This window comes from Variovorax ureilyticus (genome assembly GCF_037889935.1).
In the GTDB taxonomy this organism is placed as follows: domain Bacteria; phylum Pseudomonadota; class Gammaproteobacteria; order Burkholderiales; family Burkholderiaceae_C; genus Variovorax; species Variovorax ureilyticus.
Genome location: NZ_JBBKZU010000008.1, coordinates 1 through 224,259, shown reverse-complemented (window position 1 = coordinate 224,259; position 224,259 = coordinate 1). Strand labels below are relative to the sequence as shown.

Genomic DNA, 224,259 nt, shown 5'->3' with positions numbered 1-224,259 from the left:
TGCTGCGCTCGGGCTGCTCGCCATCGGCGCGAGCGGCTACGGCCTGAGCCTGCGGCTCTATCTGCTCGCGCAGCGCGCGTTCGGCGCCGCGCGAACTGGTTCGGTCTTCGCGTTCGCGCCCTTCATCGGCGCCCTGGGCGCCATCGCACTGGGCGACCGGTCGCTCAGCGCCGGCATGGCCGTCGGCGGCGCGCTGATGCTCGCGGGCGTCGTGCTGCATCTGGCGGAGTCGCACGGCCACGAACACGATCACCATGATCTCGAGCACGAACACGCGCACTCGCATGACGACGGGCATCACACCCACACGCACGACCCGATGCCCGCGGGCCCGCACAGCCACCCGCATCGTCACGAGCCGTTGCGGCATTCGCATCCGCACGTGCCGGATGCGCATCACACGCACGAGCATCCGTAGCCCCGCCGGCCGCGCGCAGCCGGCGCCGACTCGACACAGGGGAAGGCCAGTCCTATAGTCGCTTTCCTCCTGGGCCGAGACAGTCCCCGGAAGATGCCGCTGCTGCCCGCGGCGCAGGAGATCTCGACAGTGCATATCCACAACGAAGGAGACGCAATGAAAAAGTCGATTCTCATGGTCGCAGGCACCGTGCTCGCCGCCCTCCTCGCCGCCACGCCGGCCATGGCCCAGAAGAAGACGCTGGCCGTCGTCGTGAAGGGCCTGGACAACCCCTTCTTCACGGTGCTCGGCGACGGCTGCGCGCTCTGGAACAAGGAGAACGCGAGCTCCGAATACACCTGCCTCTACACCGGCCCGGCCTCCAGCGCCGACGAGGCCGGCGAAGTCCAGATCGTCGAGGACCTCATCAACAAGGGTGTGGCGGGCATCGCCATCTCGCCGTCGAATGCGCCGGCCATGGCGACGATGCTCAAGGCCAAGAACCCGAAGATGCCGATCATGACGATCGACGCCGACCTCGCGGCTTCGGACCGCGCCCTGCGCAAGACCTACCTCGGCACCAACAACTACGACATGGGCGTGCTGATGGCCAAGCACCTGAAGGCGCTCAATCCCAAGGGCGGCACGGTGTGCATGCAGCTGGGCAACGTCGCGGCCGACAACATCAATGCGCGCGCGGCGGGCTTCCGCGACACCGTCAGCGGCAAGAAAGGCATCGACCGGCTGAAGGGCGAAGGCGGCTGGACCGAGGTCGCCGGCTGCCCGCTCTTCACCAACGACCAGATCGACCTCGCGAACCAGCAGATGTCGGACGTGTTCACCAAGAACCCGAAGCTCAACGCCTTCATCCTGGTGGGCGGCTGGGCGCAGTTCGGGCCGCAGGCCTACGCGCAGGTGACCGACCAGGTGATGCCCAAGCTCAAGTCCAAGGAGCTGATCATCATCGCGGGCGACACCCTGCCGCCGCAGCTCGATGCGCTGAAGGCGGGCCGCAGCCATGCGCAGATCGGCCAGCGTCCGTTCGAGATGGGCCACCGCGCGCCGGCGGTGCTGATCGACCTCATCAACGGCAAGCAGGTCGCGGACCCGCTCTACACGGGCCTGGACGAATGCGTGCCGACCAACCTGGACAAGTGCCCGGCGAAGTGACCAGCGAGGCCGCAGCGCCGACCGTGCTGGAGCTCTCGCGGATCTCCAAGCACTTCGGCGCGATCCAGGCGCTGAACGATGTGTCCCTGACGCTTCGGGCAGGCGAGGTCGTCGGCCTGATGGGCGACAACGGAGCCGGCAAGTCGACCCTGGTGAAGATCGTCGCGGGCAACTACCCGCCGAGCGACGGAACGATGCGCATGGAAGACCGCGAGGTGGTCTTCCACAAGCCCGCCGACGCGCGCGGGGAAGGCATCGAGATCGTCTACCAGGACCTTGCCCTGTGCGACAACCTCACGGCCGCCGAGAACGTCTATCTCGGCCGCGAGCTGACCTTCGGCGTCGGCCCCTTCAAGGTGCTGAACTACCGGGCGATGTTCCAGCGCGCGGGCGAGCTGTTCGCCGAACTGAAGTCGGAGACGAGGCCGCGCGACCTCGTGCGGCGCATGTCCGGCGGCCAGCGGCAGGCGGTGGCGATCGCGCGCACGCGGCTGGCCGACCCGCGCATCGTGCTGATGGACGAGCCGACCGCCGCGATCAGCGTGCGGCAGATCGCCGAGGTGCTGAACCTGATCCGGCGCCTGCGCGACCACGGCATCGCGGTGGTGCTGATCAGCCACCGCATGCCGGACGTGTTCGCGGTGGCGGACCGCATCGTCGTGCTGCGACGCGGCACGAAAGTGGCCGACAAGCCGATCGCCCGGAGCTCGCCCGAGGAAGTGACCGGCCTCATCACCGGCGCGATCGAATCCGTCTAGAGCATGGCCGCCACCCTAGAAGAACACATCGACCGCCGCGCCCATGGCACATGGCTCGCCTGGCTGGTGAGCCAGCAGACCTTCTGGGTCTCGGTGGCCGCGGTGACGGCGTTCGTGGTGCTTTCGCTGGCGAGCGAGGTGTTCGCGACGCAGCAGAACCTGTTCAACGTCACGCGCAACTTCGCCTTCGTGGCGATCATCGCGATCGGCATGACGGCGGTGATCATCACCGGCGGCATCGATCTCTCGGTGGGCGCGGTGCTGGTGCTGTCGGGGATGGTGATCGGCATGACGATGCACGCGGGCCTGTCGATCTGGCTGGCGGTGCCGCTGGCGCTCGGCGTGTCGCTGCTGGTGGGCGCCTTCAACGGGCTCATGATCGCGTACGTCGGCGTGCCGCCCTTCGTGGTCACGCTGGGCATGCTGTCGATCGCGCGCAGCCTCGCGATGGTGCTGTCGAACAACCGCATGGTGTACGAGTTCGGGCCCGACCAGCCCAGGCTGCTTGCGCTCGGCGGCGGGTTCGCGAACCTGACATTGCCTCTCATGGACCCGATCCGGATTCCGAGTCCGGTGATCTTTCTTTCCGTGCTGCTGGTGATCGCCAGCATCGTGTTCCGCTGGACGCGATGGGGCCGTCATCTCTATGCCATCGGCGGCAACGAACGCGCGGCGACGATGACCGGCGTGCCGGTGAAGGCAGTGAAGGTCAGCGTCTACATGTTCTGCAGCTTCTGCGCGGGCATCGCGGGCATCCTCGAAGTCGGCTGGCTGGGCACGGTCACCACCAGCCTCGGGCAAGGCATGGAGCTGTCGGTGATCGCCGCGTCGGTGATCGGCGGCACCAACCTCGCGGGCGGGGTCGGCACGGCGTTCGGCGCGGTCGTCGGCGCGGCGCTCATCGAGGTGATCAGGAACAGCCTGATCCTGCTCGGAATCAGCACTTTCTGGCAGGGAACTTTCGTCGGCAGCTTCATCATCGTCGCGGTGCTGTTCGACCGCCTGCGCGCACGCGGCGCGAACGACTGAGCGCGCGTTCTGCGCCGCATGCGTTGCCGATGTATAACGATCGGCTCCTGCCGCGTTGGCAATCACAGAGAAAGAGACAGACGACAGCATGGAATCCATCGAACAACGCACCATCTCGAAGATCAGCTGGCGGCTGCTGCCGCTCCTGATGATCAGCTACTTCATCGCCTACCTCGACCGCGTGAACCTCGGCTTCGCCGGCGCGTCGATGTCCAAGGACCTGGGCTTCAGCGCCACCGTGTTCGGCAATGCGGCGGGCATCTTCTTCATTGCCTATTTCCTCTTCGAGGTGCCGAGCAACCTCGCGCTGGAGCGCTTCGGCGCGCGGCGGTGGATCGCGCGCATCATGCTCAGCTGGGGCGTGCTCTCGATGGCACAGGCCTGGGTCGGCGGCGCGACGAGCTTCAATGTCGTGCGCTTCCTGCTCGGCATCGCGGAGGCCGGCTTCTTTCCGGGCGTGATCTTCTACCTGACCCTGTGGTTTCCCGCCGCCTACCGCGCGCGCATCGTGGGCTGGTTCATGTTCGCCGTGCCGATCTCGACCGTGATCGGCTCGCCGATCTCCGGCTACATCCTCAACATGGATGGCTTCTGGGGCATGCGCGGCTGGCAGTGGCTCTTCATCCTCGAAGCGATCCCCGCCGTCGTGCTGACCTTCGTCGTGCTGATCTACCTGCCCGATCGTCCGAAGGATGCGAAGTGGCTCACGGCCGAAGAAGCCGGCTGGCTGCAGAAGAAGCTCGACGCCGAGCGGGCGAACCGCGAGTCGATCCACAGCATCTCGTGGAAGCAGGCGCTGCTCAACTGGAAGGTCATTTCGCTGGGCATCGTCTACATGGGCATCACGGTGCCGCTGTACGGGCTCAGCTTCTTCCTGCCGCAGATCATCAAGGGCTTCGGCGGGCTGGGCAACGTGGAGATCGGCTTCATCAACGCGTTTCCGTACCTCATCGGCGCGATCGCGATGGTGCTCTGGTCGCGCTGGTCCGATGCGCGGCGCGAACGCAAGCTGTTCCTGCTGATTCCGCTGGCCTGCATCTTCGTCGGGCTGGTGGCAGCGGCGCAGATCAGCTCGCCGGTGCCGAAGATGGCGGCCGTCACGGTGGCCGCGGTCGGCATCTTCTCGGCGCTGCCGGTGTTCTGGACCGTGCCGACCGCACTGCTGAGCGGCGTCGCGGCTGCGGCGGGAATCGCCTGGATCAACTCGATCGGCAATCTCGGCGGCTACATCGGGCCGACGATTTTCGGCGTGCTCAAGGACCGGATGGGGAACGACTTCTACGCGGTGCTGTTCCTCGCCGCGCTGTCCGTCGTGGCGATCGGCCTCGTGCTCGTCGTGGGGCACGACAAGCGAGCGGAACTCGGTGCCGAGGGCGCACGGGCCTAGCGGTACGGCAGCAGCTGCCGGCGGCTACCACGCCGCCGGGAGCTTGCGCAGGATCACCATCCGGCCGTCGCGCTGGCCGATGTAGCCGCCGGCCGTGAGCTCTTTCATCACGCGGTTGACCATTTCGCGTGATGCGCCGACCCGGTCCGCGATGTCCTGCTGGGTGAGCTTGTTGCGCATCACGCGTTCCTCGCCCACGGGATCGGAAAGCTCGGTGAGCACGCGAACCATGCGACCGTAGACATCCTGCAGCGCCATGCTGCGCACCTGGTCGGTGAGGCGCCGCACCATGCCGATCAGCTTGCGCGTGAGGTGCACCGCAAACTCCGGCTGCTCCACCAGGAACTGCCTCAGTTCGGTGCCCTGCACCACACGGCAGGTGCACGGCCCGAGCGCCTTGATCGAGGCCGATCGCTTCTCGCCGTCGATGGCCAGTTCACCGAAATACTCGCCGGGGCCGTATTCGGTCAGCACCACTTCGCGGCCGTCCTCCGAGCTGGCGTAGACCTTCACGCGGCCACTTAGAACGATATAGAGCGAATCGGTGGTATCCCCTTCATTGATGAGGATCGCGTGCGCCGGAAAAGTGCGGGTCACGCCGCGCGGCGCGATCGCGTCGAGCAGGGCTTGCGGCAGGCGTTCGCTGGCGGAACTCATCGGATGCTCCGGGCTGCGCGCGGTGCAGGCGACAGCCCCGTGTGACGGAATTATCAAACCCGACCGGCGATGTGATCAATGTCACTTTCGGCGTGGGCAGTGCTTCATGGCCGGGCGGCGGCGGGCACCCTAGATTCGCAGTATGTCGAATCGCATCTTTCGCATCCTCCTGCTGATCGCGTTCGTGGTGCTCTCCGGCTGTGCAAGCTTGCCGGACACCGTCGGCAGGCCGGTCTCGCAGGCACGCACCGATGTGGCCGACACGCGGCTCGCCGCCGTCGCAGCGGCATCGGTCGATGCGCAGGAGACGCATCTCTCGGGCCTGCGCCTGCTGCCGGCCGGCGACCAGGCCTTCGAAGCCCGCATCGCGCTCACGCGCGCGGCGCAGAAGTCGATCGACGCGCAGTACTACCAGATCGCCGACGACGCCTCCGGGCGGCAGTTCCTGCGCGAACTGCGCAACGCGGCCGACCGCGGCGTGCGGGTGCGCGTGCTGGTCGACGACCTGCATGCCGCCGGGCAGGACGCGCTGCTCGCCGGCTTCGCGTCGCATCCGGGCATCGAGGTACGCATGTTCAATCCGCTCGCGGTGCGCGACGGCAGCGTGGGCCGCCGGGTGTTCTTCTCGATGAACGAGTTCTCACGCATCAACCGCCGCATGCACAACAAGCTCTTCGTCGCGGACAGCGTGTTCGCGATCAGCGGCGGCCGCAACATCGCCGACGAGTACTTCGGCCGCAGCGAGCCCGCGAACTTCATCGACATGGACATGCTTTCCGCCGGCCCCGTGGTGGCGGAGATGGCGGCCGTCTTCGACGCCTACTGGAACAGCCCGCACGCCTACCCCATCGAGGAACTCGCAACCTCCATCAGCACCGAAGCGGCGACGTGGCACTTCGACAAGGTGACGGCGGCGGCAGCATCCGACGTGGCGGTGACGGCATTCGATTCGCTCGGCCAGCCCGCGATCGGCCCGCAGATCGCCGCCGGTCGCGTCGAGTTGCGCATGGCCGCCGTGCGCGTCGTCGCGGATTCGCCGCGCAAGGCCGATGCCGACACCGAGTCGCTCGCCGACGGCGTGGTGATGAACGGCAATCTCGACCTGATGCAGTCGGCCCACTCCGAAGTGCTGATCGCCTCCCCCTACTTCGTGCCGAGCCGGCGCACGATGGACGTGCTCCAGCAGGCCGCTGAGAACAAGGTGCACATCTCGATCATGACCAATTCGCTCGCCACGACCGACGAACCGCTCGCGCACTTCGGCTACGCCCGCTACCGGCAGGCGCTGCTGGAGCGCCGCGTGGCGCTCTACGAGCTCATGCCCGGCGACGACGAGCGCGAAGCGCACGCAGACGGCCCGCATGGTTCCCTCGGCCGCCTGCACGCCAAGGTCGCGGTGGTGGATCGCCGCTGGCTCTCGATCGGCTCGATGAACATGGACCGCCGCTCGGCGCATTCCAACACCGAGATGAGCCTGATCGTCGACAGCCCCGTGCTCGCGACGCAGGTGGCGGGCATGCTGTACACCGACCGCCTGCCGCGCAGCTACCAGGTGCGGACGACGTCGGCAGGCCGTCAAGGCATCGAATGGGTCTCGCAGCGCGGGGGCGAGCAAGTCGTGCAGCGCAGCGAGCCGAACGCCACCACCGCCCGCAGGCTGCGGCTGCAGATGCTCGCGGCCATCGTGGACGAAGAGCTCTTGTAGGCAGGGCCTCGACCCGCACCGCGTAGCCTGGGCGAGCGGCTGATTCTCTTTACGAATATTCCCCGAGGCACCGAAGATTGTTGCCAGCGTCCACCCTGTGCATTAGCGTGCGGAGCGGTCAGCCGGATATCGCAGCCTGATCTCAAGGGAGAAAAATTCGAATGTCACAGGATATTTTTTTGAAGTTGGCCGGCATTTCCGGCGAATCGCAGGACGCCAGCCACAAGGATGAAATCGAAATCCTGCGCTGGGATTGGAGCATCAGCCAGCAGTCATCGATGCATTCGGGGAGTGGCGGCGGCGCGGGAAAAGCCACCGTGAGCGATTTGAACTTCGATCACTACGTGGACCGGGCTAGCCCCAATCTGATGAAGTACTGCCTCACTGGCAAGCACATCGACACAGCCACACTCGTGGTGAGGAAGGCCGGTGACAGCCCGCTCGAATTCCTCAAGCTCACGATTGGCGATGTCATCGTGACCCGTGTGACGCCCATGCTGACCGACACCATGGCAAGAGCACGAGAGGGGGTCAGCCTCTCCTTTGCGCGAGTCAAGCAGGAATACGTCATGCAGAACCAGCAAGGCGGTTCTGGTGGCACGGTGACCGCCAGCTTCGACATTCAACAAAACCGCGAAGCGTAGGGAGGCATGATGACTCTCTACATCACCAAGGACGGCCATGTCGATGCGGAACGGATCAAAGTGAAGATTTTTTCCGGCATCGAACGGGGAACCATGAGCGCCATCAATGGGATCGTCGTGCACCAGACGAACAGCCCGACAGCGAACGCCACCTTCAACTCATACTCCAGCACGACCAATGGCGGCGCCCCGAACGGTGCGCATTTCTTGATCGACAAGGACGGCACGATCTACCAGACCGCCTCACTCTACAGAGCAACAAACCATGTGGGTCTCATGCAATCGCGGTGCATCATCACTCGGCAGTGCCATCCCACGGAGTTGAAACACGCCCAATCCCTAGAGCGCATCAAGATCGTCTCGAACAAGGCCAAGGCCGTTCACCTCAACGAGGTACAAAAGGCTTGGCCCGGTCGATACCCTTCGAATGCCGACTCCATCGGAATCGAGATCGTGGGGCTGGCGATCGGACCTCGCAACAGGGAGGTCTATGAGCCAGTCAACGACGCGCAAAACAGCTCCCTCAAATGGCTGATCAATCAGCTTGCCGAAACACTCGAGGTCTCGATGCACGAGGTCTACAGGCACCCGGACATCGGGAGAAAGAACCCAACCGAAGCGAGCACGGCGAAATGGTGATCGCAAAAAGATCGACCCTTGCCAGCGTGGCTGCCGCACTAGTGCTTTCGATGTTCGCGGCCGAAGCCTGCGCGAGAGTCATCAAGAAAGTGACCATCGAGCAGATTGGCCTGAACTCAAACCCGAACGACGAAATGTTCAGCAGGGACTGCAAGCACTTCAGACCGACCGTCGCCCAGGTCAAGAACTTCTTCAGCAAGGCTTACTCGGTGCCACGCCGCTGGGCAATCAACGAACGATATGCCCCCTGCTATGCCACAGGGTCCATCACGTTCGATGATTTCGGGCCGGCGAAATGGTCCATCTCTTCCGGCGGCGTTGGCAGCTTGAGTTGGACAGAGGGCGACGACGTCTACTTGTTCTACAAGCACAACAAGTGGGCCGACCCTACAGCATGCAGCTACGGAATGGGCGACGATCTGGCGTGTTGACAAGGCCGCCTTGCAATCCCGAATAACAGTCAGCCCAGCCGCTTCGCGAGCGCATCGATCATCGCGTGCAGCGACTTGAGGTCGGTCGCATCGGCCAGGATCTGCTCGGAAATCCGGTTGATCTCGTCCGGGCCCAGCTTGCCGGCCGCAAGCGCCGTCACCGCACGCGGCGCCATCAGGCGATGCAGGTCGTGCAGCCGCTCCCTGCGGCCCGACTTGCCCTCGCGCGGGAACGTCCGGTCATAAGGCGGCTTCAGCGTGGGCGATTCGTCGCGCGGGCTGGCGCATTGCAGGACGCCCTCGAACGTCGGCGCCTGCACGATCCGGTCGCCCATGCACCAACGCGACTCGGGGATGCCGAACCAGCGCAGCAGCGTCGCCGCGAACGACGTGCCGTCGTAGGCCACGTCCTTGGGCGAGCGGAACACCGTCTTCTCCTTGATCCAGGGCGAGACGACGATGGTCGGAACGCGCACGCCCATGATGTCGTAGCGGAAGCCGTCGTTGACGTCGTTGGGCCAGGGGTTCGCCGCATACGGCGGCTTCGCGTGATCGAAGATGCCGCCGTGCTCGTCGAAGGTGACGACGAACAGCGTCTCGTTCCAGGCCGGGCCCGCGCGCAAGGAGTCGTAGATCTCGTTGAGCGCCACTTCGCCCGGCACCAGGTCGGCACCCGGGTGGTAGGACGAAGTGCCCGAGGTCGCGATCCACGCCGGCTCCAGCATGCTGAAGGCCGGCAGCCGGCCGGCGCGGGCGTCCTTCTTGAACTGCTCGATGCCTTCGATGAAGCTGCTCTGGTTCTGCGCGATGGCCGCATCGACCGACGGGATCTGCCCCTGCAGGTACAAGTGGTAGGTGTGGACGAAGTTCATCCACTCCACCGAGTTGTAGATCTTCCAGTCGGTGAAGCCGTTGCTCCACAGCACCTTCCACATCGACTGGCGGTGCGGCGACAGCGGCCAGTAGGTGTACTGCGTGCCGTTCTGGAAGTTGTTGAGCTGCCCGAGCGCGGAGCCGGTGAAGGCCATCGCGCGGTTCGGGTCGGTCGCGCCCGGCATCGCGCTGAACCATGCATCGGAAACGCCGAAGCCCTTCGCGAGGCCGTTGAGCACCGGCAGTTGCTCCGGCGTGTAGGTCCACATCACCTCGTGCACGCCGTTGTTCCACACGAAGCCGCCCATGTCAGGCACGGCGCGCTGGGCGTAGCCGTCGCGGTTCGCGTAGAAGAGCTGGCGCAGCACGTCGGACTTGTCGTGGTAGGGGTCTTCCGGGAGGAAGTCGAGGTCCCAGTCGTCGCTCAGTTCGCCGTCCTTGTACTTCTTGACGAACACCGGCGTGGGCTTGCCATCCTTGCCGGGCATGCCGGGGTCGAGGTTGAACATGCCTTCCTCCACGCCGTCGAAGGGCCGGTCGTCGCCGACGAAGTGGATGCCCGTCTCGCCCTTGCCGTAGAGCCAGCCGCAGACATGGTCGAAGGAACGGTTCTCCAGCATCAGGTAGACCACGTGCTTGATCTTCGAGCGCATGAAATCGATGGTCCCGGGCATTTCGGCGCGCGCCGGATCGATGGCCCGCAGCGACTGGATGCCGGTCAGCTCGACGCCGGTGCGCAAGGCCTCCGGCAAGGTACCTTGGCGCAGCGGGCCGGTCAGCGGGTTGGCGCTTCGCGGATCGAATCGCCACAGGCGGTAGGTGCCGTCGGCGGGCGTCCAATCGAGCACCAGGTCACCGATCGTCGCCAGGCTGTGGCTGGCGTCGATGTCGCTCCACCGGCCGCGCTGGATCGCCGGCTGCCCGAGCGGCATCACGCTCTGCGGATCGAAGCTCCAGACCCAGTACTCGCCGGTCTCCGGCACGCGGTCGAGCACATAGTTGCCCATCGGGATCAGCTCGTGGCCGAACTGGATGCTGTCGAACGAGCCCTGCGGCGTGTACGGCGCGGGCAAGGGATCGGCGCAACCCGGCTTGAGCGGGCTCGGATCGAAGTTCCAGAGCTGGAAGGTGCCGCGCCCCTCCGTCGGGATCACGTTGAGCATGAAGCCGCCCAGAGGCACAAGGAGCAGTTCGTCGCCCGAATCGTAGCCCTCGTGCGCGCCCTCGGGATTGCCGAAGTCGGGCCGGTACTGCCAGAACTTGGTCTTGGTCCAGAGCCCGTGCTGCAAAGCAGTCGAATTCAGCGGATCGTCACTTTGCGGATCGAATTCGAACAGCCGGTACGGAAAGCACGGCTGGTAGGGCTGCAGCATCAGCGGCCCCCATTCGAGCAGGTAGCGCCCGATGGGCACCAGGGAATGGGTCGGATCGAATGTCGCGCCCGACGAAAGCGGCATCGGCGCCAGGATTTCGTCCGCTTCGGGATCGAAACGCCAGAGCCCGTACCCCGGGCTGCCCTTGGCGGCGCCTCGGGCGGGCGTACGGCTGATCACGAAGTCCTGGCTCGCGGGTGCGTTCTGGGCCATTGCGCAACTCCTGATTGAAGACGGATGCCGCCTTCACGGACAATCCCGCAGCCACAGCGGCCCGGTCGCCCTACTCCCCGGGGGCGAATACTACTGGTGCCGACCACTGCATGTACAGGAGTCGCCTCGTGTTCTGGTACTTCGGCTATGGATCGAACATGGACCTGACCTCCCTGCGCGCCAAGGGCGTCGAGCCGCGCCTGTCGCGCCGCGCCTCGCTGCACGGCTGGCGGCTGCGCTTCAACGTGCAGCACTTCTTCCGCCACGAAGGCGGGGTCGGCAACATCGAGCCGACGGGCGATCCGGCCGACGTGGTGCGCGGCGTACTCCATCTCTGCGAGGACGCGCACATGGCGCCCCTGGACGCCACCGAGGCCTATGGCCATGGCTACGACCGCGTCGAAGTCAGCGTGGAGACCGACGAGGGCACGCAGCAGGGGATCGCCTACGTGGGCCTGCCCGCCTTCCTGAACGATGCCTGCCTGCCGACGCAGCGCTACCTCAACATCCTGCTGCAGGGCGCGACGCTCGCCGGTCTCGACAGCGCCTACATCGATGCCTTGCGCCGACAGCCGGTGCAGAACAATCCCGAACTGCCGCCTTTCGTGCCACCGGCCGGCGACTACCCTGTCTTCGATGCCAAGGCGCTGGCCGGGCGGCCTCTCTGCACGGCGCTTGCGGGCTGCGTTTTCGACATGAGCGGCGCGCGCGAATACCACCGCTATCTCCAGCGCTTCTTCGGCGGGCGGGACATGACGCTCTTCCACCTCAAGCGGCTCGACCAGTCCGACGGCAGCGAAACACTCGACGACGTCCGCCACGGCCGCTTCACGCCGGCGCAGCGGCGCTACCTCGACGAATACCTGTACGCGTACATGCACGAATACGCGTATGCGGGGCGTTTCGTCTACGAGTGAATTGCCTTGCCGCGCCGCAGGCGCCGAAGTACGCTCGCGGCTACCCCGAGCAAAGGAACCATCCGATGGACGCGCTGGACGAACTGCCGCCTGCACTGCCGCACGGCGAGATCGAGGAGGTCTTTCCCGATGTCTTTTTCGTGACAGGCACGATGAAGACCGTCCTCATGGACGCTCCCTGGCACTTCAGCCGCAACATGACGGTGGTGCGCGACGGCGGGGACCTGACGCTGGTGAATCCGATGCGCCTCGACGAAGCAGGCCTCAAGAAGCTCGAATCGCTCGGCCGCATCGCCCATGTGGTGCAGATCGGTTCGCTGCACGACCGCGACAACGCCTTCTACAAGCAGCGCTACGGCGCGACCTTCTGGGCGCCGCCCGGAACGCAGCACGCCTACGGGCTGGTGCCCGACAAGGTGCTGGCGCCCGACTCGGAGGTGCCCTTCAAGGGCTGCACCGTCTTCGCCTTCGAGACGACGCGCATGCCCGAGTGCGTCCTTCGCATCGACCGCGCAGGCGGCATCCTCGTGGCCTGCGATGCCTTGCAGAACTGGGTGGAACCCAACGAATACTTCTCCGACGAATCGCGCGAGATGATGCGCGGCATGGGCTTCTTCCAGCCGGCCAACTTCGGTCCCCTGTTCATGCAGGTCAACCAGCCGAAGGTCGGCGACTACGCACGGCTCGGCGCGATTCCCTACCGACACGCGCTGTGCGGGCACGGCGCGCCGCTGCGCGACCAGGCAGCCGAAGCCTACGCGGAGCGCACACGCCAGGTGTTCGGCGCCTAGCGCTCCGGATCGGCCGACGGTGGTCACGATTCCCGGCTACCGGATCGGCGAGCGCATCCATCAGTCGCAGCGCCGCTCGATCTATCGCGCGGTGCGCATCGCGGACGGGCATCCGGTCGTCATCAAGACGCTCGATGCCGAGTACCCCAGCCGGCAGGAAGTCGCCGAACTGCGCCACGAATACAGCCTGCTGCAGCGCCTGCAGTCGATCGAATCGGTGGTGCGCGTGCATGCGCTCGAAAGCTGGGGCAACGGCAACGTCGCGCTGGTGCTCGAACCCTTCGGCCATTCGCTCGCGGAAGAAGCCGCGGCGCAGGGCGAGCGCGGCCTGCCGCTCGAAAGCCTCTTCCGGATCGCGATCGCGCTGGCCGAGGCGCTGGCGCGCGTGCACGAGCTCGACGTGGTGCACAAGAACATCGAGCCGCACAGCATCCTCGTCGACGATGCCGCCGACGTGCGGCTGATCGATTTCAGCATCGCCTCGGAGCTTTCGCTGGAGCGGCAGAACGATGCGCTCTCGCGCCGGCTCGAAGGCGCGGTGCGCTACATGTCGCCCGAGCAGACCGGTCGGATGAACCGGCTGCTCGACTACCGGTCGGACTTCTATTCGCTAGGCATCACGCTCTTCGAGCTGCTGACCGGCGAGCTGCCCTTTCACGCGCGCACGGTGCTCGAATGGGTGCACAGCCACATCGGCAAGGCGCCGCCATCGCCGAGCGACCTGAAGCCGGCGATCCCGCAGCCGGTGTCGGCCATTGTCCTCAAGCTGATGGCGAAGAACGCCGAGGACCGCTACCAGAGCAGCTACGGGCTCATCGAAGACCTGGGCCGCTGCCAGCGCGAACTGGCGCAGACGGGCAGCATCTCGCCCTTCCCGCTCGGTCATCGCGACGTCTCGCGCAAATTCAACATCCCTCAGCGGCTGTACGGACGCGAAGCCGAACAGGCGGCGCTGCTCGCGCTGTTCGAACGCGTGGCGGCCGGCGGCACGGAGTTCTGCATGGTCTCGGGCCACTCGGGCGTGGGCAAGTCCGCACTTGTCAACGAAATCGCCAAGCCGCTGGTGCGGCGCGATGGCTACCTGATCCAGGGCAAGTTCGACCAGTTCCAGCGCAGCACGCCCTACTCCGCCGTGGTGCTGGCTTTTCGCAGCCTCGCGCGACAGTGGATGGCTGAATCGCTCGAGCGCCGCAAGGCGCTGGGCGAGCGGCTGGTGGCGGCGGTCGCGCCCAACGGCCGGCTGCTCATCGAGCTGATACCCGAGCTCGAAGAAATCATGGGCGTCCAGCCGCCGGTGCCCGCGTTGCCGCCCAACGAGCAGCAGAACCGGCTGCAGATCGCCTTCCTGAACTTCGTGCGCGCGGTCGCGAGCGAACAGCCGCTCGTGGTCTTCCTCGACGACCTGCAGTTCAGCGATGCATCGACGCTCAACCTGATGCGCTGGCTGGCGACCGCGCGCGACCTGCGGCACCTGCTGCTGATCGGCGCGTACCGAAGCAACGAGGTCGATGTCGGTCATCCGCTGCGGCTGGCGCTCAACGAGATCCAGGAGAGCCGTGCGATCCACGAACTTGCGCTGCGGCCTCTCGCCCTTCCGGCGGTCGAGCAACTGGTGGCGGATGCGCTGCACGCCGACGTGGCCGCGTGCCGGCCGCTGGCCGAGCTGCTGCACGAGCGCGCGCAGGGCAACCCCTTCTTCCTGACCGCCTTGCTCCGGGCGCTCGAACAGGCGCGCGCCATTGCCTTCGCGCCCGAAGCGGGCCGCTGGCGCTGGGACATGGACGCGGTGCGCAGCAGCGGGCTGGGCAGCGACGTGGTGGACTTCGTGCTCGCCAACCTGCGCAAGCTGCCGGCCGCGACGCAGCGCGTGCTGGAGCTCGCGTCCTGCATCGGCGACACCTTCGACCTGCGCACGCTGTCGATCATCCACGAGCACCCGATGGCACGGACCGCAGCGGACCTGCTGCCCGCGATGCAACGGCACCTGGTGGTACCGCTGAACGAGGACTACAAGCTGGTCGGCAGCGGCGACGAAGCGGCTGCCGCCGGGCTCAATCCGAGCTACCGCTTCCAGCACGACCGGGTGCAGCAGGCGGCCTACGCCCTCATCACGGCCGATCGCAAGGAAAGCGTGCATCTCTCGATCGGCCGGCTGATCCAGCGCCACGCCACGCCCGAGGAACGCGAACAGCGTCTCATCGAGATCGTCGGCCACCTCAACGAATGCCACGGCCTCATCGACGATCCGGCCGAACGCAGGGCGCTCGCGCGCATGAACCTGCAGGCGGGCGTCCGCGCGCTGCGCTCGTCGGCCTACGAATCGGCGCGCACCTATCTCGGCCATGGCCTCGCACTGCTGCCGGCGGACGCGTGGACGAGCGACATCGAGCTCAAGATGGCGCTGGCCACCGAGTACCAGCAGTGCGCGTACCTGACCTCGAACTACGGCGAAGCGGAGTCGTGGATCGAGGACATGCTCGATCACGCGCGATCGAACCTGGAGAAGGCAGAGATCCTCTCGATGCGCACGCGGCAGTACGCCACGATCGGCAAGATGGCCGAATCGATCCGCGCCGCGACCACCGGCCTCGCGCTGCTCGGCATGCGGATCACCGACGACCCGGACCGGGCCGCGATCGGCCGCGAGATGGCGGCGGTGCGGCGCAACCTCGGCGGGCGCCGGATCGCCGACCTCATCGATGCGCCTCCGATGTCCGACCCGGTCCAGCAGGTCGCGATCCGGCTGCTGATGGAAATCTTCCCGGCGGCCTTCCTGTCGGGCAGCGGCAATCTTTTCCCGTTCCTGGTGCTGCGCGCAGTGAACATCTCGCTGCGCCACGGCAACAGCCCGGAATCGGCATTCGCGTATGCGGCCTACGGGATGCTGCTGTGCGGCGCGCTCGACGATGCACCGCTCGGCTACGAATACGGTCAGCTCGCGGTGGCGATGAACGACCGCAGCGAGGACATCGCGCTCAAGTCGCGCGTGATCTACGTCTACGCGATGTTCGTGCACCACTGGAGCAACCACTGGTCGACGATGACGCCCTGGTTCCGGCGCGGCATCGAGGCCGGCTATCAGTCCGGCGACCTGCTCTATCTGGCCTACAGCGCGCAGGACTGCATCATCTGGGACCCGAAGCTCGATCTCGAAGCCGCCGCGCAGGAGCATGCGGACTTCCTCACCATCGTGCGCGACTGCGAATACCAGGACTCGCTCGATTCGGGAACGCTCTTCCTGCAGATGCAGCGCAACTTCCTCGGCCAGACCGATGGCCTGTGCTCCATGAACGACGCGAGCTTCGACGAGGCGCGCTGCCTCGAGGGCATGCGGCAGCGCCGCTTCATGACGGGCGTGGCCAACTATCACATCTACAAGGCCGAGATCTGCTGGTTCTACGGCGAGCACCAGCAGGCGCTGGCCCATGTGCGCGAGCAGGACAAGCTGATCGCCTCCGCGATGTCGCTGCCGCAACTCGTGCGCTTCTACATCGTCGCCTTCCTCACGCTCGCCGCGTGCCTGCCGGGCATGACGGCCGACGAACAGGCGGCAACCCGGACGCGCATGCGCGCCGATCTCCGCCGGATGACACGCTGGGCGAGCCACTGCGCGGCGAACTTCCTGCATCTGCAATGGCTGATGCAGGCGGAACTCGCGCGCCTGGACGGCCGCGTCGAAGCCGCTCTGGAAGCCTATGAAGCCGCGATGGCCGCCGCACACGAATCCGGCTTTCGGCGCGACGAGGCGATGGCGAACGAACTCGCGGGCCGGCACCTGCTGGCCGCCGGCCGCCGCAAGGCGGCCGAGGGCTACCTGCGCGCGGCCCGCAATCTCTACGAAGGCTGGGGGGCGCGGCGCAAGGTCGCGCACATGGAAGATGAATTCCCGGTGCTGCGGCCGTCATCGGCCATGCGGCCGCGCGGCGATGCGGCGAAGTCCGCGACGGCCGGTTTCGACTCGGCGTCGCTCGACCTCGCGTCGGTGATGAAGGCCTCGCAGGCCATCGCCAGCGAGATCGCGCTGGACCAGCTCTGGACCGCGACGATGCGGATCATGCTGGAGAACGCCGGTGCCCAGCGCGGCTGCTTCGTAGTGCGCGAAGAGGGCCAGCTCCTCATCGAAGGGCTCTGCGAGGCCGGGCAGGAGGCCGGCGCGCCGGCGCGCGCCATGCCTTTCGACGGCAACGAAGGCGCGCTCGCGCTGCCGATCTCGATCGTCTATCACGTGCTGCACACCGAAAGCCCGATCGTGCTGCACGACGCGGCGCGCGCCGGCCGCTTCTCGCGCGATGCCTACCTGCAGGCGCGCCAGCCGCAATCGGTGCTGTGCATTCCGCTGCGGCAGCGCGGACGATGCGAAGGCGCGATCTACATGGAGAACAGCCTCGCCGCAGGCATCTTCACCGACGAGCGCATCGAGGTGATCGAGCTGCTGGCGGCCCAGGTGTCCATCTCGATCGAGAACGCGCGGCTCTACCAGCAGCAGCAGCGCCTCATCGAGGCGCAGCGCCGCTTCGTGCCCAGCGAGTTCCTCGAAAGCCTGGATCGCCCCGACATCGCGCGCGTCAACCTCGGCGAGAACGTCGCCAAGACCATGAGCGTGCTCTTCGCCGACCTGCGCGACTTCACGCCCTTGTCCGAGCGGCTCGACCCGCGCAGCACCATCGACCTGCTCAACCGGTACTTCGGCACCATGGAGGTCCAGATCACGCAGGGCGGCGGTTTCATCGATTCCTTCGCGGGCGACGAGATCAAGGTGCTCTTCGACACCGAGGCGGACGCCGCCGTGCGCACCGGGATCGCAATGTGGCGGGCGCTGGAGGCTTTCAACGAACGTTCGATCGCGCGCGGCCAGCCGACACTGGCGGCGGGCATCGGCGTCAACACCGGCCCGCTGCTGCTGGGCACGGTCGGCGGCGACGACCGCATCCAATGCACGGTGATCGGCGACCCGGTCAACCTCGCTTCACGGATCGAGCAGCTCACCAAGGTTTACCGGGCGCGCTTCCTGATCGGCGAAGCGACCTACCACGCGCTGCGCGCGCCGGAAGCATTCGCACTTAGGCGCGTCGATCGCGTGGCGGTGAAGGGCAAGAACGTCGCCGTGGACGTCTACGAGGTCATCGATGCCGAGGCGCCCGAGCGGCGCGATGCCAAGCTCTCGACGCGCGCGCGTCTCGAATCGGCGATGACGCTGTACTTCGAAGGCGAGTTCGAAGCCGCGCTCGGTCTGTTCGAACAGGTCGGCGCCGCGGACCCGCTCGATGCGGTGCCGGATCTCTTCATCGAGCGCTGCACGCGCTATCTGCGCGAACCCGCCGAGGCGTGGGAAGGGTTCGAACGCCTGCTCCACAAATAGACGGCTCGCGCCGCCGGCGCGTTCAGGCGCAGCCGAAGCAGGGCGAGAAATCGGCGCCGCCCTTGCTCTGGCAGCGCGCCAATGCCTGCTCGTAGGTATAGGTCGGCGAGATGGTCTTCGGGTTGAAGCACAGGTCCATCTGCGCGAGCGCGCAGATGGTCAGCCGGTCGCTCTCGCTCGCCGGATTCGGCGCCCCGCTGCCGTCGCCCTGCCCGGGGCCGAACCAGCGTTCGCAGGCCGTGCCGATCGCCTCCTCCGGATCGACCTCCTCGCCACGCTTCGCCGCTGCGGCACAGAGCCCAAGAAAGCTCGCGGCCGCGAGGTCCTGCGCCTCGTACTTGCGGATGTCCGGGATCTGGGCCGGGTCGTCGGTGCAGCGGCCGGTCACGCCGGCGGCGATCATGTGATTCGCGATCAGGTACGGCGTCTTCTTCGGGCTGTCGGGCAGCACGCGAATGAAGCCCGCCTGCAGCACGTTCACCGTCGGCGAACCGTTGGCGTCCTTCGGCAGGTGCGCCTTGTAGCGCGTGCGAAACCAGCCGGGCGCCTGCGGGTCGTAGAGGGGCGAGCCGCACACCAGCAGCGGCAGCGTCAGCGGGTTCTCCGCATTCGATGGCGGGTTCAGCATCAGCTCCAGCATCGAGCGCACGTAGGTCAGGCCACGCGCGTCGTTGTCGAAGAACATCGAGGTGAGGCTGATCGGGAAATAGTCGTTGGGGTATTCGCTTTCGCCCGAACCCGGCGCGGCGATGGGATTGACGTCGAGGATCGCGTGGTAGCGCTCCGGCGATCCGATGCCCGTGCACTGGAGGATCTGCGCCCAGCGCCGCAGCGTCATGTTGTTGAGGTAGTTCGCGGTGCGGTAGGCCACGATGGGCGGGTAGTGCATCAGCGTCACCGCCTGATGATTGGCGACCGGCATGCCGACCGGCAGGCAGGGCAGCCATTCCGATGGGCCGTCGCTGCGGTTCACCGGAAAGCCGGCCATCGGGTTCCAGGCAGGCGTCTCGCGGCAGGCATCGCAGCCGTCGAGCGCGAGGCCCGCATGCCGCGCGTCGAGCATCGCGACGTGCATCGCCGCGAAATGCTCGGCCTGCTGCGCGAAGGCGGGCAAGGCGCGGAATCCGACCATGTAGCCGGTCCCGCCGGTGCCTTTGGTCACGGTGAGCGATCCCGGCTCGATCTGGATCCCGTCTTCGTCCAGGGATGTCTTGGTGAAGTGCGCAATGACGTCCTCGTGCGTCTCGAGCTTGAGCTTCGCGCGCGTCGCGGGGTCGAGCAGCGCGGGATCGGGATAAAGCCGTTCCTGATAGGCGCGAGAACCGGGCAAGGGGTACAGGATCACGATGCGCTCTCCTCCGGCCAATGCTGGCGAATGGCCGCGAGCGTAGCGGCAACGCCTGCGCCTGTACAGCGCCTCGTGGCGCCTACCTCGCGGCGGCGCGGCGCGGCAGTGCCCGGACCCCGTCGAGCATCTTCTCGACGTGCTTCTCGGGGTTGAGGCTCTGGTACTGCGCGGCCACCGTGCCGTCAGGCGCGATCACGTAGGACACACGGGTCGCGTAGTCCGGCCGCGTCTGCATGATCGCGTCGAAGGACTTGCTGATCGTCTTGTCCGCATCGGACGCCACGGGGAACTTGCCCTGGCAGGCCTGGCTGGAGAACTTCGCCAGGGTGTCGATGTCATCGGTCGACACGCCAATCACCGTCGCGCCCAGCGCGGCGAACTGGTCGATCGCCTCCGCGAAGGCATGGGCCTCGATCGAACAGCCCTGGGTGAAGGCCGCCGGGAAAAAATACACTACGACCGGCCCGCGGGCCAGCGCGGTGGAAAGTGAATAGGTGAAGGGCTTGCCGCCCAATGCGGCCGGCGCACTGAAGGCCGGCGCGCGCTGTCCCACGTCGAGTGCCGCGCCGGCCGGTGCGGCCGCACCCAGAACCAACGCCATGACCGCCGACGCCACTGCTGCCTTGCCTGCAATAGTCTTCATGTTCTCGTTCCCGTCGAATCGATGAGGCGCATCGTATTCCAGGCGTTCGCGGCGGGCCCGGTCCTACGCGCCGCCCTGCTGCTCCTCGCGGTCTTGCTCGCGGGTTGCGGCAGCCTTCCCGCCATGAAGCAGATGGCGCCCACCACCGCGCCGCCCGTCGATCCGCAGGCACCCCTGGCGAAGATCGTCGCCGCCTCGACGCCGCCGGGCGAACACTCGGGCTTTCGCCTCATGCCGCTGGGCGAGTATTCGCTGCAGGCGCGCATCGATCTGGCGGAGCGCGCGCAACGAACGCTCGACGTGCAGTACTACGTGATCGCGAACGACGGCGCCGGCTGGCTGCTGCTGCGGGCCCTGAAGCAGGCGGCAGAACGGGGCGTGCGCGTCAGGCTGCTGGTCGACGACCTGTACACGGCGAACACCGGGCACCTGCTGCTGGCGCTCAACAACATCCCCAACGCCGAGGTGCGGCTCTTCAATCCCTTCTGCTGTGCGCGCGGCAGCCTGCCGGGGCGCTTCGCAGCATCGGCCTTCGACCTCGAGCGGCTCAACCACCGCATGCACAACAAGCTGTTCATCGCCGACGGCGTGATGGCGGTCGCGGGCGGGCGCAACATCGCCGACGAGTACTTCACGCTCAACACCGCGCAGAACTTCGTCGACATGGACGCGCTGGTGGTCGGCAAGGTGGTCGATCAGCTTTCCGGCATCTTCGACGAGTACTGGAACAGCGAGGAGGTCTATCCGGTCACGGCCGTGGTGCAGCCGGACCGGGACCGCGAGCAGCAGGTCGCACGGTTCACGCGGGAAGTCGACATGGAGTCGCGCGCGCGCAAGCTCTCGCTGCCGCCGAGCGACGTGCTCGGCTACGGTCCCATCGGGGAAGAACTCGATGCCGGCAGGCTCGGCCTGCTCTGGGGCCGCGCCAATGCAGTGGCCGACCCGCCCGCCAAGCTGCGCTTCATGTCGGCCGACGGCGCCTACGCGGCGAGCGTCACGAGCCGCTTCTGGATGAGGCTGCTCGAGGCCGAAAGCGAGATCGTCCTTACCACGCCCTACCTCGTGCCGGGCGACCGGGGCATGAGTGCGATCGCAGAGCTGCGCCAGCGCGGCGTGAACGTCACGCTGGTCACCAACTCGCTCGCGGCCAACGACGAGCCGCTGGTGCACAGCGGCTACGCGCGCTATCGCGAGCGGCTGTTGAAGGAAGGCGTCGACCTGTACGAGCTCAGCCCCGCGCGCACCCGCAGCGGGCGGCTGGGCATGTTCGGCAATTCGCTGGGCCGGCTGCATGCGAAGACCGCGGTGGTCGACCAGCGGCGGATGTTCATCGGCTCGGTCAACCTCGATCCGCGCTCGGCGACGCAGAACACCGAGCTCGGCATCATGGTCGACAGCCCGCAGCTCGCCCGCGAGATGCTGCGCATCATCAAGATCAGCCGCCTCGAAAGCGCCTACCGGCTGCGGCTTGCCGGGGACGGCAGTCTCGAATGGCTGGCGGTGGACGGCGAAAAGGAAGTCATCCTGCGCACCGAGCCCGAATCCACCTGGTTCCAGCGCCTGTACAAGGACCTGGTCGGCCCCTTGGTGCCGGAGCACCTGCTTTAGGGCGCGATTGTTTCGTTTTCATTGACGCCCCATCCTCGCCTCGCGAAAACTCCCGGTGCCGTGCAAATCGAGAATCGCGGGATCGGCCTCCCCAGGGAGGCCTTTTCTCTTCACCGATCATGGCCCTGCTTCGCAGATGCCTGCTGGATGTCCGCATCCTGCAAGGCGATCCCGACATTTCACTTCTCGAATGCGGCGTGCTGGCCCGCGACCTCGAGGAACGCCCCGGCTTCGCGCGCGACCTGGCCGAGGCTCAGGCGCGCCTGAGGAAGCCGCTGGCCGGCGCCAGCCACTCCACGCCTTCGGGCCCCAGCGCAGAGAGCTGATCCGCTTCGCGGAAAAAAAGCAGCTTTTCCTCCTCCAGCAACAGGCAGGCCACCGCTTCCGGCGCGTCGGCCGCGCGCAGCACCCGCAGCGTGCATCCGCCGATCGCGAGCCGGTCCCCGACAGAGGGCGCCGGGCCACGCAACGCGAGCGTCCACCGCACCGGGCCGGGCGCGCAGGCCGACAACGTCGCCGCATGCGCCTCGTCGCCGCTACCCGCGTCGATCAGCGCCCACTCGCCGCCTTCACCGCCGACGAAATAGCTGTTCAGCAGCAAGTCGCCGGTTTGCGCCGTCACCCGCACGACGTGGGCCGACAGCCGCATCGCGAGGCCCGGGGTGAGCTCGTAGCGCCCGTGGCACTGCCCGTCGGGATCGATCAGGGAAATTTCCTCGTAGGCAGGCTCGCCGGGATTCACCGGCCTGCGGCCAGCAGGCCCTTCGGCCAGGCGCGGCATCACGAGGCTCACCTCGTTCAACCCGCGCGCGTGCGCCATGCAATCCAGCGCCGAGTCGAAGGTCGCGAGTTGCTCCAGGATGCGCCGCTGCACATTCATCAGACGCAGCCCGCGCGCCGCGTCCAGCGCGTCGGCAGGCCGCAGCCAGAGGTGCTCGACCGTCTCGCGCCCGTCGGGCCGGGCGCTCTGCGCAGGCGGCGCCAGCGCCACGAAGAAACGCGTGTCGAAGCGGCGCGGCATGCCCGGCGGGGTCAGCCAATGGCTGAAGTACACCAACTGGTCGACGGCCAGGCGCCAGCCGTGGCGCTCGCACAGGCGCAACATGGCGTCGCCGCCCTCTTCCACCAAGGCACGCAGCCCGTCGACTTCCGCGGGCGGCAGGGCGTCGAGCGAGACAAGCCCGCCGTCGGTGCCGGTGGCGAAGAGCAGCCCGGCCTCCTCGAAGCATTCCCGCACCGCCGCGGCGTAGAAGTCGAGGCCGTTCGCCGGGAGCGCGAGCCGAAGGCTGGCGGCGACATCGTCCACGCCGCTGCAGAGCCCATGGAGCGCGCGGTCGCCGGTATCGACCGTTCCACCGGGGAACACGGCGGCGCCGCTGTTCTGGTCGGCCTCTCTCTCGGCGCGCCGCAGCATCAGCACCTCCAGGCCGGCCGTACCGTCACGCAGGACGATCAGAGTGGCGGCCGTACGGACGGGACGGACAGGCGCCGAAGGGAGATTCGAAGAAATGGACATGATCGCCAGCCGTTTTACCAGCAAGACACAGGCCGCCGCGTCCCCGCCATGACGGTGCGCGGGCCCTTCGATTCATCGTTTTCCCTAACTCGAACCGCCTCGGTTGGCAAGAGCCCTTTTGGGGAGGTGTAAACCAACAGGCTGTTTCAAACTCCCCACAGGAAAGTGGGGATGCCGTGGTCAAGAAGATTCGGCTCAATGATGAGCAATGGAATACGCTACACGCGCTGTATGAAGCGCACACCCAGAAGTTGCCAACTGACGCGATCAAGGTGTCTGAGCGACTGCGCTCGAACGGGCTGGTGACCTCCGACCGGCAGGGAGGCACCTTCCTCACGGAGCAGGGATTGCGCCGTATCAATCAGGGCCGGTGAACCTCATTCCGCCAGCTGAAGTCCTTGCCGGTTGACGCTCTCGACGATCTCCCTGAGCGAATTCCGCCCCAGCCTCGACAGCACGAAGAGTTTGCGCGCCGGCACCCGCGTCAGGTCGCGGACCGTGTGGAGCTGGTTCAGCCGCAGCACGTTGGTCGTGCGCAGCGACAGATCGAGGATGGCGATGTCGGCGTCCAGAACCGGGTGCGCAGCCGGCGCGGCTGCGACGGGATCGTGGCGATGGTCCATGTCGTGTCTCCAGTAGCAATGCCCGAAACCTGCACACTCCGTGCCATCGCCGCGGGTGCCCGGGTGTCGTGGCCTTCCATTGGAGAACTCCGCCCTTCGCCTGATTTCAGAACAGGTCGATTGGCTGAAATTCATCCATTTGCACACTTGTCAGTCAGGGTTAACCAGCGGACTTCACCTCCAAGGCGTTGTCGACCGAGACCACGCCCTTCACCGACCTGGTGATCTCGCCGGCCCGAGCCTTGGCTTCCTCGCTCGGCGCTGGCCCGGAGAGCCGCACCGCGCCGTTTCGCGTCTCGACGTCGATGCGCGAGACGCTCAGATCCGGATCGCGCGCCAAGGCCGCAGACACGGCCAGCGTCACGCTGGCGTCGTCGGTGGTCGCGATGGTGGCCGCGCCCAGACCCTTGATCGCCTCCTTCGCGGCGATCGCGTCCTGCTTCACCTCGGGCGAAGTCACGAAGGCTTTCGTCTTGTCGCGGGCGGTTTCGGCCATTTCCGCAGCCTTGTTGGCGGCTGCGGCTGCGGCCTTGCCGGTCTGGTCCACCGCAGCGTCGACCTGCCGCTTCGTGGACTCGTCGGCGGTCCGTTCGGTGCATGCCGCCGCGCCCAGCAAGCACGCCGTGAGCACCGTAATTCGCAGAAGCGGCGGCATTCGGAAGCAATCCCTACTCGACATTTCATCGGCTCCTTTTGAACGGCGAACCCACAAGGATTCCCGCCTCAATTTAGGCCGGCGAATTACAGGTCGACGTGGCGCTCGACGCCGAGCGAATGTAGGTCGATGACGTACTGAAAATTCATCAATTTTTACATCCCGCATGATGAAAGCGGATCGATTCTGCTTGCCTACTGTTACACGCAGATTTTGCAAATAAGAAGGAAGTTAACTGCACAGTCGTCACTGAGCACTACTGTTGTAACTTCACCCCCCAGAACAAAAAAACATATCGAAAGGATTTGCAAGAATGCTTGCGGGGTAGGAAGGGTCCCACGTACAAACCTATCTTTTCTTAATCTCGAGGCCTTTTTTGTGAAAACTATGGAGAAAAGTTCTCTTTTGCTGCTTATTGCAGCAGGGACGATTGCAGGATGTGGGGGTGGAGGAAGCAGCGGCGACATGGGTGCGCTTGCAGCGAGCGGCGCGGGCACCGCGGCGGTAGCCTCCTCCGCGGTGAATGGAAGCGCCACGACCGTCGCAGATAGCGGCACGTCGAGCACAGTTGCCGGCGATTCCGGCACGACCAAGGATCAAGCGGATTCGGAGAAGCTGCGCCGTTGGTGGCCGCCGGCTCCTGCCCCTGCCCCTGCCCCTGCCCCTGCCCCTGCCCCTGCCCCTGCTCCGGCCCCGGCTCCTGCCCCGGCTCCGGCTCCGGCTCCGGCTCCGGCTCCGGCCCCGGCCCCGGCTCCTGCCCCGGCCCCGGCTCCTGCCCCGGCTCCGGCGCCTGCCCCGGCTCCCGCGCCTGCTCCGGCTCCGGCGCCTGCTCCGGCTCCCGCGCCAGCGGTCTCCGGCGACATCGTTGACAGCGCCCTGAACATCATTCCGGCGCAGTACACCGCCATGGCGGCGCAGTTGAGCAAGGATGCCGGCATCGCCTACCGCTACGGCCCCGATGCGATTTCTTCAGGCTCGGCCAACGCAGGCGTCGCGCTGTACAAGCGCGGGGACACCAAGCTCACCTCTCCCGCACCGGACTACCCGTTCTGGTGGCAGATCGGCCAGACCTCCAGCGGTGCCGGCTCGTACTCCTCGAACCAGGGTTCGATCACCTTCGTGGCGGACGATCCGACACAGCGGGTGGGCGTGTCCGACATCCAGATCTCGAACTACATGTATGGCGTGTTCGCCCAGCTCCCGCAGCTGAGCTGGACGCGTGCAGCCGTCGCCGGCGGCGGTATCGACAGCGTCAACGTGATGGGCTATCGCGAGCAGGGCATCGTGAGCAACAACCCGATCGCCACCGCCCGCTGCGCCGGCACCGCGTTCTGCGCCGAAGGACTGGTCGCGTTCCAGAACGGCGTCATCGGCACAGTCGGCAGCAACACCGCGCGCAACCGGACCACCGTCCAGCTGCCCGCCAACAAGGTGCCGACGTCCATCGCCATGACGAACAACAGCGAGTTCGCCCTGGTCACGGTGTGGGACACGCAGGCCCTCAAGGGTCAGGTCGCGGTCATCGCCATGGCCGGCCTGTGCGACGGCTGCGATCCGTACAACGGCACCGCGGACCACACGACCAACGGCATCGGCTATGCCAAGTGGTACAACTGGTGGCAGGAGTGGATGGGCGTCTACCCGGGTCTGGCGAACATGGGCAACACCGCGTTCATGAAGATCCTGGGCTACATCGACCTGCCCGGCATCAACGCGCCGACCGAGATCGCCGTCACGACGGGCATGGACCAGTACAAGACGCTCTACCAGACCGGCTCGCAGGTCGGTCAGTTCGTCGGCCTGGACAACTCGCCCCTGACGACCGCGACCAACTGGCAGAAGTTCGCCCCTGGCGGCTCCCTCTACTACAACTACGCCAAGGGCGGCGTGGCGGTGGTGATCTCCAAGTCGGAGCAGAAGGCCGCGTTCATCGACCTGAAGCCGCTGTTCAGCTACTTCAACGGCATGTACTTCAGCTCGAACGTGAGCCAGACGACCAACTTCGGCCAGGCGGCCAACCAGTGGCCGTTCACCTTCGACGTGCAGGCCTCGCAGAAGCCGACGGTGGTCAAGACGGTGTCGCTGGGTGCGCGTCCGACCGCGGTGAAGACGACGATGGCCGAGAAGTTCGCGACGCGGGCATGGATCGCGACGCAGGACGGCACGCTGCACATCTACAGCCTGGATGGCTTCGCGCCGGGTGACGGCTACAACATGACGGCCAACCCGCCGGCGAGCAACATCGCCGAGGTGGGCACCGTGACCGGCATCGGCCGCAATCCGACGTCGCTGGGTGTCTCCCGAGGCGAACCGACGAACACCAGCTTCGATGCGAGCAACAAGCAGGTGATCGTGGCCTCCCGCGGCGACAACAAGATCAACTGGGTGCGCTTCGCTTCCAACGGCAACAGCGGCAGCATCGTGCGCACGATCCAGCACAACGAGATGAAGGACCTGATCGCGGTCGAGGACTCGGACAACTTCGCCAACCAGGGCTTCGTGCTGAGCGCGCTCGACTACACCGGCAAGGCGGTACGCAACTACCGCTACGGCCAGGTGACCTTCAATGATGGCGGACTCTGCCCGTGGCCCACCGGCTGCCCGATCAACGCGATCAACGGTGCCCAGGCCGAGTACGGCGGTGCAATGGCGCTGCCTGGCAAGCCCTTCCAGATGAACTCGGCGAACGTGCCCTGAGCTCCGCTTCGTTCTTCTGACTGACCGAACAGCCCGCCTCGTGCGGGCTGTTTTTTTTTGTGCCTTCACGGCTGGGCACGCGCGTCTGCCAGCAGGTGATCGAGCATGCGTCGCACGCGCACGCGGAAGGACAAGCGGTGGCTCGCGATCATCGCCCTGCTCCCCGCGGCACGCCTCGCAGCCGCGACCCCGGTGGTCCTGTTGCACGCGCTGCCGGCGCGTGCGCCCTGGTCGGGGACAATGCAAGCACCTCAGCGCGGATGCCCGAGACGTCACAGATTGTTGGATCTGTCCACCGGGCGCTGGTCCGCAGCGTTTCAACCTGAATGGGCAAATTCGCCCCCATCGGAGAATTCCAGTGAGTTTTGTTGGCTCTGCGCTCGCCAGACTGGCGTTTGCCGCGGCTGTGACAGCAACGGCCCTCTCGGCCGCCGTATCCGCGCACGCGGAGGTGAATGTGTCGGTCGGCGTCGGCGGCCCGGTGTACTACGAGCCGGCGCCCGCCTATGTGGTCCCGCCGCCGGCCTACTACCAGCCCGCGCCGCCGGCTTACTACCAGCCGCCACCCCCGGTCTACTATCCGGCTCCTCCGGCCTACTACCGGCCACCGCCGCCCGCCTACTATGGCCCCGCCCCCGGCTATTACGGTCAGGGCGAATCCCGCCCACGCCTGAGCGACATGCAGCAACGCGCTCTCAACAACTGCGTGCTGCTGGCGCCGAGCGAGCAGCGCAGGTGCCGCGCGACCGTCATGTCGACCGTCCGCTGAACGGCGCCTCACTCGGCGAAAAAGTTAAACAAAAGTTTTCTTTTTTACTAGAATGTTTCACTCCTGGGGGAAAGGAGCGAAACATGAGAGTGCTTGTATCGGCCCTGGTCGGGATCGCGCTTTTCGCTGGCTGCCTTGGCGTGTGGTGGTTCTACTTTCCGGTGTGGAAGGTCGAAACCAGCGTGCGAAAGCAACTCCCCGACGGATTCGCGACCTTCTCGGGCGTCAAGTACAACCGCTCCACCGGCGCCGGCTGCGGCTATGTCAACGTGGGAAGCCGGCCCGGCCTGCCCCGCGGCACGACGCATTTCGTCCTGCTCGCGGACGGCAGCCTGAAGTTCGACCCGGACGACCGCATGACCGGCACGACACTCCAGCAGCTCGAGGCACTGCGCAAGCACACGGACTACCTCGCACTGGTGTACGCGCGCTGCGCGTGACTGAGTTCACCCCCAGCCTCGCCCACTTCGTGTGGCTCTGACACCCCCTCTTCGGGGGCAATCCCAGCGGCCCGGCGAAGCCGGTTCCGCGGGATCACTTGGTTCACCCCCAGCCTCGCCCACTTCGTGTGGCTCGGACACCCCCTCTCCGGGGGCAATCCCAGCGGCCCGGCGAAGCCGGTTCCGCGGGATTCCTGGGTTTGGGTGCGCGGCTATTCGTATTGTCGGCCGGTGCGCATGAGGTCCGGCGTCCCGATGACTTCATTGAGAGCATCGAAGTCCAGCATCTGCGAACGCCAGGGCTGCGTGGTGCGATGCGCGTGCAGGCTGCCGTAGTAGCCCTGCAGCGTGTGCACCACCGCCCGCGCGGTGCCGCCGGGGAAGATCGCGATGCGAAAGCCATGTGCCTGCAAGGCATCGGCGTCCTGGATCGGCGTCTTGCCGCCTTCCACCATGTTGGCCAGCAGCGGAATGCGATGCGCGAAACGGCGGCAGGCGGCATCCATCTGCTCGGGCGAACGCAGCGCCTCGATGAAGAGCGCATCCACCCCGGCTTCGAGATAGGCCTCCGCGCGATCGAGCGCGGCGTCGAGCCCCTCGACCGCGACCGCGTCGGTGCGCGCGAGGATCAGCGTGTCGCTCGACGCACGCGCATCCAGCGCCGCCTTGAGCTTGCCGACCATCTCGCGTTTCGGCACCACCGCCTTGCCGTCGAGATGCCCGCAGCGCTTGGGGAAGGTCTGGTCCTCGATCTGCACCATCGCCGCACCGGCCCGCTCGAAGCCGCGCACGGTGCGCTGGGTGTTGAGTGCATTGCCGAAGCCCGTGTCCGCATCGACGATCACCGGCAGGTTCACGCGCTCGGTGATGCGCGCGAGCGTGTCGGCGACTTCGGTGAAGGTGGTCAGGCCGATGTCCGATCGCCCCAGCCGCGTGTAGGCGATCGACGCGCCGGAGAGGTAGAGCGCCTCGAACCCCGCCTGCTCGGCGACGAGCGCGCTGAGCGCGTCATAGACGCCGGGCGCGAGAACGATGCCTTTCGACGCCAGGCGCGCCTTGAACGTGTTGTCGGTCATTTCATTTGCTCCCTTGAAGTCACGAGCGCCACAGCCGTCCGTGCCGCGATGTAGCCACCGGCCACCGCGCTCAGCAATCCGTTGCCGGAGAGATAGCCCCACACCGCATCGCCCGAAACGCCGCCTGCCGCGCCGCCGGCAGCAAGCAGGTTCGCGAAGGGCTTGCCGTCCGCATTCAGCACGCGCATGTCGTCGTCCGTGTCGAGCCCGCCCTGGGTGTGGAACAGCGCGCCGGTCACCTTCACCGCGAAGTACGGCGCTTCCAGACCGCGCGAGAACACGCGGCCGTCGGATTGCGGCTGCTTCTCGCGCAACGCAGACAGCGTGCGCGCAAGCACCGCCTCGTCGCACCCGATGCAGCCCGCCAGGTCGGTGAGCGTCTCGCAGCGCCGCAAGGCACCGGCGGCCTCCGCATCGCAGAAGTCGGGGAATCCGCGCGCGAGTTCGAGCAATGGCGCGTCGAACACATTCCACGCGATGCCGCCCGGCTGCGCGAGCACATGCACCGCGGCTTCGGAATAGCCTTGCGCCTCGTCGTGGAAGCGCCGGCCTTCGCGATTGATCTGCACGCCGCCTTCCATGATCACCGCCCACGACATCAGCGCGCCCTGCGGCGTCACCCACGAGCCGTGCCCCTGGTAGCCGCCGAGATCGCGCAGCCGCGCGCCGAGCGTTTCACCCCAGAGGATCGCGCTGCCGTCGTTGCCCACATGGCCGCCGAAGGTGGCCTCGGCCATCTCGGGCAGCAGCTCGCGCACCATCGACGCATTGCCGCCGAAGCCGTTGCAGGCCAAGAGCAGCACTTCGCAGCCCAGCGTCTCGCGCTGGCCGTCCGGCCGCTGGTACTCGATGCCGATCACGCGGTCCTCTGCATTCACCACCAGCGTATCGACCACCGCCTGCGTCAGCACGGGGACGCCCGCCGCTTCGGCCGCCGACTGCAGGCGCGCCATCAATGCGGCGCCCGTCTTCTGCGGCAAGGCGTGCATGCGATGCACGCTGTGGCCGGGATAGAGAAAGCCGTCGAGCAGGATCCAGTCGAGCCCGTGCCGCGCCTGGAGCGCATCGAGCGCCGGGCCGACCGCCTTCGAATAGGCCTCGACCCGCACCGGCGAGGCGCGCCCATGCGCCTTCGCCTGGATGTCGGCCGCGAAGCGCTCCGGGCTGTCGCCGGTCACGCCGTGTGCGCGCTGCACGCGCGTGCCGGGCGCGGGAATGAATCCCGAAGACAGCGCCGTCGATCCGCTGGGGACCGCATCGCGTTCGAGCACGACGCATTCGACGCCCGCATCGGCCAGCATCAGCGCAGCGGTGAGTCCGCAGGCGCCGCCGCCGACGATCGCGACCGGCACCTGCGCATCGGCATCGATGGATGGCGCACGCCGGATGCGGCGCGTGGGTCCGTCAGCCATCATCAGCCCAGCGACCGAATGAAGGCCGCGCAGTCCGTGACCTCGGCCACGTTGCGCATGTCGGCCAGCGAGGTCTGGTGCCGCTCTTCGCCGAAGGCCGCACAGCCGTCGGACAGCACCAGGGTACGGTAGTCGCGCATGTGCGCATCGCGCACCGTGCTGGCCACCCCGCCGTTCGTCACGATGCCGCAGACCGCGACCGAATCGATGCCGGCGCGACGCAGAACCCAGTCGAGCTGCGTGTTGAAGAAGGCCGAATAGGCGACCTTGCAGACTGCGACGTCGACCAGCCCGGCAAGCGCATCGACATTCGCCTGCCCCCAGCTTCCGGGCGCGAAATGGCCCCTCTTCAGATACGGACGCAGGGCCTTGAGATGCGGCGAGATCATCGGCTCGCCTGATGCATCGGGCCACAGCGTGAACTGGCTCGCGACCACCATCCCGCCCCTTGCCTTGAGAGAGCGCGCGACTTCCGCCACGCGCGCGGGCAGCAGCAGCGCAGGCGGATTGCTGTCGCCGCCGCGCGCATATGCACCCTTCGGATCGAGGAAATCGTTCTGCAGGTCGATGATGACCAGCGCGGTCTTCGCCGCGACGATAGGTGCGCCCGCGCTCATGACGGCCTCACCAGCAGGTTGCCGTGCGCATCGACCTCGGCATGAAAGCCGGGTTCGAGCCACACGGTGGTGTCCGGCTGCTCGAGGATCGCCGGTCCGTCGATGCGCGTGCCGACCGGCAGTTCGAGCCGCGCGTAGCGCACCGCGTCATGCCACTGTCCTTCATGGAACACGCGCTGCGTGCCGAGCGGCGCGATGCTGCCGGTGCCTTCGGGCGCGAGCACGGCCAGATCGAACTTGGGCCTCACCCCGATGCGGGCGTAGCGCAGGTTCATCAAGCGGATCGGAATGCCGTCGAGCACGCGCCCGAAGGCCGTGGCGTAGGCCGCCTCGAAGGCCGCACGGATCGAATCGACCGTCAGGGGCTTGCTGCGCGCGTCCGACAGTTCGACCGGCAAGGTGTGCGTCTGCCCCGCGTAGAGCATGTCGAGCGCGATCACCTCGCGCACCGCCTCGAAGCGCACGCCCGCCGAATCGAGGCGGCGCTGACATGCGTCGGCCAGTTCGTCGATGCGCCGCTGCAGGTCGGCCACGTCGACTTCGGTGAGCGGACGGTTGATGGTCTGCACCGCGTCGTGCCGCATGTCCGCGATCACGCAGCCCAGCGCGGACGTGACGCCCGGGTAGCGGGGCACGATGCCCGTGCCCACGCCGACCTCGCGCATCATCGCGCACACATGCAGCGCGCCGCCGCCGCCGAAAGGCATGTAGGCGAAGCGGCGCGGATCGTGGCCGCGCTCGATCGACACGAGCCGGATCGCGCCCGCCATGCGTGCATTCGCCACGGTGAGGATCGCCTCCGCCGCCGCATGCACGTCGAGGCCGAGCGGCCGCGCGACGTGCTCTTCGATCGCCTGCTGCGATTTTTCGGCGTCGAGCGCCGCCAGCAGCCCGCCGCCCAGGGGCCGGTCCGCGGCGATGCGGCCCAGCAGCACGTTGGCATCGGTCACCGTCGGCCGCATGTTGCCGCGCCCATAGCACGCCGGACCGGGGATGCTGCCCGCCGATTCGGGGCCCACCTGAAGCATCCCGCTCGCATCCACGGACGCGATGGAGCCGCCGCCGGCCCCGATGGTCTCGATCTGGATCATCGGCGAGCGGATCACCATGCCGAACTCGATCGCGGTCTGCGCCGCGAGCGCCGCTTCGCCATCGGCCACCAGCGACACATCGAAGGACGTGCCGCCCATGTCGCCGGTGATCGCGTTGGGATAGCCCGCCGCTCGCGCGATGGCCGCGCAGGCGATCACGCCCGCCGCGGGACCGGAGAGCGCGGTACGCACCGGCAGATCGCTCGCGGTCTGCCGCGACATCACGCCGCCGTTGCTCTGCACCACCAGCAGCTCGCCGCCGAAGCCCTGCGCGCGCAGGTCGGATTCGAGGCGCGACAGATAGCCGCCGACCACCGGCTGCAACGAGGCATTGAGCGTCGCGGTCGAGCAGCGCTCGAACTCGCGGATCTCCGGCAGCACCTCGCTCGCCGAGGTGACGTGCGCGTTGGGCCAAATCTGGCGCACTGCGGCAACCGCGCGCCGTTCGTTCTCCGGGTTCGCGTAGGTGTTGATGAAGAACACGCACACCGCCTCGCAGCCCGCGTCGAGCAGCGCACGCGCCTCGGCGCGCACCTGGTCGAGGTCGACCGGCGTGTGCAGCGTGCCGTCGGCGAGCACGCGCTCATCGACTTCGCGCCGCAGATCGCGCGGCACCACCGGCGTGAAGCTGCCGCGCAGGCCCCAGGTCTGCGGGCGATCGCGCCGGCGCATCTCCAGCACATCGCGAAAGCCGCGCGTGGTGATGATCCCGGTGCGCGCCACCTTGCGTTCGAGCAAGGCATTGGTGCCGACCGTGGTGCCGTGCACGATGGTCGCGATCGCCGCGGCCGAATCGGCCACGCGCGCCACGCCGTTCATGAAGCCGCGCGCCTCTTCGCCGCGCGTGGAAGGCACCTTGACGATGCGCGCGGTGCCGCTCGCCTCGTCGAGCACGAAAAGGTCGGTGAAGGTGCCGCCGACGTCCACGCCGACGACGAGAGATTGCTGTTTCGAAGTCATTCGGATGCTTTCCTGCCGGCATCAGCGCCGGTGGTCACGTAGCCCATTTCCCGGTCGCGCTCGCGCAGTTCGGGCTGTCGTTCGGCGGCGCTCCCCCACCCGCCGCCGCCGGGGGTTTCGAGACGCACGCGCTCGCCGCGCACGAGGCGGATGCCGCGCATCTTCGAGACCATCGGCGGCACGTGCCACGCGCCGTCGTTCTCGTAGCGGAAGACGTTGAGCGCGCCGGCGCCGCCGCCGGCGATGCCCTTGGGCGGCGAGGTGCCGCGTTCGCCGAAGACGAACACCTCGGCGTCCTTCTCCAGCAGTTCGATTTCGTAGACCGCGCCGAGGCCGCCGCGATGCTGGCCTTCGCCGCCCGAATCCGCGCGCAGCGACCATTCGGTGAAGCGCACCGGATAGGCCGCTTCGAGAATTTCCAGCGGCGGAATCGTCGCGGTCGAGATCGGCGCGTTGCCGTGCGAAAGGCCATCGCCGCCCGAATGACCGCCATGCCCGCCACCGAAAAAGCTGAACATCACCCAGCGCTGGCCCTCGCGGCCCGCGTCGCTGCGCAGGCCGGCGATCGACAGCGCATTGATCGTGCCGTAGGCCTGCGCCACCGCACGCTTCGGATCGGCCTTCGCGGCGGCGCTGAAGATCACGTCGATCATGCGCAGGATGGTCTCGGTGTAGCCGCCGACCGGTCTCGGGCGTTCCGCGCTGATGACGAGCCGGTCCGGCAGCACGAAGTCGACCGCGTCGAGCACGCCGGCATTCGCGGGCACATCGGGGAACAGGTGCTTGAGCGCCACGTAGCAGGCCGCGATCGCGGTCGCGCGCGAGATGTTCACCGGGCCCGCGCACTGCGGCGAAGTGCGCGAGAAGTCGAGCAGCAGGCGATCGCCCGAAACGGTCATGTCCAGCGCGATGGTGAGCGGCTCGGGGCTGATGCCGTCGTTGTCCAGCACGTCCTCGAAGCTGTAGCGCCCGTCCGGCAGCGACGCGATGTGCGAACGCATCAGCCGCAGCGCCCGGCTGCGCAGTTCGCTCAGTGCCTGCAGCACGAGGTCATCCCCGTATTCGTCGAGCAGGCCGTGAAGCCGCTTCGCGCCGAGTTCCAGCGCAGCGAGCTGGCCGTTGAGATCGCCCCAGAGGCTGTCGGGCAGCCGCGTGTTGGCTTGCAGGATCGCGAGTACGTCGCGGTCGAGCACGCCATCACGCACGATGCGCACTGGCGGGATCTGCACCGCCTCCTGCCAGCACTCGGTCGCGGCCGGGTTGTAGTTGCCGGGCACCGCGCCGCCGACATCGTGCCAGTGCGCCGCCGAAGCCATGTGGCAATAGAGCTTGCCGTTGCGGAAGAAGGGCCGCACCAGCTTGAAGTCGTTCGCATGCGTGCCGCCGTCGTAGGCGTCGTTGCTGATCCAGATGTCGCCGTCCTGCATCCCGCTGCGCGACTCGGCCGCCTTGGCGGTCGCGCGCACCGCGAAGGCCATGGCGCCGACGAACACCGGCAGGCCCGACTTGCCCTGCACCAGCGTATCGCCGGTGGCGGCGTCATAGAGGCCATGGCAGGCGTCGTGCGCCTCGGCAATGATGGGGTTGAACGCGCTGCGGTAGAGCGTCGCGTCCATTTCGTCGGCCACCTGTTCGAGCCGGCCGCGAAGCACGGCCAGCGTGACGGGGTCGATCGCAGGGGTGCGGGAAGGATCAGGCATGACTTGCTTTCTTGCCAGCGCGCTGGCGTAGCTGATTCAACAGTCCGCCGGCGCGGACCATGTCCATGAGGAACGAAGGCACCGGCTCGCAAGCGAGCCGCGTGCCTTCCGGTGCGATCACCGCGGGCGCGGCGGCGTCGATCTCGATGCGGTCGCCTTCGTGCAGCACCTCGGCCTGTGGGCAGGTCAGGAGCAGCAAGCCGAGGTTGAACGCGTTGCGGAAGAAGAGCCCGCTGTAGGCTGGCGCGATCACGGCAGAGACGCCGAGCTTCACCAGCACGGCGGCCGCCTGCTCGCGCGACGAGCCGATGCCGAAGTTCGGCCCGGCCACGATCACGTCGCCCGGGCGCACCTCGCGCGCGAACTCGGGGCGGATGGCTTCGAGGCAGTGCTGTGCAATGGTGTCGATGCCGTGCTTCATCGCATGGCCGGGCGCGAGCGCGTCGGTGTCGATGTCGGGGCCCAGGCGCCACACACGATGCTGAGTCTGCGCGCTCATTGGGTAACCTCCGTGCTGCGCACTGCGGTGCGAGCCCCCTTCGGAGCGGCCGGGCGGTGGCTCATGCGAGCACCTCTCGCGGATCCGCAACGCTGCCGCGCAATGCGGCGGCAGCGACCGTATAGGGCGAACCCAGATACACCTGCGCGGTCGGCGAGCCCATGCGGCCCTTGAAGTTGCGCGCGGTGGTGGAGATGACGGTCACGTCATCGCCCATCGGGTCGCCATAGCCGGAGCATGCGCCGCAGGCGGTCGGGAAGAGCTCCGCGCCCGCATCGGTCAGCGCCTGCAGCACGCCCTCTTCCTCCGCGAGCTTCTGGTCGCGCACGCTAGCGGGCGCCACCATCAACCGCACCCCCTTCGCGACCTTGCGCCCGCGCAGCACCTGCGCCGCGGCGCGCAGATCGTCCAGCTTGGCGCCGGTGCAGGCGCCGATGTAGGCGATGTCGATCGGCATGCCGGCAAAGCGGCTCACCCCGTGCGAATTGGCCGGGCTGTGCGGCGCGGCGATGTGCGGCTCCAGCGTGCTCGCGTTGAAGCGATGGCGCGTGTACTCGGCGTCCTCGTCGGTGAACCACGGCCGGGTGTCGACATGCGGCACGCCCGCGCCGGCGAGGAAGGCGGCGGTCGTCGCATCGGGCGCGATCAGGCCGGCCTGCGCGCCGAGCTCGGCGCTCATGTTCGACAGAGTCATTCGCTCCTGCATCGACAGCGCGGTCACCGCCGGACCGCAGAACTCCACGGCCTGGTAGCGGCCGCCGTTCATGCCGAAGCGGCCGATCATGTGCAGCATCATGTCCTTGGCGGTCACGCCCTTGGGCAAGGCGCCGTCCCACCACATCTGGATGGTCTCGGGCACGCGCAGCCAGATCTCGCCAGTGACCACCACCCCGAGCATCTCGGTGCTGCCCACGCCGAACATGTAGGCGCCGAACGCGCCGCCGGTCGGCGAATGCGAATCGCCGCCCACGCACATCATTCCGGGGCGGATGTGCCCGTGCTGCGGCACCACCACATGGCAGATGCCCTGGCTGTCGTAAACGTGCGGCAACTGCTGGTCGCGCGCCCACTCGCGCGCGATGCGCACGATGCGGCGCGAGTCGTCGTCGCGCTCGGGCACGTAGTGGTCCATCACCAGAACCACGCGCGAGCGGTCCCAGATCTCGGCACCGAGTTCTTCCAGCATCGGCTGGAGCCGGCGCGGGCCGGAGGAGTCGTGGAACATCGCGAGATCGACCGCGCAGGTGACGATCTCGCCGACGGCCACGCTTTCGCGCCCGCTCGCGCGGGCGATCAGCTTCTGCGCCAAGGTCTGCGCGGGGGCCATGGCGCTCATATAGCCCCCTTGCTCGGCACTAGCGTGTCCTCGCGGCCCCCCGAGGGGGCACGAGCTTGCTTGGGGCGGCCCGGCGCGGCGCTCATTCCGGCTTGGCTCCGGAGAACTTCACGACCTTGGCCCAGCGCTTGATCTCGCTCTGTACGAAGGGCGCGAACTGCTCGGGCGAATTGCCGACAGGGATCGCGCCTTCGCTTTCGAGGCGCTTCTGCATCTCGGGCGTGGCGATCGCCTTGCGCGCCGCGTCACTGATCTTGCGCGCCACGTCGGGCTGCATGCGACCCGGCCCGAAGAGACCGAACCATGCGCTCGACTCGTAGCCCGGCAGCACCTCGGCGATCGCCATCACGTCCGGGAACTGCGGCAGCCGCTTGGCCGTGGTCACGCCCAGAGCCTTGAGCTTCCCTGCCTGGATATGGGCCTGCGCATTGCCCACCGCCGCGAACATCAGCTGCACCTGCCCTGCCAGCACGTCCTGCACCGCCGGCGCCGTGCCCTTGTACGGAATGTTCACGATGTCCACCCCCGACTGCATCTTGAAGGCCTCGCCCGCCATGTGCAGCGACGAGCCGACCGAGCCGATCGCGAAGTTGAGCTGCCCCGGCTTGGCCTTCGCGAGCGCGATCAGCTCCTTCACATTGTTGGCCGGCAGCGAGGGATGCGCGACCAGGATCGACGGCGCAGACGCCACCAGCGTGAGGGGCGTGAAGTCCTTGACCGGATCGAAAGGCAGCGAGGGATAGAGCGTCGCGTTGATCGCATGGCTGGTGAAGCTCATGAGGAGCGTGTTGCCATCCGGCGGCGCCTTGGCGACGAGCTCGGCCGCGATGTTGCCGCCGGCGCCGGGGCGGTTTTCCACGATCACCGTCCTTCCGAGCGCAGGGCCCATGCTGGCGGCGAGCGTCCGCGCCAGCGTGTCGGTGGAACCACCGGCGGGCGCTCCCACGAGGATGCGCACCGGTACACCGCCGACCTGCGCGCGGGCACCCGCGGCCAGCGCGAGCGCGGCGGAAGAAATGAGGATGTTTCGACGTTTCATGTTGTCTCTCGTTCGATGAATGCGCGATGCGGACGGCCGTCAAAGGCCCAGGTACGCGCGGCGAAGTTCGTCGCTGCCCAGCAGTTCCTTCGGCAGCCCCGAGAAGCGGACGCTTCCGTTTTCGAGCACGTAGGCCCGGTCCGCGATCTCCAGCGACTGGCCGACGTTCTGCTCGACCAGCAACACCGCGAGGCCATCCTCGCGAAGCTGGCGGATGAGCGAGAACATTTCCTCGACCAGCAGCGGCGACAGGCCCAGCGAAGGCTCGTCGAGGATCAGCAGCACCGGCTCCGCCATCAGCCCGCGGCCGATGGCGAGCATCTGCTGCTCGCCGCCGCTCATGGTGCCGGCCGGCTGGCCGATGCGTTCCTTCAGGCGCGGGAAGATGCCGAACACCTTCTCGAGATTGCTGGCGCGACGCTCGCGCGCCCGGGTGAAGGAACCGAGTTCGAGGTTCTCCAGCACGCTGAGGTTGGGGAACACCTTGCGCCCTTCGGGCACCTGGATGAGCCCGGCCTTCACCACCTCGCGGTAGTGCGCGCCGCTCAGGTCCTGGCCGTCGAAATGGACGGTGCCATCCCATGCGGGGCACAGGCCGCAGATCATCTTGTTCAGCGTCGACTTGCCCGCGCCGTTGCTGCCGAGCAGCGCGACCATCTCGCCCGCGTTCACGCGCAGGTCCACGCCGCGCAGCACTTCCACGCGGCCGTACCCGCCGCGAAGGTTCCGGATGTCGAGCAACGTCGTCATGCCGCGGCCTCCTGCGGTGCAGTCGCTGCGGCCTTGCGCAGACGCGCCGCCGTGCCATGGCCCAGGTAGGCCTCGACCACCTTGTCGTTCGAGGTCACCTGCGCTGGGCTTCCCTCCGCGATCAACTGGCCCTGCGCCAGCACCCAGACATGCTCGGCGAGGTTCATCACCGCCTGCATCACGTGTTCGATCATCAGCACGGTCACGCCGCCGTCGGCGATACCGCGCACCACCGGCATCATCTCGGCGATCTCCTGCGGGTTGAGCCCGGCCAGCACTTCGTCGAGCAGCAGCAGACGCGGCTGCGTCGCGAGGGCGCGTGCGAGTTCGAGTCGCTTGCGTCCGGCCACCGTGAGGTCCGACGCCGGCTTGTCGAGTTGCGGCGCAAGGCCCACGCGCGCCGCGACGTCCTCGGCGCGCCGCAAGGCTTCGCCGCGACCGCGCACATGCAGGTGCGCACCGACCGCGATGTTCTCGCGCACCGTCTGCGCCGCGAAGGGCTTCACGATCTGGAAGGTGCGCGTCATGCCCAGCAGCGCATTGCGATGCGGCTCGCGCCCGGTGATGTCCTGCCCGGCGAAGCGCACGGTGCCGGAGTCCGGCTTGAGAAAGCCCGACATCAGCGCGAACAGCGTGGTCTTGCCCGCGCCGTTTGGACCGATCAGCGCGCTCAGGCTGCCTTCGCGCACCGAGAGGCTCACGTTCTGCACCGCCCTCAGCCCACCGAAGGAGCGCGAGATGCCGTCGAGCACCAGAAGAGGCTCAGCCATGACGGCCCCCCTTCCCCGCCCAGAGCTGCCGCACCGACAGCCCGATGCCCGCGATGCCACGTGGCAGGAAGATCACGATCAGCACCAGCACCACGCCGTAGATCACCATGTTGATGCCCGGCAGCTCGCCGAACAGGTTGCGCGTGAAGTCGGACAGCACATGCAGCGCAGCCGCGCCGAGCACCGGCCCCCACAGCGTGCCCATGCCGCCGACGATGGCCGCCACCAGCGCTTCCACCGAGGTGGTCGACCCGTAGGCGATGCCCGGATCGATGTACTGGAACACCTGCACGTAGAACGCCCCCGCTGCGCCCATGAAGGCCCCCGAGATGGCGATCGCCACGAGCTTGATGCGGAACGGATCGACGCCGACCGCACGGGCCGCATCCTCGTTGTCGCGCACCGCCTGGAGGTAGGCACCGAAGCGCCCGTTGCGCAGCCACCATGTGACCAGCAGCGCTGCGATGACGAAGGCCAGCACCACCCACAGGTAGCCGGCGCGCGAAGCGAACTGCAGATTGGCCGCCGACTCGCGCAGCGGCACCATCAGCCCCACGCCGCCACCAGTGAAGTTCACCGACAGCGCAACGATGCGGAACACCTCCGCAAAGGCCAGCGTGACCAGCGCGAAATACGAACCCTTGAGCCCGTAGCGGAACGTCAGCGCGCCGACGAAGAGCCCCACGAGCGCACTGCCCGTCACCGACATCGGCAGCGCGACCCACGCATTGATCCCACCCTGGAGCTGCGCGATCGCCTGGATGTAGGCGCCGGTGCCGAAGAAGAGCGCATGCCCGAAGGAGAACTGCCCGCCGAAGCCGCCGAGGATGTTCCAGGCCTGCGCGATCAGCGTCGCGTAGAGCGCCATCATCGCGAAGTTGAGCGCCACGCCGGACGAGGTCACGAGCGGCAGGCAGGCGACTGCGACCGCAAAGACCGCGATGCCGCCCAGGTGCCGCAGTCCGGCGTTCGATATGTTCGAACCCGCGCTCATGCCCGCGCTCCGAACATGCCCTCGGGCCGGAACAGCACCACGCCGATGAAGATCGCGAAGATGCCGATCTGCCCCAGCGATTCTCCGAGGTAGAGCCCGCCGAGCGACTCGACCACGCCCACGAGAAAGCCGCCGACCAGCGCGCCGACGAAGCTGCCCATGCCGCCCAGCACCACGATGGTGAAGGCCACGAGCACGAAGCCGCCGCCCACCTGCGGATTCACGTAATACGCCGGCAGCAGGAAACACGCCGCCGCGCCGAGGCACGCGAGCCCGATGCCGAAGCTCATCGCGTAGACATGATCGACGTCGATGCCCATGAGCTTCGCGCCCTCCTTCTCCTTGGCGACCGCGCGGATCGCACGGCCGAGGTCGGTGCGTCCCATGATCCAGAAGAGCGCCGCCGACACCACCAGCGCGCCCGCGAAGGCGACCAGCTTGGGCACCGCGATCATCGCGGGGCCGATGGCGACGGTGCTCAATGAATAGGCGGTGTCGATGTTGCGCGTGTCGGACTTGAAGAACAGCAGCGCGAGGTTCTCCATCACGATCGCGATGCCGAGCGTAGCGAGCAGGATGTTCTCGTCCTTGCCGTGGCCTGCACGGTTGATGACGATGCGCTGCAGGCCGTAGCCGAGCGCGAACATCCCCGGCACCACGATCGGCAGCGCGAGGTACGGGTCGATGCCCAGCCGTTCCTTGAGGAAGTACACCGCGTACAGCGCCAGCATGAGGCAGGCGCCGTGCGCGAAGTTGATGATGTGCAGGACGCCGTAGATCAGCGTGAGCCCCAGCGCGATCAGTGCATAGACCGCACCGGTCGTCAGTCCGTTCAGGACCGACGGAAAGAGAATGCCGAAATCGAACATCCTGCTTCCGGCCTCAGGCTGCGCGGAGCGGAAAGACCGGCTCCACCTCGCGGTAGTCGCGCGGAATGATGACCTTGATGTCGTTCTTCACGACCTGCGTCATCAGCGGTTGCGCGCCCTCGTTCTGGCCATTGACGAACTTCGTCGGGCCGTACGGCATGATGTGATTCGAGAAAGTGCTCTTCTCCAGCGCATCGATGATCGCGGCGCGATCGCTCGATTTGGCGCGCTCCAGCGCATCGGCCAGCAGCATCATCGAGGTGTAGGTCATGAAGACCTCGTAGCTGAAGAACTGTCCCTTGGCCTCGACCCGCTTGCGCAGCTCCTGCGAGCGCTTGTCCTTCGGATTGAACCAGTGGTTGCAGTCGATGATGCCGTTGGCCGCGTCCGGGAACTCCTTGACGAACTTGTAGCTCGACGCCGCGCCGCCGAGCACCGAAAAGATCGCCTTCGGCTGCACCTTCTGCTGCTGCATCGTGCGCACCAGCAGCGCGTACTCGTTGTAGTAGTTGGCCGGAATCACGATGTCCGGGTTGACCGACTTCATGCGCAGCACGATGTTGTTGAAGTCGCGCGTGGGGTTCGCGTGCTTCACCACTTCCTTGACCTCGAAGCCGTAGCCCGGGAGTTCGCGCGACAACAGTTGCGCGGTGCCGGTGCCGAAGAGCGACTCCTCGTGGATGATCATCACGGTCTTGGCCGGGCTGCCCGCCGCCTTGTTGAGCACCAGCAGGTTCGCCATCGCCACTTCGGTGGACTTCTTGTAGCCCGGGCCGAAGCGGAAGGTGTTCTTCAGGCCGCGCTCGACGATCTGGTCGGCCACGCCGACGTCGACCACATGCGGCAGGTTGTACTTGGCGGCCGCCTGCGTGGTGGCCAGGCAGATCGCCGAGGCGAACGCGCCGACGATGGCCGAGACGCCCGCCTCGTTCATCTTCTCGACCTCGGCCGCGCCGGCCTGCGGCTGGGACTGCGCGTCGCCCAGCATCGCCTCGATCTTCGCGCCGCCCAGCGCCTTGATGCCGCCGGCCTGGTTGATGTCGTCGATCGCCATCTGCGCGCCGAGCCGGCATTGCTGCCCCGAATAGGCGAGCGCCCCGGTCACGGGATGCAGCACGCCGACCCGCACCGGCTTGGGCTGCGCGCCCCCGATCAGCGGAAAGGCGAGCGACGTGCCGAGGGCGGCGGTCTGCGACAGGAAGCGACGGCGGTTTTCCATGGGGACTCCTCGTGGTGGATCGTGATGAAACTGGTTGGGGTGAATCGTTGAACGCGCCGGCTCAGGTGAACTGCGCCGACAGTTCCTTGCTGACCCACACCTTGGCGTCGATGCCGCCCACGCGGGACAACTGCATCTCGTAGGTGTAGCGGTCGGGCCGGTACAGACCGTGCAGCCACTGCACCGGCCTTTCGTCGATGTCGTAGACCAGGCGCCGCACCGCCAGCAGCGCCGAGCCGACGGAGACGTCGAGGTGCTGCGCGAGCGCTGCGTCGGCGAGCTTGGCGGTGATGGTCTGGTGCGCTCGGCCGACCTGCACGCCAGCTTCTTCGAGCAGCACGAGGATCGGCTTGCGCGCGAGTTCGCGGCGGCCGAAGCGGCGCGCGACCTCGGCCGGCACGTAGGTCGTGATGTGCGAGAGCGGCCCCTCGCGCGTGGAACGCACGCGCACCGCCTTCTGCACCGCATCGCCGGGCTTGAGTTGCAGCGCCGCGGCGACGCTGGCCGACGCTGTGACGGTCTGCACGTCGATCACCTTGACCGAGGTGCGCAGGCCCATGCTGACGAGGTTCTCGAGCAGGCCGCCGAGGTTGGCGCGCTGCACGTCGCGGCCGACCGGCTCGTCGACGACGGGCGGCCTTCCGATGGGGCGCGTGCCACGGCCCGGCTCGCGCGAGATCAGCCCTTCGGCCGCCATCTTCTCCAGCGCGCGTCGCACCGTGACGCGCGCCACGCCGAACTCCTCCATCAGCGCGAACTCGCCGGGCAGACCGCCATCGAAGCGGCCTTCGGCCAACTGCTCGCACAGCAACAGATAGATCTGGTGGTACTTCGGCAGCGGCATCTGGGACATGGGGTCCGATGGTTGCGCCGTTCTTTTGTCCCGTCAATAGGACATTTGACGTCGATATGTACGCCCCATCTCAGGGAAAACACGCCCCTTCCGGGGCGCGGCCGACTGCCGGTTACTTGAGCGGGAAGCGCTTGAGCATGCTGCGCCCGAGCGAGGTGATCTCGGAAACGGTCGCCGCGGGCTGCTCGAAGCCGTCGAGGGTGCGCACCGGCTTCGGGATCGATGCCTTGATGTGGCCGGCCAGGCTCAACACCCGGACAGCGTCGACATGCTCGCCGCCCGTGACCGCAATGGGCAGTTGCTGGGCCGCCAGACGATGGAGAAGATACATTGCCACGCCCGAAGTATGCCTGCCCTGCAGAGCGGGAAACTGCTTAAATCGAGCCGTCGACATCCACCCAGCCGCTCATGCAAATCCAGGACGCCGTCGCCAGCCGCCACTCCATCCGCGCATTCCTGCCGACGCCGGTCGACCCGGAGGCCATCCGCAAGGTCCTGACGCTGGCCGCGCGCGCGCCTTCCGGGGGCAACCTCCAGCCCTGGCACATCGACGTGGTGACCGGCGACGCACTCGCCGGGCTGCGCGCGCAGATGCGCCGCAACCTCATGGAAGGCCGCGAGCCCGAGCCCACCGAATACGACATCTATCCGCCCCACCTGCGCTCGCCCTGGCGCGACCGGCGCTTCCAGGTCGGCGAGGCGATGTACGCGCGTCTGGGCATCCCGCGCGAGGACAAGGCCGCTCGCCGCCGCTGGTTCGCGAACAACTTCGACTTCTTCGGCGCGCCGATGGCGCTGTTCTGCTCGGTCGACCGATCGATGGGGCCGCCGCAATGGTCCGACCTCGGCATGTACCTGCAGACGGTGATGCTGCTGCTGCGCGGCGAAGGGCTCGACAGCTGCGCGCAGGAATGCTGGGCGATCTACCCGGTGACGATCGGCAAGGCGATCGAGCTGCCGCCGGAGCGCATGCTGTTCTGCGGCATGGCGATCGGCCACCGCAATCGGGAGCATCCGGTGAACGGTCTTGTGAGCGACCGCGCGCCCGTCGAGGAGTGGCTGCGCTTCAGGGGTGCCTGAAGCGCCCGAGGTCTTCAGCGCCTGGGATCGATGAAGCCGGGCGCGCGGCGCTCGATGTTGGCGCGCACCGCCTCGGCCTGATTGGGGCTGCCGATCAGCGCCTTCTGCTCGACCGATTCGGCCAGCAGCAGATCGGCCGCGCTGTGCCCCATCGACGCGTTCAGCAGACGCTTGCCGGCGCGGATCGCATCGGGGCTCTTCTGCGCGATCTCGCGGGCCAGCGCCAGCGCCTCGGCCAGCGGATCGGCCGCCACCCGCGTCGCCAGGCCCAGCGCCACCGCTTCAGTGCCCGAAAAGATGCGCCCGGTGTAGGTCAGCTCGCGCACCACGTCGCTGCGCGCCAGCTCGCGCATGAGCACCATGCCGCCCATGTCGGGCACCAGGCCCCACTTGATCTCCATGACGGACATCCTGGTGTCCGCCGCGACCAGCCGCAGGTCCGCACCCAGCGCCACCTGCAGGCCGCCGCCGAAGGCCACGCCGTGCACCGCCGCGATGACCGGCACGGGCACCTCGCGCCAGACCATCGCCACATACTGCGCAGCGTTGGAGATGCCGTGCGTGCGGTCGGTCAGGTCCTTGCCGCCCGCGCCCTCGCCCACGATGTTCGCGGCGTCGCTCTGCATGCGCTCGAACGATTGCATGTCCAGCCCCGCGCAGAAGGCCTTGCCGCGGCCGGCCAGCACCACGGCGCGCACGCCGGCGTCGGCCTTGAGGCGCATGCCGGCATCGACCAGCGCGTCGAACATCGCGGGGTCGAGCGCGTTCATCTTGTCGGCGCGCGCCAGGTGGAGTTCGACCACGCCGTCGGCGTGCCGGATGGATTCGATGCGGTCGTTCATGGGAATGTGTCTCCTGATCCTGGCCCGAGTATCAGCGGTCGGCGATGATCGCGGTGTCACCCACCCTACAACGCCCCCATGCCGTTCGACCGACGCCAGTTCCTCCAGTCAGGCGCCGCCGCTGCCGTGGTGGCACTCGTCGGCGAAAGCCGGGCCGCGGCCGTCCATGACGGGCGGCTGGGTTTCACCGCCGTGCCGGCCACCCTGCGCGACGCGGTCACGTTGGCGCCCGAATACGAGATGCGGGTGCTGTATCCCTGGGGTTCCCCGACGGGCGTCGCCGGCCGGATGCCGGCCTTCGCGCCCGATGCGTCGAACAGCGCGGCCGATCAGGCGCTGCAAGCTGGCATGCATCACGACGGCATGCACTTCTTCCCCCTCGAGGGCCGCGCGGACCGCGGTCTGCTCGTGATGAACCACGAATACACCGACGACCAGCTGCTGCATGCGGGCGGTGCGGCACCGTGGAACGAAGAGAAGGTCCGCAAGTCGCTGCATGCGATGGGCGTCTCGGTGATCGAGGCCGAGCTGACCGACGAAGGCTGGCGGCAGGTGCTGCCGTCGCGCTACGCCCGCCGCATTCATGGCGCCACCCCGATGCGCATTGCCGGACCGGCCGCCGGCACCCCTTTGCTGCGCACCGCCGCCGACCCGGCCGGCAAGCGTGTGCTCGGCACCTTCGCCAATTGCGCGATGGGCGTCACCCCGTGGGGGACTTACCTCAGCTGCGAGGAGAACTTCCATGTCTATTTCGGCGGCCCCAGGGAAACCACGGCACCGCCGACCGAAGCCCAGCGCCGCTACGGCACCGTGAGCGGCAATTCCTGGACGCCCTATTGGCGCTTCGAGGAACGCTTCGACCTCTCGCGCCACCCCCACGAATCGAACCGCTTCGGCTGGGTGGTGGAGATCGATCCGTTCGACCCCGCGTCTACGCCGGTCAAGCGCACCGCGCTCGGCCGCAAGCGGCAGGAAAGCGCGACCTGCACGCTGACCCGGGACGGCCGGCTGGCGGTCTACATGGGCGACGACTCGGCCTTCGAATACATCTACAAGTTCGTGAGCCGCGACAAGGTCCGTCCCGGCAACGACGCGGCAGCGCGCGTGGCCAATCGCGACCTGCTCGACGAAGGCCGCCTGTTCGTCGCGCGCTTCGAGGCCTTCGGCCGCGGCCGGTGGATCGAGCTGTGCCACGGCCTGAATGGCATCGATGCCGCGAGCGGCTTTGCCGATCAGGCCGAGGTGCTGATCCACGCACGCCTGGCCGCCGACATCGCGGGCGGCACGAAGATGGACCGGCCCGAATGGATCGCGGTCCACCCGGCAACCGGCGAGGTGTACGTCACCCTCACTCACAACGGCGCACGCGGCAAGCCCGGCGCACCCCCGGTGGACGCGGCCAACCCGCGCGCCGACAACATCTTCGGCGGCATCCTCCGCTGGCGCGAAGACCGCCGGGATGCCGGCGGCACGGCCTTCGACTGGGACCATTTCGCGCTCGCCGGCGATCCCGCGGTGCCCGGCTCGGGCACGCACTACCCCAGCGACGACGCCGATGTCTTCGGCTGCCCCGACGGCCTGCACATCGACGGCGGCGGCCTGCTGTGGATCCAGACCGACATGAGCGGACCCGCCATGGGCAAGGGCCCGATGGCCGCGCTCGGCAACAACCAGATGCTCTGTGCCGACCCGGCGACGGGGCGCATCAAGCGGTTCCTCGTCGGGCCGAGCGGCTGCGAGATCACCGGCTGCACCGTGGCGCCGGACCGCCGCAGCCTGTTCGTCAACATCCAGCATCCCGGCGAGACACGCGAAGACGGCAGCGGCAGACCGAGCAGCGCGTGGCCGGATGGGACCGTGCCGGGCAGCGCAAGGCCGAGGTCCGCAACGCTCGCGATCCGGCGGCGCGACGGCGGCATCGTCGGCACCTGAACCCCATCGACCATCAAGGAGGAAACCCATGCCCATCCGCATCGTTCGACTCGGCAGCGACCGAGCGCAAGGCGAAGGCCTGCGCGTCGGCACCGTGCGCCGCCCGCCGCGCGGCGTGCCCAAGAGCGAATTTGCATCGCAGAACTGGTATGACGTGTGGTACCCCAACCTCGCGCCGTCGGTGGAGACGATGAAGATGGCGCAGGCCGCGCAGGCCTCGGGGGTGGCGTCGGAATGGAACGCCTTCGGGCGCAAGTTCAAGAGCGAAATGGCCGAGGCCGATGCGAGCCGCAGCCTCGACCTGCTGGCGGCGTTGTCGCACCAGACCTCCTTCTCGGTCGGCTGCTACTGCGAGAACGAGGCGCGCTGCCATCGATCCTTCCTGCGCGAGCTGCTCGCGGAGCGCGGCGCGGACATCGTCCCCGAAGCGAAATGACCGCCGCCTCCCGAGGCTCAGCGCATCGCGCGCGCGATGGCCTGCGCGGCGCTGCGCAGCTTGTCGAGCTGCTGCAGTGCATCGGGCAGCGGCATGCGGACCGCTGGCGCCTGCAGGGCCACTGCGCAGCGCACCGGCCCCTGCGGGTCATCGCGCACCGGAACGGCGACGCACACGAGCCCGTCGATGAATTCCTCCGCATCGACCGCATGGCCGACCTGGCGGATGCGATCGAGTTCGGCCTCCAGCGCCCCGCGCGATTGCAGCGTGTGCGCCGTGTGGCGTTCGTACCTCAGGCCGTCGAGCAGCCGGTCACGCTGCGCACGCGGCGAATAGGCCAGGAAGAGCTTGCCGCTGGCCGAACAATGCAGCGGCACGCGCGAACCGGGGCGCAGTTCGAGCCGCAGTGGAAAAGCGGTCTCGACGCGATCGAGATAGATCACCTCCGCACCTGACAGCGCCGTAAGGTTGCAGGTCTCGCCCACGTCGGCCACGAGCTGGCGCAGCACGGCGTGGCGCGCACCGGTGGCGGTGCTGCCGCGCAGGACGGTCTCGGCGAAACGCATCAGCCGAGGGGTGATCGCATAGCGCCGCCCGTCGCTACCGCGCGCCAGCAGCCCACCGTGCTCCAGTTGCTGGAGCATCCGGTGGACCGACGGCTTGGGCAGGCCGCTGAGGCGAACCATGTCGGACAGGCTCTGAGGCTCACCCCCGGCGGCCACCAGTTCGAGCAGTTGAAGCAGGCGCAGGCCGGGCGTGGCGGCCAGTTCGTCATCGACAGTGAGGGGGTCAGGAGAATCCATGAGAAATCTCGAAATTCGAGACGAATTGGAGAATATTTTCGAGATTTTGCCGCAATCCGGATAAGCTTCAAGCCTAAAGAAACGTCTCCATGAATTTTCCGCTCGACAACCTCGTGATCACCGGCGCGTGCGGCGGGCTGGGCAGCGCTCTGGCGCAGCAGGCGCTGGCGCGCGGCGCCCATGTGGCACTGGTCGGCCTGAACATCGAGGCGCTGGGGAAGCTGGCGGCCACCGCGCCTGGCCGTTGCGCGATCTACACGCCGGACGTGAGCGACAGCGCCGCCATGCAGGCGATGGCGCAGGACTGGATGAGCCGCTTCGGCCTGCCCGATGCCGTGATCGCCAATGCGGGCGTAGCCGGAGGCTTCGACACGGCCGAAGCCTCCGACCTCGCGGTGTTCCGGCGCATTCTCGAAATCAACCTGCTGGGCGTGGCCACCACGTTCCGGCCTTTCCTGGCGCCGATGCGTGCGCGCGGTCGCGGCACGCTGGTCGGCATCGCCAGCCTCGCGGGCCGGCGCGGCCTTCCGGGTAACGGCGCGTACTGCGCGAGCAAGGGCGGCCTGATCCGCTACCTGCAAAGCCTGCGAGCAGAACTGCGCCCGAGCGGCCTGCGCGTGTGCACGGTCAACCCCGGCTACCTGCGCACCGCGCTCACCGCCGGCAACCGCTTCGCGATGCCGGGGCTGATGGCGCCGGAAGAAGCAGCCTCGGCGATCCTGCGCGCCATCTCGCGCGGCACCGAGGAACTCGTGCTGCCGCGCCGCCTGGGCTGGCTGGCGGCCGCGCTCGACCTGCTTCCCGCGCGGTGGCATGACGCCCTGCTGCTGCGCCAGCCGCGCAAGCCGCGCGCCGGCGAGCCGGGCTCCACGGCCATCCCTGGCCTGCCATCGCCGGCCGACCCCGATTCCCGCGCGCGCTGAGCGCGCCGGCCCCTGTCCTGAAGTGCTTCTTTCTCGATGAGTCACCCTGTGTCCGCACCCGTGCCCACCCACCAGCAAATCGCCCTGATCGGAGCCGGTCCCTCGGGACTCGCCGGCGCGCGCAACCTGCAGAAGCTCGGCATTCCGTTCCAGGGCTTCGAGGCCTACGCTGACGTGGGTGGCCTCTGGAACATCGACAACCCGCGCAGCACGGTCTACCAGTCGGCGCACCTGATCTCGTCGAAGCGCACGACGGAGTTCTCGGAGTTCCCGATGGCCGAGAGCGTGGCCGACTACCCGAGCCACATCGAACTGTGCCGCTACTTCAGCGACTTCGCGGACCACTTCGACCTGCGCCGCCATTTCCGCTTCGGCGTGCGCGTGATTCGCGTCGAGCCTGTGACCGAGAGCGCGTCCACGCTCTGGCGCGTAAGCGTCGACGCCGGGGGCGGCCGCATCGAGACCGCCGAATACAAGGGCGTGATCATCGCCAACGGCACGCTGTCGGAACCCAGCATGCCGCGCTTCGAGGGCCGCTTCAACGGCAAGCTGCTGCACACCTGCGCATACAAGCATGCAAGCCTCTTCCAGGACAAGCGGGTGCTGGTGGTCGGCGCCGGCAACAGCGGCTGCGACATCGCGGTCGATGCGGTGCACTACGCCAGGAGCGTCGACATCTCGGTGCGACGCGGGTACTACTTCGTGCCCAAGTACATCTTCGGCAAGCCAGCCGACACGCTGGGCGGCAAGCGTCCGCTGCCGGCGTGGATCAAGCAGCGGCTCGACGCGAAGGTGCTGCAGTGGTTCACCGGCGATCCGGTGCGTTTCGGCTTTCCGAAGCCTGACTACCGCATGTACGAATCGCATCCAGTGGTGAATTCGCTGGTGCTGCACCACATCGGGCACGGCGACATCTCGGTGCGCGGCGACATCGCGCGGCTCGACGGCGACACGGTGCACTTCAAGGACGGCAGTGCGCGCGACTACGACCTGATCCTCTGCGCCACCGGCTACAAGCTGCACTATCCGTTCATCGACCGCACCCGGCTCAACTGGGAGGGCATGGCACCGAAGCTGTACCTGAACATCTTCGCGCCGGGCTTCGACAACCTCGCGGTGCTCGGCATGATCGAGGCGAGCGGCATCGGCTGGCAGGGGCGCTACGAGCAGGCCGAGCTGGTCGCGCGCTACTTCAAGGCGCAGGCCGAAGGTCGACCGCAGGCCGCAGCGCTCAAGGAAGCCAAGGCCGGGCCGACGCCCGATCTCTCCGGCGGCTACAAGTACCTGAAGCTGGAGCGGATGTCCTACTACGTTCACAAGGACACGTACCGGCGCGCGGTGCGAGATGCTGCGGCGGCACTCGCCTGAGCTTCCATCCACGTTCACGAGGAAATTCATGATCCCGGTCGACGAGGTACGCCTGAACTTCAACCCGGCATCGCTGGTGCTGCTCAACGCGGTGCTCGGCTTCCTGATGTTCGGCATCGCACTGGACACGCGCATCGCCGACTTCAAGCGCGTGATGCGCATGCCGTTGGCGATGACGGTCGGCGTCGCGGCGCAGTTCATCGTGCTGCCGGCGGTGACCTTCGTGCTGACGCTGCTGCTCAAGCCGGCGCCGAGCATCGCGCTCGGCATGATCCTGGTCGCGTGCTGCCCGCCCGGCAACGTGTCGAACATCCTCACGCACCGCGCCGGCGGCAACGTGGCGCTGTCGGTATCGATGACCGCGCTGTCGAACCTCATCAGCATCTTCGTGATGCCGCTGAACTTCGCGTTCTGGGGCGGGATCCATCCGACGGCGGCGCCGCTCCTGAAGACCATCGCGCTCGATCCGGCCGAGATGGTGATGCACATCATCGCGATCATCGGTGCGCCCTTCGTGATCGGCATCGCCTTCGCGCATTGCCTGCCCAAGCTCACCGACCGCATCAAGAAGCCCGCGCGCATCCTGAGCTTCGTCTGCCTGATCGGATTCATCCTCGCGGCGATCGCGGGCAACTGGCGCTACTTCCTCGACTACGTGGGCCTCGTGCTGCTGGCCGTGGTGCTGCACGACGCCCTGGCGTTCACCACCGGCTACGCCTGCGCGACCGCCACCGGGCTCGCGGAATACGACCGCCGCGCGGTCACCTTCGAGGTCGGCATCCGCAATGCGGGTCTCGGCCTGGTGCTGATCTTCAGCTTCTTCGGCGGCCTCGGCGGCATGGCGGTGGTCGCCGGCGTGTGGGGCTTCTGGGACATCCTCGCGGGCCTCGGGCTCGCCGCCTGGTGGAGTAGTAGAGACACCCCCATGCGCCTTCGGCGCTCCCCCTCGAGGGGGCGCACCTAGCGGCCCGGCAGAGCCGGTTCCGCGGGTGCCCTGGCTCCGGCCGCGGCGCTCATAGGCAGTGTGAAACCCGATCATCGAACTCATGGAAACTCCTCCACTCCTCGCGGCGCGCCGCGTTCTCGTCACCGGTGCCGACGGTTTTCTCGGCCGCACCGTGATCGCCGCGCTCTCGCGCATGCCCGACATCCAGCACGTGGTCGCGCTCGACGTGCGCGAGGTGCCGGCCGAGCGTCGCGTCCCCGGCGTGGTCTACGCCGTGCAGGACGTGCGCACGCCGCAGATCGGCGAAACGATCGGCGGCCACGCCATCGACACGGTTGTGCACCTCGCCTCCATCGTGACGCCGGGGCCCGGCAGCACGCGGCAGTTCGAGTACTCGGTCGATGTGCTGGGAACGCGCAACGTGCTCGAAGCCTGCATCGCGAACGGCGTTGGCCATATCGTGGTGTCGTCCAGCGGCGCGGCCTACGGCTACCACGCCGACAACCCCGCGTGGATCGACGAGAGCAACGCCCTGCGCGGCAACCAGGCCTTCGCGTACTCGCACCACAAACGGCTGGTCGAAGAGATGCTTGCGGCTTACCGCGTGTCGCATCCGGCGCTGCGGCAAACGGTGCTGCGCATCGGCACCATCCTCGGCGAGAACGTGCACAACCAGATCACGGCGCTCTTCGAGAAGCCACGCATCCTCGCGATCCGCGGCAGCGACAGCCCGTTCGTCTTCATCTGGGACGAGGACGTGACTGGCTGCGTGATCCACGCGATCACCACCGGGCGCGCCGGCTGCTTCAACGTCGCGGGCGATGGCGCGCTGAGCCTGTCCCAGATCGCCTCGATCCTGCACAAGCCGATGCTGGTGCTGCCGGCGGGGTTGCTGAAGATGGCGCTCGCGATCGGGTCGCACCTCGGCCTGACGCGCTACGGACCCGAGCAACTCGACTTCCTGCGCTACCGGCCCGTGCTGTCGAACAAGCGGCTGAAGGACGAATTCGGCTACGTGCCGCGCAAGACCAGTCTGGAAGCCTTCCTCGCCTTCAAGGCGGCACGCGACGCACGCGAGCAGCAGCAACCTGCTCGGGCGAGCGCGTGAACGCCCCCGCACACCTCAGCCGGGCCGATCTGGGCCGCGCCCTGGCCGTGGTGGTGATCTGGGGCCTGAACTTCGTCGTGATGAAGCTCGGGCTGCGCGAGTTGAGCCCGATGCTGCTCGGGGCGCTGCGCTTTGCCGCCGCATCGCTGCCCTTGCTGCTCTTCGTGCGCATGCCGGCGCTGCCGTGGCGCTACCTGCTGGCCTATGGACTCGCGCAGGGGCTCGGCCAGTTCGGCTTTCTCTTCCTCGGGCTGAAGCTCGGCATGACGGCAGGCATGGCCTCGGTGGTGATGCAGACGCAAGCCTTCTTCACGCTGATGCTCGCCGCGCCGCTGCTGGGCGAACGCGCACGACGCCGGCAATGGGTCGGCATCGCGGTCGCGCTCGCGGGCCTCGTGCTGATCGCGACCGCGCACGGAGAAGGACCAGGGCAGATGACGCTCATCGGCTTCCTGCTCACGCTGTCCGCCGCCTTCATGTGGGCGAGCTCGAACATCGTGGTGCGCTTCGCGACGCGGGCCGTCCCGGGCTACGACCCCTTCGGCTTCATCGTATGGAGCAGCCTCGTGCCGATCGTGCCTTTCGCCGTCGTCGCGGTGATGATGGAAGGCCCGCCCGCCGTGGTGCGCCAGCTCGCGAACCTCGACCTCGGTGCCCTGCTTTCGGTGCTCTATCTCGCGTGGTTCGCGACGCTGCTCGCCTACACGCTGTGGACGCGGCTGCTGCAGCGTCATCCAGCCGGCCGCGTGGTGCCGTTCTCGCTGCTGGTGCCGGTCGTCGGCCTCGCCGCGGCGGCTGTGTGCTTCGGCGAACGCCCGAGCGCCGCGCAGTGGGTCGGCACGGCGGCGGTGCTGCTGGGGCTGATGGTGAACCAGGGCTTCGGCGCGCGTACCCTGGCGTCGTTGCGAGACGCGAAGCGCGCCTGATCAGCGCTGCGCCTTGTCCTTCTGGTTCTGCGCCTCGATGCGTTCGCGCGCGGCGAGCCAGTCGGCATCGCTCCACTGGCGCAGTTCGTAGAAATTGCCGCCGGTGGCCAGCGCTCCGCCGCCGTCCATCATGATGCTCTGGCCGTTGAGCCAGTCGCACTGGCCGCGCGCCATGAGGAAGGTCGCGAGGTTCTGCAGCTCGCTCATCTCGCCCGTGCGCGCCATCGGATTGAGCGCCTTGCTGCGAGCGCCGGGCTCTTCGCCGGGGTTCAGGCGCTTGCTCATGCCTTCGGTCGGGATCTCGCCCGGTCCGACCGCGTTGAGGCGGATGCCATGGCGCGCCCACTCGATCGCCAGCGACTTGGTCATCACCTCGATGCCCGCCTTGCTCATCGCGGACGGCACGACGTAGGGGCCGCCGTTGTCCACCCAGGTGACGATGATGCTCATCACGCTGCGGTACGGATCGCCCTGCTTCCACTTGCCGGCCTTGGCCTCCGCGATCCAGCGCTTGCCCACCGCCTGCGTGACGTAGAAGGTGCCGTGGAAGACGATGTTCGCGATCGCGTCGAAGGCGCGCGGCGAGAGCGCCTCGGTCGGCGAGACGAAGTTGCCCGCGGCGTTGTTGATCAGCCCGTTCAATCCGCCGGACTGCCAGAGGCTCTCCACCATCTCGTCCACCGCCTGCGCATTGCGGATGTCCACGCCGAAGGTGTCGACGCGCCGCCCCGGAAACTGCTTGCGCCACTCGCCGGCGGTTTCTTCCAGCACGCTCTGGCGCCGGCCGCAGATCGCGACATCGGCGCCCAGGCTCAGGAAGCGCTCGGACATCGCGCGGCCGAGGCCGGTGCCGCCGCCGGTCACCAGGATGCGTTGGCCGGCCATGAGATCGGATTGGTACATGCGTATCTCCTGCTGTTAGTTGATCGAAAGGCTGTGCAGCGCGCATCGTAGATCGGCCGCTGCGAACCGGTAAGCTCCCGGGCAGGTTTTCAACCGGGATCCGATCCATGCCCTCCTCCACCGCCGAAGTCTTCGCGCCGCTGGCCGGCGCCCGCGTGCTGAGCCTCGCGCTCAACCTGCCCGGCCCCGCCGCGCTGATGCGCTGCCGCGCCATGGGCGCGACCTGCCTCAAGCTCGAACCGCCTTCGGGCGATCCGATGGGCCACTACAACCGCGCGGCCTACGAAGCGCTGCACGAGGGCGTGAGCGTCGAAGCCGCCGATCTCAAGACCGAGGCTGGCCAGCAGCACCTGCATCGCGCGCTCGAATCGACCGACGTGCTGCTGACGTCGTTCCGGCCTTCGGCCCTTTCGAAGCTGGGGCTCGCCTGGGACAAGCTGCACGCACAGCATCCGAAGCTGTCGCAGGTGGCGATCGTCGGCGCGCCCGGCGAGCGCGCGGAAGAGCCCGGGCACGATCTCACCTACCTCGCCGAAAGCGGGCTCGTCACGGGCACGGACCTGCCGCCCACGCTCTACGCCGACATGGGCGGCGCGATGCTCGCGAGCGAAGCGGTGCTGAAGGCCCGGCTGCACCAGATGGCGTCGCCCGGCACCGGCATCTACCTCGAAGTCGCGCTCAATGCCGCCGCCGACTGGCTCGCGCTGCCGCGCACCTGGGGACTCACGGCGCCCGGCGGCGCAGTGGGAGGCGCGCATGCCGGCTATCGCGTCTACCCGTGCGCCGATGGGCGCGTGGCCGTGGCGGCCCTCGAGCCGCACTTCGCCGCGCGCTTGTGCGAGGCGGCAGGAACGGCGTCGAAGGACATGGCTTCGGCCGAGACGCACGAAGCGATCGCGCGCTGGATCGCGGCGCGCACCCGCGCCGAGCTGGACGCCATGGCGCGGGAGCGCGACGTGCCGCTGCTCACGCTGGCCGGCTGAGCCGTCAGAGGCCGCGCACGAACGCCACCATCCGTTTGCGCTCGGCCGCGTCGGGCAGGCGACCCCGCATCGCGCCGAGGTTGTCCGCCATGTGCGCCGGATCGGATGTGCCCGGGATCACCGCCGTCACGCGCTCGTCGCCCAGCAGGTACTTCAGGAAGAACTGCGCCCAGCTCTCGGCGAAGTCCGTCGACCACTCGGGCAGCGACTTGCCGCGCACCGCGCGGAACAGCCGCCCGCGGCCGAAAGGCAGCGCCGTCAGCACACCGGCGCGGACCTCGGCGGCCAGCGGCAGGATGCGTTCCTCGACCTCGCGGTTGTCGAGCGAGTAGTCGATCTGCACGAAGTCGGGCTTCTCGCGCCGCAGCACCGACTCGACCGCACCGTAGGCGCGCTCAGAGGTCGACGTGATGCCGACGTAGCGGCACACGCCCTGCGTCTTCCATGTCCTGAATTGCGCCAGCGACTGCTCCGGATGGCGCACGTTGTGAAGCTGCAGCAGATCGACGCGGCGCGTCGCGAGCCGGGTCAGCGAGCGTTCGAGTTCCGCGGAGTCGGGCGATTCGAGCTTGGTCGCGACGAAGAATTTGTCGCGCGACGCCGCGGCCGGCATCGCGTGGCCGAGCACCAGTTCGGCGTCACCGTAGGTCGAGGCGGTGTCGACGAGCCGGCCGCCCTTGTCGAGCAGGGTGCGCAGGATCTGCGCCGCGGTCTCGCGGATCTTCGCGTCGTCGTTGTTGAACACGACGGCCGTGCCCAGGCCGACTGCGGGAAGGCGCTCGCCGCTGGACGGGATCGCGCGCATGACGAGCGTGTCGTCCTTGCCTTGTCCCAGACCGGAAAGCGGCCACAGCGCCGCGGCTGCGAGCGCGGAAAAGTGCCGCCGTGTCATCGATGTCATGACGTCTCTCCCAGTCGAGTCGAGGCACGCGCCGGCGCACTGCCGGCGGACTGCGACGCGCGCCGCTCCTGCGTGCGCCCCAGAGCCGCCGACAGCACCATCCACGCCACCGCCACCGGCAGCGCGACGAGCGCAATCGCACCGATCTTGAGCCCCGCCGCGTGCAGCGCGTCGTAGACCCACCCATAGAGCGCATCGGAACCGCGATACACCACCACGTCGATGAGGTTCTTGGCCTTGTACTTGTCCTCGCGATGGACGACCGTGAAGAACACCTGGCGCGCCGGGTTCGCGATCGCGAAATTCATCCAGCGCTGCACCACCTGGAACACGAGCACCACACCCAGCCCCGGAGACCACGCGATCGCCAGGAAACCGATGACGTAGACCGCCGGCAATGCCGCCGCGGCGATGCCCGTTCCGAAGCGCTGCAGGAAACGCCCGGTGGCGAAGACCTGCGTCGCCAGCGTGAGCAGCCCGACCGCGAGGTCGATGCTCGCGAAGATGCGCGTCTGCTCGCCTGCCCCCTTGATCGTTGCCGACACCACGTTCGCCTGCATGAAGTACAGCATCGTCGCGCCGAACGACAGCAGGCTGACCCACGCCCCCACGCCGAGCAGATAGGGCGAACGGAACAGCCCCGAGATGCCCGCGAACGCGCTGCCGCCCACGCGCGCCGGCTCGCGCGGGCCGTCCCGCGCGTCCTGCCGCACGCCGACGCTTCTTTCGAGCCGATGGGCGCAGAACACCGCGATCTCCAGGAACACGATCGCCGCGACCAGCAGGTTGTGCGGCCCGAGCGGCACCGCGAGCACGATCGTGATCGTCGGCCCCAGCAGCGCGCCCGCCGTGCCGCCGGCGCCGATGAAGCCGAAGAGCCGCTTGGCCTGCTCGCTAGTGAAAAGGTCCGCCATGAAGGACCAGAACACCGCCACGGCAAAGAGGTTGAACACGCTCACCCAGACGAAGAACACCCGCGCAACGATCACCGGCGCGATGTCCAGCGCGAGCAGCACCCAGAACACCGCGAGGTTGAGGACGAAGAAGTGATAGACGATGGGGATGAAGCGCGCCCGGGGCAGCTTCGCAACCAGCGCGCCGTAGAGCGGCTGCACCGCCAGCAGCGTCACGAAGGTCGCGGTGAAGAGCCATGGCAGCGCGCGCGTGCCGCCCGCGATGCCCATCTGGTCGCGCAAAGGCCGCAGCACGTAGTAGCCCGCGAGCAGCGCGAAGAAATAGCCGAAGGACCACAGCGCAGCCGCCAGCTCCTGCGGCGTGGCAGGAACGACCCGCCGCAGCCAGGGCTGCGCCGTCATGGCGCGAGCGACAGCTTCTGCCTGAGTTCAGCCGCGCTCACCGACTGGCCGTAGCCCGGCCCGCCGCGCTGGAACTTGCGTGCATCGGCCAGCTTGCCGACCACCACCGGATCGAAGCCGGCATCGGTGACCAGCGCTGCGGCAACCTTCACCGCTTCCGGGTCGTCGCCGGCGATCGGGATCGCAAGCCTTGGCGCCGGCCGGTTGGCCTCGCGCGCGAGGATCGCATAGGACATGGTGTTGAACGCGCGCACCAGCCGCGCGCCACCCAGGTACTTCTGCGACACCACGCCGATGCCTTCCTGTTCCACCTCGTCGGCCACCGCGCCACCGTCGCGCCCCGCCACGGCATTGCAGGCATCGAGCAGGATCTTGCCCTTGAGCGCGCCGCCATGGTCCTTGCCGATCTGCGGCAGCGCACCATAGGGAACCGCGATGAACAGCGCGTCCCCGAAAGCGATCGCCTCCGCGACCGTCCCTGCCTTCGCGAGCGGACCGAGGCCCGCGACAAGTTCCTTGAGTTCTTCGGGATGGCGCGACGACAGCATCACCGGATGACCGGCCTTCACCCACAGCCCGCCGATGGTGCCGCCGAGACGGCCCGCGCCGATGATGCCGACGCGCATGCCGGAAGTCGTCTGGGCGGCGCTACGCGGCGCGAGCGCCACCAGCAGCGCACAGCCGCCTGCTGTCAGCAGTCCCCGGCGCACGCGATCGTGAGTGAAATGGAGTGGCAACGGAACCCCCGAGGTTCGACGAAGGGGATCATGTTCCGGCCAAGCGACGCACGCAAGCGACGTTCACGATGCCCCCGTTCGGGAATACCGCGGAACCGGCTCCGCCGGGCCGCCGGTATTGCCCCCGGTGGGGGGTTGGCGAAGCGACACGAAGTGCGCGCAGCCTGGGGGCGAGCACTAAAGCTTGATGCCGGCGCTCTTCACGGTGGACGCGAGCACGCCGACCTGCTCCTTCACGATCGCCTCGAACCGCACGGTGCTCTCGGGCTTGGCGACGATGCCGAGGTCGACGAGCTTCTTCTGCACATCGGGCATCGCCAGAACCTCGTTGCAGGCACTGTTGAGCTTCGCGACCATCTCGGGCGGCAGCTTGGCCGGACCGGAAAGGCCGAAGAAGTTCTCCAGCACCAGCTTGGGCTGGCCGAGCTCGACGATGGCCGGCACGTCGGGCATCAGCGGCGAGCGGGCGGTGCCGGTCACCGCCAACGGCGTGAGCTGGCCGCCCTTGAAGTACGGCACGTAGGCCGTGATGACATCGATGCCGACCGGGATCACGTTGGCGATCAGGTCCGTCGTCATCGGCGCGCCGCCGCGGTAGGGCACATGCACGAGATTCGCGCCGGTGATCTTCCGGATGAGTTCGCCGTGGACATGGCCGATCGATCCCGGCCCGCCCGAGCCGAAGTCCAGCCGTCCGTCCTTGCGGGCGCGAGCCTCCATATCGGCGAAGCTCGCGATGCCCGAGGGCTTGCTCGCCATGATCACCAGCGGCGCGGAGCCGAGGGACGCGATGTGCGTGAACGCGGTCACGGGGTCGTAGGGCTGCTTGTCGAGCAGGAACGGGCCGAGCGCGATCGGGGTGGTGTTCGACAGCATGAAGGTGTAGCCGTCGGCCGGCGCGCCCGCGACCAGCGCGCCGCCGATGGTGCCGCCCGCACCGGGCTTGTTGTCGACCACCACCGGCTGCCCGAGCTTCCTGCCGAGTTGCTCGGCGACGATTCGCGCGAGGATGTCGCTGGAGCCGCCGGGCGGGAAGGTGACGATGATCTTGATCGGCCTGTCCGGCCACTGGGCGAAAGCCGGCAGCGCGAACGCGGCGGCGCCGGCCGCCAGGAGCTGGAGTGCGCCGCGGCGCGTGGGATGGTGGGTGGTGTTCATGCGGTCCCCCAGCAAATCCGATGCCCGCGCGACCATGGCACGCCAATCGCTTGCGTCCTGGCAGGAGCACGGCCGGGCCTGCTCGCGAAGCCATCGGCGATCGGCGCCGGTGCATCGCGGCACCAAGGCTGTGCGACGAACGCCATGCCACGCCCCAATGCCGCCGCCGATGTCGAACTGCTGCGCGTCTTCAGCACGCTGATGGACGAACGCAGCCTCGCGCGGGCCGCGACCCGGCTGGGTCGGTCGCGGGACGCGGTCGACACCGCGCTGCGGCACCTGCGGCGCATCTTCGGCGACCCGCTGCTCCTGAAGGACGGCGCACGCATGGCGCCGACGGAGCGCGCACTGGCGCTGGAGGCCTCACTGCGCCCGACGTTCGGGCCGCCGGCACAGGAACCGCCATCGGCATCGAGGCGACGCGCGCGCTGGCGCGCGTGACCTGCGGCGAAGGCACTGTCGGGAAAGAGAACTTTTGAATCAAAATCCCCACTCTTTCCCGGCCATCCCATGCCTGACGCCGCCCCACGCCATCCACTGCTGAGTCCCGAGCACATCGCGCTGATCGACAAAGGCGTGTCCACCATCGTGGCCTCGCGCGACGCGGCGCTGCGTCCCAGCGTGATGCGTGCGGTCGGCGCGCGAATCTCGGCGGACGGCACGCGCATCACCGTCTTCGTCTCTCGGGGGCAGTCGCGCCAGCTCCTGCAGGACATCGCCGCCACGGGCCGCATCGCGGTGGTCTTCAGCCAGCCGCTGAGCCATCGCACGGTGCAGGTCAAGGCCACCGAAGCCGAGCTTCGCCCGGCGAATGAAGACGACCTGCCGGTGCTCCGCCGCTACCTGGCGTCGATGGAAGAGGAAGTCGCCGCGGTCGGCTTCGAGGCACGCTTCGTCCGCGCGATGCTGGCCTTCCGGCTGGACGAGGTGGTGGCGATCAGCTTCACGCCCACGGAAGCCTTCGACCAGACCCCTGGCCCCAAGGCCGGCACCGCCCTGCCGGCCACCTGAAGCCGCGAGCGCAATGAGCACCTGTACGCCGTCGCTGAACGACATCCGCGCCTGCTTCGAAGGCGCGATCCCGGCCATGATGGCGACCTGCGCCGAGGACGGCACGCCCAACGTCGCCCTGATCTCGCAGGTGCATTTCGTGGACGACCGGCATGTGGCGCTGTCCTATCAGTTCTTCAACAAGACGCGGAAGAACATCCTCGCCAATCCCTACGCGAGCGTGCTGCTGATGGACCCGGTCGCCGCGGCCTTCTACCGCTTGAGACTTCGCTACCTGCGGACCGAATCCGGCGGCCCCCTGTTCGAGCGCATGAAGGCACAGCTCGCGGGCATTGCCTCGCATTCAGGCATGGCAGGCGTGTTCAAACTGCTCGGTTCCGACGTCTACGAGGTGGAGGCAGTCGAGAGCGTCGAAGGAGAACGGCTCGCCCCGGTCGCCCATCCCAAGCCCAGCCTGCTCGCCGGTGTGCGTCGCGCCACCGAGCGCATGGCCGGCTGCTGCGCCACCGACGAGCTGCTGCAGACGGTGCTCGCCGCGCTCAACGATCACCTCGGTGTGCGCCATGCAATGGTGCTGATGCTCGATGCGGCCACGCAGCGCCTCTACACGGTGGCGAGCTGCGGCTACGCCACCTCGGGCATCGGCTCGGAAATCGAGATGGGCCATGGCGTGATCGGCGTGGCAGCGCGCGAACGCACGCCGGTGCGGATCAGCCACATGACGAATGCCGCGAGCTACAGCCACGCGGTGCGCAGCAGCCTGCGCGCGACCGAGCCGGGCATCGAGCTCGAAACCGAGATCCCGTTCCCGGGCCTGGCGGAGCCGCACAGCCAGCTAGCGGCGCCGATCGTCTCTGGCGGGCGGCTGCTCGGCGCGCTGTTCGTCGAAAGCCCGACCGAACTGCGATTCGGTTTCGAGGACGAGGATGCGCTCGTCGCGGTCGCCAGCCATCTCGGCGCCGCGCTGGAACTGCTGCGCGCGGCCGACGAGCCTGCCGCCGTCGAAGAGCCCGCGCCGCCTGCCGTGCCGTCGGCCAGCGGTGCGCCGCTGCCGGTGCGCCACTACCTTGCGAACAACAGCGTGTTCATCGCCGACAGCTACCTGATCAAGGGCGTTGCCGGCGCGATCCTCTGCAAGCTGCTGCGCGAGTATTCGCAGGAGGGCCGTACCGAGTTCACCAACCGCGAACTGCGGCTCGACCCGTCCATCCGGCTGCCCGACCTGGCGGACAACCTCGAGGCGCGGCTGGTGCTGCTGCAACGGCGGCTTGCCGAAAACAGCCCGCACCTGCGCATCGAGAAGACCGGCCGCGGCCGCTTCAGGCTGCGGGTGGAACGGCCAGTCACGCTCACAGAGATCGCCGGCTGAACGGTCTACCACTGCGCCGACAGGCCCAGACTGGCAGCGAGCTTGGCCCATTCGCGCTCGCTCAGGTGCGGCCGCACCACGTCGAGCGCCGCCGCGAAGGCCGGCGCCGGCGCATGGGCGCGCATGTCGCCAAGCATCGCGGTCCGCTCGGCCGGGTTCATGAAAGGCACCATCCAGCGCATCACGAACATCATTTCCTCCGGCGGAATCGACGCGACCAGCGCACCGTGCAGCTCCATGAGCTCCGCATCGGTGAAGCGCGCCCAGAGCACCGCGTTGTGCGCGGTCTCTTCGACATGCATGTGCTCGAAGTTGTGCGCGATGAAGACCGACAGGGCCCGGTACAGCGCCAGCGTGCGTTCGGCACGCAGTGCGGGGGCGCACTGCAGCAGCGCGGTCGTCTGGTCGGCGAGCGCATCGATCGCCTCGACGTGCTCGTGGTGCTCGTGGGCGATCCGCCCGCTGGAGCCGGCCGCGCGCGATTCCATCGCGGCATGAATGAAGTCGTTCTCGTGCTGGAGGTGCGCGCGGCAGAACTCGAGCAGTTCAAGCACGCGCTGCGTCGTCTGTGCGAGTTCGAGGCCGTCGTCGTGGTCCATGCGGCCCAGGGCCAGGAGGGTGTCGGCCATCAGCGCGCGCAGGGCCTTGTGGATGCCGGCATACATGTCGATGCGGGGTGCGATGGCGGCGGCGACTTGGCGCATTTCGCGCGGATCGATGTTCATGGGAGTCCTTCTTTTCCGGTTCAGCGGCGGGCGCACCGTGCGCTCTCCTGCTGCGAAGAAAGTCTAGGAATCGAGCCTCTTGCGCGCCTTTAAGAATTGCTTAACGAACCCCTCAGCAAACCTTAAATAACGGTCTAGGCTAATTGGCCAGAACCTCCGAGGGCGAGGCGGGCGCGTGGTTGGGAGTGGCGCCAGATCACGATGGTCGTTCTAGGACATCGTACAACTACAACCAAGACTGAAGCCCGGAAGCTATGCGTCGGCTCGGGTTTTTCCCGAGAGAAAAGGCCCATTGACAGGGCAAATCTGCTCATGATGAAATGCACCAGTTGTACGACAACAGTTGACGAATCTTAAAAGTACACACATGAGACAAACCCTCCCGCCCCCATCCCGCCGGTCCGGCGCCGCACCGCCGCGGCGCTGAACGCCCTCCTCCTGAGCCGCTTCCGGCGCGCTGCGATCTCGCTGCGCGCCGGGATGAGTCACGCCCGTTCGCCCCCTTCCCGGCCGCGGCGGCGGCAGGCCGCCCACCGATCTTCGACAACCACCACCGCAGAAGGACTTCCGATGAAGACGTCTCCCACCTCCTCCCGATCCGCACGCTGGCCCCTGCCGCTCGCGGCCCCCCTCGCGACGCTGGTCGCGGCCGCCTCGCTCTCCGCCTGCGGCGGCGGAAACAGCAGCGGCAACGCCGCGCTGCTGGCGACTTCGGGCTCGACCGGCACCCAGACGCCGGTCAGCGCGCCGGCCGTGTCCTCGGATTCGTCGGCCGTCCAGAAGAACGCCTTCCAGGTGGGCACCACCACGTTCGATCCGGCCCTGCCGCCGGAGCCCGCGTTGCCGACCGATGCCCAGGTCTGTGCGACGCTCGAGGCCAGCAACAACCTCGTGCGGCGCCCGGACGGCGCGCTGCCACCCGAAGCAGACCCCTCGATCGCCGGCGTCGGCAAGGCCGTCAGCGCGGCAACCGCCAACCCGGATCAGGCCCGCATCCAGGCTGCGCTCGATGCCTGCGGTGCAGCGGTCAACGCGGAAGTCGGCGCGGCCATCCTCGCGGCCGACGCCTCGGCCACCGCCGACCAGAAGGCCGCGGCCCTGCCCAACATCAACATCGCGGGCGCCAGCGGCGAAGAGTTGGCCAAGCCGCAGTACAAGCCGAGCAAGTTCGCGGTGCGACTGACGGTCAACAGCAGCGGCTCCGGCAACGGGTTCATCTCGGGCCCCCTCACCCTGCCCTCGGGCGTGACGCTGTGGATCGACAAGGGCGCCACGCTCTACGCCACGCGCGACGTGATGGCCTACCTGAACGGAGCGGGCAAGTACTGCGGCAACACGGCCGTGAGCGCGACGCAGGCCGGCAGCTCCGGCAACTGCAAGGCGCTCATCAACGGCGACTACCTGGTCAACTCGGCCGTGGTCGGCGAAGGCAGCATCGACAGCCGCGCCTACGCGGAGATCGTCACCACCAACGCGCTCTACCCGATCATGAAGGTGGACATGAGCTGCTCCAACACCTATGCCGCGTATGCGACCAACACGCAGGCGCCGGACGGCACGGCCTGCGACAACGGCGGCGAGTTCGTCAATTCGAAGTCCTCGGTGCGCAACATGACGTGGTGGGACCTCGCCTACCTCGGCAACATGGTCCAGAACGGCACCACCGGCTCGGGCTCGCAATCGAACTTCCGGATGATGGTGTTCAACTACGCCAAGAACCTGACGCTCTACAAGATCACGCTGAACAACAGCGCCAACTTCCACGTGGTGCCCAGCGGCGTCGATGGCCTCACGGTGTGGAACGTCAAGGTGCAGACGCCGACGCTCGCGGCCTTCGCCAACCCGGCGGGCAACGGCAATCCGCTCTACACCGGCGAGACCTTCAACGCCGACAACGTGAAGAACACCGACGCCTTCGATCCGGGCTCCGCGTCCAGCGCCAAGTCCAATGCGCTCACGACCGGCAGCACGACCAGCTCGTCTTCCAAGATGTCCTTCGACGGCTACCTGAAGAACTTCGTCTTCGCCTACAACTACGTGAGCACCGGCGATGACGACATCGCGCTCAAGGGCAGCAACAACCCCAACCCGGTCGGCTTCGGCATCGACGGCAACCGCGGCAAACGCAGCGACCGGGCCTACGGCATCGTGATCGCCCACAACCACATCTACTGGGGCCACGGCATCTCGGTGGGCAGCGAGACCAACGCCGGCGTGACCAACGTGGAGGTCTACGACAACTCCTTCCAAGGCTCGGAAGAAGGCCTGCGCATCAAGTCCGACTACGCGCGCGGCGGCGAGGTGAGCAACATCAACTACCGCAACATCTGCATCAGGAACGCGCAGAACGCCTTGCTCTTCACCCCTTACTACAGCACCAAGGCGCTGTCGGGCGGCGTTCCGAAGGTGCCGAACTTCCATGACATCACACTGAGCAACGTGCGCATCCTCGGCGAATCCAAGGTCAAGCTGCAGGGCTTCGAGGCGAATACGGGCGGCTACTTCACGCCGACCGCCGCCTACCCGACGGGCTACCTGCCGGCCTACCCGCTGGTCATGTCGATGACGCAGGTGGCCGCGGACGACCCGTCGCTGATCTCGCTGATCTCGTCGGACGCGAACCTCACGCTCGACACGGTGAACCTTCCGATCCAGGCCTCGACCGCCAACCGCATCGTGGTGAACGGCCAGGCCAGCCTGAAGGTGGACGTCGATAAGGTGGTCGACTGCAGCCAGGCCTTCGTGGATTTCCCGTCGATCGGTGCGTCGAACCCGTTCGGCACGCACTGGGTCAGCCAGTGATCCCGCGGCTAGGCAAGCCCGCCTAGACGCCTGCCGGCGCCTTGCCCCGTGCGCCCGCCCGTACTACGCTCCCCGTGCGGGCGGGCGTCTCCCGCCCGGGGAGCAGCGCCATGTATGAACGCATCCTCGTTGCCACCGACGGCTCCGAGCTGTCGGAACTGGCGGTCAACAGCGCCATCGATCTGGCGCTCCTCACGCAGGCGGAACTCGTCGCCGTCAAGGTGGTGCACCACTATCCCGCCAGCTACTTCGAAGGCTCGATCATGCTGAGCCAGTCCGAGGTCTCGCACCTGCGCGAGCAGGCCGACTCCGAGGCGCAGCGCGTGGTCGATGCCGTCAAGGAAAAGGCCGCCAGCCGCGGCGTGAAAAGCGCCCGCGCGATCGTGATGCAGGCGGAGCTCATCTCCGAAGCCATCATCGAAGCCGCGCGCGTGCATCACTGCGACCTGATCGTGATGGCCTCGCACGGCCGGCGCGGCATCAAGCGCCTGCTGATGGGAAGCGAGACCCTGCACGTGCTGACGCACTCGCACACGCCGGTGCTGGTGCTGCGCTGAAGAAGCTCAGCGCGCCGCGGCGGCGTCGCGCTGGCGGTCTTCGCGCTTGACCGCGAGGTAGGTCGCGAGGTCGACCTCGTGCAGCTGGGTCGGATACTGCTCGACCGACTGGAACCACGTGTTCAGGCGCTTGTCGGCGCGCTCGGGTGCGGGTGCCGCGAAGCCATCGAGGTAGGCATCCAGCGCGATGAAGTAGCGCATGGCATTGCGCTCCATCAGGCCGCGCAGCCCCTTGATGAACTCGGGCTTGGCCTCGGCCGTCTTGCCCACCACCGTGAAGCCGACCTTGTCGCTGCCGAAGGTCGCGAGGTAGGCCATGGTGGCGAGCCGCGCGACCATGTTGTGGTCGTAGGCGTAGGCGAAGTGCAGGAAGGTCTGGCGCTCGCCGAGCGGGACCGCTTCGAGCATCACGCGGTACTGGCTGGTGCCCATCGGGCCTTCCTCGGCGTGGAGCTCCACCTGAAGGTAGTCGCGCGTCGCATGGACGGCGCGGTGCACGAAGGTGAGCTCGAAGGCCTGCTCGATCGGCTTGTCGTAGCGCGGCACCACGCTCAGCGTGAGCTTTTCGCCGTCGGGCGAACGCATCGCGCGGCAGCGCCGGTTGTTGATGTGCAGCACCAACATGTCGCACCACTGGGACGAACGCTCGAGCGCACGTCGCACTTCGTCGATGGGGTGGTCGACCACTGCGTAGATGTCGCCCTGCAGGCCGCCGTCGGTCTCCGCCGAGTCGATGACCACCGGGCGCTTGAGCGGGCTGCTCGCGAGTTGGTCGGCGTACTTGCGGTGAAGATCGCGCATCGCCTGCGCGGAGCCTGCTTCGAGCCTGGCATGCACATCGATCGCGCTCAAGGCCGTCATGCCGAGGACGAGCCAGAAACCGAAACGCGCGAAGAACGCAGCCAGCGGTGTGTGCATGGACGACACCATACACGGCTGCGCGGCCGCGGTCTGCCGGCCAACCGCCCGCGGTGGCCGGCTACCGGCCCTTGCGGATCGGCTTGGCCGGTGTCGCCTTCGGGCGCCCTGCCCCGGTCTCGCGGGGCGGCAGGCCGGTGTGCTGCGTGAGGATCCTGCCCTTGACGGGCTTCGCCGTCTTGAGCGCGACCGGCGTCGAGTTCTTGCGGCGCGCGCTCTCGTAGCTGCCGTCGGTCAGCGGCTGCCAGGTCGGGATCAGGTGATGCTTGCCGTTGCCGATCAGGTCGGCGCGGCCCATGGCCTTGAGCGCCTCGCGCAGCAACGGCCAGTTGTTGGCATCGTGATAGCGCAGGAACGCCTTGTGCAGCCGGCGGCGCTTCTCGCCGCGCACGATGTCCACCGTCTCGCTGTCGCGCGTGATCTTGCGCAGCGGATTGCGGTTGGAGTGGTACATCGCCGTCGCGGTGGCCATCGGCGACGGATAGAAGGTCTGCACCTGGTCGGCGCGGAAGCCGTTCTTCTTGAGCCAGAGCGCGAGGTTCATCATGTCCTCGTCGCTGGTGCCGGGGTGCGCGGCGATGAAGTACGGGATCAGGTACTGCTTCTTGCCCGCTTCGGCCGAGTACTTCTCGAACATCTGCTTGAAGCGGTCGTAGCTGCCGATTCCGGGCTTCATCATCTTGGTGAGCGGGCCCTGCTCGGTGTGCTCGGGCGCGATCTTGAGGTAGCCGCCCACGTGGTGCTGTACCAGCTCCTTGACGTACTCGGGCGACTGCACCGCGAGGTCGTAGCGCAGGCCCGAGCCGATCAGGATCTTCTTGATGCCCTTGAGCGCGCGCGCCCTTCGGTAGATCTTGATGAGCGGGTCGTGGTTGGTGTTGAGGTTCTGGCAGATGCCCGGGTACACGCAGCTCGGCTTGCGGCAGGCGGCCTCGATCTCGGGCGACTTGCAGCCGATGCGGTACATGTTGGCGGTCGGCCCGCCGAGGTCGGAGATGGTGCCGGTGAAGCCCTTCACGCTGTCGCGGATGGCCTCGACCTCCTTGATGATCGAGTCTTCGGAACGGCTCTGGATGATGCGGCCTTCGTGCTCGGTGATCGAGCAGAAGGTGCAGCCGCCGAAGCAGCCTCTCATGATGTTCACGCTGAAGCGGATCATCTCCCACGCCGGGATCTTCGTCGCGCCGTCGTGGCTGCCGTGCCCGTCGGCGTAGCGCGGATGCGGACTGCGCGCATACGGCAGGTCGAAGACGTGGTCCATCTCGGCCGTGGTCAGCGGGATCGGCGGCGGGTTGATCCAGACGTCGCGCGCGGTCGTGCCTTCGCCATGCGCCTGCACCAGCGCGCGCGCGTTGCCGGGATTGGTTTCCAGATGCAGCACGCGGTTGGCGTGCGCGTAGAGCACCGCGTCCGCGCGCACCTGCTCGTACGAAGGCAGGCGAATCACCGAGCGGTCGCGCGGCGGCACCTTGACCTTGCCCTTGCCCTGGAGCGCCGGATTGGGGACGAACTGGATCGGCTTGATCGCCGCGTTCGCGACGCTGGCCGAGCCTGCGGCCTCCGCGGCTTCGGCAACGGCCTGCGCCTCGTCCTCGCGCACGCAGGTAGCGCCATTGGCCTTGGCCTGCTCGGAGACCATCAGGTAGGGGTTGACGTGCGCCTCGACGCGACCGGGTTCGTCCACCGTGGTGGAGTCGATCTCGAACCAGCCTTCGGGCGTCTCGCGCCGCACGAACGAGGTGCCGCGCACATCGGTGATCTGATGCACCGGCTCACGGGCCGCGAGACGATGCGCGATCTCGACGATGGCGCGCTCGGCATTGCCGTAGAGCAGCAGGTCGCACTTCGAATCGACCACGATCGAGCGGCGAACCTTGTCCTGCCAGTAGTCGTAATGCGCGATGCGGCGCAGCGACCCTTCGATGCCGCCGAGCACGATCGGCACGTCGCTCCATGCTTCCTTGCAGCGCTGCGAGTAGACGATCGCCGCGCGGTCGGGGCGGTGGCCGCCGACGTCGCCGGGCGTGTAGGCGTCGTCGCTGCGGATCTTCCGGTCGGCCGTGTAGCGGTTGATCATCGAATCCATGTTCCCGGCGGTCACGCCGAAGAACAGGTTCGGCTTGCCCAGCACCTTGAACGGGTCGGCACTCTGCCAGTCGGGCTGCGCGATGATGCCCACGCGAAAGCCCTGCGCCTCGAGCATGCGGCCGATCACCGCCATGCCGAAGCTGGGATGGTCGACGTAGGCGTCGCCGGTGACGACGATGATGTCGCAGCTGTCCCAGCCGAGCGCGTCCATCTCGGCGCGCGAGGTCGGCAGGAACTTGGCCGTGCCGAAACGGGCCGCCCAGTACTTGCGGTAGCTGGTCAGCGGCTTGGCGGCGCGCGCGAAAAAGGAGACGTCGACGGGGGCGTTCATCGGGAATGGGGTCGGCCGCAGGGGCCTCGTGGGCAACCCTCGATTTTAGGGTTTTCCATTGGAACTGTCGCCCTAAAGGCGATTCCCGCACGGCCGGCCCGGATCTTCAATTGCTTGCTTTTGTCAATCAATCAATTGACAATGGCAAGCATGGACGCCGCCAGCACTCCCCTTCCGGACACCGCGGACGTGTCGGCCGTCAAGGCCGTCCGCGAATTCAACCGCTTCTATACGCGGCGCATCGGCGTGCTCGACCCCTATCTGGGCAGCGACATGTCGCTGACCGACGTCCGCGTGCTGTACGAGCTCGCTCACCGCGAATCCCCGGTCGCCAGCGAGATCGGCAAGGACCTGCACCTGGACGGCGGTTACCTCAGCCGCATCCTTCGCCGCTTCGAGGCGCAGGGCTGGCTGGTGCGCGAGGCGAGCCCGCGCGATGCACGGCAAAGCCTGCTGCGGCTGACCGACGCAGGCCATGCCGCCTTTGCGCCGCTGCAGCAGAAGTCGCGCGAGGAAGCGGCCGCCCTGCTCTCGCCGCTGTCGACCGCGCAGCGCGCGCAGCTCATCGGCGCCATGGGCACGCTGCAGCACTTGCTGGCACCGGGTGCCGCGCCGCCGGCGAAGGCGCAGACCGCCATCCTGCGCGACCCCGCCCCGGGCGACATCGGCTGGGTGGTGCAGCAGCACGGCGAGATCTACGCGCGCGAGTACGGCTGGAACAGCGAGTTCGAGGCGCTGGTGGCCGAGATCGCGGGCCAGTTCCTGCGCAGGTTCCAGCCGGCCTGGGAGCGCTGCTGGATCGCCGAACTCAACGGCGAGCGCGTCGGCGCGATCTTCGTCGTGCGCAAGTCGGCGACCACCGCGCAGCTGCGCATGCTGATCCTCACGCCGCAGGCGCGCGGCCTCGGCCTGGGCGGGCGGCTCACCGACGAATGCATCGCCTTCGCTCGCATCAAGGGCTATCGCAAGATGGTGCTCTGGACCAACAGCTGCCTCAGCGCGGCACGCGCCATCTACGCGGCGCGCGGGTTCAGGCTCGTGAAATCCGAGCCCTACGCGGGCTTCGGGCAGCAGCTCGTCGGCGAGACGTGGGAGCTGAAGCTCTGAGCCCCGCCCGCTTCACCGCGGGTTGCGCCGCGCGACCCAGTAGGTCGCGCCCTGCGAGCCATAGCGCTCGGCATGCGGCGTGCCCGTCGGCACCATGAAGGTGTCGCCCGGCACCAGGTGGCGCGTATCGCCACCGCAGCTCAGCCACATCTCGCCCTGCGTGACCAGCGCGTTCGCGTCGAAGGGGTGCGTGTGCTCGTCGAGCACCGTCATCGGCGCCCACTCGCGGATCAAGGCTTCGTCGAACCCGAGCGCTTTCGCCGCGGCCTGGAAATCCTCGAAAGTCCGGGCGGATGCCGGGAAGCCCTTCTGCAGGTCGTCGTTGCTCATGGGGAACTCCTTGGCCATGTGTGCGCGAGCGAAGCGCGCAGCCTGCGGTTCTACCTCCATCGGCACTTTGCCGCCACCGCGAAAACTCAATCGGCGGTGATCCTGCGATCGCGCACGATGCTGCCCCACTTCGCGTCTTCCTTGCGCATGAAGGCGGTGAGTTCGGCGCGGGTGGTCGGTTGCGGCGTCAGGCCGTGCTTGTTCAGCGCCTCCTTGACGCCGGGGTCGTTGAGCACCTTCACGATCTCCGCGTTCCAGCGGTCGAGGATCGGCGCCGGCGTTTTGCCGGGCGCCACGAAGGCATACCAGTTGAGCGCCTCGAAGCCCGGGTAGCCCGATTCCGCCACCGTCGGGATGCCCGGCATGTAGGCCGGCCGCGTCAGCCCGGTGGTGGCGAGCGGGATCAACCGGCCGGCCTCCACCTGTGGCAATGCCGTCGGCGGCGCCGAGAAGTAGGAGGCCACGCGTTCGCCGATCAGATCCTGCATGGCCGGCGCGCCGCCCTTGTACGGCACGTGGACCATGTCGATACCTGCGCGCTGGTTGAAGAGTTCGCCGGCCAGGTGCGAGGCCGAGCCGGCGCCGGTCGAAGCGAAATCCACGCTGCCGGGCTTCTTCTTCGCGAGTGCGACGAACTCGCCCAGCGTCTTCACGCCGAGCGCCTTGTGCACGACCAGCACGTTGGGAAAGTTCACGCCGCCCGACACCGGCGCGAGGTCCTTGAAGGGGTCGTAGCGCACCTTCATCACATGCGGCGCGATGGTCAGCGGCCCGATGGAGCCGAACAGCAGCATCGTGCCGTCGGCAGGCCCGCTCGCCACGTGCTGGTGCGCGATGTTGCCGCCCGCGCCGGCCTTGTTGTCGATGATCACGGTCTGGCCGATGTTGTCGCCGAGCTTCTTCGCGATCAGCCGTGCCGCCGCATCGGCCGCCCCGCCGGGGGCGAAGCCGACCACCAGCGTGACGGGCCGGGTCGGCGGGAAGTCATCCGCCCGGGCCGGGCCGGCCAGCAGCAGCGCGCTGGCGAAGAGCGCACCTGCGAGATGCAGTTGTCGTTTGTTCATAGGGTCTCCTTGGTCTTGCTGAAGATCGGTCAGTCGGCGCCGAGGCCGACCGGATTCGGCAGCCGTTTCTCGACCGCGTGGCGCAGCAGCGCCGCGGTGCGGAAGATGCCGTGCGCGAACTTGCCGTAGGGCAGCGTGGCGAAGAGCGCCATCACCGCGCCGAGGTGCAGGCACAGCAGCAGCGCGAGCGCCGGCGTGCCGCGGCCGAGCCAGAGCGCAAGGCCGCTCGCGCTGGTGAGGAACAGCAAGGCGATGAAGCCCAGGTCCATCGGCTTTTGCGCCGCGTCGGATTGCAGCGGATGGCGGTGACGGTTGAGCCGCCACAGACCCGCGGTGCCGACCATCAGGCTCACGCCACCCGCCACGCCGAGCAGCTTGGGCAGGCTCGGCAGCTCGTAGGGCGCGTGCCAGCCCAGCACGTAGTGATAGAGCGTCGCCACGCATGTCGCCGCGAAGCACAGCAGGAAGCCGTAGAAGGTGAAGTGGTGGAAGCGCCGGCGACGCAGCGTATAGGCGTCGTCCTCGTCATGGCAGCCCACGCCGTGTCCGCCGTCGAGATACTTCAGCCGCAGCACTGCATCGGCGGCCTCTGCCGCGGCCGGTACGTTGAGCGGCGCGCCGCTGGTCGCGGGCTTCAGCTCGCGCCAGAAGCGCGAAACGCCCATGCCGAGAGCGAACACCACGAACAGGAACACCGGACCGAACAGGCCGACCAGCAGGTTGTGCGGAAAGAGGTTGTAGAAGTTGCCCTGCAGCGGCGCGCCCCACAGCGTGCCCTTGATCGCCACGGCCAGTATCAGGAACAGCGCCAGCCCCCCCGCCAGCGCGAGCGACAGCGTGAGCCCGTTGCGCTGGTACAGCTTGCCCAGCGACGGCGGCCAGGCGTAGTCGGCGTAGGTCTGCCCGCGCACCTGGGCCATCGCGCGCGGCACGTTCACCGCGAACTCGTGCGGCGGAGCGTACTGGCAGGCGTGCAGGCAGGCGCCGCAGTTGTGGCAGAGGTTGGCGAGATAGTGGATGTCGGCGTGGCCGAACTCCAGCCGCCGCGTCATCGCCGGGAAGACGGCGCAGAAGCCTTCGCAGTAGCGGCAGGCATTGCAGATCTGCATCTGGCGGCCGACCTCGGCCTCGCGTTCGCTCAGGATCGGGATCACGGCGCGGCCACCGCCGCTGGCGAGCGACGCGGCTTCGCGCGTCAAGGCGTCAAGCGAGCGCATGCTGCTCCTCCTTTACGGCCTTGACGGCCTTTGCGGCCTTTGCGGCCTTGGCGGCCTGCGTTCCCGCGATGCGGCCGAAGGCCGTGCCGATGGCCATCCCCACGCCCGCGGTGTATCCCTTGCCCAGCACGTTGCCGGCCATCATCTCGCCGGCGACGAAGAGATTCGGACTCGGCCGGCCGCCGAAGTGCACGGCCGATTCCTCGTTCACGCGCAGGCCGAGATAGGTGAAAGTCACGCCGGGCCGCAGCGGATAGCCGTAGAACGGCGGCGTGTCGATCGGGCGCGCCCAGTGCGTCTTGGCGGGCGCGAGCCCTTCGGTGTGGCAGTCGTCGAGCGCGGTGTGATCGAAGGTGCCGCCGCGGCAGGCCGCGTTGTAGGCGTTGATGGTTTCCACGAAGGCCGCTTCCGGCAGGCCCAGCTTGCGCGCGAGTTCGGGCAGGCTGTCCGCCACGGTGCCCGGGAACACCGGCGGCATGAAGCGGCCGATGGCCTTGCGGTCGATGATCGAGTAGCCGATCTGCCCGGGCTGCTGCGCCACGAGCCGGCCCCAGATCGCATAGCGCTTGGGCCAGAAGTCCTCCCCTTCGTCGTAGAAGCGCTTCGCCTCGCGATTGACCACCACGCCGAGCGAGACGCAGTCGATGCGGGTGCAGATGCCGCCGTCGTAGAGCGGTGCGCGTGCATCGATCGCGACCATGTGCGCCTGCGTCGGATCGCCGATCGAATCAGCGCCGGCGTCGATCAGGGCCTTGAGCAGCACGCCTTCGTTGAAGCGGGTGCCACGGATGAGGAAGTTCTCGGCCGGGCGCTCGCCGCGTTCGTTCACGCCCCAGGCCTCGCTGAGCCATTCGCGGTTGGATTCGAAACCGCCCGCCGCGAGCACACAGCTGCGCGCCTCGATGCGCTCGCCGCCTGCCGTGAGCACGGCGACGAACCGGTCGCCGTCGAGTTCGACCGAGACGACCGGCGTGTCGTAGCGGATCTGCACGCCGAGTTTCTCGGCGCTGCGGAAATAGGCGTTGACCAGCGCCTTGCCGCCGCCCATGAAGAAGGCATTGGTGCGCGCCACATGCAGCGCGCCGGACAGCGGCGGCTGGAAGTGCACGCCATGGGTGCGCATCCAGTCGCGGCAGCAGGACGACGCGCGGATCGCGATGCGGGCGAGGCGCTCGTCGGTGAGGCCGCCGGTGACCTTGAGCAGGTCCTGCCAGTACTCTTCCTCGGGATAGGCGTCGACCAGCACGTCCTGCGGCGCCTCGTGCATGCAGCGCAGGTTGCGGGTGTGCTGGGAATTGCCGCCGCGCCATTCGCGCGGCGAGGCTTCGAGCAGCAGGACGCTGGCGCCGGCCTCTCGCGCCATCAGCGCCGCGCACAAGGCCGCGTTGCCGCCGCCGACGACCAGGACATCGATCATTCAGTTGTCTCCTCGTGAGGAGCTCAACTCTAGGATCGCATCGCGCCGGGCGACAGGTCGCCCCAGACAAGGGGTCTTCAGTTTTCGTGAAGGGTCGCCCCGGCCCAGCGGCCTTCGCGCACCAGCGAACGCGCGACGTCCACCATCACCACGCGGGTGGCGAGCGCGGCCGGCGAGAGTTCGTCGTCCGAAAGGCTCGCCAGCACATTGCGACGGCCCACCTGCGCATCCGCGATGCGCACCTGCACCAAGCCTTCATCCGCGAGGCGTGCAGTTGCCGCACCCGGCTGGATCGTCGCGCCATGGCCGGCCCGCACCGCGTCCATCAGCAGCCCGAGGCCGTCGATCTCGGCGACCACGTGCGGCGCCACCTTGGCGCGCGCGAAGGCGGCGGCGAGCGTCGAGCGCAGGCCGTGCGAGGCGCTCGGCATGATCAGCGGCAACGACCCCAGTTGCGCCAAGCGCACCTGCCGGCCGCCCGGCAGTCCGGGCAGATCGGGCCGGCCGACGACGAACAGCTTCTCGTCGAGGAGAGGCAGCACGCTCCAGCGCCGCGCGGTGTCGGTCTGGAACTGCACGGCCAGGTCGAGTTGCCGGGCGTTGAGCATCGCCGCCAGGTGGCCCGAGAGCGCCTCGACCAGATGCAGCCTCACGTCGGGATAGCGCTCGGCCATCGCCCGCATCAACGGCACGCCGAGCACCGACGCGGTGGTGGGCGGCAAGCCGATGCTGACGTGGCCCGACAGCCGCGCCTGCTGCGCCGCGCGCACCGCTTCGTCGGCGTGGCGCAGCGTGAGGTGGGCCTGCTGCAGGAAGGCAATGCCCGCATCGGTCGGTGTGACGCCGGTCGAGCTGCGGTTCAGCAGGCGCGTCGAAAGCTCGCCTTCGAGCCGACTCACCTGCTGGCTCAGCGCGGAGGTCGCGAGCCCGAGTTCGATCGCCGCGCGCCCCATGCTGCGCAGTTCGCAGACCTTGACGAAATAGCGCAGCTGCCTCAGTTCCACGGCGCGTGCCCGTTCACTCCGCAGCCGCGGGAATGTGCGGCAGGTTCATCGGACGGCGCACTCGGCGCGCGTTCGGCTCGGTGAGATCGAAGGTGGTGACGCCGTTGGTCTGCGATGCACTGACCAGCCATTCGGGATGATCAAGCGTATTGCAGATATCGCGCATCCCGGCATCCCAGTGCTCGTCGACCGAGGCGCGCGAGAACTCGTAGTCCTTGGATTCGAGTTCGTAGGGCTTGTCGCGGTAAATGAGGTGCACGATCTCGATCGGCTTGTGCGAGAGCGCGGCGCACACCGAGGCGACGCTCGGATCGTCGCGCAGCCCCGCCGGCAGCTTGGTCAGCAGGTCCGCGAGCGCCTGCTGCAGATTCATGTTCGAGGCCAAGGCATCGGTGTTCATCCGCGTGCGGCTCGAATAGGTGATGTCCTTCTGCCGCTCCATGGTCTCGGCGAGCGTGCGCGGCATGATGCCGCGCGCACTGAAGAGATCCACCTGCAACACCATCAGCGGCTCGCTGCGCGGATGGGCGTCGAGCACATACTGAAGCGGCGTGTTGGAGACGATGCCGCCGTCCCAGTAGTCCTCGCCGTCGATGTGCACCGGCGCGAAGCCCGGCGGCAGTGCGCCGCTGGCCATGATGTGCTCGGGGCCGATGCGCTGCGTGCGGTTGTCGAAATAGATGGAGTTGCCCGTGCGCACGTTGACCGCGCCGACGCTGAAGCGCACGCCGTCGTGATTGATGCGGTCGAAGTCCACCAGCCGCTCCAGGGTCGACTTGAGCGGTGCGGTGTCGTAGTAGCTCAGCAAGGGCGCGGCGGCGCCGAGAAGCAATGATGGCGAGCGGCGCGGCTCGAAGAAGCCCGGCACCCCGAATATCGCGGCAGAAGTCGCACTCCACTGGTTGAACGAGGAGCGGTCGAGCGCCCACCACGCGGGCACGCGCTGCGCCGGGCCGGACGAGACCAGATCCCAGAACTCGCGCAGCCGCTGCACACGCATCTCGGGCGCGTTGCCGGCGATCAACGCGGCGTTGATCGCACCGATCGACACGCCGGCCACCCAGTCGAGCGACTTGTGCCGCTCGAAGACCCCCGCATAGACCCCGGCCTGGTAGGCGCCGAGCGCGCCGCCGCCCTGGAGGACGAGCGCCTTCTTGACGGTGGCGAAGTCGAAGCTGGACCCGGGGCGGGCGGACGAAGCGTTGGATGCGGCGGATGAGGAGGAAGAGGATTTTTTCTTCGTGGCCATGGCGCCATTGGACACCAGACCGCCTGACCTCCGCCTCCCGAAGCGCTACATCTTCGGCAGCATCTGGCCGCGGATCTCGCCGCCCGGATTCGCGGCGGTGTGGACGTTGGCGTACCACCGCCCAGCCATCAGGTCGGCGGCCTGTGCGGGCGTGAGCGTCGCCGTGCCCTCGATCGGGCTAGAGGCGTTCGTGAAAGGCACCACCACGGCCGCATTCGCGCCGGCCGAGGCCGGGCCGTGGAAATGCGCGGCCGTGGCCGGGCCGCTGAGACCGTCGTAGGTGATCTTGTACTTCAGGACGTTCGTCTCCTTGTTCAGCGTCGCTTCGGCCATGCCGCTGCCGCGCGTCATGTTGGGAGGCACTTCGCTAGCCGCGTTCATGGCGCCGCTGAAGGCCACCGTGTTGGATCTGGACATCATCCCGCACCCCACGAGGGAGGCGGCCGCGATGCCGGTCACCACGAGCATGCGAAGAGGGAAGCCATGGCGTCTTGTCATATGCGATCTCCTTGGTTGGCAAACGGCCAGCTTAGGGAGCATCGCCGGCGCGCGCTGTCGGCCATTGACTCGAATTCGATGCCGCAATGGCATGATTTCTGCCCCATGAATGCACTCCCCACCGCCCGCGATGTCGTCCTTTTCTGGCAGGAGGCGGGCCCTTCCCGCTGGTTCGACAAGGACGACGCCTTCGACGCCGAATTCAAGTCGCGCTTCGAAGCCGCGCACCATGCGGCCGCGACCGGCGCGCTCGACGGCTGGGCCGTTGATGCCGAAGGCGCGCTCGCGCTGATGGTGCTGCTCGACCAGTTCCCGCGCAATGCCTGGCGCGGCAGCGGCCACATGTTCGCGACCGACGGCAAGGCGCTGGCGATCGCGCGCGCGGCGATCGACGCCGGGCACGACCGGCAGGTCGATCCGCCGCTGCGGCCGTTCTTCTACCTGCCTTTCATGCATTCGGAGGTGCTGGCCGATCAGGAGCGTTCGGTGGTGCTCAATGCCGAACTCGACGCCAACACGCAGCGCTTTGCGGTGCTGCACCGCGACCTCATCGCCCGCTTCGGGCGCTTTCCGCATCGCAACAGGATGCTCGGGCGCAGCACGACGCCCGAAGAGCAGGCCTATCTCGACGGCGGCGGCTTCGCGGGCTGAACGGCGGCGTCCGTGCCGTCCGTGCGCATCGGTGACAGGTGCGCGCTCGGGCGCGAACGGCCCTTGAGCGACCCGTACTCGTGCGCGTAGACCCAGGTGAACTCCACGCCGAGCAGGAAGATCTGTGCCGAGTAATACACCCACACCAGCACCACCACCAGCGACCCCGCCGCGCCGTAGCCCGAGGCCACGCCGGTCTTGCCGATGTACAGGCCGATCAGGTACTTGCCGATGGTGAACAGCACGGCCGTGACGGCCGCGCCGATCCACACGTCGCGCCATTGGACTCGCACGCGCGGCATGATCTTGAAGATCATCGCGAAGCCCACGGTCACGATCACGAAGCCGAAGCCGGAGTTCACGTTCTGCGCCACATGCGCCCAGCCGCCGAAATACGGCGCCCACCATTCGCCGAGCGCGGCGAGGGCCGCATTGAGGATGAGCGAGACCATCAGCAGGAAACCGATGCCCATGATCATGCTGAACGACAGCAGCCGCGTGCGCACGAGGTTCAGCAGCCCGTTGGTGCTGTTCCTGGCGGGCGCACGCCAAATCCGGTCGAAGGCGTCCTGCAGCTCGCCGAAGACGGTGGTCGCGCCGACGATCAACAGGCCGATGCCGGCCACCGTCGCGACAACGCCCTGCGCCGGCCGGTTGAGATGCTCCAGCATCACCTGCACCGCACGCGCGCCGTCGGCCCCCATGAGGCCGGAGATCTGCTCCATGATCTCGCCGCGCGCCTCGTCGCGGCCGAACACCAGCCCAACCACCGAGATCACGATCAGGATCAGCGGTGCGAGCGAGAACACGGTGTAGTAGGCCAGCGCCGCCCCCATGCTCGGGGCGTAGTCCGCCCGCCAGGACTCGAAGGACTGCTGGCAGAGATCGAATAGCGCGCGCAGGGCTTTCATGCGCGCAGTGTCGCAGCGTTTGGCCGCCAGCGCGCCGCGAAGCCGCCGCGCATAATCGCCGGCGATGCACCAGGCTCTCCATCTTGCGGAACCGGCGACCGACCGGCCGCGTCCGCAGTCCGTTCGCGATCTCTTCCTTTCCTTCACCTGGCTGGCCCTGCAGGGCTTCGGCGGCGTGCTGGCCGTGGTGCAGCGCGAGATGGTCGAGAAGAAGCGGTGGCTCACCGCCGAGGAGTTCCTCGAGGACTGGGCAGTCGCGCAGGTGCTGCCGGGACCGAACGTGGTCAACCTCGCCCTCATGATCGGGGACCGCCACTTCGGCCTTCGCGGCGCGGTCGCGGCGGTCGCGGGCATGCTCACGGTGCCGCTGGGCGTGATCCTCGTGCTCGCGGTGCTCTACGCCCACTACGCCGGCAATCCGCAGGTGGCCGGCGCGCTGCGCGGCATGGGCGCGGTGGCCGGCGGACTCATCGCCGCGACAGGCATCAAGCTGATCCCGGCGCTGCGAAAGCATCCGCTGGGCTTCGGGGTGTGCCTCGGCATCGTGGCGCTGGTGTTCGCCGCCATCGCGCTCATGCGCGTGCCGCTCGGCTGGATCCTGATCGTCGTGGGTGGCGCGGCTTGCGTGTGGACTTGGTGGAGGCTTCAGCCGTGACCATCACGATGCATTGGCAAGACTGGTTCGCGCTTTTCACGCAATACATGCTGCTCTCGCTGCTGTCGATCAGCGGCGCGATCACGACGGTGCCGGACATGCACCGCTACCTCGTCGCGCAGCATGGCTGGCTCACGGATGCGCAATTCAGTTCGTCCGTGGCGATCGCCCAGGCGGCCCCGGGGCCGAACGTGCTGTTCGTCGCGTTGATGGGATGGAATGTCGGGCTCAATGCCGGCGGCGGCATCGGTGCCGGCCCGCACGCGTGGCTCACAGGCCTGCTGGGGCTCGCAACGACCATGATCGGCATCATGCTGCCGAGCACCACCCTCACCTACTTCGCGACACGCTGGGGCCACCGCAATCGCACCAAGCGCGGCGTGCGCGCCTTCAAGCAGGGCATGGCGCCCGTGGTGGTGGGCCTGCTGGTGGCGACCGGCTGGGTGCTCGCATCGGGCAACCATTCGGGGGACACGCCCGCCTGGCACCTGTGGCTGCTGACCGGCGCCGCCGCGTTGATCGTGTGGCGCACGCGCATCCATCTCCTGTGGCTTCTCGGCGCCGGGGCGCTGCTCGGCGCCGTGGGCTTTGTCTGAACCTCCACCAAGGAATCGAACCATGCAACTGCGCACCCTCGGCCGTTCCGGCCTGCAGGTTTCCCCGCTCGCCTTCGGCGGCAACGTCTTCGGTTGGACCGCCGACGAAGCCATGTCCTTCCGGCTGCTCGACGCGTGGCTGGACGCGGGCTTCAACTTCGTGGACACCGCCGACGTGTATTCGCGCTGGGTGCCGGGCCACACCGGGGGCGAATCCGAGACCCTCATCGGCAAATGGCTCAGGCAGACCGGCAAGCGCAACCGAGTGGTGCTCGCGACCAAGCTCGGCAAGCCGATGGGCGAAGGCAAGCAGGGCCTCTCGCCGGCCTACATCCGCGAGGCGGTCGACGCATCGCTGCGCCGGCTGAAGTGCGACCATATCGATCTGTACCAGTCGCACGATGACGATCCCGACACGCCGCTGGCGGACACCGCCGCTGCCTTCGCGGAGTTGATCCAGGCCGGCAAGGTGCGCGCGATCGGTGCATCGAACTTCACCGCCTCGCGCCTGGCCGAAGCGCTCGACGTCGCCGAAAAGGCGGGGCTGCCGCGCTACGAGAGCCTGCAGCCGCTCTACAACCTCTACGACCGCGCGGTGTTCGAGAAGGAGCTGGAGCCGCTGTGCCTCGCACGCGGCGTCGGCGTGATCAACTTCTACGCGCTGGCGGCCGGCTTCCTCACCGGCAAATACCGGACAGAGGCCGATGCCGCCAAGAGCGCGCGCGGCGCCAGCACGACGAAGAAGTACCTCAACCCGCGCGGGCTGCGCATCCTCGGTGCGCTCGACCAGGCCGCCAAAGCGACCGGCGCGAAGCCCGGCCAGATCGCGTTGGCCTGGCAGATCGCACGGCCCTCGGTCACCGCGCCGATCGCGAGCGCCACCTCGATCGAACAGTTGGACGAGCTGGTCGCGGCAGCGCAGTTGAAGCTCGATGCCGACATCGTCGCGATGCTCGACAAGGCCAGCGCGGAGGATTGAAGGCATGAGCACCACCGATCCGCTCGCCCCACCCTCCTTCGACCATTTCGCCGACCTCGAAGTCGAAGTCGGCAAGCCCCAGGTGCTCAGCCAGAGCGCGCGCGGCATGCGCCGGCTGGTGCCGATCACCGGCGGTCAGGCACGCGGCAACGGCTGGACGGCCCGCGTGCTGCCCGGCGGCACCGATTTCCAGCTCATCGTGAGCGAGACGCTGTCCGAACTCGACGCGCGCTACGGCCTCGAGACCGATGCAGGCGACCTGATCTACGTGCAGAACCACGCGGTGCGCGCCGCTCCCGCCGACGTGATGGCGAAGCTGCTGCGCGGCGAGCCGGTCGATCCGGCGCAGGTCTACTTTCGCTGCAATCCGCGCTTCGAGACTTCGTCTCCAACGCTGAATTGGATCTGCGAACGGATGTTCGTCGGTGTCGGCGTGCGGCGTCCCGCGCAGGTCGTCATGCGCTTCTTCGCGCTCATGTAGTGCCGCTGGCCACCTGCCCGCCTTGACCGCCCCGCCCGAGCGATCGAGAAGGGACCGGATGCATCGCCCCCGGTCCCTTTTGCTCATGTCAGGAATGAACTCCGAAGCGGTAGAAGGCTTCAGGGTTGTGCACCAGCAGGCGCTCCCGAGCCGCGGGCTCGGGAGCGATCCGTTCCAGCGCATCGACCAGTTCGCCATCGTCCGGGACGTGATCGTGCAAGGGATGCGGCCAGTCGGTGCCCCAGAAGCAGCGATCCGGAAAATCACGGACCAGCAGATGGGCGAGTGCAATACCGTCGGCATAGCCGGCGGCGCGTGAAATCCGGTCGATGCCGCTGACCTTGACCCGGAACAACGGGTTCTCCAGTGTCGTGCGAAGCGCGACAAAGTCAGGATGCGAAGGGCCTGCAGCCGCGTCGGCACGCGCCATGTGATCGATCACCACCGGCACGGCGCTGCGCGCCAAGGGGCCGGCCAGGTCATGGATCAGGCCGCGCTCGAAGTGCACCTGGAGGTGCATCCCCAGCGGCTCCAGGCGCCGGCCGAACGCGACGACACCGTCCACATCGAAGGCCGCGCCGGCATTCCTCGCGAAGTTGAAGCGAACACCCCTGAACCCGGCGCCGGCGAGCCGCGCCAGTTCCTGATCGGGCACGTCCAGCGCAAGCAATGCCACTCCAAGGTAGTTGCCCCCACCTGCGGCAATGGCGTCTTCCACCACCCGGTTGTCGAAGCCATGGCAAAGCGACTGGACGATCACGCAGCGATCGATGCCGAGGTGGCGGTGCAGCGCGAACAGTGTTTCCTTGGGCGCATCCGCCGGAGTGAAGCTGCGGTCTTGCGCAAAGGGAAAGCGTGCCGCCGGACCGAAGACGTGGACATGCGCGTCGCAGGCGCCGGCGGGCAGGCGCAGCCTCGGCGCGGAGGGATGTGGGTCGTAGGTCAGCGCGGGCTGCATCGCCGATCCCGCTTCAGGCGATCCGCTGGCGCATGGCCTCGTAAAGGCACACCCCGCTTGCGACGGAGACATTCAGGCTCTCGACCGCCCCCGCCATCGGAATGCTCACCAACTCGTCGCAAGTCTTGCGCGTGAGCTGCCGCATCCCCTCGCCTTCGGCGCCCAGCACCAGCGCGAGCGGCCGCTTCAGGTCGCACTGATAGAGCGTGCCGGGGGCATCGTCGCTCGTGCCGACGCACCAGATGTTGCGCTCCTTGAGTTCGTTCAGCGTGCGCGCGAGGTTGGTCACCATGAAATACGGCATCGTCTCGGCCGCGCCGCTGGCCACCTTGGCGACCGTCGCATTGATGCCGGCCGCGTGGTCCTTGGGTGCGATGACCGCATGCGCGCCCGCACCATCGGCCACTCGCAGGCACGCGCCGAGGTTGTGCGGATCGGTCACGCCGTCGAGCACCAGCAGCAGCGGCATCGTGCCGGAGGCTTCGAGGTCTTCGAGCAGTTCGTCGAGCGAATGCGTCTGGGCGATGGGCTCCACGCGCGCCGCCACGCCCTGATGGCCATGGCTGCCGGCGAGCTTGGCCAGGCGCAAGCCATCGGCCTCGATCAGCCGGACTCCGGCCTCCTGTGCACGCGCGATGAACTGCCGCATGCGCGCATCGCGCCGGCTGGCGTCGAAGAGCACTTCGATCACGGATTTCGGCGCGGTCTTGATGCGCACGCCCACGGCGTGGAAGCCGAAGATCACTTTGGGGGAAGACATCCGGTGGATTATCACAAACACCCCCCATGCCGCTTCGCGGCTCCCCCTCTCTCGCCTTCGGCGGGAGGGGGGCAATCCCGGCGGCCCGGCGGAGCCGGTTCCGCGGGATTCCTGGCCTCACCTGCGCGGATTCATTCGCTCAGACGCTGTTGCGCTCCTCGTTGGCGACGCGGCCGGCTTCGATGGTGATGCGCCGGTCGCAGCGCGCCGCGATACCTCGGTCGTGGGTGACCAGCACGAGCGTGGTGCCGAGTTCGCGGTTGAGGTCGAACATCAGCTCCATCACCTGCTCGCCGGTCGCGAAGTCGAGGCTGCCGGTGGGTTCGTCCGCCAGCAGGAGCTGCGGCTGAACCACGAAGGCCCGCGCGAGCGCCACCCGCTGCTGCTCGCCGCCCGACAGCACCTTCGGGTAGTGGCCGAGGCGCTGGCCGAGGCCGACGCGTCCGAGCATTTCGGTCGCGGCCTTCCGGGCATCCTTGCGGTCGGCCAGTTCGAGTGGCAGCATCACGTTTTCGAGCGCGCTCAGGTTGCCGAGCAGCTGGAAACTCTGGAACACGAAGCCGACCTTCTGCGCGCGCAGGGCCGCACGTTCGTCCTCGTCGATGGCGAACAGGTCTTCCCCCGCGAGCTTCACGGTGCCCCGGGTGGGCGTGTCCAGACCGGCGACGATCGACAGCAGCGTGCTTTTCCCCGATCCCGAGGCGCCGACGATGGCGGCGGTTTCCCTGGCCCCCAGCGTGAAGTCGATGTCGCGCAAGATGTCCAGCGTTCCGGTGGAATCGGTGACGGACTTGAAGACATGCTCGACGGCAACGATGGCGTCGGATCGGCCATCGGTTCGGATTGAGGACATTGAAAGGGTTTCGCGTAGTGAATCGACGTCACTTTATCTTGAGCGGCACGGGCGCATGGATTTCGATTTCCGCCATGGCGGCTACGGGTAAGCCGCCCGTGATCATGGTGCTCGGCGACTCGCTCTCGGCCGAATACGGGCTGCGGCGCGGCGACGGCTGGGTGCCGCTGCTCGAGAAGCGCCTCGCGGAACAGAAGATTCCGGCCACGGTGATCAACGCCAGCATCAGCGGCGACACCACCGCCGGCGGGCGTTCCCGCCTGCCGGGGCTGCTGACACAGCACCAGCCCACGCACGTGGTGCTCGAACTTGGCGCCAACGACGCGCTGCGCGGCCTGTCGCTCACGAGCACCGAGGACAACCTGCTGCAGATGACCAAGGCCGCTCAGGCCGCGGGCGCGCAGGTGCTGATCGTCGGGATCCAGGTGCCGCCCAACTACGGCAGCGACTACACGCGGCGCTTCGAGGCGATCTTCCCCAAGGTGGCCGGCGCGGCGAAGACGCCCGTGGTGCCGTTTCTGCTGAAGGGCGTGGCGGACGGCCCGGACGCGGCGATGCTCTTCCAGGCCGATCGCATCCATCCGACCGCAGCAGCCCAGCCGCGCATGTTGGACAACGTCTGGCCGCCGCTTCGGAAGCTGTTGCCCAAGTGACTCGCCAAGAACAAAGCCGCCGCGGCCCCGGGGCCGCAGCGGCTTTGTTTCTGCTCGGAACGACTCAGCCGTTCTTGGTGGGCAGCAAGGGGATGGTCGGCGGATCATGCTCGAGCGAGGCCACATCGGTCTCCGGATCGCCCGGCGCCAACCCGTCGCTGCTGGGCATGAGCTTGCGCTGTGCCTTCTCCCGAGCCTTGTCTTCCTTCTTCTTCTTCTTGGCCAGTTCTCTCTGACGCTTCTCATAGCCATAGTTTGGTGTTGCCACAGGCTGCTCCTTCAAAGCCAGGCAGTCACGTTAACTGCGCTTCGTCGGACTGTACGCGATAACAGCCCGCCTTCAGAGCACCGCAAGGGCCTGTTCGAGATCGGCGCGAAGATCGTCGACATCCTCCAGGCCGATCGAGAAGCGCACCAGCGTGCCCTTGTGCGGCCAGTGCGCGACGCCCGGGTCGCGCATGAGGCCGATGTCGTAGGGCACGACCAGGCTGATCGGCCCGCCCCACGAGTAGCCGAGCCTGAAAAGCGACAGGCTGTCGCAAAAGCGGTCGACCTGCTCGGTGCCGTAGCGCGAATCGAAAACCACCGAGAAGAGGCCGGCGGCCAGATCGGCGGCGCCGCAAAGCCGCAGCCAGTTGGCATGTCCGGGCGAACTCTCCAGCGCGGGGTGGAGCACCTGCGCAATCTCCGCACGATCCTCCAGCCAGAGGGCCAGTTCGCGCGCGCTGCGGTCGTGCGCCGCGTAGCGCAAGGCGACGCTGGGGAGCGAACGCAGCACCGTCTCGACATCCCCCACCCCGATCCCGTAGCCCATGCGCATGTGCGTGAGCTTGATCGCGCGATGCAGGCGCTCGTCGCGCGTCGTGACGCTGCCCATCAGCACGTCGCCGCCGCCGCTGGGGTACTTGGTGAGCGCCTGGATCGAGATGTCGACGCCCTGCCCGCTTCCGTTGAAGTCGAACGGCGCGAAGGCCAGGCCTGCACCCCACGTGTTGTCGAGCGCAACGATGACGCCCCGGTCGCGGCAGATCTTGGCCAGCGCGGGCAGGTCGGGAAACTCCATGGTGACCGATCCCGCCGCCTCGACCCACACCAGCTTGGTGCGCTCCGAAAGCTTGGCCGCGAGGTCCGCCGGATTCATCGCGTCGTACAGCTTGTGCGTGATGCCGAAGTTGGCAAGCTCGCCGTTGGCCAGTGCCTTGTTCGGCCCGTAGGCATTGTCGGGAATCAGGACCTCGTCGCCGCTTTTGAGCAGCGCGAACGACACCAGCGCGATGGCAGCAAGACCGCTGGGCACCAGCAGGCATTCGGTGCCGCCCTCCAACGTGGCAAGCCGCTCCTCGAGCGTGAACGTGGTCGGCGTGCCGTGGAGGCCGTAGGTATAGCCTGCCTTGGTTTTCCAGTCCCGCGCGCGCATCGCGGCGACATCGGCGAAGAACACGGTCGACGCCTTGTACACGCCCACCTGGGGCGAGCCGAACTTCGCGGGAGGAACGTAGGGATGGTGAATCAGGTCGGTGATGGGCTTGCGCATGAATGGACTTTAGCCCACCCCGATGCCGACCCACGCCTCAGGGCCGCGCGCAGCGCGCCCGTTCGTTGGCCGCCGCGGAACCGGCTTGGCCGGGCCGCAGGGCGGCGCCCCCGGAAGGGGGTGTCCGAGCCACACGAAGTGGGCGAGGCCGCGGGCGAGCTTTCTACACCGACCACTTCTCCATGAGCTTCTCGGCGCCCATGGAGTCGTAACCTTCGAACGGCTGGTGGATCCACGGGTTCGTGGGCAGGAACTCGACGGAGTAATCGGGCGTGAAGGTCGACAGGGCCTTGGTCCACAGCACCGCGCTGCGCAGCTCGGTGATGGGCTTGTAGCTGCTCTTGAGCATCTCGACCACCGCGTGCAGCGTATGGCCGGAATCCGCGAGGTCATCGACCAGCAGCACCTTGCCCGCGATCTCGCCCTTGGGCGTGGTGATGTAGCGCGCGATGTCGAGGTGCCCCTGCACCGTGCCGGCGTCCGCCCGGTACGAGCTGGTCGACATGATGGCCAGGGGCTTGTCGAAGATGCGCGAGAGCACGTCGCCGGGCCGCATGCCGCCGCGCGCGAGGCACAGGATGGTGTCGAAATGCCAGCCCGACTGATGCACCTTGATCGCGAGCTTCTCGATCAGGTTGTGGTACTCGTCGTAGCTTACGTAGAGGTGCTTGCCGTCTTCGGTCAACATGAAGGATCGTCTCCTGCGGGTGGGTCAGTCTGCCAGATACGGGTGGCGCATCATGATCGTGTGATCACGGTCCGGGCTGGTCGAGACCATGTGGATCGGCACGCCGGTGACCTGTTCGATGCGCTGCAGATAGAGCCGTGCGTTGACCGGCAGCTTGTCGTACTGCGTGACGCCCACGGTGCTTTCGGTCCAGCCTTCGAGGGTCTCGTAGACCGGGGTGCAGCGCTCGATCTCGTCCGCGCCCATCGGCAGGATGTCGGTGTATTCGCCGTCGAGCATGTAGCCCGTGCACAGTTGCAGTTCCTTCAGGCCGTCGAGCACGTCGAGCTTGGTGATGCACAGCCCGCTCAGTCCGTTGACCTGGGCCGAGCGCTTGAGCAGCGCCGCGTCGAACCAGCCGCACCGGCGGCTGCGGCCGGTGGTCACGCCCTTCTCGGCGCCGACGGTGCTGAGGTGATAGCCGACCGTGCCGGGCTTGTCCCATTCGAGCTCGGTCGGGAACGGACCGCCACCGACGCGAGTGCAGTAGGCCTTGGTGATGCCGAGCACGTAGTGCAGCAGGCCCGGGCCGACGCCCGATCCGGCAGCTGCATTGCCGGCCACGCAGTTGCTCGACGTGACGTACGGATAGGTGCCATGGTCGACGTCGAGCAGCGTTCCCTGCGCGCCTTCGAACAGCAGGTTCGCGCCGTCACGATGCGCATCGTTGAGCTCGCGCGACACGTCGGCCATCATCGGCTCGAGCAGCTCGGCGTGGCGCATGGCCTCGTCGTAGACCGCATCGAATTCGATGGGGGCCGCGCCCAGCACCTGCGTGAGCACGTGGTTGTGCAGTTCGAGCAGGATCTTCAGCTTGCTCGCGAAGCGCTCCGGATGCTTCAGGTCCTGCACCCGCAGCGCGCGGCGGGCGATCTTGTCCTCGTAGGCCGGGCCGATGCCGCGGCCGGTGGTGCCGATCTTCTCGATGCCGCCCTTTTCGCGGTACGCCTCGCGCGCGATATCGAGCGCCGCATGGAAAGGCAGGATCAGCGGGCAGGCCTCGCTGATGCGAAGGCGCGAGCGGACCTCGACGCCGGCCTTTTCGAGTCCTTCGATCTCCTCGAACAGCTTGGCCGCCGAGAGCACCACGCCGTTGCCGATATAGCACTTGACGCCCGGCCGCATGATGCCGCTCGGAATCAGGTGCAGCGCGGTCTTGACGCCGTTGATGACCAGTGTGTGGCCGGCGTTATGGCCGCCTTGGAAGCGCACGACCCCTTGCGCGCTTTCGGTCAGCCAATCGACCAACTTGCCCTTGCCTTCGTCGCCCCATTGGGTGCCGACGACGACCACGTTTCTTCCGGTGGTTACGCTCATGATGTTTCGCTTAAGAGGATTCAGATGGCTTGCACGCACCATTGGCCGCCCAGCTCGACGAGCTCTCGGTCGCAATGGAATTCGTCGATCTCGCTGTCGTGGCCGGGCAGCACGCACACGACGGTCTCGCCCCGGCTGCGCAGGGCGGTGATGGTCTTGTTCAATTCTTCTGCGTCGCTCCAGGGCGCGCGGATCGCGGCACGCAGCGGCTGGGCCGGCAGAACGCCCACCAGCTCGCGCACGTCGAGGCTGAAGCCGACCGCGGGGCGGTTGCGACCGAACACGGCCCCCACCTCGTCATAGCGCCCGCCGCGCACCAGCGCGTCGCTGGCGCCGCTCGTGTAAATGCCAAAGCGCATGCCGCTGTAATAGGCGTAGCCGCGAAGATCGGCGAGGTCGAAGCTGACCTTCGCGCCGTCGATCCGGCCGGCAAGCTGGCGAAGATCGGAGAGCGCAGCGCGTACGCCAGCGATGTCGGGCAAAACCTTCGCGGCCTCGTCGAGCACCGCGGCGTCGCCGTACAGCTGGACGAGCGCACGCAGACCATCGCGCGATTGCGCAGGGAAGTCGGCGGTGAGTTCGCGCAGGCCGCTGGCATCCTTGGCGGCCAGCGCGGCATGGACGCGGGCGATCGCCGCGGCGTCGACGGGCACGCCCGCGAACAGCGATCGCACGATGCGGGCGTCGGCCATGTCGACGATCACCGGGGTCTGCGCACGGCCGGTGATGCCGGCAGCGTTCAGGCAATCGAGCGAGAGGCGAAGGATCTCGGTGTCGGCTTCGAGGCCGGCATGGCCGTAGATCTCGGCGCCGAACTGGAGCGGCTCGCGGGTCGCATGCGGACGATCAGGTCGCGTGTGCAGAACAGGGCCGCAATAGCAAAGCCGGGTGACGCCGGCCCGATTGAGCAGATGGGCATCGATGCGCGCGACCTGCGGCGTGGTATCGGCCCGCAAGCCCATGCTGCGACCGGACAGCTGGTCCACCAGCTTGAACGTCTGGAGATCGAGCGCCTCGCCAGTGCCCGAAAGCAGGGATTCGAGATGCTCCAGAAGTGGCGGCATCACAAGCTCGTAGCCGAAGGCACGGGCGGTATCGAGCAGCTGGCGTCGAAGTTCTTCGATGTGGCGCGCCTCGGAGGGCAGCACATCGGCAATGTGATCCGGAAGGACCCAGGCGGACATGGGGATCGGGGGCGTGGTTAAACCGGGATTCTACCGGCACCGCGTCGGGCCGCCTCAATGCAGGCTGCAACCCCCTTGGGGCGGGCGGCCAAACGCAGTGAAGAGCGCGAGAGCAACCTATGCCAGGAGCCAGAGCAGGAACAGCCCCAGCAGAATGCTGCAAAGCCCGAAGAACCGAAGCTGGCCATCCCTAAGCTGCATGAGCTGCCCGAAGCCCTTGCGCCATCCGCCGGGCGAGAAGAACGGCAGCAGCCCTTCGATCACCAGCACCAGCGCAATGGCATTCCAGAACGTATCGGAGTTCATGACCGACTTCAGGCCGAGGCCAACCCGAGCCGGCTCAGCGCCGCGGCGCGTTCGAGGTGGAACCCGAGCTCTGCATCGAGCGGAAAAAGTCGGACGACGGATCCAGGATCATCACGTCGCTCTTCTTGTTGAAGCTCTGCTTGTAGGCATCGAGGCTTCTGTAGAACAGCGCGAATTGCGGATCGCGGCCGAACGCATCGGCGTACAGGCTCGCGGCGCGCGCATCGCCCTCGCCCTTGATCTTCTGCGCATCGCGATAGGCGTTGGCGACGATCACCTCACGCTGGCGATCGGCATCGGCACGGATCTTCTCGCCTTCGGCAACCCCGGTCGAACGCAACTCGTTGGCCACGCGCTTGCGCTCGGCCTCCATGCGGCGGTAGACGGACTCGGTAATGGCCTCGACGTAGTCGACGCGGGTGATGCGGACGTCGATGATGTCCACGCCCCAGGGCTTCGCGCCCTTCACCACTTCGAGAACCTCGCGCTGGACGTCCGACATCAGCTGCTCGCGGCGCACCGAGATCAGGTCGCGCACGGTGCGCTTGTTGATGTTCTCCTGGAAGGCGTTTCGCACCACGCGGTTGAGCTGCACCGCACCCGCGTTCTCGTCGAGGCCGACGTTGCGGATGTATTCCGACGGATTGGTGATGCGCCAGCGCACGTACCAGTCGATCACCACGCGCTGCTTCTCGGCCGTCAGCATGGGCTCGGGATCGAGGCTCGAGAGCGTCAGGAGGCGCTTGTCGATGTACGACACGTTCTGAAACGGCGGCGGAAGCTTGAAGTTCAAGCCCGGCTCGGTAATGACCTCCTTGATCTGGCCGAGGGCGTAGACCACGCCGAACTGGCGCTGGTCGACCACGAAGAGCGTCGAGCTGGCCAGCGCGAGCACGACGAGGATCGAGGAAACGATGAATCCGATTCTGTTCATGGGGTCAGTCCTCAGCGCACGTCGCGGTCACGTGAGCGGCCATCGCGCGCCCGGGAATCGGCCGGCGCGACCGGAATGACGGATGACTGCGGCGGCGCGGTCCCGGCCACGTTGGGGCTGGCGGCGTCGGACGGCGTGGCGGCGTTGTTCTGAGCGGACATCTGCATCAGCTTGTCGAGCGGGAGATAGAGCAGATTCGAGTTCTGCTTCGAATCGACCATCACCTTCGTGGTGCTGCTGTAGATCTGCTGCATCGCGTCTGTGTACATGCGGTCGCGCGTGACCTGCGGCGCCTTCTGATATTCGGCCAGCACCGAGTTGAAGCGCTGCGCATCCCCCTGCGCCTGCGCGATGATCCGGGCCTTGTAGGCTTCCGACTCTTCCTTGAGGCGGGAGCCCGTACCGGTGGCGCGCGGCACGACGTCGTTGGCGTAGGCCTGCGCTTCGTTCTTGGTGCGTTCGCGCTCCTGGCCCGCCTTCAGCACGTCGTCGAACGCGGCCTGTACCTGCTCGGGCGGACGAACGCCACCCTGCTGAAGGTTGATGCCGACGATCTCGACGCCGACCTTGTAGCGGTCGAGGATCGTCTGCATCAGGTTGCGCACGCGCGGGGCGATCTGGTCACGCTCGTCCGCCAATGCCGCGTCCATGCGCATCTTGCCGACCACTTCGCGCACCGCCGTCTCGGCGACCTGCACCACTGCCTCGGAAGGTGCCTTGCTCTCGTAGAGGAAGGCGCGTGCGTCGTTGAGCCGGTACTGGACCGCAAACTTGATCTCGACGATGTTCTCGTCCTCGGTCAGCATGGCCGACTCGCGCAGGCCAGTGGAGCGCACGATGGTGTCGCGCCCGACGTCGGCAGAGCGAATCTGCGTGGTCACCACGACCTCGTGGCGCTGGATCGGATACGGCAGCCGCCAGTTGAAGCCGGCGCCGACGGTCGACTTGTAGCGGCCGAACTGCGTGATGACTGCCTGCTGACCTTCATTCACGATGAAGAAGCCGGTCCCGAGCCAGATCAGGATCGCCACCGCCGCGACGAGGCCGATTCCGAAGCCCGCGTTCTTCATGTCGGGCTTGAGGCCGCCGCCGCCGTTGCCGTTGCCGCCGTTCGGGCGGTCACCGCCGCCACGGCCGCCGAACAGGCCGCCGAGCTTGCGGTTGAAGTCGCGCCAGAGTTCGTCGAGGTCCGGCGGGCCCTGGTTGGGTCCTTGCCCGCGTGGACGATTGTTGTTGCCAGAAGGCGGCGGCGCCGGAGGTTCGCCATCAGGCCGGTTCGCGGCGGGACGGTCGCCGTTGGACGAGGAATCGTCGCCACGGCCCCATCGGCCGTCGTTCAGATTGAACATGCCGTGAAACCGTTTCCACACTGGCTTTGCATTCATTCGGTTGGAGTTCTTGAGTCAGTGAAGCTGATTGTGCCCAATTCAACTGGCGGCATCGTGCAATTCGGCGCCGGCCCCTGGGGTCATGCCTTCTTCGGGTGCCGGACGGGCGCGCAATGCCAGTTCCGCGCGCAATGCCGGCAGCCCCTCGCCCGTCCGAGCGCTGAGGAAGATCCGGGGCACCTGCGCGCCGTCGACGTTGATCTCGTCGCACAACTGCAGAGGATGCCGGTTCGCCTCGATGGCGTCGAGCTTGTTGAACACCAGGAGCTGGGGCACGGTGTCGGCGCCGATGTCCTTCAGCACGGCCTGGACTTCGGCCATCTGCTCCGGGTAATGAGGATTGGAGGCATCGACGACGTGGAGCAGCAGGTCGGCATCGACCGCTTCCTGCAGCGTGGCCTTGAAGGCGTCGATCAGCCCGTGCGGCAGCTCCCGGATGAAGCCGACCGTGTCGGACAGCGAGACCTTGCGGCTCGCGTCGCCGAGATAGAGGTGGCGCGTGGTCGTGTCCAGCGTGGCGAACAACTGGTCGGCCGCATAGGCACGCGCCTTCACGAGCGCATTGAACAGCGACGACTTGCCGGCGTTCGTGTACCCGACCAGCGAGATGTTGAAGGTGTCGCGCCGTTCACGCTGCCGCCGCTGGGTGCCGCGCTGGCGCTGCACCTTCGAGAGGCGCTCGCGCGTGCGTTTGATGGCCTCGCCGATCATGCGGCGATCGAGTTCGATCTGCGTCTCGCCAGGACCGCCGCGCGTGCCGATGCCGCCGCGCTGGCGTTCGAGGTGGGACCACCGGCGCACGAGCCGCGTGCTCAGGTATTGCAGCCTCGCGAGTTCGACCTGCAGCTTGCCCTCGTGGGAGCGCGCACGCTGCGCGAAGATCTCGAGGATGAGAAAGGTGCGGTCGTAGACCGCAACGCCGAGCTGACGCTCGAGATTGCGTTGCTGAGCCGGGCTCAGCGCCTGGTCGAAGATGACCTCGCTGGCGCGGTACAGCTCGGCAAGCTCGCGGATTTCATCTGCCTTGCCGCTGCCGACGAACAGTGCGGCGTCCGGCGCCTTGCGCTTGCAGACGAGGCGCGCCACCGGCTCGAGCCCCGCAGTTTGCGCGAGCAGGCCCAGTTCCTCGAGTTCGCTATCGAAATGGGGCAACCCGAAGTCCACGCCGACAAGAATGACGGCGCCATCTTTCCGGGGAATCGGCTCAGACAATCGGAATCAAATAGAAAAAGCGCGGCGGGTGATCCACCGCGCTTCGTGCCTGCTCAGGCTGCTGCGTCGTCGCTCTCGGTGACCGAGAAGTTGACGGCCCGCCCGGGCACGATGGTGGAGATGGCATGCTTGTAGACCATCTGGGTCACCGTATTGCGAAGCAACACGACGTACTGGTCGAAAGACTCAATCTGACCTTGCAACTTGATGCCGTTGACCAGGTAGATCGAAACCGGCACGTGCTCTCGGCGCAGAGTGTTCAGAAATGGGTCTTGTAGAAGTTGCCCTTTATTGCTCACGATATTCTCCGTGTTCAAGAGTTGTTGTTGAGCCGGTCACCTTAACACAGCGATTCCGCGCCGCAGCAAAAAAGCGCAAAGGCCTTCGAAAAAAAGCGTCTCTGGGCGCGGCACTCAGCCGTTCAGGCGTCCTTGTCCGCAAATGGATTGTGCGAGGTCTTGAGCTCGATGCGCAAGGGTGTTCCGACGAGGTCGAACTCCTTGCGGAAGCGCGCTTCGAGGAAGCGCTTGTAGGCGTCCGTCACATGCTCCAGCGAGTTGCCGTGGATCACGATGACGGGCGGGTTCATGCCGCCCTGGTGCGCATAGCGCATCTTCGGCCGGAACATCCCAGACTTCTTGGGTGCCTGGAATTGCACTGCTTCGTGCAGCAGGCGCGTCAGCACCGGCGTGGACATCTTGCGCGTCGCGGATTTGTGCGCCTGCACGATCGATTGCCAGAGCGGACCCAGCCCCTGCCGCTTGGCCGCCGAGATGAAATGCAGCGCGGCAAACTTCAGGAACGGCAAGCGCATCTCGATCTGACGCTGGACCTGCTCGCGCTGGTAGCTGTCCACCGCATCCCACTTGTTGATCGCGATCACCACGGCGCGACCGCTTTCGAGGATGTAGCCGGCGATGTGAGCGTCCTGATCGGTCACGCCCTGCGTCGCATCGAGCAGCAGCAGGACGACATTCGCGGTCTCGATGGCCTGGAGCGTCTTGACCACCGAGAACTTCTCGATGGCCTCGAACACGCGGCCCTTGCGGCGCAGGCCTGCCGTATCGATGAGCTCGAAGCGCTGCCCGTTGCGCTCGAAGGGCACCACGATCGCGTCGCGCGTGGTGCCGGGCATGTCGAACGCGACCAGTCGTTCTTCACCGAGCCAGGTGTTGATGAGGGTCGACTTGCCCACGTTGGGGCGACCGGCCACCGCCAGCTTGACCGGCTTGTTGGCCTCTTCTTCCTCGTCCTCGTCGTCTTCCGGAAGATGCAGCGGTTCGAGCGCCAGTTCGACCAGCCCGCGGATGCCCTGGCCGTGGGCCGCCGAGATTCCATGCACCTCGCCGAACCCGAGTTCGTAGAAGTCCACGAGCTTCGCGCTGTCCTGCATTCCCTCGGCCTTGTTGGCGACGAGCAGGCATGGCTTGCCGAGGCGGCGCAGTTCGTTGGCGATGTCGTGGTCCTGGGCCGACAGGCCTTCACGCGCATCGACCACGAAGATGACCACGTCGGCCTCGGCGACCGCCTGCCGCGTCTGCTTGGCCATCTCCTTGAAGATGCCGCTGCCGGCGTCGGGCTCGAAGCCGCCGGTGTCGATCACGATGAACTCGTGCCTGCCCAGCCGGCCGTTGCCGTAGTGGCGATCGCGCGTGAGTCCCGCGAAGTCCGCGACGATGGCGTCGCGCGTTTGGGTCAGGCGGTTGAACAGCGTCGACTTGCCGACGTTCGGACGCCCGACCAGCGCGATGACCGGCTTCATTGAAGGCGCCCTCTCATCAAAATTATTCTGGCCGGTAGCCGAACACGCCGCCATTGCGGGTGACGACCACGACCGTGTTGCCGGAAATCACCGGCGTTGCCGCGATGGGCGAACCATCCGGCGTGAGGCGGTTCAGCGCGGAACCATCGTCGCGCGAAAGGAAATGCAGCTGGCCGGTGGCATCGCCGATGATCAGCGAGCGCCCCACGGCGAGCGGCGCTGTGAGGACGTGGTACTTGAGCAGATCGGCCTGCTGCCATGCGCGCTCGCCATCTGCACGGCGCCACGCCACGACAGTGCCGTTGTCCTCGGTGCCGTAAACGAAGCGATCGTCGCCGCCGACGCCGTCCGCGCCTGCTGCCGGTTTGGTCCAGACGAGTGCACCGCGAGCGGTGTCCACGCAACCCACGGAAGCGGAATAGGCCCTTGCGCAGACGCTGTCGCCCACGCGGCTTGCGGTGCCGGTCAGGTCGACCAGACGCTCGACATCGTTCGTGCCGCGCGGCGCGGCGATGGGCGCTTCCCAGCGGCTCGTACCGTTGGCCGGATTGATGCCGACCAGGCGACCGCCCACACCGACCACCAGGGTGTCCGCCACGGCAAGCAACACCCCCGGCTTCTTGAGCACCAGGTTCTCCGCATTGCGCTGCTGCGACCACAGGCGACGCCCGGTCTGGCCATCCCACGCGCTCATGGTGCGATCGGCGGTCTGGACGAACACGCGGCGGCCCGCCACCAGGGGCTGAGTGAAGGCCTGGGCGCTCAGGCGCTGCCTCCAGAGCACCTTGCCGCCTTGCAGCGCAACCAGTTCGTTGTTGGCGGTGATCACCGCCACCAGCGTGCCGTCGCTGCCGACGCCCGCCACCAGCGGGGCCCCCACGTTCGCGCGCCAGACCTCCTGGCCCGCGCGCGAATCGATCACGACGACGGTGCCGTCGCTCGAAGCCACCGCGACGTTGTCGCCGCTGACTTGAGTCGACAACGGGAAATTGACTGCGGGGATTCGCAGGGTCCAGGCTTGCCGGACGCCCATGACCGCCACATTGGCAGGCAGTTCGACAGGCTTCGGCCGCGGCGTCCCCGAGCAGGCCGCCAGCGCAGCGATCAGGACCACGGCGGACCCTGTGCGCAGAACGCGCGCCGAAGGCAGATAACGCTTGAAATTCATGGTGTGTTCTTGGCAGGAGATGCGGCACCGGTCTGCGGCGTCAGGCTCTTCGGATCGACGCCGACGGCGTTGAGCTTGATCTCCACGAGACGGCGGTATTCCGTGCGCGTGTCGAAGGCGGACCAGGCCTTCTGGTATTCGGCCTTGGCCTCTTCGCGCCTGCCCTGCGCGAGATAGATGTCGCCCTTGCGGTCGGCGACCAGCGCTTCGAATTCCTTGGGCACGTCGCCAGAAAGCCGCTTGAGCGCTTCGTCGTAGGACTTGGCATCCAGCAGTTCGCCGGCAAGGCGCAGCTTCGCGACCATCTTGTAGCCGGGATCGACCGCGTTCTCGGCCACCCATGCGAGCGCCCCGCGGGAGGCTTCGGCGTTGCCCTTGTCATAGAGCGACCGCGCCGCGAGCAGGCCCGCCTGCTGTGCATAGGCGGTGCCGGCGAACTTGGCCTTCATGTCGGCCAGCGCGCGCTCGATGCGGGCCGTGTCGCCTGCCTGCGCACTGCGCTCGACTTCATCATAGAGCGCCGAGGCTTGCGCCGCCTTGTTGCGCTGAAAGTATTGCCAACCGTTCCACGCCACGAAGGCGCCGGCCACTAGAAGCACGGCCCAGGTGATCAGGGTGCCGTACGTGTTCCAGAAATGCTTGAGCTGGTCGAGCTGTTCCTGTTCTTCGAGATCGAGATGGGTGGCCATGCGCTATCAGTTGTTGAGAGCCGAAGATTGTAGGGTGGCCGCCCAAGCGGTCACGTCGGCCAGCGGGCGAGCCGTCTGGGTGCCGGTGCCGTCGCGCAGCGCCTTCACCATGACTTCTCCCCGGGAGAGTTCGTCCGTCCCGAAGATCAGCGCATAGTTCGCGCCACTGGCATCGGCCTTCTTGAACTGCGACTTGAAGCTTCCGAGACCGTCGGCCGTGGCCGCATGCATCTGCGCGCGCACGCCGGCTTCGCGCAGTTGCTGCAAGGCGCGCAGGGCGATCGGCATTGCAGCCGCGTCCGGCACGACGGCGTAGACGTCGGGCACCGGAGCCGGAATGACGGTGCCCTGCTCTTTGACCAGTTCGAGAATCCGCTCCACGCCGATGGCCCAGCCCACGGCGGGCGCCGGCTTGCCGCCGATCTGTGCGATCAGATCGTCATAGCGGCCGCCGGCGCACACCGTTCCTTGCGAACCCAGCCGGTCCGTCACGAACTCGAACACGCTGAGGTTGTAGTAATCGAGGCCGCGGACCAGACGAGGATTGATCGTATAGGCGATGCCGTTGGCGTCCAGGATGGCCTTGAGCCCATTGAAGTGGGCCAGCGATTCGGCTCCGAGGAAGTCCATCAGCCGGGGCGCGGATTCCACGATCTCCTTCATGGCCGGATTCTTGGTGTCGAGAATCCGCAGCGGATTGCTGTGCAGCCGGCGCTTCGCATCTTCGTCGAGCCGGTCGGCGTGGCGCTCGAAATGGGCAATCAGTTGCGCCCGGTGCTGCGCTCGCTCGGCCGGCTGGCCCAGGCTGTTCAGTTCGAGACGAACATCCGTCAGGCCGATCGCTTTCCAGAGGGCATGGGCCAGCAGGATCAATTCGGCGTCGACATCGGGGCCGGCGAAGCCCAGGGCTTCCGCCCCGATCTGGTGAAACTGGCGGAAACGCCCCCGCTGCGGCTTCTCGCGCCGGAACATCGGACCGATGTACCAGAGGCGCTTGCCGCCGTCGTAGAGCATGTTGTGCTCGGCGACCGCGCGCACGAGGCCCGCCGTGTTCTCCGGCCGAAGCGTCAGGTGGTCGTTGTCGCCGTACTTGTCCGACCGGTCATGGAAGGAATACATCTCCTTCTCGACGATGTCGGTCACCTCGCCGATGCCGCGCACGAACAGCGCCGTGTGTTCGAGGATCGGCGTGCGGACGTTGCGATAGGCAAAGCGCGCCATCACCTCGCGCACGGTAGCTTCGAGCCATTCCCAGCGCGCCGACTCGGGCGGCAATATGTCGTTCATGCCTTTGACGGCATTGAGTTTTTCAGCCATGGATGCAGTGCTCAGACAGCTTGAGCGGCATGCGCGCCGCCGAAGCGTTTTTCAACGTAGTTCTCGACCAGCTTGTGGAACTCGCGCGCGATGTCGTCGCCGCGCAGCGTGAGGGCCTTTTCGCCGTCGATGAAGACCGGCGCCGCAGGCGCTTCGCCGGTGCCGGGAAGACTGATGCCGATGTCGGCGTGCTTGCTTTCGCCGGGGCCGTTGACGATGCAGCCCATCACGGCGACCTTCATCGTCTCCACGCCCGGGTACCTGGTGCGCCAGACCGGCATCTGCATGCGCAGGTAGTCGTCGATCTGCTTGGCGAGTTCCTGGAAGGTCGTGCTGGTGGTGCGGCCACATCCGGGGCAGGCCGTCACGCTCGGCACGAACACGCGCAGACCCAGCGCCTGCAGGATCTCGTTGGCGATGACGACTTCCTGCGTGCGCGACTCGCCGGGCTGCGGCGTCAGCGACACCCGGATCGTGTCGCCGATGCCTTCCTGCAGCAGGATCGACAGCGCAGTCGCGGAAGCCACCGTGCCCTTCGTGCCCATGCCGGCTTCGGTCAAACCAAGATGGAGGGCGTAGTCGCAGCGCTTGGCGAGTTCCCGGTAGACGGAGATCAGGTCCTGCACGCCGCTCACCTTGCAGCTCAGGATGATCTGGTCGCCGTCCATGCCCATCGACTCGGCAAGCTTCGCGGACTCGATCGCGGACGTGATCAGCGCCTCGTACATCACCTGCTTGGCGTCCCAGGGCTCGGCACGCCGGTTGTTGGCGTCCATCAGGCTCGCCAGCAGCTCCTGGTCGAGGCTGCCCCAGTTCACGCCGATGCGCACCGGCTTGTTCCACCGCATGGCGGCGTCGATCATCTGGCCGAACTGGCGGTCGCGCTTGTCGCCCTTGCCCACGTTGCCGGGATTGATGCGGTACTTGCTCAGCGATTCGGCACAGGCCGGATAGTCGGTGAGCAGCCGATGGCCGTTGTAATGGAAATCGCCGACCAGCGGAACGTCGACGCCCATGCGATCGAGCTGCTCGCGGATGTACGGCACCTGCGCCGCCGCTTCAGGCGTGTTGACGGTGATGCGGACCAGTTCCGATCCCGCGAGCGCCAGTTCCTTGACCTGGATCGCGGTGCCGATCGCATCCACGGTGTCGGTGTTGGTCATGGACTGGACGCGCACCGGCGCATCGCCGCCGATCGTGACGGTTCGGCCCCCCCAGGTGACGCTGGCCTGACGGGACCGCCGCGCCTTCGGTGCGGCGGCTTCGATCGGCTCGCAGCCAAGATTGCTGGCTCTATCGGTCATGATGTCCTGCTCAAGGTTTGACTTCGAACCGTGCAACGCCCCCGGAGCGTGCAATCGACGCGAGGTCGAAAGGCTTGCCCCGGACCTGCACCTGAACGCCCGCCGCGCGGCCGACGACCACCGACAGCGGAAGCGTACCGGTCAGCCCCACGGTTTCACCGGCCTTGAGGGTGCGATGCAGCAATTGCTTGCCGCCGGGTTCGGTCACGGAGATCCAGGTGTCGTCGCGTGCGACGAAGACGATCAGATCATTGCTGGGAGCTGGCGCGGCGGCCGCCGGCTCGACGGGTGCCGCCTCCGCGGGCGGCTCGACCGGAGGCGCCGGTGGCACGACCTGGGTCACCGGAGCGGGCACCGGACTCTCGGGCTTCGATGGCGCGGCCCCCTGCTCATTGGAGCCGGTGCGCTGCACCAGATGAGAGACCGATTCACTCACACGATCGAAGAGCGACTGCGGCAACCAGAACAGCACTGCAGCGCCGACCAACAACAGGATGACGACGATCACCAGCGGCCGGGACGGCAGCGCGCTCGCGCCACCCGAGCGCGGCGAAGCAGAACGCAGGCTCTTGCTCATGGTGCGATCGGCCTCCGCCAGGGCAGGACGCTGGGCGCCAGGCAACTTGGCGAGCACCGGCCCCGGGTCGATGCGAAGCGCCCGGCAGACACTCGCTGCGAGCGCACGGGCGAACACCGGATCGGGCAGCGCGCCGATGTCGTCGGCCTCCAGGGCCGCGAGCTTCTGGGGCGTCACCTTGAGCGCGGCGGCCACCACGTCGATGTGCAGGCCGTGCGCCTCTCTTGCCTCGCGCAACATGTCGCCGGCGGTCATGTTGGTGCTGTCGCCACCGACCAGGGGCACCGCAGCCGATGCCCCGAATTCACTTGCCCGCTCAATCATTGAAATTTCCGCGCTCGAAAGCCAGCGCCTCGCGCGACTGGGGGAAGCGACGCTGCAGTTGGGCGCCCAGTTGGGAAGCCGCCTCACGGTTGTTGAGTTGGCGTTCGATCTTGATGCCCAGCCAGAGCGTTTCGGCGCTGGCCGATGGGCTGTTGTTGATGCGCCGGATGTAGAACTGGGCGCGGGTCCATTCTTCGCGCTGCGCCAGGATCGAAGCGAGGTTGTAGCCGATCACCGGATTGCCCGCGTCGATTTCGTAGGCCTGCGTCAGGCTGCGTTCCGCCTCCGCGCGCTGCCCGGCCTTGAGCTGGCAGACACCTTGCGTCATGAGCGTCTTGGCGCGGTCCGTGTAATTGGGAACGGACAGCGCCGCCGTGAACTGCTGCTGGGCATCGGCAAAGCGATTCTGCTGGCAGAGCAGCCACCCGTAGTTGTGGAGCGCATTGGGCTCGCGCGGATTCAGCGCAAGCGCGCGACGGAAGCTGTCCTCGGCGCCGGCAGGATCGTCCAGACGCATGTAGACGACGCCGCGCAGGATGTAGGCATCCGGAAACGTCGGGTCTGCCGCCAAGGCCTGCTTGATCTCGTCCAGCGCGACGGTGGGCTGCCCTTGCTGGAAATAGCCGATGGCCAGTTCCACGCGCAGTTTTGCGCGCTTGCGGGCGTTGGTTTCATCCGACTCGGTCATGATGGCAGAGGCATTGGTGCCGCCCGAAGGGATCGGCGGAGCACCGTCCTTGGTCGCGCAAGACGCCAGCAGGAACGCTGCGGCAACCGCGAACAGGGTTCGCATCGCAGTCTCGTGCGCGGTCGGAAAAGCCTTGCTCATCGGATCATTGCTCCTTCGCAGTGGATGTGGGCGCCCTCGCCGGGGCCGGATGCAAAACAACGGTTCGCCGCTGCGCCATGCGCTCGGCCGCATGAGTGCGATCCTTGACGTCGCCAGCCAACTGGCCGCAGGCGGCATCGATGTCGTCGCCGCGCGTCTTTCGCACGGTCGTCACGATCCCCGCCTCGCTCAGGATCTTGGCGAAGGCGACCACCCGGGGCTGGGGCGATCTCACCAGGCCGGACGCCGGGAATGGGTTGAAAGGGATCAGGTTGAACTTGCAGGACACGCCTTGCGAGCGCACCAGGTCGATCAACTGGCGTGCATGCTCGGGCTGGTCGTTCACGCCGTCGAGCATGCAGTACTCGAACGTGATGAAGTCGCGCGGCGCGTGCTCGAGGTAGCGCTTGCAGGCCTGCAGCAGTTCGGCGATCGGGTACTTGCGATTGAGCGGCACGAGATCGCTGCGGAGCGCATCGTTGGGCGCGTGGAGCGATACCGCCAGCGCAACCGGGCAATCCGCGCCCAGCCGATCCATCATGGGAACGACGCCCGACGTCGACACCGTCAGGCGACGGCGCGACAGCCCGTAGGCGTTGTCGTCGAGCATGGTTCGCAGCGCCGGCACCAGCGCCGCGTAGTTCTGCAGCGGTTCGCCCATGCCCATCATCACGACGTTCGAAATGATCCGCTCGTCGCGCTGGAGGTGCTTGCGGAGGAAATGCTCTGCGAACCACAACTGCGCGACGATCTCGCCTGTCGTCAGGTTGCGGCTGAAGCCCTGGTGGCCCGTGGAACAGAACCGGCAGCCGACTGCGCAGCCGGCTTGGGAGGACACGCACAAGGTGCCGCGGTCCTCCTCGGGAATGAACACGGCCTCGACCGCATTGCCGTCCCCGACATCGAACAGCCACTTGATCGTGCCGTCCGCGGATTCATTTTGCGTCACCACCGGCAGCGCCTCGACGCGCGCGGTGGTGGCGAGCTTCTCGCGAAGCGACTTCGCGAGATCGGTCATCTGGGAGAAGTCGCTGGCGCCGCGCTGGTGGATCCAGCGGAAGAGCTGCGTGGCGCGGAAGCGCTTCTCGCCCAGCCGTTCGCAGAACGCGGCCAATCCCTCCAGATCGAAGTCGAGCAGGTTGGCCGTGGTCATTGCGTCGGGAGGCTGGTCCTCAGCGTGCGTAGACGTTGAGGCCGGCGAAGAAGAAGGCGACTTCGACGCGGGCGGTCTCGGGAGCGTCCGAGCCGTGCACTGCGTTGGCGTCGATGCTGTCCGCGAAGTCTGCGCGGATGGTGCCGGCGGCGGCCTTCTTGGGGTCGGTGGCGCCCATCAGGTCGCGGTTCTTGGCGATGGCGTCTTCACCTTCGAGCACTTGCACGAAGACCGGGCCCGAAATCATGAAGTCGACGAGGTCCTTGAAGAAGGGGCGCTCCTTGTGAACGGCGTAGAACTGCTCCGCTTCGGCGCGCGAGAGCTGCACCAGCTTGGCAGCCACGATCTTCAGGCCGGCGGCCTCGAAGCGGGAGACGATCTTGCCGATGACGTTCTTGGCAACTGCGTCGGGCTTGATGATGGAGAGGGTGCGTTCGATAGCCATTGAAGTGCTTTCCTGAGTACTTGGATGTGAATGGGGTTCCATCAGGGTCGCAACGCGGGATTGCGACCCTTGACAAAGCTTTTGATTTTAACCGGCGCGGCAGGGTCTCCCCGCAGCATGCGGGGGAAACATGGCGGCGAGTTGCGGATATCAGCGACCGCGGCGGCGGCCTCCACCGCCACCCTGTCCGCCGAAACCACCGCCGGAAGACCCGCCGCGGCGGCCGCCCTGACGCTGTTCCTTGCGCTGGCGCGAGAAGCTGTCGGCGCCGATGTAGCCCAGCGAGGTCTTCATCGGATCGGGCTGGTTGGCGCCGCCCGGCTGGCGATCCTCGCCCTGCCGGTTCCGGCCCTGAGCCTGACCTTGACCTTGACCTTGCCCTTGGCCACCACGTCCGCGGCGCCCTTGGGGCGGTCCTTTTCCGCCGCCGCGCTCGGATCGGGCCGCCGGGCCGTGCGCCAACGGATTCGGGATCTGCATCTCGCGCTCGCCCTGGGAGCCATTGCCATTGCCGCCATTGCGGTTCCCGCGACGCTTGCGGCCGCGGCCGTTTCGCCCGCCGCCCTCCTGCGCCTTGCCTCCCGGACCGCCGCGCCCGGCCCGCTCGACAGGAGCCCCAGCCGCCTGCAGCAGCGCGCGGATGTCCCGCTCGTCGAGTTCCAGCCATGCGCCACGCTTGAGGCCGCGAGGGAGCACCATCGCGCCGTAGCGGATGCGGATGAGGCGACTCACCGCATGTCCGACCGACTCGAACAGCCGGCGCACCTCGCGATTGCGGCCCTCGGAAATGGTGACGCGATACCAGCAGTTGGAGCCTTCGCCACCGCCGTCCTCGATCGTCCCGAACTGCGCCATGCCATCGTCGAGGCGCACTCCTTCGAGCAGACGCTGCTTTTCCTCGTTGCTCAGGGCGCCGAGGACCCGGACCGCGTACTCACGCTCCAGGCCGAAACGGGGATGCATGAGCCGATTGGCGAGTTCACCGGAGCTCGTGAAGAGAAGCAAACCTTCGGTGTTCAGATCCAGCCGGCCGACCGACTGCCACTTGCCCTGCTGCAGCCTCGGGAGCTTCCGGAAGACAGTGGGACGGTTCTGCGGATCGTCATGGGTGACGACCTCGCCGACGGGCTTGTGATAGGCGATGACGCGCGCCGGCGGCGGCGCAATGCGGAAGCGGATCGGCTTGCCGTTGAGCTTGACCTGGTCGCCGAACTGGATGCGCTGGCCGATGTGCGCCGGCTCGTTGTTGACCGAAATCCGGCCCTGGAGGATGAGTTGCTCCATCTCGAGCCGGGAACCCAGCCCGGCCTGCGCCAGGACCTTGTGCAGCTTCGGCGAATCGGCCTCCGGCAGCAGCACGCGCTTGAGCGGCGGCACCTCGGGACTTTCCTCGTCGGCATCGAACTGGCCGGAAATGACGTCGGCAAAACGGATCGGCTCCGGAGGCGGGGCATTCCGCTGCTCGCGCTCCGCGGCGCGGCGGGCACGGTCGAGATCGTCTTCGTCCTCGTCCGGCTCCTCCTCGTCGTCTTCATCCTCGTCGTCGGCTTCGGCTCCCAGCGGGGCAGCAATGACGGGCGCGGCTTCGGGCCCGGAGGGCTTGCTTTCTTCCGCGGGGATATCGACAGCCACCACCGCCTCGGCGGCCTCGGCGGATTCAGCGGATTCAGCGGGCTGAGTCGTTGCTTCGGCATCGATTTCAACCTTGCGCCGACGCGGACGGCGTTTGCGGGGCGCCTCGGTCGTCCCTTCTTCCGTCGGGGCAACGGCTTTGGCTTCGGAAGGCCCGTGCGCAATATCCCCGCGTTCTTCGGAAACGGGGTCGGTCGGCCGCGTCGCCGCGTCGTTGGGATCGTTGGAGCTCATGATCGGGTTCCGGAAGTGACGGCGGTGGTGTCGCCCTCTTCGGGCGCGGCGTCTGCATCGACAGGGGTGAATGAAGGCTCGACCAGCGAGGCATTCTGCGGGTCGGCAGCGAGAAGAGGGGCGCCGGAATCGCTCTCGGCAAGCACCGGCTCGTCCTGCCCGGACGCGGCCGCCTCAGGCGCTGCCGCGACAGTCTCGGGTGCTGCGGAAGGGCCGGGCTCTTCAGCCGGCTCGTCGATCGGCAAGGCCGACTGGTCTCCGCCCGCCGCCTGGTCCAGCGCGCTGATGAGCGCGCCCTGCTGCGCCGGCGATTCGATCACCGGCAACTGGTCGAGCGAGGCAAGGCCGAGATCGTCCAGGAATTGCCGCGTGGTCGCGTACAGCGCCGGCCGGCCGACGGTCTCGCGATGGCCGATGACCTCGATCCAGTTGCGATCCTCGAGCTGCTTGAGGATTTGCGAATTGATGGTGACGCCCCGGATGTCCTCCATGTCGCCACGCGTGACCGGCTGGCGGTACGCGATGATCGCCAGCGTTTCGAGCGCGGCGCGCGTGTAGCGCGGCGGCTTCTCCGGGTGCAGACGGTCGAGGTGATCGCGCATCTCGGGCCGGCTCTGGAAACGCCAGCCGCTCCCCACGCTCACGAGCTCGAGGCCTCGTTGCGACCATTCCTCCTGGAGCTCGTTCAGCAGCGACTTGATCGTGTCCGCACCCAGTTCGTCGTCGAACAGCACGCGCAGTTCGCGCACCGGCAACGGCTGTGTCGAACAGATCAAGGCGGTTTCGAGAATGCGCTTGGCATCCGCCGTATTCATGGTTCGCGTTATCCGGGAAAAGGCGCCACGAGGACGCTTGTTCAGATGGATGGAAGAAGGCGCTGCGGGCACGCGGCGTACGCAACGCGAAGCCGACATCAGGTCGCCGGCGCGGCCCCTTGGGACCATCAGGCGCAATTGTAATCCAGCCCCCAGAGGGACATCCCCTGCACGATGTCGGCGGGCGGCTGCGACTGGAATTGCATGTCCCGGCCCGTCACCGGATGCACGAATGCGAGCCGGAAGGCGTGCAGCGCCTGCCGCGTCAGGCCTGCGGCTTCGGCGCCTCCGTACAGCGCGTCGCCGACCAGCGGATGGCCGATCGAAGCCATGTGCACGCGAATCTGGTGGGTTCGTCCGGTTTCGAGCGTGCAACGCACCGCGCAGCCCGTTTCGTTGCTGTCCAGCGCCTCGATCAAGGTTCTCGCGGGTTTTCCGGGGTGGCGCAGGTCGACCACCGCCATGCGAAGACGATTGCGAGGGTCCCGTCCGATCGGGCTGTCCACGTGCCGGGTATCGGCGCCTTGCCACGTCCGGTGCGCCATCGCGATGTACTGGCGCGTGACTTCGCGGGCCGCAATCAGTGCCACCAGCGCATCCATCGCCGCCCGGCTGCGAGCCACCACCATCAGGCCGCTCGTGTCGCGGTCGAGGCGATGCACGATGCCGGCACGCGGCAGCAGCGCAGCGCGCGGATCGAGCGCGAGCAATCCGTTGAGCAAGGTACCGCTCCAGTTGCCCGGCGCCGGGTGCACCACGAGTCCAGCCGGCTTGTCGATGACGCGCAGATGCTCGTCCTCGTGCACGACCGCGATCGGCATCGTCTCCGGCCGGAAAGCCTGGCTTTGCGGTGTGGGCCGAAGCTCGATTCGCCCCGATTCGCCGGCATGCACCGTCACCGAGGGCTTGGTGACCGGGCGGCCCTGCACCTCCACCATGCCGGCATCGATGAGCTGCTGCAGATAGCTGCGGGAAAACTCGGGGACGAGCGCTGCAAGCGCCCTGTCCAGGCGCTGCCCGTGCTGGGTTTCGCCGATCAGGAAAGTGCGGATCTCGCTCGCATCGGACAGCTCGGCCGCCTCGTCGTGGTCCACCGCGTCCGGGAGGGTGCCCGAGGGGCCGGTCGATATAATTGAGGGCACCTGTTTCACGAAAGCCTTACTTGATGTTTCGCGCCAAATTATCGGTTGTCCCAGGCTGGCTGGCCCTGTGTGCTGCGGCATGGCTGGTGGCCGGCTGCTCGACGACCGAAGCCGACAAGACCGCGAACTGGAGCCCCAACCGCATCTATTCCGAGGCCAAGGACGAAGTCGATTCCGGCGCCTACGACAAGGCCGTCCCGCTGTACGAGAAGCTCGAAGGTCGCGCCGCCGGCACGCCCCTGGCCCAGCAAGCCCAGCTCGACAAGGCTTATGCGCAGTACAAGGCGGCCGACAAGCCAGGCGCCATCGCCACGCTCGATCGCTTCATCAAGCTGCATCCCGCGAGCCCGGCCATCGACTATGCGCTCTACCTGAAGGGCGTGATCAACTTCAACGACGATCTCGGCCTTTTCGCGTTCATGACGCGCCAGGATCTTTCCGAGCGCGACCAGAAGGCCGCGAAGGAATCCTTCGAGTCCTTCAAGGAGCTGGTGACCCGCTTCCCCGATTCGCGCTACACGCCGGACGCACGGCAGCGCATGAACTACATCGTCAACTCGCTCGCGCAGTATGAAGTGCACGTGGCCCGCTACTACTACCAGCGCGGCGCGTACCTCGCGGCCGTGAATCGCGCGCAGCTCGCGCTTGCCGACTACCGTGAAGTGCCGGCGCTCGAAGAGGCGCTCTACATCATGTACGCGTCCTACGACAAGCTCGGCATGACCGAACTGCGCGACGACGCCAAGCGCGTGCTGACGCAGAACTATCCGAACAGCGAGTACCTTTCGCGCGGCTTCCGTGCCAAGGACGACCCTTGGTGGAAGCTTTGGTAATCACCCCCAGCCTCGCTCACTTCGTGTCGCTCTGACACCCCCTTCCAGGGGGCAATCCCAGCGGCCCGGCGAAGCCGGTTCCGCGGGATTCCTGGGCCCGGCTGCGTCGATTCCTAGTCGCTGGATTCGTTCCTGAGCGCCTCCAGCGCTTCCTGGAAGCCAGCCTCGTCTTCGATGCGCCGCATCGGCGGCAGCGCGGCGAGCAAGCGGCGGCCATAGCCCATCGCGACGAGGCGGGTGTCGCAGATCACGAGCAGCCCGGTGTCCGTTTCGCGCCGGATCAACCGCCCGGCGCCCTGCTTGAGCGCCACCGCCGCCTCGGGCAGCGAGTAGTCGCTGAATGCGCTGCGGCCTTGCGACTCGAGGCGCTGGGAGCGCGCCTCCACCAGCGGATCGTTGGGCGGCGGGAACGGAAGCTTGTCGATCACCACGAGTTGCAGGGCGTCGCCGGGCGCATCGAACCCCTCCCAGAAGGACGCCGACGCCACGAGGACGCATCCGGCACGCCCTTGCGCAGCACCCTCGCGGAATCGATCCATCAGGGTGCGCTTCGGAAGTTCGCCCTGCACCAGCACCTCCGGCCGATCCGCCGGCTCCAGCGTCTCGAAGTCCTGTCGGATCGCATCTCCGACCGTGCGCAGGGCGCGCAGGGTCGTCGTCAGCACCAGCGTGCGGCCGCCCAGTTGGCGCGCGCCGTGCGCGGCGAGCTTCGCCACGTGGTGTCCGTGCGATGGATCGCTAGGCTTGGGAAATCTGCGCGGCACGTAGAGCGCAGCCTGGCGTGCGTAGTCGAACGGACTTTTGACGCGCAGCACTTCCGCGTCTTCGAGCCCGCACGGTTCGGTGAACCACCTCAGTGCCGGGTCGTCGCCCAGCGTGGCCGAGGTGAAGACCCAGGCGCGGCCATCGTCGTCCGCCTTGGCCGGATCGGCCTTGAGAACGCGCGTGCGGACCGCCTCGGCGATGTCGAGCGGCGATTCGACCAGTCGCAGATGCGAACCCACGTCCACCCAACGAACCGATCCGGAGGGGCAAGCGTCGGCGAACCGGGACGCGCGCTCGGAAAGCTGCAGCGCCCGCTCATGAAGCCGGACGAAATCCGGCGACAGTTCGCTCACCGTGTCGAGCCCCCGCCCTGCTTCGGCGAACGCCTGCCCCAGCGCCTCGAGCGCTCCTTGCCACGCCTGCATCGGAACCCCTTCGGGCGAATGGCCGGACCAGCGCAGCTTGGCGCCCGGGTATTGCTTTCCGACGGAAAGGCGCAGCTCCCGGGCGGCGCGCTCTACACCGGCCACCAATTGCTGCCAGTCGACCAGTCCTCGCGCATGCTGAAGCCCGGCGGCCAGCAGATCGCGTGCGAAATCGAGCGCCTGCCCGCTGCCGAGCTGGACGCCGAGGAACTGGACGCCGGTCTCGTTCAGCTGATGCGCTTCGTCGAAGACCACGACCCGCACCGTCGGGAGCAATTCGGCCATGCCCGATTCGCGCACGGCCAGGTCGGCAAAGAACAGGTGGTGGTTGATGACCACGACGTCCGCCGCCATCGCCTCGCGCCGCGCGAGGTTGACATGGCAGGGCTTGAACTGCGGGCACTGCGCGCCGAGGCAGTTCTCGCGCGTGGAGGTGACCAGGGGGATCACCGGCGAGCGTTCGTCGAGGCCAGGAAGTTCGGCGAGATCGCCCGTCCGCGTGGTCCTGGCCCATTGCTCGATCTTCGCCAGCGTGCGCAACGAGGCGCGCTCGGGTGATGCGTCGTGGCGCGCCTGATCGAGACGGTGCAAACACAGATAGCTGGCCCGCCCCTTGAGCAAGGCGGTACGAACCGGCAAGCCTAGCGCGCCGACGAGGCGCGGCAGATCCCGGCCGAAGAGCTGGTCCTGCAGCGTCTTCGTCGCAGTGGACAGCAACACGCGCTCGCCGCTCAGCAGCGCAGGCACGAGATAGGAAAAAGTCTTCCCCACACCGGTGCCCGCTTCGACGACGAGCACCCCGCCGTCCGCGATGGTGCGGGCGACGGCAACCGCCATCTGCGTCTGCCCCTCGCGCTCGCGGAATTGCTCCGCGGCCTGAGAAAGCACCCCATCCTGCGCAAACGCCTCGCGCACTTCCTGCTCGAGGGACATCAGGCGGGCTCTTGGGGATCGAGCAGGCGCTCAAGGCGCGAGATCTCGTCGCGCAACGCAAGGCGCCTCTTCTTCAGGCGGCGCAGCAGGAGTTCGTCGCGCGATACGGCGTCTGCGAGGCGGTCGATCGAGGCATCGAGGTCGGCATGCTCGATGCGCAACTCGATCAGCTGGCGCGAAAGGGAATGAAGATTGGAGTCCAACGGGCGCAATTCACGAACGGCGCAGGCAGCGGGTCTTTCCCTGCGCGTGTTCACTCGATAATACGTCCTCGTTCCGCTCCGACAAGAACCATGAGAGACCGCGCCACTGGCGCCCCGGCGCCTGCATGACACGAAGCTTTCGACTCGCTGCCGCTACCGGCCTCCACCAGGGGGATCGCCCCTATCAGCAGGACCAGGTCATGGTCTCCTCGCACCCCCGCGTACCGGGATGCGTGCTCGGCGTCGTGGCCGACGGCATGGGCGGACGCAGCGGCGGACGCAAGGCCTCCGACCAGGTGCTGATGACCGCGCGCCAGCTCTTCGCCCGCTACAAGCCGGGCCGGGACGAGCCGGTGGGCGTTCTCCGGCAGATGCTGGAGGACGCGCACACGGTGATCAAGCTGACCGCCGTATCCAGCGAACAGGAGCCTCACAGCACGCTGGCCGCCTTCCTGCTGAATCCCGAGGGCGACTGTGCCTGGGTGCACGCCGGCGATTCACGCATCTACCACTTCCATCGCGGCCGCCTCGTCAAGCGCACCAAGGACCATTCCTATGTCCAGGTGCTGGTGGACCGCGGCGAGATCGACGAAGAGGAAGCGAGCCTCCACCCGCAGAGCAACATCCTGCTCGGCTGTCTCGGCATGAAGTCGACGCCTCCGCCGGTGGATGTCCATCTGATCCCGCGCCTTCAGTCCGGCGATGTGCTCATGGCCTGCAGCGACGGCCTCTGGCACTACTTCACGCCAGAGGAAATGGGCTCCCTGCTGGCTGACCAGCCACCACGATCGGCCGTGGAACTGCTGGTGGCCGAGGCGCGCCGGCGCGCACGCGGAACCGGTGACAACATCTCGATCGCGGTGGTCAAGGTCGAGGATCTGCCACCCGCCGAATGACCGGCCGAGCCGCCAAGAGCATCACGGGCTCTTGGGCGCGGGAACCATCGGTGATGCCGCTCCAGGATCCGGCAGCGGCGCCGCCCGAGGTTTGTCCCGCTCCTTGTTCTTCTTCTCGAGCTCGGCGCGATGCTCCTCGGCTTTCTTCAGCTTGTCGTCGTACTCGGCCCGGGTCGCAGGCGCCTGGGCTCTTCGCTTCGCAGCATCGGCCTGCTGCTCGGCATGTTCGCGCTGCTTCTTCTCGAACTGCCGCCGGTTTTCCTCTTGCTGCGAAGCCGCCTGCGCACGGCTGGCTGAATGATCGGCCGCGCGCTGCTCGCGGTCCTGCTGCGCCTTCAACGATTGCTCGCGCTGCGCATCGGCCTCCTTGGCCTTCTGCGAGGCGTTCTGCTCCTCGAGCTTTTCCATCTCGGCAGCACCCCGGCGCTTGCGCTCGAAATCGTTGATCGCCGCCTGCTGACGCTTGACGTCATCGGTGGCCGTGCGGCGGCGGCGGCGGCTTTCCTGGAGACAGTCCTCGACCGCGAACTTCTTGTAGCAGGCCTGCTGCTCGGTCACATATCGCGCGTCGATCACCTTCTGTTCTTCCGTCAGTCTCGCGCGCTCTGCATCGAGATCGGTGTTGGCGACCGTGGCCGCCGTCTGCGCCCAGAGCGGCAGGGAAGACAGTCCGATGAGGACGGCGGCAAGCGTGGCTTTCATGTCAGGCGGGTGTCGACGACGCGGCGTTCCAGCGACAGGAACTCGGCCGATTGCATCTCGTTGAGTCTCGAAACGGTTCGCGGGAATTCATGGGCCAGCGGCCCTTCGGTATACAACTCTTCAGGCGGCACTTCGGCCGACATGATCAGCTTCACGCGCCGATCGTAGAACACGTCCACCAGCCACGTGAAACGCCGGGCTTCCGACGCCATGCGGACCGGCATGTACGGCACGTCGGACAACAAGACCGTGTGGAACTGCGTGGCGATCTCCAGGTAGTCGTTCTGCGAGCGCGGCCCGCCGCACAGCGTCTTGAAGTCGAACCACACCACGCCGCCGGCCTTGCGCAGCGCGTGGATTTCGCGCGCCTCGATATGCAGCACCGGATTCTCGTCCGCGGACTCGGCCAGCCGCTCGAACGCTTCGCGCATCTCCCTGTCGGCCTCCGCACCATTCGGCGTGAGATAGAGCCGCACCTGTTCGAGCGTACGGCGTCGGTAATCGGTGCCGTTGTCGACGTTGATGACTTCGAGGTTCTCGTTCAGCAGCTTGATCGCCGGAAGAATCCGATCGCGATGCAGCCCGCCCGGGTACAGGTCGTCGGGCTTGAAGTTGGATGTCGTGACAAAGCCCACGCCGTTGTCGAACAGCGCCACCAGCAGGCGGTGCAGGATCATCGCGTCGGTGATGTCCGCGACGTGGAATTCGTCGAAGCAGATGAGCTTGTAGCGCTTGGCGATCCGCCGGCCGAGCTCATCCAGCGGATTGACCGTGCCTTGCAGCTCGGCCAGCTCGCGATGCACCTCGCGCATGAACTCGTGGAAGTGCAGCCGCGTCTTGCGGCGCAGCGGGACCGCGTTGTAGAAGCAATCCATGAGGAAGCTCTTGCCGCGGCCGACGCCCCCGTACATGTACACCCCGCGCGGGATGTCCGGCCGGTTGATCAGCTTCTTGAAGGCGTTGGAACGCTGCGCCTTGTACTCGGCCCATTCGCTCGCGCAGCGGTCCAGCGCGTCGATGGCACGCAGCTGCGCGGGGTCGCTCTTGAAACCCCGCGCAACCAGTTCCGCGTCGTAAGCCTGACGGACGTTCAAGGCTTAGAAGTTCAGCGTGCGCTTGTCGACCGCAAGCGCCGCTTCCTTCGTCGCCTCGGACAGCGAAGGATGCGCGTGGCAGATGCGGGCGATGTCTTCGGCGCTGGCCTTGAACTCCATCGCGACGACGGCTTCGGAGATCAGCTCGCTGACCATCGGACCGACCATGTGCACGCCGAGGATTTCGTCCGTGGCCGCATCGGCCAGGAACTTGACCATGCCGGTCGTGTCGCCGAGTGCGCGCGCACGGCCGTTCGCGAGGAACGGGAAGGTGCCGGCCTTGTATGCACGGCCGCTGGCCTTGAGCTGCTGCTCGGTCTGGCCGACCCACGCGATCTCCGGCGAGGTGTAGATCACCCACGGGATCGTGTTGAAGTTGACGTGACCGTGCTGGCCGGCGATGCGCTCGGCCACGGCAACGCCCTCTTCTTCCGCCTTGTGCGCGAGCATCGGGCCGCGCACCACATCGCCGATCGCCCAGACGTTCGGCAGGCTGGTCTTGCACTCGTCGTCGACCACGATCGCGCCGCGCTCGTCGAGCTGCAGGCCGACCGACTCGGGATTCAGGCCGATGGTGTTGGGGATGCGGCCGATCGAGACGATCAGCTTGTCCACGTCGAGCTTCTGCGCTTCGCCCTTCGCGTCGGTGTAGGCGATGCTCAGGCCGTTCTTGCCCGACTTGACTTCGCCGACGTTCACGCCGAGGTGGATCTTCAGGCCCTGCTTGTCGAAAGCCTTCTTGGCTTCCTTGGCGATCTGCTCGTCGACCGCGCCGAGGAAGGTCGGCAGGGCTTCGAGCACCGTCACCTCGGCACCGAGGCGGCGCCACACGGAACCCATTTCGAGGCCGATCACGCCGGAGCCGATCAGCGCGAGCTTCTTCGGCACCGCACCGACGCGCAGTGCGCCGTCGTTCGAGAGGATGTTCTCCTCGTCGAACGGCGCGCCCGGCAGCGGACGCGCGTTCGAGCCGGTCGCCACGATGATGTGCTTGCCGGTGATGCTCTCTTCAGCGGCACCGGAGACCTTGATCTCGTAGCCGGCGTCGGAAGCCTTCACGAACGAGCCGCGACCGTGGAAGAACGCGACTTTGTTCTTCTTGAACAGGTAGACGATGCCGTCGTTGTTCTGCTTCACGACGTTGTCCTTGCGCGCCAGCATCTTGGCCACGTCGATATCGAGGCCTTCGACCTTGATGCCGTGGTCCGCGAAAGCATGACCTGCGTGCTCGAAGTGCTCCGACGATTGCAGCAGCGCCTTCGAGGGGATGCAGCCGATGTTGGTGCAGGTGCCGCCGAGGGCGGGACCGCCCTTGGCGTTCTTCCACTCGTCGATGCAGGCCACATTGAAGCCGAGCTGCGCCGCACGGATCGCGGCCACGTAGCCGCCGGGGCCGCCGCCGATGACGACGACGTCGAATTGCTTGTCAGACATCCGGTACTCCTTAGATGTCGAACAGCAGGCGCGCCGGGTCTTCGAGCGCTTCCTTCATTGCAACCAGGCCCAGCACGGCTTCGCGGCCGTCGATGATCCGGTGGTCGTAGCTCATCGCCAGGTAGTTCATCGGACGAACCACGATCTGGCCGTTCTCGACCACGGCGCGGTCCTTGGTCGCATGCACGCCGAGGATGGCCGACTGCGGCGGGTTGATGATCGGGGTCGACAGCATCGAGCCGAACACGCCACCATTGGAGATCGAGAACGTGCCGCCGGTCATCTCTTCGATGCCCAGCTTGCCGTCGCGCGCCTTCGCGCCGTATTCGGCGATCTTCTTCTCGATGTCGGCAAAGCTCATCTGGTCGGCATTGCGCAGGATCGGAACCACGAGGCCACGCGGCGAACCGACGGCGATACCGATGTCGAAGTAGCCGTGGTAGACGATGTCGTTGCCGTCCACCGATGCGTTGAGCACCGGGTACTTCTTGAGGGCATGCACGGCCGCCTTCACGAAGAAGCTCATGAAGCCGATCTTGACGCCGTGCTCCTTCTCGAACTTCTCCTGGAAGCGCTTGCGCATTTCCATGACAGGTGCCATGTTGACTTCGTTGAACGTGGTCAGGATGGCGTTGGTCGATTGCGACTGCAGCAGGCGCTCGGCAATGCGGGCGCGCAGGCGGCTCATCGGCACGCGCTCTTCCGGACGGTCGCCCAGATCCGGGGCGGTGGCGGGCGCGGCGACTTGCGGCAGCGCGGTCTTCGGTGCGCCGGTGGGGATCGCGACAGGCGCAGCAACCTTGGCGGTCGCGCCGCCGGCGACGGCGCTCAGCACGTCGCCCTTGGTGACGCGGCCGTCCTTGCCGGTGCCGGTCACGTCGCCGGTGCCGAGCTTGTTGTCGGCGAGCAGCTTGGCAGCCGCAGGCATCGCGACGTCGGACTTCGACGTGCCGCCAGCGACGGCGGCTGCTGCGGGAGCGGCTGCCGGTGCCGCGGCAGGTGCCGCAGCGGGCGCGGCCGCACCGGCCTTGCCTTCGGTGTCGATCTTGGCGATGAGCTGATCGGCCACGACGGTCGCGCCGTCGCCGGCCACGATCTCGGCCAGCACGCCGGCGGCGGGCGCCGGCACTTCGAGCACGACCTTGTCGGTCTCGATCTCGATCAGGATTTCATCGACGGCGACCGCTTCACCGGCCTTCTTCTTCCACTGGAGCATGGTGGCTTCGGCCACGGACTCGGACAACTGGGGGACTTTGACTTCAACGATGGACATTTGTGATTCCGCTTCGTGTTTCTTGTGAGGTGGTTCGCGTTCTTCTTACTTGGTCAGCACGAAGCCCTTGAGCTTGGCGAAGGCCCCGTCGACGAGCGCCTTCTGCTGTTCCTGGTGCAGGTGCGAGTAACCCACCGCAGGCGATGCCGAAGCAGCGCGGCCGGAGTAGCCGAGCTTCTGGCCTTCCTGCATGTTCTCGTGGATGTAGTGCTGCACGAAGAACCACGCACCCTGGTTCTGGGGTTCGTCCTGGCACCAGACGACATCGACCAGATTGGGGTACTTCTTCAGCTCGGTCGCGAAAGCCTTGTGCGGGAACGGATAGAGCTGTTCGACGCGGATGATCGCCACGTCGTCGGCGCCCTTCTCCTCGCGCTTCTTGGCCAGGTCGTAGTAGACCTTGCCCGAGCAGGCGATGACGCGCTTGACCTTCTCGGCCTTGAGATCCTTGACGTCGGGGATGACCGTCTGGAAACCGCCCTTGGTGAACTCGGACAGCGGCGAAGTCGCGTCCTTGTTACGCAGCAGCGACTTCGGCGTCATGATGATCAGCGGCTTGCGCAGGTTGCGCACCATCTGGCGCCGCAGCAGGTGGAAGATCTGGCTGGCCGTGGTCGGCTGCACGACCTGCATGTTGGTGTCGGCCGACAGCTGCATGAAGCGCTCCAGGCGCGCCGAGCTGTGCTCCGGACCCTGGCCTTCGTAGCCGTGCGGCAGCATCAGCGTGATGCCGTTGACGCGGCCCCACTTGACTTCGCCCGAGGCGATGAACTGGTCGATCACGACCTGCGCGCCGTTGGCGAAATCGCCGAACTGCGCTTCCCAGATCACGAGCGTGTTGGGGTCGTTCGAGGCATAGCCGTATTCGAAGGCCAGCACGGCTTCTTCGGACAGGATCGAGTCGATGACGACGAACGGTGCCTGGTTGTCGGCCACGTTCTGAAGCGGCACGTAGGTGCCGACGTCGAACTTCTCGCGGTTCTGGTCGTGCAGGACGGCGTGGCGGTGCGTGAAGGTGCCGCGGCCACAGTCTTCGCCCGAGAGGCGGACCGGGTAGCCGCTCGCGACCAGCGAGGCGAAGGCCATGTGCTCGCCCATGCCCCAGTCGACGTTGACTTCGCCGCGGCCCATGGCCGCGCGGTCGTCCAGCACCTTCTTGACCAGCGGGTGCACGGTGAAGTTGTCCGGCGACTTGGTGATGCGCTCTGCCAGGCGCTTCCACTCGGCGAGCGGGATCGCGGTGTCACCAGCATCGGTCCACTTCTTGTTGAGGAACGGGGTCCAGTCGACCGCGTACTTGCTCTTGAAGTTGGTGATGACCGGGTTGGTGGTGTTCTTGCCTTCGTCGAAGGCCGCGCGCTGCGCCTTGACCAGATCGTCGCCGAGCGTGTCGCCGAGGCCCTGGGCTGCCAGCTTGTCGGCGTAGAGCTTGCGCGTGCCGGGGTGCTGGGCGATCTTCTTGTACATCAGCGGCTGCGTGAGCGCCGGGGTGTCCTGTTCGTTGTGGCCGAGCTTGCGGAAGCAGACGATGTCCACCACCACGTCCTTCTGGAACTCCATGCGGAATTCGAGAGCGAGTTGGGTGGCGAGCACCACGGCTTCGGGATCGTCGCCGTTCACGTGCAGCACCGGCGCCTCGATCATCTTGACGATGTCGCTGCAATACAGCGTCGAGCGGCTGTCGCGCGGGTCGCTGGTGGTGAAGCCGATCTGGTTGTTGATGACGATGTGCACCGTGCCGCCGGTGGAATAGCCGCGCGTTTCGGCCAGCGCCAGCGTTTCCATCACGACGCCCTGGCCCGCGAAAGCTGCGTCGCCGTGCACGATCACCGGCAGCACCTGCTTGCCGAGCGGGTCGGCACGGCGGTCCATGCGGGCGCGCACCGAGCCTTCGACCACCGGGTTCACGATTTCCAGGTGCGAAGGGTTGAACGCGAGACTCAGGTGGACCGGGCCGCCGGGGGTCGAGACGTCCGAACTGAAGCCCTGGTGGTACTTCACGTCGCCGCTCGGCAGGTCCTCGGGGGCGGTGTGGTCGAACTCGGCGAACAGGTCGGCGGGCAGCTTGCCCAGCGAGTTGACCAGCACGTTCAGGCGGCCGCGGTGGGCCATGCCGATGACGATTTCCTGCACGCCACGGGCACCCGCCTGGTTGATGAGCTCGTCCATCGAGACGATGAAGCTCTCGCCGCCTTCGAGCGAGAAGCGCTTCTGGCCGACGTACTTGGTGTGGAGGAAGCGCTCGAGGCCTTCAGCGGCGGTGAGGCGTTCCAGCACGCGCTTCTTCTGGTCGGCGGTGAGCTTGGGATTGGTGCGGGCGCTTTCGAACTTCTGCTGCCACCAGCGCTTCTGCGCCTGGTCGGTCATGTACATGTACTCGGCGCCGATGGTGCCGCAATACGTTTCGCGCAGCGCGTTGAGCAGGTCGCGCAGGGACATCGTGTCCTTGCCGAAGAAAGTGTTGCTCGTGTTGAAGACCGTCTCGAGAGCGCCGTCGGAGAAGCCGTAGAACGAAGGCTCGAGTTCCGGAATGGCGGGACGCTCGGCGCGCTTGAGCGGATCGAGGTCGGCCCAGCGCGCGCCAACGTTGCGGTAGGCGGCGATCAGTTGCTGGACGGCGGTGCGCTGGCGGCCGAGTTCGGAATCCGCGCCGCTGGCCTGAACGACCTTGGTGGTGCCTGCCTTCGCGCGCTCGGCGAAGGCGTTGATGACCGGGAGGTGGGGAACGTCCTTGGTGTGGCTGCCGTCGGTGGCAGGCACGTTCTGGAGCGCATCGAAGTACGCACGCCAGTTGTCGGGGACGCTGCCGGGGTTGGAGAGGTAGTTTTCGTACATCTCTTCGACATACGGCGCGTTGCCGCCGAAGAGGTACGTGTTGCCTTGATAGGCGGTGTAGACGGATGGAGCCGACGATGAATCGCTCATATTGCGCTGACCTTCGCTTCCCTGAGGGAAGCACGAGCTGGTTAAGAAACCTTCCGCGACACGGCTGAACCGATTGGCGGATGCGACTGTGGCTGGGGAAGGGCCTGAGTACGGACGCGAAGTATATGGGTAAACCCCCAGGCTCGCGCACTGCGTGTCGCTCTCCACCCCCTTGCAGGGGGCAATACCAGCGGCCCGGCGAAGCCGGTTCCGCGGTATTCCTGGCCTGAGACCTCGCTCTTTGGGCGTTGTGTCAGAGCAACTGTTTGATCTGCTGAAGCGTACTCGGGTCGTCGATCGTGGTCAGGTCGCCGGGGTCGCGGTGCTCGCAGACGGCCTGGATGGCGCGGCGAAGCAGCTTGCCGCTGCGGGTCTTGGGCAAGGCTGTGACGAAACGTACGCGCGCCGGGCGGGCGAGCGCGCCGAGGTCGTCGGAGACCCGCTTCATGATTTCCCCTTCCAGCCGCAACGCCAGATCGGCATCGGTGACCGCCGCGGCTTCCCTGGACACCACGAAGGCCAGCGCCACCTGCCCTTTGAGCTGATCGGCGACGCCGACGACCGCGACTTCGGCGACGCTGGGATGGCCGGAGATGCTTTCCTCGATCTCGCGCGTGCCGAGCCGGTGACCGGCGACGTTGATCACGTCGTCGGTGCGGCCCAAGATATAGAAATAGCCGTCCTCGTCGCGGATGCCCCAGTCGAAAGTCGAATAGACCATCTTGTCCGGGATGCTCTTCCAGTAGGTATGGACGAAGCGCGCATCATCCCGCCACACCGTCTGCATGAAGCCCGGCGGCGTCGGGCCCTCGATGACGACCACGCCCTTCTCGTTGGCGCCTGTGAGTTCCTCGCCGGTCGATTCATGAAGGATCTTGACCTTGTAGCCGTACATCGGGATGCCCGGGCTGCCGAACTTGCTCGGCATGCGCTCGACGCCGTTCGCCACCGTGAGGATCGGCCAGCCGGATTCGGTCTGCCAGTAGTTGTCGATGATCGGCACGCCCAGGCCTTCGCTGATCCAGCGCGCGGTCGGCTCGTCCAGGGGCTCGCCGGCGAGGAAGAGCGCGCGCAGGCTCGACAGGTCGTATTTCTTGAGCAGTGCCGGGTCCTGTTTCTTGAGCACGCGCACCGCGGTCGGCGCGCTGAACATCACCGTCACCTTGTACTTCTCGACCAGCCGCCACCAGATGCCGCCGTCCGGCTGGCGATCGATGCCCTGCGTGGGAAGGCCCTCGTACATGATGGTCGCCATGCCGGCGATCAGCGGGCCGTAGACGATGTAGCTGTGGCCCACGACCCAGCCGATGTCGCTGGTCGAAAAGTACGTCTCGCCCGCGCGGCAGTCGAAGATGTGCTTCATGCTTGCCGCCAGTGCCACCGCGTAGCCGCCGGTGTCGCGCTGCACGCCCTTGGGCTTGCCGGTCGTGCCGCTGGTGTAGATGGTGTAGCTGATGTCGGTGGCGTCGAGCCAGGTGCACGGCACTTGCGCGTTCATGTGCTTGTCACGCAAACCAGCCGAGAGATGGTCTCGCCCTTCGGTCAGGTCCATCGGAGCCAGACCGCGGTCGACCAGCAGCACCGCCTGCGGCTTGTGCGCCGACAGGCGGATCGCCTCGTCGAGCAGCGGCTTGTACGCCAGCACCTTGTTGCCGCGCGATCCGGCGTCGGCGCTGACGATGACCTTCGGCGTCGCATCCTCGATGCGCGAAGCCAGCGAGCCGCTCGCAAAGCCACCGAACACCACGCAATGGATCGCCCCGATGCGCGCGCAGGCCAGCATCGCGAACGCGGCCTCCGGGATCATGGGCATGTAGATCAGGACCCGATCGCCCTTCCCCACCCCCAGTTCGATCAGGCTCGCGGCGGTGCGCTGGACTTCGGCATGAAGCTCGCTGAAGGAATAGGTCTTCTCCACGCCCGTTTCGGTCGATACGAAGATCAGCGCCGGCTGGTCGCCCCGCGTCGCAAGATGCCGGTCGACCGCGTTGTGGCAGAGATTGGTCGTTCCGCCGGCGAACCAGGTCACGAAAGGCGGACGGCTCGCATCGAGGATCCGTCCGGGCGGCGTCTTCCAGTCGATGAGCTTCGCCTGCTCGGCCCAGAAGGCCTCCGGCGCATCAACGGAACGGCGATAGAACTCTGCGTAGCGGTCCATAGGCGTGTCTCCTTGCTTCAGATCTTCCGAATGCCCAAAACTGAATTCATAATTATTGTTGGCCTGCTTGCGGGGAACTGACAAACGCCGGACGACGACACCGGACGCCGCAGACGCAGACGGGTGCGGGCCGACGGAAACTCAAACGACCGACAGAGTTTAGGAATTTCGGCCGCGGCAGCGGCGCCCCGGTCAATCGGGCGTGTCCGGTGCTTCGGGCCTGGGCTTCGCGTGGTTCGAGTCGACCCACCGGTTGCCGGCGTGCCTCAATGTATAGAGCCCGACTCCGACACGACCGGTCCTGAAGCCCGCTTCGCAATAGCTCAGGTAGTACGCCCAGAGCCTTCGGAACGAATCGTCGAAGCCCATCGCCTCGATGTGGGGCCAGGCGCTCGCGAACCGCTCGCGCCAGTGAACGAGCGTTGCCGCGTAGCTCTCCCCGAACGATTCCTCGCGCCTGATCTCCAGTCCTGCGCGAAGGGCTTGCGCCTGAAGCTCGCGCCATGACGGCAGCATCCCTCCGGGAAAGATCAGGCGCTGGATGAAATCGGCGCTCGCGCGATAGCGCTCGAATTGCTCATCGGCGATGGTGATGACCTGCAGCACCGCGATGCCGTCGGACTTGAGCCGCTCGCGCAGCGTGTCGAAGTAGCCGGGCCAGAATCTCTCGCCGACCGCCTCCAGCATTTCGACCGAGACGATGCGGTCATAGCGCCCGCGCACATCGCGATAGTCCTGCAGACGCAGGTCGAGCCGCGATGACAGTCCTTCCCTCTCGCAGCGCAGTCGCGCGTGCGCGAGTTGCTCGGTCGAAAGCGTCAGGCCTGTCACTTGCGCGCTGCACTCCCGCGCAAGCGCGACCGCCAGCGCTCCCCAGCCGCAGCCGATCTCCAGCACCGAGGCATCTGGCGGCAGATCCAGCAGGTCCACGATGCGTGCGATCTTGTTCGCCTGGGCCGCTTCGAGCGATTCCGCGGGAGCGCGATAGAGCGCGCTGGAATAGATCAACTCCGAATCGAGCCATTGCGCATAGAAGTCATTGCCCAGGTCATAGTGGAAGGAGATGTTCTCGCGGCTCCCCCGGCGCGTATTGCGGCGCATGAGATGACGCAAGCGGTCGAAAAAGCGCATCGCCTTAGAGCCCTGAATGCCCCCCGTCCAGTGCGCTTCGTTGCGCAGGGCCAGCAAGAGCAGTTCGGTGACATCCTTCGTCGACCAATCTGCGTCGCGATAGGACCTCGCAAATCCCAGGTCGCCCTGCAGCGCCAATCGCAGGAGCGCCCGCCACCGGTGCAGCACCACGGTGACGTGGTCGCCCGCCATTGCGCCTCGACCTTCGATACGCTCTCCGTCCGGTAGAACGATCGTCATCGCGCCCTCGCGCAGGCCGGCCAGGAGCTGCAACGCGAGCCGGCGCAGCGGTCGCCGCGCACAGGCGGCGATGCCGCTCGAGAAGGACTCGCGCGAAGGCCGGGATGTGGAGAGTGCCTTCGATGCCGTGGTTGTCGTCGTCACGATTCCTCGTTCCTGATGATGGTGACTTCCGCGGCGGGCGCGCCGGGACGCGATCGCACCTGGATGCCTTTGAGCCACAGCAGGAGAGCTTCCCAGTGGATTGCGGCAATGACCTTGAGCGTGAGCAGCGGGAAGGCGAGGAACGCCAGCGCCAGCGCCCGATCCGTCAGCGGGCGTCGGGCCGCTTCCATGCTCGCGACGAGCACCTGGCCCTCCGCGTCGCTTGCGGCGATCGCGATGCGCAGACCGGGCCGGTCGGGAGAAGGCGGTTCGACATCGAAGCGATAGCGCATGTCGAGATCGAGGAACGGCGACACATGGAAGCCCTTCGCGCATTGCTGGACGATGCGCCCTCCCGCAGCGTCCTTTTCGTTCACCTCGACGAGATAGCCGTGCCGCTCGCCGAACGTGTTGTTGACTTCATAGAGCAGCGCCTGCAACACCCCATTGGCTCGATGGCAGAAATACACGTTCAGCGGATTGAAGACGTGGCCGAGCATGCGGGGCATGGTCAGCAGGTGAATCGCTCCGCCGGTTTCCAGGCCGGCTGCGCGCAGTTGGTGCTCCACGTGGGCGCGCAGGCCCTGCCCGTCGCCGTAGTCGCGCGCATGGAGGCTGAAGACGTTCAAGCGGTCGAGCGAGAACAGCCGAAGGCGCCGCGAAAGCTGCGGCAGTTCGTCCAGATCGATCAGCAGCCAGAACACCCTGTAGCGCAGCAGATGCGGCACCGGGCGCAGGCGCCGATGCGTCACACCGCCGGCATAGAGCGCGGAGCCGCCGCTCACGAAGCGATCGCCATGGGCGACCTCAAGTGGATGCGGGCAGACTCCCCGGCAACCTGCCACGGCCGGCGCACGCCACCGATCGCCTCGGCGACGGCCAGCCCGGCCTGCAGGCCGTCCTCGTGGAAGCCGGCGCCGAAATAGGCGCCGCAGAACCAGATGCCGCGCCGACCTTGCAGCGACCACAGTTCGCGCTGCGCGCGGATCGCAGTCGCATCGAACAGCGGGTGCTCGTAGACCTCCGTGCGGATCACGCGGCCCGGGTGCAGCTCGCACGAAGGGTTCAGCGTGAGGAACAGCGGGCCCGCGCCCGGCAGCCGCTGCAGCCGGTTCATCCAGTAGCTGACGCAGAGCGCGTCTTCGCCGCGCCGGTCGGCCATGTAGTTCCAGCTGGACCACACACGCCGCCTGCGCGGCATGGCGGCGGGGTCGCCGTGCAGAACGGCGTGGTTGCGGGCATAGCGGAAGGCACCCAGCAGACGGCGTTCGTCGGGCCGGGCGTCGGGCAGCAGGCGCAGGGCCTGGTCCGCGTGCGCGGCGATGACGACCTGATCGAAGCGCTCGGGCGCGTCGCCTGCGCCGGTTCGCACTTCGACGCCACCCGCCACCGTCCGCACCTGCTCGGCGGGGCACCCCAAGCGCAGGCGCGAGCCGAGCCCCCGCGTGAGCTTCTCGACGTAGTGCCGGCTTCCGCCGCGCACGGTGCGCCACGCGGGCCGGTCGCCGAGCATCAGCAACTGGTGGTTCTCGCAGAAGCGCACGAATGCCTCGGTCGGGTACTGGCCGATGCGAGCGGCCGACGTCGACCAGATCGCCGCCGCCATCGGATAGAGGTGGTCTTCGCGGAACGCGCGGCCGTAACCGCGAAGGTCGAGGTAAGCGTCCAGCGGCATCAGGCCGATGTGGCCGGCATCGATCGGCGCCTGCCGGTAGAAGCGCACCAGATCGCGCAGCATCGACCAGAAGCGCAGGTTGACCAGATTGCCGCGCTGCGCGAACAGCCCGCGCAGATCGGAGCCCGAATACTCCAGCCGTCCGCCGTCGAGACTGACCGCGAAGGACATGTCGGACGGATCGGTTTCGACGCCGAGGTGCGCGAACAGGGCCGTGAGGTTCGGGTACGCAGCCTCGTTGTAGACGATGAAGCCGGTGTCCACCGCCACCGGCTCGCCGCTCGTGCCCGTCACGTCCACCGTGTTGCTGTGGCCACCGGGCCGAAGGTCCGCCTCGAACACCGTCACGCGGTGACGCTGCGACAGCAGCCACGCCGCGGAGAGGCCGGAAATGCCGCTGCCGATCACCGCGACGTCGAGGGTGTCCCCGCGCGTGCGGCTCGGTGGCGGAGAGCGGTCAGGCGGCCGCTGGGGCTCTGCAAGGTGGGTCATGGCCGCTTATACGGCGCCGGCGGCCGGATGGATTCGTCTGTCGCACGCAACTCATGCATTTCCCGCACGGGCCCTGTGATCTAATGGCCCGCCGCTGCCGTAGAAGCAGCATGGATACCGCGCCCCAGCCCTCGTCGGCCGTTCCGGCAAACGGACAACGCTCGCCGTGGCTGTCGGTCGTGACATCGGATTCCCCACGGAAAGCCATGCCGACGAGCGAAGAACTGAACGGGCTGGCGCGTGCCGTGGCGGTCGAGGCCGACAGGCAGGCCTTCGCCGCACTCTTCAAGCATTTCGCGCCGCGCATCAAGTCGTACCTGGTGCTCGGCGGCACCAGCGACACGCTTGCCGAAGACATTGCGCAGGAGACGATGGTGAACGTGTGGCGCAAGGCCGCGACCTTCGATCCCGCGCGCGCCAACGTCACCACCTGGGTCTTCACCATCGCGCGCAATCTGCGGGTGGATCATTTCCGGCGACAGGACGCCCGCATGATCTACGGCGCCGACGACGAGGATGCCGACAGGCGCGAGGACCTGCTTCCGCCCCCCGACGATCAGGTTCTTGCCCGGGAACGCGAAACCAGAGTCCGCCAGGCCTTGGCCCGCCTGCCCGAAGAGCAGGCACTGGTCCTGCGTCTGTCGTTTTTCGAGGAACGGGCGCATGCCCGCATCGCGGCGGAACTCGGGATTCCGCTCGGCACGGTGAAGTCGCGCGTGCGTCTGGCCGTGAACCACCTGCGCCGTCTGCTCGGCGACATCGAACCATGATTCACCACCATCCAGCCGACGATCTGCTCCTGGGTCTGGCGGCCGGCGACCTGACAGGCGGCGCCGGCGTGCTCACGGCCAGCCATGTCGAATCCTGCGCGTTCTGCCGCGAGCGCCTGCGCACACTCGAGGTCGCAGCCGGCATGCTTCTGGAAGACCTGTCACCGGCGGCGCTTTCCGCCGACGCGCTGGCACGCACCATGGCTGCCATCGATGCGCCGCCGCCATCTGCCGCAACCACCCCCGGGGCCCGGCTCCCGCCCGCGCCGGAAGGCATGAAGTGGCCGCGTGCGCTGGGCGACTGCACCGCAACCCCCTGGCGCTGGATCGGTCCCGGCATGCGCTGGAGCCGCGTCACGGTGCCGTCCGACCCCGCCGCCAAGGTCTTCCTGCTGCGCATCGGCGCCGGCAGGAAGCTGGCGATGCACACGCATGCGGGCATGGAACTCACGCAGGTGCTGTACGGCCGGTTTCACGATGGCCGCGAACTCTTCGCCGAGGGCGATTTCGACGAAACCGACAGCACCGTGCACCACCAGCCCGAAGTGCTGGCATCCGGCGAATGCATCTGTCTGGCCTACGTCGGCGGCGCGATGGTATTCAAGGGCATGCTGGCGCGCACGCTCGGGGCGCTCATGGGAATGTGAGCCCTTCACCAGCCGCCAGCGCTCGGACGGCCCCATTTCATTGCTGCGCCGCATCCCGCCACGGCTGCGATCGCAGTCAGGCACGTGCCCCACGCCAGGTCGGCAACGGTCACATGCCACGCCCAGCGGGCCAGCGTGGCCTGGTTGGTCAGGTCGTAGGTCGCGTAGGCAACCAGGCCGAATATCGCGCCCCTGAGCATCGCCACCTGCCAGCGTCCCACGGCCAGGCCGGGGGCGACCGCGAACACCACCACACCGGTCAAGTAGACGGCGTAGAACGCGATCGCCGGCAGCACCGCGAACTGCTCCGCCATCAAGTGGCCGATCGCGGGGCGGTAGAGGCGATCAGCCATGAGCGTGAGCCACATGGCATCGAGCGCGAGCATGGCCAACGCGGCCGCCAGCCAGGCCACCGCGAACTGCCTGACCGACATGCGCGCGCCCGATCGCAAAGCCGTCCGATGGCTCATTGCAGTCGATAGCTCAGTCTGCGGCCGCCGGCGACGGTGGCGTCGAGCCCGATCCAATCGCCCTGCGCCGAGTACCACACGTCCAGCGGCGCGGCCGGACCCTCGATGCGCCAGTGCTGCGCCACGACAGGCTCGCCGCGCACGTCCAGCGCAGCATCACCGAGCCGGTGGACTCGCACACGCTCCGGCGCGCCGCTTTGCGGGTTCAGCAGCAGCGTCTGCTGCCGCAGGGCCGGATTCCAGTAGGCGAAGGTCATCGTGCAGCCGGGAAGCGAGCGCGAGGCGCCATTGACGCTGACGTCGAGCCGGCCGTCGTCGGCCGCACGCGCGCGCACCCGGGACACCTTGCCATCGTCATCGGTGAATGCCGCGAGTTGCGTGACGCAGTCGCCGCGCCACGACTCCGAAGCCTGGTGCCGGTAGCGGTAGACGGGGATCCCCAGGAACTTGACCACGAAGTCGGCTTCGGTCACCACCTGCCGCTCGCCCTCGGCGCGGGTGACGCTGAAACGATGCTCGCCGATCGCCACGCCGTCGAGCAACACCCGGAAGCGCCATTCGGCGGCATGGGCGCTGCCGAGCGCACAGGCCGAAGCGAACGCGAGGCCAAGGGCTTTGTCGCGAACGCCGATCACATCGCTCTCCTGCGCGGCCGCCCCGGCAAGAATGCGTTGGTGCGGGCGATGTAGTCGCGGTACGCGGGGCGCCGCTCGGCCATCCCCTGTTCCAGCATCGTGACGCCCGACACCTTGAGCAACAGCACCGTCATCACGAGCGGCGACACGACACTCCACGCGCCAGCCCATCCGGCGCCCGCGATCGCCATCAGCCACAGACCCCACCAGACACAGGCCTCGCCGAAATAGTTGGGGTGCCGCGTGAATCGCCAGAGGCCGCGATCCATCACCTTCCCGCGATGTGCGGCATCGGCCTTGAAGCGCGCAAGCTGCGCGTCGCCGATGGACTCGAAAACGATGCCGAAGACGGTGAGCGCCGCGCCTGCCGAGTCGATCCAGCGCCAAGGCGCTTCGCCCATCGCCCCCGCCAGGAACGGCGCGGACACCACCCATGCAAGAACGGCCTGAAGCCCGAACACAAGATAGAGGCTCTTCAAGCCGAAACCCGGCGCATTGCGTTCGCGCAGCGCGCGATACCGCCGGTCCTCCCCATGACCCCAGTTGCGGACGGTGAGAAAGATGCCAAGCCGCGCCGCCCAGACGATGCCAAGCAATGCCATCACGAGCACCCGCGTCCCCCGGGATGCCGGGACGAGCGCCATCTGCACCAACCCCGCCCCGCCAATGGCGAAGGGCCAGATGCGGTCCGCGAGGCTGGCGTCCGCGCGGCCCAGACTGACGACCCATGTCACCAACCCCAGCGCCAGGCATAGCGCCAAGCCCCACGCCGCCGGCCGCAGCAAGGCGTCGTTCATGCCTCGCCCTCCTGGCGGCTGACGCCGTCGAATTGCATCGAGAGCCACACCAGCACCGGCATCGCCCACGCCCAGGTCGTGGCGATCAAGAGCAGGCCCGGCACCGTCTCGACGAATTGGGCGGCGCCGAGCCGCGCACCCGCCGCGAAGGACACCGGCCCGCCGAAGGCGCCGAATGCGCAGGCCAGAAGCCAACGGCCCCGCAGCCATCGCAGCGAAACGTTCAGACAGATCGAGAAAAGCGCCCACATGGCCACGAGCCAGTACGGCGGCAACCAGCCGGCTGCGCCATCGCACGAGGGGAAAGCCACATAGCCGAACGCGCCGTTCGCCGTCTCCACGATGAAGCCGACGAAGGTGACCGCCGCGACCAGCCGCGCCTCGCGCGCCGGGCTTTCGGCGAGCCCCAGATGCCACAGCACCGCACACGCGACGCAAAACACGCTCCAGAGCGGAATGCAATAGGCGGCACCGAACACCGCGGCGAACCAGGTGGCCTGGAACATGGCGAGGTTCGCGAGCACCGCCGCACGCGTGGGCGTTCGGCCGCCACCGCCGGCCGCAACGCGCAGCTTGAGTCCGGGCGCCTTCACGCTCGCTTTCCGAACAGGTAGTGGCCGACCCACCACCGTTGCCCATCGTCATAGCCGAACAGTTCGGCCACCGACATGAAGAAGACGCGCCACCGCACGCACCACACCCGCGCATCTGCCCCATAGATGGCGTCGAACAACGGATCGAGTGTCCGTCGGCCGGCGTCCATGCGGGACAGCCACGCTTGCGCCGTGCGCCGGTAGTGCGTGCCGTCCCAGCGCCAGCGTCTCATCAGGCGCAGATCGTCCTGGCAGTACAGTGCAAGATCGTCGCTCGGCATCATGCCGCCCGAGAAGAAATGGCGGCTCATCCAGTCGCTCGCGTCCGCATCGACGAACGCGTACGGCACCGTGCGGTGCACGAAGACGTGCATGAAGAACAGCCCCTCCGGCCGGAGCCAGCGCGCCACGTTCGCGAAGGCTCGCGGCCAGTTGCGCAGGTGCTCGAACATCTCGACCGACACGATGCGGTCGAATCGATCGCCGGTGTCGAAGTCGTTCATGTCGCACGTGACGACGCGCACATTGGCCAGGCCCCGACGCTTCGCCTCCGCCTCGATGTACAGCCGCTGCGGGTGCGAGTTGGACAGTGCCGTGATGCGGCTGCGCGGATACCACTTTGCCATCCACAGCGTGAGCGAGCCCCAGCCACTGCCAAGTTCCAGCACCGACTGTCCGTCTCGCAGGCCGGCGCGCTCGCAGGTGATCCTCAGTGCGGCTGCTTCGGCGTCTGCCAACTCCGTGACGCCGTCGGGCCAGTAGGCGCAACTGTACTTGCGGTGCGGTCCCAACACGGCTGCGAAGAACTCGGGCGGCAGTTCGTAGTGCTGTTCGTTGGCCTTCTCGGGGGACATGGCGATCGCAGCGGTACGCATGTCCTCCACGAAGCGCTGCGAACGCTCCGCATCCTCGGACGCGCGGCCGCTATGCAGGTCTGCAAGGCGCGACTTCAGGAGCTTTCGGATGCCTGCACGGGTCACCCCGTCGGGCACGATGCCGCGCTCGACCCAGCCGATCGCCATGGCGGTGTTCGTGGTCATTGGCGCTCAATACGCGGCGCAGGCGCGATCGGATCACCTTTCGCTCGCACACCGGTGCCTCCGGGCCGTCCGTCGACCCCCGGATCGACTCAGCCGAGAAAAGCCCAACCGACTCCGGCGGCCAGAAACACCACGATCAAGGGCGACACGCGGGCGTAGACGAGCAGCGCGAATGCCGCCAGTGCCGTCGCGAAATCCGCCCGGGTGTGGATCGCGCTCGTCCAGACGGGGTCGTACAACGCAGCCAGCAGGATTCCGACCACGGCCGCATTCACCCCTGCCATCGCCGACTGCACGCCTTCGCGTTGTCGCAAGCCGTCCCAGAAAGGCATGGCCCCGATCACCAGCAGGAATGCCGGCACGAAGATCACCAGCAGCAGCGCGAGCCCTCCTGTCCAGCCCGACAGGGGCCCCTGCATCACGGCACCCAGATAGGCTGCAAACGTGAACAACGGGCCGGGCACGGCCTGCGCAGCACCGTAGCCGGCAAGAAATTGCTCGTTCGTGACCACGCCTGCCGGAACGACCGTCGCCTGCAACAACGGCAGCACCACGTGGCCGCCGCCGAACACGAGCGCACCCGCGCGGTAGAAGCCTTCGATCACCGTCCACGACAGCGACTGGGTCGCCGTGGCCACGAGTGGCAGGCCTGCGAGCAGGCCGAAGAACAAGGTCAGGGCGATGGTGCCCGCCGTCTTGGAGACACCGTAGCGCCGATGCGCCACCGGCTGCTGCGCCGGCAACTCGAGCATCCGCCAGCCCACCAGGCCCGCGACGGCGATGGCGATGACCTGCGACAGCGAGGTCGGCAGCACCAGCACCACGAGCGCCGCAATGACGGCGATGGCGGCCCGCGCGCGATCCGGACACAGGCTCCTCGCCATTCCCCAGACCGCCTGCGCCACCACGGCGACGGCGGCGACCTTCAGGCCGTGCACGGCACCGCTGGCTGCGAGCGCCGCCCAATGCTGGATGCCATACGCGAACACGATCAGCGCGATGGCGGATGGCAGCGTGAAGCCGCACCAGGCGGCCACTGCGCCGCGCCAGCCGGCACGCATGAGGCCGATCGCCAAGCCCACCTGGCTGCTGGCCGGCCCGGGCAGGAACTGGCAAAGCGCCACCAGGTCCGAGTAGCTGCGCTCGTCCAGCCATCGACGCCGCTCGACGATCTCGGCCCGGAAATAGCCCAGGTGCGCAACCGGCCCGCCGAACGAGGTCAGGCCGAGTTTCAGGAATGTGGCCAGCACCTCCAGGGCGCTGCCCGGCTCGCTCGACCGGCGCTCGTCGCTGTCGTTCTCAAGGGGCATGTCAGGTACGGTTCGACTCGAGCGCGCGGGGGATGTCTGTCACGCGCATGCAGGGTCCGTTCAGAATTGAACCCGACATTATGAGGAGCACGCCCCGGGACTCACGGACCTGGACCTGGCGGCAAAGCTCCCAGCCAGAACTGGTCACCCAACGAAACCCGATGAAAACACACCATTTCCGCGCACATTCCGAGCGCCACCGCACCGAACACATCGGCTGGCTGCGCGCCGCCGTACTCGGCGCGAACGACGGCATCATTTCCACCGCCAGCCTGGTGGCGGGCGTCGCGGCGGCGCAGGCCAGTCACGCCAACATCATGACGACCGCGGTGGCCGGCCTCGTCGCGGGCGCCATGTCCATGGCCGCCGGCGAATTCGTCTCGGTCTACTCGCAGGCCGACACCGAGAAGGCGGATCTGGAGCGCGAGCGTCACGAACTGGCGACGGATTCCGAGGCGGAGCATCGGGAGCTGACCGCGATCTACGTGCGCCGTGGTCTCGACCACGGACTGGCCCAGCAGGTCGCCACGCAACTCATGGCGCATGACGCGCTCGGTGCCCATGCGCGCGATGAACTGGGCATTTCGGAGGCACTCAGCGCCCGCCCGCTCCAGGCGGCCATGGCATCGGCCGTGAGCTTTGCCGCCGGTGCCGCCATGCCGCTTGCAGTCGTCGCGCTGGCGCCCCCTCACTCATTGCTGCAATGGACCGTGGTCAGCGCCGTCCTCTTCCTGGCCTTGCTCGGCGCCATCGCCGCCAGCATTGGCGGCACGCCCGTGGCCAAGAGCGCATTGCGCGTGACCCTGTGGGGCACCTTGGCCATGGCGGTGACGGCGGGCGTGGGCATGCTGTTCGGCGGCGCGCCCTGACGAGTCAGCCGGCTTCGACTTTCGGGACGAGGATGTAACCCGCCCCGCGTACCGACTTGATGATCTGCGGGTTGGCCGGGTCCGCTTCGAGCTTTCGGCGCAGACGCCCTATCTGCACGTCGATCGTCCTGTCGAAGGGGCCCGCCTCCCGGCCGCGCGTGGATTCGAGAAGGAAGTCGCGCGTCAGCACCCGGTTGGGGTGGTTCGCCAGCACGGTCAGCAGCTCGAATTCGCCGGTCGTCAGCGTGACCTCGATGCCGCCGGGATCGAGCAGGCGCCGCGCGGCCAGGTCCAGTTCCCAATCTGCAAAGCGCAGTAGCTCTCCATCGCGAGCCGGCGCCGGGGCAGCGATGGGAGTGGCGACCGGCGACACGGGCGCAACACGCCGCAAGACGGCCTTGATCCGCGCCAGCAGCTCGCGCAGGTCGAAAGGCTTGGTGACGTAGTCGTCGGCGCCCACCTCCAGGCCCACCACCTTGTCGATCGCGTCGCCGCGCCCCGTCACGATGATGAGGCCGCAGTGCCAGTGCTCACGCACGGCGCGCGCAATGGCGAACCCGTCCTCCCCTGGCAGACCGAGGTCGAGCAGCAGCAGGGCCGGTGCATCGCGACGCATCAGATCCATCAGTTCCGAGCCCGAATGCAAAGCGCTGACGCGATAGCCCTGGGCCGTCAGGTAGACGGCCAGCATTCGGGTGATCTCTGTCTCGTCGTCCAGAATGGCGAGATGTTGGGCTGCGACCGTGTTCACGCACCCATCCTAAGGGCACATTCCACACTCATCAACCGCGCTATCACCCCCCTGCGCGTGCAGTCAGATCAACCGGGCCATTCAGTTGCCGTTCAGCCGTGACGCATGTTTTCGCTGGCGGTCTGGCACGCGCTGCAGCGCAGGGCCGTCGGGTACGCCATGAGCCGATTGCGGGGAATGTCTTCCCCGCAATCGATGCACACGCCGTAGCTCGCCGCTGCCATTCGTCGCAGGGCTTCCTCGATGTCCCGCAGACGCTGACGATCGATGTCGATCTCGGCGAAGCGCAAGTCCTCGCTTCGCTCCTCCTCCGCGTCTTCGGCGTTGTTGTGGACCTCATGCTCGTACGAGACCCGCTCCGGAATCGTGTCCGCCGGATCGGTGCGCCGCCGGAGTTCCTCCAGCGTGCGCTGCTTCAGGACTTCAAGCTGCCTGCGCAGCGCATCGCGGTCTTCGGATGTGATTGGTGACATGCCCCGACTCCGTTCAGCTTTCCACCAGCAGATGGTTGATGACGCGTCCGACGCCCGGAGCGGCCATCGCGGCACCCTGCGCCGCCGTCCGCTCGGCCCACGAATGCACCTTTCCGGACAGCGTGACCACGGCGTTGTCCACGGCGATGTCGATGTGTTGCGACTCGCGATGGGCTTGACGCAGAAGCGCCTGCTCGATGTTCCGCTGGATGTCGGCCGGACTGAATCGAGGGCGCACCGCAATCCGGTTCGTGACGCCGACCACGCCCACCAAAGACTGCACGGCCGTCTCCGCGGCGTGGCTTTGATAGGCCCATTCGACCTCGCCTTCGAGCGTGATCCAGCCGTTCTCCACCAGCGGACGAATCTTGCCGTCCGGCACCAGCACATGCCATTGAAGCGCACGCTCGGCCGCGCTCGCGAGGTCGGTGTCGACACGCTCGTGGCCGGTGGGCATCCGGACGCTCATCTCCACTGCGACGGCGCGTACGCCATGCACCCGCTGGACTGCCCGTTCGATCGCTCGCTTCTCTGCGTAGCTCGTGACCGGGCCCGAGAGCGTCACCACCCCCTCCTTCACGGTGACGCCGACGTCGGTCGACGTGACCGCAGGGTCGTAGTCGAGTTCGGCCAACACATCGCTTCGGATCTTGACATCGGACTTCATGAGGCTCCTTTCGCTTGAAGCATGCGAGGCGCGAAGTCCCTCGCTGCAGTCAATGTAGGAGCCGCGGGTGTGCATCGGCTTGTGCTGGATCAAATGGCAGCGTGACAGTCGACCTCACCCCCCGCGAGGCGCCAGCGGAGGCATTGACGCAGATCAACAGGCAACTGCGCCGTCGCGCCTAGCATGAATCTCTCGCGTACCTACTCGAAAGGACGGCCGTGAGCTACAAGACGATCCTGGTCCATCTCGACAACAGCGGCCGTACCGCGGCGCGCATCGCCTTCGCCGGGGCACTGGCGAACGAGCACGGTGCGCACCTGGTCGGCCTGCTTCCCACAGGGCTCTACGAGGGTTCGATCCCGGCCGGCATGATCGACACGGGCGCCAGCGACTACATCGCCGAATCGGCCGCCTATCTCAAGCGCCGCGCGGACAGCGTCGCCGACGTTTTCCGTACCCGCATGGAAGCGTGGCCATCCGTCTCCTTCGAGTTGCGGCAGGTGGACGGGCTGGCCACGGACGCCCTGATCGATCATGGACGGACCAGCGATCTCGTGCTGCTCGGGCAGGAGGGCGGCGGCGGACGGACGGACACGCCGTCCCACGGCCTCGTGGGCGAAGTGATGCTCGGCCTTGGACGACCGGTGCTGGTGGTGCCGTACGCGGGCGAGTTCAAGGCAAGCCCGCGCCGCATCGTGGTCGCGTGGAACCGCTCGCGCGAAGCGGCACTCGCGCTGGATGCCGCCCTTCCGCTGCTCAGGCGCGCAGACCAGGTCACGCTGCTGCAACTCGCCGGGAAGAACGAGGATGAGCGCGCCAATCCGCTTCTGCAACTGCATCTCTCGGGCTGGCTCGACCGGCACGGCGTCGCGGCGACGATCGATCGCCTGGTCTGCGACGTGCCGATGTCGGATGCGTTGCTGTCGCGCATCTGCGACCTGCAAGGCGACTTTCTCGTCATGGGCGGCTATGGCCACTCGCGCGTACGCGAACTGGTTCTCGGCGGCATGACGCGCGGCATCCTGGAACACATGACCGTGCCAGTCCTCATGGCGCATTGAACATTTCCCTAGCGAAGAGGCTCCCCGTGAATCAACCTGTATCGCCCAAGGCGCGTCCCCAAGACGCCTTCCTGCTCGCCGCACTCGGGTGGCAACACCTGTTTCAGGATTCGGCAGGAAAGCTCCAGCAGGCGCAGCTCCATGCCTGGGGAGCGATGACGCAAACCTTCATCGGCCTCTACCAGGATGCCTGGGACAGCTGGACCGCCCGGTTCGGTGGTGGCGTGCCCCTCGACGGTTGAGCTCGTCACACCATGCGACTGGCGATCGCATGCGACTCGCTCTCAGGAGATCAATGCGCCATCAGCACGGGCAAGGTCATCGATCGGAGAATCGACCGCGTCGCCCCGCCGACCACCCATTCGCGTGCGCGGCTGTGACCGTAGCAGCCCATCACCAAGAGATCTGCACCCACGTCCGCCGCGAGCGACAACAGGCGCTCACCGACCTCACTGTCGTCCGCCCCGCCCACCCGTACCGAGGCCTCGACCCCCTGGGCCCGGAGATAGATCTGCAGGCTGCGCAGTGAAGCATCGGCCGCATCGCCGTACCCGACCACATGCACGGCGCGCGCAGTCGCGAGCCACGGCAGCGCGGCTGTCACAGCGCGAGCGGACTCGCGCGTCTCCTTCCAGGCGATGAGCACGGTTTGCCCGACTTCCTTCACTGTCCCTGCGTACGGCACGATCAACGCGGGCTTGCCACATTCGACAAGCACACTGGAAATGAAGTCCGGCGGCAGGTCGGCGGCGGCTGAATCCTCTTCATTGCGTTGGCCCAGCACCAGCAGATCCGCATACAGCGCCCGCCGGGAAAAGGCCCAAGGCTCGTCGCCCCTCGGCTCTTCCCAATGCATGCGCGGCGAGCCGCCGGCGGCATCCTCGAAGAGCGTGAGTGCCCTGTCCCGGCAATCCTTGTCGAGCGCTTTCATCATGGAGATGGCTTCGGGCGCGGTCGTCAATGCGAAGGGATAGCGCATCAGGGCCGTCATCGCGCACGGCAGTCCCGTCACCTCCGCTTCGAAGGTGTCCGCCAACGCGCGTGCGAGCCCGATGCGCACCGAGGCGCGCGGGGAACCGTCGAGATGGAGCAGGATGGATTTCGGGGTTTGCATGGCAGTCACCTTCAGGGCTTTCGTCATCGAAGCAGTCTGCGCCCGGGTTCGACGCGACGCCTTGATGCAGCGCAAGGCTGCCGGCGTCCTGGCCCCTGACCATCGAACGACCATCGAGGTCCCTCCCGTCGACATGCACGCCGCTGCCCGCTTCCGTTTTCGCCTGGCGCTCCTTGCCCTGAGTTGCCTGCTGGGCGCCTGCGCATCCCAAAGCCCGCGCGCGCCCGTCCAGTTCGCCAGCACCCCCGCCGCGGCGGAGTACGCCGTGCCGCCTGCACCCGCGTTCGCGTCGCTGGTGGCCAGCCGCCGCACGAGCGTGGTGGACATCAGCACGCTGGCGATCGGGCGCCAGGCCCGGGATGCGGCCAGTGACGACGTTGAAATCGAGTTCGAACCCGAGATGGACTTTTCGGACCAGCTCGCGCGGCCGCTGGCGGCCAGTGCCCGCATCAGCCAGATCCGTGACCTGGCTTCCGGCGTGACGCTGAGCAGCGACGGCCTGATCCTCACCGCCGCCCACGTCGTCGCCAACGTCGACGAGATCCGCGTCCGGCTGGATGACGGACGCGTCTACTTCGCCCGGGTGGTCGGCATCGACCGCCCCACCGACGTGGGCTTGCTGAGGATCGATGCGAAGGGCCTCACCCCTGCGCCGATCGGCGACTCCTCCACGCTCTCGCCCGGCGACTGGGTTGCCGCCATCGGCGCACCCTTCGGCTTTCACGGCAGCGTGACGGCAGGCGTCGTGAGCGCCGTCGACCGGTTCATCGGCGCCGCCGGCGTGCCCTACATCCAGACCGATGTCGCCATCAATCCGGGCAGCTCGGGCAGCCCCCTGTTCAACAGCCGCGGCGAAGTCGTCGCCATCAACTCGCTGATCTACAGCGGCAGCGGCGGCTACATGGGGTTGTCCTTCTCGGTGCCGATCAATGCCGCCATGCAGGTCGCCACGGAACTCAACGCGACCGGCCACGTGCGCCGCGCACGCATCGGCGCGGAGTTCCAGGAAGTCACGCCGGCGCTGGCGCAGGCCTTCGGGCTGTCCGACGCCGCGGGCGCGCTCGTCGTGCGCGTGGACGCGCGCGGTCCCGCGCAGGCCGCCGGCCTGAAACGCGGCGACGTCGTGACCGCATTCGACGGGGCGCAGGTCGCCCGCTTCACGGACCTCCTGCAGCGAATCGCCACGCAGCCACCCCGCAGCCGCCATGTCCTGGACGTATGGCGTGAAGGCGGACAGGTTCCGATCCAGGTCGTGCTCTCGGAAAGCGTGGCCCGGGAGAGCGTCCTGCGGCCGGACAGCGTCGATGAATGGGGCGACGGGTTGGGCCTCACGCTCGGCGAATTGCCGGCAACGCAGCGCAACCAGTTCGGCATCGACGGCGGCCTGATGGTCCGCGAGGCCGTGGGCGCCGCGCGCAGCGAGGGCCTGCGCCCCGGGGACGTCGTCGTGGCCCTCAACAACACGCGGCTGGACCACGTCGACGACTACCGGCGCGCAGTGGCGAAGGTCCTTCCCGGTCGAAACGTCGCGCTGCTGGTGATGCGCGATCGCCGGCTGGTGTATGTCGCGGTGCGTCGTCCGTCCCTGACGGAAGCCACGGGCGCGATCGGGAACGAATGAAATCGGACCATCGGGCCCCCGTCGCCGCGCGGCGGAGCGCCGTCTCCGCGTCCCTTCAAGGTCGAGCCGCCCTGTCCGCGCGCCCTTTCGGCGCTGGCCGCGGTACGGACCACGGCGGCCGCCGGCTCCGGCCGCTGTCCACGATGACGACGTAGCGCCCCGGGTCTGCCACCGTTTCGCGGTCCTCCTTCAAGACCCACAGGACTTCGCCTTCGGCCGCAAGCCGCTCGTACTCGGCGTCCAGCACCCCGTAATGGTCCAGCAAGGTGTTGAGCGTGGCGGGAATGCGGACACATCCCTTGGACTGCGCGCTGCCAAGGCGATGTTCGAGCGAATCGGGCTCCGTGGCGTGCATCTGCAGCCGCATGTCGATCGTCGCGCGATCGCCCCAGCCCTTCGGCGCGCGTTGCCAGCCCAGGTCGTAGACACGCATGCCCTTGCGGCCATAGCCGCGGATCCCGTTGCTGTTGAAGGTGCCCTCGGCGCGAAAGTCCGGATTGGAAGGCGAATGCTCGAACACGCCCGCGGGCGTCTCGAAATGATCGAAGGTTCCGGGGCGCCCCGTGGACACCGGCGATGCGCCGATGAAGCGGTACTCGCCGACCGCCGAGCGCCAGAAGAGCAGCACGGCCTGCACCTTGGGGTCGCGATCGACCACGAGCAGGTACTGCGCGCCGGACAGGTCCGCTTCCGCGCCGCGCAGTGCCGTCTCGGCAAGCGTCTGGTAGCGCCTCACTTCGTCACCGGGCACCGGGAGCGCGCGGTCCACCTGGCGGCTGTAGAGCGCCACCAGCTCACGGGGAGATGCAGGCGCCGCACCCAGTGCGGCCATCGAGAGGAAGAGGCCAGCGGCGCCGACGAGCGCCAGGACAGGCGTGCAGCATCTTTTCATTCGGCAACCCAAACGCCAGGCACTAGCCCTGCCGAGCTGCAGGAACCGGCGACACAGGTGACGCCGGTGCTGCATACCACTGGGCCTTCGGCACCACCACCGAATGCTCCGGCTGGCCCAGGAAGTGCGGCGACATGATCTGAACGCCGTGCTCGTTGAAGGCATCCTGGATGCTCGCGTGCAGGGCCGACAGGACCGGGATGCGGTCCGCCGGCTTTTCGATGCTGGCGAACAGCTCGTACTCCACGTAGAAGTCCGACAGCGCGCGCTGGTAGACGTAGGGCGCCGGGGTCGGGCGCACGCCGGCTGTCCGGCTCGCCGCTTCGATCAGCAGCGCGTGCACCTGGCGCCAGGGCGCGTCGTAGCCGATGGTCACTTTGGTGCTGAGGAGCGTGCCGTGGGTGCCGGCGAGCTTGGAATAGTTGTGAATGGGACTGGCGATCACCACCGAGTTGGGGATCGTGATCTCGTCGTTTCGCACGTTGGTGATCTTGGTTGCGAGTGCGGACACCTCGGTGACGACACCCTGCACTCCATTGATGTCGACGAAGTCGCCCTTGTGAAGCGAACGCGAGTAGACGACGACCATGCCGCTCATGAGTTGGGTCACCAGCCCGGTCGACCCCAGCGTGACCATCAGGCCGAACAGCACCGACAGTCCCTTGAACACGTCGCTGCTCGCGCCGGGCAGAAACGGATAGGCCACCGCGATGCCCACACACCACGCGAAGAGCGTGAAGATGCGACGGGTGGCGCCCACCGTTTCGGGATGGAACAGCGGCAGGCGCAGGCGTCCCTGCTGCAGCGCATCGAACAGATAGCCGAGCAGATCGACGATCGCGCGCGTCAACGCGAGCACGATCAGAACCGTGGCAAGCCCCGGCAGGCTTTCCAACACGCCTTCGGCCAGCCACGAAAGCTTCAGAAGAAGCCAGTCGCCCAGGTCATTCGCGATGGGCGCCGTGGCAACGAAGCTGGCCAGCACGAAGTGCGCCCAGGAATAAGTGAGCGCGAGCACGACGAGCCACTGAAGCACCTGCAGAACGCCGACGACGAGCCGCGCCAGGAATTCGCGCCAGTCCACGTAGGAGAAGCGGGCCGCCAGGACATCGCGCCTTTCTTCCATGAACCCCACGATCCGGGTCATGCCCCGGTGGGCTCCCCAGACCAGGATGCAGAAGAGCAAGGTTGCGCCGATCGCCCGCGCCACCCCGCGAAGCAGAACGGGCCTGCTGCGCATCTGTACCCACGCAACATGGACTTGTTCCATGCGTGACCGCGTCTGTTCGACGAGCGCGTCGAGATCCTGCTTGGACTCGGGTTCCGCATCGCCCTCCACCACGGAGAACAGCGGGAGATCGCCAAGGAGGAACTGCACGCCGCGCGCATCGCCGGACTGGAACCGCACGGTGTTGATCGGCAAGGCGATGGCCTCGTCCGGCAGCGCCTGGATCCGCTCGCGGGCGCGCCGCACCCGCGCCTGCGGCGTCATGCCCGCGATACGCGCACGCATCGTGACGATCTCGCGATTCATGATGCGCAGCGTCGCCGCTTCGTCCTGCTGCACTGCGTCATTTCCCACGGCACCCCAGGCAGCGGTTGCCGCCAGCAGCCAGGCGGCGAGGACGGCCGCCCACTTCAAAGTCGTCATGCGCATGGTCCCGTCCAATTGCGGTGTCGATCGATGCTAGGACGGGCCACCTCGTTGCCGATTGATCTGGATCAATCCGCACCGGCCGGCCGAGCGCTGCAATCGAACGACTGTTTCACAACAATGGAGACGCCATGACCGAAAAGCTCGATGACCTGAAGACCTGGACCCACCAGATCGACGACGTCATGCACGAGATCGTGCGCGAAGCCGCGATCTGCGACGTGAAATTGCTGGACCCCGGTGTGATCGAAGCCGTGCTGCAGAACAACGAATCGGTGTGCGGCCACGACAACCCCCGGGCGTTCAAGAAGCTGCGCGACATGCTGATGCTGGGATTCATCATGCGCGACAAGGTCTACGAGAAGCTCGGCCCGGTCGAGACGGAAGAACTCATCGGCGCCATTCGCGACAAGCTGCGCCAGCGCATGGGCAGCAGGCTCGGCGGCAGTTCGACGGCTTCGTGAGAGGAGCCCCACATGAAGACGACGCGAAAGACCGACACTTCCGACGAAGCCGCCGCGCCGCAGGTCGCACAGCCGGCCAAGCCAGCTCCGGACGCCACGGCCAAGGACGGCAAGCGCGAGCAGATCTCGAACAAGGACTACGAGAAGGCCCTGCGCAAGCTGCACGTCGAACTCGTGAAGATGCAGGAATGGGTCATTCGCAAGGGCCTGAAGGTCTGCATCGTCTTCGAAGGACGCGACGGCGCCGGCAAGGGCGGAACGATCAAGGCGCTGACAGAGCGCGTGAGCCCGCGCGTCTTCCGCGTCGTTGCGTTGCCCGCGCCGACCGAACGGGAGAAGTCCCAGATGTACATCCAGCGCTATCTGCCGCACCTGCCGGCCGCCGGCGAGGTCGTCATCTTCGACCGCAGCTGGTACAACCGCGCGGGCGTGGAGCGCGTGATGGGCTTTTGCACCGAGGAGCAGGTCGAAGGCTTTCTCGAGATGACGCCGCTGGTGGAACGGGCCATCGTCGCCTCCGGCGTGATCCTCCTCAAGTACTGGCTCGAAGTGACCCCTGAAGAGCAGACGCGCCGGCTGCAATCGCGCGTGAAGGACGGGCGCAAGACCTGGAAGCTCTCGCCGATGGACCTGAAGTCGTACAGCCGCTGGTACGACTACTCGCGCGCCCGCGACGCGATGTTCGCCGCGACCGATACGGGCTTCGCGCCCTGGTACGTCGCGCCATCGGACGTCAAGAAGAAGGTGCGTCTGAACATCATCAGCCACATCCTCGAACAGGTGCCCTACAAGGATCTGCCGCACGAGAAGATCGTTCTGCCCAAGCGGCAGAAGCGCGGCGACTATCACGAGTCCCACTATTCCTTCAAGGTCATCCCCGAAAAGTACTGAGGCCCCGGCGCGCGCCCGCTATCGGAGAAGCCTCATCGCCCGCAGGCTGAGCGCGCGCGCCATCGCATACGGCAGGCAGATCAGGACCGGGCCCAGGACCACGGCGGCGCCGGGATAGACCCTGCCGTAGATCAGGAACTGCGCGATCACGTCGAACACGATCGACATGGCCACCAGATCGCGCACTGCGGCCAGCCCGCTCTTCAGAAGCGCCTTGCGGTCATCCGCCCCCGTCAGCAGCGCATACAGGTAGGGCAAACGTCCGGTCTGCGCGTCGATCCGTCCTCCGCGAATTCCGAGGAAGACGGCAACCGCCGGCTGCAGGATGAAGCGCATCCGCCCCGGTCCGGTGAACCGCTGGGGAAGATCGTCCAGGAACTGGTGGGAGAACAGGTAGATGCGCCCGGTCTCGAAAGTGTCGACGACCGCGGATGGCAGCGCGGCCAGCAGCACCAGCCCGGCAACGACGGTAACGACCGTGCTCAACGTGCTTCGGCTGAATTTCATCTTGCACCTCGGCGGACTGCGGATGCTGCGGATGATGTGCCGCATTTCGGCGCAGGGCTTGCGCCCGAGCAAGCTTCCCCACGCAGCGCCCTTCCCGGTTTGATTCAAATCAACTTATGCGCCGCGCGGGGCTCTAACCTTCTTCGACTGATGGCCCGATCCCGAAGGAGTCGCAATGAAGACCAAGTCCGAAAAGCCGGCGCAGAGCGCCGAGGAAACGCATGGCGCCCTCCAGTACATGAATGCCGATCAGCGAGCGGCCCAGGGTCGGAAACTGCGCGACAAGGTGCCTCGCGCCTCGCACGCCGGATGGGCCGAACCGCGGAACCGCCGCGATCCCCTCGAAATCCTTCTTCGATCGAACGAAGGCCGTATTCCTGAACTCGTGCCGATCCGGTTCGGCCGGATGTCGGCGTCTCCCTTCGCGTTCTATCGGGGCACGGCCGCGCTCATGGCGGCAGACCTCGCCACGACGCCGGTCAGCGGCCTGCGGGTGCAGGCGTGCGGCGATGCGCACCTCATGAACTTCGGAGGCTTCGCCACGCCCGAGCGCAACGTCATCTTCGACGTGAACGACCTGGACGAAACACTGCCCGCGCCGTTCGAGTGGGACCTGAAGCGGCTCGCGGCCAGCGTGGTCATCGCGGCCGAACACCTGATGTTCCCCAACAGCGACACGGCGCGCGTCGCTGCCGACGTCGTCAAGGAGTATCGCGAGCGGATGTTCGACTACGCCGGGATGCGTGCGCTGGACATCTGGTACGACAAGATCGACTTGCGCAAGTACGCCGACCGGGCGGGCGATCCGGACGTCGTGGCCGATGCGCGCAAGCGCCTGGCGGAACGAATCGAAACCGAGCAGCGAAAGACGGTGGCCGACCACCTCTATCCGAAGCTGGTCTCCGAGGAGGGAACGCTCCCCCGCATCAAGGACGACCCGCCCCTGATCTACCACCCGAACCTCGAGCAGGCGCCCGGCCTCGAGTCCGGGTACACGGATGCCATTGCCGGTTACCGCAAGAGCCTGCCTGAGCACGTCCAGACGCTCTTCGACCGGTTCCATTTCGTCGATCTCGCCGTCAAGGTGGTGGGCGTGGGAAGCGTCGGCACGATGTGTTCCGTCTGTCTCTTTCTCGCCGGGGACGGGGATCCGCTGTTCCTGCAGGTGAAGGAAGCGCGGGCCTCCGTGCTCGAGCCCTATGCCGGCAAGAGCCGGCATCCGAACCACGGACAGCGCGTGATCGCGGGCCAGCGCCTCATGCAGGCGGCAAGCGACGTGTTTCTCGGCTGGACGCAGGGAATGAACGGTCGCCACTTCTACATCCGGCAGCTGCGGGACATGAAGATGTCGGCCGTCATCGAAGACTGGGACGTGGGAACCCTGCGCCTGTACGGACGCATGTGCGCGCGCGCCCTCGCGCGCGCGCATGCCCGCTCCGGCGACCCGGCGGCCATCGCGGGATACATGGGGTCCGGCCAGTCCTTCGAGGACGCCGTGGGCGAGTTCGCAACCGAATACAGCCAGCAGAACCGCAAGGACTATCGCGCCTTCCTCAAGGCGATCCGCTCGGGAAGGATCGAGGCGATCGTCGAGACCTGAAGGCTTCGGGCCACGCAAGGGCCCCGCTCATCGCCGAGTCGGTTGATCTGGGTCAACGCCTGCGGGGTCGCGGCGCGATGCAATGGGACCGACAGCTTCCGGCAAGGACAAGAAGGAGAAAGTCATGGACAAGCGTTCATTCCTGGCACTCGGCCTTTCGGGGCTGATCACTGCCGCATGTTCCAGCACCTCCAATTCGGGCGATGCGGCGTCCAAGCGCAGCAGCATCGACGTATCGGTCGATTCGGCGTTGACCAACCTCCACGCCCAGGTGCCCGGCTCGCGTGAACTGACGACCAAGGCGAAAGGCGTGCTGGTGTTTCCATCCGTGATGTCCGCCGGCCTGGGCATCGGCGGTTCCTACGGTCAAGGCGCATTGCGCGTCGGCGGCAAGTCGGTCGGCTACTACAGCACGACCGGCGCAGCGGTCGGCTTCCTCGCCGGCGCCGATTCGAAGGCCGTCTTCCTGCTGTTCATGACGCAGCAGGCGCTGGACAAATTCGTCGCCAGCAGCGGCTGGACAGCGGGTGCCGATGCGTCGGTCACCATGGCGAAGGCAGGTGCAACCGCCAGCATCGACACCCAGACCGCGCAGCAGCCGGTCATCGGATTCGCATTGAGCAACGCGGGCCTGATGGCCAACCTGAGCCTCGATGGCACCAAGGTCAACAAGTTGGCCTTGTGAGGCGCAGATGAAGCTCGCACGACGCGCTGCGGCCGTGCGGGTCCCGGCATGGATGGCACTCGATCAGCCCTGCCGAGGTCCTCATCGAGCGGCGTGACGACCATGAAGACCATGGCGCAAGGTCAGGGTTCGATCGGCGGCAGCGCGACGGGAGCGAGGATGACCCGCGTCAATCCGCAGCGCTTCGTCGTGTTCTTCGTGTCGCAGCGATGTTCCTTGCGAAGCGTCCTGGCCGAGGCATGCTTGACGCATCTCTGCGAAAAACGCTTCGCCGCGTATTCGTGCGGCAATCCGCACCGCCTTGCACACGAGGTCCATCCCGCCGCCGTCAACGCCCTCGCGGGCGCGAACATCTCCCTCCGATCGCAGCCGCGCCGGAGTTGGAATGACCTGTCCAGCCTGGGCGCACCCAAGGCGGATTTCGTCATCACCCTGGACGAAGACACGCTGCCCAGGCAGCCAAGATGGCCGGGCCAGCCCAATTCCGCGCTGTGGGCACTGCCCGACATCGCCGAGATCTCCGACCCTGAAGCGCTCGCTCATGCGTCGATCCAGACGCTGTATGTTCTCCGGCGGCGGCTGGAATTGCTGGTCAACCTGTCGCTGCGCAGCGCAGACCGGGCGGCATTCCAGATGGACGTGCGCGACATGGCTTTCATGCCCTAGCCGCACGGACGTCTTTCCCACCAAGGCCCTGACATGCAGATCCTGAGCCGACTCTTTCACGAGACCAGCGCCGAGAGCGAACGGCGCGACGACGAACTCGATGCACTGGTCATGCGCGTGCTTCGCATCAACCCCTGCCTCCGCCGCGCGCGTGGACATGAAGAGCGCCTGCGAACGGCATTGGCCTGGTGCGTCGGTTTTCTGGGCGAAGTCACGAACGCCATGGCCCTCTCCCGGGTGATGTCGCGCAAGGAGATCGTCGATCGCCTCGTCGACCAATTGGCCATCGAGGCGCTCCGATCGATCGTGAAGGAAGCCGACCGGCGCCACATGCTCGACTGCGAACGCGCGTTGCTGGCCGACCGGATCGAGATCCTGCAACGGATGGGCATCGGCACGAGTTCGACGGCCGGCGACGGACCACGGGACCCCACCAGACAGACCCCGATCGACGCTCGGCTCGACCGGAGCGACCTCGAACTGCGCGGTCTCGGCTTGCTCTCCGACGCATTCGACGACCAGCTCGATCGCTTCTGCAACGTGTTCTTTCGGCCGGACGCCCACATCCATGCCGGGGCGAAGCAAGTGCACCTCCGGCAGACAGCCGCGCACGCCTGACGGTCCGACACGTCGCTCGCGATTTGCGCAGCGTCAAGCCGCGCGGCTTTCTGCTGCAGATACTGGATTCTTCCGGACACCATTCGCAAGGAGTCTTCCATGTATCAGAACATCCTCGTTCCCGTCGACGGCAGCGCAACATCGATGCAGGGTCTCGAGCAGGCCATCGCGATGGCGCGGCTCACCAACGGCCGGATCCGGCTGATCCATATCGTCGACGAGCTGTCTTTCGCGCTCGCGGCGGATGCCTATGCGGCCTACGCCGGCGACTGGCTGAGCGTGCTGCGCGAGAACGGCAGCAAGCTGCTGCAGGAGTGCCTGCAGAAGGTCGAGGCCGCCGACATTTCCGTGGACACCGTGCTGCGCGACAACCTCGACGGATCGGTACACGACATCGTGACGAAGGAAGCCGCGGCCTGGCCCGCCGACCTCATCGTGTTGGGAACCCACGGCCGGCGCGGGGCAAAACGGATGCTCCTCGGCAGCAGCGCCGAGAACATCCTGCGGACGGCACCCGTCCCGGTCCTTCTGGTGCGCGCGCCCGAGACCGCGTCGCCGGACGAGAGGAAGACCGCGGCCGAGGGCGAGCCCATCCGCGTCCATCTGCCCAGCGGGGCGCTGTCGTTCGAATGAACGCGGGCGGCCTGCCGATCGAACATTGATCCCCCTCAATGTTCCGACCGCCGCCGCGGCGCACGATCGCATGGCAATCATTCATGAAGGAGCCATCGCCATGAGTCGCAATGTCGGAACCCTCGATCGCGTGCTGCGCATCACCTTGGGACTGGTGCTCATCGCACTGGCCTCCGCCGGCACGGTGGGCGCGTGGGGCTACGTCGGCCTCGTGCCGCTGCTGACCGGCCTGGCGGGGCGTTGCCCGGCCTATTCGCTGTTCGGCATCCGCACCTGCGGCGCGGGCCAGGCTTGATGGGCACACCATGAAACTCACATCGCCGCCGTCGTCGCGGGCAGCACCGGCCAGGGGCGCCGCCTCCTTCGCATGGACGCTCGCCGCGACGCTGGCCCTGCTGGGTGCGGCGGTGCTCTGGCTCGCGTTCGACGCCTTGATCTCCCTCGTCACGCGGGATTGAGCAGCCGCCCATCGACGACCTGCACGATGCGGTCGCATCGCTGGGCGAGCGTCGCATTGTGGGTGACGAACAGGACGGCCATTCCCTCCTTCCGATTGGCTTCGTGCAGCAACGCGAACACCGCATCCGCTGCCTTCGTATCGAGATTGCCGGTCGGCTCGTCGGCCAACAGCAGACGCGGGTTCATCGCCAGCGCGCGCGCCACCGCCACCCGCTGCTGCTGACCGCCGCTGAGATTGGTGGCCAGATTCCCGCGCCACTTCGAAAGCCCCACGCTGTCCAGCAGTTCGCTTGCCCGGGCGGCCATGCCCTGGTCGATGAAGCCGGCGCTGCCGATCATCGGCATCATCACGTTCTCCAGCGCCGTGAAGCCCGTCAGCAGGTTGTGGTACTGGAAGACGAAGCCGATGCTGTGCCCGCGCAGGCGGGTAATCGCACGGTCGTCGAGGCCCACGGTTTCTTCGCCGCAGATGCAGAGTGATCCGGCGGTCGGCCGGTCGAGCAGGCCGATGATGTTCAGAAGCGTGCTCTTGCCGGAACCGGACGGCCCCATGACAGCGCAGAACTCGCCGGGCACCACATCGAGGTCGATGCCGTGCAGCACCTCGGTCTCGATCGGCAGGCCGACGTTGAAGGCCTTGCGCACACCGCGCATCCTGACGACCGGCTCAGCCACGGATCGCCACCACGGGATCGAGACGCGCCGCTCGCAGCGCGGGCGCGAAGGCGGCGGCCAGGCCGGTGAGGGTCGCCAGCAGCATCGCAGCGAGGAACAGGCCCGGCTCGATCTCCACCGGGAAGAAGGGCGTGCCGTCCGGATTGCGCGCATAGCGCTGCCAGAGCCACAGCGCCACCAGCGCCATCGCGCAGCCGCCCAGCGAGCCCATGAGGCCCAGCAGGCCGCCCTGCACCAGGAAGACCCGCAGCACCTGCCCGCGCGAAATGCCCATCGCACGCAAGATGCCGATCTCGCGCGACTTCTGCACCACCGACACCACCAGCACGCTGGCGATGCCGAAGGCCACCGAGAGCCCGACGAAGAAGCGGATCGTGGTGTTCGAGGTCTTCTGCGCCTGTACGGCGGTGAAGAACTGCGCATTGGTCGCGATCCAGCTGTCGGCCTCCACGCCGGTGGCAGCGGTGATCTGGCGGGCGATGTTTTCCGCGGCATACACGTCCTGCACGGTCACGTCGATGCTGGAGACACCGCCGACGAGGCCGAGCAGGCTTTGCGCCGTGCGCAGAGCCACGTAGGTGGTGCGCTGGTTGGCGCCCTTGTTGCCGAGGTCGAACAGCCCCGTCACCGTCAGCGTGTTGTCGCTGCCGGCGGCGGTCGAGACGCGCAGCTTGTCGCCCACGCCGACCCCCAGGTCGCTGGCGAGGTCGACGCCGATCAGGATGTCGGTGTTCGTCAGGCGCGGCGAACCGTGCACGATCTTCTCGGGAATGGCCACGATGCGGAAGTACACCTGTGGATCGACGCCGACGAGGTTGATCGCGCGACTCGCATTGCCGCGCACCACGAGCGCCGACCCGCTCGCGGCCGGCGACACCAGGACGACGCCCCGGATCGCCTGGATCTGCGCCGCGATCGACTGCCACTGGTCGATCGACCTGATCCGCTGCAGCGGTGGCTGCACGATGGCATCGTCATGCACGCCGCTCGCGGCGCTGCCCCGTTGGAGCACACGCGCGATCTCCTTGGGCGGCAGGAGCTGGATGTGCGACTGCGCCGTCAGGACGCGCCGGATGAAGTTCGCCTGCAAGGCGACCAGGAGTGCCGACATGAAGACGATCACCGCGACGCCGATCGCGATGCCGACGATGATCAAGGCCGTCTGCATGCGTCCCTCCCGAAGAAAGCGCAATGCGACGATCCATTCGAACGGAAGGCCGCGATTCATTGCAGGCCTCACGAGCCGGACTCGGCGCGCATCCGGGGCTGCAGTCGCGCGCCTTCGGCAATGCCGGGTGTCGACGCCGGGACAACCAGGTCACCGGGCTGCAAGCCCTCGAGCACCTCGCAAAGGCCGCCCGAACGCAGTCCGAGCTTCACATCCTGGCGCCTGGCGTGGTGCCCATCGACCTTGAGCACCCAGGCCCGGCCGCGATCGGCATCGCGCACCGCATCGCTCGCCAGAAGCAAGGCCTGGCTGCGGAACGCCGTGCGGATCTGCACCGACACCGTCATGTCCTGGCGCAGATAGGCCGGCGGATTCGGAACGTTCAGCTTCACCTCGACCGAGCCGCGTTGAACGTCCACGCCGGGATTGATGTAGGCCAGGTCGGCGGCGAAGTGCTGGTCGGCGTAGGCGTCGGCCGATGCCATGGCCTGCTGGCCCCTCGCGAGCAGCGCCAGGTTCTTCTCGTCGATCTGCACCACCAGCTGCGTTTCGCCGGCCGGCGAGAGCACCATGAGCGTCTTGCCCGGCTGCACCACATCGCCGGGTTCCACGGAACGATCGATCAGCGTACCGGCCACGGGCGCCTCGATGGTCGTGTACTTCAGGCGCGAATGCGCCACCGCGGCCGCTGCCTGCGCTTCGGCCAGCGCCGTCGTCGCCACGGCGTGGTCGCTGCCGCCGGGCTGCGCACTGGCGAGCTGCCGGCGGGCCGACCGCACCAAGGCGTCGCTGAGGTCCATCGTCTTCCTCAGGTCGTCCAGCGCGGCCTGGCCGATGAAGCCCTGCTCGCGCAGCGCCACGTTCCTGCGCCACTGTGCACGTGCGTTCTCCGCGCCGATCTCGGCCTGTCGCAGGGCCTGCGCGGCCACCGGCTCCTGCACTTCGCGAACGAGCCTCAGGCGCGCTTGCGCCTGCTGCACCGCCGCGTCGGCCTGCGCAGCGGCCGCAACCCATTCGGCATCGGCGAGCCGGATGAGCAGCTGCCCCGCTGCAACCTCCTGCCCCTCTTGCACCGGCACCGCCCTCACCTCGCCGGCGAGCTGCGCGCCGATGTTCACCCGGTGAGGCGCCTCGACATGGCCGCTCGCCACCACCGACTGGACGAAGTCGCCACGCACCACCGGCGTGACCGCCACGCGCGGCCCCCAAAGAAGGCGCGGGCCGAAGACGAGCCCCGCCGCGATCAGCGCCAGGGCGGCCAGCGCCGCCGGCGCACCGCGCCGGAGCCTCGCGAGGACACCCGGTTCCGGCGCTCGCGGCGACGCCGGCGCCGCGGGCTGCGAGGCTGCACGCGCGGCGAGGTCGCCGGGATGCACATCGGTGGACGAGGGATCGAGTTTCATGCGGCGGCGCCACATCGAAGCGGACACGCAGCCACTCTAGGTGGCGCGCCAAGGTCCGGCATGACGCAGATCAAGCAAACCGCGCCCGGGTCCGCCACCCCCGGGATCAGGCCTGCTCCCGTTGTCGTCCCGACGAGAGGGGACTACGATCCTCCGCGCCCATGAGAGAAGCCCACGAATTCGACGAAGGTACGGTCTTCCGGTCCCTGTTCGCGGCCTATCCGGATGCGCTCCTGCTGGTCGATCTGCAGGGCATCATCCGCCTGGCCAATCCCGCCGCGCTCGCCCTTCTGGGCTATGAGCGCGACCAGTTGCTCGGCCTCTGCGTCGATGTCCTCGTGCCCGACGCCATCCGGCCGCGCCATGCCGCATACCGGGATGCCTACGCCGACCATCCGCGCGCGCGCCCGATGGGCACGCAGATGGACCTGGTCGCGAAGCGGCGCGACGGGCGGGAGGTGATGGTCGAGATCGCCCTCAGCCCGCTGCAGGACCATGGCCTGCCCTACATCGTGGCGGCCATCCGCAACGTCACGGAATATCCGCGCGTCAAGCAGGCGCTTCAGCGCGCGCGCTATGCGGAGCACCTCGCCCGGTTCGGGCGCCTCGCCGTGGATGCCAGCGAATCGGAAAAGCTCCTGGCCGAGGTGCCGGCCGTCGCGGCCGATGCCCTGCATGTGGAGATGGCCGAGCTCCGGCTGCTGGAACCGGATGGGCTCAGCGTCCGGGTCGCCGCGGCCATCGGCCCGGATTCGGCGCAAAGGATCGGCCAGCGGCTCCCCATCGAAGCGGGCTCTGCGCTCGAAATCGTGCTGACCGAAGGCCGGGCCGCCGTGGCGGGCGACAGCGACGGCCACGGCGAGACGAGATTCCAGCTGACCCCCAGTGATCGCGAGGCGGGGGTCGTCTGCAAGCTGCTGGTGCCGCTGGCCGACCGGGGCCGGACGGTGGGCGTGCTGGCGGTCCGTTCGCGCAGCCGCTACACCTTCGGCGAGGACGAGCTGAACTTCCTCCAGTCGCTGTCGAGCATGCTGGCCACGGTCCTGCAGCGTGCCAGCAGCGAGGACGCGTTGAACCATGCGCAGCGCCTCGAATCGGTCGGCCAGCTCACCGGCGGCATCGCCCATGACTTCAACAACCTCCTGACGGTGATCTCGGGCAATCTCCAGATCCTGCGAGACGTGCCCGCATGCACCTCGGATCCGCTCGTGCAGCCGCTGGTCGACGCCGCCATCCGCGCGACGCAGCGCGGCGCCGAGCTCACCGCCAAGCTCCTCGCCTTCTCGCGCCGCCAGGTCCTGCAACCCACCGCGGTGGACCTCGGCGTTCTCCTTCGCTCCCTGACAGGCATGCTGCGCAGGACGCTGGACCAGCGCATCGCGATCGAACTCGACGTCGCCGTCGGCCTGCTGTGCGCAGCCGATCCCATGCAGCTCGAATCCGCGCTCCTGAACATAGCGCTCAACGCACGCGATGCGATGCCGAAGGGCGGCACCCTGAGGTTCACCTGCCAGCTCGCCGAGAAGATGCCGCCGGAACTCGAGGCCTCGGAGGCCACCAGGGAAGGCTTCATCGCCATCGCCATCTCGGACACCGGCGAAGGCATGCCCGAAGCCGTTCGGGAGCGGGCGTTCGAACCCTTCTTCACCACCAAGGAAAGCGGGCGCGGCACGGGGCTGGGCTTGTCCACCGTGTACGGCTTCGCACGCCAATCGAGAGGCGCGGCAACCCTCGAAAGCGCTCCAGGCCGCGGCACCACCGTCACTCTGTACTTGCCCCGTGCCGTGATCGACGACGTTCGGGCCGACGCGCAGGACGCGCAACCCGCAACAAACATCCCCAAGGGCCTGAAGGTCCTGCTCGTCGAGGACGACCCGGAAGTCGTCGATGTGGTGCGGCAGTTCCTGACCTCGCTGGGCCTGGAGGCGATGCCCTGCACAGACGGCCAGCAGGCGCTGCAGGTGCTGGAGCACCACCCGGTCGACCTGTTGCTGACCGACGTCTTCCTCGGGCCCGGCCTGCGCGGCACCGAAGTGGCCGCCAGGGCAAGGCGCAGGCATCCTGGCCTTCCGATACTCCTGATGTCGGGCTATTCGCGCGAACTGCTCGACGACCGCAACGAATGGGAAGTGCTGACGAAACCGTACACCCGCGCCGATCTCGAACGGGCGATCGGCCGGGCGCTCAAGCAGACCCTGTAGCCCATCGCAAATCGCAAGCTTGACGCGCATCGACGGCGCGTCTGGGGAAGATCAAGGCGCGCGGCGTCCCTGGCTCGTCATTTCACGCCGGTCCCGAAGGCGGGGAAGACCGGGCGCGGGCCGGCGGGTGCGGAAGTCGGCTTGCGTTCATTCTTTTCGCGCTCGATCCCGCCCCGCAGGGCGCGTGCGAGCTGCGCGAGTTCATCCGCGATGGCTGCCATCAGGTCCTCGGCGGCCACGAGCCCGACCACGCGGCCCGCCTCGTCGACCACGAGGACCCGGCGCACGCCCGACTTCTCCATGGCCGCGGTGGCTTCCTGGATGCTGGCGCTCCCAGGCACTGCGACGAGCGATTTCCTGGCGAGATCGCCCGCGCTCAGATTGCTGCCCGACTGGCCTCTTCCGACGACGTCGAGCGCGAGATCGCGATCGGTGAGGATGCCCGTGACCCGGGGCGGGTCCTCACCCGAGACGACGACCACCGAGCCCACGTGCTCTTCCGACATGCGTGCCGCGACTTGCGGGAGAGAGGCCGCAGCGGGAACGGCGACGACTTCGCGGCGGCACAGACTGGCGATGTTCATGGGATCTCCGAGAGTGATGTGTTGGAACTCCCACTCTAGGCAGCGCGTCCGGACACGCCATGACGAAGATCAATCCCGGCCCCTCCCCCGCCCCGAGATCGGTTCGAAGCCACACTTGACATGCGTCAATCCATCGCAGATTTCGATTCCTAAGATGGCCTGGTTCATTCAGGAGACAACGTTTGCAGGAGACCTCTCTCGTGGAACCGTCGCAAGCCAGCATGTCCCCGCTGGCGGATGGGGGTTGGTCGCTCGCCGGGAACTGGACGGTTCGCGGCCTGGGCGACATGCCGAACGTGCTCGATGCGCACGCCTGCGGTGCCGGCACGGTCGTCCTCGATGGCACGTCGCTCGGCGCCATCGACAGCGCGGGCGTGTGGGTGCTTCAGCGCTGGCTGCGTCGCCACGGCGCGGCGGCCGCGTTGCGCAACTGGCCACCGCGCGTGCAGACATTGATGACGCTGGTCGGCGAGCAGACCGATCGCCCCTTGCCGCAGCCGCCCGCGCGATCGCCCCTGGAGCGCCTCGGCCGTCTTGCCGAAGCCTCGGCACAGGAAACGCTCGGGCTTCTGCGCTTCATCGGACAGGCCGCCATGGCCGCGCTGGGCTTGCTGATGCGACCGCGCCGGATCCGCTGGCGCACCGTGTGGCGAAACGTCCAGATCGACGGCTTCGACGCGCTCCCGATCATCGGACTCACCTCGTTCCTGCTCGGCGTGGTCGTCGCCTACCAGGGCGCGGACCAGCTCAGGCACTACGGCGCCAACGTGTTCGTGGTCGATCTGGTCGGCTACGCGATGCTGCGCGAGTTCGCCCCGCTCATCAGCGCGATCATCATCGCCGGGCGTTCCGGTTCCGCCTACGCGGCCCAGATCGGCACGATGGTCGTGACCGAGGAAGTCGATGCGATGCGGACCATCGCGATCGACCCGATCGAGCTGCTCGTTCTTCCGAAGGTGCTGGCGCTTGCCATCGCGCTGCCGCTGCTCACCGTCTTCGCGGACGTGACGGGCGTCCTGGGCGGCATGGTGATGGCGCGCGTGCAGCTCGACATCGGCTTTCCGGAGTTCATCGATCGCTTCGGCCGCGAGATGCAAGGGTCCACGCTGCTGGTGGGCGTGGGCAAGTCGCTGGTGTTCGCGGTCGTGATCGCGCTGATCGGCTGTTTCCAGGGCTTTCGCACCCGCGGCAGCGCCGACAGCGTGGGCCGGCAGACGACGAAGAGCGTGGTGCAGTCGATCTTCCTGGTGATCGTGGCGGACGCCCTCTTCTCCGTCGCGTTCAACCTGCTGGACCTGTAGGGCCGCGTGGACGCATGGCACCGCCGACCGACACCGTGATCGCGATGAACAAGGTCTGCACGCGCTTCGGCAGCCACGCGGTGCACACCGACCTCGACCTCGAAGTCCGGCGCGGCGAGATCCTCGCGATCGCGGGCGGCAGCGGCTCGGGCAAGTCGGTGCTCATGCGCGAGATGATCCTGCTGCAGCGGCCGACGTCGGGATCGATCCATCTCTTCGGCCACGACATCGAGACACTCACACCGCCGCAGGCCCATGCCCTTCGCCTGCGATGGGGCGTGATGTTCCAGCACGGCGGCCTGTTCGGCGCGCTCAACGTGCGCGAGAACATCGGGCTGCCGCTTCGCGAGCACAGCCGGCTCGATCGCGCGCTGATCGACCGCATCGCCGAGTGGAAGCTGTCCCTCACCGGCCTGCCGCCCGATGCCGGCCTGAAGCGGCCGGGCGAATTCAGCGGCGGCATGCTCAAGCGCGCGTCGCTGGCGCGCGCGATCGCGCTCGACCCCGAACTGCTGTTTCTCGACGAGCCCACCTCCGGGCTGGACCCCGACAGCGCCGCAGGCGTGAGCGAACTGATCCTGCGCACGCACGCGCTGTACGGATTGACGATCGTGATCATCACGCACGACCTCGATCTGCTGTGGCAGGCCTGCGACCGCGTGGCGATCCTCGGCGAAGGTCGGGTGCTGGCGAGCGGCTCGATGGAAGACCTGTCGAGGCACGACCACCCGATCGTGCGCGGCTATTTCGATGGCCCGCGGCAGAGGGCGGCCGCATCGGCGGCGCATCGCCAGCGCGAGATGGAGACGCCATGGACGACAAGGTGAACTACGCACTGGTCGGCGCCTTCGTGCTGCTGCTCGGCGCGGTGCTCGTGGCCGGCGTGCTCTGGCTGGCCGCCGGCGCGCAGGGTGGCAAGCACTACGGCACCTACCAGTCGATCATGCGCGAGTCCGTGGCCGGGCTGAACGTGGATGCGCCGGTCAAGTACCTCGGCGTCGACGTCGGCAAGGTCAAGGAGATCGCGATCGATCCCGCCGATCCGGGCCAGGTCCGCCTGCGCTTCCTCATCGAGCAGGGAACACCGATCAAGACGAACACCGAGGCGGTCCTCAAGACGCAGGGGCTCACCGGTATCGCCTATGTCGAACTCGGCGGCGGCACGGCGGATTCGCCGCCGCTGCGCGCAGCAAGTGCCGACGACATTCCCACCATCCCCTCCAAGCCCTCGCTGAGCACCCGGCTGGAAAGCGTGCTCTCCACCGTGCTTGCCAGCGTGGACCGCATGTCCACGAACATGAACGCGGTCTTCGATGCCGAGACGCGGGCCGCGCTGAAGCAGATGCTCGGCGACACCGCGGCCCTGACCCATACGCTGGCGGCTCAGCAGGCCGCGATCTCCAGCGGCATCGCGGACGCGGCGCGCACCGCCCAGAACACCGCCCGTGCGAGCGAGCAGCTCGGCCTTGCGATCGAGCGCATCGCGAAGGCCGCCGATTCGGTCGACAGGATGGCCGCCAAGGTCGACACGGCGAGCGAGCGCGTCGGCCGCAGCGTCGAGACAGCGGCCGGCAGCATCCAGGCGATCGGTACGGACGCCGCACCCGCGCTGGCGAATCTGCTCGGCGAGATGAACCAGCTCGCGGCGTCTTTGCAGCGCCTGAGCGAACAGACGGAACGCAATCCGAACAGCCTGCTGGTGGGCGCACCCGTGCCCAAACCCGGTCCCGGCGAAAGGCCTCGCCCATGACCCGACCCGCCCATCCCGCAATGGCCGCCATGCTGGCCGCCACCTTGCTTCCGGCGCTCCTGGGCGGTTGCGCCAGGTCGCTCCTGCCGGAGCCGGTCGCTTCGCCCGCGCTTTTCGCGCTGTCCGGCGAGACCGATCCCCGCGCCGCGACGGCGCCGGCGGCGACCGCGCGCACGTTGATCGTCAATCTCCCGCGCGCCGCGCCGGGCTTCGACACGGCGCGGATCGCCTACGTGCGGCGTCCCTATGAGATCGAGTATTTCGCGCACAACCAGTGGGTCGACACCCCGTCGAACATGCTCGCGCCGAAGATGGTGCGCGCCATCGAAGGCACGGGCGCATTCCACGCGGTGCTCGGCAGTCCCACCTCGGCGATCGGCCAGTTCCGGCTGGAGACCGAGATCGTGCGACTCCAGCAGGACTTCTCGACCACACCCAGCCAGGTGCGCCTCACGCTGCGCGCGGTGCTCATCGACACCGCGACGCGCAAGGTCGTCGCGAGCCGCGAGTTCGATGCGCGGGTCGATGCGCCCACGGACGATCCCTACGGCGGCGTGATCGCCGCGCAGCAGGCGGTCAGTCGATTGGTGGCCGAACTGGCGTCGTTCTGCGCCGATTCGGTCCGATGAGCGCCCGCCCCCTCATGCGTCCGCCTCGAGGCGGACGACCGGCAACTGCGTGCGCATGAAATTGAGCGCGTAGTGCAGGCCCCCCGGGCTCACGGCGTGCAAAGTCAGCAGGGGCTGGGCGACCTCGACACGGTCCCCCGGCTGCACGTGAAGAACCGCCCCCGCGGAGGGATCGCGCGGCGCTCCGGCCAGCTTGGCCGCGCGCGCCAACAACCGCGTGTCGATCGCTGCCACCGTGCCGCTGGCATGCGCGACGACGACGTGCGTGTGGCTCGCCCGGGGCGGCACCCGCAGGCCGCCCTGCGCTTCGCAGATCGCGATGAACTTCGCAAGCGCCCGCCCGTCGTCGAGCACCTCGCGTGCCATCGACCGGCCCGTGCCATCGGGCGCCCTGCCGGCCATCTCCAGGACCCATCCGGCCAGCACCAACGCGCGCTCGCGCAGATCCTGCGGCGCGCCGGGTGCGCGTTCGAGCACCGCCATGACGTCCATGGCTTCCAATGCGGGACCGATGCCGCGCCCGACCGGCCGGGTGCCATCCGTCGCAACGGTGCGCACCTGCAGGCCGAGGGCGGCGCCGACCGTCACGAGGCCTTTCGAAAGCACCTCGGCGGCGGCGGCGCTCCGGACCTTGGTCTGCGGGCCGACCGGCAGGTCGATCAGCACCCGCTGCGAACCCACGGCCGCCTTCTTGGAGAGGATCGACGCGATGAGCAGGCCGTGGCTGTCCAGGCTCAGAGGCCGCTCCACGCGGATCAGGATGTCGTCCGCGGGGCTGATCCGGGTGTTCCCGCCCCAGACGATGCAGCCGTGCTCGCGCTCCACCACCCGGCGCATCGCGGCCAGATCGAGGTCCACCGGCGCAAGAACCTCCATGGTGTCGGCAGTGCCGGCCGCGGAGGTGATCGCACGCGAGGAAGTCTTGGGCATCGTGACGCCGCAGGCCGCGACGATCGGCACCACCAGCAGCGTCGTCCTGTTGCCGGGGAGGCCGCCGATGCAATGCTTGTCCATGACCGGCGTCTCGTCCCACGTGACGCGCTCCCCCACGTCGATCATCGCGCGCGTGAGCGCCACGGTTTCCGGGACGTCGAGCCCGTCGCCCGCACAGAGCGTGATGAGCGACGCAAGATGAATGTCGGCCACGCGCCCGTGGCTCACGTCGTCCATCAGCGCGCGCAAGGCCTCGTAGGTGAAAGGACGCCCATGCACCTTGCCGCGCAGATGGGCGACCGACTCCAGCACCGGTGGATGCCGCACTTCCACGAGGTCGCCGTCCGTCGCGCCGAGCGTGGTCCAGGCGATGTCCGACAGCGCGATCTCGTCGCGCGCGAGCCAGTCGCTGCTCACGTGATGCAGGATCGCCAGCAGGTGCCGGCCGTCGTCGATCACTTCCACCTGCGCCTGCGCCTCGAAACCCTCGGCGCGGCACACGTGGCAGTCGCTGCGCATGTAGACGACGGGCTGCTGGTAGGTGTCGATGCCGGCACGGCGGACATGCAGCCGAACGAAGGTCATGCCCGCCGCCCGCGCGCCGGTGGCCCCGGCCGCCTCATTCGCCGGCCATGGCGAGGGCGGAAGCGGTCGCGCGCAATAGTTCGCCCGAGGCGTCCTTTTCGTCCGGCGCACGGACCAGCAGGACCGGCACGGGTGCGACGCGCAGGATGCGTTCCGCGTCGCTGCCCAGCATCAGCCGCTTCGCGCCGCGCCGCCCGTGCGTGCCTAGCACGATCAGGTCGGCGCCCCATTCGCGCGCTTCCGCCGCGACCCCTTCGGACAGCGTGCTCGGAAAGGTCTCGCGAAGGCGCGTGTCAGCCTCCACGCCCGCGGACTGCGTCAAGGCCAGTGCGGCATCGAGGATTCGCTTGGATTCGATGCGCATGGCCCTCAAGGCTTCGTCGCCGTAGGCCGACTCGCTGCCCATCGCGAGCGCGAACGAAAGCTCGTCGACGACATGGAGCAGCCGCAGCCGTCCATCGGTCAGCTTCGCGATCCGGATGGCTTCATCAAGGCCGCCTGTCGATGTCGGGCTGCCGTCGACTGGAACAAGGATTCGCTGGTACATGGCGTCTTCCTTCAGACTGGATCGGAAGACACAGTATTCGCGCCTCGTGCGTGCGCGACTTGACGCAGCGCAAGCCCTGCGAAGGTGGTCCAATCGATGCCGATGGCCACACGAAGCGCAGGGCTGCTCATGTACCGACGCATGCACGGGTCGCTCGAGGTGCTGCTCGTGCACCCGGGCGGGCCGTTCTGGGCGAAGAAGGACGAGGGCGCGTGGTCCATCCCCAAGGGCGAATACGACAGCGCGACGGAAGATGCACTGGCCGCAGCGAAGCGGGAATTCACCGAGGAGACCGGGTTTCATCCGGGCCCGATGCATCGCAGCCTCGGCGAATCTCGGATGCGCAGCGGCAAGCTCATCGCCGCATGGGCCTTCGAAGGCGACTGCGACCCTGCGGCGATGGTGTCGAACACCTTCGAACTCGAATGGCCGCCGCGCTCCGGGCGGTACGCGCGCTTTCCCGAGGCCGATCGCGCTGCCTGGTTCACCGCCGGGGAGGCCGTTCGCCGCGTGCATCCGGCGCAACGGGTGTTCATCGAGCGGCTCGACCATCTGGTCGCGCCCGACACGCGGCACGCGCCAGGAACCCGTTCCTTGCGATAGCGCAAGCGCCGCGGGCACCACCCGCATGAAGCTAGCGGTATCGACTTCCGGAGATGGCCATGCGGATGAAATTCGTGATCGCCCTTGCTGCCCTTACCCTGGGCTGCGCCTGTGCCGGCGCCGGCCTGGACCCGCCCGGCCAGCTCAGCCCGGTGTCGACGCCGTCTCAAAAGGCCAGGAATGCCGCCGCCAAGGCCGCGAAGGAAGCGCAAGACGCGGCGAAGAAGGCGGCCGAGGCGGCGAATGCCGCCGCCGAGCAAGGCAAGGTCAACGCGGGAAAGATTTCCCAGGCGTTGGCCGAAGGCATCCGGCGCGCCGCGCAGAAGGCCGCGGACGCCGCAAGACGGTTCCAGGAAAAAGCCTCGGAGTCGTCGGCCGTGGCACTCGATGCCGGCAAGGAGGCCGCGAATTCGGCGTTGGATGAAAGCAGGAAGGCGACCAAGGCCACCGAGGAGGCGCTGAGACGCGCGGAAGAAGCGGTCCGGATGGCCGCGCAGTCGACCAGGGAAGAGGCCGAAAAGGCCGCCCAGAACACGCGGGAAGCCCTACAGGCCGCTGCCGACGCGACGCGCAAGGCCGCGCAAGCCGCGCGCGAAGCCGCGGCCAAAGCCATCGAGGCGGCTCGCGGACCGGGGTCCGGCGCGTCGCCGTCTCCGGCCAGGTGAAGGCGCCACGCGGGGCGTTGCAGATCACGACCGCGGGAGCTGCCGATGCTTCAGCAGCGAGAACCCTCGCAGGGTTTCGTCGCGGGCGTGAGCACCAGCGGCGCACCGCCCGGCGGCTTGAAGCCGTAGTAGCGCTCATTGAGGTACCTGGTCACGGCGACGGTGTCGTCGTCGCTCCAGCCGAGGAACCCGACGGCCTGCCAGCGCGCGACCTGCGCCTGGAGGCTGTTCCAGTCCGTCGCCAGGCGCCGGTCGCGCCAGTGGACTTGCGTCGTGTGGCAGGCCACGCAGTGGGTGGTGTAGAGGAGTTCACCACGCGATTGCGCCGCGGCGGGCGCACTGCACAGGAGAATCCCCAACAGAACACAGGCGACGGGCGGTGCGAATGACATGGCGTGCTCCTCGGATGTCGCCCAGCATCGCGCAGCCTCGGCTCCGGACGTTTGACGCAGCGCAAATCCGGTCGGCGCGCTACTTCTTCTTGCTGCTCGCCGCCTGCAGCGAGTCGCCCTTCACCGTGACGGCCTGGCCGACCGGCGGCGCGGAGGTCGTCTGAACCGTGCGCATCGATCCATCCTGCATCCGCACGCTGACCTCGTAGACCGTCTTCGTGTTCTTGTTCTTCTCGACCTTGTTGCCCGCATAGGCGCCGCCCGCCGCGCCGGCGACGGTGGCGGCGGTGCGCCCCCTGCCGCTGCCGACCTGGTGGCCGATCACGCCACCCACCACGCCGCCAGCGACAGCTCCGACGCCCGAGGCGGGCTTCGAACTCTTGACCTGCCGCACGGATTCGACCTTGCCGCAGTCGGGACAGGATTTCGGTGGCGCCGCGGCGGGCGCCTCCTGGGCGCGTGATGCCGGAGGCGCAGCCAGCAGTGCGACGAGCGCACAGATCGGGAGGACCAGGGCGCCACGCGGGCCGGGTGAAGTCGATGCCATGCGGATCCCCTTTCCATTCCTGGCGCGAAGGCACCGGGCGCATTGGAAATCATCGCCAATGCACGACGTCTGTCAACGCAGCGCGGCCGCGCGACTTGATCGCGGTCAACCGCGGCGCGGACCAGCCGCAACACGCGCGGAGGGACCGCTTCGCGATTGAGCCAGATCAACCCCCTCGCTCTTGCAGGGGCCTACATTGAAACCGGCGCGGCGCAACGGGCCCGCGCGTCATCCGTCACTTTTCGATCCGAGGAACCACCATGAGCAACCTGAGACTGCTGGACCCGGTGTTCGGCAACGACTTCGAAACGGCACTGCGACGCTTCTTCTCCCCCACCGTCTACGAGGGCGAGCCCGCCCCGCTGAAGATGCGCATCGACGTGACCGAGAACGACAAGGCTTTCAACGTGAAGGCCGACATCCCCGGCGTGAAGAAGGAAGACATCAGCATCAAGGTCGACGGCCACACCGTCAGCATCGATGCCGAGGCGAAGAGCGAGAAGGAAACGCGGGGCGACGGCGACAAGGTGCTTCGCAGCGAGCGCTACTACGGTTCGATCTCGCGCACCTTCAGCCTGGGCCAGGAAGTGGACGACACCAAGGTGCAGGCCAAGTACGCGGACGGCGTGCTCACGCTGGAACTGCCGAAGAAGGCACCCGTCGCCGCCTCGAAGATCGTCATTCAATAGGCATACGTGCCTCCGGAACCGGACGTTCCGATCGCGCCGGGCCAGCTCGCGGAGCGTGCGGCACTCGTGCACGCGCTCGCACTGCGGCTCGGCGCGCAGGTGATCGAGACGCACATCTCGTGGATCCTGCTCACGCCCGCTTTCGCCTACAAGGTGAAGAAGCCGGTGCGCTTCGCCTTCCTTGACTACACGACGCTGCAAAGGCGGCGGCACTTCTGCCATGAGGAAGTGCGCGTGAACCAGCGGATGGCGCCTTCGCTCTACCTGGGTGTCGCGCGCATCACGGGCAAACCGCCCGCCCCCGAGATCGACGGCGCTGGCCCGGTGCTGGACTACGCCGTGCACATGCGGCGCTTTCCCGACGGTGCCCTGTTCAGCGAGCGATTGGCCGCAGGCGCGCTGGCCTTGCGCGACGTGGATGGTTTTGCGGCCGTGCTCGCGGCGGCGCACGCGGCGGCGCCGGTGCGCCGTCGCGCGCCGGCTGCGCAGTCGAGCAAGCTGACCCGTGCGCTGTCCGCGCTCGACGGCGCGCGTGCGGTCCTTTCGACAGGGGAGCGCGACCACTTGTGCGAGTGGCTGGAAGCCGGCGCCCGCAAGCTCTGGCCCGAATGGATCGAGCGACGGCGAAAGGGCCGCATCCGCGAGTGCCATGGCGACCTTCACCTGGACAACATCGTCGATCTCGACGGCCAACCCGCAGCCTTCGACGCCATCGACTTCGAACCGGCGCTTCGATGGATCGACATCGCCGAGGATGCGGCGTTTCCGGTCATGGACTTCGCCGCGCGTGGCCGGCCGGACTTCGCCTGGCGCTTCCTCAATGACTGGCTCGACGCCGCCGGCGAGCACGAGGCGGCCGGGGTCCTGCGCTACGCGCTGGTCTACCGCGCGCTGGTGCGCGCACAGGTCGAGCACCTGCGCGCACCTTCCGGCAGCGCCGCCGCAACCTATGCGCGCGCGGCGCTCGGATGGTCGAATCCGGCTCTGCCCCGCCTGGTGATCACGCATGGCTTGCCGGGCTCCGGCAAGACGTTCCAGTCGCAGCGGCTGCTGGAGCGGATCGGGGCGATCCGCGTGCGCGCCGATGTCGAACGCAAGCGCCTGTTCGGGCTGGGCGCGCTCGAAAGCTCGCACGCGCGCGGGCTCGACATCTATACCCGCGAGGCGACCACGAGCACCTACGGTCGCCTGTTCGCCCTTGCCCGGATCATTCTTGCGGCCGGGTTCTCCGTCGTTCTCGACGCGGCGTTCCTCAAGCGCGGCGAACGCGATGCGGCGCATGAACTCGCACGCAGCTGCGGAGCCGGATTCGAGATCCTGGCGTGCGAGGCGCCCGACGAGATCCTGCAGCAACGCATCGCCGCACGAACCAGCGATGCTTCGGAGGCCGACACCGCCGTGCTGCGGCAACTGCGCACCGTCGTGGACCCGCTCGGACCGGACGAGGAAGTCGCCGTCAAAGGGTCACCGTCTGCCCGTAGTCCGGCACGCTGGCCTGCCAGTTGAACCGCTCTTCGATCGCCAGGCGCAGCGCATCGGCAGCGACCGGCTCGCCATGCGTGACGAACACGCGCTTCGGCGCAGGCAGATCGTTCAGCCACGCCAGCAGTTGGCCGCGATCGGCATGTGCCGAGAGCATGTCCAGCCCGACCACTTCGGCACGCACGGGCACGTAAGCGCCGTGGATCTTGATGTCCCTGGCCCCGGCCAGCATCGCCGCGCCGCGGGTCCCTGCAGCCTGATAGCCGGTAAAGAGGATCGTGCTGCGGGGATCGGGCGCATACGCTTTCAGGTGGTGCAGCACACGCCCGCCCGTCGCCATTCCGCTCGCCGAGACGATGACCGAAGGAAAGCTCAATCCGTTGAGCCGTTTCGACTCTTCGAGCGTGTTGACGAATTTCACCTCCCGGCCGAGCGCGGCGCACTGTCCCGCATCCAGGCGGTGCTGGTCCGAATAGCGCCGCAGGATCTGCGTCGCATCGGCAGCCATCGGACTGTTGAGATACACCGGCAGATCTGGAATCCGGCGAGCGGCCTTGAGCAGGTGGATGCAGTGCAGCAGCGTCTGTGCCCTGCCCACCGCAAAGGCCGGCACCACGACGATGCCGCCCCTTGCAGCCGTCCGGCCGATCACTTCGGCGATCGCCGACAAGGTGTCCACCTTGGGATGCGCGCGATCGCCGTAGGTGGACTCGATGACCACGTAGTCGGCGGGCTCCGGCCGCTCGGGAGGGCGCATCACCAGGTCGTCGTCCCGGCCGAGATCGCCGGAGAAAAGAATGCTGCCGCCGTCCCAGCCGACGTGGATGCTCGCGGCGCCCAGAATGTGCCCGGCGCGCCGCAGCCGCCAGGTCCACCCCGGCCAGGGCGCATGCGCCTTGTCGAAATCCAGCACTTCGAAGCGCCCGAGGGCCGCACGCGCTTCGTCCTGCGTGTACAGCGGCAATGCGGGTTTGTGGCGGGAATGGCCATGGCGATTGGCGTAGTCGGCCTCCTCTTCCTGCAGGTAGCCGGAGTCGGGCAGCAGCAGCTCGCACAGATCGCGCGTGGCCCGGGTGGTGTAGACGGGGCCTTTGAAGCCCAATTGGATGAGGCGCGGGACCAGCCCGCTGTGATCGAGATGCGCGTGCGTCAACAGGACCGCATCGATCTCCGAGGCCCTGACTGGTAAAGGCTCCCAGTTGCGCAGCCTCAATTGCTTCAGGCCCTGGAAGAGCCCGCAATCCACCAGCAGCCGCCGGCCCGCGTGCTCCAGCAGGTATTTGGACCCGGTGACGGTATCGGTTCCGCCGAGAAACTGGATGCGCATGTTGCCTCCTTGTTGCCGTCGAGCTTGGCACACGATGGAGCGCCGCCCTTGACCTTCGTCAATCCTCCTCGTGATCGACGCGGCCGGCAACCGGGCGCGAAGCCCGCCTCGATGAGCGAGCCGCTGTCCGATCCAACGCCGGAGCGCAGCGGACTTGCGCGGCATCAAGTTCGCCGCGCGCAACCGCGGTAGCGTTCGCGACGTGACTCCTACCCACGCCGCGCGACAAGCGGCGGACGACCCGTTGTCTTCCGCCAGCAAGATCGCCTCGCTCATCGCGACCGCTGCCAGACTGCGGCAGTCGTCGGGCTCGCCGCTGCGCGGACGGAATCTCGCGCTGCTTCACACTCACACGCGCGCGGATGGGACGCCCGGGAACTCGGCGCTTCAAGGTGCCGCCGAAGAGTTGGGCGCGCGCGTGGCTCTGCTGAATTTCGCCCACCCGTCCAGCCCCGCCGATACCGGCAGCGACGTCATCGCCCTGGCCCGCATGCTCGGGCGCATGTACGACGGCATCGACTGTCACGATCTGGACGCCGCCGTGCTGCGAACGATCGAGTTGCATGCCGGCGTGCCCGTCTTCCCGGGCCTGGCGCTCGACACCCATCCGGCCCGCGTCATCGCGGATCTCTGGGCGCTCTGCGAGCGGCAGACGCCGGCCGACCGGCGGATCGTCTTCATCGGCAACGGCCGCAGGCCGCGCGCCCGCATGTTCGTGGCGGCGGCCCGCGCCATGGGCGTCGCGATCCTCCCGAAGTCCCGCGTCGACCCCGGGGCCGAAGATGCGTCGGCCGTCGCGGACGCCTCCCAGCCCAGGCATTGGGTCCTCTGGTTCGAGGGTTCGGCCATCGAGGGCGACGCCCTGCAGGAAAACCATCGCCGGGTCATGCAGGCCGTCCTGGTCCACACGCTGGCCGGCGCCTGAGGCCTTGCGCGGGCGACGCGATGCCCCTGTCTTGCGCCAGATCAAGCGCTCTGACGGGTGTGCTTTCGATACTGCACGCATCGCACCATTCACCCCGAAGGAGCCTCCATGTACCAACGAATCCTGGTCCCCATCGACGGCGGCCCGGTCTCCCAGCGCGGGCTCGAAGAGGCCGTCCAGATCGCAAAGCTGACGCAGGGCCGGCTCCTGCTGGTCCATGTCATCGACGAACTGTCGCTGGCCCTGGCGATGGATGCGCAGTCCGGCCGGGCCGGAAGCTACCTGCAGAGCGTGCGGGACGAGGGCGCGCGCCTGCTCGAGGATGCGAAGCGCGGCGCCCAGGCGGCGGGCATCGAGGTCGAGACGGCGCTGCACGAGCGCTACGGCTCCACCGTGTACCCCTCCGTCATCACCGAGTCTTCGGTCGACGAGACCGTGATCGCCGAAGCCAAGCGGTGGAAGGCGGACCTGATCGTCATCGGAACGCACGGACGCCGCGGCGTGTCGCGGCTCGTGCTGGGCAGCAGCGCCGAGCGGATCCTGCGGTCCGCGCCGGTGCCGGTGCTGCTCGTGCGAGCGCCCGACAAGCCCTAGAAACAACACACGTCCGGAACGCGCCATGACCGGCCTTCAATCCTTTCTCGTGCACCTGGACGGAACCCGGCGCGCCGAAACGCGCCTGGACCTCGCCCTGCGGCTCGCGCTTCCCTGGCGGGCCCGCGTCAGCGCGCTGTTCGCCGTCGAGCGGAGCCATCTCCCCTTGCTGCCCGTGGGACCCGGCATCCCGCCGCTGCCGCCCGACGTCAGGGCGGAGGCCGAGCACCGCCGCCATGCGCTGGCGGTCTACGACCAGGCCTGCGTCGTGTCGGGCCAGCCTTGCGAATGGCTCGATGCGGACGGCGCCCCGGTGATCGAGACGTTCACGCAGCGGGCGCTCCTGGCCGACCTTGTCTTCCTGGGGCAGCGGGACCCGGATGACCTCGAAAGCTCGGATGTGCCGGGCGATTTCGTCGAATCCGTCGTCATCGGCAGCGGGCGCCCGACGTGGGTCATTCCCCATACGGGCGAACTGGCCCGCACGCCGGACAACATCCTGCTGGCATGGAAGCCCACGCGCGAATGCGCACGGGCGCTGGCGGCGGCCATTCCCTTCCTGCAGAACGCCCACCACGTCCATCTCGTCGAAGAGGATGGCGACGAGACGCAGCCCCTTCCGGTCAAGGTGCGCGACTATCTTCACCTGTACGGCATCGATCGGGTCCATGAGCACGCACGGCTCACACCGGAAGACGCCGGCGAGCAACTCCTGTCGATCGCCTCCGATTGCGATGCCGATCTGCTCGTGATGGGTTGCTACGGCCACAGCCGCGCTCGCGAACTGCTGCTGGGAGGTGTCACGCGGACGGTGCTGGACGCGATGACGCTCCCGGTGCTCATGGCGCACTGAACCACGGCACCCTATCGCGCCGACTTGCGCCAGCGCAAAGCTTCCGCATCGCAGATGCGCGATCGTATGGACATGCATTTGGAAACACGCGACATGAACCTGCCTTTCGCCATCCAGTTCGACGGCGTCGCGCGCTCGGACGCTGTCGAAGACTTCGCCCGATCCCGCGTCGACTATCTCGAGCGGCACTTCACGGACCTGACGGGCTGCCGCGTGACCATCTCCCGCGAATCGCGGCACGGACAGACGGGCGGGTTCTTCTCGGCTCGCGTCGCCATGACCTTGCCGGGCCGGGAACTCATCGTCTCGCATGCGCACGAGCACGATGCCTACATCGCGCTGCGGGATGCCTTCGACGCGATCAATCGAAGGCTGGAAGACAGCCAGCAGATCCGCCGCGGCAGGGTCAAGCAGCATGCCACCGTCGTGCACCGCGAGAGCGACGACACGGGCGGCGAGTGAGACCCTTTCCCGGCTGATCGCGGCCGGTCAGGCCCCGTGAAGTACATGCACCGTGACTTCCGGCGGGCAGTGGAAGCGCGCGTCGATGATCGAACAGCCGCAACCCACCGACGTGAAGCCCTGCATGCGGTCGCAATGCCACGGCCCCCGCGCCACGCGACGCGGTGCGCGAGAATCGGTGAGCAGGGGTATGCCGCCGGGCAGGCAGATCTGGCCGCCATGCGTATGGCCGCTCAGCATCAGGTCGAAGCCGTGTGCTGCGGCGAGGCGATAGGGCTCCGGCGTGTGCGAAAGAAGGATCGCGCACGCATCCGGCGCCAGGCCGTCTCTCGCGCGGGCGATGTCGTGGGTGCGGAAGTAGTGGGCGTCGTCGATGCCGGCGATGTGCAGCCGTGCGCTGCCGCGCTCGAGTGCCGTGCGCTCGTTCATCAGCACGCGGACGCCCAGATCCTCGAGGCCCTCGACGAGCGCGATGCCGTCGTGATTGCCCAGCACGGCGAACACCGGCTTGGGCAGCACAGGAACGAGCCGCGCAAGCGCAGCGATCGCCGGCGCGCACGAGCCCTGGATGCCGAAGCGATAGTCGCCCGTGAGCACGCACGCATCGCAGGCCAGGCCACGCACCGTGGCCACCAGCGCATCCACGTAGTGCCTTCCCACGTCCAGATGCAGATCGCTCAGGTGCAGCAGCGTGCAGCCCTCGAAGGCCGGCGGCAGGCGGCCCAGGCGCACCGGGTTGCGCCCGACCCGGATCCGGCGCGCGTTGCTTCGGCCGCGCTCGCGCAGGCCCACGGCGGTGAGCACGCGGTGGATCAGCCGGCCGGCGGAGGGAAGATGTTCCGGATGCAGGAAGTCCTCCACGTGCCGGTAGTGGTGGCTGACCTGCTCCGACTCCATGGCGAGCCGCTGCCTGAGCACGCCCTCGCCCATCCTGCCGGCCAGCACCGCCATGGTTTGCGGGGAAATCGCACTCAAGAGACCAGACCCTCCGGAAGCCGGTGAGCCCATCGCCCCCGGACCCAGCCGTTTACAAAGCGTTCACTCAGCGTTACGCAATCGACCTGGGGATTCAGTGAACTGTTTCACACCGCGCCTACGCTGACAACCATCCAATCAACAGAGGAGCAAGGGCAATGACAAGCGAACTCGGTCGGCGTGCAGTGGAAGAGGCCTCCTTCGGCCAGCGGATTGCCGACACGCTCCACCTGGTGCAGGCTACGCTTCCCGTTCAGCGACGGATGGTGCATGCCGGCGACGCGATCTACCAGGTCGGCCAGGAGTTCGGCTCGCTGTACGTGGTGAATTCGGGCCTCGTGAAGATGGTGAACCTATCGAGCGAAGGCCGCGAACAGGTGGTCGCCCTGCACTTCCGCGGCGACTGGCTGGGTCTGGATGGCATCGCCGGCGGGCACTACGGCTGCGACGCGATCGCCATGGACACGGGCGAAGTCTGGTCGTTCCGGTACGAAGACCTCCTGCAGGCCGCGCTGCGCACGCCCGCCCTGCTGAGCGCGCTGCATCAGGCGATGAGCAGGCAGCTCGCGCGCGATCACGAATCGCTCCAGTCGCTGTGCGCGCTCCCGGCGGACGCACGGGTCGCCGGCTTCCTCCACTACTGGGCCCAGGCAATGGAAAAGCGGGGGCTGCGCACCGACCAGATCTCCCTGCGCATGACCCGCGCGGAGATCGGCAACTACCTCGGCATGACGCTCGAGACGGTCAGTCGCGCCCTCTCCCGCATGGCCCGCGGCGATGTCATCCGGTTTGTCGAGAAAGGCCGCCGTGACATCCACATTCCCAGGGTCGACGCCCTCACGGCCTTCATGAGGCAGGTCGCGACGCCTGTGGATGCTCGGGCGTTTCACTAGGGCCTGTTCACACTGATTTCGTAGTGCCCGTTGCCCCGCAAAGGTGGTGGCTGCAAGGCGCAAACCGCAGCCGGGCTGTCTGCCCGGCGAGGATTTGCAACGCCGCAGACGCCGCCTTTGCGGGGCAACCCTTTGGGCACTATGAAATCAGTGTGAACAGGCCCCTGCCGCCCACTCGACGCTCACGGCAAGACCACCCAGGCGGATCGACCGTCCGATGCGGACCTCCGCCTGCTGTGCGGAGGCGATCCGCCGAACGATGGACCATCCCAGGCCGCTGCCGCTCTCGCCGCTGCCGAGCACGCGGAAGAAGCGTTCTCCGCAGCGCGCGATGTCTTCGTCCTTCATGCCGGGGCCGCTGTCCTCGACCTCGAGTCGCACACGGCCTTGCCGGCGCTCGACATCGATGTGAACCGCCGCCCCCGCCGGGCTGTAGCGGATTGCGTTGTCGACCAGATTGCGCACCAGCACGACGAACAGCATCGGATCGCCACGGACCACGCATTCGCCCGCCGCGTCGACTTCGATGATCTGCTGCTTGTGGATGGCTGCCGGCGCCGCATCGGCCACCACGGCGCGCACCAGGGCGCACAGTTCCACCGGCTGGCTCTGCAGGTCTGCCCCGGCCTCCAGCCGCGACAGCGTCAGCAACTGCTCCACCAGGTGGGTGGCCCGGTCACAGCCGGCGAGCGTCGCTTCCAGCGCATGGCGACGACGGCCATCGTCGGCCTCGGCGAGCGCGACCTGCGCCTGTGCGCGGATGGCGGCGATCGGCGTGCGCAGTTCGTGAGCCGCGTCGGCCGTGAAGCGGCGTTCCGACTCCAGGAGGTCGCCGATGCGCCGGAACAAGCCATTGAGTGCATCGAGCATCGGCGCCATCTCCGACGGAGCGCCGTCGATCGCGATCGGGCTCAACGCCTGCGGCTCGCGCCTGGCAAGCATCTGGCCGAGCCGCCTGAGCGGCAGCGTGCCGCGACGGACCGCCCACCACACCGAGAGCGCAAGAAGAGGCAACGCGACGAATGCCGGCCAGAGCGCGCTTCGCAGCACGGCCCACAGAATCGAGGATCTCGAGTCCAGACGCTCGCCCACATACACCTGCACATCGCGCTCGCTGCCGTGGGCTGCGAAGACGCGCCATGTCGAACCGTCGATCCCGGTCGTGCTGAAGCCCGCGTTGAAGTGCCGGCCGGGGTCGATCATCGGCCTGGCAGGCGCGTTGGCGGAACGGAGCGTGAGCCGGCCTTCATGGAAGACCTGGAAAGCCACCTTGGGCGCGTAGCGATGCAGGACCGGGGCCTCGACGCCCTGGTCCTCCTCGGACGGCTCGTGCATCTGCTGGGCAACCAGCATCGCGGCCGCCTGCGCCAGATGACCGTCGAGGAGTTCATCCAGTTCGTGGCGCACGTCCAGCCAGGTCGTCACCGCGGATGCGAGCCACACGCATGTCACCAGGCCCAGCACGAGCGACAGCAGGCGACCCTGGAGCGAGGCGGGCATCGTCATCAGCGACCCGGCTTGTCGCGCACGAGCATGTAGCCCACGCCCCGCACGGTCTGGATCAGCGCGGCGCCGAGCTTGCGGCGCAGGTGATGCACATGCACCTCGATCGCGTTGCTCTCCACTTCCTGGCCCCAGCTGTACAGGCGCTGCTCGAGTTGCTCGCGCGAGAGTACCCGTCCGGCATTCAGCATCAGCGCGTGCAGCAGGGCGAATTCGCGAGCGGGCAGCGCAACCGCCTTGCCCGCAAGGTGCACCGTGTGGGCAGCCGGATTGAGTTCGACATCCTGGGTGCGAAGACATTCCTGTGGCTGGCCGTGAGCGCGGCGAATCAGGGCTCTGAGGCGCGCCGCGAGTTCATGCAGGTCGACGGGCTTGACGACGTAGTCGTCGGCCCCTGCATCGAGCCCCCGAATGCGGTCCGGCACGCCGTCGCGCGCCGTCAGGACAAGGATGGGTATTGCAACGCCGGCCTTGCGCACGGCGGCGAGCACAGGCAGGCCGTCCTTCAGCGGCAGGCCCAGATCGAGGACTGCCGCCGCATAGGGCTCCGCGCGCAGTTCACGTTCGGCAGCCTCGCCGTCGCGCACCCAGTCGACCTGGAAATCGAGTTGTCGCAGCCCCGCACGAAGTCCGTCGCCGAGCAGGGGGTCGTCTTCGGCCAATAGAACGCGCATGGGGGTCAATCGTCGTCCTGAACCTGCCTGGCCGCTTTGCCGGATACGGCGGCCGGCCCGTTGTCGCCACCCGTCGGCGCACTGTTCCACTGGGTCCACCAGAAGCCGAACACCGCGACCAGCATGAGGATGCCGACGCTGCGCCAGGCGCGGCGCACGCCGTCCTCGGGGCGACCCGTCTTGCGGCCGGTGATCATGGCGCCGATGAGGTTGTCGCGGTGCAGCCAGCTCCCGAGGAGCACGCCGGCGATATGAAAGCCGACCACGCCGAGCATGATGTTGGCCGCGGCTTCGTGGAACTCTTCCAGCCACTCGCCTCCGGTGTCCTGGTAAGTGGCCCAGCCCGACGCCGTCACCGCGAGCGCGAGTGCGAGCAGCGCAACGATGGCGATGGCGCCCGCGGGGTTGTGCCCGGCATAGTGCTGCGTGCGCCCGCCAAGCGCGCTGCGAACGTAGTCCATGACAGCCCCCGGCCCGCGCACGAAGTTCGAGAAGCGCGCATGGCGCGTACCCATGACGCCCCACAGGAGGCGAAAGACGACGAGGCCGGCCATCGTGTACCCCAGCGTCACATGCACCAGGCGCCACGACTCGCGCTCCGCGGTGAGGTAGGCGCCGGCAAAGCACAGCACGATGAGCCAGTGGAAGACGCGCACCGGCACGTCCCAGACGAGGATCCTGGCGGACCCCGGGGCGGCTCTATCGCGTTCAGCGGGGGTAGCGGACGTTGCGTTCATTGAAATCTCCTTGATCGGCTTGGGTATGGCAGGCTGCGCAGTTGGAGGCGCTCTTGACGCCGGGCAGCTTCCAGATGGCGGGCGATACCTCCCGGTGCTCCCGGACGAACCAGGCAGAGCGGGTGATGCGGTCTTCCGGTGGCGGCTCGCTGCGCCGCCCGCTGGTCGAGGCATTGGCGCTCAGCCAGCCTGCCAGCGCGCTCACCGTGGCGGGGTCGAGCGAGGCATCGGTGCCGTAGTGACGGGGCAGGGTCGCCATGATGCGCTGCCACGAGGCCGCCGGCAGCATGCCGGGCGGATAGGAGATATGGCAGGCGGCGCACTCCTCGCGGTACTTCGGCAGCAGGGGCACACGCGCGGCACCGCCTTTCTCGTCGGCCCAGGACGTGGAACCGAAGAGCGCGGCAAGCATGCAGGCCCATGCGCGTGCGTGGCGAAAGCGGTCGGCCATGGTGGGTATTTCCGGGTGAAGTGTCTGCATCGTCATCGCCTCAGGGCTTGAGCTTGATCAACCAACTCAACACATCGGCCTTCTCCGCGGCGCTGCACTCGCGGCCCACCACGTCATTGCAGTTGCGGCGGAACCACTTGTCGGCCTTGGCGGCATCGGTGAACCGCTCGGGGTTGAAAGCCGGCGCCAGAGGGGCGATGGGCTTGCCGGTCGCGGCGTGCCGCCCGGGCGCGGAGGGCACCGCGCCGTGGCACGAGGCGCAACTCCAATCGCGCCCGTGGCGGCTGTTGAACATCGACTGCCCTCGTGCGGGGTCCGCGGGGGCTCCTGCTTCCCCGACGTAGCCGGCGAGCAGCTCTGCGGGGGTGGCAGCGCCAGCCCCCGGCGCGACGAAGACGACAACGATGGCGGCGATCCAGGCCGCGGTGGGCGCGGACCGCTGACGTGTGGGCCGGTGCAATTTCAACAACCTCATGGCAACTCCTTGGAGGTCCATCGTGTCGCCGAGGTCTTAGCGTTTCCTTAACGCGGCGTCCTGCGACCCGGCCGTCCCCCAGCGCAATCGCCGGCCGGCCTGCCGCCCTTTGAGCCAGATCAAGGCCTGTCGTCGTCGAATGCCGAAACATCGGACATGGCCGCCCCGCCGCTTCCACCTGTCTTTCGTGCCCGCGGCCTGGGCAAGACCTACCACGCCGGAGACGTGGACGTGATCGCCCTGCGCGACGTGGACCTGGACATCGCGGCGGGCGAATTCGTCGTGCTCCTGGGGCCGTCGGGCAGCGGCAAGTCGACTTTGCTGAACATCCTCGGCGGCCTGGAAGTGGCCACCACCGGCAGCCTGCGCTACCTGGACCACGACCTGACATCCGCCAACGACGAGGCGCTCACCCGCTACCGGCGCGAGCACGTCGGGTTCGTCTTCCAGTTCTACAACCTCATCCCCAGCCTGACGGCGCGCGAGAACGTGGCGCTGGTGACCGACATCGCGGCCGACCCCATGCCCATCGACGAAGCGCTCGAACGGGTCGCGCTGACGGCCCGCCGGGACCACTTTCCGTCCCAGCTCTCGGGCGGCGAGCAGCAGCGCGTGGCCATCGCGCGCGCCATCGTCAAGCGGCCGCAGGTGCTGCTGTGCGACGAGCCGACCGGCGCGCTGGACTATGCGACGGGCAAGCTGGTGCTCGACGTCATCGCGCGCATCAACCTCGAACTGGGCACCACTGCGCTGGTGATCACGCACAACGCGGCGATCGCCGGCATGGCCGATCGTGTCATCTACCTGGCGGACGGCCGGGTCCAGCGCATCGAGCGCAATGCGAAGCGCGCGACGACCGCGGAGCTCGCCTGGTGAGCCGGCCATGAAGGCACTCGACCGCAAGCTGCTGCGCGACCTGCGCTCGATGTGGAGCCAGGCGCTCACGATCGCGCTCGTGGTGGCCAGCGGCGTGGGCGGGTTCCTCACAAGTCTTTCCGCCGTCGACTCGCTAGCCGTGGCGCGCGACACGTTCTACGCCGAGGGCCGCTTCGCCGACGTCTTCGCCACGGTCAAGCGCGCACCGCTGGCGCTGGCCGAACAGCTCCGGACGCTGCCGGGCGTGGCCGACGTGCAGCCGACCATCGAGGAGGTGGTGCGCATCGACGTCCCCGGCACCAGCGATCCGATACTGGGCCAGCTGATCGGCGTGGACCGTCGCCGGCCGCCGCGCCTGAACCAGGTCGCGATCGTCCAGGGCGCCGGCCTGTTCGACCAGACCGGCATCGACGAGCCGGTGCGCGACACCATCGACGCGCTGGTGTCGCAGGGCTTCGCGCAGGCGCGCGGCCTGCGCCCTGGCGACACCGTGGGCGCCCTGGTGAATGGCCGCAAGCGGCGTCTGCGCATCGTCGGCGTCGCCGTGTCGCCGGAGTTCGTCTTCGCCGGGCTCTGGGGCATGCCCGACCAGCGCGGCTTCGGCATCTTCTGGGTCGACCAGGAAGCGCTGGCGGCGGCCTACGACATGGACGGGGCCTTCAACACCCTCGCCGTGCGACTCGCACCGGAAGGCGCACGCCGCATCACGGAGGCCGAGGCGATCGACGCGCTCGCGCAGCCGCTCGCCCGCTACGGCGGCGCCGCGCCGCGCGGCCGCATCGACCAGACCTCGCACGCCATGCTGGACAACGAGATCAAGGAGCAGCGCGTGCTCGGCACGGTGCTGCCGTCGATCTTCCTGGGCGTGGCGGCCTTCCTGCTCAACGTCGTGATCTCGCGGCTCGTCGCCACCCAACGCGAGCAGATCGCCGCGCTGAAGGCGCTCGGCTATCCGAACAGCGCGATCGCAGCCCACTACCTGAAGCTGGTGCTGCTGATCGTCGCGCTGGGCATCGGGCTGGGGATCGTGCTCGGCGACTGGCTGGGCGCCGCCTTCGTCGGGCTGTACGCCGAGGTCTTCCACTTCGCGCATTTCGAGCACCGCATGGACCCGGCCCTGGTCCTGCTCGCCGGCGGGCTGACGCTGGGCGCCAGCGTGCTCGGCACCCTCTCGGCGATTCTTGCCACCGTGCGGCTGACGCCTGCCGAGGCCATGCGGCCACCTGCGCCCGGGCGCTTTCGCCGCACGATCGCGGAACGGCTCGGCTTCACCGGCCTGAGCCCCGCGCTGCGGATGATCCTGCGCAACATGGAGCGCAAGCCGCTGCGCACCGGCTTGTCGATCGGCGGCATCGCGGCGGCGCTGGCCATCGTCGTGATGGGCAACTTCTTCCGGGACGCGATCGAGGTCATCGTGGACAGCACCTTCGGCCTCGCGATGCGCAGCGACGTCTCGGTGTGGATGACCGAGCCGGCCGACGCCGCCATCGCGCTGCAGCTCGCGCGCCTGCCCGGCGTGCTGGCCCACGAGTCGCTGCGCGACGTGCAGGCCACGCTCGTCAACGGACCGCGGCGGCAGCGCGTGATGGTGCGCGGCGGTCCGGTGCACAGCGAGCTGCTGCGCATCATCGATGTCGACGGAATGCAGACGCTGCCGGGCGGCGACGGCATCGTCCTGACAGACCGCCTGGCCGACAAGCTCGGGCTGCGGGTGGGCGATGCGGTGCGCGTCGACGTGCAGGAGGGCCGCCGCAGCCAGCTGACGCTGCGGGTGGAGGCGACCGTGCGCGAGATGATGGGCCTGAATGCCTACATGAATCGCGCGGCACTGAACCGGGCACTCGGCGAGGGCGATGTGGCCACCGGCTTCGTGCTGGCGCTCGAACGCGGCAGCGAGGCCCGCTTCCTGCAGGCCACGCAAGGCCTGCCCCGTGCGGCGGGCGCCTTCAGCAAGGCGACGATGCTGCGCAACATGCGTGAGGTGACGGCCCGCAACATCCTCATCATGAGCACGGTGCTGACCCTGTTCGCGGTCGTCATCGCCGTGGGCGTGGTCTACAACAACGTCCGCATCGCGCTCGCCGAGCGCGCCTGGGAGCTGGCGAGCCTGCGCGTGCTGGGCTTCACGCGAGCCGAAGTGTCGGGGCTGCTGCTGGGCGAGCTGGCGCTCGGCATCGCGGTGGCGTTGCCGCTGGGCATGTTCGGCGGCCTGGGCCTGGTCCACGTCATCACGGGCCTGCTGAAATCCGACCAGTTCTTCTTTCCGGTCGTGATCTCCCCGCGCACCTATGCCCTGGCGGCGCTCGCGGTGCTGGCCGCGGCGGCCGCGAGCGCGCTGGTGGTGCGGCGGCGCATCGACCGGCTCGATATGGTTTCTGCCCTGAAGACGCGGGAGTGAAGCTAGGATGAAACTCACCCCCGGCCTCGCCCACTGCGTGTGGCTCTGCACCCCCTCTCCGGGGACAATCCCGGCGGCCCGGCTTGTTTCATGCGTCGCGGGTGGCGCGCAGCGCCGTGGGGTACTGACATGAAGCGCAAGACCTTGGCCATGACGATCGCCGCGGGCGTGGTGCTGGCCGGCCTGGTGGCCTGGGCGTTCGCGCCGCGACCCGTCGCGGTCGAAGTGGCGACCGCCACCGTCGGGCCCTACGAGCAGTCCATCGCGGAGGACGCCCGCACGCGCCTGCGCGACCGCTACGTCGTCACTGCGCCGCTGGCCGGACGGCTGGCACGCGTCACCTTGCGCGAAGGCGATGTGGTAGCGGCCGGTGACACCGTGGCGACGCTGACGCCCGTTCTCTCGCCGATGCTCGACGAGCGCACCCGGCGCGAGCAGGACACCCGCGTGGAGGTCGCCGAGGCCATCGTCCAACGGGCGGAAGCCAATGTTCAGCGTGCGCGCGTCGGACTCGAGCTGGCGCGATCGGAACTGCGCCGCTCCGAGCAACTGGCGCGCGAGAACTTCATCGCGCCTGCGAAGGTGGAGTCCGACCGGCTCCTGGAGCAGGCCGCGCAGAAGGATGTCGATGCGGCCCTCCAGGGCCGCCACGCCGCGGCGCACGAACTGGAGACGGCGCGCGCGGCGCTGCTGATGTCGCGAAGTCCTTCAGGCCAGGCGGGCAGCTTTGCCCTGCGCTCGCCGGTGGCGGGGCGCGTGCTCAAGGTGGTGCAGCCGAGCGAGACCACCGTGGCGCTCGGGGCGCCCGTGCTCGAAGTCGGCGACGTCTCGCAACTGGAGATCGTGGCCGAACTCCTCACCGCCGATGCCGTGCAGACCCGGGTGGGCGCGCTCGCGCGCATCGAGCGCTGGGGCTCGCCCGGCGCGCTCGAGGGCCGCGTGCGACGCATCGAGCCCGCCGCGTTCACCAAGGTCTCTGCCCTGGGCATCGAGGAGCAGCGCGTCAACGTGCTGATCGACATCACGAGCCCGCCGTCGTCGTGGCAGGCGCTGGGCGATGGCTACCGCGTGGGCGTGCGGATCGTGACCGTGTCCCGGCCTTCGGCGCTGCGCGTTCCGGTGAGCGCGGTGTTCCCCCTGCCCGACGAAGGCATGGCCGTGTTCGTGGTCATGGAAGGACGGGCACGGCTCGTGCCGGTGGAGATCGGCGGGCGCAACGGCACCGAGGCCTGGGTGCTGAACGGCATCCAGGCCGGCGCGGAAGTGGTCGTCTATCCGCCCGCGGCACTGCGCGACGGCACCCGGGTGAAGAAGCGCAGCGTTCCCCTGGTGAGGCAAGGCTGACCGGGGCTCTACACTTTGCAGACCTACAACAACCGGAGGTCCATTCCATGAAGATCCTCGTCGCCATCGACGGATCCAAGAACTCGCTGCGCGCGGTCAAGTACGCGGCCCGGCTCGCGCATCTGCTGCGCACGACGCCGAACAAGATCACGCTGATCAGCGTCCACGACGACGCCGGCCTTCGCCATGCCAAGTCCTTCGTCGGCAAGGCGGAAGTCGCGGACTACCTGCGCGAACTCAGCGAGAAGGAACTCAAGCCGGCCCGCAAGCTGCTGCAGGCCGACGGCATCGGCTACGACATCGAGATCCGCACCGGTCACGTGGCGCAGGAAATCGTGGCTTGCGCCGACAAGGGCAAGTTCGACATGATCGTGCTGGGCTCGAAGGGCCGCAGTGCAGTGGCCGACCTGCTGATCGGCTCCGTGGCGCAACGCGTGCTCGCCACCGCGAAGCAGCCCGTCGTGGTGGTGAAGTGACGGCCGGCGCGGGGCAGTCCGCCAGACGGCCCCATGAGCCCGCGCCCGGCCGCTCCGAAGGGGGCTCGCACCGCAGTGCGAAGCACGGAAGTTACTCAATGAGCACCGCCCCGCCCCCGTCCGCGCCTCATCCCCTGGACGGCGGCCTGGGCGAGGACGAGGCGGCGCTGCGGCTGCGACGCGACGGCCCGAACGAATTGCCGGTCTCGCGCCCGCGCGGCCTGCTGCGGCTGGCGCTCGCGGTGGCGTCGGAGCCGATGCTCCTTCTGCTCGTGGCATGCGGCGCGATCTACATGGTGCTCGGCGATGCCCACGAAGCCCTGATGCTGCTCGGCTTCGTCTTCGTGGTGATGGGCATCAGCTTCTTCCAGCAGCGACGCAGCGAGCGTGCTCTCGATGCCTTGCGCGACCTGTCCAGTCCGCAGGCGCTGGTTCTTCGCGGACCGACGCCGCGCCGGATCGCCGCGCGAGAGCTGGTGGTGGGCGACGTGGTGCTGCTGGCCGAAGGCGACCGCGTCCCCGCCGACATGGATCTGCTCGAAGCGTCCAACCTGGCTGTCGACGAATCGCTGCTGACCGGCGAGTCCATGCCGGTGGCCAAGGAAGCGGCGGCGTCGCGGCAGGCGACCGACGCCGCGAAGGCTTTCTCCGGCACGCTGGTGACGAGCGGCACCGGGCGCGGCTGCGTGACCGCCACCGGCGAGCACAGCGCGCTGGGGCGCATCGGCAAGTCGCTCGCGGGCATCGCGGCCGACGCCACGCCGATCCAGCACGAGACCCGCCGCGTGGTCAAGCGGGTGGCTGCGGTCGGGCTGGCGCTGGCCGGCGTTCTCGCCCTTGCCTACGCGATCACCCGAGGCGACTGGCTGCACGGCGTGCTCGCAGGGCTGACCCTCGCGATGGCCGTCCTGCCGGAAGAACTCCCGGTCGTCCTCACGCTCTTCCTGGGCCTGGGCGCGTGGAGGCTGACGCGCGAGAAGGTCCTGGCGCGCAGCATCCCCGCCATCGAGCGGCTCGGCGCCACCACGGTGCTGTGCGTGGACAAGACCGGCACGCTGACCGCCAACAGGATGACCGTGCGGCGGGTGTGGTCCGACGAGGCGGTCTACGACCGCGTGTCGTCGGCGGGGCAGGTCCTGCAGGAAGAATTGCATGGCGTCCTCGAATACGCCGTGCTTGCCAGCCATCGGCGCGCCTTCGACCCGATGGAGTCGGCCATCGCCTTCGCGGGTCAACGACTGCTCGCCGGCACCGAGCACTTGCACGCCGACTGGACGCTGGTCGACGACTATCCCCTGTCCCCGGAAATGCTCGCCATGTCGCGCGTCTGGCAGTCGCCGGACCGGCAGGAAAGGCTCATCGCGGCCAAGGGCGCCCCGGAAGCCATCGTCGACCTCTGCCACATGGATGCCGACCAGGCCGCGATCGTGGCGGCGCAGGTGCGAGCGATGGCGCAGGACGGCCTGCGCGTGCTGGGCGTGGCGCAGGCCACCTTCGACGCGGCCGCGCTGCCCGCGCTGCAGCACGACTTCGAGTTCCGGTTCCTCGGACTCGTGGGTCTGGAAGATCCGGTGCGACCCGATGTGCCCGACGCCATCGCCGAATGCCGCAAAGCCGGCATCCGGGTCGTGATGATGACGGGCGACCATTCCGCGACGGCCCTCTCCGTGGCCCGGCAGGCCGGCCTGATGACCGATGCGCCCCCCATCACCGGCGTCGAACTGGCGGCAATGTCCGATGAAGACCTTCAAGCGCGGCTTGCCGGGGCACACATCTTTTCTCGCGTGCAGCCCGACCAGAAGTTGCGACTCGTCCGCGCGTTCCTGGCGCACGGCGATGTGGTGGCGATGACCGGCGATGGCGTCAACGACGCACCCGCGCTGAAAGCGGCCGACATCGGGGTCGCGATGGGCGCCCGTGGTACCGAGGTGGCACGCGAGGCAGCCGCACTGGTCCTGATGAACGACGACTTCGCCTCTCTCGTGACCGCGGTGCGCTACGGGCGCCGCGTGTTCGCGAACCTCCGAAAGGCCATCGTCTTCGTGGTGGCCGCGCACGTGCCGATCGTCGGCCTGTCCATCGTTCCGGTGCTGCTGGGCTGGCCGATGCTGCTCATGCCGGTGCACATCCTGTTCCTGCAACTGATCATCGACCCCGCCTGCTCGGTGGTGTTCGAGGCGCAGCCGCTGGAAGCCGATGCCATGAAGACGCCGCCGCGCCGCGCGGACCAGCGCCTTTTCGACGCGGCATTGCTGGTGCGTGGTCTCTGGCAAGGCATCGGGTTGCTCGCGCTGCTGGTGGCGGTCTACGCAGGCGCCCGGCTGCAGGCCGCACCCGATGTCGATGGCGATGATGTGGCGCGGACATTGACCTTCATGGTGCTGGTGCTGTCCAACCTGGCACTGATCCAGACCAATCGGTCGTGGGCACGCGGTCCCCGGCGGCGCGACCGCGAGTCGGACAGGCAGTTCGCCTGGATCGCGCTGGGCACGATCGCGCTGCTGGGCCTCGTGCTCGCCGTGCCTGCCGTCGGGCGGCTGTTCTCGTTCGCGCCGCTCTCGCCCGCCCTGCTGGCGGCTGCGCTGGGCGTCTCGGTCCTGAGCTTTTCGTGGTTCGAATGCGTCAAATGGATTCTGCTCAGGCCGGGTGCACCCGGCGGCCCACGCTAGGCTCGCCGCCGCACTTCGGCTCGACGGCGCCCTTGCAAACATTCGTCATCTTTCAGCGGGGCTGGTGAAAACTTTGTCCGCGAAGCTCTGTGCGCCATCAGGAGAGACCCATGACGCACATCAATCCCTACGCGCTGGGGCTGGACAAGAACGCGGCGAATTTCGTCGCACTCTCGCCACTTAGCTTCATCGAGCGGGCCGCCCACGTCTATCCGGAGCGCACGGCCCTCGTCTACGGGCCCCTGCGCCGCAACTGGGCCCAGACCTATGCGCGCTGCCGCCGGCTCGCCGGCGCGCTCGCAGCGCGCGGCATCGGTCCCGGCGACACGGTGGCCGTGATGCTGCCCAACACCCCCGCGATGTTCGAGGCGCACTTCGGCGTGCCGATGAGCGGCGCGGTGCTCAACACGCTGAACACCCGGCTGGATGCCTCGGCCATCGCCTTCATGCTGGAGCACGGCGAAGCCAAGGTGGTGCTGACCGACCGCGAGTTCTCCGGCGTGATGGCGCAGGCCCTGTCCGCGCTGGGCAGCCGCCGGCCGCTGGTGATCGAGGTCGAGGACGATCTCGCGCCGCCCGGCCAGCGCCTGGGCGAGATCGGCTACGAGGATTTCCTCGCCGAGGGCGACCCGGACTACGCCTGGCAACTGCCGGCCGACGAGTGGGATGCCATCGCGCTGAACTACACCTCCGGCACCACCGGCAATCCGAAGGGAGTCGTCACCCACCACCGCGGCGCCTACCTGAATGCCGCGAGCAACGCCATCGCCTGGAACCTGCCCGACGGCTCGGTCTACCTGTGGACGCTGCCGATGTTCCACTGCAACGGATGGTGCTTCCCCTGGGTGATGGCGCTGTCGGCTGGCACCAGCGTGTGCCTGCGCCGCATCGACCCGGTGCAGATCTACGCCCTCGTGCGCGAGCACCACGTCACCCACATGTGCGGCGCGCCCATCGTCTACAGCATGATGCTCAATACGCCGGCCGAATTGCGCGAGGGAATCGGCCGCACCATCCGCGGACTGGTGGCGGGCGCAGCGCCGCCGGCGGCGGTGATCGAAGGCTGCGAGGCGGCGGGCATCGAGCTCACCCATGTCTACGGGCTGACCGAGGTCTACGGCCCCTCGGCCATCTGCGCCAAGCAGCCGGGGTGGGATTCGCTGCCCATCGTGGAGCGCGCGCGCCTCAACAGCCGCCAGGGGGTGCCCTATCCATTGCAGCAGGCGGTGACCGTGCTCGATCCCCAGACCCTGCAGCCGGTGCCGGCCGACGGCGAGACCATCGGCGAGATCATGTTCCGCGGCAATGCCGTCATGAAGGGTTACCTGAAGAACCCCGGCGCCACCGCGGAGGCCTTCGCCGGCGGCTGGTTCCACACCGGCGACCTGGGCGTGCTGCATCCCGACGGCTACGTGAAGATCACCGACCGCAGCAAGGACGTGATCATCTCGGGCGGCGAGAACATCTCCTCGATCGAGGTCGAGGATGCGCTGCACCACCACCCGGCGGTGCTCAGCGCTGCAGTGGTGGCCCTGCCCGATGCCAAGTGGGGCGAAGTGCCCTGCGCCTTCGTCGAACTCAAGGCGGGCAGCGCGGCGACCGAGGCCGAGCTGATCGACTTCTGCCGGCCGCTGCTGGCGCGATTCAAGCTGCCCAAGCGCATCGTCTTCGGCGAACTGCCCAAGACCTCGACCGGAAAGATCCAGAAGTTCGTGCTGCGCGAGCGCGTGCGCTCGGCCAGCGCCATCGAGTGAAGACAGAAAGCGACACACCATGAGACTCATCCTGTTGGGCGCCCCCGGCGCGGGCAAGGGCACCCAGGCCGCCTTCATCGGCCAGGAATACGGGGTTCCCCAGATTTCCACGGGCGACATGCTGCGCGCCGCCGTCAAGGCCGGGACGCCGCTCGGGCTGGAGGCCAAGGCCGTCATGGCGGCCGGCGGGCTCGTGAACGACGACCTGATCATCCATCTCGTCAAGGAGCGCATCGCGCAGCCGGACTGCGCACGGGGCTTTCTGCTCGACGGCTTTCCTCGCACCGTCGCGCAGGCCGAAGCCCTGCGCACGGCCGGCGTCCGGATCGACCATGTGCTGGAGATCGACGTGCCCTTCTCCGACATCATCGAGCGCATGAGCGGCCGGCGGTCGCACCCGGGTTCCGGGCGCACCTACCACGTGAAGTTCAACCCGCCGAAGGTCGAGGGCAAGGACGACATCACCGGCGAAGCGCTGATCCAGCGCGAGGACGACAAGGAAGAGACCGTGCGCAAGCGCCTCGCGGTCTACGAGCAGCAGACCCGGCCGCTGGTGCACTACTACACGAGCTGGGCCAGGACCGACCCCGGCGCGGCGCCGAAGCACTGCGTCGTCGATGGTGTCGGCAGCGTGGCGCAGATCAAGTCGCTGATCTTCCAGGCACTGGGCGAGCGAGCCGCGGCCTGAACCGGGCTTCCGCGCTTGATCCACGTCAAGTGAAGGGCACCAGCGAAGCCTAGACTTCGCGAGGGTCGCCGGGCGAGCCGAGGCCGGGCGGTCATCCGTTGCTTCGGCGGGAGGATCTCTTCATGCAGGATCTTGCCAACCCTCCAGCCGGGCGCGCGCAGCCGATCGTGCAGGCGCGTGCGCCTCGCTACAGCACCGAGTGGGCCAAGGCGGATGTCGTCGCCGGGCTGACCGTGGCGGCGGTGGTCATTCCCAAGGCCCTGGCCTATGCCACGGTGGCGGGATTGCCGATCCAGGTGGGTCTTTACACGGCCTTCCTGCCCATGATCATCTATGCCTTCCTGGGCACCTCCCGGCCGCTGAGCGTCAGCACGAGCGCGACGCTGGCCATCCTGACGGCCGCCGCGCTCGGCAAGGTCGTGCCGGACGGCAACCTCGCCGCCCTGACGACCGCCACCGCCACCCTGACCGCGCTCGTGGGCATCACGCTCGTGCTTGCGTCGCTGCTGCGGCTCGGCTTCGTCGCCAACTTCATCTCCGACCCGGTGCTCACGGGGTTCAAGGCCGGCATCGCCATCGTGATCGTGGTGGATCAGCTGCCCAAGCTCCTGGGCATCCACTTCGAGAAGGGCAACTTCGTCCACAACGTGTACGGGATCCTGGCGGGCCTGCCGCACCTGTCGGTCACGACGCTGGCCGTGGGCGCGGCCACCGTGGGGCTGCTGGTGACGATGGAGCACCTGTGGCCGAAAGCGCCCGCGCCCCTGATCGCTGTGGCAGCCGGGATCGCCGGCGTCGCGCTCCTGGACCTGTCGTCGCACGGCGTGGGGCTGGTCGGCAAGGTGCCGACGGGCCTCCCGGCCCTGACGCTACCCGACCAGTCGATGATCCTGGCGCTCTGGCCGGCGGCCGTGGGCATCGCGCTCATGAGCTTCACCGAGACGGTCGCAGCCGGCCGGGCCTTCGTGCGGGACGACGAGCCGATGCCTTCCGCCAACCGGGAGCTGCTGGCCACGGGTGCCGCGAATCTGGGCGGGGCCTTGCTGGGCGCCATGCCCGGCGGCGGCGGCACGACGCAGACGGCGGTCAATCGCCTCGCCGGCGCGCGCACGCAGGTGGCCGAGCTGGTCACTGCGGCCGGTACGCTCTGCACGATGCTGGTGCTGGCGCCGTTCATCGCGCTGATGCCCCACGCGACGCTGGCCGCCGTGGTCATCGTGTATTCCGTCGGCCTGATCGACCCGGCGGAGTTCCGGGCGATCCTCGCGATCCGGCGGACCGAGTTCGTCTGGGCGCTGGCTGCGGTCGTGGGTGTCGTGCTGCTCGGCACGCTGCAGGGCATCGTCCTGGCCATCGCCATCTCGCTGCTGGCGCTCGCGCACCAGGTCGCCGATCCGGCGTTGCACGTTCTGGCGCGCAAACCCGGAACCAGGCTGTTCAGGGCGACGTCGCCCGAGCACCCCGATGACGAGAAGATCGATGGATTGCTGATCCTGCGTCCCGAAGGTCGCATCTACTTCGCGAATGCCGCGCGTCTGGGCCACAAGATCTCGCATCTGATCTCGCAGGCCGATCCCCGCGTGATCGTGCTCGACCTGCGTGCTGTGTTCGATCTCGAGTACACGGCGCTGAAGATGCTGATCGCCGCGGAAAAGAAGACACGCAGCAGCGGCAGGGAAATCTGGCTCGTCGGCCTGACGCCGGGCGTCATGGAGCTGATCCGGCGCTCGCCGCTCCACGATTCGCTGGGCAGCGGGCGGATGTTCGCGCGGCTGGAGGACGCGGTGGCAAAGTTCGAAGCCGGCGCAAAGGCAGGGGGTGCGACGCCTTCGGGCGCTTGACCTGAGTCAATCGCCATCGGATGCTCCGGGGCCATACTGGATTCGTTCAAAAACCACCCCAAGGAGTGCGCCATGTTCCAGCAGATCCTCGTTCCCGTCGACGGCAGCCAGACCTCGATGCAGGGCCTCGACCAGGCGATCGCCGTGGCGAAACTCGCCAACGGCCGCCTGCGCCTGATCCATGTGGTCGACGAGCTGTCCGCCGCGATGGCGATGGATGCCTATTCCAGCTATGCGGGCGACTGGACGGGCCTGCTCCGCGAGACGGGCGCCAAGCTGCTCGCGGAATGCCGGCAGAAGGTCGAGGCTGCCGGCATCACCGTGGACACCGTGCTGCGCGACACTTTCGAGGGCCCGGTGCACGACATCGTGATCAAGGAAGCCTCGAGTTGGCCCGCCGACCTGATCGTGCTGGGCACCCACGGCAGGCGCGGCGCCAAGCGCCTCTTCCTCGGCAGCAGCGCCGAGCAGATCCTGCGTTCGGCCTCCACCCCCGTGCTGCTGGTGCGCGCGCCCGAGCAGCCGGCCGATGGCGAAGCAGCACCGGTGGCCGAGCGCGAACCGTTCCGCGTGCATCTGCCCAGTGGCGCGCTGGCGATCGAGTGAATTGGGGCAGTTGGCCTAACTATCGAACGAATCTAGCTTTCCCGGCCTAGGGCTTTGCGAAGAAGATGAATCCGTCGCGCCACTTCCGGCGAAACGGATTCACTTCAAAGGAACCACCATGTCCACGCAGAACATCTCCTCGGCCGCCCTCCACGTCGTCGGCCAGTACAACGACGCCGGCAAGACCCTCGTCAACGCCTGGCGCGCCGGTGCGCATCGCCTGCTCGGCGGCGCCGCATCCGGCTACGGCAGCTTCCTCGCCAAGCGCGTCGACCTCGAGACCGAACGCCTGGTCGCGCTGATGGACCGCTTCGCCGAGACCGCCACGAACGGCATCGAGTCGATCACCAAGGCTGCGGCGCGCATCGAAGCGCCCCTGAGCACCTCCGTCGTCAACGCCATCACCCGCGTTCACCAGCCGATCGCCAGCGCGTCGGTGAAGATCGCCGACACCGTGGCCGCCGGCGCGAAGAAGATCGAGAGCCGCGTGGCCGGCACCGCGGAAGCCGCATCGGAGGTTGAAACCCCCAAGGCCAGGCCCGCCGCTCGCCGTCGGCCCAGCCGCAGCTCGCGCGCGCTCAAGGCCTGATCCCGGTGCGGCAGGCTGCGGTCTCTCTTCCGGCACATCTTTCAGGAGCAGCGCATGGCGACACGCCGCGATGAAACCGACAGCGTGAAGAAGAAAGACAAGCCGACACCGGCACGCAAGACCACGGCCGCAAGGAAAGCCGCGCCGCGCAGGAAAGCGGCGGCACCGCCTGCACCTTCGGCCGAGGATCCCGGCAACGCGAAGGGCCTGCTGCGCGCGGGCCTCAAGGCGCTGGGCAATGTGCGCGACGACGTCGTCAAGCACCAGACCAACGTGATCGAAACGCTGCTCGGCATGCCCAAGCGCGGCGATGCCGGCGGCCGGAGCGCTGCAGCGCGTGCCTTTCCGGCGCTCGACATCGGGCTGCGCAAATTCGAGGATGTGTTCGACCAGCGCGTGGCTGCGGCCATGCAGCACCTCGGCCTGCCCGGCGCACAGGAGATCGAGGCGCTGCGCGAACAGGTGCGCCTGCTGCAGGATCGCGTCGAGCAGCTGGAACGCGGCGGCGCGGGGCCCGGCCGCCGCAAGCGCTGAAGCCCGACGGAACGCACCGCGCCAGCCGTGGCCAGTCTCAAGACCCGCGAACGCATCCTGCAGGCGAGCCTGGCGCTGTTCAACGCGCAGGGCCTGGCGGCAGTGTCGACGCATCGCATCGCGGCCGATCTCGGCATCAGCCCCGGCAACCTGCACTACCACTTCAACGCGAAGCAGCTCATCGTGGAGCGGCTGTTCCGCCGCTTCGAGGAACGCCTGGAGCTGCTCAACGCCTCGGCGGCGAACGTGCGGGCGATCGACGATCTCTGGCTGTCGCTGCACCTGCGCTTCGAGGCCATCGATGCGTACCGCTTCGTCTATCGCGACATGGCCTACCTCAGCGGCGAATACCCCGCGCTCGGCCAGCGCGCGCAGGCGCTCACCGCGCAGAACCTGCTGGCGGCCCAGGCACTGTGCGAGGCGCTCGTGGCCGCCGGCGTCATCGAAGCGACGGCCGAGCAGGCGCAGATGCTCGCGCTGCAGATGGTGTTCACCACCACCTGCTGGCTGTCGTTCGAACGGCTGGTGCCGGGACGCGATGCGCTGCAGCAGGCCGATCCGGGGCTGGCGGCCTACTACACGCTCACGCTCGTGTCGCCCTACGTCTCGCGCGAATCGAGGGCCTACCTGGACTTCCTGCGGGGCAAGTACCTCGGGTAGCCGAAACCGCCCGCTCCCTTGACCGGAACGCTCCGGGATCGGCATGATCCCGTGGCACCGCCTCCCGCTCGGGAGACGGCCTCCAGAAGCAGGAGGGGGTCATGATCGATCGTCGTCGACTCGTCTACGGCTTGGCCTGCGCGCTCGGAACGAAAGCGCTGGCCCAGGTTCCTGGGCATGCCTATCGCATCGCCTTCTTCGGGTTCACCGCAAAGAACAGTGCCGAGGATGATCGGGTCGTCGCGGCGTTCGTGAACCGGCTGGCGGAACTCGGCTTCGCCCAGAGTCGAAACCTCACCATCGACTGGCGCTACGCGGAAGGCAGGAACGAACGCTACGCCGAGTTCGCAACCGAGATGCGCGACAAGGGTGTCGAGCTGATCGTGACCGGCAGTGCGACGGCAGCGCAAGCCGTGGTCGACGCTGGCGGCAGCATCCCCGTCGTCACGTTTGGAATCAACGACCCGTTGCGCACCGGTCTCATCGCGAGCTTCGCGCATCCGGGCGGCCAGGTCACCGGGATGTCCAATTTCACTGACGACCTCGTGGCGAAGCGAATCGAACTGCTCAAGATCGCGGTCCCCACCGTCACCCGGATCGCATTTGCCCGATGCCCGGAATGCTCGCGGTTGTCGGGCCTGAGCAGCGCGAGCCTCGATGCGGCTTTCGAACGCTATCGCGAAAGCGCGCGATCGCTCGGCATCGCCCTGTTTTCGCTGCCGATCAACGCCGCGGACGACTTCCCGGCCGCCATTGCGGCGATCGGGCGTGAGCAGGCGGACGCGGTGCTCCTGTCGCCCAACCAGATCAACGCGAAGCTTCGGGACGATTGGGTCGCCTTCGAGGCGGCGCACCGGATTCCACTGATGGTGGACTACCGGGGCTTCGGATGCCTCCTGTCGTACGGTCCCGACTATGCAGCGATGTTCCGTCGTGTGGCAGAGATGTCCGTGCAGATACTCAATGGGGCCAAGCCCGGCGACCTCCCGCTGGAACAGCCGACAAAGGTCGAGTTCATCATCAACCTGAAAGTGGCGAAGGCCATGGGCCTGACCATCCCGCGCAGCGCGCTTCTTCGTGCAGACGAGGTCATATCGTGAGTGTCCCGAGTCGATCGGCCACGACCGCAGGAACCCGCCGACGACATCGCCGATCCAAAGGATCGCCATGCGCAGTGCCGCCTCGTTAGTCCGGCGCGTCAGCCGGAACCCTCGCGCAGCGAGCCGTCCGTCAAGCCGGTTCGCCGCGTTGGGCGTCGCCTTGCTGCTGGCCGCATGCACGTCCACGCCACCATTGCAGGCCACCGTCGCTGCACCCTCCCCTCCGGCATCGACCGCCACCACGCCGACCTTCTCCTCCTTCGTCGCCAGCCGCAGTGCCAGCGTCGTCGACATCAGCACGCTGCGCATCGGCGCCGACGACCGGGCGGCCGAACTGGAGATCGCGCCCGAGCTGGACTTCGCCGATCGCCTCGCCTCGCCCCTGCCCGCCAGCGTGCGGCTCAGCCAGGTCCGCGACCTCGCCTCGGGCGTGATCCTCACGAGCGACGGCCTGATCCTGACCAGCGCGCACGTGATCGCCGGCGTGGACGAGGCGCAGGTCCGCTTGGACGATGGTCGGCGCTTCCCCGGCCGCGTCCTCGGCGTGGACCGGCGCACCGACGTGGGGCTCATGAAGATCGATGCGAGCGGGCTCTCGCCGGCCGTCCTGGGTGATTCGACCGGCCTCGCGCCGGGCGACTGGGTCGCGGCGATCGGCGCGCCCTTCGGTTTTCACGGAAGCGTGACGGCGGGCGTGGTGAGCGCGGTCGACCGCTATGTCGCCGGCGGGGGCGAGGTGCCCTACATCCAGACCGATGTCGCGATCAATCCCGGCAGTTCGGGCAGTCCGCTGTTCAACGAACGCGGCGAGGTGGTCGGCATCAACTCCATGATCTACAGCGGCAGCGGCGGCTACATGGGCCTGTCCTTCGCGGTGCCGATCAACCTGGCGATGCGGATCGCGGGGCAGCTCAAGGCCACCGGGCGCATCCAGCGCGCGCGCATCGGCGCCGACTTCCAGGAAATGACGCCCGCGCTGGCGCAGTCCTTCGGCCTGAAGCAGCCAGCCGGCGCCCTCGTGGTCGGCGTGGACGCGAACGGCCCCGCGCGATCCGCCGGGCTGCTGCGCGGCGACGTGGTGACCGGCTTCGACGGCAAGCCCATCGCACGCTCCACCGAACTGCAGCAGCGGATCTCGCAGGGGCGGCCCGGCAGCCGCAATGCGATGGAGATCTGGCGGCGCGGCGCCGCGCGCACGCTCTGGGTGGTTCTGTCCGAAGAGCCCGCGCCGCGCAGTCTCCAGCGGGCTGACGTCGCCGCCGAATGGGGCGACGGGCTCGGCCTAAGCCTGGCCGAGCTGTCGTCCGGCCAGCGCCTGCAACTGGGCATCGACGGCGGCCTCGTGGTGCGCGAGGCCTCGGGCGCGGCCCGCAGCGAAGGCATCCGCGCCGGCGATCTCATCGTCGCGGTGAACGACACCCGGCTCGACCGCATCGAGGACTTCCAGCGCAGCCTTTCGGCCGTCGCGCCGGGCCGCAGCGTCGCGCTGCTGGTCATGCGCGACCGGCGGCTGGCCTACGTGCCGGTGCGGCTGCCGGAGCGCGCGCCCAAACCGGCGAGTTGAACAGCGACGACGGTCGCTCTACAGTGAGCCACTGTCCGACAGCGGGACGAGCGGTCGATACCTGCTCGAATGCGGCCTGGCGTCTTAGAAAGGTCGTTCGGCCCTGGAACGGGGCACTCAACGTAGAAAGAACACTTCGTGAGCGCTGCACCCCCTCCCCAGGCATTCCGGGCCTTCGACGACACGGACGCCTACCTCTTCCGTGAAGGCACCCATTCCCGGTTGCACGAGCGGCTGGGCGCGCATCTGGCCGCCGATGGGCAGGGCGCATCGTTCGCGGTCTGGGCGCCGAACGCGACCTCCGTCTCTGTCATCGGCGACTGGAACGACTGGAACGGCCACGCCGATCCGCTTGCGCCGCGCGCCGATTCGACCGGCGTCTGGAAGGGCCGCTGCCCCGGCGCCCGCCACGGGCAGGCCTACAAGTACCGCATCACGGCTCAGGGCGGACGGGTGCTGGAGAAGGCGGACCCTCTCGCCTGCTTCGCCGAGCAGCCACCCGCCACTGCGTCCCGGATCTGGTCGCTGGACTACACCTGGGGCGACGCCGGCTGGATGCAGCAGCGCGCCGGGCGCAACGCCGCCGATGCACCCGTCGCCATCTACGAGGTGCACGCCGGCTCATGGCGCCGCAAGGACGGCCAGCCGATGGGCTGGCGCGATCTCGCGCACGCGCTGGCCGACTATGTGGCGTCCATCGGCTTCACGCACATCGAGCTGATGCCGGTGACCGAGCATCCGTTCTATGGATCGTGGGGTTATCAAACCACCGGCTATTTCGCACCGACCTCGCGCTATGGCACGCCGCAGGACTTCATGTACTTCGTGGACCACCTGCACCAGCGCGGCATCGGCGTGCTGCTGGACTGGGTGCCCTCGCACTTCCCGACCGACCCGCACGGGCTCGCTTCGTTCGACGGCACGCATCTCTACGAGCATGCGGACCCGCGCCAGGGCTTCCATCCGGAATGGAACTCGGCCATCTTCAACTACGGCCGCAACGAGGTCCGCAGCTTCCTGATGTCCTCGGGTCTCTTCTGGCTCGACCGCTATCACCTCGACGGGCTGCGGGTGGATGCGGTCGCGTCGATGCTCTACCTGGACTACGCGCGCCAGGGCGGCAGCTGGATTCCCAACCGCCACGGCGGACGCGAAAACCTCGAGGCGATCCAGTTCCTCCAGGACCTCAACCGGGCGACGTACCGCGACCACCCGGACACCTTCACCGTGGCCGAGGAATCGACCGCCTGGCCGCAGGTCTCGCGGCCCACCGACATGGGCGGGCTCGGCTTCGGAATGAAGTGGAACATGGGCTGGATGCACGACACCCTCGCCTACATGCGCGAGGACCCGGTGCACCGGCGCTATCACCACCACCGGCTGACCTTCTCGATGGTGTACGCGTTCAGCGAGAACTTCGTCCTGCCCCTGTCGCATGACGAGGTGGTCTACGGCAAGGGCTCGCTGATCAACAAGATGCCCGGCGACGAATGGCAGCAGTTCGCGAACCTGCGGCTGCTGCTGTCGTACATGTGGGCGCATCCGGGCAAGAAGCTGCTGTTCATGGGCGGCGAGTTCGCGCAGCGGCGCGAATGGACGCACGAGGGCGAGCTCGACTGGGATTCGCTCCAGTCCGAAAGGCACCGCGGCGTGCAGCATCTGGTGGGCGAGCTCAACCGCCTGCTGCGCGACGAGCCGGCGCTGCACGAGCTGGACTTCTCATCCGACGGCTTCCTGTGGCTGGAACCCAACGACCACGAGCAGAGCGTTGTCGCCTTCCTGCGACGCTCGCGCACGGCCGGCCCGGTGCTGGTGGTCTGCAACATGACACCGGTGCCGCGCCAGAACTACTGCGTCGGCGTGCCGGTCGACGGCACATGGACCGAGATCCTCAACAGCGATGCGCGCGTGTTCGGCGGCTCGGGCTGGGGCAACCTCGGCGCGGTGCGCGCATCGCCGATGCGCTCGCACGGGCAGCCGCATTCGGTGTGCCTGACGCTGCCGCCCCTGTCCACCCTCTTCCTGAAGGTCGTTGCCGATGATCAGCAAACTCCTGGTGCGTGACGACGCGCCCGTGCCGGTCGACGTGGTCGACGGACGCAGTCGTGCCGTGGTCGATGCGGTCCTGCCGATCGTGGACGGCGGGCGCTTCGCGGTGAAGCGCACCGTCGGCGAAAGCGTGTGCGTCACCGCGCACGTCTTCACCGACGGGCACGACGTGCCACGCGTGATGCTCCAGTGGTGGAAGGACGGCGACGAACGCAGCCACGAAGTGCCGATGAAGCTGCGCTACAACGATGAGTGGCACGCCGAGTTCACGCCGCCGGTCGTCGGCCGTTACCGCTACACGGTGGTGGCCTGGGTCGACGCCTTCGAATCGTGGCGGCACGAGTTGGTGCGCCGCATCGACGCGGACGACATCCGCATCGCCGCACGCACCGGCGCGATGGAGATTTCCGCCACGGCCGAGCGCGCCAAGGGCGAGGATCGCGACACGCTCGCGCAGTGGGCGCGCTCGCTGGAAGAAGGCGCGACCCACGGCGCGATGGACGTCGCCGCGCTGAAGGCGCTCGCGCTGGACGACGAATTCGCCGCGCTCGCCGCGCGCCATCCGGACCGCCATCTCGAATCGCGCTTCGCCGCCGAAATCCCGCTGGTGGCGGATCGCGAACGCGCCCGCTTCAGCACCTGGTATGAACTCTTTCCCCGATCGGCCTCGTCCGCGCCCGGCGCGCACGGTACGTTCCGCGACGTGGAAGAGCGCCTGCCGCTGATCGCATCGATGGGCTTCGACGTGCTCTACATGCCGCCCATCCACCCTATCGGCCGCATCCAGCGCAAGGGGCGCAACAACACGCTCACGCCCGAGCCCGGCGACGTCGGCAGCCCATGGGCCATCGGCGCGGCGGAAGGCGGGCACAAGGCGATCCTGCCCGAACTCGGCACACCCGAGGACTTCCGCCGCCTTGTCACGGCCGCCTCGCGCATGGGCATCGACGTCGCGATGGACATCGCCTTCCAGTGCGCGCCGGACCATCCCTACGTGAAGGAGCACCCGACCTGGTTCCGCTGGCGTCCGGACGGCACGGTCCAGTACGCGGAGAACCCGCCGAAGAAGTACCAGGACATCTATCCCTTTCACTTCGAAAGCGCCGACTGGCAGTGCCTCTGGTCCGAACTGAAATCGGTGTTCGACCACTGGATCGCCCAAGGCGTGACCGTCTTCCGCGTCGACAACCCGCACACCAAGTCCTTCGCCTTCTGGGAATGGGTCATCACCGAAGTGAAGCGCGAGCACCCGGAGGTCATCTTCCTCGCCGAAGCCTTCACCCGCCCGAAGGTGATGCACCGGCTCGCCAAGCTGGGCTACACGCAGTCCTACACCTACTTCACCTGGCGCAACAGCAAGGAAGAGCTGACCGAATACTTCACCCAACTGAACGAGGCACCGGGCAGGGAGTACTTCCGCCCCAACGTGTGGCCCAACACGCCGGACATCCTGCACGCCGCATTGCAGACCGGCGAAGAGCCGGTGTTCAGGGCACGCCTGGTGCTCGCCGCCACGCTGGCGGCCAACTACGGCATGTACGGGCCGGCGTTCGAGCTGCTGGAGCACCTTCCGCGCGGCCCGTCGAGCGAGGAATACCTCGACTCCGAGAAGTACCAGCTGCGCCACTGGGACTGGGATGCCGACGCCGGCCTGCGCCCCTTCATCACGCGCATCAACCAGATCCGCCGCGCCAACGATGCCCTGCAATGGGACCACAGCCTGCGCTTCCTCGACATCGGGAACGACCAGCTCATCGCCTACATGAAGACCTCGCCGGACGAATCCCGCGCGGTGGTCACGGTGGTCAACCTCGATCCGCACCACACGCAGATCGGCTGGCTGCATCTCGACCCGGATCTGATCGGCGTTGCACGCGACCGCAGCTTCCAGATGCATGACCTCTTGACCGACCAGCGCTTCGTCTGGCAGGGCACGCACCACTACATCGAGATCGACCCGCAGCGCATGCCGGCCCATGTGATGGCGGTCCGGCGGCGCCTGCGCGACGAGCGGGACTTCGACTACTACGCATGAGAGTGACCCCATGAACGCTCCCCTGCCGGCACTGGTCCTGGAGACCACCGAGATCGACACCACAGGTGATCCGACGTGGTATCGCGACGCGGTCATCTACCAGGTCAACATCAAGGCGTTCAGCGATTCCAATGCCGACGGCGTCGGCGATTTCAAGGGTCTCACCAGCAAGCTCGACTACGTGAAGGATCTGGGCGTCAACACCATCTGGCTGATGCCCTTCTACCCGTCGCCCTTGCGCGACGACGGCTACGACATCGCCGCCTACGAGGACGTCCACCCGCCCTACGGCACGCTGGACGATTTCCGCGAGATGCTCGGCGAGGCGCACAAGCGCGAGCTGCGCGTGATCATCGAGCTGGTCATCAACCACACATCGGCCGACCACCCGTGGTTCCAGGCCGCGCGTGCCGCGCCGCCCGGCTCGCCCGAACGCGACTTCTACGTGTGGAGCGACACCGACACGCTCTACAGCGGCACACGGATCATCTTCACCGACACCGAGAAGTCGAACTGGACCTGGGACCCGGTCGCCAAGGCCTACTACTGGCACCGCTTCTTCAGCCACCAGCCGGACCTCAACTTCGACAACCCGCAGGTGCTCGAAGCGGTGTTCCGCACGATGCGCTTCTGGCTCGACATGGGCGTGGACGGCTTCCGGCTCGATGCGATTCCGTATCTCATCGAACGCGACGGCACCACCAACGAGAACCTGCCGGAAACGCACGAGGTCATCAAGAAGCTGCGCGCCGCGATCGACGCCAACTACAAGAACCGCTTCCTGCTGGCCGAAGCCAACATGTGGCCCGAGGACGTGCGCGGCTACTTCGGCGAAGGCGACGAGTGCCACATGGCGTATCACTTCCCGTTGATGCCGCGCATGTACATGGCGATCGCGCAGGAGGACCGCGACCCGATCGTCGAGATCATGCAGCAGACCCCCGACATCCCGGACAACTGCCAGTGGGCCATCTTCCTGCGCAACCACGACGAGCTCACGCTGGAGATGGTGACCAACCGCGAGCGCGACTACATGTACACCACCTATGCGGCGGACGTGCAGGCGCGCATCAACCTCGGCATCCGCCGCCGGCTCGCGCCGCTGATGGACAACGACAAGGACCGCATCAAGCTGATGAACAGCATGCTGCTGTCGATGCCGGGTTCGCCGATCATCTACTACGGCGACGAGATCGGCATGGGCGACAACGTCTTCGTCGGCGATCGCAACGGCGTGCGCACGCCGATGCAGTGGAGCCCCGACCGCAACGCCGGCTTCTCGCGCGCCGACCCCCAGCGGCTGTACCTGCAGCCGATCATGGACGCGATGTACGGCTACGAGGCGGTCAACGTCGAGACGCAGCTGCGCGACAAGAGCTCGCTCTTGCACTGGACGCGGCGCATGCTCGCGGTGCGCAAGACCAGCCGCGCCTTCGGCCGCGGGCTGCGCACCTTCCTCAAGCCGGGCAACCGCAAGATCCTCGCCTACATCAGCGAGCACGGAGAGGACGTGATCCTCTCGGTGTTCAACCTTTCGCGCGCGGCACAGCCGGTGGAGCTGGATCTTTCTGCGTTCAAGGGCCGCATCCCCGTCGAGATGCTCGGCCGCACCTCCTTCCCGCCGATCGGCGAACTGCCGTATCTGCTCACGCTGCCGACTCACGGCTTCTACTGGTTCAAGCTCACCGACGAAGCGCCGATGCCGAGCTGGCACCAGGAAGGCGTCGCCTTGCTCGACCGGCCGGTGCTGGTGCTCTTCGATGGCTGGACCAGCCTCTTCCGCGAGCGGGTGATGCCGTGGCGCATCGGCTTCGCCGACCGCCTCAGCAAGCAGGTCGAGACAGACACGCTGCCGCGCCACATCGAGGCGCAGCGCTGGTACGCGACCAAGGGCGCGGGCATCGTGCGCGCGCAGTTCTGGGAGCACTCGGTCTGGCCGATCGGCGGATTGAGCTGGATGCTGCCGCTGCTGTCGCTTGAAGGGCCGCCCGAGCCTGCGCTGTACTTCATGCCGCTCGCGCTCGCTTGGGAAGACCACGACGAGGAGCGCATGAAAGCGCTGCAGCCCGCGGCCATCGCCAAGGTGCGCCAGCAGGCCAATGTCGGCGTGATGGCCGATGCCTTCTACGACGAGCCCTTCTGCCGCGAAGTCATCCGCGCGATCGTGACGGACACCAGCCTGCCCGCCGCGCATGGCACGCTGCACTTCCGCCCGACCGCGCTGGGACGCGAGTTCCCGGTCGAAGCGATCGACGAACTTCGCGTGAGCCAGCCCAGCCCGGTCAGCAGCAACACCGTGGTCACGCTCGGCGAAACGCTGTTCCTCAAGGGCTACCGGCACGTGCGGGCCGGCGTGAACCCCGAGCTCGAGATGGGCCGCTACCTGGCCGAGGATGCCGGCTTCGTGCACGGCGTGCCGGTCGTCGGCGCGCTCGAATACACCGGCAGCGACGGCACGGAGATGACGCTCGGCCTGCTGCAGGCCTACGTGCCGAACCAGGGCGACGGATGGGAATACACGCTCGCTTACCTGGAACGCGTCCTCGACGAGTTGCGCGACACCGACGTCGCCGCGCACGCGGACTCGCATGGCGCCTTCATGGCGCTGATGGAAATCCTCGGGCGCCGAACCGCCGAGCTGCACAACGCACTCGGCCGGCCCACCGACAACAAGGCATTCGCACCCGAACCGCTGACCGCGCACGACCTGCAGCGCCTGCGCGAATCGGTGCGCGCCGAGGCCGGCGCCACGCTCGCGCAACTGCGCGAGTACGTGCGCACCAATCCACCCGCGTCGGTGGCCGAGGACGCGACGCGCCTGCTGGGCATGCAGGAGGCCGTCAACACCTTCATCGGCCATGTGGCGATCGAAGGCAAGACCGGCCGGCGCACGCGCTACCACGGCGACTACCACCTGGGCCAGGTGCTGGTCACCCGCAATGACTTCGTCATCATCGATTTCGAGGGCGAACCCGCGCGGCCGATCGAGGAGCGGCGCGGCAAGCAGTCGCCATTGCGCGACGTCGCCGGCATGCTGCGCTCCTTCAACTACGCGCGCTGGAGCGCACTGCGCCGCGCCGCGCAGAACGTGGGCGAACTGGCCCGCCTCGACGCCGCCGGACGCGAGTGGGAGGCCGAGACCCGTGACGCTTTTCTCTCCGGCTACAGCGAGGCGCTCGCGCCCGAAATGGGGCCGGTCGACGAACAACTGCTCAGGCTCTTCGAGTTCGAGAAGGCGTTCTACGAACTGCGCTACGAACTCGACAACCGACCCGACTGGGTGCCCGTGCCACTGCAGGGCATCCTTGCAATGCTGAAATGATGACCACCCCCAGCCTCGCCCACGTCGTGTGGCCCTGCACCCCCCTTCCGCATTGATACAGGAGAGTTCCATGGAAAGCCTATCGATGCATCTGGAACCGCTGCGCGCATTCCTCATCCAGGTCGGCGCCTTGCTACCCCGGCTGCTCTTCGCGGTGCTCGTGGTGGCCCTCGGATGGCTGCTGGCGAAGGCGGTGCGCTTCGCGGTCGTGCGCGGACTGCACGCGGTCAACTTCCAGGTGCTCACCGAGCGCTCCGGGCTCGACAACTTCTTCCGGCAAGGCGGCATGGTGTCCGATGTCACGGCGGTCTTCGGCGTGCTCGCGTACTGGATGGTGATCCTCGCCTCGCTGGTGATCGCCTTCAATGGCCTGGGCCTCGCGTATGTGACCGATCTGCTCGGCCGCGTGATGTGGTTCGTGCCCAACCTCATCGTGGCGCTGCTGGTGCTTGCCTTCGGCGCGTACTTCGCGAAGTTCGTCGGAGATGCCGTGACCAGCTATGGCCGCAATACCGGCATGCAGGATGCGCTGCTGCTCGGCAAGGTCGCGCAGTACGCCATCCTTCTCTTCGTGATCCTGATCGCGCTCGACCAGGTGAAGGTGGGCGGCGATATCGTGCGCCAGAGCTTCCTCATCATCCTGGCCGGCGTGGTGTTCGCGCTCGCGCTGGCCTTCGGGCTCGCGGGCAAGGACTGGGCCGCGCGACAGATCGAGCAATGGTGGCCGCGCGAGCGGCAATCGACGCCGCGAAGTCCCTTGCGCGAGGCCCCGCCTGCGCGCGAGGCAGCCACCTCGCCGAAGCCGCACGTCGCTGCGTGGCCGCATCGCGGCAACGACCACGACAGGCCGCATCCGTGACCAAGCGCGACCATGTTCCCCTCACGGCCATCTGGCCCGGAAGGCCTTATCCGCTGGGCGCCACCTGGGACGGGCAAGGGGTCAATTTCGCGCTCTTCTCCAGGCATGCGGAGGGCGTCGAGCTGTGCCTCTTCGACGACAAGGGCCGCCACGAGCGCCAGCGCATCCGCGTGCGCGAACGCACCAACGACGTCTGGCACTGCTACCTGCCCGAAGCGCGGCCGGGGATGGCCTACGGCTATCGCGTCCACGGGCGCTACAAGCCCGAGGAAGGCCACCGCTTCAACCCGCACAAGCTCCTGCTCGACCCCTACGCCAAGGACCTCATCGGCGAGCTGCGCTGGAGCGACGCGCTCTACGGCTACTCGGTGGGCAGCAAGCGGCAGGACCTGTCTTTCGACCGGCGCGACAGCGCGGCCTTCATGCCCAAGGGCCGCGTGCTCGAAACCGCGTTCACCTGGGGCGACGACCGCCGGCCCGAGGTGCCGTGGCAGGACATGGTCATCTACGAGATGCATGTGCGCGGCTTCAGCCAGCTGCATCCGGACATCCCCGAACACCTGCGCGGCACCTACGGCGCGCTCGCGACCGAGCCCGCGATCGAGCACCTGAAGCGCCTGGGCGTGACCACCATCGAGCTGCTGCCGGTGCACGCGTACCTGAACGACCGGCATCTCGCTGAAAAGGGCCTGCAGAACTACTGGGGCTACAACACGCTCGGCTACTTCGCCCCCGAGGTGCGCTACAGCGCATCGGGCAAGGTGAAGGAGTTCAAGACCATGGTCAAGACCCTGCACGCCGCAGGCTTCGAGGTGATCCTCGACGTGGTCTACAACCACACCTGCGAGGGCAACCACCTCGGCCCGACGCTGTCGATGCGCGGGGTGGACAACGCTTCCTACTACATCGCCAACGCGCAGCAGCCGCGCTACTACGACGACTTCACCGGCTGCGGCAACACGGTCAACCTCGAACAGCCGCGCGCGCTGCAGCTCGTGATGGATTCGCTGCGCTACTGGGCCGAGGAGATGCACGTCGACGGCTTCCGCTTCGACCTCGCCTCCGCGCTCGCCCGCGAGGCCGGCAAGGTCGAGAACCTCGGCGGCTTCTTCGACGCGATCCGGCAGGACCCGACCCTGAACTGCGTCAAGCTCATCGCCGAGCCCTGGGACCTCGGCCATGGCGGCTACCAGGTCGGCAACTTCCCGCCGGGCTGGGCCGAATGGAACGACCGCTACCGCGACGGCATGCGCGGCTGGTGGAAAGGCGACGAGGGCCTCGCCGGCGAAGTCGCCAAGCGGCTCGCGGGTTCGCAGGATCTCTATGGCTGGTCCGGCAAGGGGCCGCACGCCAGCATCAACTTCATCACCGCGCACGACGGCTTCACGCTGCAGGACCTCGTCGCCTACAACCAGAAGCACAACGAGGCGAACGGCGAGGACAACCGCGACGGCCACGACAACAACCTCTCGTGGAACTGCGGCGCCGAGGGCCCCACCGACGACCCCGCCGTCAAGGCGCTGCGCGAACGCCAGAAGCGCAACCTGCTCGCCACGCTGCTGTTGTCGCAGGGCGTGCCGATGCTCCTGGCCGGCGACGAACGCGGCCACAGCCAGCGCGGCAACAACAACGCCTATTGCCAGGACAACGAGCTCACCTGGCTCGACTGGACGCCTTCGCCGGAAGGCGATGCGCTGCAGGCCTTCGTCGCGCTGCTGATCCGCACGCGGCGGCAGCACCCGTCCTTCCGCCGCCGCAGCTTTTTTCGCGGCGAGCCGTCCGCCGAAAGCGTCGCCAAGGACGTGGTGTGGCTCAAGCCCGACGGCGAAGAAATGGCGCCGGCCGACTGGGGTCCGCACGTGCGCTGCCTGGGCATGCTGTTCTCGGGCACCGGCCTGATCGACGTCGGACCGCGCGGCGAGCGGCAGCAGGACAACGACTTCCTGCTGCTGCTGAATGCCTATCACGAACCCCTGCCCTTCGTGCTGCCGGCCTCCGGTCACCACTGGACGCGGCTGATCGACACCGCGCACGAGACCGAAGCCTCCGCCGAAGTGGCCCAGCGCTCGTACCTGCTGCAAGACCGCTCGCTCGCGCTGCTGCGCAGAAAGCTGGGCGAGCCATGAGCCCCCGCCCGGCCGCTCCGAAGGGGGCTCGCAACGTAGTGCGTAGCACGGAGGTTACCCAATGAGCCGCCGGGCCGCCCCAAGGCGAATACCGAAGCGCCGCTGCGCGAAGGTGCCTCAATGAGACACATGCACGCCATGCCTTTCGGCGCCGAGCCCGTGGCGGTCGGCCGCGGGGTGCGCTTCAGGCTCTGGGCACCCAGCGTGCCCACGGTGGTGCTCGAATGGTCGCTGGCGGGTTCGTGGCGCGAGGCCGCGATGCAGCGCACGCCGGATGGCTGGCACGAATGCGTCGTCCCGGAAGCCGGCACCGGCGACCGCTATCGCTACCGCCTGCCGGACGGCCTTCGTGTTCCCGACCCGGCGTCGCGCCGCAACCCCGACGACGTGCACGGCCCCAGCGAGGTCGTCGACCCGCGCGAGTACGCGTGGAGCGACGACGAATGGACAGGCCGCCCGTGGCGCGAAGCGGTGATCTACGAACTGCACATCGGCGCCTTCACGCCCGAAGGCACGTTCAAGGCCGCGCAGCGCCGGCTCGCGGATCTCGCGGCGCTCGGCATCACGGCGGTCGAGCTGATGCCGCTCGCCGACTTTCCCGGCAAGCGCAACTGGGGCTACGACGGCGTGCTGCCCTTCGCGCCCGACGCGGTCTACGGCACCCCGTCGGAACTCAAGGCCTTCGTCGGCGCGGCGCACGGGCTGGGCCTGATGGTGCTGATCGACGTGGTCTACAACCACTTCGGACCCGAAGGCAACTACCTGCACGCCTACTGCCCCGAGTTCTTCAACCCCGAACGGCAGACGCCCTGGGGTGCGGCGATCCACTTCGACGGCCCCGGCTCGCGCACCGTGCGCGACTTCTTCGTGCACAACGCGCTCTACTGGATCGAGGAATACCGCTTCGACGGCCTGCGCATGGACGCTGTGCACGCGATTCACGACCGCTCGGCCACACCGATCGTCGAGGAGATCTGCGCCGCCCTCCAGCAGGGACCGGGTCGCCATCGCGAGATCCACGTGGTGCTGGAGAACGACCGCAACGAAGCGCACCGGCTCGAACGCGATTGGGACGGCAGCCCACTCGTCGCGACCGCGCAGTGGAACGACGACCTGCACCACGCCGCCCACGTGCTTTTGACCGGCGAGACCGACGGCTACTACGCCGACTACGCGCAGCGGCCGCTGGAACAGTTCGGACTCGCGCTCGCGCAGGGCTTCGTCTACACCGGCCAGCCCTCGCCGTTCAGGGGCGGCGAAGCGCGCGGCGAGGCCTGCGAGCACCTCCCGCCGGCCGCCTTCGTCTCCTTCCTGCAGACCCACGACCAGATCGGCAACCGCGCATTCGGCGAACGCATCGATGCGTTGACCGACCCGGTCCGCCTGCTGGCGGCGCGCGCCTGCGTGCTGCTCTCGCCGCACACGCCGATGCTCTTCATGGGCGAGGAATACGCCGCGCTGACGCCCTTCCACTACTTCTGCGATTTCGGACCCGAGTTGGCAGCGGCGGTGGCCGCCGGCCGCCGTGAGGAGTTCGGCGCCTTCGCATCGTTCTCCCGCGACGGAAGAAAGCGCAGCCTCCCGGACCCGAACGCCGAAGCGACCTTCCTCGCATCGCACCTCGACGAGGCCCAGCACCGCTCCGGCTGGCATGCGGAGGCGCTGCGCGAGATCGGCGGGCTGCTCGTGCTCCGGCAGATCGAGCTCGTGCCGCGCTTCGGCACCGGAACGCACGTGCTGAGTTGGTCCTGCGAAGGCGATGCGCTGCGCATCGTGTGGAAACTCGACGAAGGACACCGGGACGGCCACCCGTCGGCCCACCTTCACCTGATCGCCAATTTCGGCAAGACGACGAATCGCGTCGCATGGCCGCCGGGCCGGATCGTCCACATGCTGCGGGCGATGGAAGTGGCCGGCGACAAGGCGGCGCTCCAGTTGCAGCCCGGTGGCGTGTGCGCATCCATCGACGAGGCGTGGCATGAATGAACCCAACCCCCTGCCGCCACACGAGGCGCAGGCGCTTCTCGCGCTGTGCCGGCGCCACGGCATCGCCACCGAATACACGGATGCCTTCGGGCATCGGCATGCGGTGTCCCACGAGGCGCTCGCGACGCTGCTCGCCGACGCGGGCTTCGTCGCGCATTCCGGGTCAGCGGCTGCTTCGGGAGGGGATCTCCCCTTCGCCGCAGCGCAGGCGACCGCCGCACGCGATGCCTGGCGCCATCCGCTGCCGCCGGTCCAGGTCGTCGTCTTCGGCACCGACCGGTTCGCGGTCGACGTGCGCCTGCCCAGCCAGCTCGCACACTTCAAGTGGCGCATGGTGGACGAGAGCGGGGTCTTCCACGAAGGCGCGGTGCGCACCGAGCAGCTCGAGACGATCGACCGCGCGTCCTTCGACGACGAGGCCTACGCCCACTACCGCCTGCCGCTCGCGCTTACGCTGCCGGAGGGCTATCACCGGCTGAGTCTGGTCGGTTTTCCCGGGGAGACCCTCCTGGTCTGCGCGCCCGCGCACTGCCACCAGCCGGACGCCTTGCAAGGCGATGGGCGCATCTGGGGCTTCACGCTCCAGCTCTACGGGTTGCGGTCGCGGCGCAACTGGGGCATCGGCGACTTCAGCGATCTCGCGGACTTCGCCGAGCATGCCGCACGCGAAGGCGCCGACGTGGTGGGCCTCAACCCGCTTCATGCACTGTTTCCGCACAACCCGCTGCACATCAGCCCCTACAGCCCGTCGTCCCGCGCGCACCTGAACGTGCTCTACATCGACGTCGAGGCGGTCGCGGACTTCCGCGATTGCGCGCCGGCCCGCGAGCGCGCGCAATTGCCGGCCTTCCAGGCGCGGCTGTCGGCATTGCGCGCCGCCCCGTTGATCGACCATCCCGGCGTGTCGGCCGCCAAGCACGAGGTGCTGCGCCTGCTCTATGGGCACTTCCGCACACGCAAGCCGGCCGATGCCGAAGCCGCCGCCTTCGGCCGCTTCCGCGAACAGGGCGGCGACGCGCTGCACCAGCATGCGCTCTTCGAAGCCCTGCAGGCGCACTTCCATGCGGTCGACGACGCCATCTGGGGCTGGCCCGAATGGCCGCCCGAGTTCGGCGATCCGTCCTCGCCCGCCGTGGCCCGCTTCGCGGTGGAGCACGCGGAAGATGTCGGCTACTACGAGTACCTGCAGTGGCAAGCCGCGCGGCAGCTCGACGCCGCAGGCGAACGGGCGAAGGCGGCGGGCATGAGCCTCGGGCTCTATCTCGATCTGGCGGTGTCGGTCGATCGTGCAGGCTCGGATGCGTGGCGGCACCGCCGCACCTTCGCGCTGGCCGCGCGCGTCGGCGCGCCGCCCGATGCGTTCAATCCGCAAGGCCAGGACTGGGGCCTTCCCCCCTTGCGGCCGGACCGCCTGCGAGCATCGCAGCACCGCATCTTCATCGAGGCGCTGCGCGCCAACATGCGCGGCGCCGGGGCGATCCGCATCGATCACGTGATGATGCTGATGCGCCTCTTCTGGATCCCCGCGCAGGGCACCGCGCGCGACGGCACCTACGTGGGCTACCCGGTCGAGGAGCTGTTCGCGATCCTCGCGCTCGAAAGCCGGCGGCACCGCTGCCTCGTGATCGGCGAAGACCTCGGCACCGTGCCCGAGGCGATGCGCGAGACGCTCGGCCGCTACGGCGTGCTGTCCTACCGGCTGCTGTACTTCGAACGCGATGGCGCGGGCCGCTTCCGGGGGCCCGCGGAGTACCCGCGCCAGGCCGTCGCCGCGGTGAGCACGCACGACCTGCCGCCGCTCGCGGGCTGGTGGTCGGCGCACGACCTGAAGGAAAGGCGGGCGCTCGGCCTGATCGACGACGCCGCGCTCGAACGCCTGCGCGGCGAACGCCGCCACGACCGCGAGCGCCTGGTCGAAGCCGTACGCGCCGACGGCCGCGAATCGCTGCAGGCCAATGGAGACGCCGAGTCGCCGCCCGGCGCCGACGATGCGGCGGCCTTGCATGCCTTCCTCGCGCGCGCGCCGTGCAGCCTGATGATGGCGCAGCTCGAAGACGCGCTCGCGCAGGTCGAGCAGCCCAACCTCCCCGGCACGACGATCGAGCATCCGAACTGGCGCCGCAAGTACGCGCAGCCCGTCGAGACGCTGTGGGACGCGGAGACGATGCGCAAGCTCGGTGCGGCGCTGGTGCGCGTGCGCCCGCAGCCGGATCGCACGACGGTGGAACGCGGCCGCGCACCGGCGCGCGTGCCCCGCGCGACCTACCGCCTGCAACTGCACGGCGGCTTCGACTTCGACCAGGCAGCACGCATCGTCCCCTACCTGGCGCGCCTGGGCATCAGCCATGTCTACTGCTCGCCGATCCACCGCGCGCGGCCGGGCAGCATGCACGGCTACGACGTGGTGGCGCACGACGAGATCAACCCCGAGCTCGGCGGCATGCCGGCATTCGGGCGCTTCACGCGCGCCCTGCGAAGGCACCGCATGAGCCAGCTCATCGACCTGGTGCCGAACCACATGGGCGTGCTGGGCACCGACAACCGGTGGTGGATGGATGTGCTCGAACACGGCGCGGCGTCGCGCTATGCGCGGCACTTCGACATCGACTGGCATTCGCCGACGCCGGGCCTGCTGGGCAAGGTGCTCGTGCCGGTGCTGGGCGCGCCGTATGGCGAGGTGCTGGAACGCGGCGAGCTGCGTCTCGAATGGAACGCGGCCGAGGGCTCGTTCGGCATCCGCTATCACGACCACCGCTTCCCGCTCGCGCCCAAGAGCCACGCCGCCATCGTCGAACGCGCGGTGCAGTTGTGCCGCGAAGACTGCGGCGACCTGTCCCTGATGAACGGCACCGCCTGGGCGTTCCGCGAGCTGCCTAGCGCGGCCCCCGCCTCACGCGACGGATGGGACGAGCGCGAGCGTGACCGCCAGCGCCTGAAAGCGCAACTCGCGACGCTGGCGGGCAGTCGCCCGGCGATCGCGCAGGCCATCGCCGAGGCGGTCGAGGCGATCAATGCACCGCGTCAGAAAGATGCCCTGCACGCGCTGATCGACGCCCAGTCCTACCGGCTCGCCTACTGGCGCACCGCGGCGGACGAGATCAACTACCGCCGCTTCTTCGACGTGAACGAGCTCGCCGCACTGCGCACCGAGCGCGAAGCCGTCTTCGAAGCCACGCATGCACTTGCGCTAGACCTCGCGGCGCGCGGCTGGGTCGATGGGCTGCGCATCGATCACCCCGACGGGCTGCTCGACCCGGCGCAGTACTTCCAGCGCCTGCAGGACGGCTTCGCGCTGCGCTGCGGCGAGCCCAAGGGCGTGGCCGGCGCGGACGGACGGCCCTCGAGACCGCTCTACGTGGTGGCGGAGAAGATCGCGGCGCCGCATGAGGAAGTGCCCGAGGCCTGGGCCATCCACGGCACCACCGGCTATCGCTTCGCCAACGTGGCGAACGCGGTGCTGGTGGAGCGCGGATCGGCGCGGCGGCTCGACAGGATCTGGCGCTCCTTCACCGGCACGGGCGCTCGCTTCGACGAGATCGTGCGGCAGGCCAAGCAGGAGGTGGTGCGCGGGGCGCTCGCCTCCGATCTCGAAGTGCTCGCACTCGCGCTGCTGCGCATCGCCAAGAGCAGCTGGCGCAGCAGCGACTACACGCTCAACACGCTGCGCGAGATCATCGCGACCGTCGCAGCGTGTCTCTCGGTCTATCGCACCTACAACTCCGATGCCTCGACCGCGCAGGACCGCCACTACGTCGACCAGGCCGTCGAGATCGCGCGCGAGAAGCTGCAGCTGCCGGAGGATTCGGTCTTCGGCTTCGTGCGCAATGCCTTGCTCGGCCACGCACCGGAAAGCGCCGACGCGGCCGTGTCGCGCATGGCGGTGCGATTCGCCCGCCGCTTCCAGCAGTTCAGCGCGCCCGCGGCCGCCAAGGGCATGGAAGACACGGCGTTCTATCGCTACTTTCCGCTGAGCTCGCTCAACGAGGTCGGCGGCGAGCCCGACCGCATCGGCATGTCGCTCGCCGAGTTCCACGAAGCCAGCGCCGACCGCCAGCGACGCTGGCCGCACACGATGCTCGCCACGTCCACGCACGACAACAAGCGCTCGGAGGACGTGCGGCTGCGCATCGACGTGCTGTCGGAGTGCCCCGCACTCTGGCGACTCGCGCTGCGCCGTTGGCACGCGATGAACGCACCACATCTCGGCGCAGTGTCGGCCATGCACGAGTACCTGCTCTACCAGACGCTGCTCGGGACGATGGACCCCGCCGGCCTGGACGCGGGCGCGGATGCGCGCGAGATGTACCGCGACCGCATCGAGCGCTACATGCTGAAGGCCGCGCGCGAAGGCAAGCGCGGCACATCGTGGACGCATCCCGATCCGGGCTACGAGGAATCGCTCTCGCGCTTCGTCTATGCGGTGCTCGCGTCGCATCCCGACAACCGCTTCCTCGGCGAGATGCGCCGTGCAGCAAGCGCGCTGGACCGCTACGGCGCGCTCAATGGCCTCAGCCTCGCACTGCTCAAGTTCTGCTCGCCGGGCGTGCCGGACATCTACCAGGGCTGCGAACTCATCGATCGCAGCCTCGTCGACCCGGACAACCGCCGCGCGGTGGACTATTCGCTGCGGGAAAGCCGGTTGCAGGAATTGCAGTCCGTTGCATCCCGTGACGACCTGGCATCCGGCGTGCACGCCCTCGTCGACACCGTGACCGACGGCCGCGCCAAGCTCTGGCTGATCTGGCGCCTCCTCGCGCTGCGAACCCAGGACGCCGAGTTCTTCCGCGAAGGCAGCTACGAGCCGCTCGAAGTGCAGGGGCCGCGCGCGCGGCACCTCGTGGCCTTCCTGCGGCGACATCGCGGACGCGTGCTGGTGGCGGTCGCGGTGCGCTTCTTCGCCACCCTCGACGGTCCCGCCGTCTGGCGCGCGACCGGCACCGGCAGCGGCTGGTCCGCCGGCGCCTGGGAAGGCGCCGAGCTGCACCTGCCGCCCGGAACCGGTGCGCTCGAATTCGACGATTGCATCACGGGTATCCGGCACGTGGCACACGACGACAGGCTGCCGGTGGCACAGTTGCTGTGCTCCTTTCCTGGAGCCGCGCTGGTCGGCGGCGAGCCTGCTGACGCCCGAAACGGTCCGTAGGACGTGACCTACAAACGGACGCGACGCCCGCCACTCCCGCGCGCTGCCGGGTGGAGTATTCGAGGTTCCCAATGCAGACGGTCAATTCGAGACGGAGACATCCATGGCAGCAGAGGCCATCTATTGCTTCGATACCGCATCGGTGCGGTTCGCGATCTACCCGGAAGGCGGCGGCCGCTTCGTGGCGGAAATCGCCGAAGACCCCTTGAGGGACTTCTTCGGGGCGGACGGCGGCGGCGACAGCCTGGTGCAGGCCTACGAGTGCAACGCAGGACTCATCAACATGCTGGCGATCGAGCGCCATCTCTCGAGCGGCGGCCGCCCGGTGCGCCTGGAGTCCTCGGACTTCGAGGTGCTGGAGCACGACGGCTGAGCTCTCAGGCGCCGCCACCCAGGCCGATCGGTACGCCGAGCCGGCAGGCAAGGTCTGCGGCGTCGAAGGGCGCGGAGACCTTCGAGTCATTGTCGAAGTAGCAAAAGACGTCCCTGCTCCCGAGCCGGGGCGCAGGTTGAGACGATGCCTTGTGCGCGTCGGCGACCTGGCGGCCGTGGCGCCATGCCTCGATGCGCCGCGCCGGGTGGCGGATCTCCATCGCGTGCCGCAGGCGCATGCGGGGCGCCGCGCCGACCCCGAACGCGAACGCAGGCCTACGCCGAATGCGAGGGCGGCGGCGACCGGCTCAGCGATGCCTGAAGACCGGCTCGCGCTTCTGGAGGAACGCCTTCATGCCCTCGTGCGCGTCGTCGCTCGCGAAGCGCGCATGCAGTTGCCGGCGCTCGAATCCGATGCCCTCGGCGAGCGATCCCTCGAAGGCGCGGTTGACCGATTCCTTGATCGCGATCAGCGCCGGCAGCGAGAAGGCGGCGATCTTCGCGGCCAGGGCGAGCGTCTGCGGCATGAGCTCGCCGTCCGGCACCACGCGCGAGACGAGGCCGTAGCGATCGGCCTGCTCCGCGTCGAGCATGCGCGCCGACAGGCACATGTCCATGGCCTTCGCCTTGCCGATGGCGCGCGGCAGCCGCTGCGTGCCGCCGGCGCCGGGCAGCATCGCCAGCTTGACCTCGGGCAGCGCGAACTTCGCGCTCTCGGCCGCGACCACGATGTCGCACGAGAGCGCCAGCTCGCAGCCCCCGCCCATCGCGAAGCCCGCGACCGCGGCGATCACCGGCTTGCGCACGCTGCGGATGGTCTCCCAGTTGCGCGTGATGAACTCCGACTTCACCACGTCCATGTAGCTCCAGTCAGCCATGGCCGCGATGTCGGCGCCGGCGGCGAAGGCCTTCTCGCTGCCCGTGATCACGATGGCGCCGATCGCCTCGTTGGCATCGAAGGCGCGCAGAGCATCGCCGAGCGCATCCATCAGCGCGTCGTCGAGCGCGTTCATCTGGCGCGGCCGGTTGAGCGTGATGAGGCCGACACGGCCGTGCATCGCCGTAAGAACGGGCGCTTCCTGTTCCATCAGAGCCTGCGCGTTCATTCGACGACGATCTTCTGTTCGCGGATCAGCGTGCTCAGCCGCTGGCTCTCGTCGGCGAGCAGGGCCTTGAATTCGGCCGGACTCATCGCGGCAGTTTCCGCGCCGAGGTCCGCATAGCGCGACTTGACGGCCGCCTGCGCCATCGCCTTGCCGAGTTCGCGGTTGAGGCGGGCCACGATCTCCGGGGCGGTCCCGTTGGGCGCCCACAGGCCGAACCAGATGTCGAGGTCCGCGTCCTTGAACCCGAGCTCGCCCACTGTCGGCACCTCCGGGAAGAACGGCGAGCGCCTGGCGCTCACGATGCCCAGCAGTTTGACCTTGCCCGCCCGGATGTGCGGGAACGCGATGCCCGGGTCGCAGACGAAATCGGCCTGGCCCGACATCACGTCCTGCAGCGCGGGCGCGGCGCCGCGATACGGGATGTGCGTGATGTAGGTGCCCGACGCCACCTTGAACATCTCGCACGCCAGGTGCGGCGGCGTGCCGGTGCCGGCGGATGCGTAGGACATCTTGCCGGGCTGCGCCTTCGCGAGCGCGACCAGGCCCCGCGCGTCCCTGGCCGCGAGCTGCGGCTTCGACACCAGGTACATCTGCGTGCGGCCGATGGTGCCCACCGGCGTGAGATCGCGCGACGGCAGGATGCTCGACTTGAACAGCGACGGGTTCGCCGTCTCGACCGAGGTCGGCGCAATGAGGAAGGTCTGCCCGTCGGGTGCCGCGCGGATCACTTCGGCGGCGGCGATGTTGCCGCTCGCACCGGGCTTGTTGTCGATGAGGACCGGCTGCCCCAGCGACTCGGTGAGCTGCTGCGCGAGGATGCGGGCCATCACGTCGGTGCTGCCGCCGGGCGCGAAGCCCACGACGATACGCACCGGCCGCGTGGGCCAGGCGCCCTGCGCATGCGCCGCGCCGATGACGCCCAAGCCGATGGCCAACGTCGCGCAGGCCGCACGGGTCGCACAGGCTGCTATCGCGCGCTTGAATCGATTGCTCATGTTCCTTGTCTCCGTTCGTTCTTGCAGGTTGGGTTCACGCCGATTCGCCGCGCAGCATTTCGCGCAGCCTGAACTTCTGGATCTTTCCCGACGGCGTCGAGGGCATCGCGTCGCGCACCACGAGGCGCTCGGGGATGTACTGCAGCGCCACCTTCTGGTGCTTGAGGAAGTCGACGATCGACGGCAGGTCGATGCTCTGGCCCGGCCGCGGCACGACCACTGCGCAGGCCCGTTCGCCAAGGCGCTCGTCCGGGTAGGCGACGATGGCCGCCATCTGCACCGCCGGGTGGCGGTACAGCAGCGCTTCGATCTCCACCACCGGCACGTTCTCGCCGCCGCGGATGATCACGTCCTTGCTTCGCCCGGTGATGCGCAAATAGCCGCGCTCGTCGATGCGCGCCATGTCGCCGGTGTCGAACCAGCCGTCCGCATCGGTGCCGTTGAGGTGCGGCCGCTTGAGATAGCCGCCGAAGTTGGAGCACGCACGCAGCATCAGCTCGCCCGACTCGCCCGGCGGCAGCGCGTTGCCGTCCTCGTCGACCACCTTGATCTCCACGCCCGGCAGCGGATGACCGTCGGTGTTGAAGGCGCGCTCCTCATCGTCGCCCAGTTCGATCAGGGTGACCGCGCCGTTCTCGGTCATGCCCCAGGCCGAGACGATCTTGGTGCCGAGCACGCTGCGCGCCTGCTCCACCAGCGGCCCGGGAATCGGCGCACCCGCGCAGAGGAAGGTGCGCAGCGAGGGCACCGCGCCGCCGCCTTCGGCCACGGCGCGCGTGAGGTCGGTGAGGAACGGCGTCGACGCCATCGTGAAGCTCGCGCCTTCGGACTGGATCAGCGCCACCGCGCGCACCGGGTCCCAGATGTCCTGCAGCACCGCGCTCGCCTTGAGCATGATGGGCATCATCAGGCCATACATGAAGCCGGTCTGGTGCGCCATCGGCGAGGCCATGAGCACGACGTCGTCGCTCCCCAGTTGCAGCCGCGCGGCGTACGGAATGATGTTCGCCATCGTCGTGTTGGCGGTGTGCATCACGCCCTTGGGCTCGCCGGTGGTGCCCGAGGTGTAGATGAGCTGCATCACGTCGTCGGGGCCCGGCCGGCTGCGCGAGAGGATGTCCTTCGCATCGGCGGCTTCTTCCCATGCAGGACCGCTCAGGAGGGCCTCGAAGCTGTTGTCGCCGCTCCCGCCGACCACGACCACCTGCCTGAGTTCGGGCAGATCCGGCTGCAGGCCGGTCAGCATGGCTTCGAAGTCGAAGCCCCGGAATCGCTTCGGCACGATCATCACCTTGGCCTCGCCGTGCCTGAGCATGAACGACAGCTCGCGCTCGCGAAAGATGTGCATGACCGGATTCACCACCGCACCGATGCGTGCGCACGCGAGGCAGGTGAGCGTGAACTGCCACCAGTTGGGCAGTTGGCACGCGACCACGTCGTTGCGCCCGACGCCGAGCCTCGCGAGACCCACGGCGATGCGATCGGCCATGCGCGCCATTTCGCGGTAAGTGAAGCGCGTCGTGTCGCCCTCCTCCACACGCAGCGCGGTGAGCGCAAGCTTGTCGGGGCAGGCCGCAACGCAATCGTCGAGGTCGTCGTTGATCGTGCGGTCATGCCACAGGCCCTGCGCGACCATGCGCTCGCGGCGCGGCGCGATGAGTACGGCGTCGAATTCCATGCTTCTTGTCTCCTCGTTGTTGTTGATCAGGCCGGCACCGCTTCGCGTCCTGCGCGGGTGCGGGCAATGATGGTTTTCATGATCTGAGCGGTGCCGTCGCCGATCTGGAAGCCGAGCACGTCGCGCAGGCGCTGCTCCATCGGGCCACGGTCGTAGCCGCCATGACCGAACATCAAGAGGCACTGGTGGATCACGTCGTAGGCGAGCTTCGGTGCCCACCACTTGCACATCGCGGCCTCGGCGGTGTGCGGTGCGCCCTTGTCCTTGAGCCAGAGCGTCTGCAGGCACAGGAGGCGCGCGGCCTCGACCTGCGTATCGAAATCGGCCAGCGGATGCGACACGCCCTGGAAAGCCGACAGGGGCTTGCCGAAGGCTTCGCGCTGCGCGACGTATTCCCAGGTCTCCTCCAGCGCCACGCGCGCGACGGCCAGCACCTGCAGGCCGATCAGCGCGCGCGAGAAGTCGAAGCCCTGCATCACCTGCACGAAGCCCTTGTTCTCTTCGCCGAGGCGGTGGTCGACCGGCACGCGCACGTTCTCGAAGAAGAGCGATCCGCGCCCGATGGCGCGCTGCCCGTGACAATCGAAGCGGTTGCGGGTGATGCCCGGCAGGTCCATCGGCACCAGCAGCGCGGTCACGCCGTGCGCACCCGATTCGGCGGTGCCGGTGCGGCCGAACACCACCGCCGCGTCGGCCTGGTCGGCGGCGGAGATGGAGGTCTTCTCGCCGTTGATGACGTAGTCATTGCCCACCCGCTCGACGCGCAGGCGCAGGTTGGCCGCGTCCGATCCGCCGCGCGGCTCGGTGAGCGCGATGGCGAAGAGCGCCTCGCCGCGCGTGAGTTTCGCAAGCCAGGGCTGTGCCACTTCGGGCTGCCCGTGGTGCGAGAGGATCTGCCCGTTGAGCGAGGCCAGCAGATTCACGTAGCTCAGGCTCAGGTCGGCGCGCGCGATCTCTTCATGGATCACGCCGGCCGCGAGGCAGCCCATGCCCTGGCCGCCCTGCTCCTCGGACAGTTCGGGCGCGATGAAGCCCATCTCGCCCATCTCGCGCATCAGCGCACGGTCGAGCACGCGCGTCCTGTCGCGCTCCAGAAAGCCCGGCGCCACGCGGCCGGTGGCGAAGCGGCGCGCATGCTCGGCCAGCGCCGCGAGGTCTTCGTCGATGTAGGGATTCATGTCGTCTCCTTGGAAGGCGCGAAGCGCCTCAGGGGGTTGTTCACTTCACGTACTTGCGGAACTCGGGCTTGCGCTTTTCCTTGAGGGCGGCCACGCCCTCGCGCGATTCGTCGGTGTCGTAGTACAGCTTCAGCGCGTACATGCCCATGCCCGCGATGCCGGCCTGGTGGGCGGTGTCCATGTTGAAGCTGCGCTTGGCGATGGCGATCGCGGTCGGGCTGCGCTCGCAGATGGTCTCGGCCCACTCCTGCACCGTCTCGTCGAGCTTCTCGGGCGGCACGCAGATGTTGGCCAGGCCCATCGCGACGGCCTCCTGGCCCGAGTAGCGCTTGTTGAGATACCAGATCTCGCGCGCCTTCTTCTCGCCGACGACACGCGCGAGGAACGCAGTGCCGTAGCCCGGATCGACCGACCCCATCTTCGGGCCGACCTGCCCGAAGATCGCTTTCTCGGAGCAGATGGTCAGGTCGCAGATGGTGCACAGCACGTTGCCGCCGCCGATCGCGAAGCCCTGCACGCGTGCGATCACGGGCTTGGGCACGTCGCGGATCGCCGTGTGCAGCTCTTCCATCGGCAGGCCGATGGTGCCGCGGCCGTCATAGTTGCCGTCATGCGCGGACTGGTCGCCGCCGGTGCAGAAAGCCTTCTCGCCCGCGCCGGCCAGCACGATGGCGCCGACGCTCTTGTCGTAGCCTGCCTTGTTCAGCGCCTTGATGATCTCGTCGCAGGTCTGGCCGCGAAACGAGTTCATCTTCTCGGGCCGGTTGATCGTGATCCAGGCCACGCCGTTGCGGTTCTCGTACAGGATGTCTTCGAATTCCATGATGGTCTTTCAATGAGAGTTCAAGGGATGAAGCCGCCGCGCTTCGCACGGCCGGCGGCGAATGAAACCGTCGCAGCCCAGCCCAGGGCGCCCGCGGAACCGGCTTCGCCGGGCCGCCGGGCGCGCCCCCGGAGAGGGGGTTGGCGAAGCGACACGAAGTGCGCGAAGCCTGGGGGTGAACGTCATTTCAGCCGTTCATCGTCAGGCCGCCCGAGACGCTCAGCACCTGGCCGGTGACGAAGGCGGCGTCGTCGCTGGCGAAGAAAAGAATGGCGCCCGGCAGGTCGTCGGGCTGGCCGATGCGGCCGAGCGGGATCGAGCGTGTGAAGGCTTCCATCAGCTTCTCGGGATTGCCGGCGCCTTCCTTGTAGTCGGCGAAGAGCGCGGTGTCGGTCGGCCCGGGGCAGACGACGTTGACGGTGATGCCGTGGCGGGCGTGTTCGCGGGCGATGGTCTTGGAAAACGCCACCAGGCCACCCTTGCAGGCCGCGTACACCGCTTCGCCCGAGGAGCCGACGCGCGCTGCATCCGACGCGATGTTGACGATGCGGCCCTTCTTGCGGCTGGCCATGCCGGGGAGCACGGCGTGATGCATGTGCAGCGCGCCGGTCAGGTTGATCGCGATAAGTTTGTCCCACTGCGCCGGTTCGGTCTTCGTGAACGGCTTGAACACGTCCCAGCCGGCGTTGTTCACCAGCACGTCGATCGGGCCCAGCGACCTCTCCGTTTCGGCAACCGCGGCATCGACGCTGGCGCGGTCGGTGATGTCGCAGCGGAAGGCCTGCGCGCGGCCGCCTTCGTCGCGGATCTGCGCGGCGACCTTTTCTGCCGCCTCGGGGTTCAGGTCGTAGATCGCGACTTTCGCGCCTTCGCGAGCGAAGCGGCGGCAGGTCGCCCCACCGATGCCACCGCCGCCACCGGTCACCACCACGGTCTTGCCTTCGAATCTCTGCATGTCGGGTCTCCTTGCGTCTGAATGCTTGCTATCGTCGGAACAGTTCAGCCGTCGGCCGTCTGCATATACGTCAATGTGTTGTCACATTATTGGCGATGCGGTTGACGCTTTGCAAGCGCTTTTTTGTGGAAATTTCATGAACCAACCTAGGGAAAACAAGGATGCCGCACGAATGGAACTCGCCAATCGCGTGTTCTTTCGGCTCTATCAATGTGCAAATATGTTGCACAAAACAGGAACCAAGGCCGTCGAGACCCACGGGCTGACGACGCAGCAATGGGCGGTGCTCGGCGCGCTGTCGCGGGAACAGGCCGAGGGCGGAATGAGCGTGGGCGATCTGGCGCGCTACCTGATGGTCAGCCGGCAGAACCTGTCGGGCCTCCTCAGCCGCATGGAGCGCGACGGGCATGTGAGCATCGCGCCGGACGGCCGCGATCGCCGCTCGCGACTGATCACCATGACCGTGTCGGGACGGCACGTCTGGCTGAAGGAAGCCCTGCCGAAGATCCACGACTACTACGATGAAGCGCTCGCAGGCTTCTCGGTGAACGACATCAGCCACACGCTCCACTACCTGCTCAAGATGCTCGAGAACATGCAGCGCGTGGACCAGATGCAGGGCGGCTCGGCGGACGCCGGCGAATAGCCATGCCGCCTTGCGGCAAGCGCGTCAATTGCCCTTTGGTGCAAGCTCGACGAGGCGCAAGAAGGTATCTTCACCTTCCTTGACAAGCCCAGGGTGCTTGCCTTTAATTTGCCCCGTACTGCTCATCAGCCAGCAGGGTTGATCCACACAGGAAGGACGACCACGATGGAAACCAAGGATGCGCTCGACCCGCGGCGCAAGAAAGAGGAGCTTCGCAGCTTTCTCTTCCTGACCGCCGTCATGGTTCCGGTCCTGTCCGTGATCGTCGTCGGCGGCTACGGATTCTTTGTCTGGATGTACCAGCTCGTGAGTGGCCCTCCTACGCACTAACGGCGGTGCGCGGGTGCAATCGAAAGGAGCCGGGCGCCTTGTGCCCGCGGCTCCGCACACCCATGGTCCCGACAGCAGGAGAACCACAGTGTCAGTCGCCAGGCGCCCCATCCCCATCGAGCCCGAACGGCATGCCGACGAATGGCATATCGCGGGCGTCGTCGTGCACGCCGATCCGGCAAGGCTGGGCGAAGTGCGTGCCGCCATCGACGCGATGGCCGGCGCCGAGATCCATGCGGGCAACGATGCGGGCAAGCTGGTGGTGACGCTCGAGGCGCCCACCATGCGCGCGATCGCCGCGCACCTCGAATACCTGCATCGGCTGGACGGTGTTCTGTCCGCCGCCCTCGTCTACCAGCACAACGAGGACGCCGATTCCATGGAGGAGGAGATGACCGATGACCACGCGCCGTGACTTCATCAAACGCACCGCGGTCGCCGCAACCGCATCGGTGGCCGGCGTGACGCTGCCGGCCGACGCGGCGAACTTCGTCACCGACGGCGACATGACCAAGCTCAAGTGGTCGAAAGCGCCCTGCCGCTTCTGCGGCACCGGCTGCGGCGTGACCGTCGCAGTCAAAGACAACAAGGTGGTCGCGACGCAGGGCGATCCGCAGGCCGAGGTCAACAAGGGCCTGAATTGCGTGAAGGGCTACTTCCTCTCGAAGATCATGTACGGCAGCGACCGGCTGACCCAGCCGCTGATGCGCCAGAAGAACGGCAAGTACGACAAGGACGGAGAGTTCAAGCCCGTCACCTGGAACCAGGCCTTCGACCTGATGGAGCGGCAGTTCAAGCGCGTGCTCAAGGAAAAAGGGCCGACGGCCATCGGCATGTTCGGCTCGGGCCAGTGGACGATCTGGGAAGGCTACGCCGCCTCGAAGCTCTACAAGGCCGGCTTCCGATCCAACAACATCGACCCGAACGCGCGGCACTGCATGGCCTCGGCGGTCACCGGCTTCATGCGCACCTTCGGCGCCGACGAGCCGATGGGCTGCTACGACGACTTCGAAGCCGCCGACGCCTTCGTGCTGTGGGGCTCGAACATGGCGGAGATGCACCCGATCCTGTGGACCCGCGTCGCCGACCGGCGCCTGAGCGCGCCGAAGACGAAGGTGGCGGTGCTGTCGACCTTCACCCATCGCTCGTTCGACCTCGCGGACCTGCCGATCATCTTCAAGCCGCAGACCGATCTGGCGATCATGAACTACATCGCCAACTACCTGATCCGCAACAACAAGGTCAACCAGGACTTCGTCAACAAGCACACGGTGTTCAAGCAGGGCGTGACGGACATCGGCTATGGCCTGCGGCCCGAGCACCCGCTGCAGAAGGAAGCCAAGAACGCCGGCGATCCGAACGCGTCGACGCCGATCACCTTCGAGGACTTCGCGAAGTTCGTCTCCAAGTACGACGCCGCATACGTCACCAAGCTCTCGGGCGTCTCGAAAGAGCATCTAGACCGGCTCGCCGAGCTGTATGCGGACCCGAACGTCAAGGTGATGTCGTTGTGGACCATGGGCTTCAACCAGCACACGCGCGGGACCTGGGCCAACAACATGATCTACAACCTTCACCTGCTGACAGGGAAGATCGCGACGCCCGGCAACAGCCCGTTCTCGCTCACCGGCCAGCCGTCCGCCTGCGGCACCGCGCGCGAGGTCGGCACCTTCTCGCATCGCCTGCCGGCCGACCTGCTGGTGGCGAACCCGAAGCACCGCGAGCACGCCGAAGAAATCTGGAAGCTGCCCGCGGGCACCATCCCCGACAAGCCCGGCTACCACGCGGTCCTGCAGAACCGCATGCTCAAGGACGGCAAGCTCAACGCCTACTGGGTACAGGTCAACAACAACATGCAGGCCGCGGCCAATCTGCAGCAGGAAGGCTGGCCGGGCTACCGCAACCCAGACAACTTCGTCGTGGTGTCGGATGTCTATCCGACAGTGACCGCATTGGCAGCCGACCTCATCCTCCCGAGCGCGATGTGGGTCGAGAAGGAAGGCGCCTATGGCAATGCCGAGCGCCGCACGCAGTTCTGGCATCAGCTCGTCGATGCCCCGGGAGAGGCTCGCTCGGACCTCTGGCAGCTCGTGGAGTTCTCCAAGCGCTTCAAGATCGAGGAAGTGTGGCCGGCGGAGCTCATAGAGAAGCAGCCCGAGGTCAAGGGCAAGACGATGTTCGACGTGCTCTTCCGCAACGGGCAGGTCGACAAGTTCCCGCTGAAGGACACCAACCCCGAGTACGCCAACGCCGAGGCGAAGGCCTTCGGCTTCTACATCCAGAAGGGTCTGTTCGAGGAATACGCGATGTTCGGCCGCGGCCACGGCCATGACCTCGCGCCCTTCGACATGTACCACGAGGCACGCGGGCTGCGGTGGCCGGTGGTCAACGGGCAGGAAACCCGCTGGCGCTATCGCGAAGGCAGCGATCCCTACGTGAAGGCCGGCACCGGCTTCCAGTTCTACGGCAACCCGGACGGCAAGGCGGTGATCTTCGCGCTGCCCTACGAGCCGCCGGCCGAGTCGCCGGACAAGGAATATCCGTTCTGGCTCGCGACCGGCCGCGTGCTCGAACACTGGCATTCGGGTTCGATGACGCGGCGCGTGCCGGAGCTCTATCGCGCGGTGCCGAACGCAGTGTGCTTCATGCATCCCGACGATGCGAAGAAGCTCGGCCTGCGGCGCGGCGTCGAGGTGGAGATCGCTTCGCGGCGCGGCAAGATGCGCACTCGGGTCGAGACACGCGGGCGCAACATGCCGCCGCAAGGGCTGGTGTTCGTGCCGTGGTTCGACGCGAGCCAGCTGATCAACAAGGTCACGCTGGACGCGACCTGCCCCATCTCGTTGCAGACGGACTTCAAGAAATGCGCGATCAAGATCACCAAAGTCTAGACATATGTTGATCACCCCCAGCCTCGCCCACTTCGTGTGGCTCTGCACCCCCTTCCAGGGGGCAATCCCGGCGGCCCGGCAAAGCCGGTTCCGCGGGATTCCTGGCCTGGGCTGCGGCCATTGCGCTGCTCAGTACGATGGACTTGCGTGGCGCACCCTGTGCGCGATGCTGCTCGTCGCCTTCTCGGCCCTGCTCTTCGCGTCCGCCGCGCATTCGCAGGGCCTGGTCGACTCGATGCGCGGCCCGACGCCGATCCCCGAACAGACCAAGCCGCCGCCGATCTTCCCGACCGAGAACAAGGACGTCCGGCGCACCCGAAACTTCGCGATGCAGCCGCCGACCATCCCGCACACCATCGAAGGCTACCAGGTCGACAAGGAGTTCAACCGCTGCATGTTCTGCCACGCGCGCACGCGCACGCAGGAGACCGGCGCGATCCCGGTGAGCATCACGCACTACCAGGACCGCAACGGCAACATGCTGGCCGACGTCTCGCCGCGCCGCTACTTCTGCACCCAGTGCCATGTGGCGCAGGCGGATGCGAAGCCGCTCGTCGGCAACAACTTCGTCGATGTCGAGCAGTTGCTCAAGCGCAAGCCCGGCGTGCTGGGCTCGACCAAGTAGCGCGGGCCGGCCATGTTCAAGCTGATCAAGCGCTACTGGATCACGATCAACCGGCCCAGCGCCTATTTCAGCCTGGGTTTTCTCACGCTGGGCGGCTTCGTCGCCGGGGTGATCTTCTGGGGTGCGTTCAACACCGCGCTCGAACTGACGAACACCGAGGCCTTCTGCACCGGCTGCCACGAGATGCGGGACAACGTCTATCCCGAGTTGCAGACCACCATCCACTACACCAATCGCAGCGGCGTGCGCGCGCGATGCCCCGACTGCCACGTGCCGCACAACTGGACCAGCAAGATCGCCCGCAAGATGCAGGCCTCGAAGGAGGTCTGGGGCAAGATCTTCGGCACCATCAGCACGCGCGAGAAGTTCCTCGACCACCGGCTGGTGCTGGCCCAGCACGAGTGGGAGCGCATGAAGGCCAACGACTCGCTCGAATGCCGCAACTGCCATGACTACCAGTCGATGGACTTCACGCGCCAGAGCCCGCGCGCGCAGGCCATGCACTCCACCTTCCTTGCGAATGGCGAGAAGACCTGCATCGATTGCCACAGGGGTATCGCCCACCGCCTGCCCGATGTGGCCCAGGCCAAGGAACCCTAGCGCGTGACCGATCGCTCGGACGACTCCGTCATCGAATCCGGCCTCTCGGCCCGCGGGCTCGGTTTCAGCCGCGCCGGGCGACCTGTTTTCAGCGGCATCGATTTCAAGCTCGGCCCCGGCGAGCTTCTGCAGGTGACCGGTGCCAACGGCAGCGGCAAGACGAGCCTGCTGCGCGTGCTGAGCGGCCTTCTGCCACCGGAGGAAGGAGAACTGCGCTGGCACGACCGGCCGGTGCGCAGCGGCGAATCCGGCTACCTGCAATCGATGGCCTACGTGGGACACACCGACGGCATCGACCCGGACCTGAGCGCCACCGAGAACCTGCAGTTCGCAATGCGCGTGGCGGGCGACACGCCGTCGGTCGAGCGGATCGAGGCCGCATTGGCATCCTTGGGCATGGCCAAGGCCATGCATGCGCCCGTGCGGACCCTGTCGCAAGGCCAGCGGCGCCGAGTGGCGCTCGCCCGCCTCGCGCTGCTGCCGCGCGCGCTGTGGCTGCTGGACGAACCGCTGACGTCGCTCGATGGGCACGCAGGCGAATGCTTCCGCGAGCAACTCGATGCGCACCTGCGCGCGGGCGGCATCGCGGTCGTCGCCACGCACCAGCCGCTGGCCGCCCGCGGCCGCGCGCTGAACCTGGGTGGCTAGGCGATGGGCAGGCTCTTCACCGCCATCGTGCTTCACGACGTTTCGCTCGCATGGCGGCGGCGCGGCAGCATCCTGTCGTGCCTGCTGTTCTTCGTGATCGCGAGCAGCCTGTTCCCGCTGGCGATCGGACCCGATCCGCAGCAGTTGCGCGCGCTCGCGCCGGGCATCCTGTGGGTCACGGCGCTGCTCGCGTCGATGCTTTCGCTGTCGCGCCTGTTCTCGCAGGAGTACGCGGACGGCAGCCTCGACCAGCTCCTGCTCTCGCCGCACCCGCTGGCGCTGCTGGTGCTCGCGAAGATCTGCGCGCACTGGGTGACCAGTGGCCTGCCGCTGATGCTGCTCACGCCGCTGCTTGCGCAGCAGTACGGCCTGCCGGTGTCTTCGGCCCTGCTGCTCGCCGTCTCTCTGCTCATCGGCACGCCGGTGCTGAGCCTGATCGGCAGCGTCGGCGCGGCGCTCACGCTGGGCTTGCGCGGCGGCGCGGTGCTGCTGTGCATCCTGGTGCTGCCGCTGTGCGTTCCGGTGCTGATCTTCGGTGCAGGCGCTGGCGCGGCGGCCGATGCCGGGCTCGACGTGGCCCCGCAGCTCTCTTTGCTGGGCGCGTGCCTCGCCCTGTCGCTTTTCCTTTGTCCGATCGCCACCGCAGCCGGTCTGCGCATCGCGATGGAGTGAACATCGATGAGCCATCTGCTGAACGCATCGCCCCGCGCCGCTGAAGCGGCAATCCCTTCGCGCCGGCCATGGTTCGCCCTTGCCTCGCCACGACGCTTCGATCCGCTCGCGCGCCGATTCGCGCCGTGGTTCTTCGCGGCCGCGATCGTGTTCGCGCTCGCGGGACTCTGCGTGGGCTTCCTCGTCGCACCGACGGACGCGCAGCAGGGCGAGGTGTACCGCATCATCTTCATCCACGTGCCTGCGGCGTGGATGTCGATGTTCATCTACCTCGTGATGGCGATGTACTCGGCGCTGGCGCTGGTCTTCCACACACGGCTCTCGTCGATGATGGCCTCCGCGCTCGCGCCCACCGGTGCGATGTTCACGGCGATCGCACTGGCCAGCGGCGCACTGTGGGGGCAGCCCACATGGGGCACGTGGTGGGTGTGGGACGCGCGGCTCACTTCGGAGCTGCTCCTGCTCTTTCTTTACCTCGGCTACATGGCACTCGAAGCGGCGATCGACGAGCCACGCCGCGCGGAGCGCGCCTGCGCGGTGCTGGCGCTCGTGGGCTCGCTGAACGTGCCGGTCATCTACTACTCGGTGCGCTGGTGGAACACGCTGCACCAGGGCGCGTCCGTCAGCCTCACCGCGGCGCCATCGATGGCGATGACGATGCTCGCCGGGATGCTGCTGATGACGCTGGCCTGCTGGATGTATTCGATCGCGGTTGCGTTGGTGCGGGTGCGATGCATCCTGCGTGAGCGCCGCGTGGTGGGCGATTGATCCAGAAAGAAACGCATGGACTGGTTTGCACAACTTCTATCGGGCGGCCACGCGAGCTACGTGGGTGCCGCCTTCGGCATCACGGCGGTGCTGGTCGCGGTCGAACTCGTCGCGCTGCGGCTGCGCTTCAAGGCAGCAGGGGTCGATCGCCCATGACCATTCGGCAACGACGCCTCTTCATGCTGGTCGCCGCGCTCGCCTGTGCGGGTGTGGCGGTGGCGCTGGTGCTCAATGCCTTTCGGTCGAACCTCGTTTTCTTCTTCAGTCCCTCGCAGGTGGCGGCCCACGAAGCGCCGGCCGCGCGCACCTTCCGTCTGGGGGGCCTCGTCGAAGCGGGATCGCTCCGGCGCGAAGGCGACGGCCTGACGGTGCGGTTCGTCGTGACCGATACCGCGCATACCGTGCCGGTGGTCTATCACGGGCTCCTGCCCGATCTCTTCCGCGAAGGAAAGGGCGTGGTTGCCAATGGCAGGCTCGGCGGTGACGGCGTCTTCGTCGCGAAGGAGGTGCTCGCGAAACACGACGAGAACTACATGCCGCCCGAAGCCGCCGATGCACTGAAGAAGGCCGATCAGGTGCGACGCCAGATGGTCGATGCGAGCGACACCACGCCGCATCCGAAGAAGCCATGAACGCAGAGCTCGGCCACTTCTGCCTCATCGTCGCGCTGCTCGTCGCGGCGGTGCAGGCCGTGCTGCCGCTCGCCGGCGCGGCGACCGGCAGAAGCGGCTGGATGGCCGTGGCCCGCCCCGCCGCGCGCCTGCAGGGCACGCTCGTGCTGGCAGCGTTCGTCTCTCTCACGTGGGCCTTCGCGGACAGCGACTTCAGCGTGCGCTACGTGGCGGCCAATTCCAACAGTGCCCTGCCGCTGGCCTACCGCATCACCGCGGTCTGGGGTTCGCACGAAGGCTCGATGCTGCTGTGGACGCTGATGCTCTCGCTCTGGTCGGTCGCGGTGTCTCTCTTCAGCCGGCGGTTGCCGCCTGCGATGGTGGCGCGGGTGCTCGGCGTCATGGGTGCGATCAGCGTCGGCTTCCTGCTTTTCCTGCTGTTCGCGTCCAACCCCTTCCTTCGGCTGCTGCCGCCCGCGATGGAAGGACGCGATCTCAATCCGCTGCTGCAGGACCCGGGCATGGTGCTGCACCCGCCGATGCTCTACATGGGCTACGTGGGCTTTTCCGTGAGCTTCGCCTTCGCAGTCGCGGCCCTGGTCTCCGGCCACTTCGATGCGGCATGGGCACGCTGGGCGCGGCCGTGGACGCTTGCGGCCTGGGCCTTTCTCACCACCGGCATCATGCTCGGCAGCGCCTGGGCCTACTACGAGCTGGGCTGGGGCGGCTGGTGGTTCTGGGACCCGGTCGAGAACGCGTCCTTCATGCCCTGGCTCGCGGGCACCGCGCTGATCCACTCGCTGGCCGTGACCGAAAAGCGCGGCGCGTTCCGGGCCTGGACGGTGCTGCTCGCGATCTTCACCTTCTCGCTGAGCCTGCTCGGCACCTTCCTCGTGCGTTCGGGGGTGCTGACGTCGGTGCATGCCTTCGCGGTCGATCCGCTGCGCGGCACCTTCATCCTGGCACTGCTCGGGCTGGTGACCGGCGGCGCACTGCTGCTCTTTGCCATGCGCGCGCCCGCCCTCGCAAGGCGCACCGAGTTCGCGGCGGTGTCGCGCGAAGCCCTGCTGCTGGCCAACAACGTGCTGCTCGCGGTGGCCGCCGCGACGGTGCTGCTCGGCACGCTCTATCCACTGCTGGTCGACGTGCTGGGCCTCGGCAAGATCTCCGTCGGGCCGGCGTATTTCGAACAGGTCTTCGTGCCCCTGATGGCGCCCGCGGTCCTGCTGATGGGGGCCGCGCCGCTGATGCGCTGGCGCAGGAGCGAGCTGGCGGATGTGACGAAGCGGCTGCGCTGGTCCGCCGTTGCCAGTCTTGCGATCGCGCTCGGCCTTCTGGCGGTGCTGCGGAATGCCTCCGCGCTGACCGGGCTCGGGCTGACGCTCGCTTGCTGGGCCGTCGCCAGCGCGGTCGCAAGCCTGGGCGACCGCCTGCGCCATCAGGGCGGCCGCCGGCTTGCCGCACTTCGCCAGCTGCCGGCCGGCTATGTCGGCATGCTGCTGGCCCATGCCGGCGTGGGCGTGTTCATCGCCGGGGTCACGCTGGTCAGCAGCCAGGAGAGCACGCGCGAGCTGCCGATGAAGATCGGCGACACGGTGGAGGTGGCAGGCCATGCCTTCCGCTTCGATGGCGTGGCGCCGGCCGTCGGACCCAACTACGAAGCACTGGTCGGCACGCTGACCGTGACACGCGACGGCCACCCGATAGCAACGCTCTCGCCGGAACGGCGCGTCTACCGCAGCCAGCAGATGCCGACCACCGAGGCCGCCATCGACGTCGGCCTGACGCGCGATCTCTACGTCGCCATCGGCGAATCGCTCGGGGAGCACGGCTGGGCGGTGCGGCTCTACGTGAAGCCCTTCGTCGGCTGGATCTGGGCCGGCTGCCTGCTGATGGCCGTCGGCGGCCTGCTTGCCGCGAGCGACCGGCGCTATCGACTGGCAAGACGCGCGAGCGTTGCCGGCAGCACTGCGCCCGCGGCCCTCGTACCCGGCGAGGCACAGGCATGACCCGCTTCCTGCTGCCGCTCGGCGTGTTCCTCGCACTGGCCATCGCGCTCGCGGCCGGGCTGAGCCGCGACCCGCGCGCGCTCCCTTCGCCGCTGGTCGGCAAGCCCGCGCCCGCCTTCGAGCTGCCGCTGCTC

At 67.7% G+C, this 224,259-nt stretch carries 214 protein-coding genes and 1 pseudogene (1 of these 215 only partly in view); 104 read left to right on the top strand and 111 right to left on the bottom strand.

Going from position 1 to position 224,259, the window contains the following annotated elements:
* The 5 genes from WKW77_RS19820 to WKW77_RS19800 form a co-directional block, all read left to right on the top strand.
* On the top strand, positions 1 to 418 hold the final stretch of the coding sequence (locus WKW77_RS19820) for a DMT family transporter (protein ID WP_340358583.1). Its footprint begins 629 nt before the window's first position; 418 of the gene's 1,047 nt are visible here — the last part of the coding sequence; its start codon lies beyond the left edge, outside the window; its stop codon occupies positions 416 to 418.
* Between the two features lie 156 nt (positions 419 to 574).
* Positions 575 to 1,567 (top strand): substrate-binding domain-containing protein, encoded by a 993-nt coding sequence (locus WKW77_RS19815; protein ID WP_340358582.1) that lies wholly within the window; start codon positions 575 to 577, stop codon positions 1,565 to 1,567.
* Entirely contained in the window at positions 1,528 to 2,325 is a 798-nt protein-coding gene (locus WKW77_RS19810; protein ID WP_340358581.1) for an ATP-binding cassette domain-containing protein, read from the top strand. Before WKW77_RS19815 ends, WKW77_RS19810 begins: the two co-directional genes overlap by 40 nt.
* A gap of 3 nt (positions 2,326 to 2,328) precedes the next feature.
* Positions 2,329 to 3,354 carry an ABC transporter permease gene (locus tag WKW77_RS19805; protein ID WP_340358580.1) on the top strand — a complete coding sequence of 342 codons (1,026 nt, stop codon included), beginning with the start codon at positions 2,329 to 2,331 and terminating at the stop codon, positions 3,352 to 3,354.
* Positions 3,355 to 3,442: 88 nt separating this feature from the next.
* Positions 3,443 to 4,741, top strand: a complete 1,299-nt coding sequence (locus WKW77_RS19800) for an MFS transporter (protein ID WP_340358579.1) — start codon at positions 3,443 to 3,445, stop codon at positions 4,739 to 4,741.
* A gap of 24 nt (positions 4,742 to 4,765) precedes the next feature.
* On the opposite strand, the gene WKW77_RS19795 is transcribed toward WKW77_RS19800, so the two are convergent.
* The gene (locus WKW77_RS19795) at positions 4,766 to 5,398 is read right to left on the bottom strand and encodes a Crp/Fnr family transcriptional regulator (RefSeq protein WP_340358578.1); all 633 of its coding nucleotides are present in this window, start codon (positions 5,396 to 5,398) and stop codon (positions 4,766 to 4,768) included.
* Between the two features lie 142 nt (positions 5,399 to 5,540).
* On the opposite strand from WKW77_RS19795, the gene WKW77_RS19790 reads away from it, so the two are divergent.
* The 4 genes from WKW77_RS19790 (at position 5,541) to WKW77_RS19775 (ending at position 8,817) form a co-directional block, all read left to right on the top strand.
* Positions 5,541 to 7,103: a phospholipase D-like domain-containing protein gene (locus tag WKW77_RS19790; RefSeq protein WP_340358577.1), complete on the top strand. Its 1,563-nt coding sequence runs from the start codon at positions 5,541 to 5,543 to the stop codon at positions 7,101 to 7,103.
* A gap of 161 nt (positions 7,104 to 7,264) precedes the next feature.
* Positions 7,265 to 7,747 carry an Hcp family type VI secretion system effector gene (locus WKW77_RS19785; RefSeq protein ID WP_340358576.1) on the top strand — a complete coding sequence of 161 codons (483 nt, stop codon included), beginning with the start codon at positions 7,265 to 7,267 and terminating at the stop codon, positions 7,745 to 7,747.
* 9 nt (positions 7,748 to 7,756) lie between these two features.
* On the top strand, positions 7,757 to 8,386 hold the full coding sequence (locus WKW77_RS19780) for a peptidoglycan recognition protein family protein (RefSeq protein ID WP_340358575.1): 630 nt from the start codon (positions 7,757 to 7,759) through the stop codon (positions 8,384 to 8,386).
* The gene (locus WKW77_RS19775; RefSeq protein ID WP_340358574.1) at positions 8,380 to 8,817 is read left to right on the top strand and encodes a hypothetical protein; all 438 of its coding nucleotides are present in this window, start codon (positions 8,380 to 8,382) and stop codon (positions 8,815 to 8,817) included. The genes WKW77_RS19780 and WKW77_RS19775 overlap by 7 nt, the downstream gene beginning before the upstream one ends.
* A gap of 29 nt (positions 8,818 to 8,846) precedes the next feature.
* Here WKW77_RS19775 and WKW77_RS19770 read toward each other — a convergent pair whose 3' ends face one another.
* The gene (locus tag WKW77_RS19770) at positions 8,847 to 11,276 is read right to left on the bottom strand and encodes an alkaline phosphatase family protein (RefSeq protein ID WP_340358573.1); all 2,430 of its coding nucleotides are present in this window, start codon (positions 11,274 to 11,276) and stop codon (positions 8,847 to 8,849) included.
* A gap of 128 nt (positions 11,277 to 11,404) precedes the next feature.
* Between WKW77_RS19770 and WKW77_RS19765 the strand changes: the two genes are divergently transcribed.
* The 3 genes from WKW77_RS19765 to WKW77_RS19755 all read left to right on the top strand — a co-directional run bounded on the left by WKW77_RS19765 (position 11,405) and on the right by WKW77_RS19755 (position 18,343).
* Complete coding sequence (locus WKW77_RS19765) at positions 11,405 to 12,193, top strand: gamma-glutamylcyclotransferase family protein (RefSeq protein WP_340358572.1); 789 nt, start codon at positions 11,405 to 11,407, stop codon at positions 12,191 to 12,193.
* A gap of 65 nt (positions 12,194 to 12,258) precedes the next feature.
* Complete coding sequence (locus WKW77_RS19760; RefSeq protein WP_340358571.1) at positions 12,259 to 12,984, top strand: MBL fold metallo-hydrolase; 726 nt, start codon at positions 12,259 to 12,261, stop codon at positions 12,982 to 12,984.
* Positions 12,985 to 13,003: 19 nt separating this feature from the next.
* A complete protein-coding gene (locus tag WKW77_RS19755) occupies positions 13,004 to 18,343 on the top strand; it encodes an AAA family ATPase (protein WP_340358570.1) in 5,340 nt (1,779 codons plus the stop codon).
* Positions 18,344 to 18,365: 22 nt separating this feature from the next.
* Here WKW77_RS19755 and WKW77_RS19750 read toward each other — a convergent pair whose 3' ends face one another.
* Positions 18,366 to 19,688, bottom strand: a complete 1,323-nt coding sequence (locus WKW77_RS19750; protein ID WP_340358569.1) for a hypothetical protein — start codon at positions 19,686 to 19,688, stop codon at positions 18,366 to 18,368.
* 82 nt (positions 19,689 to 19,770) lie between these two features.
* A complete protein-coding gene (locus tag WKW77_RS19745) occupies positions 19,771 to 20,334 on the bottom strand; it encodes a peroxiredoxin (protein ID WP_340358568.1) in 564 nt (187 codons plus the stop codon).
* A 21-nt stretch (positions 20,335 to 20,355) separates the two neighbouring features.
* Here WKW77_RS19745 and WKW77_RS19740 point away from each other — a divergent pair, with 21 nt between their 5' ends.
* Entirely contained in the window at positions 20,356 to 21,942 is a 1,587-nt protein-coding gene (locus WKW77_RS19740) for a phospholipase D family protein (protein WP_340358567.1), read from the top strand.
* 253 nt (positions 21,943 to 22,195) lie between these two features.
* Here the strand turns inward: WKW77_RS19740 and WKW77_RS19735 are convergent, their stop codons facing one another.
* Complete coding sequence (locus tag WKW77_RS19735) at positions 22,196 to 23,482, bottom strand: NUDIX hydrolase (protein WP_340358566.1); 1,287 nt, start codon at positions 23,480 to 23,482, stop codon at positions 22,196 to 22,198.
* A 152-nt stretch (positions 23,483 to 23,634) separates the two neighbouring features.
* On the opposite strand from WKW77_RS19735, the gene WKW77_RS19730 reads away from it, so the two are divergent.
* Positions 23,635 to 23,832 carry a helix-turn-helix domain-containing protein gene (locus WKW77_RS19730; RefSeq protein WP_340358565.1) on the top strand — a complete coding sequence of 66 codons (198 nt, stop codon included), beginning with the start codon at positions 23,635 to 23,637 and terminating at the stop codon, positions 23,830 to 23,832.
* 3 nt (positions 23,833 to 23,835) lie between these two features.
* Here the strand turns inward: WKW77_RS19730 and WKW77_RS19725 are convergent, their stop codons facing one another.
* Positions 23,836 to 24,081 carry a DNA-directed RNA polymerase subunit alpha C-terminal domain-containing protein gene (locus WKW77_RS19725; RefSeq protein WP_340358564.1) on the bottom strand — a complete coding sequence of 82 codons (246 nt, stop codon included), beginning with the start codon at positions 24,079 to 24,081 and terminating at the stop codon, positions 23,836 to 23,838.
* 160 nt (positions 24,082 to 24,241) lie between these two features.
* Positions 24,242 to 24,736, bottom strand: a complete 495-nt coding sequence (locus WKW77_RS19720) for a BON domain-containing protein (RefSeq protein ID WP_340358563.1) — start codon at positions 24,734 to 24,736, stop codon at positions 24,242 to 24,244.
* Between the two features lie 906 nt (positions 24,737 to 25,642).
* Here WKW77_RS19720 and WKW77_RS19715 point away from each other — a divergent pair.
* The 3 genes from WKW77_RS19715 (at position 25,643) to WKW77_RS19705 (ending at position 28,642) form a co-directional block, all read left to right on the top strand.
* Positions 25,643 to 27,433 carry a hypothetical protein gene (locus tag WKW77_RS19715; protein ID WP_340358562.1) on the top strand — a complete coding sequence of 597 codons (1,791 nt, stop codon included), beginning with the start codon at positions 25,643 to 25,645 and terminating at the stop codon, positions 27,431 to 27,433.
* Positions 27,434 to 27,791: 358 nt separating this feature from the next.
* Positions 27,792 to 28,202, top strand: a complete 411-nt coding sequence (locus WKW77_RS19710; protein WP_340358561.1) for a hypothetical protein — start codon at positions 27,792 to 27,794, stop codon at positions 28,200 to 28,202.
* Positions 28,203 to 28,285: 83 nt separating this feature from the next.
* The gene (locus WKW77_RS19705) at positions 28,286 to 28,642 is read left to right on the top strand and encodes a hypothetical protein (protein ID WP_340358560.1); all 357 of its coding nucleotides are present in this window, start codon (positions 28,286 to 28,288) and stop codon (positions 28,640 to 28,642) included.
* 212 nt (positions 28,643 to 28,854) lie between these two features.
* Here WKW77_RS19705 and WKW77_RS19700 read toward each other — a convergent pair whose 3' ends face one another.
* The 15 genes from WKW77_RS19700 to WKW77_RS19630 all read right to left on the bottom strand — a co-directional run bounded on the left by WKW77_RS19700 (position 28,855) and on the right by WKW77_RS19630 (position 44,158).
* Complete coding sequence (locus WKW77_RS19700; protein WP_340358559.1) at positions 28,855 to 29,718, bottom strand: isocitrate lyase/PEP mutase family protein; 864 nt, start codon at positions 29,716 to 29,718, stop codon at positions 28,855 to 28,857.
* Positions 29,715 to 31,130, bottom strand: a complete 1,416-nt coding sequence (locus tag WKW77_RS19695; RefSeq protein WP_340358558.1) for an FAD-dependent oxidoreductase — start codon at positions 31,128 to 31,130, stop codon at positions 29,715 to 29,717. The genes WKW77_RS19700 and WKW77_RS19695 overlap by 4 nt, the downstream gene beginning before the upstream one ends.
* 2 nt (positions 31,131 to 31,132) lie before the next feature.
* Positions 31,133 to 31,747: a cysteine hydrolase family protein gene (locus WKW77_RS19690; RefSeq protein ID WP_340358557.1), complete on the bottom strand. Its 615-nt coding sequence runs from the start codon at positions 31,745 to 31,747 to the stop codon at positions 31,133 to 31,135.
* Positions 31,744 to 33,798 (bottom strand): hydantoinase/oxoprolinase family protein, encoded by a 2,055-nt coding sequence (locus tag WKW77_RS19685; RefSeq protein WP_340358556.1) that lies wholly within the window; start codon positions 33,796 to 33,798, stop codon positions 31,744 to 31,746. The genes WKW77_RS19690 and WKW77_RS19685 overlap by 4 nt, the downstream gene beginning before the upstream one ends.
* Positions 33,795 to 35,498, bottom strand: a complete 1,704-nt coding sequence (locus WKW77_RS19680; RefSeq protein ID WP_340358555.1) for a hydantoinase B/oxoprolinase family protein — start codon at positions 35,496 to 35,498, stop codon at positions 33,795 to 33,797. Before WKW77_RS19680 ends, WKW77_RS19685 begins: the two co-directional genes overlap by 4 nt.
* The gene (locus tag WKW77_RS19675) at positions 35,491 to 35,997 is read right to left on the bottom strand and encodes a LeuD/DmdB family oxidoreductase small subunit (protein ID WP_340358554.1); all 507 of its coding nucleotides are present in this window, start codon (positions 35,995 to 35,997) and stop codon (positions 35,491 to 35,493) included. The genes WKW77_RS19680 and WKW77_RS19675 overlap by 8 nt, the downstream gene beginning before the upstream one ends.
* Positions 35,998 to 36,058: 61 nt before the next feature.
* Positions 36,059 to 37,333, bottom strand: coding sequence for a 3-isopropylmalate dehydratase large subunit (locus WKW77_RS19670; RefSeq protein ID WP_340358553.1), 1,275 nt, complete (start codon positions 37,331 to 37,333; stop codon positions 36,059 to 36,061).
* Between the two features lie 82 nt (positions 37,334 to 37,415).
* On the bottom strand, positions 37,416 to 38,372 hold the full coding sequence (locus WKW77_RS19665; protein ID WP_340358552.1) for a tripartite tricarboxylate transporter substrate binding protein: 957 nt from the start codon (positions 38,370 to 38,372) through the stop codon (positions 37,416 to 37,418).
* A 39-nt stretch (positions 38,373 to 38,411) separates the two neighbouring features.
* Positions 38,412 to 39,122, bottom strand: coding sequence for an ABC transporter ATP-binding protein (locus WKW77_RS19660; RefSeq protein WP_340358551.1), 711 nt, complete (start codon positions 39,120 to 39,122; stop codon positions 38,412 to 38,414).
* Positions 39,119 to 39,892, bottom strand: a complete 774-nt coding sequence (locus tag WKW77_RS19655) for an ABC transporter ATP-binding protein (RefSeq protein ID WP_340358550.1) — start codon at positions 39,890 to 39,892, stop codon at positions 39,119 to 39,121. The genes WKW77_RS19660 and WKW77_RS19655 overlap by 4 nt, the downstream gene beginning before the upstream one ends.
* Positions 39,885 to 40,886: a branched-chain amino acid ABC transporter permease gene (locus WKW77_RS19650; RefSeq protein ID WP_340358549.1), complete on the bottom strand. Its 1,002-nt coding sequence runs from the start codon at positions 40,884 to 40,886 to the stop codon at positions 39,885 to 39,887. The genes WKW77_RS19655 and WKW77_RS19650 overlap by 8 nt, the downstream gene beginning before the upstream one ends.
* Positions 40,883 to 41,755 (bottom strand): branched-chain amino acid ABC transporter permease, encoded by an 873-nt coding sequence (locus WKW77_RS19645; protein ID WP_340358548.1) that lies wholly within the window; start codon positions 41,753 to 41,755, stop codon positions 40,883 to 40,885. The genes WKW77_RS19650 and WKW77_RS19645 overlap by 4 nt, the downstream gene beginning before the upstream one ends.
* 13 nt (positions 41,756 to 41,768) lie before the next feature.
* On the bottom strand, positions 41,769 to 42,974 hold the full coding sequence (locus WKW77_RS19640) for an ABC transporter substrate-binding protein (protein WP_340358547.1): 1,206 nt from the start codon (positions 42,972 to 42,974) through the stop codon (positions 41,769 to 41,771).
* A 61-nt stretch (positions 42,975 to 43,035) separates the two neighbouring features.
* A complete protein-coding gene (locus WKW77_RS19635) occupies positions 43,036 to 43,827 on the bottom strand; it encodes a GntR family transcriptional regulator (protein ID WP_340358546.1) in 792 nt (263 codons plus the stop codon).
* Positions 43,828 to 43,939: 112 nt separating this feature from the next.
* Positions 43,940 to 44,158 (bottom strand): hypothetical protein, encoded by a 219-nt coding sequence (locus WKW77_RS19630; protein WP_340358545.1) that lies wholly within the window; start codon positions 44,156 to 44,158, stop codon positions 43,940 to 43,942.
* Positions 44,159 to 44,235: 77 nt separating this feature from the next.
* Here WKW77_RS19630 and WKW77_RS19625 point away from each other — a divergent pair, with 77 nt between their 5' ends.
* Positions 44,236 to 44,907: a nitroreductase gene (locus tag WKW77_RS19625; RefSeq protein WP_340358544.1), complete on the top strand. Its 672-nt coding sequence runs from the start codon at positions 44,236 to 44,238 to the stop codon at positions 44,905 to 44,907.
* Between the two features lie 14 nt (positions 44,908 to 44,921).
* Here WKW77_RS19625 and WKW77_RS19620 read toward each other — a convergent pair whose 3' ends face one another.
* Positions 44,922 to 45,749: a crotonase/enoyl-CoA hydratase family protein gene (locus WKW77_RS19620; RefSeq protein WP_340358543.1), complete on the bottom strand. Its 828-nt coding sequence runs from the start codon at positions 45,747 to 45,749 to the stop codon at positions 44,922 to 44,924.
* Between the two features lie 78 nt (positions 45,750 to 45,827).
* Between WKW77_RS19620 and WKW77_RS19615 the strand changes: the two genes are divergently transcribed.
* Both WKW77_RS19615 and WKW77_RS19610 read left to right on the top strand, forming a co-directional pair.
* Complete coding sequence (locus tag WKW77_RS19615) at positions 45,828 to 47,681, top strand: PhoX family protein (RefSeq protein WP_340358542.1); 1,854 nt, start codon at positions 45,828 to 45,830, stop codon at positions 47,679 to 47,681.
* A gap of 28 nt (positions 47,682 to 47,709) precedes the next feature.
* On the top strand, positions 47,710 to 48,117 hold the full coding sequence (locus WKW77_RS19610; protein WP_340358541.1) for a DUF488 domain-containing protein: 408 nt from the start codon (positions 47,710 to 47,712) through the stop codon (positions 48,115 to 48,117).
* Between the two features lie 17 nt (positions 48,118 to 48,134).
* Here the strand turns inward: WKW77_RS19610 and WKW77_RS19605 are convergent, their stop codons facing one another.
* On the bottom strand, positions 48,135 to 48,920 hold the full coding sequence (locus tag WKW77_RS19605; RefSeq protein ID WP_340358540.1) for an IclR family transcriptional regulator: 786 nt from the start codon (positions 48,918 to 48,920) through the stop codon (positions 48,135 to 48,137).
* An 89-nt stretch (positions 48,921 to 49,009) separates the two neighbouring features.
* On the opposite strand from WKW77_RS19605, the gene WKW77_RS19600 reads away from it, so the two are divergent.
* From WKW77_RS19600 to WKW77_RS19580, 5 genes are all read left to right on the top strand, one after another.
* Positions 49,010 to 49,843 (top strand): SDR family oxidoreductase, encoded by an 834-nt coding sequence (locus WKW77_RS19600; RefSeq protein WP_340358539.1) that lies wholly within the window; start codon positions 49,010 to 49,012, stop codon positions 49,841 to 49,843.
* Positions 49,844 to 49,891: 48 nt separating this feature from the next.
* On the top strand, positions 49,892 to 51,211 hold the full coding sequence (locus WKW77_RS19595) for a flavin-containing monooxygenase (protein WP_340358538.1): 1,320 nt from the start codon (positions 49,892 to 49,894) through the stop codon (positions 51,209 to 51,211).
* 28 nt (positions 51,212 to 51,239) lie between these two features.
* A complete protein-coding gene (locus WKW77_RS19590) occupies positions 51,240 to 52,175 on the top strand; it encodes a bile acid:sodium symporter family protein (RefSeq protein ID WP_340358537.1) in 936 nt (311 codons plus the stop codon).
* A gap of 82 nt (positions 52,176 to 52,257) precedes the next feature.
* Positions 52,258 to 53,265: an SDR family oxidoreductase gene (locus WKW77_RS19585; RefSeq protein WP_340358536.1), complete on the top strand. Its 1,008-nt coding sequence runs from the start codon at positions 52,258 to 52,260 to the stop codon at positions 53,263 to 53,265.
* Entirely contained in the window at positions 53,262 to 54,191 is a 930-nt protein-coding gene (locus tag WKW77_RS19580) for an EamA family transporter (RefSeq protein WP_340358535.1), read from the top strand. The genes WKW77_RS19585 and WKW77_RS19580 overlap by 4 nt, the downstream gene beginning before the upstream one ends.
* Here the strand turns inward: WKW77_RS19580 and WKW77_RS19575 are convergent, their stop codons facing one another.
* Complete coding sequence (locus WKW77_RS19575; protein ID WP_340358534.1) at positions 54,192 to 55,094, bottom strand: SDR family NAD(P)-dependent oxidoreductase; 903 nt, start codon at positions 55,092 to 55,094, stop codon at positions 54,192 to 54,194.
* A 107-nt stretch (positions 55,095 to 55,201) separates the two neighbouring features.
* Between WKW77_RS19575 and WKW77_RS19570 the strand changes: the two genes are divergently transcribed.
* Positions 55,202 to 56,077: a CoA transferase gene (locus tag WKW77_RS19570; protein ID WP_340358533.1), complete on the top strand. Its 876-nt coding sequence runs from the start codon at positions 55,202 to 55,204 to the stop codon at positions 56,075 to 56,077.
* Between the two features lie 4 nt (positions 56,078 to 56,081).
* On the opposite strand, the gene WKW77_RS19565 is transcribed toward WKW77_RS19570, so the two are convergent.
* The 4 genes from WKW77_RS19565 to WKW77_RS19550 form a co-directional block, all read right to left on the bottom strand.
* A complete protein-coding gene (locus tag WKW77_RS19565) occupies positions 56,082 to 56,978 on the bottom strand; it encodes an aldo/keto reductase (RefSeq protein ID WP_340358532.1) in 897 nt (298 codons plus the stop codon).
* A complete protein-coding gene (locus WKW77_RS19560) occupies positions 56,975 to 58,294 on the bottom strand; it encodes an NTP/NDP exchange transporter (protein WP_340358531.1) in 1,320 nt (439 codons plus the stop codon). Before WKW77_RS19560 ends, WKW77_RS19565 begins: the two co-directional genes overlap by 4 nt.
* Positions 58,291 to 59,031 carry an NADPH-dependent F420 reductase gene (locus tag WKW77_RS19555; RefSeq protein WP_340358530.1) on the bottom strand — a complete coding sequence of 247 codons (741 nt, stop codon included), beginning with the start codon at positions 59,029 to 59,031 and terminating at the stop codon, positions 58,291 to 58,293. Before WKW77_RS19555 ends, WKW77_RS19560 begins: the two co-directional genes overlap by 4 nt.
* A 177-nt stretch (positions 59,032 to 59,208) precedes the next feature.
* Positions 59,209 to 60,189, bottom strand: coding sequence for a Bug family tripartite tricarboxylate transporter substrate binding protein (locus WKW77_RS19550; protein ID WP_340358529.1), 981 nt, complete (start codon positions 60,187 to 60,189; stop codon positions 59,209 to 59,211).
* A gap of 144 nt (positions 60,190 to 60,333) precedes the next feature.
* On the opposite strand from WKW77_RS19550, the gene WKW77_RS19545 reads away from it, so the two are divergent.
* From WKW77_RS19545 to WKW77_RS19535, 3 genes are all read left to right on the top strand, one after another.
* Positions 60,334 to 60,630 carry a helix-turn-helix domain-containing protein gene (locus WKW77_RS19545; protein ID WP_340358528.1) on the top strand — a complete coding sequence of 99 codons (297 nt, stop codon included), beginning with the start codon at positions 60,334 to 60,336 and terminating at the stop codon, positions 60,628 to 60,630.
* Positions 60,631 to 60,699: 69 nt separating this feature from the next.
* Complete coding sequence (locus WKW77_RS19540; protein WP_340358527.1) at positions 60,700 to 61,200, top strand: hypothetical protein; 501 nt, start codon at positions 60,700 to 60,702, stop codon at positions 61,198 to 61,200.
* A gap of 13 nt (positions 61,201 to 61,213) precedes the next feature.
* Positions 61,214 to 62,569: a GAF domain-containing protein gene (locus WKW77_RS19535; RefSeq protein WP_340358526.1), complete on the top strand. Its 1,356-nt coding sequence runs from the start codon at positions 61,214 to 61,216 to the stop codon at positions 62,567 to 62,569.
* 5 nt (positions 62,570 to 62,574) lie between these two features.
* Here the strand turns inward: WKW77_RS19535 and WKW77_RS19530 are convergent, their stop codons facing one another.
* The gene (locus tag WKW77_RS19530; protein ID WP_340358525.1) at positions 62,575 to 63,294 is read right to left on the bottom strand and encodes a hemerythrin domain-containing protein; all 720 of its coding nucleotides are present in this window, start codon (positions 63,292 to 63,294) and stop codon (positions 62,575 to 62,577) included.
* Positions 63,295 to 63,864: 570 nt separating this feature from the next.
* Between WKW77_RS19530 and WKW77_RS19525 the strand changes: the two genes are divergently transcribed.
* Entirely contained in the window at positions 63,865 to 66,096 is a 2,232-nt protein-coding gene (locus WKW77_RS19525; RefSeq protein ID WP_340358524.1) for a glycoside hydrolase family 28 protein, read from the top strand.
* Positions 66,097 to 66,206: 110 nt separating this feature from the next.
* A complete protein-coding gene (locus tag WKW77_RS19520) occupies positions 66,207 to 66,653 on the top strand; it encodes a universal stress protein (RefSeq protein WP_340358523.1) in 447 nt (148 codons plus the stop codon).
* 6 nt (positions 66,654 to 66,659) lie between these two features.
* Here WKW77_RS19520 and WKW77_RS19515 read toward each other — a convergent pair whose 3' ends face one another.
* Together WKW77_RS19515 and WKW77_RS19510 are read right to left on the bottom strand one after the other, a co-directional pair.
* Positions 66,660 to 67,571: a hypothetical protein gene (locus WKW77_RS19515; protein WP_340358522.1), complete on the bottom strand. Its 912-nt coding sequence runs from the start codon at positions 67,569 to 67,571 to the stop codon at positions 66,660 to 66,662.
* 61 nt (positions 67,572 to 67,632) lie between these two features.
* A complete protein-coding gene (locus WKW77_RS19510; protein ID WP_340358521.1) occupies positions 67,633 to 69,990 on the bottom strand; it encodes a YgiQ family radical SAM protein in 2,358 nt (785 codons plus the stop codon).
* Between the two features lie 150 nt (positions 69,991 to 70,140).
* On the opposite strand from WKW77_RS19510, the gene WKW77_RS19505 reads away from it, so the two are divergent.
* A complete protein-coding gene (locus WKW77_RS19505; protein ID WP_422823233.1) occupies positions 70,141 to 71,097 on the top strand; it encodes a bifunctional helix-turn-helix transcriptional regulator/GNAT family N-acetyltransferase in 957 nt (318 codons plus the stop codon).
* A 12-nt stretch (positions 71,098 to 71,109) separates the two neighbouring features.
* Here WKW77_RS19505 and WKW77_RS19500 read toward each other — a convergent pair whose 3' ends face one another.
* The 7 genes from WKW77_RS19500 to WKW77_RS19470 all read right to left on the bottom strand — a co-directional run bounded on the left by WKW77_RS19500 (position 71,110) and on the right by WKW77_RS19470 (position 77,876).
* Positions 71,110 to 71,427, bottom strand: coding sequence for a cupin domain-containing protein (locus WKW77_RS19500; protein WP_340358519.1), 318 nt, complete (start codon positions 71,425 to 71,427; stop codon positions 71,110 to 71,112).
* 86 nt (positions 71,428 to 71,513) lie between these two features.
* Positions 71,514 to 72,491 carry a Bug family tripartite tricarboxylate transporter substrate binding protein gene (locus WKW77_RS19495; protein WP_340358518.1) on the bottom strand — a complete coding sequence of 326 codons (978 nt, stop codon included), beginning with the start codon at positions 72,489 to 72,491 and terminating at the stop codon, positions 71,514 to 71,516.
* Between the two features lie 29 nt (positions 72,492 to 72,520).
* Positions 72,521 to 73,708 carry a tricarballylate utilization 4Fe-4S protein TcuB gene (gene tcuB / locus WKW77_RS19490; protein ID WP_340358517.1) on the bottom strand — a complete coding sequence of 396 codons (1,188 nt, stop codon included), beginning with the start codon at positions 73,706 to 73,708 and terminating at the stop codon, positions 72,521 to 72,523.
* Positions 73,695 to 75,125, bottom strand: a complete 1,431-nt coding sequence (gene tcuA / locus WKW77_RS19485; protein WP_340358516.1) for an FAD-dependent tricarballylate dehydrogenase TcuA — start codon at positions 75,123 to 75,125, stop codon at positions 73,695 to 73,697. The genes tcuB and tcuA overlap by 14 nt, the downstream gene beginning before the upstream one ends.
* Positions 75,126 to 75,202: 77 nt before the next feature.
* The gene (locus WKW77_RS19480) at positions 75,203 to 76,129 is read right to left on the bottom strand and encodes a LysR family transcriptional regulator (protein WP_340358515.1); all 927 of its coding nucleotides are present in this window, start codon (positions 76,127 to 76,129) and stop codon (positions 75,203 to 75,205) included.
* A 13-nt stretch (positions 76,130 to 76,142) separates the two neighbouring features.
* Positions 76,143 to 77,378, bottom strand: a complete 1,236-nt coding sequence (locus WKW77_RS19475) for a patatin-like phospholipase family protein (protein WP_340358514.1) — start codon at positions 77,376 to 77,378, stop codon at positions 76,143 to 76,145.
* Positions 77,379 to 77,423: 45 nt separating this feature from the next.
* A complete protein-coding gene (locus WKW77_RS19470) occupies positions 77,424 to 77,876 on the bottom strand; it encodes a CHRD domain-containing protein (protein WP_340358513.1) in 453 nt (150 codons plus the stop codon).
* A gap of 105 nt (positions 77,877 to 77,981) precedes the next feature.
* On the opposite strand from WKW77_RS19470, the gene WKW77_RS19465 reads away from it, so the two are divergent.
* The gene (locus WKW77_RS19465) at positions 77,982 to 78,527 is read left to right on the top strand and encodes a DUF924 family protein (RefSeq protein WP_340358512.1); all 546 of its coding nucleotides are present in this window, start codon (positions 77,982 to 77,984) and stop codon (positions 78,525 to 78,527) included.
* Here WKW77_RS19465 and WKW77_RS19460 read toward each other — a convergent pair.
* Positions 78,497 to 79,438, bottom strand: coding sequence for a YihY/virulence factor BrkB family protein (locus WKW77_RS19460; protein ID WP_340358511.1), 942 nt, complete (start codon positions 79,436 to 79,438; stop codon positions 78,497 to 78,499). The two genes, WKW77_RS19465 and WKW77_RS19460, sit on opposite strands and share 31 nt — an antisense overlap.
* 64 nt (positions 79,439 to 79,502) lie before the next feature.
* Here WKW77_RS19460 and WKW77_RS19455 point away from each other — a divergent pair, with 64 nt between their 5' ends.
* Genes WKW77_RS19455 through WKW77_RS19440 form a run of 4 tightly spaced genes read left to right on the top strand, consistent with a single transcriptional unit; the run spans position 79,503 to position 82,149 of the window.
* Positions 79,503 to 80,093 (top strand): chromate transporter, encoded by a 591-nt coding sequence (locus WKW77_RS19455; protein WP_340358510.1) that lies wholly within the window; start codon positions 79,503 to 79,505, stop codon positions 80,091 to 80,093.
* Between the two features lie 8 nt (positions 80,094 to 80,101).
* Positions 80,102 to 80,689 carry a chromate transporter gene (locus WKW77_RS19450; protein ID WP_340358670.1) on the top strand — a complete coding sequence of 196 codons (588 nt, stop codon included), beginning with the start codon at positions 80,102 to 80,104 and terminating at the stop codon, positions 80,687 to 80,689.
* 22 nt (positions 80,690 to 80,711) lie between these two features.
* A complete protein-coding gene (locus tag WKW77_RS19445; RefSeq protein WP_340358509.1) occupies positions 80,712 to 81,668 on the top strand; it encodes an aldo/keto reductase in 957 nt (318 codons plus the stop codon).
* Between the two features lie 4 nt (positions 81,669 to 81,672).
* On the top strand, positions 81,673 to 82,149 hold the full coding sequence (locus tag WKW77_RS19440) for a DUF3237 domain-containing protein (RefSeq protein WP_340358508.1): 477 nt from the start codon (positions 81,673 to 81,675) through the stop codon (positions 82,147 to 82,149).
* An 88-nt stretch (positions 82,150 to 82,237) separates the two neighbouring features.
* Here the strand turns inward: WKW77_RS19440 and WKW77_RS19435 are convergent, their stop codons facing one another.
* From WKW77_RS19435 to WKW77_RS19425, 3 genes are all read right to left on the bottom strand, one after another.
* Positions 82,238 to 83,107: an amidohydrolase family protein gene (locus tag WKW77_RS19435; protein ID WP_340358507.1), complete on the bottom strand. Its 870-nt coding sequence runs from the start codon at positions 83,105 to 83,107 to the stop codon at positions 82,238 to 82,240.
* A 13-nt stretch (positions 83,108 to 83,120) separates the two neighbouring features.
* Entirely contained in the window at positions 83,121 to 83,867 is a 747-nt protein-coding gene (gene rlmB, locus WKW77_RS19430) for a 23S rRNA (guanosine(2251)-2'-O)-methyltransferase RlmB (RefSeq protein WP_340358506.1), read from the bottom strand.
* A 139-nt stretch (positions 83,868 to 84,006) separates the two neighbouring features.
* The gene (locus WKW77_RS19425; RefSeq protein WP_340358505.1) at positions 84,007 to 84,720 is read right to left on the bottom strand and encodes an ABC transporter ATP-binding protein; all 714 of its coding nucleotides are present in this window, start codon (positions 84,718 to 84,720) and stop codon (positions 84,007 to 84,009) included.
* 74 nt (positions 84,721 to 84,794) lie between these two features.
* Between WKW77_RS19425 and WKW77_RS19420 the strand changes: the two genes are divergently transcribed.
* Positions 84,795 to 85,373 (top strand): arylesterase, encoded by a 579-nt coding sequence (locus WKW77_RS19420; protein ID WP_340358504.1) that lies wholly within the window; start codon positions 84,795 to 84,797, stop codon positions 85,371 to 85,373.
* Between the two features lie 64 nt (positions 85,374 to 85,437).
* Here WKW77_RS19420 and WKW77_RS19415 read toward each other — a convergent pair whose 3' ends face one another.
* The 22 genes from WKW77_RS19415 to WKW77_RS19310 all read right to left on the bottom strand — a co-directional run bounded on the left by WKW77_RS19415 (position 85,438) and on the right by WKW77_RS19310 (position 107,375).
* The gene (locus tag WKW77_RS19415) at positions 85,438 to 85,641 is read right to left on the bottom strand and encodes a hypothetical protein (RefSeq protein WP_340358503.1); all 204 of its coding nucleotides are present in this window, start codon (positions 85,639 to 85,641) and stop codon (positions 85,438 to 85,440) included.
* Positions 85,642 to 85,713: 72 nt separating this feature from the next.
* Positions 85,714 to 86,907, bottom strand: coding sequence for a PLP-dependent transferase (locus WKW77_RS19410; protein ID WP_340358502.1), 1,194 nt, complete (start codon positions 86,905 to 86,907; stop codon positions 85,714 to 85,716).
* Positions 86,908 to 87,070: 163 nt separating this feature from the next.
* Positions 87,071 to 87,595, bottom strand: a complete 525-nt coding sequence (locus WKW77_RS19405; protein WP_340358501.1) for a phosphoribosyltransferase — start codon at positions 87,593 to 87,595, stop codon at positions 87,071 to 87,073.
* Positions 87,596 to 87,619: 24 nt separating this feature from the next.
* Positions 87,620 to 88,951 carry an adenylosuccinate synthase gene (locus WKW77_RS19400; RefSeq protein ID WP_340358500.1) on the bottom strand — a complete coding sequence of 444 codons (1,332 nt, stop codon included), beginning with the start codon at positions 88,949 to 88,951 and terminating at the stop codon, positions 87,620 to 87,622.
* A gap of 20 nt (positions 88,952 to 88,971) precedes the next feature.
* Entirely contained in the window at positions 88,972 to 90,135 is a 1,164-nt protein-coding gene (locus WKW77_RS19395) for an ATP phosphoribosyltransferase regulatory subunit (protein ID WP_340358499.1), read from the bottom strand.
* A gap of 117 nt (positions 90,136 to 90,252) precedes the next feature.
* A complete protein-coding gene (locus WKW77_RS19390) occupies positions 90,253 to 90,441 on the bottom strand; it encodes a DUF2065 domain-containing protein (RefSeq protein ID WP_340358498.1) in 189 nt (62 codons plus the stop codon).
* Positions 90,442 to 90,475: 34 nt separating this feature from the next.
* Positions 90,476 to 91,375 (bottom strand): protease modulator HflC, encoded by a 900-nt coding sequence (gene hflC / locus WKW77_RS19385; protein ID WP_340358497.1) that lies wholly within the window; start codon positions 91,373 to 91,375, stop codon positions 90,476 to 90,478.
* Between the two features lie 11 nt (positions 91,376 to 91,386).
* Positions 91,387 to 92,724 carry an FtsH protease activity modulator HflK gene (gene hflK, locus WKW77_RS19380; protein WP_340358496.1) on the bottom strand — a complete coding sequence of 446 codons (1,338 nt, stop codon included), beginning with the start codon at positions 92,722 to 92,724 and terminating at the stop codon, positions 91,387 to 91,389.
* A gap of 78 nt (positions 92,725 to 92,802) precedes the next feature.
* A complete protein-coding gene (gene hflX / locus WKW77_RS19375) occupies positions 92,803 to 93,975 on the bottom strand; it encodes a GTPase HflX (RefSeq protein WP_340358495.1) in 1,173 nt (390 codons plus the stop codon).
* Positions 93,976 to 94,028: 53 nt separating this feature from the next.
* Positions 94,029 to 94,274 carry an RNA chaperone Hfq gene (gene hfq / locus WKW77_RS19370; RefSeq protein WP_093161960.1) on the bottom strand — a complete coding sequence of 82 codons (246 nt, stop codon included), beginning with the start codon at positions 94,272 to 94,274 and terminating at the stop codon, positions 94,029 to 94,031.
* 122 nt (positions 94,275 to 94,396) lie between these two features.
* Complete coding sequence (gene der / locus WKW77_RS19365) at positions 94,397 to 95,737, bottom strand: ribosome biogenesis GTPase Der (RefSeq protein ID WP_340358494.1); 1,341 nt, start codon at positions 95,735 to 95,737, stop codon at positions 94,397 to 94,399.
* A 22-nt stretch (positions 95,738 to 95,759) separates the two neighbouring features.
* Entirely contained in the window at positions 95,760 to 96,905 is a 1,146-nt protein-coding gene (gene bamB / locus WKW77_RS19360; RefSeq protein WP_340358493.1) for an outer membrane protein assembly factor BamB, read from the bottom strand.
* Positions 96,902 to 97,594 carry a YfgM family protein gene (locus WKW77_RS19355; protein ID WP_340358492.1) on the bottom strand — a complete coding sequence of 231 codons (693 nt, stop codon included), beginning with the start codon at positions 97,592 to 97,594 and terminating at the stop codon, positions 96,902 to 96,904. Before WKW77_RS19355 ends, bamB begins: the two co-directional genes overlap by 4 nt.
* Before the next feature lie 6 nt (positions 97,595 to 97,600).
* Positions 97,601 to 98,911: a histidine--tRNA ligase gene (hisS, locus tag WKW77_RS19350; RefSeq protein WP_340358491.1), complete on the bottom strand. Its 1,311-nt coding sequence runs from the start codon at positions 98,909 to 98,911 to the stop codon at positions 97,601 to 97,603.
* An 11-nt stretch (positions 98,912 to 98,922) separates the two neighbouring features.
* Entirely contained in the window at positions 98,923 to 100,215 is a 1,293-nt protein-coding gene (gene ispG, locus WKW77_RS19345; protein WP_340358490.1) for a flavodoxin-dependent (E)-4-hydroxy-3-methylbut-2-enyl-diphosphate synthase, read from the bottom strand.
* Positions 100,216 to 100,225: 10 nt separating this feature from the next.
* A complete protein-coding gene (locus WKW77_RS19340; protein WP_340358489.1) occupies positions 100,226 to 101,116 on the bottom strand; it encodes a helix-turn-helix domain-containing protein in 891 nt (296 codons plus the stop codon).
* Positions 101,109 to 101,945, bottom strand: coding sequence for a type IV pilus biogenesis/stability protein PilW (gene pilW / locus WKW77_RS19335; RefSeq protein ID WP_340358488.1), 837 nt, complete (start codon positions 101,943 to 101,945; stop codon positions 101,109 to 101,111). The genes WKW77_RS19340 and pilW overlap by 8 nt, the downstream gene beginning before the upstream one ends.
* Before the next feature lie 4 nt (positions 101,946 to 101,949).
* Entirely contained in the window at positions 101,950 to 103,098 is a 1,149-nt protein-coding gene (rlmN, locus tag WKW77_RS19330) for a dual-specificity RNA methyltransferase RlmN (RefSeq protein WP_340358487.1), read from the bottom strand.
* 19 nt (positions 103,099 to 103,117) lie between these two features.
* Positions 103,118 to 103,543 carry a nucleoside-diphosphate kinase gene (gene ndk, locus WKW77_RS19325; protein ID WP_340358486.1) on the bottom strand — a complete coding sequence of 142 codons (426 nt, stop codon included), beginning with the start codon at positions 103,541 to 103,543 and terminating at the stop codon, positions 103,118 to 103,120.
* Positions 103,544 to 103,693: 150 nt separating this feature from the next.
* The gene (locus WKW77_RS19320; protein WP_340358485.1) at positions 103,694 to 105,409 is read right to left on the bottom strand and encodes a pseudouridine synthase; all 1,716 of its coding nucleotides are present in this window, start codon (positions 105,407 to 105,409) and stop codon (positions 103,694 to 103,696) included.
* Complete coding sequence (scpB, locus tag WKW77_RS19315; RefSeq protein WP_340358484.1) at positions 105,406 to 106,224, bottom strand: SMC-Scp complex subunit ScpB; 819 nt, start codon at positions 106,222 to 106,224, stop codon at positions 105,406 to 105,408. The genes WKW77_RS19320 and scpB overlap by 4 nt, the downstream gene beginning before the upstream one ends.
* Before the next feature lie 128 nt (positions 106,225 to 106,352).
* Positions 106,353 to 107,375, bottom strand: coding sequence for an RluA family pseudouridine synthase (locus WKW77_RS19310; RefSeq protein WP_422823232.1), 1,023 nt, complete (start codon positions 107,373 to 107,375; stop codon positions 106,353 to 106,355).
* A 14-nt stretch (positions 107,376 to 107,389) separates the two neighbouring features.
* On the opposite strand from WKW77_RS19310, the gene WKW77_RS19305 reads away from it, so the two are divergent.
* Complete coding sequence (locus WKW77_RS19305; protein ID WP_340358668.1) at positions 107,390 to 108,199, top strand: outer membrane protein assembly factor BamD; 810 nt, start codon at positions 107,390 to 107,392, stop codon at positions 108,197 to 108,199.
* A gap of 113 nt (positions 108,200 to 108,312) precedes the next feature.
* Here WKW77_RS19305 and WKW77_RS19300 read toward each other — a convergent pair whose 3' ends face one another.
* Positions 108,313 to 110,322 carry a DNA repair helicase YoaA gene (locus WKW77_RS19300; RefSeq protein ID WP_340358483.1) on the bottom strand — a complete coding sequence of 670 codons (2,010 nt, stop codon included), beginning with the start codon at positions 110,320 to 110,322 and terminating at the stop codon, positions 108,313 to 108,315.
* Entirely contained in the window at positions 110,322 to 110,525 is a 204-nt protein-coding gene (locus WKW77_RS19295; RefSeq protein WP_184523900.1) for a DUF465 domain-containing protein, read from the bottom strand. Before WKW77_RS19295 ends, WKW77_RS19300 begins: the two co-directional genes overlap by 1 nt.
* A gap of 125 nt (positions 110,526 to 110,650) precedes the next feature.
* Here WKW77_RS19295 and WKW77_RS19290 point away from each other — a divergent pair, with 125 nt between their 5' ends.
* On the top strand, positions 110,651 to 111,421 hold the full coding sequence (locus WKW77_RS19290; protein WP_340358482.1) for a PP2C family protein-serine/threonine phosphatase: 771 nt from the start codon (positions 110,651 to 110,653) through the stop codon (positions 111,419 to 111,421).
* 21 nt (positions 111,422 to 111,442) lie between these two features.
* Here WKW77_RS19290 and WKW77_RS19285 read toward each other — a convergent pair whose 3' ends face one another.
* The 9 genes from WKW77_RS19285 to WKW77_RS19245 form a co-directional block, all read right to left on the bottom strand.
* Positions 111,443 to 112,123, bottom strand: coding sequence for a hypothetical protein (locus WKW77_RS19285; protein ID WP_340358481.1), 681 nt, complete (start codon positions 112,121 to 112,123; stop codon positions 111,443 to 111,445).
* Complete coding sequence (gene zapE / locus WKW77_RS19280; RefSeq protein ID WP_340358480.1) at positions 112,120 to 113,217, bottom strand: cell division protein ZapE; 1,098 nt, start codon at positions 113,215 to 113,217, stop codon at positions 112,120 to 112,122. Before zapE ends, WKW77_RS19285 begins: the two co-directional genes overlap by 4 nt.
* A 3-nt stretch (positions 113,218 to 113,220) precedes the next feature.
* On the bottom strand, positions 113,221 to 114,651 hold the full coding sequence (gene lpdA, locus WKW77_RS19275; protein ID WP_340358479.1) for a dihydrolipoyl dehydrogenase: 1,431 nt from the start codon (positions 114,649 to 114,651) through the stop codon (positions 113,221 to 113,223).
* A gap of 10 nt (positions 114,652 to 114,661) precedes the next feature.
* Positions 114,662 to 115,924, bottom strand: a complete 1,263-nt coding sequence (odhB, locus tag WKW77_RS19270; protein WP_340358478.1) for a 2-oxoglutarate dehydrogenase complex dihydrolipoyllysine-residue succinyltransferase — start codon at positions 115,922 to 115,924, stop codon at positions 114,662 to 114,664.
* 45 nt (positions 115,925 to 115,969) lie between these two features.
* Complete coding sequence (locus WKW77_RS19265; RefSeq protein WP_340358477.1) at positions 115,970 to 118,849, bottom strand: 2-oxoglutarate dehydrogenase E1 component; 2,880 nt, start codon at positions 118,847 to 118,849, stop codon at positions 115,970 to 115,972.
* Between the two features lie 253 nt (positions 118,850 to 119,102).
* The gene (locus WKW77_RS19260; RefSeq protein ID WP_340358667.1) at positions 119,103 to 121,028 is read right to left on the bottom strand and encodes a propionate--CoA ligase; all 1,926 of its coding nucleotides are present in this window, start codon (positions 121,026 to 121,028) and stop codon (positions 119,103 to 119,105) included.
* A gap of 171 nt (positions 121,029 to 121,199) precedes the next feature.
* Positions 121,200 to 122,522 carry a class I SAM-dependent methyltransferase gene (locus WKW77_RS19255; protein ID WP_340358476.1) on the bottom strand — a complete coding sequence of 441 codons (1,323 nt, stop codon included), beginning with the start codon at positions 122,520 to 122,522 and terminating at the stop codon, positions 121,200 to 121,202.
* Positions 122,519 to 123,307: a DUF1365 domain-containing protein gene (locus tag WKW77_RS19250; protein ID WP_340358475.1), complete on the bottom strand. Its 789-nt coding sequence runs from the start codon at positions 123,305 to 123,307 to the stop codon at positions 122,519 to 122,521. The genes WKW77_RS19255 and WKW77_RS19250 overlap by 4 nt, the downstream gene beginning before the upstream one ends.
* A complete protein-coding gene (locus tag WKW77_RS19245) occupies positions 123,304 to 124,689 on the bottom strand; it encodes an NAD(P)/FAD-dependent oxidoreductase (RefSeq protein WP_340358474.1) in 1,386 nt (461 codons plus the stop codon). The genes WKW77_RS19250 and WKW77_RS19245 overlap by 4 nt, the downstream gene beginning before the upstream one ends.
* Before the next feature lie 83 nt (positions 124,690 to 124,772).
* Between WKW77_RS19245 and WKW77_RS19240 the strand changes: the two genes are divergently transcribed.
* Positions 124,773 to 125,459: a sigma-70 family RNA polymerase sigma factor gene (locus WKW77_RS19240; RefSeq protein WP_340358473.1), complete on the top strand. Its 687-nt coding sequence runs from the start codon at positions 124,773 to 124,775 to the stop codon at positions 125,457 to 125,459.
* Positions 125,456 to 126,106 (top strand): ChrR family anti-sigma-E factor, encoded by a 651-nt coding sequence (locus WKW77_RS19235; protein WP_340358472.1) that lies wholly within the window; start codon positions 125,456 to 125,458, stop codon positions 126,104 to 126,106. The genes WKW77_RS19240 and WKW77_RS19235 overlap by 4 nt, the downstream gene beginning before the upstream one ends.
* 5 nt (positions 126,107 to 126,111) lie before the next feature.
* Here WKW77_RS19235 and WKW77_RS19230 read toward each other — a convergent pair whose 3' ends face one another.
* The 6 genes from WKW77_RS19230 to chrA form a co-directional block, all read right to left on the bottom strand.
* Complete coding sequence (locus tag WKW77_RS19230) at positions 126,112 to 126,540, bottom strand: DUF2177 family protein (RefSeq protein ID WP_340358471.1); 429 nt, start codon at positions 126,538 to 126,540, stop codon at positions 126,112 to 126,114.
* 32 nt (positions 126,541 to 126,572) lie between these two features.
* A complete protein-coding gene (locus tag WKW77_RS19225; protein WP_340358470.1) occupies positions 126,573 to 127,211 on the bottom strand; it encodes a DUF6134 family protein in 639 nt (212 codons plus the stop codon).
* The gene (locus WKW77_RS19220; protein ID WP_340358469.1) at positions 127,208 to 128,008 is read right to left on the bottom strand and encodes a DUF1295 domain-containing protein; all 801 of its coding nucleotides are present in this window, start codon (positions 128,006 to 128,008) and stop codon (positions 127,208 to 127,210) included. The genes WKW77_RS19225 and WKW77_RS19220 overlap by 4 nt, the downstream gene beginning before the upstream one ends.
* Positions 128,005 to 128,601 carry a DUF2878 domain-containing protein gene (locus WKW77_RS19215; RefSeq protein ID WP_340358468.1) on the bottom strand — a complete coding sequence of 199 codons (597 nt, stop codon included), beginning with the start codon at positions 128,599 to 128,601 and terminating at the stop codon, positions 128,005 to 128,007. The genes WKW77_RS19220 and WKW77_RS19215 overlap by 4 nt, the downstream gene beginning before the upstream one ends.
* Positions 128,598 to 129,641, bottom strand: coding sequence for an SAM-dependent methyltransferase (locus tag WKW77_RS19210; RefSeq protein WP_340358467.1), 1,044 nt, complete (start codon positions 129,639 to 129,641; stop codon positions 128,598 to 128,600). Before WKW77_RS19210 ends, WKW77_RS19215 begins: the two co-directional genes overlap by 4 nt.
* An 89-nt stretch (positions 129,642 to 129,730) precedes the next feature.
* Positions 129,731 to 130,951 carry a chromate efflux transporter gene (chrA, locus tag WKW77_RS19205; RefSeq protein ID WP_340358466.1) on the bottom strand — a complete coding sequence of 407 codons (1,221 nt, stop codon included), beginning with the start codon at positions 130,949 to 130,951 and terminating at the stop codon, positions 129,731 to 129,733.
* 161 nt (positions 130,952 to 131,112) lie between these two features.
* On the opposite strand from chrA, the gene WKW77_RS19200 reads away from it, so the two are divergent.
* Complete coding sequence (locus tag WKW77_RS19200; protein WP_340358465.1) at positions 131,113 to 131,820, top strand: VIT1/CCC1 transporter family protein; 708 nt, start codon at positions 131,113 to 131,115, stop codon at positions 131,818 to 131,820.
* Positions 131,821 to 131,824: 4 nt separating this feature from the next.
* Here WKW77_RS19200 and WKW77_RS19195 read toward each other — a convergent pair whose 3' ends face one another.
* The 3 genes from WKW77_RS19195 to WKW77_RS19185 all read right to left on the bottom strand — a co-directional run bounded on the left by WKW77_RS19195 (position 131,825) and on the right by WKW77_RS19185 (position 133,711).
* Positions 131,825 to 132,571: a winged helix-turn-helix domain-containing protein gene (locus tag WKW77_RS19195; RefSeq protein WP_340358464.1), complete on the bottom strand. Its 747-nt coding sequence runs from the start codon at positions 132,569 to 132,571 to the stop codon at positions 131,825 to 131,827.
* A 92-nt stretch (positions 132,572 to 132,663) separates the two neighbouring features.
* The gene (locus WKW77_RS19190) at positions 132,664 to 133,044 is read right to left on the bottom strand and encodes a TraR/DksA family transcriptional regulator (RefSeq protein WP_340358463.1); all 381 of its coding nucleotides are present in this window, start codon (positions 133,042 to 133,044) and stop codon (positions 132,664 to 132,666) included.
* A gap of 13 nt (positions 133,045 to 133,057) precedes the next feature.
* Complete coding sequence (locus tag WKW77_RS19185; protein WP_340358462.1) at positions 133,058 to 133,711, bottom strand: BON domain-containing protein; 654 nt, start codon at positions 133,709 to 133,711, stop codon at positions 133,058 to 133,060.
* Positions 133,712 to 133,929: 218 nt separating this feature from the next.
* On the opposite strand from WKW77_RS19185, the gene WKW77_RS19180 reads away from it, so the two are divergent.
* Together WKW77_RS19180 and WKW77_RS19175 are read left to right on the top strand one after the other, a co-directional pair.
* On the top strand, positions 133,930 to 134,772 hold the full coding sequence (locus WKW77_RS19180) for a universal stress protein (protein ID WP_340358461.1): 843 nt from the start codon (positions 133,930 to 133,932) through the stop codon (positions 134,770 to 134,772).
* A gap of 26 nt (positions 134,773 to 134,798) precedes the next feature.
* On the top strand, positions 134,799 to 135,014 hold the full coding sequence (locus tag WKW77_RS19175; RefSeq protein ID WP_340358460.1) for a hypothetical protein: 216 nt from the start codon (positions 134,799 to 134,801) through the stop codon (positions 135,012 to 135,014).
* A gap of 50 nt (positions 135,015 to 135,064) precedes the next feature.
* On the opposite strand, the gene WKW77_RS19170 is transcribed toward WKW77_RS19175, so the two are convergent.
* Entirely contained in the window at positions 135,065 to 135,886 is an 822-nt protein-coding gene (locus WKW77_RS19170; protein WP_340358459.1) for a universal stress protein, read from the bottom strand.
* Between WKW77_RS19170 and WKW77_RS19165 the strand changes: the two genes are divergently transcribed.
* Positions 135,885 to 137,507 carry a trypsin-like peptidase domain-containing protein gene (locus tag WKW77_RS19165; protein WP_340358458.1) on the top strand — a complete coding sequence of 541 codons (1,623 nt, stop codon included), beginning with the start codon at positions 135,885 to 135,887 and terminating at the stop codon, positions 137,505 to 137,507. The two genes, WKW77_RS19170 and WKW77_RS19165, sit on opposite strands and share 2 nt — an antisense overlap.
* 55 nt (positions 137,508 to 137,562) lie before the next feature.
* Here WKW77_RS19165 and WKW77_RS19160 read toward each other — a convergent pair whose 3' ends face one another.
* Positions 137,563 to 138,399, bottom strand: coding sequence for a L,D-transpeptidase (locus WKW77_RS19160; RefSeq protein ID WP_340358457.1), 837 nt, complete (start codon positions 138,397 to 138,399; stop codon positions 137,563 to 137,565).
* Between the two features lie 22 nt (positions 138,400 to 138,421).
* A complete protein-coding gene (locus tag WKW77_RS19155; protein WP_340358456.1) occupies positions 138,422 to 140,050 on the bottom strand; it encodes a mechanosensitive ion channel family protein in 1,629 nt (542 codons plus the stop codon).
* Between the two features lie 134 nt (positions 140,051 to 140,184).
* On the opposite strand from WKW77_RS19155, the gene WKW77_RS19150 reads away from it, so the two are divergent.
* A complete protein-coding gene (locus tag WKW77_RS19150; RefSeq protein WP_340358455.1) occupies positions 140,185 to 140,517 on the top strand; it encodes a hypothetical protein in 333 nt (110 codons plus the stop codon).
* A 12-nt stretch (positions 140,518 to 140,529) separates the two neighbouring features.
* Positions 140,530 to 141,408 carry a polyphosphate kinase 2 gene (ppk2, locus tag WKW77_RS19145; protein ID WP_340358454.1) on the top strand — a complete coding sequence of 293 codons (879 nt, stop codon included), beginning with the start codon at positions 140,530 to 140,532 and terminating at the stop codon, positions 141,406 to 141,408.
* A gap of 18 nt (positions 141,409 to 141,426) precedes the next feature.
* Here the strand turns inward: ppk2 and WKW77_RS19140 are convergent, their stop codons facing one another.
* Positions 141,427 to 141,915 carry a hypothetical protein gene (locus WKW77_RS19140; protein WP_340358453.1) on the bottom strand — a complete coding sequence of 163 codons (489 nt, stop codon included), beginning with the start codon at positions 141,913 to 141,915 and terminating at the stop codon, positions 141,427 to 141,429.
* 175 nt (positions 141,916 to 142,090) lie between these two features.
* On the opposite strand from WKW77_RS19140, the gene WKW77_RS19135 reads away from it, so the two are divergent.
* The 7 genes from WKW77_RS19135 (at position 142,091) to WKW77_RS19105 (ending at position 146,575) form a co-directional block, all read left to right on the top strand.
* A complete protein-coding gene (locus WKW77_RS19135; RefSeq protein WP_422823231.1) occupies positions 142,091 to 143,515 on the top strand; it encodes a DUF2252 domain-containing protein in 1,425 nt (474 codons plus the stop codon).
* 124 nt (positions 143,516 to 143,639) lie between these two features.
* Entirely contained in the window at positions 143,640 to 144,200 is a 561-nt protein-coding gene (locus WKW77_RS19130; RefSeq protein ID WP_340358452.1) for a BPSL1445 family SYLF domain-containing lipoprotein, read from the top strand.
* A gap of 102 nt (positions 144,201 to 144,302) precedes the next feature.
* A complete protein-coding gene (locus WKW77_RS19125; protein WP_340358451.1) occupies positions 144,303 to 144,866 on the top strand; it encodes an arsenate reductase/protein-tyrosine-phosphatase family protein in 564 nt (187 codons plus the stop codon).
* A gap of 33 nt (positions 144,867 to 144,899) precedes the next feature.
* Positions 144,900 to 145,484 carry a hypothetical protein gene (locus WKW77_RS19120; RefSeq protein ID WP_340358450.1) on the top strand — a complete coding sequence of 195 codons (585 nt, stop codon included), beginning with the start codon at positions 144,900 to 144,902 and terminating at the stop codon, positions 145,482 to 145,484.
* 99 nt (positions 145,485 to 145,583) lie between these two features.
* Entirely contained in the window at positions 145,584 to 146,117 is a 534-nt protein-coding gene (locus WKW77_RS19115) for a universal stress protein (protein WP_340358449.1), read from the top strand.
* Positions 146,118 to 146,217: 100 nt separating this feature from the next.
* A complete protein-coding gene (locus WKW77_RS19110) occupies positions 146,218 to 146,412 on the top strand; it encodes a YgaP family membrane protein (RefSeq protein ID WP_340358448.1) in 195 nt (64 codons plus the stop codon).
* Positions 146,413 to 146,422: 10 nt separating this feature from the next.
* Entirely contained in the window at positions 146,423 to 146,575 is a 153-nt protein-coding gene (locus WKW77_RS19105; RefSeq protein WP_340358447.1) for a hypothetical protein, read from the top strand.
* On the opposite strand, the gene WKW77_RS19100 is transcribed toward WKW77_RS19105, so the two are convergent.
* From WKW77_RS19100 to WKW77_RS19090, 3 genes are all read right to left on the bottom strand, one after another.
* Positions 146,562 to 147,230 (bottom strand): ABC transporter ATP-binding protein, encoded by a 669-nt coding sequence (locus tag WKW77_RS19100; RefSeq protein ID WP_340358665.1) that lies wholly within the window; start codon positions 147,228 to 147,230, stop codon positions 146,562 to 146,564. The two genes, WKW77_RS19105 and WKW77_RS19100, sit on opposite strands and share 14 nt — an antisense overlap.
* Positions 147,231 to 147,243: 13 nt before the next feature.
* Positions 147,244 to 148,419, bottom strand: coding sequence for an ABC transporter permease (locus WKW77_RS19095; RefSeq protein WP_340358446.1), 1,176 nt, complete (start codon positions 148,417 to 148,419; stop codon positions 147,244 to 147,246).
* 68 nt (positions 148,420 to 148,487) lie between these two features.
* Positions 148,488 to 149,822, bottom strand: coding sequence for an efflux RND transporter periplasmic adaptor subunit (locus WKW77_RS19090; protein ID WP_340358445.1), 1,335 nt, complete (start codon positions 149,820 to 149,822; stop codon positions 148,488 to 148,490).
* Positions 149,823 to 149,983: 161 nt separating this feature from the next.
* Here WKW77_RS19090 and WKW77_RS19085 point away from each other — a divergent pair, with 161 nt between their 5' ends.
* Positions 149,984 to 152,023: a PAS domain S-box protein gene (locus WKW77_RS19085; protein ID WP_340358444.1), complete on the top strand. Its 2,040-nt coding sequence runs from the start codon at positions 149,984 to 149,986 to the stop codon at positions 152,021 to 152,023.
* A gap of 77 nt (positions 152,024 to 152,100) precedes the next feature.
* Here WKW77_RS19085 and WKW77_RS19080 read toward each other — a convergent pair whose 3' ends face one another.
* Positions 152,101 to 152,607 carry a CBS domain-containing protein gene (locus tag WKW77_RS19080; RefSeq protein WP_340358443.1) on the bottom strand — a complete coding sequence of 169 codons (507 nt, stop codon included), beginning with the start codon at positions 152,605 to 152,607 and terminating at the stop codon, positions 152,101 to 152,103.
* Positions 152,608 to 152,807: 200 nt separating this feature from the next.
* Here WKW77_RS19080 and WKW77_RS19075 point away from each other — a divergent pair, with 200 nt between their 5' ends.
* The 4 genes from WKW77_RS19075 to WKW77_RS19060 are packed head-to-tail and all read left to right on the top strand — an operon-like array spanning position 152,808 to position 156,287.
* Positions 152,808 to 153,908 (top strand): ABC transporter permease, encoded by a 1,101-nt coding sequence (locus WKW77_RS19075; RefSeq protein WP_340358442.1) that lies wholly within the window; start codon positions 152,808 to 152,810, stop codon positions 153,906 to 153,908.
* Positions 153,909 to 153,922: 14 nt separating this feature from the next.
* Positions 153,923 to 154,735, top strand: a complete 813-nt coding sequence (locus WKW77_RS19070; protein ID WP_340358441.1) for an ABC transporter ATP-binding protein — start codon at positions 153,923 to 153,925, stop codon at positions 154,733 to 154,735.
* The gene (locus tag WKW77_RS19065; protein ID WP_340358440.1) at positions 154,720 to 155,658 is read left to right on the top strand and encodes an MlaD family protein; all 939 of its coding nucleotides are present in this window, start codon (positions 154,720 to 154,722) and stop codon (positions 155,656 to 155,658) included. Before WKW77_RS19070 ends, WKW77_RS19065 begins: the two co-directional genes overlap by 16 nt.
* Complete coding sequence (locus WKW77_RS19060) at positions 155,655 to 156,287, top strand: ABC-type transport auxiliary lipoprotein family protein (RefSeq protein WP_340358439.1); 633 nt, start codon at positions 155,655 to 155,657, stop codon at positions 156,285 to 156,287. The genes WKW77_RS19065 and WKW77_RS19060 overlap by 4 nt, the downstream gene beginning before the upstream one ends.
* A gap of 12 nt (positions 156,288 to 156,299) precedes the next feature.
* Here WKW77_RS19060 and WKW77_RS19055 read toward each other — a convergent pair whose 3' ends face one another.
* Both WKW77_RS19055 and WKW77_RS19050 read right to left on the bottom strand, forming a co-directional pair.
* Positions 156,300 to 157,805, bottom strand: coding sequence for a thymidine phosphorylase family protein (locus WKW77_RS19055; protein WP_340358438.1), 1,506 nt, complete (start codon positions 157,803 to 157,805; stop codon positions 156,300 to 156,302).
* Between the two features lie 34 nt (positions 157,806 to 157,839).
* Positions 157,840 to 158,352, bottom strand: coding sequence for a universal stress protein (locus WKW77_RS19050; RefSeq protein WP_340358437.1), 513 nt, complete (start codon positions 158,350 to 158,352; stop codon positions 157,840 to 157,842).
* A 102-nt stretch (positions 158,353 to 158,454) separates the two neighbouring features.
* On the opposite strand from WKW77_RS19050, the gene WKW77_RS19045 reads away from it, so the two are divergent.
* Together WKW77_RS19045 and WKW77_RS19040 are read left to right on the top strand one after the other, a co-directional pair.
* Positions 158,455 to 158,955 (top strand): NUDIX hydrolase, encoded by a 501-nt coding sequence (locus tag WKW77_RS19045; RefSeq protein WP_340358436.1) that lies wholly within the window; start codon positions 158,455 to 158,457, stop codon positions 158,953 to 158,955.
* Positions 158,956 to 159,020: 65 nt separating this feature from the next.
* Positions 159,021 to 159,620, top strand: a complete 600-nt coding sequence (locus WKW77_RS19040) for a hypothetical protein (RefSeq protein WP_340358435.1) — start codon at positions 159,021 to 159,023, stop codon at positions 159,618 to 159,620.
* Between the two features lie 50 nt (positions 159,621 to 159,670).
* On the opposite strand, the gene WKW77_RS19035 is transcribed toward WKW77_RS19040, so the two are convergent.
* Positions 159,671 to 160,012, bottom strand: a complete 342-nt coding sequence (locus tag WKW77_RS19035) for a cytochrome C (protein WP_340358434.1) — start codon at positions 160,010 to 160,012, stop codon at positions 159,671 to 159,673.
* Positions 160,013 to 160,091: 79 nt separating this feature from the next.
* Positions 160,092 to 160,559: a glycine zipper 2TM domain-containing protein gene (locus tag WKW77_RS19030; RefSeq protein WP_340358433.1), complete on the bottom strand. Its 468-nt coding sequence runs from the start codon at positions 160,557 to 160,559 to the stop codon at positions 160,092 to 160,094.
* A 260-nt stretch (positions 160,560 to 160,819) separates the two neighbouring features.
* Between WKW77_RS19030 and WKW77_RS19025 the strand changes: the two genes are divergently transcribed.
* Both WKW77_RS19025 and WKW77_RS19020 read left to right on the top strand, forming a co-directional pair.
* Positions 160,820 to 161,248, top strand: a complete 429-nt coding sequence (locus WKW77_RS19025) for an Hsp20/alpha crystallin family protein (protein WP_340358432.1) — start codon at positions 160,820 to 160,822, stop codon at positions 161,246 to 161,248.
* A gap of 6 nt (positions 161,249 to 161,254) precedes the next feature.
* Positions 161,255 to 162,754, top strand: a complete 1,500-nt coding sequence (locus WKW77_RS19020; protein ID WP_340358431.1) for a bifunctional aminoglycoside phosphotransferase/ATP-binding protein — start codon at positions 161,255 to 161,257, stop codon at positions 162,752 to 162,754.
* Here WKW77_RS19020 and WKW77_RS19015 read toward each other — a convergent pair.
* Positions 162,705 to 164,057: an MBL fold metallo-hydrolase RNA specificity domain-containing protein gene (locus WKW77_RS19015; protein WP_340358664.1), complete on the bottom strand. Its 1,353-nt coding sequence runs from the start codon at positions 164,055 to 164,057 to the stop codon at positions 162,705 to 162,707. The genes WKW77_RS19020 and WKW77_RS19015 overlap by 50 nt on opposite strands.
* Positions 164,058 to 164,211: 154 nt before the next feature.
* Between WKW77_RS19015 and WKW77_RS19010 the strand changes: the two genes are divergently transcribed.
* The 4 genes from WKW77_RS19010 to WKW77_RS18995 all read left to right on the top strand — a co-directional run bounded on the left by WKW77_RS19010 (position 164,212) and on the right by WKW77_RS18995 (position 166,891).
* Positions 164,212 to 164,982, top strand: a complete 771-nt coding sequence (locus WKW77_RS19010) for a Rossmann-fold NAD(P)-binding domain-containing protein (RefSeq protein ID WP_340358430.1) — start codon at positions 164,212 to 164,214, stop codon at positions 164,980 to 164,982.
* Positions 164,983 to 165,090: 108 nt separating this feature from the next.
* Positions 165,091 to 165,576, top strand: coding sequence for a universal stress protein (locus WKW77_RS19005; protein WP_340358429.1), 486 nt, complete (start codon positions 165,091 to 165,093; stop codon positions 165,574 to 165,576).
* 25 nt (positions 165,577 to 165,601) lie between these two features.
* A complete protein-coding gene (locus tag WKW77_RS19000; RefSeq protein ID WP_340358428.1) occupies positions 165,602 to 166,429 on the top strand; it encodes a universal stress protein in 828 nt (275 codons plus the stop codon).
* A gap of 93 nt (positions 166,430 to 166,522) precedes the next feature.
* Positions 166,523 to 166,891 carry an HPF/RaiA family ribosome-associated protein gene (locus tag WKW77_RS18995; RefSeq protein WP_340358427.1) on the top strand — a complete coding sequence of 123 codons (369 nt, stop codon included), beginning with the start codon at positions 166,523 to 166,525 and terminating at the stop codon, positions 166,889 to 166,891.
* A 27-nt stretch (positions 166,892 to 166,918) separates the two neighbouring features.
* On the opposite strand, the gene WKW77_RS18990 is transcribed toward WKW77_RS18995, so the two are convergent.
* A complete protein-coding gene (locus WKW77_RS18990) occupies positions 166,919 to 167,866 on the bottom strand; it encodes a metallophosphoesterase (RefSeq protein ID WP_340358426.1) in 948 nt (315 codons plus the stop codon).
* Between the two features lie 158 nt (positions 167,867 to 168,024).
* Here WKW77_RS18990 and WKW77_RS18985 point away from each other — a divergent pair, with 158 nt between their 5' ends.
* Positions 168,025 to 168,759, top strand: a complete 735-nt coding sequence (locus WKW77_RS18985) for a Crp/Fnr family transcriptional regulator (protein ID WP_340358425.1) — start codon at positions 168,025 to 168,027, stop codon at positions 168,757 to 168,759.
* A 147-nt stretch (positions 168,760 to 168,906) separates the two neighbouring features.
* Here WKW77_RS18985 and WKW77_RS18980 read toward each other — a convergent pair whose 3' ends face one another.
* The 5 genes from WKW77_RS18980 to WKW77_RS18960 are packed head-to-tail and all read right to left on the bottom strand — an operon-like array spanning position 168,907 to position 172,599.
* A complete protein-coding gene (locus WKW77_RS18980; RefSeq protein ID WP_340358424.1) occupies positions 168,907 to 170,265 on the bottom strand; it encodes an ATP-binding protein in 1,359 nt (452 codons plus the stop codon).
* Positions 170,265 to 170,936, bottom strand: coding sequence for a winged helix-turn-helix domain-containing protein (locus tag WKW77_RS18975; RefSeq protein WP_340358423.1), 672 nt, complete (start codon positions 170,934 to 170,936; stop codon positions 170,265 to 170,267). Before WKW77_RS18975 ends, WKW77_RS18980 begins: the two co-directional genes overlap by 1 nt.
* Positions 170,937 to 170,941: 5 nt before the next feature.
* Positions 170,942 to 171,673 (bottom strand): cytochrome b/b6 domain-containing protein, encoded by a 732-nt coding sequence (locus tag WKW77_RS18970; protein ID WP_340358422.1) that lies wholly within the window; start codon positions 171,671 to 171,673, stop codon positions 170,942 to 170,944.
* Complete coding sequence (locus tag WKW77_RS18965; RefSeq protein ID WP_422823230.1) at positions 171,645 to 172,154, bottom strand: diheme cytochrome c; 510 nt, start codon at positions 172,152 to 172,154, stop codon at positions 171,645 to 171,647. The genes WKW77_RS18970 and WKW77_RS18965 overlap by 29 nt, the downstream gene beginning before the upstream one ends.
* A gap of 10 nt (positions 172,155 to 172,164) precedes the next feature.
* Positions 172,165 to 172,599, bottom strand: a complete 435-nt coding sequence (locus tag WKW77_RS18960; protein WP_340358421.1) for a DUF1924 domain-containing protein — start codon at positions 172,597 to 172,599, stop codon at positions 172,165 to 172,167.
* Positions 172,600 to 172,755: 156 nt separating this feature from the next.
* Here WKW77_RS18960 and WKW77_RS18955 point away from each other — a divergent pair, with 156 nt between their 5' ends.
* From WKW77_RS18955 to WKW77_RS18850, 22 genes are all read left to right on the top strand, one after another.
* Entirely contained in the window at positions 172,756 to 173,475 is a 720-nt protein-coding gene (locus tag WKW77_RS18955) for an ABC transporter ATP-binding protein (protein ID WP_340358420.1), read from the top strand.
* Positions 173,476 to 173,482: 7 nt separating this feature from the next.
* Entirely contained in the window at positions 173,483 to 175,873 is a 2,391-nt protein-coding gene (locus tag WKW77_RS18950; protein ID WP_340358419.1) for an ABC transporter permease, read from the top strand.
* A 129-nt stretch (positions 175,874 to 176,002) separates the two neighbouring features.
* Complete coding sequence (locus WKW77_RS18945) at positions 176,003 to 177,217, top strand: efflux RND transporter periplasmic adaptor subunit (protein WP_340358418.1); 1,215 nt, start codon at positions 176,003 to 176,005, stop codon at positions 177,215 to 177,217.
* A 47-nt stretch (positions 177,218 to 177,264) separates the two neighbouring features.
* Positions 177,265 to 177,693, top strand: coding sequence for a universal stress protein (locus tag WKW77_RS18940; RefSeq protein WP_340358417.1), 429 nt, complete (start codon positions 177,265 to 177,267; stop codon positions 177,691 to 177,693).
* 98 nt (positions 177,694 to 177,791) lie between these two features.
* Entirely contained in the window at positions 177,792 to 180,362 is a 2,571-nt protein-coding gene (locus WKW77_RS18935; RefSeq protein WP_340358416.1) for a cation-translocating P-type ATPase, read from the top strand.
* Positions 180,363 to 180,472: 110 nt separating this feature from the next.
* Positions 180,473 to 182,116 carry an acyl-CoA synthetase gene (locus WKW77_RS18930; RefSeq protein WP_340358415.1) on the top strand — a complete coding sequence of 548 codons (1,644 nt, stop codon included), beginning with the start codon at positions 180,473 to 180,475 and terminating at the stop codon, positions 182,114 to 182,116.
* Positions 182,117 to 182,135: 19 nt separating this feature from the next.
* The gene (gene adk / locus WKW77_RS18925) at positions 182,136 to 182,804 is read left to right on the top strand and encodes an adenylate kinase (RefSeq protein WP_340358414.1); all 669 of its coding nucleotides are present in this window, start codon (positions 182,136 to 182,138) and stop codon (positions 182,802 to 182,804) included.
* 122 nt (positions 182,805 to 182,926) lie between these two features.
* Positions 182,927 to 184,645 carry a SulP family inorganic anion transporter gene (locus WKW77_RS18920; RefSeq protein ID WP_340358413.1) on the top strand — a complete coding sequence of 573 codons (1,719 nt, stop codon included), beginning with the start codon at positions 182,927 to 182,929 and terminating at the stop codon, positions 184,643 to 184,645.
* A 72-nt stretch (positions 184,646 to 184,717) separates the two neighbouring features.
* Positions 184,718 to 185,251 (top strand): universal stress protein, encoded by a 534-nt coding sequence (locus WKW77_RS18915; RefSeq protein WP_340358412.1) that lies wholly within the window; start codon positions 184,718 to 184,720, stop codon positions 185,249 to 185,251.
* A 118-nt stretch (positions 185,252 to 185,369) separates the two neighbouring features.
* Positions 185,370 to 185,840 carry a hypothetical protein gene (locus WKW77_RS18910; RefSeq protein ID WP_340358411.1) on the top strand — a complete coding sequence of 157 codons (471 nt, stop codon included), beginning with the start codon at positions 185,370 to 185,372 and terminating at the stop codon, positions 185,838 to 185,840.
* 54 nt (positions 185,841 to 185,894) lie between these two features.
* Entirely contained in the window at positions 185,895 to 186,374 is a 480-nt protein-coding gene (locus tag WKW77_RS18905) for a phasin family protein (protein WP_340358410.1), read from the top strand.
* 27 nt (positions 186,375 to 186,401) lie between these two features.
* Positions 186,402 to 187,034 (top strand): TetR/AcrR family transcriptional regulator, encoded by a 633-nt coding sequence (locus WKW77_RS18900; protein ID WP_340358409.1) that lies wholly within the window; start codon positions 186,402 to 186,404, stop codon positions 187,032 to 187,034.
* 101 nt (positions 187,035 to 187,135) lie between these two features.
* Positions 187,136 to 188,134 carry an ABC transporter substrate-binding protein gene (locus tag WKW77_RS18895; RefSeq protein ID WP_340358408.1) on the top strand — a complete coding sequence of 333 codons (999 nt, stop codon included), beginning with the start codon at positions 187,136 to 187,138 and terminating at the stop codon, positions 188,132 to 188,134.
* Positions 188,135 to 188,282: 148 nt separating this feature from the next.
* Positions 188,283 to 189,698 carry a trypsin-like peptidase domain-containing protein gene (locus WKW77_RS18890; RefSeq protein ID WP_340358407.1) on the top strand — a complete coding sequence of 472 codons (1,416 nt, stop codon included), beginning with the start codon at positions 188,283 to 188,285 and terminating at the stop codon, positions 189,696 to 189,698.
* Between the two features lie 138 nt (positions 189,699 to 189,836).
* Positions 189,837 to 191,762, top strand: coding sequence for a 1,4-alpha-glucan branching protein GlgB (glgB, locus tag WKW77_RS18885; protein WP_340358406.1), 1,926 nt, complete (start codon positions 189,837 to 189,839; stop codon positions 191,760 to 191,762).
* On the top strand, positions 191,737 to 193,782 hold the full coding sequence (locus WKW77_RS18880) for an alpha-1,4-glucan--maltose-1-phosphate maltosyltransferase (RefSeq protein WP_340358405.1): 2,046 nt from the start codon (positions 191,737 to 191,739) through the stop codon (positions 193,780 to 193,782). The genes glgB and WKW77_RS18880 overlap by 26 nt, the downstream gene beginning before the upstream one ends.
* Before the next feature lie 10 nt (positions 193,783 to 193,792).
* A complete protein-coding gene (gene treS, locus WKW77_RS18875; RefSeq protein WP_340358404.1) occupies positions 193,793 to 197,104 on the top strand; it encodes a maltose alpha-D-glucosyltransferase in 3,312 nt (1,103 codons plus the stop codon).
* 70 nt (positions 197,105 to 197,174) lie between these two features.
* Positions 197,175 to 197,963, top strand: a complete 789-nt coding sequence (locus WKW77_RS18870; RefSeq protein WP_340358403.1) for a mechanosensitive ion channel family protein — start codon at positions 197,175 to 197,177, stop codon at positions 197,961 to 197,963.
* Positions 197,960 to 200,089, top strand: coding sequence for a glycogen debranching protein GlgX (gene glgX / locus WKW77_RS18865; protein WP_340358402.1), 2,130 nt, complete (start codon positions 197,960 to 197,962; stop codon positions 200,087 to 200,089). The genes WKW77_RS18870 and glgX overlap by 4 nt, the downstream gene beginning before the upstream one ends.
* 129 nt (positions 200,090 to 200,218) lie before the next feature.
* Positions 200,219 to 202,075, top strand: coding sequence for a malto-oligosyltrehalose trehalohydrolase (gene treZ / locus WKW77_RS18860; protein WP_340358401.1), 1,857 nt, complete (start codon positions 200,219 to 200,221; stop codon positions 202,073 to 202,075).
* A complete protein-coding gene (gene treY / locus WKW77_RS18855; protein ID WP_340358400.1) occupies positions 202,068 to 207,218 on the top strand; it encodes a malto-oligosyltrehalose synthase in 5,151 nt (1,716 codons plus the stop codon). Before treZ ends, treY begins: the two co-directional genes overlap by 8 nt.
* Before the next feature lie 103 nt (positions 207,219 to 207,321).
* Entirely contained in the window at positions 207,322 to 207,591 is a 270-nt protein-coding gene (locus WKW77_RS18850; RefSeq protein ID WP_340358399.1) for a hypothetical protein, read from the top strand.
* A 4-nt stretch (positions 207,592 to 207,595) separates the two neighbouring features.
* Here the strand turns inward: WKW77_RS18850 and WKW77_RS18845 are convergent, their stop codons facing one another.
* The 7 genes from WKW77_RS18845 to badH all read right to left on the bottom strand — a co-directional run bounded on the left by WKW77_RS18845 (position 207,596) and on the right by badH (position 214,325).
* Positions 207,596 to 207,829 carry a hypothetical protein gene (locus tag WKW77_RS18845; protein ID WP_422823229.1) on the bottom strand — a complete coding sequence of 78 codons (234 nt, stop codon included), beginning with the start codon at positions 207,827 to 207,829 and terminating at the stop codon, positions 207,596 to 207,598.
* A gap of 69 nt (positions 207,830 to 207,898) precedes the next feature.
* Positions 207,899 to 208,678 carry an enoyl-CoA hydratase-related protein gene (locus tag WKW77_RS18840; protein WP_340358662.1) on the bottom strand — a complete coding sequence of 260 codons (780 nt, stop codon included), beginning with the start codon at positions 208,676 to 208,678 and terminating at the stop codon, positions 207,899 to 207,901.
* 14 nt (positions 208,679 to 208,692) lie between these two features.
* Positions 208,693 to 209,691 (bottom strand): Bug family tripartite tricarboxylate transporter substrate binding protein, encoded by a 999-nt coding sequence (locus tag WKW77_RS18835; RefSeq protein ID WP_340358398.1) that lies wholly within the window; start codon positions 209,689 to 209,691, stop codon positions 208,693 to 208,695.
* A 34-nt stretch (positions 209,692 to 209,725) separates the two neighbouring features.
* Positions 209,726 to 211,369, bottom strand: coding sequence for a cyclohexanecarboxylate-CoA ligase (gene aliA / locus WKW77_RS18830; RefSeq protein WP_340358397.1), 1,644 nt, complete (start codon positions 211,367 to 211,369; stop codon positions 209,726 to 209,728).
* A 26-nt stretch (positions 211,370 to 211,395) separates the two neighbouring features.
* Positions 211,396 to 212,547, bottom strand: coding sequence for a cyclohexanecarboxyl-CoA dehydrogenase (aliB, locus tag WKW77_RS18825; protein ID WP_340358396.1), 1,152 nt, complete (start codon positions 212,545 to 212,547; stop codon positions 211,396 to 211,398).
* A 40-nt stretch (positions 212,548 to 212,587) separates the two neighbouring features.
* The gene (badI, locus tag WKW77_RS18820) at positions 212,588 to 213,370 is read right to left on the bottom strand and encodes a 2-ketocyclohexanecarboxyl-CoA hydrolase (protein WP_340358395.1); all 783 of its coding nucleotides are present in this window, start codon (positions 213,368 to 213,370) and stop codon (positions 212,588 to 212,590) included.
* Between the two features lie 187 nt (positions 213,371 to 213,557).
* Positions 213,558 to 214,325 (bottom strand): 2-hydroxycyclohexanecarboxyl-CoA dehydrogenase, encoded by a 768-nt coding sequence (badH, locus tag WKW77_RS18815; RefSeq protein WP_340358394.1) that lies wholly within the window; start codon positions 214,323 to 214,325, stop codon positions 213,558 to 213,560.
* Between the two features lie 136 nt (positions 214,326 to 214,461).
* Here badH and WKW77_RS18810 point away from each other — a divergent pair, with 136 nt between their 5' ends.
* The 13 genes and pseudogenes from WKW77_RS18810 to WKW77_RS18750 all read left to right on the top strand — a co-directional run.
* The gene (locus WKW77_RS18810) at positions 214,462 to 214,971 is read left to right on the top strand and encodes a MarR family winged helix-turn-helix transcriptional regulator (RefSeq protein ID WP_422823228.1); all 510 of its coding nucleotides are present in this window, start codon (positions 214,462 to 214,464) and stop codon (positions 214,969 to 214,971) included.
* 165 nt (positions 214,972 to 215,136) lie between these two features.
* Complete coding sequence (gene napE / locus WKW77_RS18805) at positions 215,137 to 215,301, top strand: periplasmic nitrate reductase, NapE protein (RefSeq protein WP_340358393.1); 165 nt, start codon at positions 215,137 to 215,139, stop codon at positions 215,299 to 215,301.
* An 88-nt stretch (positions 215,302 to 215,389) separates the two neighbouring features.
* The gene (locus WKW77_RS18800; RefSeq protein WP_340358392.1) at positions 215,390 to 215,716 is read left to right on the top strand and encodes a chaperone NapD; all 327 of its coding nucleotides are present in this window, start codon (positions 215,390 to 215,392) and stop codon (positions 215,714 to 215,716) included.
* Positions 215,700 to 218,192: a periplasmic nitrate reductase subunit alpha gene (napA, locus tag WKW77_RS18795; RefSeq protein ID WP_340358391.1), complete on the top strand. Its 2,493-nt coding sequence runs from the start codon at positions 215,700 to 215,702 to the stop codon at positions 218,190 to 218,192. The genes WKW77_RS18800 and napA overlap by 17 nt, the downstream gene beginning before the upstream one ends.
* 166 nt (positions 218,193 to 218,358) lie before the next feature.
* On the top strand, positions 218,359 to 218,817 hold the full coding sequence (locus WKW77_RS18790; protein ID WP_340358660.1) for a nitrate reductase cytochrome c-type subunit: 459 nt from the start codon (positions 218,359 to 218,361) through the stop codon (positions 218,815 to 218,817).
* Positions 218,818 to 218,829: 12 nt separating this feature from the next.
* Entirely contained in the window at positions 218,830 to 219,417 is a 588-nt protein-coding gene (locus WKW77_RS18785; protein WP_340358390.1) for a NapC/NirT family cytochrome c, read from the top strand.
* Between the two features lie 3 nt (positions 219,418 to 219,420).
* On the top strand, positions 219,421 to 220,065 hold the full coding sequence (ccmA, locus tag WKW77_RS18780; protein WP_422823227.1) for a cytochrome c biogenesis heme-transporting ATPase CcmA: 645 nt from the start codon (positions 219,421 to 219,423) through the stop codon (positions 220,063 to 220,065).
* A 3-nt stretch (positions 220,066 to 220,068) separates the two neighbouring features.
* Positions 220,069 to 220,737 carry a heme exporter protein CcmB gene (ccmB, locus tag WKW77_RS18775; RefSeq protein WP_340358389.1) on the top strand — a complete coding sequence of 223 codons (669 nt, stop codon included), beginning with the start codon at positions 220,069 to 220,071 and terminating at the stop codon, positions 220,735 to 220,737.
* 6 nt (positions 220,738 to 220,743) lie between these two features.
* Positions 220,744 to 221,505 carry a heme ABC transporter permease CcmC gene (ccmC, locus tag WKW77_RS18770; protein WP_340358388.1) on the top strand — a complete coding sequence of 254 codons (762 nt, stop codon included), beginning with the start codon at positions 220,744 to 220,746 and terminating at the stop codon, positions 221,503 to 221,505.
* A gap of 15 nt (positions 221,506 to 221,520) precedes the next feature.
* The gene (ccmD, locus tag WKW77_RS18765) at positions 221,521 to 221,661 is read left to right on the top strand and encodes a heme exporter protein CcmD (RefSeq protein ID WP_340358387.1); all 141 of its coding nucleotides are present in this window, start codon (positions 221,521 to 221,523) and stop codon (positions 221,659 to 221,661) included.
* On the top strand, positions 221,658 to 222,137 hold the full coding sequence (gene ccmE / locus WKW77_RS18760; RefSeq protein ID WP_340358386.1) for a cytochrome c maturation protein CcmE: 480 nt from the start codon (positions 221,658 to 221,660) through the stop codon (positions 222,135 to 222,137). The genes ccmD and ccmE overlap by 4 nt, the downstream gene beginning before the upstream one ends.
* Complete coding sequence (locus WKW77_RS18755; protein WP_340358385.1) at positions 222,134 to 224,125, top strand: heme lyase CcmF/NrfE family subunit; 1,992 nt, start codon at positions 222,134 to 222,136, stop codon at positions 224,123 to 224,125. The genes ccmE and WKW77_RS18755 overlap by 4 nt, the downstream gene beginning before the upstream one ends.
* Positions 224,122 to 224,259, top strand: a pseudogene (locus tag WKW77_RS18750) (DsbE family thiol:disulfide interchange protein); the annotation flags it as partial. The gene WKW77_RS18755 and the pseudogene WKW77_RS18750, both read left to right, overlap by 4 nt.

What these genes read in the sequence shown, in the direction of transcription:
- WKW77_RS19545 (WP_340358528.1), top strand. Translation starts at nt 60,334, where the DNA reads ATGCCACGCCCCAATGCCGCCGCCGATGTCGAACTGCTGCGCGTCTTC.
- WKW77_RS19660 (WP_340358551.1), bottom strand. Translation starts at nt 39,122, where the DNA reads ATGACGACGTTGCTCGACATCCGGAACCTTCGCGGCGGGTACGGCCGC.
- WKW77_RS18955 (WP_340358420.1), top strand. Translation starts at nt 172,756, where the DNA reads ATGGCCGCCCCGCCGCTTCCACCTGTCTTTCGTGCCCGCGGCCTGGGC.
- tcuA (WP_340358516.1), bottom strand. Translation starts at nt 75,125, where the DNA reads ATGATCGATGTCCTGGTCGTCGGCGGCGGCAACGCGGCCTTGTGCGCG.
- WKW77_RS19105 (WP_340358447.1), top strand. Translation starts at nt 146,423, where the DNA reads ATGAAACTCACATCGCCGCCGTCGTCGCGGGCAGCACCGGCCAGGGGC.
- WKW77_RS19650 (WP_340358549.1), bottom strand. Translation starts at nt 40,886, where the DNA reads ATGAGCGCGGGTTCGAACATATCGAACGCCGGACTGCGGCACCTGGGC.
- ccmC (WP_340358388.1), top strand. Translation starts at nt 220,744, where the DNA reads ATGAGCCATCTGCTGAACGCATCGCCCCGCGCCGCTGAAGCGGCAATC.
- WKW77_RS19095 (WP_340358446.1), bottom strand. Translation starts at nt 148,419, where the DNA reads ATGCAGACGGCCTTGATCATCGTCGGCATCGCGATCGGCGTCGCGGTG.
- WKW77_RS19265 (WP_340358477.1), bottom strand. Translation starts at nt 118,849, where the DNA reads ATGAGCGATTCATCGTCGGCTCCATCCGTCTACACCGCCTATCAAGGC.
- WKW77_RS19535 (WP_340358526.1), top strand. Translation starts at nt 61,214, where the DNA reads ATGAGCACCTGTACGCCGTCGCTGAACGACATCCGCGCCTGCTTCGAA.
- WKW77_RS19115 (WP_340358449.1), top strand. Translation starts at nt 145,584, where the DNA reads ATGTATCAGAACATCCTCGTTCCCGTCGACGGCAGCGCAACATCGATG.
- WKW77_RS19705 (WP_340358560.1), top strand. Translation starts at nt 28,286, where the DNA reads ATGAGAGTGCTTGTATCGGCCCTGGTCGGGATCGCGCTTTTCGCTGGC.
- WKW77_RS18975 (WP_340358423.1), bottom strand. Translation starts at nt 170,936, where the DNA reads ATGCGCGTTCTATTGGCCGAAGACGACCCCCTGCTCGGCGACGGACTT.
- WKW77_RS19230 (WP_340358471.1), bottom strand. Translation starts at nt 126,540, where the DNA reads ATGTCGGTCAGGCAGTTCGCGGTGGCCTGGCTGGCGGCCGCGTTGGCC.
- WKW77_RS19120 (WP_340358450.1), top strand. Translation starts at nt 144,900, where the DNA reads ATGCAGATCCTGAGCCGACTCTTTCACGAGACCAGCGCCGAGAGCGAA.
- WKW77_RS18970 (WP_340358422.1), bottom strand. Translation starts at nt 171,673, where the DNA reads ATGAACGCAACGTCCGCTACCCCCGCTGAACGCGATAGAGCCGCCCCG.
- ppk2 (WP_340358454.1), top strand. Translation starts at nt 140,530, where the DNA reads ATGAAGACGACGCGAAAGACCGACACTTCCGACGAAGCCGCCGCGCCG.
- WKW77_RS18995 (WP_340358427.1), top strand. Translation starts at nt 166,523, where the DNA reads ATGAACCTGCCTTTCGCCATCCAGTTCGACGGCGTCGCGCGCTCGGAC.
- ccmE (WP_340358386.1), top strand. Translation starts at nt 221,658, where the DNA reads ATGACCATTCGGCAACGACGCCTCTTCATGCTGGTCGCCGCGCTCGCC.
- WKW77_RS19340 (WP_340358489.1), bottom strand. Translation starts at nt 101,116, where the DNA reads ATGATTGAGCGGGCAAGTGAATTCGGGGCATCGGCTGCGGTGCCCCTG.
- WKW77_RS18930 (WP_340358415.1), top strand. Translation starts at nt 180,473, where the DNA reads ATGACGCACATCAATCCCTACGCGCTGGGGCTGGACAAGAACGCGGCG.
- WKW77_RS19520 (WP_340358523.1), top strand. Translation starts at nt 66,207, where the DNA reads ATGTATGAACGCATCCTCGTTGCCACCGACGGCTCCGAGCTGTCGGAA.
- WKW77_RS19150 (WP_340358455.1), top strand. Translation starts at nt 140,185, where the DNA reads ATGACCGAAAAGCTCGATGACCTGAAGACCTGGACCCACCAGATCGAC.
- pilW (WP_340358488.1), bottom strand. Translation starts at nt 101,945, where the DNA reads ATGAGCAAGGCTTTTCCGACCGCGCACGAGACTGCGATGCGAACCCTG.
- WKW77_RS19235 (WP_340358472.1), top strand. Translation starts at nt 125,456, where the DNA reads ATGATTCACCACCATCCAGCCGACGATCTGCTCCTGGGTCTGGCGGCC.
- WKW77_RS19760 (WP_340358571.1), top strand. Translation starts at nt 12,259, where the DNA reads ATGGACGCGCTGGACGAACTGCCGCCTGCACTGCCGCACGGCGAGATC.
- WKW77_RS19435 (WP_340358507.1), bottom strand. Translation starts at nt 83,107, where the DNA reads ATGCAGCCCGCGCTGACCTACGACCCACATCCCTCCGCGCCGAGGCTG.
- WKW77_RS19815 (WP_340358582.1), top strand. Translation starts at nt 575, where the DNA reads ATGAAAAAGTCGATTCTCATGGTCGCAGGCACCGTGCTCGCCGCCCTC.
- WKW77_RS19110 (WP_340358448.1), top strand. Translation starts at nt 146,218, where the DNA reads ATGAGTCGCAATGTCGGAACCCTCGATCGCGTGCTGCGCATCACCTTG.
- WKW77_RS18840 (WP_340358662.1), bottom strand. Translation starts at nt 208,678, where the DNA reads ATGGAACAGGAAGCGCCCGTTCTTACGGCGATGCACGGCCGTGTCGGC.
- aliB (WP_340358396.1), bottom strand. Translation starts at nt 212,547, where the DNA reads ATGAATCCCTACATCGACGAAGACCTCGCGGCGCTGGCCGAGCATGCG.
- WKW77_RS19070 (WP_340358441.1), top strand. Translation starts at nt 153,923, where the DNA reads ATGGCACCGCCGACCGACACCGTGATCGCGATGAACAAGGTCTGCACG.
- WKW77_RS19190 (WP_340358463.1), bottom strand. Translation starts at nt 133,044, where the DNA reads ATGTCACCAATCACATCCGAAGACCGCGATGCGCTGCGCAGGCAGCTT.
- WKW77_RS19200 (WP_340358465.1), top strand. Translation starts at nt 131,113, where the DNA reads ATGAAAACACACCATTTCCGCGCACATTCCGAGCGCCACCGCACCGAA.
- WKW77_RS19165 (WP_340358458.1), top strand. Translation starts at nt 135,885, where the DNA reads ATGGCAGTCACCTTCAGGGCTTTCGTCATCGAAGCAGTCTGCGCCCGG.
- WKW77_RS19635 (WP_340358546.1), bottom strand. Translation starts at nt 43,827, where the DNA reads ATGTCCCAGATGCCGCTGCCGAAGTACCACCAGATCTATCTGTTGCTG.
- adk (WP_340358414.1), top strand. Translation starts at nt 182,136, where the DNA reads ATGAGACTCATCCTGTTGGGCGCCCCCGGCGCGGGCAAGGGCACCCAG.
- WKW77_RS18905 (WP_340358410.1), top strand. Translation starts at nt 185,895, where the DNA reads ATGGCGACACGCCGCGATGAAACCGACAGCGTGAAGAAGAAAGACAAG.
- WKW77_RS19515 (WP_340358522.1), bottom strand. Translation starts at nt 67,571, where the DNA reads ATGCACACACCGCTGGCTGCGTTCTTCGCGCGTTTCGGTTTCTGGCTC.
- WKW77_RS19685 (WP_340358556.1), bottom strand. Translation starts at nt 33,798, where the DNA reads ATGACTTCGAAACAGCAATCTCTCGTCGTCGGCGTGGACGTCGGCGGC.
- WKW77_RS19040 (WP_340358435.1), top strand. Translation starts at nt 159,021, where the DNA reads ATGAAATTCGTGATCGCCCTTGCTGCCCTTACCCTGGGCTGCGCCTGT.
- WKW77_RS19170 (WP_340358459.1), bottom strand. Translation starts at nt 135,886, where the DNA reads ATGCAAACCCCGAAATCCATCCTGCTCCATCTCGACGGTTCCCCGCGC.
- WKW77_RS19665 (WP_340358552.1), bottom strand. Translation starts at nt 38,372, where the DNA reads ATGAAACGTCGAAACATCCTCATTTCTTCCGCCGCGCTCGCGCTGGCC.
- WKW77_RS18915 (WP_340358412.1), top strand. Translation starts at nt 184,718, where the DNA reads ATGTTCCAGCAGATCCTCGTTCCCGTCGACGGCAGCCAGACCTCGATG.
- WKW77_RS19290 (WP_340358482.1), top strand. Translation starts at nt 110,651, where the DNA reads ATGACACGAAGCTTTCGACTCGCTGCCGCTACCGGCCTCCACCAGGGG.
- WKW77_RS19005 (WP_340358429.1), top strand. Translation starts at nt 165,091, where the DNA reads ATGTACCAACGAATCCTGGTCCCCATCGACGGCGGCCCGGTCTCCCAG.
- napE (WP_340358393.1), top strand. Translation starts at nt 215,137, where the DNA reads ATGGAAACCAAGGATGCGCTCGACCCGCGGCGCAAGAAAGAGGAGCTT.
- chrA (WP_340358466.1), bottom strand. Translation starts at nt 130,951, where the DNA reads ATGCCCCTTGAGAACGACAGCGACGAGCGCCGGTCGAGCGAGCCGGGC.
- WKW77_RS19405 (WP_340358501.1), bottom strand. Translation starts at nt 87,595, where the DNA reads ATGTTGACCGAAGACGGCAAGCACCTCTACGTAAGCTACGACGAGTAC.
- tcuB (WP_340358517.1), bottom strand. Translation starts at nt 73,708, where the DNA reads ATGCGCTCGCTTGACGCCTTGACGCGCGAAGCCGCGTCGCTCGCCAGC.
- WKW77_RS19465 (WP_340358512.1), top strand. Translation starts at nt 77,982, where the DNA reads ATGAATGCACTCCCCACCGCCCGCGATGTCGTCCTTTTCTGGCAGGAG.
- WKW77_RS19805 (WP_340358580.1), top strand. Translation starts at nt 2,329, where the DNA reads ATGGCCGCCACCCTAGAAGAACACATCGACCGCCGCGCCCATGGCACA.
- WKW77_RS19300 (WP_340358483.1), bottom strand. Translation starts at nt 110,322, where the DNA reads ATGTCCCTCGAGCAGGAAGTGCGCGAGGCGTTTGCGCAGGATGGGGTG.
- WKW77_RS19530 (WP_340358525.1), bottom strand. Translation starts at nt 63,294, where the DNA reads ATGAACATCGATCCGCGCGAAATGCGCCAAGTCGCCGCCGCCATCGCA.
- lpdA (WP_340358479.1), bottom strand. Translation starts at nt 114,651, where the DNA reads ATGTCTGACAAGCAATTCGACGTCGTCGTCATCGGCGGCGGCCCCGGC.
- WKW77_RS19675 (WP_340358554.1), bottom strand. Translation starts at nt 35,997, where the DNA reads ATGAGCGCGCAGACTCAGCATCGTGTGTGGCGCCTGGGCCCCGACATC.
- WKW77_RS19690 (WP_340358557.1), bottom strand. Translation starts at nt 31,747, where the DNA reads ATGAGCGCGGGCGCACCTATCGTCGCGGCGAAGACCGCGCTGGTCATC.
- WKW77_RS19715 (WP_340358562.1), top strand. Translation starts at nt 25,643, where the DNA reads ATGGCGGCGCAGTTGAGCAAGGATGCCGGCATCGCCTACCGCTACGGC.
- WKW77_RS19015 (WP_340358664.1), bottom strand. Translation starts at nt 164,057, where the DNA reads ATGCGCATCCAGTTTCTCGGCGGAACCGATACCGTCACCGGGTCCAAA.
- WKW77_RS19030 (WP_340358433.1), bottom strand. Translation starts at nt 160,559, where the DNA reads ATGGCATCGACTTCACCCGGCCCGCGTGGCGCCCTGGTCCTCCCGATC.
- WKW77_RS19305 (WP_340358668.1), top strand. Translation starts at nt 107,390, where the DNA reads ATGTTTCGCGCCAAATTATCGGTTGTCCCAGGCTGGCTGGCCCTGTGT.
- WKW77_RS19460 (WP_340358511.1), bottom strand. Translation starts at nt 79,438, where the DNA reads ATGAAAGCCCTGCGCGCGCTATTCGATCTCTGCCAGCAGTCCTTCGAG.
- WKW77_RS19570 (WP_340358533.1), top strand. Translation starts at nt 55,202, where the DNA reads ATGCCCTCCTCCACCGCCGAAGTCTTCGCGCCGCTGGCCGGCGCCCGC.
- WKW77_RS19560 (WP_340358531.1), bottom strand. Translation starts at nt 58,294, where the DNA reads ATGACGGCGCAGCCCTGGCTGCGGCGGGTCGTTCCTGCCACGCCGCAG.
- WKW77_RS19285 (WP_340358481.1), bottom strand. Translation starts at nt 112,123, where the DNA reads ATGAAAGCCACGCTTGCCGCCGTCCTCATCGGACTGTCTTCCCTGCCG.
- WKW77_RS19085 (WP_340358444.1), top strand. Translation starts at nt 149,984, where the DNA reads ATGAGAGAAGCCCACGAATTCGACGAAGGTACGGTCTTCCGGTCCCTG.
- WKW77_RS19700 (WP_340358559.1), bottom strand. Translation starts at nt 29,718, where the DNA reads ATGACCGACAACACGTTCAAGGCGCGCCTGGCGTCGAAAGGCATCGTT.
- hisS (WP_340358491.1), bottom strand. Translation starts at nt 98,911, where the DNA reads ATGGCTGAAAAACTCAATGCCGTCAAAGGCATGAACGACATATTGCCG.
- ndk (WP_340358486.1), bottom strand. Translation starts at nt 103,543, where the DNA reads ATGGCTATCGAACGCACCCTCTCCATCATCAAGCCCGACGCAGTTGCC.
- WKW77_RS19790 (WP_340358577.1), top strand. Translation starts at nt 5,541, where the DNA reads ATGTCGAATCGCATCTTTCGCATCCTCCTGCTGATCGCGTTCGTGGTG.
- WKW77_RS18790 (WP_340358660.1), top strand. Translation starts at nt 218,359, where the DNA reads ATGCTGCTCGTCGCCTTCTCGGCCCTGCTCTTCGCGTCCGCCGCGCAT.
- WKW77_RS19425 (WP_340358505.1), bottom strand. Translation starts at nt 84,720, where the DNA reads ATGTCCTCAATCCGAACCGATGGCCGATCCGACGCCATCGTTGCCGTC.
- WKW77_RS19740 (WP_340358567.1), top strand. Translation starts at nt 20,356, where the DNA reads ATGAGGCGCATCGTATTCCAGGCGTTCGCGGCGGGCCCGGTCCTACGC.
- treZ (WP_340358401.1), top strand. Translation starts at nt 200,219, where the DNA reads ATGCACGCCATGCCTTTCGGCGCCGAGCCCGTGGCGGTCGGCCGCGGG.
- WKW77_RS19035 (WP_340358434.1), bottom strand. Translation starts at nt 160,012, where the DNA reads ATGTCATTCGCACCGCCCGTCGCCTGTGTTCTGTTGGGGATTCTCCTG.
- ccmB (WP_340358389.1), top strand. Translation starts at nt 220,069, where the DNA reads ATGGGCAGGCTCTTCACCGCCATCGTGCTTCACGACGTTTCGCTCGCA.
- WKW77_RS19625 (WP_340358544.1), top strand. Translation starts at nt 44,236, where the DNA reads ATGCAAATCCAGGACGCCGTCGCCAGCCGCCACTCCATCCGCGCATTC.
- WKW77_RS19495 (WP_340358518.1), bottom strand. Translation starts at nt 72,491, where the DNA reads ATGAACAAACGACAACTGCATCTCGCAGGTGCGCTCTTCGCCAGCGCG.
- WKW77_RS19615 (WP_340358542.1), top strand. Translation starts at nt 45,828, where the DNA reads ATGCCGTTCGACCGACGCCAGTTCCTCCAGTCAGGCGCCGCCGCTGCC.
- WKW77_RS18945 (WP_340358418.1), top strand. Translation starts at nt 176,003, where the DNA reads ATGAAGCGCAAGACCTTGGCCATGACGATCGCCGCGGGCGTGGTGCTG.
- WKW77_RS19140 (WP_340358453.1), bottom strand. Translation starts at nt 141,915, where the DNA reads ATGAAATTCAGCCGAAGCACGTTGAGCACGGTCGTTACCGTCGTTGCC.
- WKW77_RS18785 (WP_340358390.1), top strand. Translation starts at nt 218,830, where the DNA reads ATGTTCAAGCTGATCAAGCGCTACTGGATCACGATCAACCGGCCCAGC.
- odhB (WP_340358478.1), bottom strand. Translation starts at nt 115,924, where the DNA reads ATGTCCATCGTTGAAGTCAAAGTCCCCCAGTTGTCCGAGTCCGTGGCC.
- bamB (WP_340358493.1), bottom strand. Translation starts at nt 96,905, where the DNA reads ATGAATTTCAAGCGTTATCTGCCTTCGGCGCGCGTTCTGCGCACAGGG.
- ispG (WP_340358490.1), bottom strand. Translation starts at nt 100,215, where the DNA reads ATGACCGATAGAGCCAGCAATCTTGGCTGCGAGCCGATCGAAGCCGCC.
- WKW77_RS19080 (WP_340358443.1), bottom strand. Translation starts at nt 152,607, where the DNA reads ATGAACATCGCCAGTCTGTGCCGCCGCGAAGTCGTCGCCGTTCCCGCT.
- WKW77_RS19420 (WP_340358504.1), top strand. Translation starts at nt 84,795, where the DNA reads ATGGCGGCTACGGGTAAGCCGCCCGTGATCATGGTGCTCGGCGACTCG.
- WKW77_RS19610 (WP_340358541.1), top strand. Translation starts at nt 47,710, where the DNA reads ATGCCCATCCGCATCGTTCGACTCGGCAGCGACCGAGCGCAAGGCGAA.
- WKW77_RS19585 (WP_340358536.1), top strand. Translation starts at nt 52,258, where the DNA reads ATGGAAACTCCTCCACTCCTCGCGGCGCGCCGCGTTCTCGTCACCGGT.
- rlmN (WP_340358487.1), bottom strand. Translation starts at nt 103,098, where the DNA reads ATGACCACGGCCAACCTGCTCGACTTCGATCTGGAGGGATTGGCCGCG.
- hflC (WP_340358497.1), bottom strand. Translation starts at nt 91,375, where the DNA reads ATGAACAGAATCGGATTCATCGTTTCCTCGATCCTCGTCGTGCTCGCG.
- WKW77_RS19725 (WP_340358564.1), bottom strand. Translation starts at nt 24,081, where the DNA reads ATGGACCATCGCCACGATCCCGTCGCAGCCGCGCCGGCTGCGCACCCG.
- WKW77_RS19135 (WP_422823231.1), top strand. Translation starts at nt 142,091, where the DNA reads ATGAAGACCAAGTCCGAAAAGCCGGCGCAGAGCGCCGAGGAAACGCAT.
- WKW77_RS19185 (WP_340358462.1), bottom strand. Translation starts at nt 133,711, where the DNA reads ATGAAGTCCGATGTCAAGATCCGAAGCGATGTGTTGGCCGAACTCGAC.
- WKW77_RS19245 (WP_340358474.1), bottom strand. Translation starts at nt 124,689, where the DNA reads ATGACCCACCTTGCAGAGCCCCAGCGGCCGCCTGACCGCTCTCCGCCA.
- WKW77_RS18910 (WP_340358411.1), top strand. Translation starts at nt 185,370, where the DNA reads ATGTCCACGCAGAACATCTCCTCGGCCGCCCTCCACGTCGTCGGCCAG.
- WKW77_RS19575 (WP_340358534.1), bottom strand. Translation starts at nt 55,094, where the DNA reads ATGTACCAATCCGATCTCATGGCCGGCCAACGCATCCTGGTGACCGGC.
- WKW77_RS18985 (WP_340358425.1), top strand. Translation starts at nt 168,025, where the DNA reads ATGACAAGCGAACTCGGTCGGCGTGCAGTGGAAGAGGCCTCCTTCGGC.
- WKW77_RS19210 (WP_340358467.1), bottom strand. Translation starts at nt 129,641, where the DNA reads ATGACCACGAACACCGCCATGGCGATCGGCTGGGTCGAGCGCGGCATC.
- WKW77_RS18755 (WP_340358385.1), top strand. Translation starts at nt 222,134, where the DNA reads ATGAACGCAGAGCTCGGCCACTTCTGCCTCATCGTCGCGCTGCTCGTC.
- WKW77_RS19775 (WP_340358574.1), top strand. Translation starts at nt 8,380, where the DNA reads ATGGTGATCGCAAAAAGATCGACCCTTGCCAGCGTGGCTGCCGCACTA.
- WKW77_RS18920 (WP_340358413.1), top strand. Translation starts at nt 182,927, where the DNA reads ATGCAGGATCTTGCCAACCCTCCAGCCGGGCGCGCGCAGCCGATCGTG.
- WKW77_RS19060 (WP_340358439.1), top strand. Translation starts at nt 155,655, where the DNA reads ATGACCCGACCCGCCCATCCCGCAATGGCCGCCATGCTGGCCGCCACC.
- WKW77_RS19795 (WP_340358578.1), bottom strand. Translation starts at nt 5,398, where the DNA reads ATGAGTTCCGCCAGCGAACGCCTGCCGCAAGCCCTGCTCGACGCGATC.
- WKW77_RS19395 (WP_340358499.1), bottom strand. Translation starts at nt 90,135, where the DNA reads ATGTCCGCCTGGGTCCTTCCGGATCACATTGCCGATGTGCTGCCCTCC.
- WKW77_RS18835 (WP_340358398.1), bottom strand. Translation starts at nt 209,691, where the DNA reads ATGAGCAATCGATTCAAGCGCGCGATAGCAGCCTGTGCGACCCGTGCG.
- WKW77_RS19450 (WP_340358670.1), top strand. Translation starts at nt 80,102, where the DNA reads ATGCATTGGCAAGACTGGTTCGCGCTTTTCACGCAATACATGCTGCTC.
- WKW77_RS19600 (WP_340358539.1), top strand. Translation starts at nt 49,010, where the DNA reads ATGAATTTTCCGCTCGACAACCTCGTGATCACCGGCGCGTGCGGCGGG.
- WKW77_RS19090 (WP_340358445.1), bottom strand. Translation starts at nt 149,822, where the DNA reads ATGAAACTCGATCCCTCGTCCACCGATGTGCATCCCGGCGACCTCGCC.
- WKW77_RS19050 (WP_340358437.1), bottom strand. Translation starts at nt 158,352, where the DNA reads ATGTACCAGCGAATCCTTGTTCCAGTCGACGGCAGCCCGACATCGACA.
- WKW77_RS19620 (WP_340358543.1), bottom strand. Translation starts at nt 45,749, where the DNA reads ATGAACGACCGCATCGAATCCATCCGGCACGCCGACGGCGTGGTCGAA.
- WKW77_RS19240 (WP_340358473.1), top strand. Translation starts at nt 124,773, where the DNA reads ATGGCCCGCCGCTGCCGTAGAAGCAGCATGGATACCGCGCCCCAGCCC.
- WKW77_RS18895 (WP_340358408.1), top strand. Translation starts at nt 187,136, where the DNA reads ATGATCGATCGTCGTCGACTCGTCTACGGCTTGGCCTGCGCGCTCGGA.
- WKW77_RS18965 (WP_422823230.1), bottom strand. Translation starts at nt 172,154, where the DNA reads ATGCAGACACTTCACCCGGAAATACCCACCATGGCCGACCGCTTTCGC.
- WKW77_RS19695 (WP_340358558.1), bottom strand. Translation starts at nt 31,130, where the DNA reads ATGGCTGACGGACCCACGCGCCGCATCCGGCGTGCGCCATCCATCGAT.
- WKW77_RS19155 (WP_340358456.1), bottom strand. Translation starts at nt 140,050, where the DNA reads ATGACGACTTTGAAGTGGGCGGCCGTCCTCGCCGCCTGGCTGCTGGCG.
- WKW77_RS19445 (WP_340358509.1), top strand. Translation starts at nt 80,712, where the DNA reads ATGCAACTGCGCACCCTCGGCCGTTCCGGCCTGCAGGTTTCCCCGCTC.
- WKW77_RS19160 (WP_340358457.1), bottom strand. Translation starts at nt 138,399, where the DNA reads ATGAAAAGATGCTGCACGCCTGTCCTGGCGCTCGTCGGCGCCGCTGGC.
- rlmB (WP_340358506.1), bottom strand. Translation starts at nt 83,867, where the DNA reads ATGTCTTCCCCCAAAGTGATCTTCGGCTTCCACGCCGTGGGCGTGCGC.
- WKW77_RS19130 (WP_340358452.1), top strand. Translation starts at nt 143,640, where the DNA reads ATGGACAAGCGTTCATTCCTGGCACTCGGCCTTTCGGGGCTGATCACT.
- WKW77_RS19000 (WP_340358428.1), top strand. Translation starts at nt 165,602, where the DNA reads ATGACCGGCCTTCAATCCTTTCTCGTGCACCTGGACGGAACCCGGCGC.
- WKW77_RS19540 (WP_340358527.1), top strand. Translation starts at nt 60,700, where the DNA reads ATGCCTGACGCCGCCCCACGCCATCCACTGCTGAGTCCCGAGCACATC.
- WKW77_RS19045 (WP_340358436.1), top strand. Translation starts at nt 158,455, where the DNA reads ATGGCCACACGAAGCGCAGGGCTGCTCATGTACCGACGCATGCACGGG.
- ccmD (WP_340358387.1), top strand. Translation starts at nt 221,521, where the DNA reads ATGGACTGGTTTGCACAACTTCTATCGGGCGGCCACGCGAGCTACGTG.
- WKW77_RS18850 (WP_340358399.1), top strand. Translation starts at nt 207,322, where the DNA reads ATGGCAGCAGAGGCCATCTATTGCTTCGATACCGCATCGGTGCGGTTC.
- WKW77_RS18935 (WP_340358416.1), top strand. Translation starts at nt 177,792, where the DNA reads ATGAGCACCGCCCCGCCCCCGTCCGCGCCTCATCCCCTGGACGGCGGC.
- WKW77_RS19550 (WP_340358529.1), bottom strand. Translation starts at nt 60,189, where the DNA reads ATGAACACCACCCACCATCCCACGCGCCGCGGCGCACTCCAGCTCCTG.
- badI (WP_340358395.1), bottom strand. Translation starts at nt 213,370, where the DNA reads ATGGAATTCGAAGACATCCTGTACGAGAACCGCAACGGCGTGGCCTGG.
- WKW77_RS19720 (WP_340358563.1), bottom strand. Translation starts at nt 24,736, where the DNA reads ATGCCGCCGCTTCTGCGAATTACGGTGCTCACGGCGTGCTTGCTGGGC.
- WKW77_RS19605 (WP_340358540.1), bottom strand. Translation starts at nt 48,920, where the DNA reads ATGGATTCTCCTGACCCCCTCACTGTCGATGACGAACTGGCCGCCACG.
- WKW77_RS19680 (WP_340358555.1), bottom strand. Translation starts at nt 35,498, where the DNA reads ATGCCTGATCCTTCCCGCACCCCTGCGATCGACCCCGTCACGCTGGCC.
- treS (WP_340358404.1), top strand. Translation starts at nt 193,793, where the DNA reads ATGAACGCTCCCCTGCCGGCACTGGTCCTGGAGACCACCGAGATCGAC.
- aliA (WP_340358397.1), bottom strand. Translation starts at nt 211,369, where the DNA reads ATGGAATTCGACGCCGTACTCATCGCGCCGCGCCGCGAGCGCATGGTC.
- WKW77_RS19800 (WP_340358579.1), top strand. Translation starts at nt 3,443, where the DNA reads ATGGAATCCATCGAACAACGCACCATCTCGAAGATCAGCTGGCGGCTG.
- WKW77_RS19780 (WP_340358575.1), top strand. Translation starts at nt 7,757, where the DNA reads ATGACTCTCTACATCACCAAGGACGGCCATGTCGATGCGGAACGGATC.
- WKW77_RS19525 (WP_340358524.1), top strand. Translation starts at nt 63,865, where the DNA reads ATGAAGACGTCTCCCACCTCCTCCCGATCCGCACGCTGGCCCCTGCCG.
- WKW77_RS19470 (WP_340358513.1), bottom strand. Translation starts at nt 77,876, where the DNA reads ATGACAAGACGCCATGGCTTCCCTCTTCGCATGCTCGTGGTGACCGGC.
- WKW77_RS19770 (WP_340358573.1), bottom strand. Translation starts at nt 11,276, where the DNA reads ATGGCCCAGAACGCACCCGCGAGCCAGGACTTCGTGATCAGCCGTACG.
- WKW77_RS19590 (WP_340358537.1), top strand. Translation starts at nt 51,240, where the DNA reads ATGATCCCGGTCGACGAGGTACGCCTGAACTTCAACCCGGCATCGCTG.
- WKW77_RS19390 (WP_340358498.1), bottom strand. Translation starts at nt 90,441, where the DNA reads ATGAACTCCGATACGTTCTGGAATGCCATTGCGCTGGTGCTGGTGATC.
- WKW77_RS18845 (WP_422823229.1), bottom strand. Translation starts at nt 207,829, where the DNA reads ATGCGCCTGCGGCACGCGATGGAGATCCGCCACCCGGCGCGGCGCATC.
- WKW77_RS18880 (WP_340358405.1), top strand. Translation starts at nt 191,737, where the DNA reads ATGATCAGCAAACTCCTGGTGCGTGACGACGCGCCCGTGCCGGTCGAC.
- WKW77_RS19655 (WP_340358550.1), bottom strand. Translation starts at nt 39,892, where the DNA reads ATGGCTGAGCCTCTTCTGGTGCTCGACGGCATCTCGCGCTCCTTCGGT.
- WKW77_RS19440 (WP_340358508.1), top strand. Translation starts at nt 81,673, where the DNA reads ATGAGCACCACCGATCCGCTCGCCCCACCCTCCTTCGACCATTTCGCC.
- WKW77_RS19025 (WP_340358432.1), top strand. Translation starts at nt 160,820, where the DNA reads ATGAGCAACCTGAGACTGCTGGACCCGGTGTTCGGCAACGACTTCGAA.
- der (WP_340358494.1), bottom strand. Translation starts at nt 95,737, where the DNA reads ATGAAGCCGGTCATCGCGCTGGTCGGGCGTCCGAACGTCGGCAAGTCG.
- WKW77_RS18870 (WP_340358403.1), top strand. Translation starts at nt 197,175, where the DNA reads ATGGAAAGCCTATCGATGCATCTGGAACCGCTGCGCGCATTCCTCATC.
- WKW77_RS19475 (WP_340358514.1), bottom strand. Translation starts at nt 77,378, where the DNA reads ATGGCCACGAAGAAAAAATCCTCTTCCTCCTCATCCGCCGCATCCAAC.
- scpB (WP_340358484.1), bottom strand. Translation starts at nt 106,224, where the DNA reads ATGAATACGGCGGATGCCAAGCGCATTCTCGAAACCGCCTTGATCTGT.
- WKW77_RS19055 (WP_340358438.1), bottom strand. Translation starts at nt 157,805, where the DNA reads ATGACCTTCGTTCGGCTGCATGTCCGCCGTGCCGGCATCGACACCTAC.
- WKW77_RS18810 (WP_422823228.1), top strand. Translation starts at nt 214,462, where the DNA reads ATGAACCAACCTAGGGAAAACAAGGATGCCGCACGAATGGAACTCGCC.
- WKW77_RS19510 (WP_340358521.1), bottom strand. Translation starts at nt 69,990, where the DNA reads ATGAACGCCCCCGTCGACGTCTCCTTTTTCGCGCGCGCCGCCAAGCCG.
- WKW77_RS19400 (WP_340358500.1), bottom strand. Translation starts at nt 88,951, where the DNA reads ATGAGCGTAACCACCGGAAGAAACGTGGTCGTCGTCGGCACCCAATGG.
- WKW77_RS18950 (WP_340358419.1), top strand. Translation starts at nt 173,483, where the DNA reads ATGAAGGCACTCGACCGCAAGCTGCTGCGCGACCTGCGCTCGATGTGG.
- WKW77_RS19645 (WP_340358548.1), bottom strand. Translation starts at nt 41,755, where the DNA reads ATGTTCGATTTCGGCATTCTCTTTCCGTCGGTCCTGAACGGACTGACG.
- WKW77_RS19810 (WP_340358581.1), top strand. Translation starts at nt 1,528, where the DNA reads ATGCGTGCCGACCAACCTGGACAAGTGCCCGGCGAAGTGACCAGCGAG.
- napA (WP_340358391.1), top strand. Translation starts at nt 215,700, where the DNA reads ATGACCACGCGCCGTGACTTCATCAAACGCACCGCGGTCGCCGCAACC.
- WKW77_RS19505 (WP_422823233.1), top strand. Translation starts at nt 70,141, where the DNA reads ATGGACGCCGCCAGCACTCCCCTTCCGGACACCGCGGACGTGTCGGCC.
- WKW77_RS19785 (WP_340358576.1), top strand. Translation starts at nt 7,265, where the DNA reads ATGTCACAGGATATTTTTTTGAAGTTGGCCGGCATTTCCGGCGAATCG.
- WKW77_RS19100 (WP_340358665.1), bottom strand. Translation starts at nt 147,230, where the DNA reads ATGCGCGGTGTGCGCAAGGCCTTCAACGTCGGCCTGCCGATCGAGACC.
- WKW77_RS19565 (WP_340358532.1), bottom strand. Translation starts at nt 56,978, where the DNA reads ATGACATCGATGACACGGCGGCACTTTTCCGCGCTCGCAGCCGCGGCG.
- WKW77_RS19640 (WP_340358547.1), bottom strand. Translation starts at nt 42,974, where the DNA reads ATGGAAAACCGCCGTCGCTTCCTGTCGCAGACCGCCGCCCTCGGCACG.
- badH (WP_340358394.1), bottom strand. Translation starts at nt 214,325, where the DNA reads ATGCAGAGATTCGAAGGCAAGACCGTGGTGGTGACCGGTGGCGGCGGT.
- treY (WP_340358400.1), top strand. Translation starts at nt 202,068, where the DNA reads ATGAATGAACCCAACCCCCTGCCGCCACACGAGGCGCAGGCGCTTCTC.
- WKW77_RS19630 (WP_340358545.1), bottom strand. Translation starts at nt 44,158, where the DNA reads ATGTATCTTCTCCATCGTCTGGCGGCCCAGCAACTGCCCATTGCGGTC.
- WKW77_RS19745 (WP_340358568.1), bottom strand. Translation starts at nt 20,334, where the DNA reads ATGAAGACTATTGCAGGCAAGGCAGCAGTGGCGTCGGCGGTCATGGCG.
- WKW77_RS19065 (WP_340358440.1), top strand. Translation starts at nt 154,720, where the DNA reads ATGGACGACAAGGTGAACTACGCACTGGTCGGCGCCTTCGTGCTGCTG.
- WKW77_RS19320 (WP_340358485.1), bottom strand. Translation starts at nt 105,409, where the DNA reads ATGAGCTCCAACGATCCCAACGACGCGGCGACGCGGCCGACCGACCCC.
- WKW77_RS18980 (WP_340358424.1), bottom strand. Translation starts at nt 170,265, where the DNA reads ATGACGATGCCCGCCTCGCTCCAGGGTCGCCTGCTGTCGCTCGTGCTG.
- WKW77_RS19500 (WP_340358519.1), bottom strand. Translation starts at nt 71,427, where the DNA reads ATGAGCAACGACGACCTGCAGAAGGGCTTCCCGGCATCCGCCCGGACT.
- WKW77_RS19220 (WP_340358469.1), bottom strand. Translation starts at nt 128,008, where the DNA reads ATGAACGACGCCTTGCTGCGGCCGGCGGCGTGGGGCTTGGCGCTATGC.
- WKW77_RS19355 (WP_340358492.1), bottom strand. Translation starts at nt 97,594, where the DNA reads ATGGCCACCCATCTCGATCTCGAAGAACAGGAACAGCTCGACCAGCTC.
- hflK (WP_340358496.1), bottom strand. Translation starts at nt 92,724, where the DNA reads ATGTTCAATCTGAACGACGGCCGATGGGGCCGTGGCGACGATTCCTCG.
- WKW77_RS18960 (WP_340358421.1), bottom strand. Translation starts at nt 172,599, where the DNA reads ATGAGGTTGTTGAAATTGCACCGGCCCACACGTCAGCGGTCCGCGCCC.
- WKW77_RS19670 (WP_340358553.1), bottom strand. Translation starts at nt 37,333, where the DNA reads ATGAGCGCCATGGCCCCCGCGCAGACCTTGGCGCAGAAGCTGATCGCC.
- WKW77_RS18940 (WP_340358417.1), top strand. Translation starts at nt 177,265, where the DNA reads ATGAAGATCCTCGTCGCCATCGACGGATCCAAGAACTCGCTGCGCGCG.
- WKW77_RS19125 (WP_340358451.1), top strand. Translation starts at nt 144,303, where the DNA reads ATGAAGACCATGGCGCAAGGTCAGGGTTCGATCGGCGGCAGCGCGACG.
- WKW77_RS19455 (WP_340358510.1), top strand. Translation starts at nt 79,503, where the DNA reads ATGCACCAGGCTCTCCATCTTGCGGAACCGGCGACCGACCGGCCGCGT.
- WKW77_RS19410 (WP_340358502.1), bottom strand. Translation starts at nt 86,907, where the DNA reads ATGCGCAAGCCCATCACCGACCTGATTCACCATCCCTACGTTCCTCCC.